General features: G+C 56.7%; 210 protein-coding genes and 8 pseudogenes (1 of these 218 running past the window's edge). 105 read left to right on the top strand and 113 right to left on the bottom strand.

The features are described 5' to 3' along the window. Positions 1 to 77 precede the first annotated feature (77 nt). The 30 genes and pseudogenes from ACWHXD_RS09385 to mtnA all read right to left on the bottom strand — a co-directional run bounded on the left by ACWHXD_RS09385 (position 78) and on the right by mtnA (position 34154). On the bottom strand, positions 78 to 686 hold the full coding sequence (locus ACWHXD_RS09385; protein WP_069557181.1) for an HAD family hydrolase: 609 nt from the start codon (positions 684 to 686) through the stop codon (positions 78 to 80). Beyond that, positions 683 to 1579 carry an NAD-dependent epimerase/dehydratase family protein gene (locus tag ACWHXD_RS09380; RefSeq protein ID WP_078802756.1) on the bottom strand — a complete coding sequence of 299 codons (897 nt, stop codon included), beginning with the start codon at positions 1577 to 1579 and terminating at the stop codon, positions 683 to 685. The genes ACWHXD_RS09385 and ACWHXD_RS09380 overlap by 4 nt, the downstream gene beginning before the upstream one ends. Then, complete coding sequence (locus tag ACWHXD_RS09375; protein ID WP_069557179.1) at positions 1576 to 2643, bottom strand: ATP-grasp domain-containing protein; 1068 nt, start codon at positions 2641 to 2643, stop codon at positions 1576 to 1578. Before ACWHXD_RS09375 ends, ACWHXD_RS09380 begins: the two co-directional genes overlap by 4 nt. 195 nt (positions 2644 to 2838) lie before the next feature. Next, positions 2839 to 4836 (bottom strand): polysaccharide biosynthesis protein, encoded by a 1998-nt coding sequence (locus ACWHXD_RS09370; RefSeq protein WP_179119733.1) that lies wholly within the window; start codon positions 4834 to 4836, stop codon positions 2839 to 2841. Positions 4837 to 4955: 119 nt separating this feature from the next. Beyond that, positions 4956 to 5516 (bottom strand): sugar transferase, encoded by a 561-nt coding sequence (locus tag ACWHXD_RS09365; RefSeq protein WP_069557178.1) that lies wholly within the window; start codon positions 5514 to 5516, stop codon positions 4956 to 4958. A 27-nt stretch (positions 5517 to 5543) separates the two neighbouring features. Beyond that, positions 5544 to 6650, bottom strand: a complete 1107-nt coding sequence (locus ACWHXD_RS09360) for an acyltransferase family protein (protein WP_069557177.1) — start codon at positions 6648 to 6650, stop codon at positions 5544 to 5546. Next, positions 6643 to 7653 (bottom strand): NAD-dependent epimerase/dehydratase family protein, encoded by a 1011-nt coding sequence (locus tag ACWHXD_RS09355; RefSeq protein WP_238344554.1) that lies wholly within the window; start codon positions 7651 to 7653, stop codon positions 6643 to 6645. Before ACWHXD_RS09355 ends, ACWHXD_RS09360 begins: the two co-directional genes overlap by 8 nt. A 2-nt stretch (positions 7654 to 7655) precedes the next feature. Further along, positions 7656 to 8762, bottom strand: coding sequence for a DUF1972 domain-containing protein (locus tag ACWHXD_RS09350; RefSeq protein ID WP_138762130.1), 1107 nt, complete (start codon positions 8760 to 8762; stop codon positions 7656 to 7658). Next, on the bottom strand, positions 8752 to 9846 hold the full coding sequence (locus ACWHXD_RS09345; RefSeq protein ID WP_069557175.1) for a glycosyltransferase family 4 protein: 1095 nt from the start codon (positions 9844 to 9846) through the stop codon (positions 8752 to 8754). Before ACWHXD_RS09345 ends, ACWHXD_RS09350 begins: the two co-directional genes overlap by 11 nt. Positions 9847 to 9857: 11 nt before the next feature. Then, positions 9858 to 10547 carry an acyltransferase gene (locus ACWHXD_RS09340; protein ID WP_069557174.1) on the bottom strand — a complete coding sequence of 230 codons (690 nt, stop codon included), beginning with the start codon at positions 10545 to 10547 and terminating at the stop codon, positions 9858 to 9860. Further along, the gene (locus tag ACWHXD_RS09335; protein WP_138762131.1) at positions 10547 to 11422 is read right to left on the bottom strand and encodes a glycosyltransferase family protein; all 876 of its coding nucleotides are present in this window, start codon (positions 11420 to 11422) and stop codon (positions 10547 to 10549) included. Before ACWHXD_RS09335 ends, ACWHXD_RS09340 begins: the two co-directional genes overlap by 1 nt. Next, complete coding sequence (locus ACWHXD_RS09330; RefSeq protein WP_138762132.1) at positions 11397 to 12572, bottom strand: hypothetical protein; 1176 nt, start codon at positions 12570 to 12572, stop codon at positions 11397 to 11399. The genes ACWHXD_RS09335 and ACWHXD_RS09330 overlap by 26 nt, the downstream gene beginning before the upstream one ends. A gap of 56 nt (positions 12573 to 12628) precedes the next feature. Continuing rightward, complete coding sequence (locus ACWHXD_RS09325; RefSeq protein WP_069557184.1) at positions 12629 to 14077, bottom strand: hypothetical protein; 1449 nt, start codon at positions 14075 to 14077, stop codon at positions 12629 to 12631. Positions 14078 to 14090: 13 nt separating this feature from the next. Next, a complete protein-coding gene (locus ACWHXD_RS09320) occupies positions 14091 to 15350 on the bottom strand; it encodes an O-antigen translocase (protein WP_138762133.1) in 1260 nt (419 codons plus the stop codon). Position 15351: 1 nt separating this feature from the next. Next, the gene (locus ACWHXD_RS09315) at positions 15352 to 16482 is read right to left on the bottom strand and encodes a DegT/DnrJ/EryC1/StrS family aminotransferase (RefSeq protein ID WP_138762134.1); all 1131 of its coding nucleotides are present in this window, start codon (positions 16480 to 16482) and stop codon (positions 15352 to 15354) included. 143 nt (positions 16483 to 16625) lie between these two features. After that, positions 16626 to 17024, bottom strand: coding sequence for a sugar 3,4-ketoisomerase (locus tag ACWHXD_RS09310; RefSeq protein WP_256557711.1), 399 nt, complete (start codon positions 17022 to 17024; stop codon positions 16626 to 16628). A gap of 33 nt (positions 17025 to 17057) precedes the next feature. Further along, positions 17058 to 17603, bottom strand: a pseudogene (rfbC, locus tag ACWHXD_RS09305) (dTDP-4-dehydrorhamnose 3,5-epimerase); the annotation flags it as partial. Further along, positions 17603 to 18493 (bottom strand): glucose-1-phosphate thymidylyltransferase RfbA, encoded by an 891-nt coding sequence (gene rfbA, locus ACWHXD_RS09300; protein WP_138762135.1) that lies wholly within the window; start codon positions 18491 to 18493, stop codon positions 17603 to 17605. The gene rfbA and the pseudogene rfbC, both read right to left, overlap by 1 nt. A gap of 434 nt (positions 18494 to 18927) precedes the next feature. Then, positions 18928 to 20280 (bottom strand): Wzz/FepE/Etk N-terminal domain-containing protein, encoded by a 1353-nt coding sequence (locus ACWHXD_RS09295; protein ID WP_069557167.1) that lies wholly within the window; start codon positions 20278 to 20280, stop codon positions 18928 to 18930. 333 nt (positions 20281 to 20613) lie between these two features. Next, on the bottom strand, positions 20614 to 20844 hold the full coding sequence (locus ACWHXD_RS09290; RefSeq protein WP_003189781.1) for a lipopolysaccharide assembly protein LapA domain-containing protein: 231 nt from the start codon (positions 20842 to 20844) through the stop codon (positions 20614 to 20616). A 24-nt stretch (positions 20845 to 20868) separates the two neighbouring features. After that, the gene (gene ihfB, locus ACWHXD_RS09285; RefSeq protein ID WP_003189779.1) at positions 20869 to 21165 is read right to left on the bottom strand and encodes an integration host factor subunit beta; all 297 of its coding nucleotides are present in this window, start codon (positions 21163 to 21165) and stop codon (positions 20869 to 20871) included. A gap of 130 nt (positions 21166 to 21295) precedes the next feature. Beyond that, complete coding sequence (locus ACWHXD_RS09280; protein WP_003189775.1) at positions 21296 to 21580, bottom strand: hypothetical protein; 285 nt, start codon at positions 21578 to 21580, stop codon at positions 21296 to 21298. A 160-nt stretch (positions 21581 to 21740) separates the two neighbouring features. After that, positions 21741 to 23426: a 30S ribosomal protein S1 gene (gene rpsA / locus ACWHXD_RS09275; protein WP_003189774.1), complete on the bottom strand. Its 1686-nt coding sequence runs from the start codon at positions 23424 to 23426 to the stop codon at positions 21741 to 21743. Positions 23427 to 23546: 120 nt separating this feature from the next. Further along, a complete protein-coding gene (gene cmk / locus ACWHXD_RS09270; protein WP_003189772.1) occupies positions 23547 to 24236 on the bottom strand; it encodes a (d)CMP kinase in 690 nt (229 codons plus the stop codon). After that, positions 24233 to 26443: a bifunctional prephenate dehydrogenase/3-phosphoshikimate 1-carboxyvinyltransferase gene (locus ACWHXD_RS09265; RefSeq protein WP_238344560.1), complete on the bottom strand. Its 2211-nt coding sequence runs from the start codon at positions 26441 to 26443 to the stop codon at positions 24233 to 24235. Before ACWHXD_RS09265 ends, cmk begins: the two co-directional genes overlap by 4 nt. Positions 26444 to 26471: 28 nt before the next feature. Next, on the bottom strand, positions 26472 to 27584 hold the full coding sequence (gene hisC, locus ACWHXD_RS09260; RefSeq protein WP_138762137.1) for a histidinol-phosphate transaminase: 1113 nt from the start codon (positions 27582 to 27584) through the stop codon (positions 26472 to 26474). Positions 27585 to 27593: 9 nt separating this feature from the next. Continuing rightward, entirely contained in the window at positions 27594 to 28688 is a 1095-nt protein-coding gene (pheA, locus tag ACWHXD_RS09255) for a prephenate dehydratase (protein WP_003172650.1), read from the bottom strand. Continuing rightward, positions 28688 to 29773 (bottom strand): 3-phosphoserine/phosphohydroxythreonine transaminase, encoded by a 1086-nt coding sequence (serC, locus tag ACWHXD_RS09250; protein WP_138762138.1) that lies wholly within the window; start codon positions 29771 to 29773, stop codon positions 28688 to 28690. The genes pheA and serC overlap by 1 nt, the downstream gene beginning before the upstream one ends. Before the next feature lie 231 nt (positions 29774 to 30004). Then, positions 30005 to 32659 carry a DNA gyrase subunit A gene (gene gyrA / locus ACWHXD_RS09245; RefSeq protein WP_032892792.1) on the bottom strand — a complete coding sequence of 885 codons (2655 nt, stop codon included), beginning with the start codon at positions 32657 to 32659 and terminating at the stop codon, positions 30005 to 30007. 424 nt (positions 32660 to 33083) lie between these two features. Then, positions 33084 to 34154, bottom strand: coding sequence for an S-methyl-5-thioribose-1-phosphate isomerase (mtnA, locus tag ACWHXD_RS09240; protein WP_138762139.1), 1071 nt, complete (start codon positions 34152 to 34154; stop codon positions 33084 to 33086). 109 nt (positions 34155 to 34263) lie between these two features. Here mtnA and ACWHXD_RS09235 point away from each other — a divergent pair, with 109 nt between their 5' ends. The 4 genes from ACWHXD_RS09235 (at position 34264) to ACWHXD_RS09220 (ending at position 37952) form a co-directional block, all read left to right on the top strand. Beyond that, positions 34264 to 35595, top strand: a complete 1332-nt coding sequence (locus tag ACWHXD_RS09235; protein WP_098952354.1) for a TRZ/ATZ family hydrolase — start codon at positions 34264 to 34266, stop codon at positions 35593 to 35595. A 64-nt stretch (positions 35596 to 35659) separates the two neighbouring features. Continuing rightward, entirely contained in the window at positions 35660 to 36358 is a 699-nt protein-coding gene (ubiG, locus tag ACWHXD_RS09230) for a bifunctional 2-polyprenyl-6-hydroxyphenol methylase/3-demethylubiquinol 3-O-methyltransferase UbiG (protein WP_003189760.1), read from the top strand. Positions 36359 to 36362: 4 nt separating this feature from the next. Continuing rightward, entirely contained in the window at positions 36363 to 37034 is a 672-nt protein-coding gene (gene mupP, locus ACWHXD_RS09225; protein ID WP_138762140.1) for an N-acetylmuramic acid 6-phosphate phosphatase MupP, read from the top strand. Between the two features lie 177 nt (positions 37035 to 37211). Beyond that, complete coding sequence (locus ACWHXD_RS09220; protein ID WP_003189758.1) at positions 37212 to 37952, top strand: YciK family oxidoreductase; 741 nt, start codon at positions 37212 to 37214, stop codon at positions 37950 to 37952. A gap of 161 nt (positions 37953 to 38113) precedes the next feature. Here ACWHXD_RS09220 and ACWHXD_RS09215 read toward each other — a convergent pair whose 3' ends face one another. From ACWHXD_RS09215 to ACWHXD_RS09190, 6 genes are read right to left on the bottom strand one after another with little or no spacing between them, the layout of a single operon-like run. After that, the gene (locus ACWHXD_RS09215; protein ID WP_169918660.1) at positions 38114 to 39628 is read right to left on the bottom strand and encodes an ABC transporter substrate-binding protein; all 1515 of its coding nucleotides are present in this window, start codon (positions 39626 to 39628) and stop codon (positions 38114 to 38116) included. A gap of 32 nt (positions 39629 to 39660) precedes the next feature. After that, positions 39661 to 40632 carry an ABC transporter ATP-binding protein gene (locus ACWHXD_RS09210; RefSeq protein WP_138762143.1) on the bottom strand — a complete coding sequence of 324 codons (972 nt, stop codon included), beginning with the start codon at positions 40630 to 40632 and terminating at the stop codon, positions 39661 to 39663. Further along, positions 40629 to 41585 carry an ABC transporter ATP-binding protein gene (locus ACWHXD_RS09205; protein ID WP_138762144.1) on the bottom strand — a complete coding sequence of 319 codons (957 nt, stop codon included), beginning with the start codon at positions 41583 to 41585 and terminating at the stop codon, positions 40629 to 40631. Before ACWHXD_RS09205 ends, ACWHXD_RS09210 begins: the two co-directional genes overlap by 4 nt. After that, positions 41582 to 42439, bottom strand: a complete 858-nt coding sequence (locus tag ACWHXD_RS09200; RefSeq protein WP_138762145.1) for an ABC transporter permease — start codon at positions 42437 to 42439, stop codon at positions 41582 to 41584. Before ACWHXD_RS09200 ends, ACWHXD_RS09205 begins: the two co-directional genes overlap by 4 nt. Further along, a complete protein-coding gene (locus ACWHXD_RS09195) occupies positions 42436 to 43383 on the bottom strand; it encodes an ABC transporter permease (protein WP_032892800.1) in 948 nt (315 codons plus the stop codon). The genes ACWHXD_RS09200 and ACWHXD_RS09195 overlap by 4 nt, the downstream gene beginning before the upstream one ends. A 3-nt stretch (positions 43384 to 43386) precedes the next feature. Then, entirely contained in the window at positions 43387 to 44274 is an 888-nt protein-coding gene (locus ACWHXD_RS09190; RefSeq protein ID WP_138762146.1) for a proline iminopeptidase-family hydrolase, read from the bottom strand. Positions 44275 to 44457: 183 nt separating this feature from the next. Between ACWHXD_RS09190 and ACWHXD_RS09185 the strand changes: the two genes are divergently transcribed. Beyond that, entirely contained in the window at positions 44458 to 45222 is a 765-nt protein-coding gene (locus tag ACWHXD_RS09185; protein WP_056791846.1) for a LuxR family transcriptional regulator, read from the top strand. Between the two features lie 94 nt (positions 45223 to 45316). Beyond that, complete coding sequence (locus tag ACWHXD_RS09180; RefSeq protein ID WP_032892802.1) at positions 45317 to 46249, top strand: proline iminopeptidase-family hydrolase; 933 nt, start codon at positions 45317 to 45319, stop codon at positions 46247 to 46249. Positions 46250 to 46363: 114 nt separating this feature from the next. Here ACWHXD_RS09180 and ACWHXD_RS09175 read toward each other — a convergent pair whose 3' ends face one another. Continuing rightward, positions 46364 to 47866 (bottom strand): nucleobase:cation symporter-2 family protein, encoded by a 1503-nt coding sequence (locus ACWHXD_RS09175; protein WP_032892803.1) that lies wholly within the window; start codon positions 47864 to 47866, stop codon positions 46364 to 46366. Positions 47867 to 48023: 157 nt separating this feature from the next. Here ACWHXD_RS09175 and ACWHXD_RS09170 point away from each other — a divergent pair, with 157 nt between their 5' ends. After that, entirely contained in the window at positions 48024 to 48857 is an 834-nt protein-coding gene (locus ACWHXD_RS09170) for a nucleoside-binding protein (RefSeq protein ID WP_138762147.1), read from the top strand. A gap of 138 nt (positions 48858 to 48995) precedes the next feature. Here the strand turns inward: ACWHXD_RS09170 and punC are convergent, their stop codons facing one another. Continuing rightward, positions 48996 to 50180, bottom strand: a complete 1185-nt coding sequence (gene punC, locus ACWHXD_RS09165) for a purine nucleoside transporter PunC (RefSeq protein ID WP_138762148.1) — start codon at positions 50178 to 50180, stop codon at positions 48996 to 48998. Positions 50181 to 50302: 122 nt separating this feature from the next. Between punC and punR the strand changes: the two genes are divergently transcribed. After that, positions 50303 to 51217, top strand: coding sequence for a DNA-binding transcriptional activator PunR (punR, locus tag ACWHXD_RS09160; protein WP_138762149.1), 915 nt, complete (start codon positions 50303 to 50305; stop codon positions 51215 to 51217). Positions 51218 to 51339: 122 nt separating this feature from the next. Here punR and ACWHXD_RS09155 read toward each other — a convergent pair whose 3' ends face one another. Then, positions 51340 to 52509, bottom strand: coding sequence for an aspartate aminotransferase family protein (locus tag ACWHXD_RS09155; RefSeq protein ID WP_138762150.1), 1170 nt, complete (start codon positions 52507 to 52509; stop codon positions 51340 to 51342). A 102-nt stretch (positions 52510 to 52611) separates the two neighbouring features. On the opposite strand from ACWHXD_RS09155, the gene ACWHXD_RS09150 reads away from it, so the two are divergent. Beyond that, positions 52612 to 53517, top strand: coding sequence for a LysR family transcriptional regulator (locus tag ACWHXD_RS09150; protein ID WP_138762151.1), 906 nt, complete (start codon positions 52612 to 52614; stop codon positions 53515 to 53517). Here the strand turns inward: ACWHXD_RS09150 and ACWHXD_RS09145 are convergent. Next, complete coding sequence (locus ACWHXD_RS09145) at positions 53514 to 54137, bottom strand: HAD family hydrolase (protein WP_138762152.1); 624 nt, start codon at positions 54135 to 54137, stop codon at positions 53514 to 53516. The two genes, ACWHXD_RS09150 and ACWHXD_RS09145, sit on opposite strands and share 4 nt — an antisense overlap. 258 nt (positions 54138 to 54395) lie before the next feature. Further along, a complete protein-coding gene (fabV, locus tag ACWHXD_RS09140) occupies positions 54396 to 55589 on the bottom strand; it encodes an enoyl-ACP reductase FabV (protein ID WP_138762153.1) in 1194 nt (397 codons plus the stop codon). Positions 55590 to 55865: 276 nt separating this feature from the next. Between fabV and ACWHXD_RS09135 the strand changes: the two genes are divergently transcribed. From ACWHXD_RS09135 to ACWHXD_RS09120, 4 genes are all read left to right on the top strand, one after another. Beyond that, on the top strand, positions 55866 to 56690 hold the full coding sequence (locus ACWHXD_RS09135) for an aspartyl/asparaginyl beta-hydroxylase domain-containing protein (protein ID WP_056791828.1): 825 nt from the start codon (positions 55866 to 55868) through the stop codon (positions 56688 to 56690). Positions 56691 to 56838: 148 nt separating this feature from the next. Next, on the top strand, positions 56839 to 58212 hold the full coding sequence (gene ppnN / locus ACWHXD_RS09130) for a nucleotide 5'-monophosphate nucleosidase PpnN (protein WP_138762154.1): 1374 nt from the start codon (positions 56839 to 56841) through the stop codon (positions 58210 to 58212). Positions 58213 to 58388: 176 nt separating this feature from the next. Continuing rightward, positions 58389 to 58646, top strand: coding sequence for an AbrB/MazE/SpoVT family DNA-binding domain-containing protein (locus tag ACWHXD_RS09125; RefSeq protein WP_032892812.1), 258 nt, complete (start codon positions 58389 to 58391; stop codon positions 58644 to 58646). Beyond that, positions 58643 to 59038, top strand: coding sequence for a type II toxin-antitoxin system VapC family toxin (locus ACWHXD_RS09120; protein ID WP_032892813.1), 396 nt, complete (start codon positions 58643 to 58645; stop codon positions 59036 to 59038). Before ACWHXD_RS09125 ends, ACWHXD_RS09120 begins: the two co-directional genes overlap by 4 nt. Positions 59039 to 59173: 135 nt before the next feature. On the opposite strand, the gene ACWHXD_RS09115 is transcribed toward ACWHXD_RS09120, so the two are convergent. Continuing rightward, positions 59174 to 59503, bottom strand: coding sequence for a YXWGXW repeat-containing protein (locus ACWHXD_RS09115; protein WP_138762155.1), 330 nt, complete (start codon positions 59501 to 59503; stop codon positions 59174 to 59176). A gap of 130 nt (positions 59504 to 59633) precedes the next feature. Then, a complete protein-coding gene (locus ACWHXD_RS09110; protein ID WP_138762156.1) occupies positions 59634 to 60527 on the bottom strand; it encodes a DMT family transporter in 894 nt (297 codons plus the stop codon). 97 nt (positions 60528 to 60624) lie between these two features. On the opposite strand from ACWHXD_RS09110, the gene ACWHXD_RS09105 reads away from it, so the two are divergent. Then, complete coding sequence (locus tag ACWHXD_RS09105; RefSeq protein WP_138762157.1) at positions 60625 to 61461, top strand: LysR family transcriptional regulator; 837 nt, start codon at positions 60625 to 60627, stop codon at positions 61459 to 61461. Positions 61462 to 61524: 63 nt separating this feature from the next. Here the strand turns inward: ACWHXD_RS09105 and mqo are convergent, their stop codons facing one another. Beyond that, a complete protein-coding gene (mqo, locus tag ACWHXD_RS09100) occupies positions 61525 to 63171 on the bottom strand; it encodes a malate dehydrogenase (quinone) (RefSeq protein ID WP_034135222.1) in 1647 nt (548 codons plus the stop codon). Positions 63172 to 63652: 481 nt separating this feature from the next. Between mqo and ACWHXD_RS09095 the strand changes: the two genes are divergently transcribed. Then, positions 63653 to 64840: an MFS transporter gene (locus ACWHXD_RS09095; RefSeq protein ID WP_138762158.1), complete on the top strand. Its 1188-nt coding sequence runs from the start codon at positions 63653 to 63655 to the stop codon at positions 64838 to 64840. 183 nt (positions 64841 to 65023) lie between these two features. Here ACWHXD_RS09095 and ACWHXD_RS09090 read toward each other — a convergent pair whose 3' ends face one another. Both ACWHXD_RS09090 and ACWHXD_RS09085 read right to left on the bottom strand, forming a co-directional pair. Further along, the gene (locus ACWHXD_RS09090; protein ID WP_138762159.1) at positions 65024 to 65245 is read right to left on the bottom strand and encodes a hypothetical protein; all 222 of its coding nucleotides are present in this window, start codon (positions 65243 to 65245) and stop codon (positions 65024 to 65026) included. A gap of 145 nt (positions 65246 to 65390) precedes the next feature. Next, entirely contained in the window at positions 65391 to 65756 is a 366-nt protein-coding gene (locus tag ACWHXD_RS09085; protein ID WP_138762160.1) for a DUF6124 family protein, read from the bottom strand. 627 nt (positions 65757 to 66383) lie between these two features. On the opposite strand from ACWHXD_RS09085, the gene ACWHXD_RS09080 reads away from it, so the two are divergent. From ACWHXD_RS09080 to ACWHXD_RS09060, 5 genes are all read left to right on the top strand, one after another. Further along, on the top strand, positions 66384 to 66746 hold the full coding sequence (locus ACWHXD_RS09080) for a hypothetical protein (protein ID WP_499083848.1): 363 nt from the start codon (positions 66384 to 66386) through the stop codon (positions 66744 to 66746). Position 66747: 1 nt separating this feature from the next. Next, the gene (locus ACWHXD_RS09075; protein WP_138762161.1) at positions 66748 to 67371 is read left to right on the top strand and encodes a hypothetical protein; all 624 of its coding nucleotides are present in this window, start codon (positions 66748 to 66750) and stop codon (positions 67369 to 67371) included. A gap of 79 nt (positions 67372 to 67450) precedes the next feature. After that, entirely contained in the window at positions 67451 to 68224 is a 774-nt protein-coding gene (locus tag ACWHXD_RS09070) for a hypothetical protein (protein ID WP_238344556.1), read from the top strand. 973 nt (positions 68225 to 69197) lie between these two features. Then, a complete protein-coding gene (locus ACWHXD_RS09065; RefSeq protein ID WP_138762162.1) occupies positions 69198 to 69860 on the top strand; it encodes a hypothetical protein in 663 nt (220 codons plus the stop codon). Next, entirely contained in the window at positions 69857 to 70969 is a 1113-nt protein-coding gene (locus tag ACWHXD_RS09060; protein ID WP_138762163.1) for a helix-turn-helix domain-containing protein, read from the top strand. Before ACWHXD_RS09065 ends, ACWHXD_RS09060 begins: the two co-directional genes overlap by 4 nt. Positions 70970 to 71036: 67 nt before the next feature. On the opposite strand, the pseudogene ACWHXD_RS09055 reads toward ACWHXD_RS09060, so the two are convergent. Further along, positions 71037 to 71263 (bottom strand): annotated as a pseudogene (locus tag ACWHXD_RS09055) (phage portal protein); the annotation flags it as partial. Between the two features lie 157 nt (positions 71264 to 71420). On the opposite strand from ACWHXD_RS09055, the gene ACWHXD_RS09050 reads away from it, so the two are divergent. From ACWHXD_RS09050 to tal, 5 genes and pseudogenes are all read left to right on the top strand, one after another. Further along, entirely contained in the window at positions 71421 to 71663 is a 243-nt protein-coding gene (locus ACWHXD_RS09050; RefSeq protein WP_032902648.1) for a CopG family ribbon-helix-helix protein, read from the top strand. Further along, positions 71653 to 71954 (top strand): annotated as a pseudogene (locus ACWHXD_RS09045) (type II toxin-antitoxin system RelE/ParE family toxin). The gene ACWHXD_RS09050 and the pseudogene ACWHXD_RS09045 overlap by 11 nt, the downstream one beginning before the upstream one ends. A gap of 84 nt (positions 71955 to 72038) precedes the next feature. Then, a complete protein-coding gene (dusA, locus tag ACWHXD_RS09040) occupies positions 72039 to 73025 on the top strand; it encodes a tRNA dihydrouridine(20/20a) synthase DusA (protein WP_138762164.1) in 987 nt (328 codons plus the stop codon). A 167-nt stretch (positions 73026 to 73192) separates the two neighbouring features. Then, positions 73193 to 75598, top strand: coding sequence for a TonB-dependent siderophore receptor (locus tag ACWHXD_RS09035; protein WP_032892824.1), 2406 nt, complete (start codon positions 73193 to 73195; stop codon positions 75596 to 75598). Between the two features lie 332 nt (positions 75599 to 75930). Next, positions 75931 to 76857: a transaldolase gene (gene tal / locus ACWHXD_RS09030; protein ID WP_019818234.1), complete on the top strand. Its 927-nt coding sequence runs from the start codon at positions 75931 to 75933 to the stop codon at positions 76855 to 76857. A 191-nt stretch (positions 76858 to 77048) separates the two neighbouring features. On the opposite strand, the gene rssC is transcribed toward tal, so the two are convergent. Next, complete coding sequence (gene rssC, locus ACWHXD_RS09025; RefSeq protein WP_003172602.1) at positions 77049 to 77531, bottom strand: anti-sigma factor antagonist RssC; 483 nt, start codon at positions 77529 to 77531, stop codon at positions 77049 to 77051. Further along, entirely contained in the window at positions 77531 to 78712 is a 1182-nt protein-coding gene (gene rssB, locus ACWHXD_RS09020) for a two-component system response regulator RssB (RefSeq protein WP_073523319.1), read from the bottom strand. Before rssB ends, rssC begins: the two co-directional genes overlap by 1 nt. A gap of 276 nt (positions 78713 to 78988) precedes the next feature. Here rssB and ACWHXD_RS09015 point away from each other — a divergent pair, with 276 nt between their 5' ends. Beyond that, positions 78989 to 79285 (top strand): PilZ domain-containing protein, encoded by a 297-nt coding sequence (locus ACWHXD_RS09015; protein WP_138762166.1) that lies wholly within the window; start codon positions 78989 to 78991, stop codon positions 79283 to 79285. Between the two features lie 136 nt (positions 79286 to 79421). Here ACWHXD_RS09015 and ACWHXD_RS09010 read toward each other — a convergent pair whose 3' ends face one another. Then, positions 79422 to 80111, bottom strand: coding sequence for an MlaA family lipoprotein (locus tag ACWHXD_RS09010; protein WP_032892828.1), 690 nt, complete (start codon positions 80109 to 80111; stop codon positions 79422 to 79424). Positions 80112 to 80306: 195 nt separating this feature from the next. On the opposite strand from ACWHXD_RS09010, the gene pcrP reads away from it, so the two are divergent. After that, positions 80307 to 80915 carry an HAD superfamily inactivated hydrolase PcrP gene (gene pcrP / locus ACWHXD_RS09005; RefSeq protein ID WP_003189687.1) on the top strand — a complete coding sequence of 203 codons (609 nt, stop codon included), beginning with the start codon at positions 80307 to 80309 and terminating at the stop codon, positions 80913 to 80915. A gap of 111 nt (positions 80916 to 81026) precedes the next feature. Next, complete coding sequence (locus tag ACWHXD_RS09000) at positions 81027 to 81293, top strand: DUF4404 family protein (RefSeq protein ID WP_047710338.1); 267 nt, start codon at positions 81027 to 81029, stop codon at positions 81291 to 81293. Between the two features lie 152 nt (positions 81294 to 81445). Here the strand turns inward: ACWHXD_RS09000 and queF are convergent, their stop codons facing one another. Together queF and copI are read right to left on the bottom strand one after the other, a co-directional pair. Beyond that, on the bottom strand, positions 81446 to 82276 hold the full coding sequence (gene queF, locus ACWHXD_RS08995; protein ID WP_032892832.1) for an NADPH-dependent 7-cyano-7-deazaguanine reductase QueF: 831 nt from the start codon (positions 82274 to 82276) through the stop codon (positions 81446 to 81448). A 66-nt stretch (positions 82277 to 82342) separates the two neighbouring features. Further along, complete coding sequence (gene copI, locus ACWHXD_RS08990; protein WP_032892833.1) at positions 82343 to 82864, bottom strand: copper-resistant cuproprotein CopI; 522 nt, start codon at positions 82862 to 82864, stop codon at positions 82343 to 82345. 156 nt (positions 82865 to 83020) lie between these two features. On the opposite strand from copI, the gene ACWHXD_RS08985 reads away from it, so the two are divergent. Both ACWHXD_RS08985 and ACWHXD_RS08980 read left to right on the top strand, forming a co-directional pair. After that, complete coding sequence (locus tag ACWHXD_RS08985; RefSeq protein ID WP_032892835.1) at positions 83021 to 83701, top strand: heavy metal response regulator transcription factor; 681 nt, start codon at positions 83021 to 83023, stop codon at positions 83699 to 83701. Next, positions 83698 to 85047 carry a heavy metal sensor histidine kinase gene (locus tag ACWHXD_RS08980; protein ID WP_032892837.1) on the top strand — a complete coding sequence of 450 codons (1350 nt, stop codon included), beginning with the start codon at positions 83698 to 83700 and terminating at the stop codon, positions 85045 to 85047. Before ACWHXD_RS08985 ends, ACWHXD_RS08980 begins: the two co-directional genes overlap by 4 nt. A gap of 128 nt (positions 85048 to 85175) precedes the next feature. Here the strand turns inward: ACWHXD_RS08980 and ACWHXD_RS08975 are convergent, their stop codons facing one another. Genes ACWHXD_RS08975 through ACWHXD_RS08965 form a run of 3 tightly spaced genes read right to left on the bottom strand, consistent with a single transcriptional unit; the run spans position 85176 to position 88422 of the window. Further along, the gene (locus ACWHXD_RS08975; protein WP_032892838.1) at positions 85176 to 86420 is read right to left on the bottom strand and encodes a lipoprotein-releasing ABC transporter permease subunit; all 1245 of its coding nucleotides are present in this window, start codon (positions 86418 to 86420) and stop codon (positions 85176 to 85178) included. 60 nt (positions 86421 to 86480) lie between these two features. Beyond that, positions 86481 to 87164 carry a lipoprotein-releasing ABC transporter ATP-binding protein LolD gene (gene lolD / locus ACWHXD_RS08970; RefSeq protein WP_019818240.1) on the bottom strand — a complete coding sequence of 228 codons (684 nt, stop codon included), beginning with the start codon at positions 87162 to 87164 and terminating at the stop codon, positions 86481 to 86483. A gap of 7 nt (positions 87165 to 87171) precedes the next feature. Continuing rightward, positions 87172 to 88422, bottom strand: a complete 1251-nt coding sequence (locus tag ACWHXD_RS08965) for a lipoprotein-releasing ABC transporter permease subunit (protein ID WP_138762167.1) — start codon at positions 88420 to 88422, stop codon at positions 87172 to 87174. Between the two features lie 94 nt (positions 88423 to 88516). On the opposite strand from ACWHXD_RS08965, the gene ACWHXD_RS08960 reads away from it, so the two are divergent. Next, the gene (locus ACWHXD_RS08960) at positions 88517 to 89095 is read left to right on the top strand and encodes a PilZ domain-containing protein (protein WP_003189673.1); all 579 of its coding nucleotides are present in this window, start codon (positions 88517 to 88519) and stop codon (positions 89093 to 89095) included. 44 nt (positions 89096 to 89139) lie between these two features. Next, positions 89140 to 89862 (top strand): glycerophosphodiester phosphodiesterase, encoded by a 723-nt coding sequence (locus tag ACWHXD_RS08955; RefSeq protein WP_003189671.1) that lies wholly within the window; start codon positions 89140 to 89142, stop codon positions 89860 to 89862. Between the two features lie 42 nt (positions 89863 to 89904). Here ACWHXD_RS08955 and sthA read toward each other — a convergent pair whose 3' ends face one another. Then, a complete protein-coding gene (gene sthA / locus ACWHXD_RS08950) occupies positions 89905 to 91299 on the bottom strand; it encodes a Si-specific NAD(P)(+) transhydrogenase (protein ID WP_003189670.1) in 1395 nt (464 codons plus the stop codon). A gap of 214 nt (positions 91300 to 91513) precedes the next feature. Here sthA and ACWHXD_RS08945 point away from each other — a divergent pair, with 214 nt between their 5' ends. Then, positions 91514 to 92047, top strand: a complete 534-nt coding sequence (locus tag ACWHXD_RS08945) for a chalcone isomerase family protein (RefSeq protein ID WP_032892839.1) — start codon at positions 91514 to 91516, stop codon at positions 92045 to 92047. Positions 92048 to 92218: 171 nt separating this feature from the next. Here the strand turns inward: ACWHXD_RS08945 and ACWHXD_RS08940 are convergent, their stop codons facing one another. Further along, on the bottom strand, positions 92219 to 93682 hold the full coding sequence (locus ACWHXD_RS08940; protein WP_032873405.1) for a glyceraldehyde-3-phosphate dehydrogenase: 1464 nt from the start codon (positions 93680 to 93682) through the stop codon (positions 92219 to 92221). 340 nt (positions 93683 to 94022) lie between these two features. Between ACWHXD_RS08940 and mfd the strand changes: the two genes are divergently transcribed. From mfd to ACWHXD_RS08925, 3 genes are read left to right on the top strand one after another with little or no spacing between them, the layout of a single operon-like run. Further along, positions 94023 to 97472, top strand: a complete 3450-nt coding sequence (mfd, locus tag ACWHXD_RS08935; RefSeq protein WP_032892840.1) for a transcription-repair coupling factor — start codon at positions 94023 to 94025, stop codon at positions 97470 to 97472. 10 nt (positions 97473 to 97482) lie between these two features. Continuing rightward, a complete protein-coding gene (locus tag ACWHXD_RS08930; protein WP_499083842.1) occupies positions 97483 to 98049 on the top strand; it encodes a CsiV family protein in 567 nt (188 codons plus the stop codon). A gap of 9 nt (positions 98050 to 98058) precedes the next feature. Then, positions 98059 to 100749, top strand: a complete 2691-nt coding sequence (locus ACWHXD_RS08925; protein ID WP_138762168.1) for a DEAD/DEAH box helicase — start codon at positions 98059 to 98061, stop codon at positions 100747 to 100749. A gap of 101 nt (positions 100750 to 100850) precedes the next feature. Here ACWHXD_RS08925 and ACWHXD_RS08920 read toward each other — a convergent pair whose 3' ends face one another. The 3 genes from ACWHXD_RS08920 to ACWHXD_RS08910 all read right to left on the bottom strand — a co-directional run bounded on the left by ACWHXD_RS08920 (position 100851) and on the right by ACWHXD_RS08910 (position 106136). Then, a complete protein-coding gene (locus ACWHXD_RS08920; protein ID WP_138762169.1) occupies positions 100851 to 104162 on the bottom strand; it encodes a DEAD/DEAH box helicase in 3312 nt (1103 codons plus the stop codon). A gap of 120 nt (positions 104163 to 104282) precedes the next feature. Next, a complete protein-coding gene (gene nagZ, locus ACWHXD_RS08915) occupies positions 104283 to 105293 on the bottom strand; it encodes a beta-N-acetylhexosaminidase (protein WP_098952405.1) in 1011 nt (336 codons plus the stop codon). Positions 105294 to 105428: 135 nt separating this feature from the next. Beyond that, a complete protein-coding gene (locus ACWHXD_RS08910; RefSeq protein ID WP_003189661.1) occupies positions 105429 to 106136 on the bottom strand; it encodes a TetR/AcrR family transcriptional regulator in 708 nt (235 codons plus the stop codon). 267 nt (positions 106137 to 106403) lie between these two features. Here ACWHXD_RS08910 and lexA point away from each other — a divergent pair, with 267 nt between their 5' ends. After that, positions 106404 to 107012 carry a transcriptional repressor LexA gene (lexA, locus tag ACWHXD_RS08905; RefSeq protein ID WP_003172575.1) on the top strand — a complete coding sequence of 203 codons (609 nt, stop codon included), beginning with the start codon at positions 106404 to 106406 and terminating at the stop codon, positions 107010 to 107012. Between the two features lie 10 nt (positions 107013 to 107022). Next, positions 107023 to 107496, top strand: coding sequence for an SOS-induced cell division inhibitor SulA (gene sulA / locus ACWHXD_RS08900; protein WP_005786162.1), 474 nt, complete (start codon positions 107023 to 107025; stop codon positions 107494 to 107496). A gap of 37 nt (positions 107497 to 107533) precedes the next feature. On the opposite strand, the gene ACWHXD_RS08895 is transcribed toward sulA, so the two are convergent. The 8 genes from ACWHXD_RS08895 to ACWHXD_RS08860 form a co-directional block, all read right to left on the bottom strand. Then, positions 107534 to 107767 (bottom strand): hypothetical protein, encoded by a 234-nt coding sequence (locus tag ACWHXD_RS08895; protein WP_003189656.1) that lies wholly within the window; start codon positions 107765 to 107767, stop codon positions 107534 to 107536. 732 nt (positions 107768 to 108499) lie between these two features. After that, positions 108500 to 109021, bottom strand: coding sequence for a DUF6586 family protein (locus ACWHXD_RS08890; protein WP_003189653.1), 522 nt, complete (start codon positions 109019 to 109021; stop codon positions 108500 to 108502). Between the two features lie 191 nt (positions 109022 to 109212). Next, positions 109213 to 111834, bottom strand: a complete 2622-nt coding sequence (gene topA / locus ACWHXD_RS08885) for a type I DNA topoisomerase (RefSeq protein ID WP_138762170.1) — start codon at positions 111832 to 111834, stop codon at positions 109213 to 109215. A gap of 114 nt (positions 111835 to 111948) precedes the next feature. Beyond that, positions 111949 to 112185, bottom strand: a complete 237-nt coding sequence (locus tag ACWHXD_RS08880; protein ID WP_138762171.1) for a DUF1653 domain-containing protein — start codon at positions 112183 to 112185, stop codon at positions 111949 to 111951. Between the two features lie 98 nt (positions 112186 to 112283). After that, positions 112284 to 113459, bottom strand: a complete 1176-nt coding sequence (gene fadA / locus ACWHXD_RS08875; RefSeq protein WP_003189650.1) for an acetyl-CoA C-acyltransferase FadA — start codon at positions 113457 to 113459, stop codon at positions 112284 to 112286. 29 nt (positions 113460 to 113488) lie between these two features. Beyond that, on the bottom strand, positions 113489 to 115636 hold the full coding sequence (gene fadB, locus ACWHXD_RS08870) for a fatty acid oxidation complex subunit alpha FadB (RefSeq protein ID WP_003189649.1): 2148 nt from the start codon (positions 115634 to 115636) through the stop codon (positions 113489 to 113491). A gap of 365 nt (positions 115637 to 116001) precedes the next feature. Then, positions 116002 to 116196 (bottom strand): hypothetical protein, encoded by a 195-nt coding sequence (locus ACWHXD_RS08865; RefSeq protein ID WP_032892846.1) that lies wholly within the window; start codon positions 116194 to 116196, stop codon positions 116002 to 116004. Positions 116197 to 116218: 22 nt separating this feature from the next. Then, entirely contained in the window at positions 116219 to 116656 is a 438-nt protein-coding gene (locus tag ACWHXD_RS08860; protein ID WP_138762172.1) for a hypothetical protein, read from the bottom strand. A gap of 105 nt (positions 116657 to 116761) precedes the next feature. On the opposite strand from ACWHXD_RS08860, the gene ACWHXD_RS08855 reads away from it, so the two are divergent. Further along, entirely contained in the window at positions 116762 to 117202 is a 441-nt protein-coding gene (locus ACWHXD_RS08855) for a universal stress protein (protein ID WP_032892849.1), read from the top strand. Positions 117203 to 117384: 182 nt separating this feature from the next. Here ACWHXD_RS08855 and ACWHXD_RS08850 read toward each other — a convergent pair whose 3' ends face one another. Beyond that, positions 117385 to 119307, bottom strand: coding sequence for an ATP-binding cassette domain-containing protein (locus tag ACWHXD_RS08850; RefSeq protein WP_032892850.1), 1923 nt, complete (start codon positions 119305 to 119307; stop codon positions 117385 to 117387). A gap of 213 nt (positions 119308 to 119520) precedes the next feature. Here ACWHXD_RS08850 and ACWHXD_RS08845 point away from each other — a divergent pair, with 213 nt between their 5' ends. Next, complete coding sequence (locus ACWHXD_RS08845) at positions 119521 to 121449, top strand: transglycosylase SLT domain-containing protein (protein ID WP_138762173.1); 1929 nt, start codon at positions 119521 to 119523, stop codon at positions 121447 to 121449. 143 nt (positions 121450 to 121592) lie between these two features. Here ACWHXD_RS08845 and ACWHXD_RS08840 read toward each other — a convergent pair whose 3' ends face one another. Then, a complete protein-coding gene (locus ACWHXD_RS08840) occupies positions 121593 to 123392 on the bottom strand; it encodes an ABC transporter transmembrane domain-containing protein (protein ID WP_192901641.1) in 1800 nt (599 codons plus the stop codon). Between the two features lie 214 nt (positions 123393 to 123606). Between ACWHXD_RS08840 and ACWHXD_RS08835 the strand changes: the two genes are divergently transcribed. Beyond that, positions 123607 to 123780, top strand: coding sequence for a PA1571 family protein (locus ACWHXD_RS08835; protein ID WP_032892854.1), 174 nt, complete (start codon positions 123607 to 123609; stop codon positions 123778 to 123780). A 160-nt stretch (positions 123781 to 123940) separates the two neighbouring features. On the opposite strand, the gene pdxB is transcribed toward ACWHXD_RS08835, so the two are convergent. Further along, complete coding sequence (gene pdxB, locus ACWHXD_RS08830; RefSeq protein ID WP_138762175.1) at positions 123941 to 125083, bottom strand: 4-phosphoerythronate dehydrogenase PdxB; 1143 nt, start codon at positions 125081 to 125083, stop codon at positions 123941 to 123943. Positions 125084 to 125334: 251 nt separating this feature from the next. Here pdxB and ACWHXD_RS08825 point away from each other — a divergent pair, with 251 nt between their 5' ends. Further along, entirely contained in the window at positions 125335 to 126729 is a 1395-nt protein-coding gene (locus ACWHXD_RS08825) for an MATE family efflux transporter (protein ID WP_003189639.1), read from the top strand. Here the strand turns inward: ACWHXD_RS08825 and tusA are convergent. Beyond that, on the bottom strand, positions 126726 to 126971 hold the full coding sequence (gene tusA / locus ACWHXD_RS08820; RefSeq protein ID WP_020302891.1) for a sulfurtransferase TusA: 246 nt from the start codon (positions 126969 to 126971) through the stop codon (positions 126726 to 126728). The genes ACWHXD_RS08825 and tusA overlap by 4 nt on opposite strands. Positions 126972 to 127100: 129 nt before the next feature. Beyond that, positions 127101 to 128177, bottom strand: coding sequence for a 23S rRNA (cytidine(2498)-2'-O)-methyltransferase RlmM (gene rlmM, locus ACWHXD_RS08815; RefSeq protein ID WP_098952417.1), 1077 nt, complete (start codon positions 128175 to 128177; stop codon positions 127101 to 127103). Between the two features lie 196 nt (positions 128178 to 128373). Here rlmM and acnA point away from each other — a divergent pair, with 196 nt between their 5' ends. Further along, positions 128374 to 131115: an aconitate hydratase AcnA gene (gene acnA, locus ACWHXD_RS08810; protein ID WP_098952419.1), complete on the top strand. Its 2742-nt coding sequence runs from the start codon at positions 128374 to 128376 to the stop codon at positions 131113 to 131115. A gap of 126 nt (positions 131116 to 131241) precedes the next feature. Here acnA and ACWHXD_RS08805 read toward each other — a convergent pair whose 3' ends face one another. Further along, entirely contained in the window at positions 131242 to 132180 is a 939-nt protein-coding gene (locus ACWHXD_RS08805) for an aspartyl/asparaginyl beta-hydroxylase domain-containing protein (RefSeq protein ID WP_003189633.1), read from the bottom strand. 241 nt (positions 132181 to 132421) lie between these two features. Continuing rightward, positions 132422 to 133396, bottom strand: coding sequence for a cysteine synthase A (cysK, locus tag ACWHXD_RS08800; RefSeq protein ID WP_032892862.1), 975 nt, complete (start codon positions 133394 to 133396; stop codon positions 132422 to 132424). Positions 133397 to 133523: 127 nt separating this feature from the next. Between cysK and ACWHXD_RS08795 the strand changes: the two genes are divergently transcribed. The 3 genes from ACWHXD_RS08795 to ACWHXD_RS08785 all read left to right on the top strand — a co-directional run bounded on the left by ACWHXD_RS08795 (position 133524) and on the right by ACWHXD_RS08785 (position 136723). Further along, entirely contained in the window at positions 133524 to 134600 is a 1077-nt protein-coding gene (locus ACWHXD_RS08795) for a DUF748 domain-containing protein (RefSeq protein WP_003189629.1), read from the top strand. Positions 134601 to 134699: 99 nt separating this feature from the next. Then, on the top strand, positions 134700 to 135545 hold the full coding sequence (locus ACWHXD_RS08790) for an AAA family ATPase (protein ID WP_138762176.1): 846 nt from the start codon (positions 134700 to 134702) through the stop codon (positions 135543 to 135545). After that, positions 135545 to 136723 carry a vWA domain-containing protein gene (locus ACWHXD_RS08785; protein ID WP_032892863.1) on the top strand — a complete coding sequence of 393 codons (1179 nt, stop codon included), beginning with the start codon at positions 135545 to 135547 and terminating at the stop codon, positions 136721 to 136723. The genes ACWHXD_RS08790 and ACWHXD_RS08785 overlap by 1 nt, the downstream gene beginning before the upstream one ends. Before the next feature lie 108 nt (positions 136724 to 136831). Here the strand turns inward: ACWHXD_RS08785 and ACWHXD_RS08780 are convergent, their stop codons facing one another. The 3 genes from ACWHXD_RS08780 to ACWHXD_RS08770 are packed head-to-tail and all read right to left on the bottom strand — an operon-like array spanning position 136832 to position 139187. Continuing rightward, positions 136832 to 137749: a 5-oxoprolinase subunit C family protein gene (locus tag ACWHXD_RS08780; protein ID WP_138762177.1), complete on the bottom strand. Its 918-nt coding sequence runs from the start codon at positions 137747 to 137749 to the stop codon at positions 136832 to 136834. Then, positions 137746 to 138450, bottom strand: coding sequence for a 5-oxoprolinase subunit PxpB (gene pxpB, locus ACWHXD_RS08775; protein WP_032892865.1), 705 nt, complete (start codon positions 138448 to 138450; stop codon positions 137746 to 137748). Before pxpB ends, ACWHXD_RS08780 begins: the two co-directional genes overlap by 4 nt. Continuing rightward, complete coding sequence (locus ACWHXD_RS08770; RefSeq protein WP_032892866.1) at positions 138447 to 139187, bottom strand: 5-oxoprolinase subunit PxpA; 741 nt, start codon at positions 139185 to 139187, stop codon at positions 138447 to 138449. Before ACWHXD_RS08770 ends, pxpB begins: the two co-directional genes overlap by 4 nt. A 175-nt stretch (positions 139188 to 139362) precedes the next feature. On the opposite strand from ACWHXD_RS08770, the gene ACWHXD_RS08765 reads away from it, so the two are divergent. After that, the gene (locus tag ACWHXD_RS08765; protein ID WP_032892868.1) at positions 139363 to 140283 is read left to right on the top strand and encodes a LysR family transcriptional regulator; all 921 of its coding nucleotides are present in this window, start codon (positions 139363 to 139365) and stop codon (positions 140281 to 140283) included. Positions 140284 to 140397: 114 nt separating this feature from the next. Here ACWHXD_RS08765 and ACWHXD_RS08760 read toward each other — a convergent pair whose 3' ends face one another. The 3 genes from ACWHXD_RS08760 to ACWHXD_RS08750 are packed head-to-tail and all read right to left on the bottom strand — an operon-like array spanning position 140398 to position 142285. Next, positions 140398 to 140940, bottom strand: a complete 543-nt coding sequence (locus ACWHXD_RS08760; protein WP_034134972.1) for a DUF2937 family protein — start codon at positions 140938 to 140940, stop codon at positions 140398 to 140400. A 10-nt stretch (positions 140941 to 140950) separates the two neighbouring features. Continuing rightward, complete coding sequence (locus tag ACWHXD_RS08755) at positions 140951 to 141727, bottom strand: class II glutamine amidotransferase (protein ID WP_003189615.1); 777 nt, start codon at positions 141725 to 141727, stop codon at positions 140951 to 140953. A gap of 30 nt (positions 141728 to 141757) precedes the next feature. Then, entirely contained in the window at positions 141758 to 142285 is a 528-nt protein-coding gene (locus tag ACWHXD_RS08750; protein ID WP_034126627.1) for a hypothetical protein, read from the bottom strand. Positions 142286 to 142309: 24 nt separating this feature from the next. Here ACWHXD_RS08750 and ACWHXD_RS08745 point away from each other — a divergent pair, with 24 nt between their 5' ends. Beyond that, complete coding sequence (locus ACWHXD_RS08745) at positions 142310 to 144352, top strand: S9 family peptidase (protein ID WP_138762178.1); 2043 nt, start codon at positions 142310 to 142312, stop codon at positions 144350 to 144352. On the opposite strand, the gene ACWHXD_RS08740 is transcribed toward ACWHXD_RS08745, so the two are convergent. After that, complete coding sequence (locus ACWHXD_RS08740; RefSeq protein ID WP_057710843.1) at positions 144349 to 144630, bottom strand: hypothetical protein; 282 nt, start codon at positions 144628 to 144630, stop codon at positions 144349 to 144351. The genes ACWHXD_RS08745 and ACWHXD_RS08740 overlap by 4 nt on opposite strands. A 78-nt stretch (positions 144631 to 144708) precedes the next feature. On the opposite strand from ACWHXD_RS08740, the gene ACWHXD_RS08735 reads away from it, so the two are divergent. The 5 genes and pseudogenes from ACWHXD_RS08735 (at position 144709) to ACWHXD_RS08715 (ending at position 148459) form a co-directional block, all read left to right on the top strand. Continuing rightward, on the top strand, positions 144709 to 145395 hold the full coding sequence (locus tag ACWHXD_RS08735) for a spermidine synthase (RefSeq protein ID WP_003189610.1): 687 nt from the start codon (positions 144709 to 144711) through the stop codon (positions 145393 to 145395). Between the two features lie 89 nt (positions 145396 to 145484). Beyond that, positions 145485 to 145721 (top strand): annotated as a pseudogene (locus tag ACWHXD_RS08730) (YajD family HNH nuclease); the annotation flags it as partial. A 149-nt stretch (positions 145722 to 145870) separates the two neighbouring features. Continuing rightward, the gene (locus tag ACWHXD_RS08725) at positions 145871 to 146236 is read left to right on the top strand and encodes a YajD family HNH nuclease (protein ID WP_081794187.1); all 366 of its coding nucleotides are present in this window, start codon (positions 145871 to 145873) and stop codon (positions 146234 to 146236) included. A 916-nt stretch (positions 146237 to 147152) separates the two neighbouring features. Continuing rightward, positions 147153 to 147524, top strand: a pseudogene (locus ACWHXD_RS08720) (alpha/beta fold hydrolase); the annotation flags it as partial. 77 nt (positions 147525 to 147601) lie between these two features. Further along, the gene (locus ACWHXD_RS08715; protein WP_258379933.1) at positions 147602 to 148459 is read left to right on the top strand and encodes a hypothetical protein; all 858 of its coding nucleotides are present in this window, start codon (positions 147602 to 147604) and stop codon (positions 148457 to 148459) included. Positions 148460 to 148735: 276 nt separating this feature from the next. Here the strand turns inward: ACWHXD_RS08715 and ACWHXD_RS08710 are convergent, their stop codons facing one another. Next, positions 148736 to 149416 carry a HEPN domain-containing protein gene (locus ACWHXD_RS08710; protein ID WP_146225341.1) on the bottom strand — a complete coding sequence of 227 codons (681 nt, stop codon included), beginning with the start codon at positions 149414 to 149416 and terminating at the stop codon, positions 148736 to 148738. A gap of 263 nt (positions 149417 to 149679) precedes the next feature. Here ACWHXD_RS08710 and istA (ACWHXD_RS08705) point away from each other — a divergent pair, with 263 nt between their 5' ends. Further along, entirely contained in the window at positions 149680 to 151200 is a 1521-nt protein-coding gene (istA, locus tag ACWHXD_RS08705; protein WP_081273177.1) for an IS21 family transposase, read from the top strand. Next, the gene (gene istB / locus ACWHXD_RS08700; RefSeq protein ID WP_064491510.1) at positions 151197 to 151937 is read left to right on the top strand and encodes an IS21-like element helper ATPase IstB; all 741 of its coding nucleotides are present in this window, start codon (positions 151197 to 151199) and stop codon (positions 151935 to 151937) included. The genes istA (ACWHXD_RS08705) and istB (ACWHXD_RS08700) overlap by 4 nt, the downstream gene beginning before the upstream one ends. Positions 151938 to 152089: 152 nt before the next feature. On the opposite strand, the gene ACWHXD_RS08695 is transcribed toward istB (ACWHXD_RS08700), so the two are convergent. Both ACWHXD_RS08695 and ACWHXD_RS08690 read right to left on the bottom strand, forming a co-directional pair. Continuing rightward, complete coding sequence (locus tag ACWHXD_RS08695) at positions 152090 to 152920, bottom strand: hypothetical protein (RefSeq protein ID WP_499083834.1); 831 nt, start codon at positions 152918 to 152920, stop codon at positions 152090 to 152092. Next, complete coding sequence (locus ACWHXD_RS08690; RefSeq protein WP_499083833.1) at positions 152913 to 154619, bottom strand: ATP-dependent nuclease; 1707 nt, start codon at positions 154617 to 154619, stop codon at positions 152913 to 152915. Before ACWHXD_RS08690 ends, ACWHXD_RS08695 begins: the two co-directional genes overlap by 8 nt. A gap of 181 nt (positions 154620 to 154800) precedes the next feature. Between ACWHXD_RS08690 and ACWHXD_RS08685 the strand changes: the two genes are divergently transcribed. Next, on the top strand, positions 154801 to 155427 hold the full coding sequence (locus ACWHXD_RS08685) for a hypothetical protein (protein ID WP_110601924.1): 627 nt from the start codon (positions 154801 to 154803) through the stop codon (positions 155425 to 155427). A gap of 67 nt (positions 155428 to 155494) precedes the next feature. Here ACWHXD_RS08685 and ACWHXD_RS08680 read toward each other — a convergent pair whose 3' ends face one another. Both ACWHXD_RS08680 and ACWHXD_RS08675 read right to left on the bottom strand, forming a co-directional pair. Next, positions 155495 to 156487, bottom strand: coding sequence for a hypothetical protein (locus tag ACWHXD_RS08680; protein WP_110601921.1), 993 nt, complete (start codon positions 156485 to 156487; stop codon positions 155495 to 155497). A 106-nt stretch (positions 156488 to 156593) separates the two neighbouring features. Then, positions 156594 to 158240 carry a hypothetical protein gene (locus tag ACWHXD_RS08675; protein ID WP_499083830.1) on the bottom strand — a complete coding sequence of 549 codons (1647 nt, stop codon included), beginning with the start codon at positions 158238 to 158240 and terminating at the stop codon, positions 156594 to 156596. 451 nt (positions 158241 to 158691) lie between these two features. Between ACWHXD_RS08675 and tnpA (ACWHXD_RS08670) the strand changes: the two genes are divergently transcribed. The 6 genes from tnpA (ACWHXD_RS08670) to ACWHXD_RS08645 all read left to right on the top strand — a co-directional run bounded on the left by tnpA (ACWHXD_RS08670) (position 158692) and on the right by ACWHXD_RS08645 (position 164981). Then, positions 158692 to 159024, top strand: coding sequence for an IS66-like element accessory protein TnpA (tnpA, locus tag ACWHXD_RS08670; protein ID WP_019818068.1), 333 nt, complete (start codon positions 158692 to 158694; stop codon positions 159022 to 159024). Next, positions 159021 to 159356, top strand: a complete 336-nt coding sequence (gene tnpB, locus ACWHXD_RS08665; protein WP_019719038.1) for an IS66 family insertion sequence element accessory protein TnpB — start codon at positions 159021 to 159023, stop codon at positions 159354 to 159356. Before tnpA (ACWHXD_RS08670) ends, tnpB (ACWHXD_RS08665) begins: the two co-directional genes overlap by 4 nt. Positions 159357 to 159437: 81 nt before the next feature. Then, positions 159438 to 160994 carry an IS66 family transposase gene (gene tnpC, locus ACWHXD_RS08660; RefSeq protein ID WP_019818069.1) on the top strand — a complete coding sequence of 519 codons (1557 nt, stop codon included), beginning with the start codon at positions 159438 to 159440 and terminating at the stop codon, positions 160992 to 160994. A 37-nt stretch (positions 160995 to 161031) separates the two neighbouring features. Further along, entirely contained in the window at positions 161032 to 162330 is a 1299-nt protein-coding gene (locus ACWHXD_RS08655) for an MFS transporter (RefSeq protein WP_499083829.1), read from the top strand. Positions 162331 to 162788: 458 nt separating this feature from the next. Next, on the top strand, positions 162789 to 163664 hold the full coding sequence (locus ACWHXD_RS08650) for a transporter substrate-binding domain-containing protein (protein WP_499083827.1): 876 nt from the start codon (positions 162789 to 162791) through the stop codon (positions 163662 to 163664). Positions 163665 to 163817: 153 nt separating this feature from the next. After that, positions 163818 to 164981 (top strand): M24 family metallopeptidase, encoded by a 1164-nt coding sequence (locus tag ACWHXD_RS08645; RefSeq protein ID WP_499083826.1) that lies wholly within the window; start codon positions 163818 to 163820, stop codon positions 164979 to 164981. Between the two features lie 133 nt (positions 164982 to 165114). Here the strand turns inward: ACWHXD_RS08645 and ACWHXD_RS08640 are convergent, their stop codons facing one another. Then, positions 165115 to 166458, bottom strand: coding sequence for an amino acid permease (locus ACWHXD_RS08640; RefSeq protein ID WP_499083824.1), 1344 nt, complete (start codon positions 166456 to 166458; stop codon positions 165115 to 165117). Positions 166459 to 167451: 993 nt separating this feature from the next. Here ACWHXD_RS08640 and ACWHXD_RS08635 point away from each other — a divergent pair. The 6 genes from ACWHXD_RS08635 to ACWHXD_RS08610 all read left to right on the top strand — a co-directional run bounded on the left by ACWHXD_RS08635 (position 167452) and on the right by ACWHXD_RS08610 (position 176175). Continuing rightward, positions 167452 to 168588 (top strand): AraC family transcriptional regulator, encoded by a 1137-nt coding sequence (locus tag ACWHXD_RS08635; RefSeq protein ID WP_499083822.1) that lies wholly within the window; start codon positions 167452 to 167454, stop codon positions 168586 to 168588. A gap of 365 nt (positions 168589 to 168953) precedes the next feature. Further along, positions 168954 to 170342, top strand: a complete 1389-nt coding sequence (locus ACWHXD_RS08630; RefSeq protein ID WP_236466789.1) for an APC family permease — start codon at positions 168954 to 168956, stop codon at positions 170340 to 170342. A gap of 83 nt (positions 170343 to 170425) precedes the next feature. Continuing rightward, positions 170426 to 171847, top strand: coding sequence for an aspartate aminotransferase family protein (locus ACWHXD_RS08625; protein ID WP_236466787.1), 1422 nt, complete (start codon positions 170426 to 170428; stop codon positions 171845 to 171847). 57 nt (positions 171848 to 171904) lie between these two features. Continuing rightward, positions 171905 to 173398 carry an aldehyde dehydrogenase gene (locus ACWHXD_RS08620; RefSeq protein WP_236466785.1) on the top strand — a complete coding sequence of 498 codons (1494 nt, stop codon included), beginning with the start codon at positions 171905 to 171907 and terminating at the stop codon, positions 173396 to 173398. Positions 173399 to 173463: 65 nt separating this feature from the next. Further along, positions 173464 to 174639, top strand: coding sequence for a M20 aminoacylase family protein (locus ACWHXD_RS08615; RefSeq protein ID WP_236466784.1), 1176 nt, complete (start codon positions 173464 to 173466; stop codon positions 174637 to 174639). Between the two features lie 654 nt (positions 174640 to 175293). Beyond that, a complete protein-coding gene (locus tag ACWHXD_RS08610) occupies positions 175294 to 176175 on the top strand; it encodes a LysR family transcriptional regulator (protein ID WP_236466783.1) in 882 nt (293 codons plus the stop codon). 140 nt (positions 176176 to 176315) lie between these two features. Here ACWHXD_RS08610 and mdtI read toward each other — a convergent pair whose 3' ends face one another. Next, positions 176316 to 176645 (bottom strand): multidrug/spermidine efflux SMR transporter subunit MdtI, encoded by a 330-nt coding sequence (gene mdtI, locus ACWHXD_RS08605; RefSeq protein WP_236466782.1) that lies wholly within the window; start codon positions 176643 to 176645, stop codon positions 176316 to 176318. Between the two features lies 1 nt (position 176646). Then, positions 176647 to 176997, bottom strand: a complete 351-nt coding sequence (locus ACWHXD_RS08600) for a DMT family transporter (RefSeq protein WP_236466781.1) — start codon at positions 176995 to 176997, stop codon at positions 176647 to 176649. A gap of 201 nt (positions 176998 to 177198) precedes the next feature. Here ACWHXD_RS08600 and ACWHXD_RS08595 point away from each other — a divergent pair, with 201 nt between their 5' ends. Next, entirely contained in the window at positions 177199 to 177354 is a 156-nt protein-coding gene (locus tag ACWHXD_RS08595) for a hypothetical protein (RefSeq protein WP_236466780.1), read from the top strand. A gap of 64 nt (positions 177355 to 177418) precedes the next feature. Here ACWHXD_RS08595 and ACWHXD_RS08590 read toward each other — a convergent pair whose 3' ends face one another. After that, positions 177419 to 177946, bottom strand: coding sequence for an SH3 domain-containing protein (locus ACWHXD_RS08590; RefSeq protein WP_236466793.1), 528 nt, complete (start codon positions 177944 to 177946; stop codon positions 177419 to 177421). 140 nt (positions 177947 to 178086) lie between these two features. Here ACWHXD_RS08590 and ACWHXD_RS08585 point away from each other — a divergent pair, with 140 nt between their 5' ends. Beyond that, on the top strand, positions 178087 to 178308 hold the full coding sequence (locus tag ACWHXD_RS08585) for an NUDIX domain-containing protein (RefSeq protein ID WP_499085043.1): 222 nt from the start codon (positions 178087 to 178089) through the stop codon (positions 178306 to 178308). A 256-nt stretch (positions 178309 to 178564) separates the two neighbouring features. Then, positions 178565 to 178855 carry a hypothetical protein gene (locus ACWHXD_RS08580; protein ID WP_064614520.1) on the top strand — a complete coding sequence of 97 codons (291 nt, stop codon included), beginning with the start codon at positions 178565 to 178567 and terminating at the stop codon, positions 178853 to 178855. 326 nt (positions 178856 to 179181) lie between these two features. Here ACWHXD_RS08580 and ACWHXD_RS08575 read toward each other — a convergent pair. Then, positions 179182 to 179373 (bottom strand): annotated as a pseudogene (locus ACWHXD_RS08575) (con-10 family general stress protein); the annotation flags it as partial. A 631-nt stretch (positions 179374 to 180004) separates the two neighbouring features. Here ACWHXD_RS08575 and ACWHXD_RS08570 point away from each other — a divergent pair. The 11 genes from ACWHXD_RS08570 (at position 180005) to ACWHXD_RS08520 (ending at position 187423) form a co-directional block, all read left to right on the top strand. Continuing rightward, positions 180005 to 182116, top strand: a complete 2112-nt coding sequence (locus ACWHXD_RS08570; protein WP_499083820.1) for a GAF domain-containing protein — start codon at positions 180005 to 180007, stop codon at positions 182114 to 182116. A gap of 9 nt (positions 182117 to 182125) precedes the next feature. Continuing rightward, positions 182126 to 182512, top strand: a complete 387-nt coding sequence (locus tag ACWHXD_RS08565; RefSeq protein WP_499083818.1) for a hypothetical protein — start codon at positions 182126 to 182128, stop codon at positions 182510 to 182512. Between the two features lie 72 nt (positions 182513 to 182584). Then, entirely contained in the window at positions 182585 to 182860 is a 276-nt protein-coding gene (locus ACWHXD_RS08560; protein ID WP_499083816.1) for a hypothetical protein, read from the top strand. A 101-nt stretch (positions 182861 to 182961) separates the two neighbouring features. Then, positions 182962 to 183141 (top strand): hypothetical protein, encoded by a 180-nt coding sequence (locus ACWHXD_RS08555; protein WP_499083814.1) that lies wholly within the window; start codon positions 182962 to 182964, stop codon positions 183139 to 183141. Between the two features lie 107 nt (positions 183142 to 183248). After that, positions 183249 to 183479: a hypothetical protein gene (locus ACWHXD_RS08550; RefSeq protein ID WP_060501503.1), complete on the top strand. Its 231-nt coding sequence runs from the start codon at positions 183249 to 183251 to the stop codon at positions 183477 to 183479. Positions 183480 to 183556: 77 nt separating this feature from the next. Beyond that, complete coding sequence (locus tag ACWHXD_RS08545; RefSeq protein ID WP_060501505.1) at positions 183557 to 183955, top strand: hypothetical protein; 399 nt, start codon at positions 183557 to 183559, stop codon at positions 183953 to 183955. Positions 183956 to 183970: 15 nt separating this feature from the next. Then, complete coding sequence (locus ACWHXD_RS08540; RefSeq protein WP_023383671.1) at positions 183971 to 184198, top strand: hypothetical protein; 228 nt, start codon at positions 183971 to 183973, stop codon at positions 184196 to 184198. A 517-nt stretch (positions 184199 to 184715) separates the two neighbouring features. Further along, positions 184716 to 184982, top strand: coding sequence for a hypothetical protein (locus tag ACWHXD_RS08535; protein ID WP_041925789.1), 267 nt, complete (start codon positions 184716 to 184718; stop codon positions 184980 to 184982). A gap of 823 nt (positions 184983 to 185805) precedes the next feature. After that, positions 185806 to 186213: a glyoxalase superfamily protein gene (locus tag ACWHXD_RS08530; protein WP_023383673.1), complete on the top strand. Its 408-nt coding sequence runs from the start codon at positions 185806 to 185808 to the stop codon at positions 186211 to 186213. A gap of 78 nt (positions 186214 to 186291) precedes the next feature. After that, on the top strand, positions 186292 to 187083 hold the full coding sequence (locus ACWHXD_RS08525; protein ID WP_023383674.1) for a hypothetical protein: 792 nt from the start codon (positions 186292 to 186294) through the stop codon (positions 187081 to 187083). Positions 187084 to 187213: 130 nt separating this feature from the next. Continuing rightward, positions 187214 to 187423, top strand: coding sequence for a hypothetical protein (locus ACWHXD_RS08520; RefSeq protein WP_023383675.1), 210 nt, complete (start codon positions 187214 to 187216; stop codon positions 187421 to 187423). A gap of 218 nt (positions 187424 to 187641) precedes the next feature. Here ACWHXD_RS08520 and ACWHXD_RS08515 read toward each other — a convergent pair. Further along, positions 187642 to 187794: pseudogene (locus ACWHXD_RS08515) on the bottom strand (IS3 family transposase); the annotation flags it as partial. 100 nt (positions 187795 to 187894) lie between these two features. Here ACWHXD_RS08515 and tnpA (ACWHXD_RS08510) point away from each other — a divergent pair. The 3 genes from tnpA (ACWHXD_RS08510) to ACWHXD_RS08500 all read left to right on the top strand — a co-directional run bounded on the left by tnpA (ACWHXD_RS08510) (position 187895) and on the right by ACWHXD_RS08500 (position 189709). After that, entirely contained in the window at positions 187895 to 188227 is a 333-nt protein-coding gene (gene tnpA / locus ACWHXD_RS08510; protein WP_019818068.1) for an IS66-like element accessory protein TnpA, read from the top strand. Then, positions 188224 to 188541 (top strand): IS66 family insertion sequence element accessory protein TnpB, encoded by a 318-nt coding sequence (tnpB, locus tag ACWHXD_RS08505; protein WP_499083809.1) that lies wholly within the window; start codon positions 188224 to 188226, stop codon positions 188539 to 188541. Before tnpA (ACWHXD_RS08510) ends, tnpB (ACWHXD_RS08505) begins: the two co-directional genes overlap by 4 nt. A gap of 82 nt (positions 188542 to 188623) precedes the next feature. Continuing rightward, positions 188624 to 189709, top strand: coding sequence for a hypothetical protein (locus ACWHXD_RS08500; protein WP_020302085.1), 1086 nt, complete (start codon positions 188624 to 188626; stop codon positions 189707 to 189709). Between the two features lie 60 nt (positions 189710 to 189769). Here the strand turns inward: ACWHXD_RS08500 and ACWHXD_RS08495 are convergent, their stop codons facing one another. From ACWHXD_RS08495 to ACWHXD_RS08485, 3 genes are all read right to left on the bottom strand, one after another. Next, entirely contained in the window at positions 189770 to 191056 is a 1287-nt protein-coding gene (locus tag ACWHXD_RS08495; protein WP_020302086.1) for an OmpP1/FadL family transporter, read from the bottom strand. A 912-nt stretch (positions 191057 to 191968) separates the two neighbouring features. Next, complete coding sequence (locus ACWHXD_RS08490; RefSeq protein WP_073690481.1) at positions 191969 to 192538, bottom strand: DNA methyltransferase; 570 nt, start codon at positions 192536 to 192538, stop codon at positions 191969 to 191971. Then, positions 192453 to 193094 (bottom strand): helix-turn-helix domain-containing protein, encoded by a 642-nt coding sequence (locus tag ACWHXD_RS08485; RefSeq protein WP_052150904.1) that lies wholly within the window; start codon positions 193092 to 193094, stop codon positions 192453 to 192455. The genes ACWHXD_RS08490 and ACWHXD_RS08485 overlap by 86 nt, the downstream gene beginning before the upstream one ends. Before the next feature lie 120 nt (positions 193095 to 193214). Here ACWHXD_RS08485 and tnpA (ACWHXD_RS08480) point away from each other — a divergent pair, with 120 nt between their 5' ends. From tnpA (ACWHXD_RS08480) to ACWHXD_RS08465, 4 genes are all read left to right on the top strand, one after another. Then, positions 193215 to 193547, top strand: a complete 333-nt coding sequence (gene tnpA, locus ACWHXD_RS08480) for an IS66-like element accessory protein TnpA (RefSeq protein ID WP_019818068.1) — start codon at positions 193215 to 193217, stop codon at positions 193545 to 193547. Continuing rightward, positions 193544 to 193879 carry an IS66 family insertion sequence element accessory protein TnpB gene (gene tnpB, locus ACWHXD_RS08475; RefSeq protein WP_019719038.1) on the top strand — a complete coding sequence of 112 codons (336 nt, stop codon included), beginning with the start codon at positions 193544 to 193546 and terminating at the stop codon, positions 193877 to 193879. Before tnpA (ACWHXD_RS08480) ends, tnpB (ACWHXD_RS08475) begins: the two co-directional genes overlap by 4 nt. An 81-nt stretch (positions 193880 to 193960) precedes the next feature. After that, entirely contained in the window at positions 193961 to 195517 is a 1557-nt protein-coding gene (gene tnpC / locus ACWHXD_RS08470) for an IS66 family transposase (RefSeq protein WP_019818069.1), read from the top strand. Between the two features lie 31 nt (positions 195518 to 195548). After that, positions 195549 to 196259, top strand: a complete 711-nt coding sequence (locus tag ACWHXD_RS08465) for a CPBP family intramembrane glutamic endopeptidase (protein WP_499083804.1) — start codon at positions 195549 to 195551, stop codon at positions 196257 to 196259. A 49-nt stretch (positions 196260 to 196308) separates the two neighbouring features. Here ACWHXD_RS08465 and arsH read toward each other — a convergent pair whose 3' ends face one another. From arsH to ACWHXD_RS08440, 5 genes are read right to left on the bottom strand one after another with little or no spacing between them, the layout of a single operon-like run. Next, positions 196309 to 197022, bottom strand: a complete 714-nt coding sequence (gene arsH, locus ACWHXD_RS08460; RefSeq protein WP_110601906.1) for an arsenical resistance protein ArsH — start codon at positions 197020 to 197022, stop codon at positions 196309 to 196311. 29 nt (positions 197023 to 197051) lie between these two features. Then, positions 197052 to 197522: an arsenate reductase ArsC gene (locus ACWHXD_RS08455; protein ID WP_099456559.1), complete on the bottom strand. Its 471-nt coding sequence runs from the start codon at positions 197520 to 197522 to the stop codon at positions 197052 to 197054. Positions 197523 to 197537: 15 nt separating this feature from the next. Beyond that, the gene (locus ACWHXD_RS08450) at positions 197538 to 198821 is read right to left on the bottom strand and encodes an arsenic transporter (RefSeq protein ID WP_110601904.1); all 1284 of its coding nucleotides are present in this window, start codon (positions 198819 to 198821) and stop codon (positions 197538 to 197540) included. Positions 198822 to 198848: 27 nt separating this feature from the next. Further along, positions 198849 to 199205, bottom strand: coding sequence for a metalloregulator ArsR/SmtB family transcription factor (locus tag ACWHXD_RS08445; protein ID WP_110601901.1), 357 nt, complete (start codon positions 199203 to 199205; stop codon positions 198849 to 198851). Continuing rightward, positions 199202 to 199624, bottom strand: a complete 423-nt coding sequence (locus ACWHXD_RS08440; protein ID WP_110601899.1) for an arsenate reductase ArsC — start codon at positions 199622 to 199624, stop codon at positions 199202 to 199204. The genes ACWHXD_RS08445 and ACWHXD_RS08440 overlap by 4 nt, the downstream gene beginning before the upstream one ends. A gap of 217 nt (positions 199625 to 199841) precedes the next feature. On the opposite strand from ACWHXD_RS08440, the gene ACWHXD_RS08435 reads away from it, so the two are divergent. Both ACWHXD_RS08435 and ACWHXD_RS08430 read left to right on the top strand, forming a co-directional pair. Further along, the gene (locus ACWHXD_RS08435) at positions 199842 to 200789 is read left to right on the top strand and encodes a hypothetical protein (protein ID WP_047598135.1); all 948 of its coding nucleotides are present in this window, start codon (positions 199842 to 199844) and stop codon (positions 200787 to 200789) included. Continuing rightward, positions 200786 to 201658, top strand: a complete 873-nt coding sequence (locus tag ACWHXD_RS08430; RefSeq protein ID WP_110601895.1) for a hypothetical protein — start codon at positions 200786 to 200788, stop codon at positions 201656 to 201658. Before ACWHXD_RS08435 ends, ACWHXD_RS08430 begins: the two co-directional genes overlap by 4 nt. 355 nt (positions 201659 to 202013) lie before the next feature. Here ACWHXD_RS08430 and ACWHXD_RS08425 read toward each other — a convergent pair whose 3' ends face one another. Then, complete coding sequence (locus ACWHXD_RS08425; RefSeq protein ID WP_110601891.1) at positions 202014 to 202511, bottom strand: MarR family winged helix-turn-helix transcriptional regulator; 498 nt, start codon at positions 202509 to 202511, stop codon at positions 202014 to 202016. 196 nt (positions 202512 to 202707) lie between these two features. On the opposite strand from ACWHXD_RS08425, the gene arsQ reads away from it, so the two are divergent. The 6 genes from arsQ to ACWHXD_RS08395 all read left to right on the top strand — a co-directional run bounded on the left by arsQ (position 202708) and on the right by ACWHXD_RS08395 (position 208685). Further along, the gene (arsQ, locus tag ACWHXD_RS08420; RefSeq protein WP_499083800.1) at positions 202708 to 203913 is read left to right on the top strand and encodes an arsinothricin export permease ArsQ; all 1206 of its coding nucleotides are present in this window, start codon (positions 202708 to 202710) and stop codon (positions 203911 to 203913) included. 72 nt (positions 203914 to 203985) lie between these two features. Next, complete coding sequence (gene arsL / locus ACWHXD_RS08415) at positions 203986 to 205260, top strand: arsinothricin biosynthesis radical SAM protein ArsL (RefSeq protein WP_499083799.1); 1275 nt, start codon at positions 203986 to 203988, stop codon at positions 205258 to 205260. Between the two features lie 11 nt (positions 205261 to 205271). Further along, a complete protein-coding gene (locus ACWHXD_RS08410; RefSeq protein WP_499083798.1) occupies positions 205272 to 206153 on the top strand; it encodes a DUF8838 domain-containing protein in 882 nt (293 codons plus the stop codon). Positions 206154 to 206169: 16 nt separating this feature from the next. After that, complete coding sequence (gene arsM / locus ACWHXD_RS08405) at positions 206170 to 207219, top strand: arsinothricin biosynthesis methyltransferase ArsM (protein WP_499083797.1); 1050 nt, start codon at positions 206170 to 206172, stop codon at positions 207217 to 207219. Between the two features lie 69 nt (positions 207220 to 207288). Further along, a complete protein-coding gene (locus ACWHXD_RS08400; RefSeq protein ID WP_110601872.1) occupies positions 207289 to 207999 on the top strand; it encodes an aquaporin in 711 nt (236 codons plus the stop codon). Positions 208000 to 208139: 140 nt separating this feature from the next. Further along, positions 208140 to 208685: an arsinothricin resistance N-acetyltransferase ArsN1 family B gene (locus tag ACWHXD_RS08395; protein WP_110601868.1), complete on the top strand. Its 546-nt coding sequence runs from the start codon at positions 208140 to 208142 to the stop codon at positions 208683 to 208685. A 446-nt stretch (positions 208686 to 209131) separates the two neighbouring features. Here ACWHXD_RS08395 and ACWHXD_RS08390 read toward each other — a convergent pair whose 3' ends face one another. Beyond that, the gene (locus ACWHXD_RS08390; RefSeq protein WP_110601866.1) at positions 209132 to 209560 is read right to left on the bottom strand and encodes a hypothetical protein; all 429 of its coding nucleotides are present in this window, start codon (positions 209558 to 209560) and stop codon (positions 209132 to 209134) included. A gap of 15 nt (positions 209561 to 209575) precedes the next feature. On the opposite strand from ACWHXD_RS08390, the gene ACWHXD_RS08385 reads away from it, so the two are divergent. Both ACWHXD_RS08385 and ACWHXD_RS08380 read left to right on the top strand, forming a co-directional pair. Next, positions 209576 to 209941 carry a helix-turn-helix domain-containing protein gene (locus ACWHXD_RS08385; protein WP_318271080.1) on the top strand — a complete coding sequence of 122 codons (366 nt, stop codon included), beginning with the start codon at positions 209576 to 209578 and terminating at the stop codon, positions 209939 to 209941. 94 nt (positions 209942 to 210035) lie between these two features. After that, entirely contained in the window at positions 210036 to 211847 is a 1812-nt protein-coding gene (locus tag ACWHXD_RS08380) for a DUF7380 domain-containing protein (protein WP_499083794.1), read from the top strand. A gap of 219 nt (positions 211848 to 212066) precedes the next feature. On the opposite strand, the gene ACWHXD_RS08375 is transcribed toward ACWHXD_RS08380, so the two are convergent. After that, positions 212067 to 213286 (bottom strand): IS3 family transposase gene (locus ACWHXD_RS08375; protein WP_370467938.1). Its coding sequence is split into 2 segments (ribosomal slippage): positions 212067 to 212941 and positions 212941 to 213286, totalling 1221 coding nucleotides; the frame shifts between segments, so codons are not numbered across the junction. Between the two features lie 147 nt (positions 213287 to 213433). Here ACWHXD_RS08375 and istA (ACWHXD_RS08370) point away from each other — a divergent pair. Continuing rightward, the gene (gene istA / locus ACWHXD_RS08370) at positions 213434 to 214954 is read left to right on the top strand and encodes an IS21 family transposase (RefSeq protein WP_081273177.1); all 1521 of its coding nucleotides are present in this window, start codon (positions 213434 to 213436) and stop codon (positions 214952 to 214954) included. After that, entirely contained in the window at positions 214951 to 215691 is a 741-nt protein-coding gene (gene istB, locus ACWHXD_RS08365; protein ID WP_064491510.1) for an IS21-like element helper ATPase IstB, read from the top strand. The genes istA (ACWHXD_RS08370) and istB (ACWHXD_RS08365) overlap by 4 nt, the downstream gene beginning before the upstream one ends. Positions 215692 to 215885: 194 nt before the next feature. Here istB (ACWHXD_RS08365) and ACWHXD_RS08360 read toward each other — a convergent pair whose 3' ends face one another. Genes ACWHXD_RS08360 through ACWHXD_RS08345 form a run of 4 tightly spaced genes read right to left on the bottom strand, consistent with a single transcriptional unit; the run spans position 215886 to position 221526 of the window. Beyond that, entirely contained in the window at positions 215886 to 216434 is a 549-nt protein-coding gene (locus ACWHXD_RS08360; protein WP_499083793.1) for a hypothetical protein, read from the bottom strand. Further along, positions 216409 to 218442 (bottom strand): site-specific integrase, encoded by a 2034-nt coding sequence (locus ACWHXD_RS08355; RefSeq protein WP_110601859.1) that lies wholly within the window; start codon positions 218440 to 218442, stop codon positions 216409 to 216411. Before ACWHXD_RS08355 ends, ACWHXD_RS08360 begins: the two co-directional genes overlap by 26 nt. Then, a complete protein-coding gene (locus ACWHXD_RS08350; protein ID WP_146225339.1) occupies positions 218442 to 220385 on the bottom strand; it encodes a hypothetical protein in 1944 nt (647 codons plus the stop codon). Before ACWHXD_RS08350 ends, ACWHXD_RS08355 begins: the two co-directional genes overlap by 1 nt. A gap of 37 nt (positions 220386 to 220422) precedes the next feature. Further along, entirely contained in the window at positions 220423 to 221526 is a 1104-nt protein-coding gene (locus ACWHXD_RS08345) for a site-specific integrase (RefSeq protein ID WP_499083791.1), read from the bottom strand. A gap of 362 nt (positions 221527 to 221888) precedes the next feature. On the opposite strand from ACWHXD_RS08345, the pseudogene ACWHXD_RS08340 reads away from it, so the two are divergent. From ACWHXD_RS08340 to ACWHXD_RS08330, 3 genes and pseudogenes are all read left to right on the top strand, one after another. Beyond that, positions 221889 to 222032 (top strand): annotated as a pseudogene (locus tag ACWHXD_RS08340) (HNH endonuclease family protein); the annotation flags it as partial. 160 nt (positions 222033 to 222192) lie between these two features. Continuing rightward, complete coding sequence (locus ACWHXD_RS08335) at positions 222193 to 222660, top strand: RNA methyltransferase (protein WP_003189607.1); 468 nt, start codon at positions 222193 to 222195, stop codon at positions 222658 to 222660. Positions 222661 to 222727: 67 nt separating this feature from the next. Next, positions 222728 to 223078, top strand: coding sequence for a YgaP family membrane protein (locus ACWHXD_RS08330; RefSeq protein ID WP_032892871.1), 351 nt, complete (start codon positions 222728 to 222730; stop codon positions 223076 to 223078). Positions 223079 to 223208: 130 nt separating this feature from the next. Here ACWHXD_RS08330 and ACWHXD_RS08325 read toward each other — a convergent pair whose 3' ends face one another. Together ACWHXD_RS08325 and ACWHXD_RS08320 are read right to left on the bottom strand one after the other, a co-directional pair. Beyond that, a complete protein-coding gene (locus ACWHXD_RS08325) occupies positions 223209 to 224429 on the bottom strand; it encodes a hypothetical protein (protein ID WP_138762179.1) in 1221 nt (406 codons plus the stop codon). A gap of 13 nt (positions 224430 to 224442) precedes the next feature. Further along, positions 224443 to 224892 (bottom strand): YcgN family cysteine cluster protein, encoded by a 450-nt coding sequence (locus tag ACWHXD_RS08320; protein ID WP_003172524.1) that lies wholly within the window; start codon positions 224890 to 224892, stop codon positions 224443 to 224445. Positions 224893 to 225046: 154 nt separating this feature from the next. Between ACWHXD_RS08320 and ACWHXD_RS08315 the strand changes: the two genes are divergently transcribed. Beyond that, positions 225047 to 225640, top strand: coding sequence for a nitroreductase family protein (locus ACWHXD_RS08315; RefSeq protein WP_003189601.1), 594 nt, complete (start codon positions 225047 to 225049; stop codon positions 225638 to 225640). A 137-nt stretch (positions 225641 to 225777) separates the two neighbouring features. On the opposite strand, the gene ACWHXD_RS08310 is transcribed toward ACWHXD_RS08315, so the two are convergent. The 3 genes from ACWHXD_RS08310 to rnd form a co-directional block, all read right to left on the bottom strand. Then, positions 225778 to 226710, bottom strand: coding sequence for a D-2-hydroxyacid dehydrogenase (locus tag ACWHXD_RS08310; RefSeq protein WP_138762180.1), 933 nt, complete (start codon positions 226708 to 226710; stop codon positions 225778 to 225780). Between the two features lie 107 nt (positions 226711 to 226817). Continuing rightward, positions 226818 to 227111 carry a YcgL domain-containing protein gene (locus tag ACWHXD_RS08305; protein ID WP_014717482.1) on the bottom strand — a complete coding sequence of 98 codons (294 nt, stop codon included), beginning with the start codon at positions 227109 to 227111 and terminating at the stop codon, positions 226818 to 226820. Beyond that, a protein-coding gene (rnd, locus tag ACWHXD_RS08300; RefSeq protein WP_032892875.1) for a ribonuclease D crosses the window boundary here: on the bottom strand, positions 227108 to 227295 show its end. Its footprint extends 946 nt past the window's final position; only the last 188 of its 1134 coding nucleotides appear in the window; its start codon lies off the right edge, out of view; it ends in the stop codon at positions 227108 to 227110. The genes ACWHXD_RS08305 and rnd overlap by 4 nt, the downstream gene beginning before the upstream one ends.

The raw sequence follows: 227295 nt of genomic DNA, 5'->3' as shown, positions 1-227295 counted from the left end.
AAAGCGAGTGGGTAACAACGTGTAACTTAGCCTTGCCCATCTTTGTGCGAGTCGCAAGCCAAACATATACAGGAGCGCTAAAGCTTGAATTCGATAACGGACTCGAGAATTATTTTAGGAGAGTAACGCGACAGAGCGTCCGCTGTCATAAATCCTGTTAGGACTGCACAGGTATTGACTCCAAGGGCCATACCCACCTGGACGTCTTTTCCTGTATCGCCCACCACCCAATCATTCGGAGTTAAATTGGGCACCTTTTGAGCAATCAGAAACTCCTTGGTATTTCTCTGCTCGGTCACCATCACCTCGTCAAAATACTCGAGTAAATTCAACGTTTCCAACTGCACATAAACAGGGTCGACAAACTGACGAGCCGTACATACATACAACCGCGCTGACTCTTTTAATTCTTCCAATGTTTCATGCATGCCTGTAAAATTGGCGTCCATTTCTAGAAAAGAAGGACTTTCGATCAGCGCCATCCAATCACGCCTAAATTCAGTGACAGCGCCCGCATTGAAACCGAATTGATCTGACACTATCGCTTCGTTGGAATGCCCAGCGAACTTAAGTTCCCAGTATTCGGAAAAACTGAGCTTGGACTCAGGAACCAAGTGTTGAAAAAGCTGATGCAGACGCGGCTTGGAATCGATTAGCGTTCCATCGAGATCGAAGATTATATTCACATGAGACTCTTAAAGTAGGCAATTTCGGTACTCAAGCCCAATGTAAAATCAATCTCTTCGGGCAACAAATATTTCTTCAAGCGCGTTGTATCGAAAACGAAGTCTCTTTTGGTACCGTTGAACTCACGCTGCACAATCTCAACCTGCGCGCCGCTGAGCAGGATCAACTGATCCAATACGGCCCTGATTGACACCGCGTGACCTCCGACGAGGTTCACCACACCCACATTCTCATTTAACTCAACAGCGGCAAGAATTGACTGCACAACATCATCAATATAAATGAAGCTTCTTAACTCGGCACCGTCACCATACAGCTCGACAGGTTGAGCATCCAAGATACGCTTGATGGTTTTGGGGAGAAATTTTTCATATTTCTCTTCACCCGGGCCGTACACATGACCAACACGCAAAATTTGCCGATCAATATGTTGATCTCGTGCAAATCCAGAGATCATCTGCTCACAGTACAGCTTCGACCAGCCATATAAAGTAGCAGGTACAGTCGCTGTGGCCTCAGAGATAACCGTGTCTGCAGCGTAAACATCGAGCGTACTCGTAAATACTATTTTTCGCAGTGCATTAAAAGGCAGGTTCAGCAGTTTTTCAGTGAATGAGATATTTTCATTGCAGGCTGCGATGACATTTGCCTCACCCCCATTCTTGGGGGTGTAAGCACCAGCATGAATGACAACCTCGACATCTTGAATCTTGGCGAAGTCCTGTTGACCAAGACCAAAGTCAGGCAACCGCGCGTCATAGACGACGCTCTGACATTTACTGGTGGCCTGCGAACTGAATGCGATTACGTGCGTACTGCCCCATTTCGCTATGGCAGCATCCAGCAGACGTCCCCCGATAAAGCCTGACGATCCAGTAATCAGAACTTTCATAAGAATATGATCTCATCACGAATGCCCTGCTCAGTCGTCAATACCGGGCGAGTATCCATACCTCGGAGCCACATCAAGTCATTGGGTAAAGGGTTGATCTTCGTTTCGAGCTGCGGAAACTCATTATACAGAGCGATGTCCTTAAAGATCTCGGGCATATTCAAACCCGCTTCTGTAAAGAACTGAACCGTTGTAAAAAATCGTGAAATATTGATTTCTGTAGGGTTTGGAACACCATCAAACCCGTAAGCCATGTCAACACCGAATATCCCATGTGGTTTTTTCGAAACCGATTTGACACAGTTAATAGCAATGTCAGTGGCTTGGTCATTGGTACACGTCACTCCGACTTTGGTGACGCCAGTAACACCGGAGATACTTCGGTTGCCGTGTGTCCAGCTGCGACGCTCACGAGACTGTGCAACAATCAAGTTACCCTCATGCCATATAGAAAGCCATGTAATAGTATCTGGTGTAAGCAACTCAGCGGCGACGAAGTCGCCCCACCCTTTGTAATGATCAATCCAGGCCTTCGCCAGTGTAAAGTCATTGGTAGGTATGGCCCCCTTACCGCCACCACCGATAGAAGATGCACGCAACCAAATTTTCCCATCCGCGTTACCCAGTGCTTTAAATGCCTCTTTAAGATCCTGTTCGTCATTGATCATAATATTACGAGGTACAGGCACGCCTGCCTGTTTGAATGCTTCATACGACTTGTGCTTATGCACACAGGTATCAATGACGTCGTGGTCTGGCATGAAAAGCTTGGTGCCCGTTGCCAATATATCATCGCGTATCAAAGAGGCATGAAAGATCTCTAAATCATTCTGGAAATGCACTAGGTCAGGCTTTTCGGCCTCAAGCAATTGCAGCAACTTCTGCTTGTACTCTGGAGAGTTGGCGTATGGAATATAAAACTTTTTGCTCGCTTTGGATAATGCAAGATCAGAAGGTTCGGATCCCATACCGATGACAGTCTCGCCTTTGCGGCCCATCATAAGGGAGTTAATAACGCCTTCAGAAGGTGCGCCACCGGCCCCTGCGATAAGTATTTTAGACATTTGAGACTCCCATCTGTGAAGCACAGCACTTGAACTGCGCAAAAATAAATTCTTTTAATGACCAATAAAAATTGGAGCCAGCGATGTACATGTAATTCCGACAACCGGGTAATTCAAGATACCCGCCTGAGAGGCGTATGTTACTGGAACACTAGTATAGACACACGCCTGGCTTAAGCATTGCACGCTAAAACACTAGGGGTCCAATCGCCGCTGCTGGTAAATCCAATCAACAATCTCACCATCCGGAGTATAGCCACTGACAGTGTCACGTAACAGCTGGCGGACCCGGCCATAGTCATCCTGCTCAACTGCTGTGAGCAATTCCGTCAACTTGACCTTTAGCGCCTCCCAAGGCAAATGATCCTCGTTGGCGCTCATGATCATTGGGTGCTGCGTTGCCACCACGTTGTCACCGATCAACAACTCTTCGTACAGTTTTTCACCAGGACGCAAGCCCGAAAACTCGATAGCGATGTCGCCGTGAGGGTTCTTGTCGGAACGTACACTCAACCCGGACAGATGAATCATCTTTTCGGCCAGCTCGACAATCTTCACGGGTTCGCCCATGTCGAGGACGAACACATCCCCTCCAAGGCCCATGGAGCCAGCTTGTATGACCAGTTGCGCCGCTTCGGGAATGGTCATGAAGTAGCGGGTTATTTTCGGGTGGGTAACCGTTAACGGACCGCCAGATTTGATCTGCTTGTGGAACAACGGGATTACAGAGCCGGAAGAGCCCAGGACATTGCCGAATCTCACCATCGTGAAGCGGGTTTTATTCACCCGGGAGACATTGGACTTGTCACCGAACAGCACGGGCGCAAGCTCACGACTCAAAGCTTGAAGGGTGAGTTCAGCCAGACGCTTGGTGCTACCCATGACATTGGTTGGTCGAACAGCCTTATCCGTCGAGATCAGGACAAAATTCGATGCGCCGGCCTGAAGTGCCGCTTGGGCGGTGTTCAGTGTGCCAATAACATTATTCAACACACCTTCTGCAATGTTGTGCTCGACAATGGGTACATGCTTATACGCCGCCGCGTGGTAAACCGTGTCGACACGCCAGGTCTTCATCACGTCAAGCAACTTTGCCTGATCACGCACGGACCCCAATATAGGGAGCAATTTGACCGGCAATGAATTGCGGGTAATACGCTGTTCCAGCTCAGAAAGAATGCTGTAGAGATTGAACTCACTGTGCTCGAACAACAGCAGGGTCATAGGCTTGAGTTCGAGAATTTGCCGGCACAGCTCAGAACCAATTGACCCGCCCGCCCCAGTTACAAGCACATTCAGCCCTTTGATGCAGTGCTCAAGCAGTTCATCTTGAGCAGGCACCGAATCACGGCCGAGTAAGTCAGCGATATCGACTTCTTGAATATCGTCAACTTTGACTCGGCCGCTGGCAAGGTCCATGAAACCGGGAACGCTGCGAACGTGGAGGGGGAAGCCCTCCAGAAAACCAAGAATCTCACGGCGCCGCCCGCGGCTTGACGATGGAATGGCCAAGAGAACTTCCTGCGCTCCCGTGACATCAATCATGCGCTGGATATGCTTGGGCTTATAGACTTGAAGCCCGGAAATGACACGATCGGAGATAGTGGTATCGTCATCGATGAACGCCACTGGCCGCATAACGCGCCCCATGCGCAATGCTGCGACCAGTTGATTGCCCGCCGCACCTGCACCATAGATCGCGACACGCGGAAGACCGTCTTCACGGTTGGTAAAAGGCACATGTTGTGCCGCCGCAAACCAATCGCCCAAAAAGTATTGGCGCATGGTCAAGCGTAAACCGCCGACCATGATCAAGCTTAACCACCAATAGTTGAAGATGATCGAGCGGGGCACGACATTTTGATGGTTGCTATACCAATAGACCACGACACCTAGAATCAGTGATGAAAGACTGACAGCCTTGATAATCGCTACCAGTGCATCATTGCCAAAATAACGCATGACAGCACGATACATACCAAAGCGAATAAAAAGCGGAATAGCCACCACCGGTGCAGCCAAGAACAGCCAAAGATGCATTTTGACCGGGTTGATCATCTCATCAATGCCGAGGCGAACAACAAACGCCATCCACAGCGCCAGAAAAACCAGGACAACGTCCGCAACTACCTGTATCAGTCGTTTCTTGTGACGAGGCAGTTTCAATAGCCAAGTGCGCAACCGGTTAATCATGATTCACCTACGGTCCTTGCGTTAGATCAAAATTCTTGTCGACCGCGCAATAAACGCAGAACAAAAAACACACTGTACGGTACCTGCCTGAACAAGCCAGCCATATACGTCCTACAGCTTCAATGGGAAACGCCATCGCGCTTGAGCACCTTCAAAGCTGTCAAAAACAGGATTTTCAGATCGAAAAGCAAACCCATATTTTTGGCGTAATAGGCATCATAGCCAACCTTAACCGGTATCGGCAACTCGTCCCGTCCGTTCACCTGCGCCCAGCCTGTGAGACCCGGCCGGATGAGATGTACGCCTTGTTCGGTACGCAAGGCAATAAGATCTGCCTGGTTGAAAAGCGCCGGCCTAGGCCCGACAAAACTCATGTCACCCGCAATGATGCTCCACAACTGAGGCAACTCATCCAGACTGGACTTTCTTAGGAAATTTCCAATCGGCGTAAGGTACTGAGCCGGGTCCTGCAGCAAATGCGTGGCGACCGCTGGGGTTCCCGTGCGCATTGAGCGAAACTTTGGCATCTTGAAGACGGCATTATTCATCCCCACCCGATCGGACCAATACAGAGCAGGTCCTTTTGACGTCAACTTTACCGCGACGGTAACAAGTACAATCGGGATGAGGAGTATGAGCAATGCAAAAAAGCTCAGCAAAAGATCAAAAAAACGCTTCATGTTGAACACCAACCTTTAAATTCAGAGCTATCGAGTTGAGTACTGAGTAACCATTCTCGCCACGTTGGCGAGTGATTGAGACAATCGCTCGGCGATTGCCTTTTTACGCAAAATACAAGGATGCTCAATAAAGTGCCAGGAAAGTACTGCGGGAATAAGCGCTAGTGGCAAAGCCACCAGGATCATCGTCACTGGCGATATACCCTTCCAGACGTGCGCTAAAATCTCTTGCGTTGGAAAGGCGTAGATATAAAGGCCATAAGAATAGTCTCCCCACCGATTAAACTGACGAGCAAACCATTGCGTATTGAAGGCGACCCAGAATACTGAGTAACTCCAGGCCGCTACAAAAGCCTCAACAAAAACAGGCGACGCGTATAAGAAAAGCGTCACTAACCAACAGGTGCCGACTATACGATAATCTAGGCGAATATTGAACCTGTATGCATAAAGCAGCATACCTATCACGAATGCGAAACTCCACTGCACCCATGTACGCGTCTGGAAACCTGGACTGATAAATTCCGCCTGCAGCAAAAATTTAAATGTAAAATAAAATAAGAAGTACACCACAAAAAACACTGAAATACGGCGTAGCCTTTTCAAAAGACCCAAGATCCCCAGTACCAAAACCAAGGCGTACAGCAAGACTTCATAATACAGCGTCCACAACGACCCATTGATCCCCGGGTATGGATTGTCCTGGAACAAGCCAGGCAACTGGAACTGAATACTCTTCAATTTCAAGTTGGCCGTCACATAACTATAGACTTCCGATGAGGAGAAATAATCATGGGCGTTCAGAGTTGAAAAAATCGGGCCTATGACACAGGCGCTTAAAACCAGCACCACCAGCAGCGCTGGATACAGCCGTAAAAATCTCGCAACGACAAAATCAACCGCACTTTTTGATCGCTGATAACTCAGCGATATAAAAAATCCAGAAATACAAAAAAAGGTAAATACGCCTAGCCCTCCAAGCGAGATACCAAGTTGAGCTACCAGCGGCTCGACCTCGCCGGGCCCACGCGAAAGCGGATAGGCGTGAGAAACCAGAACAAAAGAGGCCGCAACCATGCGGATAAAATTGAAGTTATTATGCCTGTCGTTGAGGCTCTCTTCTAGATTAGCCATGGGAGATTCCATTATGCGCATCTTGATAATAACGAGCCGTAATAGCAAAGGCTTCATCAACGCTGACAGGCGGCACCCAGTCCAAAATTTCTTGCGTATCCGTAATATCTACTTGAAGCGACCCGCACAGGCGTTGAAAAAATTCTTTCTTGCCCACCATCGATGCGGCCAGCCCCAAGAGAGATTGCGGGAACGCAAATATGTGGGATTTTTTGTTCATCGCCACAGCAAGCTTTTCCAGGATCTGGCCTATCGATAAGTCTTCACCATCACTGACCAGAAAGACGCGATTAGCTGCCTTGGGGTGATGAATGCACACGCAAATCAAATCGATCAAATTATCGATAAACACCAGACTCCGACGATTATTAATTGTACGCAGTGGCAAAGGAAGGCCTTTGCTAACGGTAGCTAACATCTTTTCAAAGTTTGCCTTTACACCCGGGCCGTACACCAACACAGGCCTGATGATTACCACGTCCATTGAGGTTTTCCCCGCCAGCGCCATCAATGCCTGCTCGGCCTCGAGCTTGGACAAGCCATAATCGTCAAGCGGTGCGGGGGCATCCGAAGGCTTGAAAGCACGGCGGCCGTCGGTCTCCTCACCGTTGACCTTGACAGAGCTGATATAGATGAACCGCTTAATGCCAGCTTGCGCGGCCTGCCGGGCGAGATTGAGCGTGGCATCAACGTTCACCTGTCGAAAGGCCTGCAACGGATTGCTATGCGTTTCGTTCATGATGTGAGCACGACCCGCGGAGTGGATTACAACTTCCACTCCCTGCAATGCGACACTCCAGTCGTTGTCCTCTGACAGCGATGAGATAATGCAATGCTGAACACCTGGGAGCACAGTGGCCGCGTGTTTTCGCGTCACGTTGACAACCGGGTAGTTGGCATTGACCAAGGCCTCAAGCAGGGGGCGTCCTACAAAACCTGTGCCGCCGGTTAGAAGAGTCTTCGGCATTTGAGAAATTGGGGTGCCACTCAAACCATCGGACATGATCAAGCCCTATCGGATGACAGCAGTTGTTTGAATAATTTATCGTATTGAGAAGATACCCCTTCCCAACGATAACGACGAACTGCAATCTCATGCATTTTTTTACTCAGCTCTGCCCGCGCCGCTTCGTCAGCGAATAGCATGGAAGCATGATCTATAAGCGACTCACTGGAAGCGAAGAACTTGGCACCGTCCTCGGTAGATGCACGGTTGAACGACACATCGAATGCGATGATCGGCAGGCTCAACCACATTGCCTCCACCAGGGACGGGTTGGTTCCACCTGCACTGTGACCGTGAATATAAATAGTGGCATTGCTGCGCAACGGGCTCAGTTCATCACCGTTGTAGATGGGGTCCAGCAGGTGGAGGTTCTCTGCGCCTGAGTATTTATCCTGGAGCGCCTTGCCATATTCACTCTGCTTCCAATTGCCGACGATGACCAGGGGAAGTCCGCTCGTGTGGAAGGCTTCGACAACAATATGGATATTATTTTCAGGTTCAATCCTGCAGACAGAAAACGCATAGGGATTTTTTAGAAACGGATAGCGTGCCCGATCTTCGTCAGTCAATGCACGAGTTTTGGCCTGATCACCACCATAGGCAATAAGGGTACTTTCTCGACCGTATTCGCTACGCACATAGTCCTGAAGAACCTGATTATCAGTGACCACGGCGTCAGAATACTTGACTGCCACAGCCTCCGAAAACTTCAAGAACTTCTTGGCCAGGGGCGACCACTTTGCCCGCTTCCATTCATAGCCATCAATATTGACGACGATCTTTTTCTTCGTCAGCATTTTGATGAATGGAAGTGCAATACAACCGGAAACCCCGAGAATTACCAACACATCATTTTTTCGATAAGCATGCAACATGCTGACTATGTCATAGGGAATGCTTTGCACACCATTGGCCTTCAACGGTACATAAATCAAATCAGCATTGCCGTACTTCTTCGGTTGAGACACGTAGGATTTCGAGCTGCAATACACCGAAATCTTGTACTCACGATCCAGGTAGGTCACTAGTTGCTCTGACAGCGTTTCCCACCCACCGTATTGTGCGGGAAGGCCAACCGTGCCAATGACTGCAAATTTAAATCTCATCAAACACCCCGAGCACACCACTTTCAAATTGTTCACTTGAGAAACTAAGTGACTTCACCCTCGCCGCTTCAGATAGGCGGTAACAAACATCCGGGTTTTCTTGGAGAAATACCAGTTTGGCAGCAATATCTTCGACTCGATCAGAAGCCATTAAGTACCCCTCAGAGTCTTCGGACACCAGTTCAATGGGCCCTCCTACTGGCGGCACTATACATGGAATCCCAAATGAAAGGGCTTCAAGGATGGTTAGTCCAAACGTCTCCACACACTCATCTGGCTTTGACAGACTGAGCAGAACACTAGCCTTTTTGTAATACGATGCAACGTCAGTACAATTAGAAACTATCGTCAAGTTTTCAGGCAGCTTAGTGTTAGAAAAAAAGTCGGAAATCTCCGTTTTAGTAGCACCCAAAATCAGCGTAAAATCAATTTTTTGGCGACCGTTGAGCAGATGAGCAATCCGTACAAATTCATTGACGCCTTTATAGCCTTTCAGAGAGCAAATCATCAGCACACTAAATTTCCCGCCTGGCAAAGACTGGTAAACATAAGCCGCTGCGATGCAACTCAAGCTGCGCGGAATGGAGTTGTAAACAACACTACCTTTAATAGCTGGAACAGCTTCTGTTTGCGCTAGAAAATTTGAAACATATATATTATGACTTGCAGTTATTTTAACCACCCAACGCAAAAAATACCTTAACGGTTTTGGACGAATAGATGCTTCGTGAATATGATAAACAACCTGAACGCCTAAAACCCTGCCGGCCAACGCAGCACCAAAAGGCAGCAAAGTGTTAATATAAAATACCGCTGAAGAATTTCTGTATTTCAGAAGTTTAAAAAACAAAACAACCTGCGAAAATGTATAGCTTAGCAATGTGAGATATTTACTTTCAAACCGCTTGTAGAAATAGCGCCTTTGAACGCAAGGAACGGACGAAAGAAAACCATCATTACGTTTGCCTCCTAAATACAACTCAGCATCAACCCCCTTACCTGATACCGTATCAATAACTTGAGAAAGGACTTTTGGGCTGCCGCTGTAATCGTTAAGCAAATGAAAGAATATAATTTTTTTCACTACAGATCCTTTTAACTACGCTCTTTTATTCGCTTTGCAGGCACACCAGCGTAAATTGAATTAGCGCCGTATCGTCCCGCTTTTAATACTGCTCCGGCCGCAACAATACAACCTTCCTCAAGGATAACACCATCCAACACGGTCACTTTAGCACCGAGCCAGCAATTGTTACCTATTTGAATCCCTACATGACTCACACCCTGAAGACGAATAGGCGTCGAAGGTTCAGCAAAATTATGATTTTCCGAATGGAAGGACACGTAGTTACCAATGATTGTGTCATTGCCTATGGAAATACCACCCGCACAGCCCAAAAAGCTACCGCTGCCGATGCCAACATTGTTTCCAATAGAAAGCCCCTTGCCCAAATTGGTCAGACTACCGGTGCACTCAATAGTAACATTTTTCTTTAAAGAAACCCCGCTACCGAACGTGATCCCTTGGACCGCCAAAGCATCGATATAGCACCCATCATCTATGACAAGCCCTTTGCCACCGAAGATCATCGACCTTGCCTTCACCGTGACACGCTTTCCCACCAGAGTGACTGATAGCCGCCTAAATTTCAGGAATCCGTTGATCGCCATGTACGCTTTAGATAAGACGAAATCAAAGAGGTAGCCGTCAGGAATGCGCCTATCAATTTTGATGCCCCGTTTCCTTACCTTTAAAGAAAGAAATTCAACCAACTCTATCAACATTATTTTTTCTCTTTAAAAGATGACATGTATGAGCGAATAAATCCGATATCTCTGTACGAAACACTTTTCTTCACTGAGGAAACAACCAAATAAGCTTCCACCACACAGTGAAACAGGAAACTTTTTCGTTCGAACATAACTCGGAAACCTCGAATCATTTCCTGAAATCGAAAAATAGCGCGCCCAGGACTATCCGACGTATGCTCAGAAAGGTCATGCTGCAAGACAGTATCTAGCACATAAAAATGTGAATAGTAGGTCTCGTACCTCACAAAAAACTCTGTGTCAGTTGCATAGAACTTTAGCCGCTCATCAAAGAGCGGCGTCATTCTTTCGTAACAAGCTTTGGTGAAAATCAAACCACTGTTGATGCCAAGTTTATTAAGTGATGTGTTCATCCCACTTTCAACTGCCAGTAACAATCGGCCAAAAAACCAGAACCGCGCACCCGGACTCACGAGTTTGCCCTCCGAGTAAATCTTAGGCAGCATTATACCAAATGCATCCGGTGACGACTTCGCTTCAAATTCAATTGCACTGGCAATCTCGCCAACATAATTCTCCGCGGAATAATCAGTATCATCATCTGAAATCATGAAATGTGTCGCACCGGCCGCAAACGCCTGAGCGGCAACACGATTATAGATATGAGACAACCCTTCATTATTACCTTCCAGCCAAGTCAACCCATCCCTAACCAAACGGGGCGAACACTGTGGCGTGTTATTCCACACAAAAAAATCAACTTCAATGCCTTTTTCACAAAAATAGCTGGCGCTATGCAGCAATGTTGTTATAGCAGACGAATCCTTATAATGCCGCTTATAAAGAACAATCAATATCGAAAGCTTAGATTTTACGATATTTTGAGTCATACATTACCACCACTATAACCAGCACAAATAGATACAATACGACACTATTGGTGTAGGACTGGAAGAAGAAACTGCTAAGGAAAAATGGGTAGCTGATCACTAGATAGTCAGCGACGCCAGACATAAACGCGCTTCCTCCTGCACGTAACTGCTGCGTCACCGCGACGACCTTAGCGTAAAATAGGATCAGGCCGATCATAATGGTCAGACCAAGATAGCCGGCGGAAGCCAGGAGATTCAACCACAACGAATCATACCAGTGTGCCTGACCAGGTCCTATGGCACCGAAGCCCAGGCCCAACGGCATGGAGCCCAATGATTCGAGAACCACGTACCACTGCCTTACGCGGTCCAAGGCGGATAAATCGTCGGTGTACCCCAAGGCCAGGTACAGAAATATGGAACTTGTAAACATCACGAAATAGCTGTAGCCCAACGCGCTAATAAGCCGTTTCCGCTTGAACAACTGTAATACGATCAAAAAGAATATCGCAGATACCATTCCGATAACGGCAGTTCTGACTGAGCCGTAACAAATCACCAGCATCGAAAAAACAGCGACCAGCACATACCCGATTAAACTTAAGGTGTACTTTCGTTTCCTGATTGCCTGCACGAGCAGACAGCTGGCAAATAGTGCAGTATTCAAAACAAAGGCATTGAATTCAAGGGTACCGGTAAAGAACCCGGACATCCTGGCACTCCCCTCCCTCATGGAGTTGTACGCCTCCAATTCAAATCCTTTTTCCGTTAGCAGTGGCCAATACCAGAACTGCTCAGCATCAGTGATAGTGAGAAATTGATAAACGGCATAACCACCACAAACAAAAGTCATGGCCACCAGCGTGGAAAACATCAACCTCAGTTTTACTTCAAGCTCTAAATCCCGACATATCGCATTCACCATCAGCGCAAAAATAATAGGCATGGCAAAGGAGCGAAACATGCGAAATGATCCATCGGTAAGCTCACCGCACAGCACATAAAATATGAGAAAAAAAGCAAATATCAGCAACTGTTCTTTATACTTGCGCGGTATCGAATGCTGAGTACCGGCCTGAAAAAACACGATCAGCACTGTCAGCAGAATATAGAACAGTACCGCGCCCTCGCGCCAGGCCGCAAAAACAGCAGGCGCATGGAAGGTCAAGATAAGATAATCCGAAAACAAGAGCAATATTATAAAAAAACGCAGCGCTAACGCCCTCATACCTTAACCGACCCTACGGCTTTCCCGGCTAAACTTTTAATCTTCAAAATTAGCAACTTAAATACCATCTTAATTTTCTGCACTGCACTCAACTCACGCAACACAGCCAACAAAAATCCCTTATCGAAACTTATCAACTTTGCAATTACCACTGGGGGAATAGCTGAGGTAATTTTCCCTGCCTGTTCATAGGCAGCAACATCCCCCGACCATGCAACATAGTGCTCCATCTCGTTAGCGCATAACACATCGTCATAGAGACACGCTAGGTAGCGGGCCTTAACGGCGTCATAGCCATTCACGGCGTAAACTGACTCAATTACCGCAGGGTCATTGTCACACTGGAGAATACTCGTCATTAAATCGTCTACGTTCTTACTTTTAAGATTGTCCGCAGGCGAATAACCTTGTATCGGCGCGCGAAGACCCACGCAGCGACGACCGCTCACGAGCTGCTCCGCAAATGCGGTACCGCCGGGTGTAGGATAGCTATCCACGTAAAAGTCAGCGCCTTCCAGAAGTTTCAGATAACTTTCATACGGCACTGACGATAAAATTCTAAAGCGCCGCCAATACTTAAGCTTTAACGGCCACCACCAAATATTGGTATAGGGATTAGCTCCAACTATCCAGAAAGTGGCGCTTTTAAACTCTGACAAAACCCGGTGAATCGTCGGCCTTGAATCATAGTGTTTGACTGGTTTGAATTTGAAGGGGGACGCCGCGCTAAAAAAGTTCAATGCATCACCTTTCGCAGGCAGACGATGTGCTTTTTTGACTAAGCGAGTGTTCAACGGGATGCCCAAAAAGGACTTCGATCCTGAAATACTTTTCTTTTTATCCCGCTGCTGGCCAAACGTGCTGATTTCGAAATAGACATCAGCAACCGAACTGCCGTAAGTGAATACATGATCCGCATGATTTACAAAAAAGACTTTTGCATTCGTCATGCCTTTTAGAATATTGCAGGCAATGACCGTAGTCATGTCGTCCGGATGGATATGCAAAACCACCCGCTTATAGGCCTTCAGGCACTCGATAATTTCAGTGATTTTTTGCAACGGCGTATGAAACTGTAAGACAGTGCACTCATTAAAAAAGACACGAGTACGCTCAATCGCAGCTTCATCACTTTGGCGGGTTATCAACAGGTCAGGCTTTTCCGAGTGCATCGTAGCAAGCTGCTCCATCAGCCGGGTATGCCCTCCGATCAAATAAGGCTCGGATATCACATGAATACAATCTTTCGAAGGTGCGTCAACGTCATCTTCATGAACGAAGCTCATGCACCTGCCGGCTAGTAAAATCTCCAGTTCTGGATCATCGTAGATGCCTTTATCAACCGCCCAAAGTATGGCGCCATAGGCCTCGGCCAACTCGATACTCTTATTGATATCTTTTTGCGTTAAAATTAAATCGCGAAGTGAGGATAGCAAGCGACTCATGGGCAAAAAGACCTCATACAGCATTATTTTGATTTAGCTTTCTATAAATAAGAAAGTACATGACTACCAAGTAAAAACCGTAGTTAACCGCATGAGCCCACGTTACGCCAATCGGCCCACCTACCTTTGTCAACACGATTGTCAGCAGATAAAATCCGAACGCAAAAATCACTTCTGTAACGATGTACATCTTAACCATCGCCTTGCCCAGCATCAGGTAGGCAAGTATCCAACTAGCGATCTTCAGCGTGTCGCCCAGCATCTGCCATGCGAAGAAGTCTCTCATGGGGCTGAATGCACTGGTAAACAGTAAGCCGATAATGAAGTCTCTCAAGAGGTAAATCACCAATCCACAGATCATCGCAACGGGCAAAATCAGCTTATAGCCTTGCACGATCTCCTTCCTGATATCCTCCGGATTGATCAGTTCTGACAACTTAGGCAGAAAATACAAGCCCAACGTTGTCGTCACCAACAGCAGATAGGCGGTACTGAGACGCCACATGGCCTCCCAATATCCAGCGGTCTCCCAACCAAACTCCGATCCGAGATAGTTCCGCACCAAAATATGGCTGACTGGCACACATGCCGCCGTAGTGAGTGCCATGGCGGTAAACTTGGTCAAATTTATGGCAATTTGCTTGTCCAACCGACCGAGCAGATTCGAAAACCGAAACCACGGTGTTCTATAGCACAGTAAACACGTCACAAAAAAGGCGATGGATTGATAGAGCACTAGGGAGATCAATGCACCATAGAGACCGTATTGTACGACCATGATGATAGTGACCAGTAAGGAAAGGAAACTCCCGCCGATATTGGCCAGGATATATCGGCTGATTTCCTTTTTGCCATTGAGAATGGCGAGCAGCAAGGTATTGAACGAGAAAAATACAACTGTAGCAGCGCACCAAATAAAGACGCTGTACAAAGACTCATCATTAAAACACCACACCGCCAGCGGCTTGCTGAAACAGACAATCAGTATGGAAGTTACAACCGAGCCGATTAACGCAATCGTTCCCGCAGTACGCCACACCCGACGCTGTGCGTCTTCATCGTCTTTATATTCAGCAGTGTATTTAGTCACCCCATTGCTGATAGCGCCCGTCGAAAACGTCGTTACCATTTGCACAGCATTTTGAAACTGGCCTAACGCAGCATACCCGGAAGGTCCCACATAAATGGCGAGCATTTTGTTAATGCCCAGCAACGTGAGCATCTTGATAATGACGGCAATACCGTTGAGGAAGCTAGTTCGAAGCAGCGTCATATCAGGCGTCTACAGAAAAGCTATTGCAGGCCTCAACGACACGCTGAGCGTCAGCGTCGGTCATCACCGGACTGATCGGCAAGCTTAATACTTCCCGGTGGATACGTTCTGTGATAGGAAATGATTTATTGAAAAAGTCCGACTTCGCATAAGCCTGTTGCTTATGAGGTGGTATTGGGTAATGAATTAATGTTTGAACACCTGACTCAGTCAAATGACTCTGCAGCGCCTCTCGCACCTCGGATCGCACTACAAAAAGATGCCACACGTGCGAGATATGATTCATCACATCAACACTGGAATCCAATGGCAGTTTGATCAACGGATTCTTTATTCCCGCCATGTAGATAGCGGCAACGCGTCGACGCGCCTCGATCTGACCCTGCAAATATTTGAGCTTCACGCTCAACATAGCAGCCTGAATCTCGTCCAGCCGGCTGTTTACGCCCTGCACCAGATTCTTGTATTTCTCATGAGAACCATAGTTTCGAAGTGCCTGAATCATATTGACCAGTTCGGCATCACTGGAGGTAATGGCCCCTGCATCTCCCAACGCCCCTAGGTTCTTGCCCGGGTAAAAACTGAATCCTGACGCATCACCCCAATTGCCCGCACTCTTGCCTGCCACTTGCGCTCCGTGAGCTTGAGCAGAATCTTCTAGTACCAGCAGGTTCTCACGCTTGGCAATTGCATCTATTGCGGGCATGTCAGCCAACTGTCCATAGAGGTGGACAGGCATGATCAATCGAGTTTTGTCAGTCAACACTCGCTCTATATTCTTGGGGCACAAGTTATAGGTGTCTGCGTCAGGCTCAACCAAAACCGGCGTCAGCTCGTTCTCGGTGATGGCCAGCAATGTGGCAATGTAGGTATTGGCTGGCACTATCACTTCATCGTGATCTTTGAGCTTCCCCAGCTCTTTCCACGCACGGATGGTCAAAATCAATGCATCCAGACCGTTCGCAACCCCCACCGTGTGACGGGCACCGGTGTACGCCGTGAACTCTTCCTCGAAGCGCTTGAGGCATTCGCCTTGAATATACCAACCCGAATCAATGACACGTGTCGCCGCTTCAATGAGCTCTTCACGATGAGCCGCGTTCAATGCTTTTAAATCGAGAAATGGAATCATCAAAAATACCTGACGTCGGTGCTTCGTTATGGGTGCATGAAGGCGCAGCGGTTGCTGCGCCCCGCAATCTGTAGCCGCTTGATGGGCCCGCGTTATTTAAGGCTGGCTTTCCAACCCCGGATCGCATCAAGCGTCTTGCTCAATCAAGCGTATCGTTTCACCGCACGCATGAAATCATCGTAATTTCGCAAATAGTCGCCTTCATCGTAATGATTGCTTGCAAATACCAGCAAAACGCAATCTTCACTGAAGTCGTGCATCTCGCGCCAAATCAGTTTCTTGATGTGAATGGCCTTATTCGGGGCATCCAGCCATATCGATTCCTGCTTCACGCCGTCATCGATCAGAATTCTGCATTTGCCTGACAAGCAGATAATGTACTGCTCCAACCTGAAATGCGCATGCGAGCCTCTGCTGATGCCCGCCTTGGTATTGAAAATATAATAGGCTCGCCTGACGTCGAACGGGATATCACGCCCTTGCTCCAGGGCAATCAGGCTGCCACGGTCATCTCCAATTACTTGCAACTCACTCGACGTCACATTGCCCGTCAGTGCCGAAACAGAGCACACTACTTGCGAGAGCAACGGTGCCTCTTCATCCTTCTGACTGATGATCAACCCTTCAGTCACTGGCCATTGGATGCCAATGGCGGGGTCATTCCAGTTGATCGATTGCTCACAAGCCTTGGAATAGGTATCTGTGGTCTTGTAGAGAAACTCAGTATTGTCCTCCAACGCCAAAAAGCCGTGTGCAAACCCCTCTGGAATCCAAAGCATCCGGCCATTTTTTGCGGAGAGTTCAACCCCCAGCCACTGACCAAATGTTTCCGAGCCCTTTCTGATATCCACCGCCACGTCATAGGCGCTACCTGCGGTAACTCGTACCAATTTGCCCTGGGCATGAGGATCACGCTGAAAATGAAGCCCTCTTAAGACGTGCTTTTTTGAGCAGGAGTGATTGTCTTGCACAAATGGTCGCGGGATGGGGTGACCAAACTCGGCGAGTTGTTCATGAAACAACGGCTCATTGAAACTTTCCATAAACCATCCACGGTCATCCGCGAATACTTTGGGCTCAATGATAACCACACCGGCCAGCTTGGTTTCTATAAACTTCATCAGCTCTTATGCTCAGTCAGAAGGTTCCGCAGGTATTGGCCGTATCCCGTCTTGCTCAAGTGCTGCACTTGGGTCGCCAATTGTTCTGGCGAGATCCAGCCGGCATTGAAAGCGATTTCTTCAAGGCAAGCCACCTTCAAGCCCTGCCGGTGCTCAATAGTGTGCACAAACTGACTCGCTTCCAGCAGTGACTCATGTGTCCCAGTGTCCAGCCAAGCAAAGCCTCGGCCCAACATTTCAACAGTCAGACTTTTTTGCTCAAGATAAACACGGTTCACATCGGTAATTTCAAGTTCACCACGTGATGAGGGGCGAATACTTTTAGCGACCTCCACCACTTGGTTATCGTAAAAATACAACCCCGTGACCGCATAGTTCGACTTGGGTTTGGCGGGCTTCTCTTCGATGCTGAGTACACGCCCGGCTTGGTCAAACTCAACCACGCCAAAGCGTTCTGGATCTGATACGTGATAGCCAAAGACCGTGGCGCCGGATGTCTGCGACATGGCAGATCGTAGATTGTCGGAAAAATGCTGGCCGTAGAAAATATTGTCGCCAAGGATCAGGCATACGGGATCTGTGCCGATAAACTCCTCGCCGATGATGAACGCCTGTGCCAAGCCATCGGGATTGGGTTGCTCTGCATAACTTAGTTGCACACCATACTGGCTGCCATCACCCAGCAATTTCCTGAATCCTGGCAGGTCATCGGGCGTCGAGATAATCAAAATTTCACGGATGCCTGCCAGCATCAACACCGACAGCGGATAAAAAATCATCGGTTTGTCATAAATGGGGAGCATTTGCTTAGACACTCCCAGCGTCAGTGGGTACAGACGGGTACCCGCACCTCCGGCAAGAATGATCCCCTTACGCTTCAACATTGTCATATCTAAAACACATCCTTAACGTTCAGATCCCCCCCATTCGGGCAGAGGTTTACTCGATTATTACCGACAAAATACGACTCATCCCAAGCCACATCTGACACCATGTCAGAGCAAGTCCTTCCTATACCGACACAGCATTCACGAGCGCCACAAAGAACGTGATGATACAGCGCTCCCCCCCACCAACAAAACGAACAGTGAAAAGTCTTGTAGGGGGTAGAGGCCGACCGAACAAATGGCAATATGCCATCTCCTGGCGTGACACAGGTCACGCATGCCGGACCAAAAACGCCTTGGAGGACAGCAAGGGCTAAACACAGGGAGATGAGTTGTTATTGAATCGCAAATGAAGGTACCCAGTAAAAGCTAGACCGGGGTCAATAGTGAGCCATGACCTCTACGATCATGGCTTGCTAGGTGCGCGAGGGGCGCAATTACGATATCACTCTCTCGTGCAATGACTTACCTGCAGCACCAGCAAGCACAGGCGTGACCTCTTGCTGTTTGGCGCGACGACCACTGATGATAAAATGCCTGATCAGTGCGGCTAGAACACCCAGGATCCCCCCCACCAATACTCCAATGGCCAGTATCAATATTTTATTGGGGCTCACAGGCCTGAGTGGCTCAAGCGCTTTACGATCTATTGTGACCAGCTTCATATTGCTGATATCGAGATTGCCCAAATTTTTCAGGCGTACGACTTCGGCCCTCAGGGGCTCGACCCCCGAAAGAAACAGGTCTTCGTTCTGACGCTGCTTCAACACCTCAATTTCCCGATTGCTCTGCAGCAATTGCAACTCACGAGCAATTTGGGCAATTCGGCCCTCAGTAAAATCATCAGACTTGCGTTGCAATAACGCCGTGCGCTCAGCCGACAGTGCTTCGACACCCATGAAATACAGCGGTATCTGCTGGTTATTAATCTCTGTTCGCATCACGCTGCTGCTCTCGCTGGAACCACCCGTTTTTTCACCCAGCGCGGACGGTGTCGTCGGCTTCTCGATGCCGAGAGATTTGGCAATCGCGATTGCCTCGCCCAATTGCGCAATCCGGTCTTGCCGCGCAGTCTTGATCTGCTGACGCAAGGCTTTCAACTCGTCCTGCAACTGTGCTCGCTTAAGATTATCAGCCTCTTGGAGCGTCGCAATTCGCGCATCCTTATCTGTCTTGTAGCTGGACCGGGCAGCTTCGATCTTTCCTTCCAGCTCGGTCAGGCGATTTTTTACAATTACCCGCAAATCAGCGGCGATCTGTTCACGCTCGGCATCGATAGCATAATCAACGAATTTGTTAAGCACGCTGACGCCATCAATACCTTTCGGGTAGTTGAGTCCAAGCCCAATGTACGCACTTAATGAATCAGATTTTTTCGGGTCAGGCAGAACCAACTTGAGGGAGTCGCGATTAAAGGCATCAAAGCTTTGTTCAAGCGTGCGCCCTGGTCGCTCGAAAGGCTTGAACAACGCCTGGTTGGCCCTGAAGAAATTGAGTCGGGTCTCATAGGACTCTAACGACGCACCTACTTTGATGAGCGCATCACCTGGCGGCAATTGGTAGACTTCCGACCGATTCAAGGCATCCAGTTCGTTAATGGCCGCAGGACGCAACACACTACTTACTTGGTATTCAGGTTTCGCAGTGAAGGCATAGGCTGCCGCAGCCAGTGTTACCCCCACGGACACAAATAAAACAAGGAATTTCTGCTGCCAAACAGCTTGAAAAACTGCGGCAATATCAACTTCGCCAGAGGGAGGTACAGAAGGAACGCGGAAGCTACTACTCACAACAAAAACCTGCCTTCAAAGAGAAACTGCGGGCTCGTTATGCAGACAAAATTGCGTTTTTTTATTCTAATTAGGTGATCGCCAAAACCCAGCGTCTCTGCCAAATTTTGAGCGCACAAAATGCCTGTTATCGAGAACAGATTCCATTCTGCCATCTCTTTGGCATATTACAAGTCTTGACATGTCTGTCAGGCGATTCTGATTTTCTAGGAGAACTGTCGCAACCAACAGGGCTAGGTAGGTAGGCAGTTCAAAGCGCGCGACATGGCATGGTTTCTGACAAACGGTCGCCAATACCGCCCTTCCCTTTCTCCTAAAACTAAACCCTAAACCCTAAACCACCGCCTTACCCCGACGCCTACGCACAACCACCCCCAATACCGGCCCAATCACCATCCCCACAATCAAAGCCACCACCACAAACACCGCCACCGGCATCTGCGCAGTACTCCACCCCAGGAACGACAGTGCCACGCCCTGCTGGTTCTCCAGCACAAACGCCAAAACCACCAACGCCGCCAGCACCGCAATCAATACTGCAACAACGCGCTTAACCCCACGCATACCCTTCTCCTTCCCCAAAAACACTCAGACGCCTTCTTCCTCTTCTTCGTTCACCCGATCGCGCAATTCCTTGCCCGGCTTGAAGTGAGGAACGAATTTGCCGTCGAGGCTGACGGATTGGCCGGTTTTTGGGTTGCGGCCTACGCGGGGTGCGCGGTAGTGCAGGGAGAAGCTGCCGAAGCCGCGGATTTCGATGCGGTCTCCGGTGGCGAGGCATTGGGACATTTGCTCAAGCATGGTCTTGATAGCCAGCTCCACATCCTTGGATGAGAGCAGCCCTTGATGGGTGACTATTCGTTCGATCAACTCCGACTTCGTCATATTTTTCCCTTCTTTTTCAAGCAGCTAGGAAAAGCGCTCCGAAGGTTTTAGCATGAGTTGATGAATTTGAACAGCCCATGTGTCAACTTATCTGGGACTGAATAAACACGCCCAGCGAGCGGTCAACCCCTTACTTGCAGATCACCAACATGGTCCGCGTCACCGCGCCAGCAGGGTTCCAGCCGAACAGGTAGTCGCCCTCTTCGTCCTCGGCATCACTGGAACGGGTAATGACCTTGTAGCCCTGCATCTTGCACTCACGGGCGGCGCGCTTCTCGCACTTTTCCCACTTGTTGCCCAGGCCAGAGCAGTCGATCTCGATTCCGCTGACGCCGCGCTTGGCGTGGGTCTTGGCGCTGGTGGAGGAGCAGCCTGCAAGTACCAGCAAGGCGAGTATTACGATAATTCTGTTCATTCAAACCCTTATTGAGTCAGCAACGCGAAATAGCCGCTTTCAAGACTATAGTCAGTTCTGACATTGGGCTGAATGCCTTGGTTCGGTGCAGTTGCTTCATCAAATTTCAGGCACAAAAAAGGGCGACCGAAGTCGCCCTTTTTCTATAGCTTTACAGAACTTAGTTCTGCTTAGCCATTGCCTGGCGCAGCAGTGCCGCCATGGTGGTGTCAGCAGCAGCTTCCGGAGCAGCTTCTTTCAGGCTCTGGATAGCTTCTTTCTCTTCCACTTCGTCTTTCGACTTGATGGAGAGCTGAATCACGCGGCTCTTGCGGTCAACGCTAATGATCTTGGCTTCTACTTCCTGGCCTTCTTTCAGAACGTTGCGCGCGTCTTCAACGCGGTCACGGCTGATTTCGGAGGCTTTCAGAGTCGCTTCGATATCGTCGGCCAGAACGATGATGGCGCCTTTGGCGTCAACTTCTTTCACAGTGCCTTTAACGATGGCGCCTTTGTCGTTCTCTTGAACGTACTCGGAGAACGGATCGCTTTCCAGTTGCTTGATGCCCAGGGAGATGCGCTCGCGCTCTGGGTCAACCGACAGGATAACGGTGTCCAGCTCGTCGCCCTTCTTGAAACGACGAACAGCTTCTTCGCCAACTTCGTTCCAGGAGATGTCGGACAGGTGAACCAGGCCGTCGATGCCGCCGTCCAGACCAATGAAGATACCGAAATCGGTGATCGACTTGATGGTGCCGGAGATTTTATCGCCCTTGTTGAACTGGCCAGAGAAATCTTCCCATGGGTTAGATTTGCACTGCTTGATGCCCAGGGAGATACGACGACGCTCTTCGTCGATGTCCAGAACCATAACTTCCACTTCGTCGCCGACTTGTACGACTTTCGAAGGGTGGATGTTCTTGTTGGTCCAGTCCATTTCGGAAACGTGTACCAGGCCTTCCACGCCCTCTTCCAGCTCTGCGAAGCAGCCGTAGTCGGTCAGGTTGGTAACACGCGCGGTGACGCGAGTGCTTTCTGGGTAACGAGCTTTGATAGCAACCCATGGATCTTCGCCCAGCTGCTTCAAGCCCAGGGAAACGCGGTTACGCTCACGATCGTACTTCAGAACCTTGACATCGATCTCGTCGCCAACGTTGACGATTTCGGAAGGATGCTTGATACGCTTCCAAGCCATGTCGGTAATGTGCAGCAGGCCATCGACGCCACCCAGATCGACGAATGCGCCGTAATCGGTGAGGTTCTTGACGATACCTTTGACTTGTTGGCCTTCCTGCAGGGATTCCAGCAGAGCTTCACGCTCGGCGGAGTTCTCTGCTTCCAGCACGCTGCGACGGGAAACGACAACGTTGTTGCGCTTCTGGTCGAGCTTGATGACTTTGAATTCCAGTTCTTTGCCTTCCAGGTGCGTGGTGTCGCGCACTGGACGAACGTCGACCAAAGAACCTGGCAGGAACGCACGGATGCCGTTAACGTCGACAGTGAAGCCGCCTTTAACCTTACCGTTGATAACGCCCTTGACCACTTCTTCAGCTGCGAAGGCTGCTTCGAGAACAATCCAGCATTCAGCGCGCTTGGCTTTTTCACGGGACAGCTTGGTTTCACCGAAACCGTCTTCAACCGAGTCCAGAGCAACGTGAACTTCGTCACCGACATTGATAGTCAGGTCACCAGCATCGTTGTAGAACTGTTCCAGCGGGATCAGAGCTTCAGACTTCAGACCAGCGTGAACGGTTACCCAGCGAGCTTGGTAATCGATATCAACGATAACACCGGTGATGATGGAGCCTGCCTGAAGGTTCAGGGTTTTTAGGCTTTCTTCAAAGAGTTCCGCAAAGCTTTCGCTCATTTTAATTCCTGTTGATAAGGGCGAAGAATACGCCCATCTCCACACCCCAGACGGTGTGGGTCAGTTTCAGTTAAAAGAAGCCACCGCAGGACTATGACTGGTCCCCTGCGGCCTTCTTGATCACCCGGCGATATCGCGAATGGCGATTTCACTCATGATGCGTTCCAGCACCTGCTCGATGGACAACTCCGTGGAATCCAGCTGTATGGCGTCAGCCGCCGGCTTGAGCGGGGCTACCGCACGCTGGGTATCACGCTCATCGCGTGCACGGATCTCATCTAGCAGACTCGACAGACTAACACCATCGACTTTGCCCTTCAACTGCAAGTATCGGCGGCGTGCCCGTTCCTCGGCGCTGGCGGTCAGGAAAATCTTCAGCGGCGCCTCGGGAAACACCACCGTGCCCATGTCGCGGCCATCGGCCACCAGGCCCGGCGCTTCCTGGAATGCGCGCTGGCGCTGCAGCAGCGCCTCGCGCACGGCAGGCAGCGCGGCCACTTGGGAGGCACCCGCGCCGATACTCTCGGTGCGAATCACATCACTGACTTCATCACCTTCCAGAATAATGCGCTGCAGCTGACCCTCGGTCGCCGCAATGAACTGCACATCCAGATGGGCGGCAAGTTTGGTCAGCAATTCTTCGTTGGTCAGGTCCACACCATGGTTGTGCGCAGCAAACGCCAGCAGGCGGTACAGCGCGCCAGAATCCAGCAGACACCAACCCAGGCGCTTGGCCAGAATGCCAGCGATTGTGCCTTTGCCCGAGCCGCTAGGCCCGTCGATGGTAATCACCGGTGCTTTGATATTCACAATTGAGCCTCTTGGGCAACACGGATGCCGACTTGGGCACACAGTGTCAGAAAGTTCGGAAAAGACGTAGCAACATTGGCGCAGTCAAGGATACGAATAGGCGCCGTCGCCCGCAGGGAAGCCACACTGAACGCCATGGCAATCCGATGATCGCCATGGGCATGCACTTCACCGCCGCCCATCGGGCCACCGTCAATGATAAGCCCATCAGGCGTGGGTTCACACTTCACACCCAGGGCCAACAGACCGTCGGCCATTACCTGGATGCGATCGGACTCCTTGAGGCGCAGCTCCTCGGCCCCGCGTAAAACGGTGCGGCCTTGAGCGCAGGCTGCAGCAATAAACAGCACGGGGAACTCATCAATTGCCAACGGCACCAGGGCCTGTGGAATCTCGATACCCTTGAGCACGGCGGCACGCACACGCAAATCCGCAACCGGCTCGCCGCCCACCTCGCGCTGATTTTCGAGGGTGATATCAGCCCCCATCAGCCGCAGGATGTCGATTACCCCGGTGCGGGTCGGGTTGATACCGACATGCTCCAGCAGCAGCTCGGATCCCTCGGCAATCGAGGCCGCCACCAGGAAAAACGCCGAAGACGAGATATCTCCTGGCACTTCAATACGCGTAGCGGTCAACCCATGCCCTGACGCCAACGATGCCGTCGCGCCCTGCACCGCCACCGGGTAGCCAAAGCCGCGCAGCATGCGCTCGGTGTGGTCGCGAGTCGGTGCAGGCTCGGTCACCGAGGTTTTGCCCTCAGCGTACAACCCCGCCAACAACAGGCAGGATTTCACCTGGGCACTGGCCATGGGCAGTACATAGTTCAAGCCCTTGAGCGATTGCCCGCCACGAATGCTCAGCGGCGGACGCCCGTCCGGCCCGGTTTCGATGATCGCGCCCATTTCCCGCAACGGCTTGGCGACGCGGTTCATCGGGCGCTTGGACAGCGAGGCATCGCCGGTCAGCACGCTGTCGAAGCTCTGCGCCGCCAATACACCTGCCAACAGGCGCATCGACGTGCCGGAATTGCCTACGTAGATAGGACCCGGCGCAGCCTTCAGGCCCTGCAGGCCGACACCGTGAATGGTCACGCGCCCATGGTGTGGCCCCTCGATCACCACGCCCATGTCGCGAAAGGCCTGCAAGGTCGCCAGGGCGTCTTCACCCTCAAGGAAGCCTTCCACCTCGGTCACACCCTCGGCCAACGACCCCAACATGATCGAACGATGAGAGATCGACTTGTCACCCGGCACGCGAATGCGCCCGCTCAAGCGGCCACCCGGGCTGGCGATGAAGGTCAGGTCATCGGTGTTCACTGCGGTTTCCATATAGGCCCGGCGCGCGAGGATCTTGCTGAAATGTTCACGCGCCACCCGTGCCCGGGTGAACACGCCCAGCAGTTGATGGCCGTCTCCCGCATCCACCGCGTCGCGCAAGGCGTCGAGGTCACTGCGGAAGGTGTCCAGGGTGCGCAACACCGCTTCGCGATTGGCGAGGAAGATGTCGTGCCACATCACCGGATCACTGCCGGCAATCCGCGTGAAATCGCGAAAACCACCAGCCGCGTACCGGAATATCTCGAGGTTCTCGTTGCGCTTGGCCAACGAATCCACCAAGCCAAATGCCAGCAGATGCGGCAAGTGGCTGGTGGCTGCCAACACTTCGTCGTGACGCTCGACCTGCATATGCTCCACATCCGCGCCCAGCTCGCGCCAGAGACGATCCACCACTGCCAACGCCGTTGGATCGGTTTGCGCAAGCGGCGTCAGGATGACCTTATGCCGACGGAACAGCTGCGCATTGGAGGCCTCCACCCCGCTCTGCTCGGAACCCGCAATGGGGTGGCCCGGCACAAAACGCGGCGGCATGCCACCAAACGCCCGTTGTGCAGCGCGCACCACGTTGCCTTTGGCGCTGCCCACATCGGTAAGAATTGCTTGCCCCAGGTCCATACCCGCCAGTACCGCCAGCAGTTTTTCCATGGCCAGGATCGGCACGGCGAGCTGGATCACATCCGCGCCCTGGCACGCAACGGCCAGGTCCGCCTCACAGCGGTCCACCACGCCCAACTCCACCGCCAACGTGCGCGATTGCGGGTCGAGGTCCACGCCCACCACTTCGCCACACAGGCCGCTTTCACGCAGGCCTTTGGCGAAGGAGCCACCGATCAACCCCAGGCCGACCACCACCAGGCGACCGATCATAGGCACAGCAGGTTGCAATGCAGTGACATCAACCACGGGCCAGAACCTTGGTCAGCGCCTCAAGGAAGCGGCTGTTCTCAGCCGGCAAACCGATGGTGATACGCAGGTGGTTCGGCATGCCGTAGTTGGCCACCGGGCGCACGATCACGCCCTCGCGCAGCAAGCCCTGGAACACCGGCGCGGCCACTTGGCCGAGGTCGACGCAGATGAAGTTGCCCTTGGACGGAATCCAGCCCAGGCCCAGCTCACGAAAGCCTTCCTGCAATTGCAGCATGCCGCTTTCATTGAGGCGACGGCCTTCTTCCAGGTATTCGGCATCCTTCACCGCCGCACAGGCGGCCGCCAGGGCCAGGCTGTTGACGTTGAACGGCTGGCGCACGCGGTTTAGCACATCGGCGACCACGGGCGTGGACAAGCCATAACCGACCCGCAACGACGCCAGGCCGTAAGCCTTGGAGAACGTACGCGACACCAGCAGGTTCGGGTAGGCCGCGAGGAAATCCAGGCCGTCGGGCAGGTCGCTGCCTTCGGCGTACTCGATGTAGGCTTCGTCCAGCACGACCAGCACGTGCTCCGGCACATCCTGCAGGAATTCGTTCAGTGCCTGCTCGTCAAACCAGGTACCGGTCGGGTTGTTCGGGTTGGCGATAAACACCACGCGAGTCTGAGCATCGATGGCTGCCAGCATCGCCGGCAGGTCATGACCCCAGTCCTTGGCAGGAATCACGCGAGCATCTGCCCCCACCGCCTGGGTCACGATCGGGTAGACCGCAAACGCGTGTTCGCTGAACACCGCGTTCAAACCTGGCGCCAGGTAGGCACGGCCGACCAGCTCAAGTATGTCGTTGGAGCCATTGCCTAAGGTCACCTGATTCAACTCGACCCGGCACTTGTCCGCCAGCAGCGACTTGAGCGCAAAACCGTTGCCGTCGGGGTAACGGGTCAGCTCGGCCAGCTCTTCACGAATCGCCGCCAACACTTTGGGGCTCGGCCCCAGCGGGTTTTCGTTACTCGCCAGCTTGACGATCTTGGACGGGTCCAGATTCAACTCGCGGGCCAACTCGTCCACAGGCTTGCCTGGAACGTAAGGCGAGAGTTGTTGCACGCCCGGCTGCGCCAGGGCGAGGAAGTTGCCACTCATGTCAAAGCCTCACAAAACCGCTTTCGGGTAAGAGCCCAGCACCTTGAGTGCCACGGCTTCCTGACTGATCTTCTCCAGCACGCCCTTGACCAGCGGGTCGCGGTGATGGCCGATGAAGTCGATAAAGAACACGTAGGTCCATTTACCGCTGCGCGAAGGACGAGTCTCGATGCGCGTCAGGTCAATCCCGTTGTCGTGGAACGGCACCAGCAGCTCATGCAGCGCGCCGGGCTTGTTGCTCATGGAAACGATGATCGAGGTCTTGTCGTCGCCAGTGGGCGGCACTTCCTGGCTGCCGATCATCAAAAAGCGCGTGGAGTTGTCCGGGCGGTCTTCGATTTTCTCGGCCAGGCGCGTCAGGCCATACAGGCCCGCGGCCATATCGCCGGCAATCGCCGCCGAATTCCACTCACCCTTGACCCGCTTGGCCGCTTCGGCGTTGCTGGACACCGCCACGCGCTCGACATTCGGGTAATGGGCGTCCAGCCACTTGCGGCACTGGGCCAGGGACTGGGCGTGGGAGTAGATGCGGCTGATGCTGTCGGTCTTGGTGTTTTCACCCACCAGCAGGTGGTGGTGGATACGCAGCTCCACCTCACCGCAGATCACCATGTCGTGCTCAAGGAAGCTGTCCAGGGTGTGGTTGACCGCGCCTTCGGTGGAGTTTTCCACCGGCACCACGCCAAAATTAACCGCACCGGCCGCGACTTCACGGAAGACTTCGTCGATAGCCGCCATCGGCTTGCTGATCACCGCGTGGCCGAAGTGCTTCATGGCCGCCGCCTGGGTGAAGGTGCCTTCAGGGCCGAGGTAAGCCACTTTCAGCGGCTGCTCCAGCGCCAGGCACGAAGACATGATTTCACGGAACAACCGCGCCATCTCTTCGTTGCCCAACGGCCCTTTGTTGCGCTCCATCACACGCTTGAGCACCTGGGCTTCACGCTCGGGGCGGTAGAACACCGGCACTTCGCCTTCGGCGAGGGACGCCATCTTCACCCGTGCCACTTCCTGGGCGCAGCGCGCACGTTCACTGATCAGCTCCAGGACCTTCTCGTCCAGGCTGTCAATGCGTACGCGCAGGGCCTTGAGTTCTTGCTCAGACATTAGCCGTGTTCCTTCTCGAACTCTGCCATGTAGGCAACCAGCGCATTGATGGCGTGGATGTCGACGGCGTTATAAATGGAGGCGCGCATGCCACCTACCGAGCGGTGGCCCTTGAGGTTCAACAGGCCGCGCGCGTCGGCGCCAGCCAGGAACGGCTTGTCCAGGCGGTCGTCAGCCAGGCGGAACGGCACGTTCATCCACGAGCGGTCGCTGAGGTTGATCGGGTTGCTGTACAGGCCGCTGGCGTCGATAAAGTCGTACAGGACGCGCTTCTTCTCTTCGTTGAGCTTGCCCATGGCCGCCACGCCGCCCTGCTCCTTGAGCCATTCGAACACCAGGCCCGACAGGTACCAGGCGAACGCCGGCGGGGTGTTGTACATCGAGCCGTTATCGGCCGCGACCTTGTAGTTGAGCATGGTCGGGCACAGCGAGCGGGCGCGGCCCAGCAGGTCTTCGCGGATGATATTGACCAGGATGCCGCTCGGGCCGATGTTCTTCTGCGCGCCGGCGTAGATCATGCCGTATTTGGACACGTCGATCGGGCGCGAGAGGATGTCCGAGGACATGTCGCACACCAGTGGCACGTCACCTACTTGCGGCACCCAATCAAATTCCAGGCCGCCGATGGTTTCGTTCGCGACGTAGTGAACGTAGGCCGCGTCCTTGGACAGCTTCCACTCGTTCTGGCCGGGAATGGCGAAGTAGTCATAGGGCTTGGCGGTGCCTGCCACGTTGACATGGCCATAGCGCGAGGCTTCTTCGATAGCCTTCTGCCCCCAGATACCGGTGTCGATATAGTCGGCAGTGCCGCCTTCGGGCAGCAGGTTCAGCGGCAACTGGGCGAACTGCTGGCTCGCGCCGCCTTGCAGGAACAGCACTTTGTAATTAGATGGGATGTCCAGCAAGTCGCGCAGGTCCTGCTCGGCCTTGTTGGCGATGGACACGAACTCATCGCTGCGATGGCTCATTTCCATCACGGAGAGGCCTTTTCCATGCCAGTCGAGGAGTTCACCCTGCGCACGCTGCAGGACTGCTTCAGGAAGCGCCGCGGGACCGGCACAGAAGTTATAGGCTCTCTTGCTCACATCCAATCTCACTCTGATCTGGTGGTAGTCAGGCAAACATATCAGCCGACACCGGACCCCATGTGGGAGCGGGCTTGCTCGCGAAATCGATCTAACAGGCGCCATCTTCGGTGAATGTCAGTCCGCCTTCGCGAGCAAGCCCGCTCCCACAAGGGATCTCCATGGTTGTCGATATTTCCATCCGGACAAACAACAAGGGGGCGAATCTTCATCCGCCCCCTGTGTGTCCGCTTATTCCTGCGGTTCTTCTTCGTCTGCGGCAGCGTCGAGGGTTGGCTCGTCAACGTTGTCATCGCCGGCTGCGATCACCTCGCCTTCAAATTCCTCACCTTCGAGCTCTTCACCTTCGACTTCCGAAGGCTCCTGCACACGCTCCAGGCCGACCAGTTTTTCGTCCTTGGCCAGCTTGATCAGGGTCACGCCCTGGGTGTTACGGCCCAGGCTCGAGACCTCGGCCACACGGGTACGCACCAGGGTGCCCTGGTCGGAAATCAGCATGATTTCCTCGCCATCGAGCACCTGCACCGCGCCGACCAGACGGCCGTTGCGGTCGTTGCTGACCATGGCGATCACGCCCTGGCCGCCACGCTTGTACTCCGGGAACTCGCTGATGGCGGTGCGCTTGCCATAACCACGCTCGGAAGCGGTGAGGATCTGGCTGCCTTCTTCCGGGATCAGCATCGAAATCAGCTTCTGCCCTTCTGGCAGGCGCATGCCGCGTACACCGCGGGCGGTACGGCCCATGGCACGTACATCGGATTCCTTGAAGCGTGTGACCTTGCCGCCATCGGAGAACAGCATGACTTCGCGCTCGCCGTCGGTGATGGCTGCGGAAATCAGTACGTCGCCTTCATCCAGCTCCAGGGCGATCAGGCCCACGCTGCGTTGACGGCTGAAGGATTCCAGCGGGGTCTTCTTCACGGTGCCTTTAGCGGTGGCCATGAAGATGAAGTGACCTTCGGTGTATTCCTCGACCGGCAGCATGGTGGTGATGTATTCATCACTGTCCAGCGGCAGCAGGTTGACCAACGGACGACCACGAGCAGCGCGGGAGGCTTCCGGGATCTCGTAGGTCTTGAGCCAGTACACCTTGCCTTTGCTGGAGAACAGCAGGAGCGTGGTGTGGCTGTTGGCGACCAGCAGGTGAGCGATGTAGTCCTCATCCTTCACGCCGGTAGCCGATTTACCTTTACCGCCACGACGCTGGGCTTGGTAAGCCGCCAATGGCTGGGTCTTGGCATAGCCACCGTGGGAGATGGTCACTACGCGCTCTTCTTCCGGGATCATGTCACCCAGGGTCAGATCCAGACGCGCATCGAGGATTTCGGTGCGGCGCACGTCGCCGTATTCGGCGCGGATCACTTCCAGTTCTTCGCGGATCACTTCCATCAGGCGCACGGCGCTGCTGAGGATGCGGATCAACTCGCCGATCTGGTTGAGGATTTCCTGGTACTCGGCCAGCAGCTTCTCGTGCTCAAGGCCGGTGAGGCGGTGCAGGCGCAGCTCCAGAATGGCCTGGGCCTGTTCTGGCGACAGGAAGTACTTGCCTTCACGCAGACCGTATTGCGGGTCCAGGGTCTCCGGGCGGCACGAGTCGGCGCCAGCGCGCTCAACCATGGCCACTACGGCGCTGGATTCCCACGGCGTGCTGATCAGCGCTTCCTTGGCTTCCGACGGGGTTGGCGAGGCCTTGATCAGGGCGATCACCGGGTCGATGTTCGACAGCGCAACCGCCTGGCCTTCCAGGATATGGCCGCGCTCGCGGGCCTTGCGCAGTTCGAACACGGTGCGGCGGGTCACCACTTCGCGGCGGTGACGCACGAAGGCTTCCAGCAGGTCCTTGAGGTTCAGGATGCGCGGGCGGCCGTCGATCAGGGCAACCACGTTGATACCAAACACGCTTTGCAGCTGGGTCTGGGCGTAGAGGTTGTTGAGGATCACCTCAGGCACTTCGCCACGGCGCAGCTCGATTACTACGCGCATACCGTCTTTGTCGGACTCGTCGCGCAGCTCGGTGATGCCTTCCAGCTTCTTCTCTTTAACCAGCTCGGCGATCTTCTCGATCAAGCGTGCCTTGTTCAGCTGGTACGGGAGTTCGGTGATGACGATCTGCTGGCGGCCACCGACCTTGTCGATGTCTTCGATCATCGAGCGGGCACGCATGTAAATGCGCCCGCGACCGGTGCGGTAGGCTTCGATGATGCCGGCGCGACCGTTGATGATCGCGGCGGTCGGGAAGTCCGGGCCGGGGATGTATTGCATCAGCTCATCGACGGTCAGCTCAGGGTTGTCGATAAGGGCCAGGCAACCGTCGATGACCTCACCGAGGTTGTGCGGCGGGATGTTGGTGGCCATGCCCACGGCGATACCGCTGGAACCGTTGACCAGCAGGTTGGGGATCTTGGTGGGCATGACAGCCGGGATCATTTCGGTGCCGTCGTAGTTCGGCACCCAGTCCACGGTTTCTTTGTGCAGGTCGGCCAGCAGCTCGTGCGCCAGCTTGGTCATGCGCACTTCGGTGTATCGCATGGCCGCGGCGTTGTCGCCGTCCACCGAACCGAAGTTGCCCTGGCCGTCTACCAGCAGGTAGCGCAGGGAAAACGGCTGCGCCATCCGAACGATGGTGTCGTACACCGCAGTGTCGCCGTGAGGGTGATACTTACCGATCACGTCACCGACAACACGGGCAGATTTCTTGTACGGCTTGTTCCAGTCGTTACCCAGCTCGCTCATCGCGAACAGCACACGCCGGTGCACGGGCTTCAAGCCATCGCGCGCATCAGGCAGTGCCCGACCGACAATTACGCTCATCGCGTAGTCGAGGTAGGACTGTTTCAGCTCGTCTTCGATATTGACCGGGAGGATTTCTTTGGCCAGTTCGCCCATGAGAAGCCTGATTCCTTTTTCGGGTGAAACCTCGTCACATCCATTCGGGACGAACGAAGCTCGCCGCTGCCGGCACGGTGCCTGACAACGACTTACGACAAATCAACGAGTTATGACACGGATCTGCACGTTATAGGCAACCCCTCGGGGCAGCCCTGGAAACCGCCGGATGTTATCACAATCGCCGCCACGCACCTATCCCCCTGATGCGCATGGAGGCTAGTAATTTGACGGATGACAGGCTTGAAGGGGACGAGAGGGGCTCAGAGGCGCGATGGTGCTTTTTTTTGAGGGTGGAATGCAGGAGTTTTGTTGACTTCAAGGGCCAATCGCAGGCAAGCCAGCTCCCACCTTTGATTTGTGAACACCGTTAAATGTGGGAGCTGGCTTGCCTGCGATAGCGCCCCCACAGGCGCCAACACACTCAATGCAGGCGCTTACGGCACATCAACTTGGCCAACTTGGCCACATCCGGCCGCTCCACCACGCCCTTTTCAGTCACGATGACATCAATCAGATCCGCAGGCGTCACATCAAACACAGGGTTAAACGCCGCGACATCCAACCGCTGCCCATCAACCTCAAGCAACTCACCACTATCGCGCTGCTCCAGGGCGACATCATCACCAGTAGCCATCATCAAATCCAGGGTCGAACTCGACGCTACCACCATAAAACGCACGCCATGGTGCATGGCACACACGGCCAGCTGATAAGTGCCGATCTTGCTGATCACATCGCCATTGGCCGCGATACAGTCAGCACCGACCACCACCCACGTCACGCCTTTGGTCTTGAGGATATGCGCCCCGGCGGAGTCGGCATTTACCGCCACCGGGATGCCCTGGCCCGCCAACTCCCACGCCGTCAGACGCGAGCCTTGCAGCCATGGACGGGTTTCATTGACATAGACCTGCTCGACCAAGCCCTCCAGATACGCCGCATGAATCACCCCGAGGGCTGTGCCAACGCCGCCGGAAGCCAACGCGCCGGCGTTGCCATGGGTGAGGATCGCCTGGGCGTTGCCCTGGTGCTTGCGAATCCGCTCCATACCCAACTGGGCCATGACCACATTGGCCTCCCGGTCGCTTTCATGGATCGCGACGGCTTCGGCTTCCAGCACCACCAGCGGGTCGGCGTGCGGCTTGAGGCGGTCGAGGCGGTCGCGCATGCGCTGCAAGGCCCAGAACAGGTTCGATGCGGTCGGGCGGGTATGAGCCAGCAAGGCGTAGTCTTCTTCCCACGCGGCCTGCCAGTCGCCACCCTCGGCGATGCGCTCGCGGGCAGCGAGCACCAAGCCATAGGCGGCGCAGATGCCGATAGCCGGCGCGCCACGCACTACCATGGTGCGAATGGCGTCGGCCACCGCTTCAACGGTAACGCAGGCTACCCAGCGCTCACGGGACGGCAAAACACGCTGATCGAGCAGGTGCAGCGCGCCATCACGCCATTGGATGGCCTTCACTTTCTCTGCAGCCAACAGTCGGTCGCGCATCCCTTACCCCGCACTCATGAACAAAAGCCGCCGATTATAGCGATCCGCCAGCCAGGACGCTCGGGTATACTTCGCCCTTCTTTTATAGCTGCCTGGGAAGAAGCCTGCGATGACCTCCACTGCCGCCCCGCTCGACTTGTTGCTGCTGCCGACCTGGCTGGTACCCGTCGAGCCCGCTGGCGTGGTGCTCAAAGAGCATGGCCTGGGTATCCGCGATGGCTGCATTGCCTTTATCGGGCCACGGGACGCGGCGTTGAAGCTGGCAGCGCGCGAGGTGCGTGAACTGCCCGGTATGCTGCTCAGCCCTGGCCTGATCAATGCCCACGGCCATGCCGCCATGACCCTGTTCCGTGGCCTGGCCGACGATTTGCCGCTGATGACATGGCTGGAAAAACACATCTGGCCCGCCGAAGCCAAGTGGGTCGACGAAGCGTTCGTGCGCGACGGCACCAACCTGGCCATCGCCGAGCAGATCAAGGGCGGCATCACCTGCTTTTCGGACATGTATTTCTACCCCAAGGTCGCCAGCGACTGCGTGCACAACAGCGGTATGCGTGCGCAGATCGCGTTGCCGATCCTCGACTTCCCGATTCCCGGCGCCAGCAGTGCCGACGAGGCGATTCGCCAGGGTATCGAGCTGTTCGGCGACCTCAAGCACCACCCGCGCATCAAGATCACCTTCGGCCCCCACGCGCCGTACACCGTATGCGATGCCAACCTGGAAAAGATCCGGGTGATCGCCGAAGAGCTGGACGCCGTGATCCATATGCACGTTCACGAAACCGCCTTTGAAGTGCAGCAAGCCGTCGAGCAGACCGGCGAGCGGCCATTGGCACGCCTGGCTCGCCTCGGCCTGCTGGGCCCGCGCTTTCAGGCCGTGCACATGACCCAAATCAGCGAAGACGACCTGGCTTTGCTGGTAGAAAGCAACACCAGCGTCATTCACTGCCCGGAATCGAACCTGAAACTGGCCAGCGGCTTTTGCCCGGTGGAGCGCTTGTGGCAGGCTGGCGTCAACGTGGCCATCGGCACCGACGGCGCCGCCAGCAACAATGACCTGGATTTGCTCGGCGAAACCCGCACGGCGGCGATGCTGGCCAAGGCCGTGGCCGGTTCCGCTACAGCACTGGATGCCCACCGCGCCTTGCGCATGGCCACGCTCAACGGTGCCAGGGCGATGGGCCTGGACAGCCAGATTGGCTCATTGGAAGTCGGCAAGGCGGCAGACATCGTCGCCTTTGATCTTTCCGGGCTGGCGCAACAACCGATCTACGATCCGGTCTCACAGCTTATATATGCCACCGGGCGCGATTGCGTGAAACACCTTTGGGTCGCCGGCAAGCCATTGCTCGACGACCGGCAATTGACCCGCATGGATGAACAACAGTTGACCGCCACGGCCATTGCCTGGGGCCAACGCATCAGCGGGCACAGCGAATAACGACGCGGCTGAAGCCTTGGGTTCAGCCGCGACACACCGACTTATCAGATTCAGAGGATTGACCATGAGCAACGTCGACCACGCCGAAATCGCCAAGTTTGAAGCCCTGGCCCACCGCTGGTGGGACCGCGAGAGCGAATTCAAACCCCTGCACGACATCAACCCACTGCGGGTCAACTGGATTGACGAGCGCGTCAACCTGGCCGGCAAGAAGGTGCTGGACGTCGGTTGCGGCGGCGGCATCCTCAGCGAAGCCATGGCCCAGCGTGGCGCCACCGTCATGGGCATCGACATGGGCGAAGCGCCGCTGGCCGTGGCCCAGTTGCACCAGCTCGAATCCGGCGTGAGCGTGGAATACCGCCAGATCACCGCCGAAGCCCTGGCCGAAGAAATGCCCGAGCAGTTCGACGTGGTCACCTGCCTGGAAATGCTCGAACACGTGCCAGACCCGTCCTCGGTGATCCGCGCCTGTTTCCGCATGGTCAAGCCCGGCGGCCAGGTGTTCTTCTCCACCATCAACCGCAACCCCAAGGCTTACCTGTTCGCGATCATCGGCGCCGAATACATCATGAAGCTGCTGCCGCGCGGCACCCATGACTTCAAGAAATTCATCCGCCCTTCCGAGCTGGGTGCCTGGAGCCGCCAGGCCGGGCTGACCGTCAAGGACATCATCGGCCTGACCTACAACCCGCTGACCAAGCACTACAAGCTGGCCAACGACGTTGACGTCAACTACATGATCCAGACCCTGCGCGAGGAGTAAGCCTGTGAAGTTGCGAGCGGTTCTCTTCGACATGGACGGTACCCTGCTGGACACCGCGCCGGACTTTATCGCCATCTGCCAGGCCATGCGCGCCGACCGTGGCCTGGCGCCGATCAACCCCGCACACATCCGCGATGAAATTTCCGGTGGTGCGCGGGCGATGGTCGCCGTGACGTTCTCGATGGACCCGGAGTCGCCGGGCTTTGAGGAACTGCGCCAGGAATTCCTGGAGCGTTACCTCAAGGATTGCGCAGTGCACAGCAAACTGTTCGACGGCATGGCCGAGCTGCTGGAAGACATCGAGAAAGCCAAGCTGATCTGGGGCGTCGTCACCAACAAGCCGGTGCGCTTTGCCGAACCGATCATGCAGCGCCTGGGCCTGGCCGAGCGTTCGGCCGTGCTGATCTGCCCAGACCACGTAAAAAACAGCAAGCCCGACCCGGAGCCGATGATCCTGGCGTGCAAGATGCTCAACCTGGACCCGGCCAGCGTGCTGTTCGTGGGCGATGACCTGCGCGACATCGAATCCGGCCGCGACGCCGGTACGCGCACGGCGGCGGTCACCTACGGCTATATCCACCCGGACGACAACCCACGCCACTGGGGCGCGGACGTGGTGGTGGATCACCCGCTGGAATTGCGCAAGGTGCTGGATAACGCGCTGTGCAGTTGCTGATGGTTCGAAGATCTCAACAACACTGAGATCAATGTGGGAGCTGGCTTGCCTGCGATAGCGGCCTGCCAGCCAGCACATTTGGCGACAGGTAGTCCGCCATCGCAGGCAAGCCAGCTCCCACAGGAAATGGATTCCACTTCAAGTGGTGTATCACCTTGAATTTTGTCGAGGCTTTTTATGTTTGATTACTCTGCACCGCCAGAACTGCTCAAAGGCCGGACCATCCTGGTAACCGGCGCCGGTCGCGGGATTGGCGCGGCAGCGGCAAAAACCTATGCCGCCCATGGCGCCACCGTGCTGTTGCTGGGCAAGACCGAAGCCAACCTGGCCCAGGTGTATGACGAGATCGAAGCCGCTGGCCACCCGCAGCCGGTGGTGATCCCGTTCAACCTGGAGACCGCCCTGCCCCATCAATACGATGAGCTGGCAGCAATGATCGAAAAGGCATTCGGCCACCTCGACGGCCTGTTGCACAACGCCTCGATCATCGGCCCACGCACGCCCATCGAGCAGTTGTCCGGCGAGAACTTCATGCGGGTGATGCATGTGAACGTCAACGCGATGTTCATGCTGACCAGCACGTTGCTGCCGTTGCTCAAGCTGTCCCAGGATGCGTCGGTGGTGTTCACCTCCAGCAGCGTCGGGCGCAAGGGTCGTGCTTATTGGGGTGCCTATGGGGTGTCCAAGTTCGCTACCGAAGGCTTGATGCAAACCCTGGCCGATGAGCTGGAAGACGTGGCCGCAGTGCGCGCCAACAGCATCAACCCGGGCGGTACCCGCACCAGCATGCGCGCCCAGGCGTACCCCGGGGAAAACCCGATGGAAAGGCCAGCACCGGAAGAGATCATGCCGGTGTACCTGTACCTGATGGGGCCGGACAGTGCGGGCATCAATGGCCAGGCATTCGACGCGCAATAAGCCCTGACACCCCGCAAAACAAAGGTGGGAGCTGGCTTGCCTGCTCCCACCTTTGTTTTGTGGTGTAGTTAAAATCTCAGTTACGCTCCGCGTCACCCCCCTACGGGACGCGGAGCGTCCTGAGCGGCGTTCCCACGCAGAGCGTGGGAACGATCAAGCACTCAGTTTTTGACCACTTCCTCCAGGGTGAAGCGCCCCAACGGGTTCTGCAGGAAGTTGCTCACGTTCTTGCGTGAGATGTTGATATACGGGCTGTAGTACAGGTCAATCCAGTTCACATCCTGCTTGGCCAGCTTCTGCAACTCCACATACATCTGCTCACGCTTGGCCGGGTCTGCCTCGATCCGCGCTGCGGCCACCAAGGCCTTGACCTGGTCGTTCTTGTAGCGGGTCATGTAGTTCTGGTTGGTGTCGTGGCCCAGCACGAAGGTGGTTTTCTGGTCGGGGTCGAGGATGTCGTTGGTCCAGTACATCACCGAAATATCGTACTCGCCGTCCACCAGCATCTGCCAGCTTTGGGTCGGGTCGACTTTCTGCAGGTTGGCAGTCACGCCGACCTTGGCCAGTTGGTCCTTGATGATCACCGCGATCTGCTCGTCGGCCTCGTTGCCGGCGTTGACCACGTAGTTGAGCTTCAAGTCCTGGGCACCCGCAGCGGCCAGCAGCTTCTTGGCTTCGGCCGGGTCGTACGGGCGTTGCAGGTTGTTGGCGTAGTGGTACAGCGAGCCCTTTGGAATGTAGGAATAAGCCACGGTGCCTTGACCGTAAGTGACGGCTTTGACCAGCGATTGCTTGTCGATGGCCATGTCCAGGGCCTGGCGCACTTGAGGCTTGGCCAACAGGCCGTGCTCGTGGTTGATCAACAGGTGATCTTCACGGGTGGACGGGTCGGCGTGGATCACCACGTTCTGGTCTTTTTTCAGCTCTTGCACCCGGGAGAACGGCACAAAGATCGCCGTGTCGAGTTCGTTGTTCTGCACCATGCGCATGCGCGTGTTGTCATCGGTCACCGACACCCATTCCACGCCGTCCAGGCTCACGCTGCTGGCCTGCCAGAAATTCGGGTTTTTCTTCAGGATCACACGGTCGCCCTTGCGCCACTCGTCCACGGTAAATGCGCCGGAGGTCACCGGGTTTTCCGAGTAGGCGTCTTCGCCCATCGTGGTCATGGCTTTTTCCGACAGGATCGATACCGTTGGCGACGCCAGTTGCGAGAGGAAAGCCACCGCCGGGGTTTTCAGGGTGACCACCAGGGTCTTGGCATCGCTGGCCGTGGCGGTGTTGATCAGGCTGAACGGGTCGCTCCACAACGAGGCCTTGTTGTCACGGATGCGCAGCAGGCTGAACGCAGCATCGGCGGCGGTGATCGGCGAGCCGTCAGAGAACTTCGCCTCGCGCAGCTTGAAGGTGTAGGTCAGGCCATCCTTGGAAATGTCCCAGCTTTCGGCCAGGCCCGGCTCCATCTTGGTGCCCAGGTTATCCACGCGCACCAGGGTGTCGTAGACGTTGGCAAACACCCAGGTGTCGCGGTTTTGCGCGCTTTTGATCGGGTCGAAGGTGGTGCTGTCTTCACGGCAGCCGATGGTGAGTACACCGGCGGCCTGGGCCAGGCCGGCGGTCAGCGACCAGGCCGTGAGGGTAGCGGCGGCGAGCAATTTCAAGTGGCGCGAGTGCATATCACAACTCCTTGTTAATGAATGGCAGAGGGTCAAAGCAAAGGGTCTTCAAGCACGCAACTGTACCGATGCTCGTGCAGGAAATGGGTGGGGGGCAATACCGTGGAACACATGGTTTGCGCATACCGGCAACGTGGGTGGAAGGCACAGCCTGTCGGCAGATTCAGCGGGCTGGGCGGCTCGCCGGGCAATGGCTGGGCTGGCAATGGGCGGTGCGGATCGATCTCCGGGATGGCCTGGATCAACGCCGCGGTATACGGGTGACGGGGCGCGGTAAACACCGCCTCCACCGGCCCTTCCTCGACGATCTTGCCCAGGTACATCACGGCCACGCGGTCGCATAGGCGCCTTACGATGGCCAGGTCATGGGCGATAAACAGGATCGCCAGGTTCATACGCTGTTGCAGTTCCAGCAGCAGGTTGATGATCTGGCCCTGGATCGACACATCCAGCGCCGCCACGCATTCATCGGCAACGATCAGGCGCGGCTCCACCGCCAGCGCCCGGGCGATCCCCACGCGCTGGCACTGGCCGCCACTCAGGGAGCCCGGCTTACGCGTCGCCAGTTCGGGACGCAGGCCCACCAGTTCCAGCAGTTCGTTGACGCGCGCGGGAATCTGCGCCACCGCCACTTTGCGCTGTACCCGCAGCACTTCGGCCAGGGTTTCGCCGATGGAATGACGAGGGTTCAGCGCTGCGTACGGGTCCTGGAAAATCATCGCGGTTTCATGCCGCAGCCGGGCAATGTCGATAGCGCTGCCATGGGCCATGTCGATGCCGTCGAACAGCACCTGCCCGGCGCTGATCGGGTTGAGGTGCAAAATTGCCCGACCCAGGGTGCTCTTGCCACTGCCGGACTCGCCTACCAACCCCAGGGTTTCCCCGGCGGCGAGGTTCAGCGACACCCCGTTCACCGCCCTCACCCACTGGCGGTTGAGGCCCAGCAGGCCGCTGCCGGACGCGGCAAAGCGCACCTCCAGATCCTTGATCTGCAACAGGCTCATGGGCGCCCTCCCAACGGATAGTGACAGGCCACGCGTGCGCCCTGGGGCAGCAACTCGGTGCACAAGGCGCCGGCCTGTGGGCAGCGCGGGTGGAAGCGGCAGCCGTCGGGCAATGCGTCGAGCAACGGCGGCTGGCCCGCAATGGTGCGCAACAACGCATGGCCGCTGCTGTGGGCCGGCTGGCAGTCGATCAGGCCTGCGGTGTATGGATGCTGGGGCTGGGCCAGCAACTCGTATTTGCTGCCGTGCTCGCACAGGCGCCCGGCATACATCACGGCGATGGCATCGCAGGTTTGCGCCACCACGCCCAGGTCATGGGTGATCATGATGATCGACAGGCCACGCTGGTCGCGCAGGTCGAGCAACAACCGCAGGATTTGCGCCTGCACCGTCACATCCAGGGCGGTGGTGGGCTCGTCGGCGATCAGCACCTTCGGGTTGCAGCCCAGGGCTACGGCGATCATGGCGCGCTGGCGCATGCCACCGGAAAACTCATGGGGGTAGTTGTCGACCCGCGCCTGGGGGTCGGGAATCCCGACCTGACGCAATACCTCGATCGCCTGCACGCGCGCGTCTTTTTTCGACGCGCCTTGGTGCAGGCGGATGCCCTCGGCGATCTGCTCACCGATGCGCATCAACGGGTCGAGGTGGCTGCTGGGGTTCTGGAAGACCATGCCCAACTGCCCGCCGCGCACGGTGCGCATACCGGCATCATCCAGCGCCAGCAGGTCCTGGCCGGACAACCGCACCGCGCCGCCCTGCACGCGCAGATTGGGCGATGGCAGCAGGCGCATCAGGCCACGACAAGCCATGGTCTTGCCCGAACCGCTCTCGCCCACCAGGCCAAGGATTTCACCTTCGGCCAGGTCGAACGACACCCTGTCCACCAAGGTGATATCACGCCCCGCATTGTTGGCGATCACACTGAGGTCGCGCACCTGCAACAGGCTCATGAACGCTCTCCCAATACCTGCGCAACGCCGTCGGCCAACAGGCTGAAGCCCATGGCCAAGGTCACGATGGCCAGGCCCGGGAAGGTGCAGATCCACCAGGCGGTGGTGATAAAGGCTTGCCCTTCGGCCACCATCGTCCCCCATTCGGCGGTCGGCGGTTGCACCCCCAGGCCCAGGTAACTGACGGCGGCGCCGTTGAGCAACACCAGCACCGCGTCAGACATGGAAAACACAATGGAGCCAAACAGCGCATTGGGCAGCAAATGCCGGAACAGAATGCGCCCATGGCCAAAGCCCAGGCTTTTGGCGGCCAGGGCAAACTCGCTTTCCTTGAGCACCAGGATCTGCGAGCGAATCAGGCGTGCGTACGACACCCAACCCACCAGCGCCATGGCGATGTAAAAACTCTGCAAGCCCGGCCCGAGGATGGCCATGATCGCCAGCATCAGCACCAGGAACGGGAACGCCAGCACCACATCGATCACGCGCATGCAGACACTGTCAAAACGTCCGCCGATATAACCCGAGACCGCACCGATAAAGGTGCCGATGATGAACGGGAAGATCACCCCGATCACCGCCAGTTGCAGGTCGATGCGCGCGCCCCAGATCACTCTCGAGAGGATATCCCGGCCGTAATTGTCCGTACCCAACGGATGGGCAAGGCTGGGGGCCAGCAAACTGATGCTGGTGTCCTGTGCGATAGGATCATAGGGCGCGACCCACGGCGCAAACAGCGCCAGGGCCAACCACGCGAACAGGATCAACAAACCCCATGCGGCGGTCAGTCGGCCATTGCGAAAACCAAAGCGCAGGCGCAAGCGCCACGGGGCAATCATGGGGCGGCTGCTCATTGCATCTTCACCCGTGGGTCGAGGGCCACGGTTACCAGGTCGGCCAGGAAGTTGACCACCACCGTGGCACAGGCCAGCACCATCGCCACGCCCTGCACCACCATGTAGTCACGGGTGAAAATGCCGCGTACCAACAACTGGCCGATGCCTGGAATCGCGAACAGGCTTTCGATGACCACCGTGCCGCTGATCAGCCAACCGATGTTGACCGCCAGCAGGTTGACCGCCGGCACTAGCGCGTTGGGCAGCACATGCCGGCGAAACACTGCGCCTTCAGGCAGCCCGCGCGCACGTGCGGCGGTGACATGGTCTGCCTGCAACTCCATCAACATGCTTGCCCGCAGGTTACGCACCAGCACCGCCGACAGCGCCAGGGCGATGGTCAGGCAGGGCAAGAGCATATGGTGCGCCTTGTCCAGCCAGGTGCGCCCGTAACCGGACACCGGGAACAAGCCCCATTTCACGCTGAGCAGCAGGATCAGCATCAACCCCAGCCAGAACGCCGGCATGCCCAGGCCGACCGTGGTGAACACGCGGATCAGCTTGTCCGCCCAACGGCCTTGCTGGCGCGCCGCAATCGTCGCCAGTGGCACCGCTATCAACAAAGCCAGCACCACGCTGCCCAGCACCAGCACCAGGGTCGGCTCGATGCGGGTGACGATCAGTTTGAGGGCGTCGACCTTGTACAGCAGCGATTGGCCGAGGTCGCCCTTGAGCAGGTTTTTCAGGAAGTAAAAGTATTGCAGCCACAAGGGCTGGTCGAGGCCGAACTGGGCGCGGATCTTCAACAGCGCATCCGGCGTGCTGCGCGAACCCAGCAAGGCGCGCGCCGGGTCGCCGGGAATCGAGCGCACCAGCACGAAGGTGATCAGGCTGATGCCCAGCAGCACCGGCAGCAATTGCAGGGGCCGGGACAACACAAAACGGTAGCGCGCCAGGTTCATGCGTCAGCCTCGGTGGCGAGCGAGAAAGTCCAGCAGCACCGGGAAGTACGCCTGCGGCTCCTCGTAAAACGGCATATGACTGCTGTTGGGGAACACATGCAACTCGGCATGGGGTGCCGCGAGTTTCATGCGCATCGCACAGGCGGGAGTAAGTTCGTCATGCTGGCCGGTGGTGATCAGGATCGGCATCGTGAACTCGGCCATTTCCTTGAGACGGTTCCAGTCCTTGAGGTTGCCGATATAGAGGAACTCGTTGGGGCCTTGCATGGTTTCGTAAGGCCCCATGTTCCAGTCGGCCAGGGAGCGCTTGACCGGCTCCGGCCATTCGTCGAGGCGGCACACGTGGCGGTAGTTGAGCAAGGTGATGGCGGCCTGGTACTGCGGGTGGTCGAGGGTGCCCATGGCTTCATGGCGTTGCATCATCGCCACGGTTTCGCTGCCCAGGGCGCCGCGCAGGCGTTCCAGTTCCTGGGACAGGTGGGGAATGTCGCCGACGGTGTTTTCCAGGATCAGGCTTTTGAGCGCACCGGGATAATGCACGGCATATTCGATCCCCAGCCAGCCGCCCCAGGAATGCCCGAGCAAATGCACGCGGCCCAGGCCCAGCGCCTGGCGCACGGTCTCGACTTCTTCGACATAACGGCGGATTTCCCACAGTGCGGCATCGGTCGGTCTGGCTGATGCGCCTGTGCCAAGCTGGTCGAATGCAACCACTCGCAGGTTATGTGCTTTGAGCCAGCCATGGGCGTCACGCAGATAGTCACACGGCAGGCCCGGCCCGCCGTTGAGACACAGCAGCACCTCATCGCCTTCGCCAAAGCTGTAGACCACGAGGTTATGGCCGTCGACTTGCACGTTGTACTGCTGGTCGGGGGCAATTTCACGCCACATGCATACATTCCTTGTGTTGTATCGGCCTGGCGGGTAGCGGCCGTTTATCAGGTCAACACTACCGAGGATGCCGTGCGTCCATAACCTAGTATTTCTTATAGGTTTGGCCTGGCAGTCCTTCGCCGGGGCGTGGCATTCTACTTGCAGCAAGTCGAGATTCAAATGAATTCGGGAGCAGAACGGATGCTGGCCAAGCTGACCGCCTTCAATAATCGCCTCATACCGGGCAGGAGCCTGGATGAACAGATGGACAATGCGTTTATCCTTGCCCAACAACTGGGCTTCGATGCCCTGGTGTATGACTACAGCCCGGTGCCCATCGACCTCAACGGCGCACTGATTACGCCCTCGCTGTTGCAACTGCGCAATACGCCGGCCGACTGGCACGCCTTATGGTGCAGCGAAGGGTTTTACCAGATCGACCCGGTGCAACACCTGGCATTGAGTTCGGTATCACCGTTTGTCTGGTCCTATGAGGCCAAGACCGAGACGGCCCTGCAAAAGATCATCGACCCCTGCCACGCCCCCGTTTCTTCCTACCTGCATGAACGCCAGCTGACCTGCGGCGTCAGTGTGCCGATTCATCTGCCCAAGGGCGGTTTTGCCTCGCTCACCGGCTTACGCACCGGCAAGGCGCGCACGGTATTGAAGGACGCCCAACATACGCTGGCCGATTTCAGCCTGATTACCCATGCCCTCCAGGAAGCGGCGTACCCGCTGTTCAGCAAGGAGGTGCGGGCTTATCCGCACATCCGCCTGACCAAGCGCGAACGCGAATGCCTGAAATGGGCGGCCGAGGGCCTGACCGCCGCCGAAATCGCCACGCAATTGAGCCGCTCCCTGGCGGTGGTCACCCTGCACCTGGCCTCGGCGATGCACAAGCTGGGGGCTAAAAACCGTGTTCAGGCGGTGGTTCGCGCCACCCATTACCGCTTGTTGGAAGGTTGAGCTTTGGGCAAAAACCTATCTGTTTTGCTAGTTACCTAAACTTTTTGTTCAGACTATCGTAACCCTGATCCTTTTTTTCAGAGCAGGGTACGAAATGGAATTCATCGAAAAAGTTCGCGAAGGCTACGCGCCCTTTGGCGCCTATCAGACCTGGTATCGCGTCACGGGTGACCTGAGCACAGGCCGCACGCCCTTGGTGATCATCCATGGCGGCCCGGGCTGCACCCATGATTACGTCGACGCCTTCAAGGACGTCGCCGCCAGCGGCCATGCGGTCATCCACTACGACCAGTTGGGCAACGGCCGCTCCACGCACTTGCCGGAAAAAGACCCGTCGTTCTGGACCATCGGCCTGTTCCTCGACGAGTTGAACAACCTGCTGGACCACCTGCAAATCAGCGAGAACTACGCGATCCTCGGGCAATCCTGGGGCGGCATGCTCGGCAGCGAACACGCGATCTTGCAACCCAAGGGCCTGCGCGCGTTTATTCCTGCCAACTCGCCCACCTGCATGCGGACCTGGGTCAGCGAAGCCAACCGCCTGCGCAAGCTGTTGCCTGAAGGCGTGCACGAAACCCTGCTCAAGCACGAGCAGGCCGGCACCTACCAAGACCCGGAATATCTGGCGGCCTCACGGATTTTCTATGACCAGCACGTGTGCCGGGTCAACCCGTGGCCCGAAGAAGTGGCGCGCACCTTTGCCCAGGTGGATGCCGACCCGACGGTGTACCACGCCATGAGCGGCCCGACCGAATTCCACGTGATCGGCAGCTTGAAGGATTGGAACGTGATCGGTCGCCTGTCAGCGATCAAGGTGCCAACCCTGGTGATTTCCGGCCGGCACGACGAAGCCACACCGTTGGTGGTCAAGCCGTTCCTGGATGAGATAGAGAACGTGCGCTGGGCACTGTTTGAAGACTCCAGCCACATGCCCCACGTGGAAGAACGCCAGGCGTGCATGGGGACGGTGGTGAAGTTTTTGGATGAGGCGTGTTCGTTGCCGCACAAAGCCCTCAAAGCGGGTTGAAATCCGCCCTCTGTAGGAGCGAGCTTGCTCGCGAAAAACTCATCGACGCCGTGTTTATTCAGGTAGCACGCGTCATCGTTGACGTTTTTCGCGAGCAAGCTCGCTCCTACCTGTTTAAACCTCAGTGGTTTCGGGTTTTGCGGCTTTCTTTGAGGTATCCGCTACCAGCGGAATCTCCTTGCCCTCTGCATCAAACAACTTCCCGCCCCGGTAGTAATCGCCGTCGCGCAACGCGGCCACGTCGCGAAAGCACAAGCTGCGCTCAGTCCCTGCCACGAACACTGACTGCTGGTCCGAGTTGCCGGCGGTGAAGTGGTTGAACGCCAGGTTCAGCAAAATCGCCATGATCGCCGACGAGCTGATGCCCGAGTGGAAGATGGTCGCGAACCAGCTTGGAAACTGATCGTAGAAGCTCGGCGCGGCGATGGGGATCATGCCGAAGCCGATAGACGTGGCAACGATGATCAGGTTCATGTTGTTGCGGTAATCCACCTTGGACAGCGTGCGAATCCCGCTGGCCGCCACCGTGCCGAACAGCACAATCCCGGCGCCACCCAACACGGAGGTGGGCACCGCCGCGATCACCCGGCCCATGAATGGCAACAGGCCAAGCACTACCAGGAACACCCCGCCGGTAGCCACCACAAACCGGCTCTTGACCCCGGTCACCGCCACCAGGCCGACGTTCTGGGCGAATGCGCTCTGGGTAAACGAACCGAAGATCGGCGCGAACATGCTCGACAGCATGTCGGCACGCAAGCCGTTGCCCAGGCGCTTGGAGTCGACCTTGGTGTCGATGATCTCGCCCACCGCCAGGATGTCCGCCGAGGTTTCCACCAGCGTCACCATCACCACGATGCACATGGAAATAATCGCCGCTACATGGAAGGTGGGCATGCCGAAGTGAAACGGCGTGGGGAAACCGAACATCGGCCCCTGCATCACACCGGAGAAGTCCGCCATGCCAAGCAGCACCGCGATCACCGTGCCAATCACCATGGCCAGCAGGATCGACAGGCGCGAGATGGTTGCGCTGCCGATCTTGCTCAGCAGCAGCACCAGCACCAGGGTCAGCGCGGCCAGGCCGATGTTGGACATGCTGCCAAAATCCGCCGCCCGGCTGTTGCCGCCCATGGCCCAGCGCGCCGCCACGGGCATCAGGGTCAGGCCGATGGTGGTAATCACAATGCCCGTCACCAGCGGCGGGAAAAACTTGGTGATCCGTGAGAACACCGGGGTGATCAACAAACCGATAAAGGACGCGGCCATCACCGCGCCGAGAATCGCTGGCACGCCACCGGCACCGTCGCTGCCGACAATCGCCACCATGGTCGCCACACCCGCGAACGACACGCCCTGCACCAGCGGCAACTGACAGCCGAAGAACGGCAGGCCCAGGGTTTGCAACAGCGTGGCCAGGCCACCGGCAAACAGCGATGCAGCAATCAGCAGGCCGATATCCGCCGGCGACAACCCGGCTGCCTGGCCGACGATCAACGGCACAGCGACGATGCCGCCATACATGGTGAGCACATGCTGCAGGCCGTAAGCCATGTTGGCGGCGACGCCCAGATTTTCATCTTCGGGCCGCTGCGGTGACGCCTTCGGGATAGTCATGGTGAGGGGTTCTCTGTTTTTGTTGTGCGCTCACTGTATGCAATGTTCAGACTGTATGTCCATAGAGTTGTATACAATCAATCGAACAAGATACCCTCCAACGGCGTTACAAAAACAATCCGGCCGTCACGAGCCAGAACGCCAAAGGACAAAAAGAATGAAAAAGGCACTACAGGGCGCCACCGTCGCATTAACCCTTCTGGGCGGCGGGGAGGCTGTCGCGGTGGAATGGATGAACAACAGCGTCGGGTTTCGCTACGGGCAGCACTTCACCAACCCCAACAACCCCGACGACTTCAGCAAGCGCATCTACAGCTTTACCCACGCCAGCGGCTACCGTTACGGCAGCAATTTCCTCAACCTCGATGTGTTCCTGTCCGACAGCAGCGATCCGCGCAAGGGCACCGACCACGGTGGCAGCGAGGTGTACGCCGTGTACCGGCATCAGCTGTACGCCTCACGCGTGTTCGACCTGCCGCAAGGCACCGGGCTGATCAAGGATTACGCGCTGACCCTGGGCTTCGACGCCAACCGCAACAACAACTTCGCTTCCGCCAAGAAGCGCGCCCTGGTGATTGGCCCCACGTTGAAGTTCAACACTGTGGGCGTACTGGACCTGAGCCTGATGTATTACAAGGAAAAGAACCACACCGGCATTCCCGGCGCGCAGGAGTCGAACCACACCTTCGACGACACCTACATGCTCAATCTGACGTGGATGCGACCGTTCGAAATCGGTAACCATGCGGCGAAATTTCAGGGGTTCATTAACTACGTCGGAGAGAAAGGCGAGGATTACCATGGCCGCGATACCGCAGCGGAAGCGCTGATGCGTACGGCGCTGATGGTGGCGGTGCGACCGGGTAAAAGCGTCAAGCCGAACCTGTATTTAGGAGTGGGCTATGAGTACTGGCATAACAAGTTCGGCGTGGACGGCGGCCGTGGTAGCCGCACCTCAACGCCGACGCTGAACATGGAAGTCACGTTCTAACTGAAGAAGCAGGCTTTTTGTAGGAGCGAGCTTGCTCGCGAAAAACTCACCGACGCCGCGTTCATTCAGAAAGCCCGCGTTATCGTTGACGTTTTTCGCGAGCAAGCTCGCTCCTACCAGTTTGATCGTATTGCCAGCTCAGGCGTTGGCCAGTTCGGAAGAATTGCCCTTCGGGCGTGCCAGCCAATACCCCAACACCGCCAACGGCGCCGTCGCCAGCATCACAATCACCGTGATCAACAGCGGTTGCTCGATCATCGACGACACCAACAGGCTGGCCAGGAAGCACAGGCCCAACTGCAGGGTATTTTGCAGAGCCGCCGCCTTGCCGGAGTTTTCTGCAAAGGGCATCAGCGCATTCGCCACCACAATCGGGTAGCTGGCGCCGTTGCACAGCGCCATCAGGCAGAACGGGATCAACAAGGTGGTCAGGGTCGGCACGCTCAAGGTGGCCACCAGGTACAACGCCACCATGCTCAAGCAGTAGGCGACCAGCAACCACGGCAGCAGGGTTTTACCCGGCAGGCGCTGCAAGGCGCTGCGGCAACTGTAGCCGCCGATGAGAAACGCCAGGGTCGGCAATACATAGCTGAGGCCGATGTCATTGGGGCTGTAGCCCATGCCACCGAGGATGAACGGCGAGGCCGTCAGCCAAGCGAAGAAGCTGGCAGAACAGGCGGCGAAGATCATCACATTGCCGGTAAACACCCGCGAGGTGAGCAATTGCCCATAGCCCAGGCGCACCGGGCTGCCCTTGTGCTCCAGACGCTTGGGCATGTTGCGCAAGAACAGGGTCGGTACCAGCAGCAACAACGACACCACCAGCAACACGCCGAAGATCGCCTGCCAACCAAAGTGATTCAGCACCATGGCCCCCAACAGCGGTGCCAGGGCTGGAGACAGTGACATCAACGGCATGATGCTGGCGAAGACGCGGTGGGCCTTGTCGGCCGGGTAGCGGTCAATCACCAAGGCCTGCCAGCTTACGGCGGCGGCACATACGCCAATCGCCTGCATAAAGCGCAGGGCCAACAGCTGCGGCGCGGTTTCGACCCAGAACATGCCCAGGCAACCGAGCACAAACAGGCTCAGGCCCGCGAGCAGAATGGGCTTGCGCCCCAGGCGGTCCGAGAGCGGCCCCCACAGCAACTGCCCCAGCGCAAAGCCTGCGAGGAAAATACTCAAGCTGGCGCCCACCGCGCCAGCACCAATATTCAACTGCTCGCCCATGGCGCCAAACGCCGGCAAGTACATGTCCATGGCCAGATAACCGAGCATGCTCAGCCCCGCCAGGTACCAGGTAAAACCAAAAGAATTTTTCATCGAAGCCTTGTAAATACTGCCATCAAACTATTTGCTGACTGGCGCCCATTATGAAGCTGACAATATCTGTGTGAAGCGATAATAATTGGATACTCTTATCAATAATTTTGAAGGCAGAACCTATGTGGTCGGAATATTCCCTGGATGTGGTCGACGCCGTCGCCCGTCACGGCAGCTTCAGCGCCGCTGCCCAGGAACTGCACCGCGTCCCCTCGGCCATCAGTTACACCGTGCGCCAGCTCGAAGAATGGCTGGCCGTGCCGCTGTTTGTGCGCCGGCATCGCGACGTGGAACTGACCCCCGCCGGGCGTTTATTCATCGACGAAGCCCGCGGCGTGATGAAAAAAATGCTCGGCACCCGGCGCCTGTGCCAGCAGGTGGCCAATGGCTGGAGTGGGCAGTTGAAGGTGGCTGTGGACTCCATCGTCAAACCCCAACGCTGCCGGCAGTTGGTGCTCGACTTTTATCGGCAGTTTCCCGAAGTGGAATTGCTGCTCGAATACGAGGTGTACAACGGCGTGTGGGATGCGCTGGCGGATGAACGCACCGACATCGTGATCGGCGCCACCAGCGCGGTGCCGGTGGCCAGCCACTTCAGCTTCCGCGACATGGGCCTGTTGAACTGGCTGTGCGTGGTCAGCGCACGGCATCCGCTGACGGCGGTGGAAGGTTTGCTCAGTGATGACCAACTACGCCCCTTTGCCTCGCTGTGCATGACCGACACCTCACGCAACCTGCCCAAGCGCGACACCTGGACCCTGGATAACCAGCGCCGCCTGGTGGTGCCCAACTGGGCGTCGGCCCTGGATTGCCTGCGCGATGGCCTGTGTGTAGGCATGGCGCCGGCCCATCAGGTGTTGCCATGGATCGAGCGCGGGCAGTTAGTAGCGCTACAGTTGAGCCGGCCATTTCCAGCCAGCCCGTCGTGTGTGGCGTGGGCGCAGAACAAGCTGTCGCCGGCCATGACATGGTTGCTGGAATACTTGGGCGATACGGAGACCATGAACCAGGAATGGCTGAATGGTGGTGATCTCTAAAGGTATACAGGCTCCCCTGTGGGAGCGGGCTTGCTCGCGAATGCGGTGTATCAGCCAATGCATCTGCAAGCTGATACACCGCATTCGCGAGCAAGCCCGCTCCCACATTTTCTAATCGTATTTCAGTCCAGTAGGCGGGTGATGGCCCGTACGATCATCTCCACTTCCTTGCGCTCCAGCGTCAGCGGCGGCAACAGGCGAATGATCTTGCCCCGCGTGACGTTGATCAACAGCCCATGCTCCTGCGCCGCCCGTTGGGCCAGGTCGCGGTAAGGGCTGGCCAGCTCAATACCGATCATCAGGCCCTTGCCACGAATTGCCCGCACCTGGGGATGTTCCTCCAACTCCATGCGCAACCGCGCCAGCAAGTGTTCGCCCTGGCGTGCGGCATTTTCGAGCAAGCCTTGCTCCTGGATAATCTCCAGCACCGTACACCCGACGCGACACGCCAGCGGGTTGCCGCCAAAGGTGCTGCCATGGCTGCCTGGGGTGAACAGCTGCGCGACGGCGGCGCGGGCCAGGCAGGCGCCGATGGGCACACCATTGCCGAGGCCTTTGGCCAGGGTCATCACGTCCGGCACGATGCCTTCGTGCTGGAAGGCAAACCAGGTGCCGGTGCGCCCGATGCCGGTCTGGATTTCGTCGAGCATCATCAGCCAGCCGTGGCGCGTGCAGTGCTCGCGCAGGGCTTTGAAGTAACCCGACGGCGCCACCAACACACCACTTTCGCCTTGGATCGGTTCAAGCAACACCGCCGCAATGCGCGTGCCGAACTGTGCGGTGAGCGCCTCCAGCGCCGCCATGTCGCCAAAACCAACCTTGATGAAATCGCCGGGCAGGCGCTGGAACCCCAGGCGCACCGACGGCCCGTCGCTGGCGGCCATGGTGCCGAGTGTGCGGCCGTGAAAGGCGTTCTCCATCACGACCACCAACGGCTGTTCGATGCCTTTTTTCCAACCGTGCAAGCGCGCCAGTTTCAGCGCCGTCTCGTTGGCTTCAGCGCCGGAATTGTTGAAGAACGCACGGTCCAGCCCGGACAGTTGGGCCAGGCGCCGGGCCAATTGTTGTTGCCAGTCGATGCTGTAGAGGTTGGAGGTGTGCAGCAGCAAGCCGGCCTGTTCGCTGATGGCGGCTACTAACCTGGGGTGGGAGTGGCCGACATTGGTTACCGCCACGCCGGCCACGGCGTCCAGGTATTCGCGGCCCTGCTGGTCCCACAGGCGCGTGCCCAGGCCGCGGGTGAAGCTCAGGGCCAGGGGTTGATAAGTGCTCATCAGGCAGGCGGCGGTCATGGTGGCGGCTCCAGTGCATCGTTGGGGTGGATCCAGTATGGTTAACCACCCTCGCTGGATAAACGTAGAATCGCTGCAATAACTTTAAACCAGGGCTTGATAATGGATTTGTTCCAGGCAATGTCGGTGTACGTGAAAGTCGTCGAAACCGGCAGCATGACCGCCGCCGCGCAGGAATGCGGAATCTCGACCACCATGGTGGGCAACCATCTGCGGGCGCTGGAGCAACGGCTTGGCGTCAGCCTGCTCAAACGCACGACGCGTAAACAGAACCTCACCGAATTTGGCGGCCAGTATTATCAGCGCTGCCTGGAAGTGCTGGGGCTGGTGGCCGACTCCGAGCTACTGGCCGAGCAGGTCCACAGCGAAACCCCCAAAGGCAGCCTGCGCATCACCGCGCCGCCGGTGTTCGGCACTGAACGCCTGGTGCCGGCCTTGAGTGAGTTCGCCCAGCGCTACCCCCTTATCGACCTGTACGTGGTGATGAGCAATGAGCGCATGGACCTGGTCGACAGCGGTTTTGACGTGGCGATCCGTCTCGGCGAACTTGAAAGCTCCAGCCTGATCGCCCGGCCCCTGCAGGCCTACACCCTCACCCTTTGCGCCTCCCCTGCCTACCTGGCGCGACGCGGCACACCGCAAACCCCGGCCGACCTGCAGCAGCATGACTGCCTGGCGTTCGCCTACCCCGCCAACGACAACTGGCGCGACACCGATAAACTCTGGCGCATGACTGGCGATGAAGGTGAGGTGCAGGTGCCGGTGTCCGGCTCATTGACCATCAACAGTTCCCAAGGCTTGCGCCAGGCCGCGATCAACGGCATGGGCATCACCATGCTGGCCGATGCCCTGGTGCAACCGGACCTTGCGAGCGGCAAGCTGGTGGCCTTGCTGACCAGCTATAAACTGCCCAGCCGCCCCATGCACCTGATGTATCGCCAGGACCGCTACCGCCTGCCCAAGCTGCGGGCGTTCGTCGACTTTGTGATGGAGAAATGGGCGCGCTAGAACGCCACGCCCAACTCACGCAAACGCGCGGCGGTGCGCTCGGCCGATACGTGGTGAATGCCCTGCCAGCCCAACGCGATGGCGGCCTCAATGTTGCCGGCGACGTCGTCGATAAACACCACTTCACTGGCCTGGATGTCTGGCAAGTGTTCACGCACTTGACTGAGGCTGGCGTGGTAGATCGCCGGGTCAGGCTTGATCAGCTTCACCTCGCCAGACACCAAGATGTCGCGAAAACGCGTCAGGAACGGGTAGTTGGCCCGGGCGTAAGGGAAGGTTTCCGCCGACCAGTTGGTGAGCCCGAACAGCGGCATCTCAACCTGGTCCAACGCCTTGAGAATCGCCACGCCCTCGGGCAATTCACCGCGCAGCATTTCGGGCCAGCGCGCGTAATAAGCCTGGATCAGGGCCTTGTGCTCGGGGTATTGGGCAACCAGGGTACGGGTGGCTTCAGCCAGGGAGCGACCAGCATCTTGCTCGGTGTTCCAGTCCTGGGTGCAGATGGTGTCGAGAAACCACTGACGCTCGACGTCGTCGGCAATCAGCTGGCGGTACAGGTGCTGCGGGCTCCAGTCGAACAGGACACCGCCGAAATCAAAAACTACTGCACGAATCGTCATCAGATCCTCCGTTAGCGTGGCTTGATAGCCGCTGGAGTCTGACAGATCTACATGAGGGAGGCGCGCGGCGGGGCGTAAGAAGTGTCTGAAAAGACAGGTGGGAGGAGGCACGGCCTCATTGAGCGAACGCAATGCTTAAAGCAACGAAGATCAAATGTGGGAGCTGGCTTGCCTGCGAAAGCGGTAGTACAGCCTCAGATGCTGCGACTGACACACCGCCTTCGCGGGCAAGCCCGCTCCCACATTTTTTACCGCGTTTTAAGCTTGGATCAGGCCGTGGATTTTGACGGTCGGGTTCACATCCGCGTCGTAATCCACGCCGTCGACTTCAAAGCCAAACAAGCGCAGGAATTCAGCCTTGTAACCGGCAAAATCGCTGATCTCGTTGACGTTGTCGTCGGTCACCTGGTTCCACAGTGCGGCCACGGCGTCCTGGACCTTCGGTTCCAGCTCGGCCAGGTCGGCACGCAGGCGGCCATCGGCGTCGAGTTTCGGCTGGCTGCCGTACAGGCTGTCCTTGAACAGGCCGTAGACCTGCTCGATGCAGCCTTCGTGGGTGCCCTGCTCTTTCATCACCTTGAACAGCAGCGACAGGTACAGCGGCATGATCGGGATCGCCGAGCTGGCCTGGGTGACCACGGCCTTGAGCACCGACACGCGGGCGTCGCCCTTGAGCGCAGCGAGGTTTTCGCGCAGGGTCAAAACTTTCTTGTCCAGGTCTTTCTTGGCTTCGCCGATGGAGCCGTTCCAGTAGATGTCCTGGGTCAGCTTCTCACCGAGGTAGGTGAACGCAGTGGTCTTGGCGCCTTCGGCCAATACATCGGCGTCACGCAGGGCGTCGATCCACAGCTGCCAGTCTTCGCCGCCCATGACCTTCACGGTACCGTCGATTTCTTCCTGGGTCGCAGGCTCAAGCGTGGTGTCGACCACCACGCCCTTGTCGGTGTTGATACCGCGCAACGTCACAGCTTTGCCGATTGGCTTGAGGGTGGAGGTGTGCACCACGCCTTGCGGGTCGGTACGGCGTGGCGCGGCCAGGCTGTAGACCACCAGGTCGATCTTGCCCAGGTCTTTCTTGATGGTCTCGATGGTCAGGCGCTTGATCTCGTCAGAGAACGCGTCGCCGTTGATGCTCTTGGCGTACAGGCCTTTTTCCACAGCAAACTTCTCGAACGCCGCGCTGTTGTACCAGCCGGCGGAGCTCAGCTTGCCTTCTTCGCCTTCTTTCTCAAAAAACACGCCCAGGGTGTCGGCGCCGCAGCCAAACGCAGCACTGATGCGCGCGGCCAGGCCGTAGCCGGTGGAGGCACCGAGGACCAGTACCTTTTTAGGGCCGCCTTCGATGACGCCGTTTTTGGTTACGTAGTCGATCTGCTCTTTGACGTTCGCTTCACAGCCAACAGGGTGAGCGGTCACACAGATAAAGCCACGAACCCGCGGTTTGATGATCATAAAAATTTCTGCCTCTTCCAAGGTGCCGAAGGCCAATAGTGGCCATTCAACTTCAATCGTACCGGTCTATGACGCCTGAAAAACCGAAGCGTCACGATAGTCGCAAATCTTCTGTTCTCAAAATTCAATCCACAAAACGTCGGAGCCTGCACGGCAACGGTTACAAATTGTGCAGCGGCTTCACAATTTCACCCTATTAAAAAACGCCTGCGCGCCTCATAAACCCCTATGATGACGATATTGTTTCAATATATTTCGGCTTTGGAGCCTCGTTTCATGAGCAAAAATGCTGTCGGCAAAAAGCTGGTGTCCCTGGCCTGGGTGCTCGGCGTTCTGCTGTTGATCTACTGTTTCCCGCGCAGTTGCCTGGTGTTTCTGCTGTTGGTGGTGTGCTGCGGCGTTTATGACTTCCTGCGTAACGGCCTGTACGACCGCGACACCATCAAGAAGTATTTTATCGGCAACGGCCGTAATACCTGGGTGCTGGCACCGTTCAACACCCTGCTCGACCTGCTCAGCAGCCGTAACCGGCATGTCTACACCCTGAACGACCTGCCACCGGCCTGGCGCGAAGACCTGCAACAGGTGATCGACGACGCCATGGCTCGCAAGGATGAAATCATCAGCTACCTGGACGAGCGCATGGCCGAGAAGAAACGCGGCATGTTGTTTTTCCAGTGGTACGGTCGCCCGATCGAAACCACATTGGATATCCCGCAGTTGCGCAAGAAATTGCCGTTCGTGAAAACCATCGGCGTCTCGGTGTTCAACGAGAACCGCTCGACGTCGTTCCACTTCGGCCCCCTGCGCATGATGTTCCGTGTGCTCTACAACATGGCGCCGGCACCGCACCATGAGGGCGTGTATATCCAGGTGGGCAAGCACAAGCACTACTGGCACGACGACCCGCTGTTTATCTTCGATGACACGTTGATGCACGCGTCCTTCAACAAAAACGACGCCAAACGCTACTGCCTGTTCATTGATATTGTGCGCCCGACCTTGCTGCCCTCGGTGCTCAACGCCGTGATCGCAGGGTTTGCCGGCCTGGTCTTTACCCTGCGTCGGGTTTTCTACAAAAACTGGAAGCTGATTCAGTAAGTTCTGCGGCATGATGGTGTTGGACGGCATTTGCGCTCGGCCTTGCGCCTGAGGTAAATATCCGTCTCGTGCGACCTTAAGTGGCGCTCACCTTTCTCAAGCCATCGCCCCCAAGCGGGCGCGGTGGCTATGCTTTCAAGGAATCAGAATGCCCCAACGTCAAGTCATCAACGCCTCCGTCAGCCCCAAGGGCAGCCTCGAAACCCTGTCCCAACGTGAAGTGCAGCAACTGAGCGAAGCCGGTACCGGCAGCATCTACACCCTGTTCCGCCAATGCGCCCTGGCGATTCTCAACACCGGCGCGCATATCGACAACGCCAAGACCATCCTCGACGCCTACAAAGACTTTGAAGTGCGTATTCACCAGCAAGACCGTGGCGTGCGCCTGGAACTGCTCAACGCCCCGGCCGATGCCTTCGTCGATGGCGAAATGATTGCCAGCACCCGCGAGATGCTGTTCAGCGCCCTGCGCGACATCGTCTACACCGAGAACGAGCTGGACAGCCAGCGTATCGACCTGAGCAACTCCCAAGGCATCACCGACTACGTGTTCCACCTGCTGCGCAACGCCCGTACGCTGCGCCCGGGTGTGGAGCCGAAGATCGTGGTGTGCTGGGGCGGCCATTCGATCAACACCGAAGAATACAAATACACCAAGAAAGTCGGGCACGAACTGGGCCTGCGCAGCCTCGACGTGTGCACCGGCTGCGGCCCCGGCGTAATGAAAGGTCCGATGAAAGGCGCGACTATTTCCCACGCCAAGCAACGCATCACCAATGGTCGTTATCTGGGCTTGACCGAGCCAGGCATCATCGCTGCCGAAGCGCCGAACCCCATCGTCAACGAACTGGTGATTTTGCCGGACATCGAAAAACGCCTGGAAGCCTTCGTGCGTATCGGTCACGGCATCATCATCTTCCCCGGCGGCGCCGGCACGGCCGAGGAGTTCCTGTACCTGCTGGGCATCCTCATGCACCCGGACAACCGCGACCTGCCGTTCCCGGTGGTACTCACCGGGCCCAAACATGCCGCGCCGTACCTGGAACAATTGCACGCGTTCGTCGGCGCCACCCTGGGCGAAGCGGCGCAGAAGCATTACCAGATCATCATCGACGACCCGGCTGAAGTGGCCCGCCAGATGACCACTGGCCTCAAGGCGGTGAAGCAGTTCCGCCGCGAGCGTAACGACGCGTTCCACTTCAACTGGCTGCTGAAGATCGACGAAGGCTTCCAGCGCCCGTTCGACCCCACCCACGAAAACATGGCCAGCCTGCAACTCAACCACGCGCTGCCGGCCCATGAACTGGCGGCCAACCTGCGCCGGGCGTTCTCCGGGATTGTGGCAGGTAACGTCAAGGACAAGGGCATTCGCCTGATCGAAGAAAACGGCCCGTATGAGATTCACGGTGACCCGGCCATCATGAAACCGCTGGATGAGCTGCTGAAGGCCTTCGTGGCCCAGCACCGCATGAAGTTGCCAGGCGGCGCGGCCTATGTACCGTGCTACCGCGTGGTGCAATGAGCTAGCGGCGGTCGGTCATAGTTTGTATCTGTTTGGGGCATGTCCCGGCGTGTGAGGTTCGAGTGTTCGGGCTAGGGTTTTACTATTCCTTCCAACTCACCCACCTCAGCGAGCGACCTATGGACCAACGGATATTGTCCTCTGTCATTCCTTACCCTAAGGTAAGGAGTATCACGATGGAGATCTTCACTATGGCCACCGCCACACTCACTTCAAAAGGGCAAATCACCATCCCTGTCCAGGTCAGGACGGCCCTGGGCCTGGAAACAGGCGACCGGGTGGAATTCGTTGAAATGGAAGACGGCAAGTTTTCCATGATTGCCGCGAGCAAAACCGTCAAAGACCTCAAGGGTTTGATCCGCAAGCCCGCCCATGCCGTGTCTATCGAAGACATGAACCGCGCTATCGCGGCCCAGGGAGCAACCGCTGGATGATTGGCCTGGATACCAACGTGCTGGTGCGTTATGTGACCCAGGACGACCCGGTTCAATCCGCTAAAGCATCCCAACTGATCGAATCGCTCACCGCCGCCTCGCCAGGCTTTGTCAGCCTGGTGACCCTTACGGAGCTGGTGTGGGTGCTGCAGTCCTGCTACCAGTCGGCCAAAAGCGACGTGGTAATGGTGCTGGAAACCTTGTTGCACACGCGGGAGCTGACCGTCGAGCACGCCGATATCATCTGGCAGGCACTGCGCAAGTTCACCGCAGGCAAAGCCGACTTTGCCGACTGCCTGGTTGAACGCTGTGGCCATGCGGCGGGGTGCGAGTACACCGCCACCTTTGATCTGAACGCGGCCAAGGCAGCGGGGATGAAACGGCTCGGCTAGCCCGCTTTTTTGTGTAGGAGCGAGCTTGCTCGCGAAAAACTCACAGGCACCGCGTGCAACCTGAATGCCCGCGTAACCGTTGACGTTTTTCGCGAGCACGCTCGCTCCTACAGAGGAAAGGGTGATGAGGTTTGGTCAGCGAACCCAGCCCCCGACCTGCCAATGGTAGCCATCGTTACGCTGCACCCAGTGCGGATGCACGTAGCGATAGCCCTGGCGCACCGGCTCCCAATGGCCGTGCACCGCGACGTAACGCCCGCCCTCCCAACGCCAGTAACCGCGTGACCAGATATAACCCTCGCGTACCGCCGGTTCGACTTCGATCACCTGCACCGGTGGCGGCTGCGGCGCCACCACTTCAACATACTCACGTTGCACCGGCCTGCGCTCATGCACCACACGCTCTTGTACACACCCGGACGCTGCCACCACCACGGCGGCCAATGCTGCATAACGTAGCAACATACAAAACCCTCGGGCGCGAACGCCCAACACCTGCACTGGTAAAAATCCCCCCTTGTTACAGCCGCGCTCCTGCTTGGCCCTGGGTACTTTTTAACAGGCGATGTCTGTCAGATTGCTGAACCTGCAAGCCTCAGGAAGTACAGGCGACAGTCGGTCGCTTCAGGCGCACCAGCACCAGCCCCGCCACGACTACGGCAACGCCCGCGTAAGTGGATGCATGGATCACATCGCCAAACATCAACGCCGCCCACACCAGCGTCACCGGCGGCTCCAGGTACACCAGCGCTGCCACATGCGTTGCAGTCATCACCCGCAGCAGCATCCACAGGCTCAAGTAGGCGAGGAAAGTGGAGAACACGGTCAGCCATACAATCGAGATCAGTACGTTGGTGTCATGGGGAATGCTCAGGGTGTCGGTGTAGATCACGGCCGCGGTAAAACCTATCAAGGTCAGCAGCGACTGGATAAACAGCGGCAACACCAACCCGCTGTCCTGGCTCTGCACCGAGCGACGCTCGTACAAGGTCGCCAGCGTTAACCCAAGTGCCGACACCAGAGGCAGCAGATACATGACCAGCCCGACACCCTGCCCTCCACCGCCATACTGCCCAGCAATTACAATCGACACACCGACAAAGCCGATCATCAACCCCACCCACTGCCAGCCGCCACTGCGCTCGGACGCCCTGCCCGTCGACAATGCCGCTGTCATCAACGGCTGCAACGCCGCAATGATCGCCGCGATGCCGGGCGGCAGGCCGTTCTGGATCGCCACGTAAACGCAGCTCAAATAGAGGAATTGCGACAGGAAACCAACGACCGCGTGATGGCGGATCTGCTGCCAGGAAACCCTCAGCAAACGCCTGTTCAAAAACAGCGCCAGGCATAGCGAAACCAACAGAAAACGCCAGAAAAGCAGGTTGAACGCATCTCCACCCTGAGTCCCCAGCTTGGCGCCGATAAAGCCTGAACTCCAAGACAGCACAAACAGCGCCTGCAACACCCCCAAGGTAGATCGCTTCATATAGCCTCCCGTCGCTGTGATCGAGTTAAAGGCTAAGGGCGGCGCCCGCTTCTGTATATTTGAATAACCGGAACAACCAATCCGAAAAAATAGAATCATGGCCAAACAACTGAACATCGAACTGTTGCGCACCTTCCATGCGGTGGCACGCTTTCGGCGCTTCAACGAGGCGGCCGAGCATGTGCACCGCAGCGCCTCCACCGTGACCACGCAGATCCAGAAGCTGGAGGATCAGGTCGGCCAGCGTCTGTTCAGCCGCAGCAACCAGGGCGTGGAATTGACCCTGTATGGCCAGAAACTGCTGGGGGAAACCACCGAGTTTCTGAAAAGCCATGACCGTTTGCTGATCTCACTGATGCCCCAACGCATGCAAGGCAAAATCCGCCTGGGCGTGCCAGATACCTATGCGCCCGCCTTCATACAGGAGTTTGTGCCGCGACTGATCGCTGACAACCCCCTGCTGGAACTGGAAATCGAAGCGCGCACCAGCGGGCAATTGCTGGGTTTATTTATCGCCAACCAGCTGGACCTGACGCTCACCGTCAGCCCACTCCCCCTGGCCCAAGGTGAACGCCTGGGGCCCGTGCAACCGCTGTGGGTGGCGGCCGAGGGTTTCAGCTCACCGCCGAATGTGCCATTGCCCGTTACCGTGCCCATCGCGGGTTGCCCTTATCGAGCGGCAGCGTTACAGGCGCTGAAAGATCACGGGGTTTACCATCGCGTACTGCTGGAAAGCCCCAACTCATCGGCGGTAGAGGCATGCGTGCGCAGCGGCGTGGCCGTGGGCCTGATGGAGGAAAGCCGCATGGGCGAAGGGCTGAGGCAAATGACGGAGCTGCCAGCCCTCCCCGCGCAGCATCTGTACCTGCTGTGCGATACCGCTAATGCACTGGCACTGCACCTGTACGAGCAAGTCAGGTATTTCAGAGTCTGAACACCGCCCACAAAAAAGCCCGCTGACCGTCGCCGGTTCAGCGGGCTTTTTCGTGGGTGTGGCTTACAGCGCCAGGTCAGAAACCGGCTTGCTTGGCTCAGCCGCAGGCTTGGCAGCCTCGGTGGCCTGTGGAGCAGCCAGCTGCGGGATCGCAGGTGGCGGGGTCAGTTGCAGGATACCGGCGGTGTAGGCCCATTCCTTGGCAACCGCTTCAGGGCTGTCGTTCAGCTTGGTGCCGTAGCTTGGCACGATCTGGTGCAGTTTTTCCTGCCAGGCCGGGCTGGCTACTTTGTCCTTGAACACCTTTTGCAGCACGGTCAGCATGATCGGAGCCGCGGTGGACGCGCCTGGCGATGCACCCAGCAGGCCGGCGATGGTGTTGTCGGCAGAGCTGACCACTTCGGTACCCAGCTTCAGCACGCCGCCTTGCTCTTCGTCACGCTTGATGATCTGCACACGCTGGCCGGCTTGCCACAGGCGCCAGTCGGACTGCTTGGCGTTCGGGAAGTACTCTTGCAGTGCCTTGAAGCGGTCGTCATCGGACAGCATCAGTTGGCCGGCGAGGTACTCGACCAGTGGGTATTCACGAATACCAACTTTGGTCATTGGCCAGATGTTGTGGGTGGTGGTGCTGGTCAGCAGGTCCAGGTACGAGCCTTCCTTCAGGAACTTGGTGGAGAAGGTCGCGAATGGGCCAAACAGAATCACGCGCTTGCCATCCAGCACGCGGGTGTCCAGGTGCGGAACCGACATCGGTGGCGAACCTACCGAAGCCTTGCCGTAGGCCTTGGCCAGGTGCTGCTCAGCGATGGTCGGGTTCTCGGTCACCAGGAACGAACCACCGACTGGGAAGCCTGCGTATTCCTTGCCTTCAGGAATGCCCGACTTCTGCAGCAAGTGCAGGGCACCGCCGCCGGCGCCGATGAACACGAACTTGGCGTCGGTTTCAGTCTTGGTGCCGTCTTTGAGGTTTTTGTAGCTCACACGCCACGAACCGTCGGCGTTCTTGGTGATGTCCTGCACTTCGCTCGACAGCTTCAAGTCAAACTTCGGCGTGGTTTGCAGGTGAGCGACGAACTGGCGGGTGATCTCGCCGAAGTTCACGTCGGTACCGATCGGGCTCCAGGTGGCCGCGATTTTCTGGTTGGGGTCACGCCCTTCCATCATCAACGGAACCCACTTGGCGATTTGCGCCGGGTCTTCGGAGTACTGCATGCCAGCGAACAGCGGGCTGGCCTTCAGGGCTTCGTAGCGTTTTTTCAGGAACTTGATGTTGTCATCGCCCCACACAAAGCTCATGTGCGGAGTGGAGTTGATGAACGAACGCGGGTTCTTCAACACGCCCTGCTGAACCTGCCAGGACCAGAACTGACGGGAGATTTGGAACGCTTCGTTGATCTCGACCGCTTTTGGGATCTCAACGTTGCCGTTCTTGTCTTCTGGGGTGTAGTTCAGCTCAGCCAGGGCCGAGTGACCGGTACCGGCGTTGTTCCAGCCGTTGGAGCTTTCTTCGGCCACGCCATCGAGGCGCTCGACCATCTCCATCGACCAGTCCGGTTCCAGCTCATTGAGCCAGACACCCAGGGTTGCACTCATGATGCCGCCGCCGATCAGCAGCACATCGACTTTCTTTGCCTCTTCCGCGTGAACGGACGTGATCCCCATCGACAAAGCCAGCCCCAGCAGGGCAGTGTTTACTTTTTTAAACATCAGTAGCACCTATGATAAAACGCCATCCGCCCTACCGCCCCTGATCATGGGTAACCCTCGTTCACGCTACGTCAGGCAACGTACCGCGGGGTCTGCACAGTCACATAAAGGCTGCAGGGTGGGCACACAAGGCCGATGGATCGACCTCACTGTTATGTCCCTTCTGCGCTGACTTCTTATCATTATTGGCTTCAGCTACCTGGGCGAAAGCCAACCGCTGGGACGTATACGGGTGTACGCACCAGGGAAAGACTAGCCCAAGACGGCGCGCAGAATATCACGCTAAACAGCGTTTATGCGCCGTTTGGCCAATTGACAGGCCTAAATCGCGGGTTTTAATGCGCCTCTGTCAAGCCTGGCAGCCGCGACCTGCGGTCACAGGCGTGGAACTCTGCCGAAAATGGCGGTTCTAGACACCTTCGTCGCGGCTTGCGTAGCATCGGCGACGTCCTTCGTGTACACCCTCCACACAGAGTTACCCATGACTATCCAGCAAACACCCGGGCACGTACTGCCCGCGCGCAGCGCCGCCAAAATGGAAGCAGCCATGGCCGTGGGCGCCTTCGCGATCGGCACCGGCGAATTCGCCATCATGGGCCTGATGCCCGACATCGCCCAGAACCTGGGCCTGAGCGAACCCCAGGTGGGCCACGCCATCAGCGCCTACGCCCTGGGCGTCATGGTCGGCGCCCCGCTGCTGGCCATCCTCGGCGCCAAGCTGCTGCGCAAACACATGCTGCTGTTGCTGATGGGCCTGTACGCCCTGGGCAACTTCGCCACCGCCTTCACCCCCACCTTCGGCTCGCTGGTGGCCTTCCGCTTTATCAGCGGCCTGCCCCACGGCGCCTACTTCGGCATCGCCGCCGTGGTTGCCTCCAGCATGGTACCCACCGACAAACGCGCCGGCGCCGTGGCCCGAGTGATGATGGGCCTGACCCTGGCCATGCTGCTGGGCAACCCCATCGCCACCTTCCTCGGCCAACACCTGGGCTGGCGCTCGGCCTTCGCTCTGGTCAGCGTAATCGCCCTGCTCACCATCGCCCTGGTCTGGCAATTCGTACCCCACCGCCACGACGAACAACGCAGTGACCCACGCAAAGAACTGCGCGCCTTCACCAAACCCCAGGTGTGGATGGCCCTGTCCATCGGCGCAATTGGCTTTGCCGGGATGTTCTGCGTATTCAGCTACCTGGCGCCGACCATGCTGGAAGTGACCAAAGTCTCGCCCCAGTGGATTCCCTTCGGCCTCGCCGCCTTTGGCGTGGGCGGCATCATCGGCAACATTGCCGGCGGCAAGTTGTTTGACCGCATGCAGTTTCGGGCGGTGGGTTTGATATTGGTGTGGTCGATGGCCGTGCTGCTGTTCTTCCCCTTCGCCGCGGCGTCGCTGTGGGGCGTGCTGCTGAGCATGGGGTTGGTGGGCACCATGGTCGCATTGGCGGCGCCGTTGCAGATTCGGTTGATGGACATCGCACACGAAGCGCCGAGCTTGGCGGCGGCGTCGAACCATGCGGCGTTCAACCTGGCGAATGCGCTGGGGCCGTGGTTTGGCGGTATGGCCATCACTGCCGGCCTCGGCTGGACCAGCACCGGCTACATCGGCGCCGTCACAGCGTTGCTGGGCCTGGGCCTCTACCTGATCGCCCGGCGCATGAAAGGCGGCCACTAACGCCCTACTGGATCAAACTCTAGGAGGGCTTCTTGTAGGAGCGAGCTTGCTCGCGAAAAACTCACAAACGCCGCGTTTCTTCAGGAAGCCCGCGTTATCGTTGACGTTTTTCGCGAGCAAGCTCGCTCCTACAGAAGGCGATGACGCTTAACTGACAGGTATTAGTGCTTGCCCCCCACCCCATCAATCATCATGCAACAGCCCCGAACCATACTCCCCATAACTACTGCCCAGCCCACTGCCACCAAAATTCATCTTCGTGGCTTTGTTGGGGCTATGGTCACCAAACGCCTGGCACCCGCCTGAAAAGCACGGGTCGCTGTTGGTCACGCTCGATGAAAATGAACAAGCGCTTAACACCAACGTGCCGGTGATCATCACGACTTTGACGAGGTTCGAGATCATGGTTTCAGTTCCCTGTGGGCTGGAGGCGCTGGGGTCTTCTCTTGCAGGGAATCGTAGACCTCAACGGCGCAGGGAATTATGAAACTTTGCTGGGTGACAGCATGAGTTCAGGTTGCCGCCTTGGGTAAGGCGGCAGGGTTGGTTGTCAGGCTTTGACTGGGGCAGCTACAGGCGCAACCTGCTCCTGGGCTCGGTCAACGAGCAGCGAGCTCAACTCGATTAACTGCTGGATGCCCAGGGCGATGGCGCGTTGGGAGTCGTCGAGATCGAACGCCAAGGTGGCGGCCATTTCGTTGGCGGATGCGAGGTTTTCGGCGGCATTGGCCAGGAGGGTTTCGGGGTCGATGGTTGGGTTTACCAGGAATAGGTTGTTGCTTGGGCGTTCGGCGGGTGCAGCGTCGTCGGATGGGGGCAAGTGATGATGGATTGCTCGTTGGGCTGCGGCTTGAAGCTTAGGATCAGAGGATGCAGCGTTTGAAGCATAAGGCGGATTAGGTGTGACCTTGTACATGGCGAAGCTCCTTAACTATTCAGGAACTACCAGTCTCACTTCCACATGAGAGGTGGCAGCTGTACGCAGGTGTGGAAGACCAGGGCTAAGGACCCGGCGCACCGAAGTGCCCCGCGCACAGCCGCCGAAACACATGATACAGACGTAAAAAAACGCCGGTAGGTGTTTGTGACGATTGCGTCTTAGCTTGGTACGGACTTCCACATCCGACCGCTGGATTGGCAGCGGCTTGAGGAGGTTAGCTAGGGGTGGTCTTAGGGGCAAGCCGAGAAAAGCGTGGGAAATTTCCTAGACGATTTAACCTGTTCCCGAAATCACTCCACCGTCGGTAAGTCGTCCCGATGATGGATTGGAACTGCTAAATACTAGAGCCTCTGAAATCAAGGCCTCCAGAAGCCCTATATTTGTAGCGTACCAATTAATTCTTGCAACCGACCAAGCCACTATGGCTAATTTCTATTTGCATCAAGCAGTTAATGATCCAAATCAGCCGTGGTTCGTCTGAACGTAAGCGATTCCTACGATTCCCTTTGCATCCCTAAATACTGCGAAACGTCAATGTGGCTGACATTTGATCTGCCTGACTATAAGATCAATACCAAGACGCTAACCTCTGAAGGAGGTCAAATGGCCAAAAAACCTAAGGTTGCAGCCGTGAAAGCCCATGAAGCAAAAGCCCCGAAAGCTGATGCGAAGGCACAGGTCGGGCGGCCTGCCGCTGCACCCAAACCGAAAGCTGCGGCTAAACCAGGTGCTGCCAAACCAAAGGTTGCAGCTAAGCCGGCTGCTGCCAAGCCGAAGGTTGTGGCTAAACCGGCTGCTGCCAAACCGGCTGCTGCAGCGCGGACGCATAACTCACATTATGAGTCTGCTCAACTTATGAAGCAGCTGGCTCAACTCATTGCAAAGGATCCGGAGGAAGCCAAGGTATTTGGAAAGAAGACGGGTGTGTACACTAACTCGGGTGAACTGACAGCCGCGTATCGATAAAATGTACCAACACCTACCTTCATTCGTTTTGGGCTTTCATGGATGTGACCGTGCAGTTGCGGAGTCAGTACTTGACGGCGAGCTACTAAAACCAAGCACGAATGACTACGACTGGCTCGGACAGGGCATATACTTTTGGGAAAATAGCCCAGAGCGTGCGCTGAGCTATGCCCAAAGCATCAAACGCTACAACAAGCGCGGGAGAGGATCGATCAAGCATCCTTATGTAATTGGAGCAGTCATTGACCTTGGGCTTTGCTTCAATCTGACAGAGGAAGGCGCCTTGAATGAGCTTCAGGGGGCTTTCGAAGTTCTAAGTGCAACTGCAAGCGCTACCGGAAACTCCCTCCCGGTGAACAAACCTGGCTTCGAAGGAGATCTAGACTTGTTGAAGCGTCACTTAGACTGCGCTGTGTTCCAGAATATGCACGCGGCCCGCGCCCAGCTTGATCTGCCCGAATATGAGACTGTTCGATCGCCTTTCGACGAGGGTGAAGAGCTTTATCCTGGAACCAGCTTTAGACAAAAAACTCACATACAGATTTGTGTACGTAAAATCAGTTGTATCAAGGGGTTTTTTCGACCTTTGAAAGATGATGGCAGCCTATTCCAGCTCATCGATTAACCTCTTTCTTGATCCACTGAATAACCTGGTTTGCTCGACGCGGCAAGCGGTACGCGGACCAGAATGCACAGGAGGCTCAGTGAGGGATGACCCAATTTGGCTAGAAATTAAACAGGTTTGGCGACAGCTGAATGGTCAAGTACATCCTGTGGTTCTTCATTATCCGGACGAAGACCATCCATATCATGGGGTAGGTACTGCGTTCATCCTGGAACATAACGAACAGCTATTCGTGGTCTCTGCCCAGCACGTACTGGATAGCCAGAAGGCAAAAAGTGATGACTTTACAATTCTCATCCGAGACACCTCTTACTCGCTGATCTTCGACCTTGAGGCCGTTTTCCGTCCCGAGTACGAGCCACACTTCGACATATTGATCCGACGTGTCGCGCCGTTTCAACGTAATCTTCTTATCAAGCAAGGGGTGCATTGGGTGTGCACAGAGTTCACGATCGCCCCACAATATTATCAAGACGCAAAGATCTTCTACGTGTTCGGATACAGCGAGGACCATCGAGAGTACGACTACTCCGAAAAGCGTATAAGTGCTGCTCTCTCCTATCTGGTAGGCACGCTAGCAAGCCCAAACCTGGAGGAGATGGTTTCCCTTAAGCTTGTAGACGGCTATCCCAATTCGCTGAGAGGCTTCAGTGGCTCGCCTGTAATAGCGGTTATAGAAGAACAATGGATGTTCGCAGGAATGCTTACCCTGGCCGTGAAATCTACAGGCGTGATGAACTTCATTCCGGCTCATCGTATTGTGGGGTACCTGCTGGAGCTGGACGAGATGGTGCATTCAAATAGTGGCAACCTTGGTGATCCGCTGACAGCAGAGCCGACACCCGGAGAATAAATGCTGCTGATGCGGGCGAATGGATGCGCGCGAAAAATGCTCATTGAGGACGGCCCAGCACCAACTCAACAATATCTATACGATTACGCTCAACGTCCCAAACAGCGGGCAAAGAATAGACCTCTCTATGTAGCTGTTGCTTGTCGCTCCAATCGCATCACCTCGGTGGCAGACATGTGCGGCAGTGCATCCGCGCATGATCGTAATGAGTCCATAGAGAGGCGCGCGCAGGCGCCGCGTGTATAGCGATTGCGTTTTTTTGGGTTTGGCGGCGAAAAAAGGTAAGACAAGCAATTTCACCCGCTGAATCGGCCATTGCCCTTTATTTATGGGGCTTTGAGAGCAAAGCGGAAAGGTAGTATCCAAGCAATAAATAGGTTATATAATTACTTCTACTAAAGACAATATGCCAAATCAATAACGCCCTTTAAAATCAATACCTTGATAAATAATTACTTGAAGAGTTACTAAGAATAACCTACCCAAGTAATTCATTACCCCCAAATGAATCCAGGGCTCCCAGGCAAGTGCCCAACGCCACATTTCCTAATTACTTTTTTCCGACGCCTTTCCTGAAAACGCATATAAACATCACCAAACCCTTCAGTTACTCCGCTACCCTCCCAGGGTTCCGCAGGTTCTCACCCCTCCCAAAACACCAAGCAAGCGCCCAGCCTGAGCCGCTGGGAGTGGTCCGCAGGGGCGCAGAAAAAACGATCCATTTAGCCCGCAGGCGAGGTGGGGGGACGACGGCGCGCGCCAGGTGTAGATCCCTCTGCCGTCGCTTGTTCGCTGACTGCCCCCTCCACCACAACCACTACCGGAATGACAACGGTTGAATCGGGAGACAATAGCGCGCGCCGGATGGTCCTTGTGCGCTCCCCACTGGCGTACTGAACCCCCTTACACAGTTCTTTTTTTTTAACATCAAATGATGTATAAAAAGCGGAACCCGACAAGAAGAGTTTCACTAATGGCCAATGATTTTCTGAACCAGATTGAAAGCCTACCGCCCGAACAGGCTGTAGAGCGCCTACTGGGGATTACCGCTGAAGACTTACGTACCGTAGCCCTTCAGTTTTACCGTGTGACCTCTAACGCAGGTCCGCTCCAGCCAAAGGGTTCTGGTGGCACGCTTGCTTGGATCTATGGGACAGAGGCCCTTCGCGCCCTGACCCTTCCAAAAGGGTGGAAACCAACGGACCCGAGTAACCAGCCTCGCATTATCTCCCCGGACAACAAGCATGCCGTGACTGTTTGCTGTGGCGACGAGAACACTGGAAATCCGCATGCTGACCCCTTGACACGCAACAAGCGGGGCAATAGGACCAGCCGTAGCGTTCACTACAACGTTCGTCAGATGGACATGTTCCCGGTGGAACGAAGCGACAGGCAGCGACTCCCTTTGGACTCCTCGGCAGAGCAGATTTTCTGGATGCTCCTGTTCTACGTTGACCTAGAAAACCAAGTCGTACACTACGAGCTTTCGAGGCCGATCAACATGGCCGAAAACGGTAAGGTTGACGGATGGCTACCGCGCTTTATCATGCCGCCCCTGAACCTGAACGCCCCCGATGATTTCGGTGGATCAGATGCAGGCCCATCTATCGATATTCCTGTAACACCGAGAACATGAACGACATAAGCGATTTCAATCCGGCCCGTTTAGTACTAGCTCGTCAACGCCGAGGATGGACGAAGAAATCGCTTGCGGATGCAACATTGCTCAGCAGTAAAACGATTTCTCTCTACGAAAACGGTGACCAGTTGCCAACTGAGGAAAGCTTGGCCTGCATCGCACAGGCTTTAGGTTTTCCGATTCCGTTTTTTTCTGGTCGTGATCCGGAAGCCCCTACCGAGGAGAATGCGAGCTTCAGATCATTTTCACGAATGACCGCCGGTCAGCGTGATGCAGCTCTTGCAGCGGGCGGTATCGCGTACATGCTCAGTGACTGGATCGATTCGAAGTACCATCTACCTGCCCCTTTAGTTCCTGACTGCTCGGGGATGGATCCAGAAGCTGCAGCAGAGGCCGTGCGGGTAGAGTGGGGCCTTGGGCAGCTCCCCATAAAAAACCTGGTCCATTTGCTTGAGTTAAAAGGAGTCAGAGTCTTCTCACTTGCTGAAGAAACCAATCAGGTCAATGCATTTTCATGTTGGCGGAAGGGAATAACACCTTTCGTTTTTCTGAATACGCAAAAGTCTGCAGAAGCGAGCCGGTTTGACGCAGCCCATGAGCTTGGTCATTTAGTGTTGCACCGACATGGCACAAACAAAGGGAAAGAGATTGAGAGTGAAGCCAACGCTTTCGCGTCCGCCTTCCTGATGCCTTATCAGAGCATCTTGGCCCACGGCTGGAGCGTTAGTTCAGTTAAGGACGTTATCCGCGCAAAGAAGATCTGGAACGTTTCAGCTATGGCCTTGGCCTATCGCCTTCACAAAACTGGCGTGCTGTCAGAATGGGTTTACAGAAGCATGTGTATTGAGCTGTCCACTATGGGGGCTCGGACTCAAGAGCCTGAACCGTCTCAGAGAGAAACCTCTCAGGTGCTTCAGAAGGTTCTCGGCCTTGCTAGGGATACTGGGCGCTCCCTCACTGGAATCGCAAAAGAGCTGAATGTGTCTGTGGATGACTTGATACCAATCCTCTTCAGCATGGCACCTATAGCCATAAGTGGAGACTATGGGGCTTCGCCTGTTTCCGTCCCGAAGCGAAAGCCAAATCTCCGCTTAGTCAAAGCCTGATACTTTTCACCAATCGATGGTGATGCAAGCCGCCTTTTCGGGCGGCTTCGTTGTTTTTATGGAGGCTTCAGTCTGGTTCGAATGGTGCAAAGCGCACTACCTCTTCACCTAGCCACTCGTTTACTTCGGCCAGACGCACCTGCAGCGGCTCAAGCTCGTTCTCCGTCCGGACCTGGGCAGCCTCTCGCAACAACCCAAAACCACCTGCGTTCTGCGGCACTATGCCATCAATTGGGGTGGAATGCGCAAAGCCGCGAGCAGATCGTCGCGGCTGATGTGCGTGATCGCACAGAAGGGGAACAGATTTATTTATCCGCCACGATATCGGGTTTTGAGTTGGCAAAGGAAAAGCAAACGACTCACTCCCAGACACACCTCGCGACGGCCTGCTGCTTCAACCCGACGCTTCACGGTGTAAGATGCCCCACAACCGTCCACCATCGAGGCCGCCATGACTGGGATATCCCTAAACTTGCCGGAAGACCTATCCAACTCTCTCGCCGACCTGGCCAAAACCAACGGCCAGACAGCAAGCTACCTGGCGATGGACGTTCTTCGCGACTATATCGAGCACGAAAAAACGCTGACCGCCCAAATCGAGCTGGCAGTAAAGGAAGCCGACGAAGGCAAATTCGCCACTGATGACCAAGTGGCAGCCATGCGCGCTAGGCGCTGGAGCAGGAATGCGGGTTGAGTGGCTTGAAAAAGCACTCAAAAACCTGGAAGACGAAGCGAACTATATCGCTCTCGAAAATCCAAAAGCCGCTGACGACTTCTCGGATGCCATTTTCGCCAGTGTCGACAGGCTGGCTCAGTTTCCTTCAATGGGCCGCGAAGGTCGGGTGAAACATACCCGCGAATGGGCAGTTCCCAATTGGTCCTATCTGATCCCGTATCCTATCTGATCCCGTATAGAGTGCTGGACGATCGACTGCAGATCCTTGGCGTATTCCACACGCGGCAACGTCCTCGCTCGAAGTGGTAATGCGCGCAAAACTTGCCTCTCCGGCACCCGAGATCCGTTCCTGATAAACTGCGCCCCATTCGCCTCGCCAACTCAGATTCCCCCATGCCCCTACAAACCGTCCCACTCTCCCGCCGCTTCTCCGTCGCCCCCATGATGGATTGGACCGACCGCCACTGCCGGTTCTTCCTGCGCCTGCTCTCCAAGCACGCCCTGCTCTACACCGAGATGGTCACCACCGGCGCGATCCTCCACGGCGACCACGACCGCTTCCTACGCCACAACGAAGCCGAGCACCCGCTAGCGCTGCAACTGGGCGGCAGTGTCCCCGCCGATCTGGCCGCCTGCGCCCGCATGGCCGAGGCCGCGGGTTACGACGAAGTGAACCTGAACGTCGGCTGCCCCAGCGACCGGGTGCAGAACAACATGATCGGCGCGATCCTGATGGCGCACCCTGCCCTGGTGGCGGACTGTGTGAAGGCGATGCGCGATGCGGTGTCGATCCCGGTGACGGTGAAGCATCGTATCGGCATCAATGGCCGGGACAGTTATGCCGAGCTGTGTGATTTCGTCGGGACGGTAAAGGACGCCGGTTGCACCAGTTTTACCGTGCATGCGCGAATTGCGATTCTGGAGGGGTTGTCGCCCAAAGAGAACCGGGACATTCCGCCGTTGCGTTATGACGTGGCGGCGCAGTTGAAGCGGGACTTTCCGGGGTTGGAGATTAATCTGAACGGTGGGATCAAGACGTTGGAGCAGTGCCAGGAGCATTTGCAGACGTTTGATGGGGTGATGTTGGGGCGGGAGGCTTATCACAATCCGTATTTGCTGGCGGAGGTGGATCAGCAGCTGTTTGGCAGCACCGCGCCTGTCATCACCCGCGCCGAGGCGCTGGCGCAGTTGCGCCCGTATATAGCCGAGCACTTGGCGACAGGTGGCGCGATGCATCACATTACGCGCCATGTTCTGGGGCTGGGGACCGGTTTTCCAGGGGCGCGTAAGTTTCGGCAGTTGTTGTCGGTGGATATTCATAAGGCGAGTGATCCGTTGGCGTTGTTGGATCAGGCGGGGGAATTGCTGGAGGGGCGTTGATTGGGGCAGTGCTGCTCGCTGCGCACGGTCGTTATGAAATTCGAGCACTGCACGAGCAGCCGTCTCTAGCGGTCACCCAGAATATTACAATTATCTTTTACGGTTATTGGTGTTTCGTCCGTCTCACTACCTAGAACGATAATTTTTCGTATTTAGGGGAGGCACCGATGTACCGTCCGCTGTATAAAGTTTCGCGCGTGAAATCTTTGTCTGTAGCGCCGCTTACCATGCTGTGTGTACTGATGTCCGATCTGGCGGCTGCCGACCCTCATCAGTTCAATATCGCACCACAGCCCTTGGCAAGCGCGCTGAATCGCCTGGCCGCTCAGAGCGGTTTACGGGTGATCGTTGATGGCTCTTTGGTGTCGGGCAAGAACAGCCCTGGCGTAGTCGGCTCCAAAGAACCGCAGGCCGCACTGGCTGAAGTGTTGAGCGGCAGCGGCTTGACGTGGCGGCCTACCGCTGAGGGTAGCGTGACGCTGGAGAAGGCAGCTGAATCAGGCGGTGCCTTGCAGTTGGGTGAGACCTCGATCACCGCTCAGCACTTGGGCGAGACGACCGAGGGCAGCGGTTCCTACACGACGGGGGCCATGCAGACTGCCACCAAGCTGCCACTCACCTTGCGTGAAACGCCGCAGTCGGTCAGCGTGGTCACGCGCAAGCGCATGGACGACAAGGCCATGACCACCCTCAGCGATGTCGCCGAAAGTGCGCCGGGTGTGTTCCTCAATACCTCCGGCGGCGCCGGGCGGCCCACGTTCAGCGCGCGTGGCTTCGACGTCGATACCATTTTGTACGACGGTTTCCCCACCAGTTTCCTCACCTATATACCCAGCAGCGAAGCCAACCTGGCAATGTATGACCGCGTCGAAATCGTTCGCGGCGCCACCGGCCTGGCTCAGGGCGCCGGCAGCCCCGCGGGCGCCATCAACTTGATACGCAAGCGCCCGACCCGTAAATTCCAGGCCACGCTCACCGGCAGTGCCGGTAGCTGGGACGATTACAGCAGCACCCTGGACGTCGGCGGCCCGCTAAACGACAGCGGCACCTTGCGCGCCCGCACCGTACTCTCAAAGCAGGACTCGAAAAGTTTTCGCGAAGCGGTCGAGAGTGACGCCGACTTGTACTACGGCGTAGTCGACGCCGACCTGACCGATACCACCACCCTGACGGTGGGTGCCTACCGGCAGAAGGACTACACCAACTACGTCTGGGGTGGGCTGCCTATGGCCCGAGGTGGTGGCCATCTGGGATTGCCGCGCGACACCTTCCTGGGCCATGACTATGAATACATGGACAACCGCACCACAGGTTATTTCGCGACCCTGGAACATGGCTTCGCCAATGACTGGAAACTGCGCATGGCCGCCATGCAGGCGACGACCAACACGGACGTGCTGGCCTCTTCCATCTGGGGATACAACCGCCACTACCTGTGGACGCAAGCCATGGAGCAGAAGGAAAAAGGCTACGATCTGGCCCTCAGCGGCCCCTTCCAGCTACTGGGTATGGAACATGACTTCACCGTGGGTGCCAGCAAGCGCCAGCTGGACTACCGTACCGGCAAACTGTGGGAGCGTTTCATCGACAGTAACGTCGACCTCTTCGGCTGGGATCCACGGGGTCATACCAAGCCGGAGATCACCAAGGGGCGCACCCTGCGTCCCGAGACCACCACACAGGACAGCTTCTATACCAGCACCCGCTTGCGCTTGACCGAGCCGTTGTCGTTGATTCTCGGCGGCCGCCTGGACTGGTACGAATTCGAAAGCCGGGAAACCCCCGAAAGCAACTACAAGGTCACGCGCAACCTGACCCGTTATGCCGGCCTGGTCTACGACCTGGATGCCAACCACTCGGTCTACGTGAGCTACACCGATATCTTCAAGCCGCAGACCGAAAAAGGTCTCGGAGGGCAAGTGGTGAAGCCGATCAAGGGTGAAAACTACGAGGTGGGCATCAAGGGCGAATACTTTGATGGTGCGCTGAACGCCAGTGCAGCCATCTTCCAGATCGATCAGAACAATCGTGCCCAGGAAATGCCTGATGTCAAAGGCTGCGGTACAACCCCTGTAAGCTCATGCTACGAGGCTTCCGGCCTGGTGCGCAGTCGAGGCATTGACCTGGAAGTTCAGGGCGCCCTGACCGAAAACTGGCAACTGGCCGGCGGGTACACCTACACCCAGACCAAATATGTCACCGATACCGATACCTCCAGGGAAGGACAGGATTTCAACCGCCGACTGCCGCGCCAACTGTTTAAGGTGTCCACCATCTACAACCTGTCCGGTGACCTGAACCGCTGGCGCATTGGCGGTGACCTCTACCAGCAGAGCCAGATCCGCACCTCGGGGGGCAGCGGCACCAGTGCATGGAAAAACCGCCAGGGCTCGTACACGATCGCCGGCCTGGTAGCGGGGTACAAGGCCAACGAGCATCTGGATCTGCAGTTGAACGTAAACAACCTGTTTGACCGCAAGTACTACTCCAGCGTCGCCAATGGCGCCTATGAGCCTTACGACATCTACGGCGACCCACGCAATTTCAAGCTGACTGCCCGCTACAGCTTCTAGGCGGCTGCCCCTCGCCCGCGTGCAGGAGCGAGCTTGCTCGCGAGAAACCCATAGGCGCCGCGTTTATTCAGGAAGCGCGCGTTATCGTTGAGGTTTTTCGCGAGCAAGCTCGCTCCTACAGTATTGGGAGCAGGCTCAAGGGCAATGACGTGGTTATCGGGCAGTTGGGTTGAACCTGCCATCGATTTTGCCCTCCAAATGAGCACCACGGCCGATGATTCAAACGGCTGTTTCCAGGTTATTGCCCTCGCAAACGACCTAACGCATTTGCGCCCTTGAGCGCCTGCCAGCGCTCGGGTAATGTCACTAGACCCACAGGACAGAGCACGCCCATGACTTCCAAGCTGGAACAACTCAAGCAATTCACCACCGTCGTAGCCGATACCGGCGATTTCTCCACGCTCGCCAAGCTCAAGCCGCAAGACGCGACCACCAACCCTTCCCTGCTGCTCAAGGCTGCGTCGATTCCTGGCTATGCCAAGCTGCTGGATGAGTGTGTGCAGGATTGCAACGGCGATGTGGGCCTGGCCAGTGACCGCTTTGCGGTGGCGGTGGGCCAAGAGATTCTTAAAGTAGTGCCGGGCCGTATTTCCACTGAGGTGGATGCGCGCCTGTCGTTCGACGAGGCCGCGATTCTCAAGCGTGCGCACCGTCTGATCGACCTGTACGACAAAGCCGGCGTTGGCCGGGACCGCGTGCTGATCAAGATCGCCTCCACCTGGGAAGGCATCCGCGCCGCCGAGAAGCTGGAAAAAGAAGGCATCCAGACCAACCTGACCCTGCTGTTCTCGTTTGCCCAGGCCGTGGCTTGTGCTGAAGCGGGTGTGTTTCTGATTTCGCCGTTCGTGGGCCGTATCTACGACTGGTACAAGAAGGCCAACGGCAACGACTACACCGGTTCCGATGACCCGGGCGTGCAGTCGGTGACGCGCATCTACAACTACTACAAGGCTAACGGCTACAAGACCGTGGTGATGGGTGCGAGCTTCCGTAACCTCAGCCAGATCGAAGAGCTGGCCGGGTGTGATCGCCTGACCATCAGCCCGGACCTGCTGGAGAAACTGGCAGCCGATGAAGGCAAGCTGGAGCGCAAATTGGCGCCCGGCCACGCCGGTGAGGCGCGGGTGCACATGACTGAAGCGCAGTTCCGTTGGGAGTCCAACGAGGACGCGATGGCGACTGAGAAGCTGGCCGAGGGGATTCGTCAGTTTGCGCGGGACCAGGAGAAGCTGGAGGCGTTGTTGTCGGCCAAGCTGTAAAGGCAGATCGCGGCAAAAAGGGCGGCACCTGTGAGGGTGTCGCCCTTTTTTTGCCTCGGTGTCACCGCCGTCCGATGTGGGAGCTGGCTTGCCTGCGATAGCGGTGGGCCAGCCAACACTTCATCGACTGACACGGCGCAATCGCAGGCAAGCCAGCTCCCACAGGGGAATGTGTTTCAACAGGGGAGCTGTCAGTGCCGCTCGAGGGCGTTGACGAGGTCGTGGAAGGCTTCGCGGTTGGACTCATTCAAGCCCATCAGGATTTTATGCGCTTCCAGCACCTTGACCCGCACCACTTCCTCGGACTGGTCCTGGGACGGCAGGTCGGTGAGGCATTCCGGGCAGGGGATCGGGCGATCAACGATGTTGAACACCTGATCAAAGCCCATGGACTGCAACAGACGGGTGATGTCTTCATGGGTGGTGACCACGGTCGGCAACAGGCCGACCTTCTGCCGCGACAGAATGGACAACTTGGCCAACAGGCCCAGGGTGGTGCTATCGATGCTGCGCGTTTCGGTCAGGTCGATCACGATCGCCGAAAAGTTCAGCGCTGTGAAGATCCGCTCGATCGTCGCATCCAGGGCCGAACACAAGGTCAGGCGCACTTCACCGACAAACTTCAGGACGAAGGTCCCGTCTTGCTCGGCGAATTGGATTCTTCCGGTACTCATCAAAGATTCCTGCTCAACACCAATAGGGCGATATCATCCGGCATCTCCCCTAGCGTGGCCAATCCAAAAACCTGCCGCAGGCCATCCAGGCTGCCGCCCGCCGACTTGACCTTTTGGGGCAAGGCGGCTTCTTTCTCTTTGAGTGTAGGCTCTGGAAGAAGGTCCAGAATACCGTCGGACATCAGCGTCAGGCTGAAGGTCGGTGGCAGTTCCAGGATGTGGTCTTCGTAGGTGGCTTCGTTAAACAAGCCTACGGGCAGGCCACGCCCTTCCAGGTAGCGCACACTGTCAGGAGTGTACAAAACAGGCATCGGCAGGTGACCGCCAATACTGTAGGTCAAAAGACCGGTTTCTTCGTCGATCACGCCGCCGACCATCGTCACGTGCTTGCCCAGCTTGCAGCTGATCAGGCCTCGGTTGATGTGGCCCAGCACCTCGGAGGGGGTGAACTCCGGCAAGGTGCCATTGCGCTTGGACTCGAACAACAGCCGTGTGGTCATGAACTTCAACAACACGGTAACAAACGCTGAAGACGCGCCGTGGCCGGAAACGTCGGCCAGGTAGAACGCTACGCGCCGCTCATCGACGCGGAAATAGTCGACAAAATCACCCGAGAGGTACAACGACGGGATGATCTGGTGGGCGAACTTGAATTCGTCGGTGGTCCAGGGGCTGACCGGCAGCATGTTCATCTGCACCTGGCGACCGGCGTTCTGGTCTTCCTGCAGCAGGTTCAGGCTGGCTTCGAGTTCGCGGTTGGCGGTCTCGAGCTTTTCGCGGTAGCGCTGGTTTTCCACGAGCAGGCGTGCACGGTCCAGGGCGCGGCGCACCGAGTGCTCCAGCACGGCCAGGTCTTCCAGGGGTTTGATCAGGTAATCGGCGGCGCCCAGGCGCAAGGCTTCAACGGCATCGTTCATGACACCGGCACCGGACACGACAATCACCGGCGTTTGCGGGGCAAGGTCGGTCACCTGGCGAATCAGCTCCAGGCCGCCCATCTGGGGCATGCGCAGGTCGCAGATCACAAGGTCGGGCTTGTCGCGCTCGAATACCTGGAGACCCTGTTGGCCATTACTGGCCTGCAGGACGCTGAAGCCACTGTCTTCCAAGTAGGCCGCGAGGCTCGCGCGCACTACTTCGTCGTCATCGATTATCAGCAGCGTGGCACTGGTTTTTTGCATGTGGGCAAACGGCGCCAGAATTAGGTTGGCGTAGGCGGCTCGGCAATGGCCGGGCTCACGTACTGGATTCGCTTTCTAGCCTCTCTGTCCTACAAAGCATTGGGATTTGGCCCATGCACAACGGTAAAGCAGAGGTGCCCTTCTAAGGCGCAGACGGTACTCCCATCCGTGAGGGGTTTCAAGCTCATGCCGATGGTCGCCGGGCGTCTTTACACCGCAAATCACCGGGAGTTATAAGAACCCTCACAACCACAACGCAAAGTAAGGATGGATGCTGTGAGCGAACACGAGCGCGACTACGCCGAAAAACGCGATTTCATCCGCATGCGAATAGATGCCGATGTGTCTTTGATCCATGCCGGGCAGGAGATTGCCGGTACCTGCGTGGACCTCTCCAGTTCTGGCATGCAGGTGCAGGCACCTCGCCAGTTCACGGTGGGCGACCTGCTGACCGTGCGCATTGATTCAGAGCACGCCGCGCTCAGGGGTCTTGAGGCGAATACCGAGGTGGTGTGGACCAAGGCGGTAGGCGATGACCAGCATCTGGGCCTCAAGATTCTGAAAATGCGCTAGCGCAACATCCAGCCCCTACGCAAGGGTGACGCGGAGCGTCACGGGATGCATTCCCACGCGGAGCGTGGGAACGATCAGCGTGTACAAAAAAGGCGACCTTAGAAAGGTCGCCTTTTTCATTTCAAAACGTCACAGCTTAAAAGTCGTCAACGACCTTGCCGTCCTTGACCTTGAACTCTCGGTTCTGCAGGTAAGCGTTACGAATGAAGGTGTACTTGTCGCCGCTGATCAGCTTCTCGCTGTCGAGCAGGCTGGCGCGCACGTCGACGACGTTGAGGCCGAAGGTGCTGTTACGCCAGCCGATGTCGTTCATGTAGCGGTACGGTTGGGTATAGCTGTCGACGTATTTGGACGGCGCATCACGCAAGGTGCTTGGGCCCAGCAACGGGATCATCACGTACGGGCCGCTGCCCACGCCCCAGTAGCCGAGGGTTTGGCCGAAGTCTTCATCGCTGCGCTGCAGCCCCATTTTGGTGCCGACGTCGATAAAGCCGAGTACGCCAAACGTGGTGTTGACCAACAGGCGGGCGGTGTCGACGCCTGCATTGTGCGGCTTGAGTTGCAGCACGTTGTTGGCCAGGTTGCCGACATCACCGATGTTGCGGAAGAAGTTGTGAACGCCGTCCTGCACAAATTGCGGGGTGACGAACTGATAGCCCTGGGCGAGGGGCTTGAGGGCGTAGGTGTCAACGGTGTCGTTGAAGGTGAAGATGGGGCGGTTGACGCTTTCCCATGGGTCATCTTCCGAGGCCGCTTGGGCTGCGAACGGTGCCAACAGGATGGTGGCACACACCGATAGCTGAGCGAAGTACTGGCTCCAGCGCATAGCTTTTGCTCCTTGAATGGTCTGTCATGGGCGCTATGCCCTGAATAAGGCTGTCAGTATATGACGGAAGTGTCGATTTAGGCAGCTACCTAGAATCGTCTTACGGAAAATGCACAAAATTCCCACAAATATCGACAGTGTCATCCCCTTGTCATGCCGCCCCGATAGCGTGGCAGCTATTTCAGGGACGTTCAGATGCCACACGCCGAGATTGCCGTCGCCGCCGCCCCCTCGTTGACCGCCGTGTTATTTGGCCTGAGTGGCTGCCTGGTGGATTTTGGTTCCCTGGCGCGCACCGACTCACCTTGCGCCGACGCCGAGGCCACGCCGGGGGCGTTGAAGATATTGCGCAGCCTCAAAGAACAAGGCGTGCCCTGCGCCTGGCTGGACGAATTGCCTCCCGCCGTAACCACGCCACTGTGCGCCGGCCTGCCTGGCTGGCTCAAGGCCGCCTCGCCCTCCTCCATTCGCTGGCCTGCGCCCCACGCCTGCTGGCAAGCCTTGATGGAGTTGAACATCGAACGCCTGGAAGGCTGCGTACTGGTCAGCGGCGAGCCGCGCCTGCTGCAATCGGGCCTGAATGCCGGTTTGTGGACCATCGGCCTGGCCTCCTGCGGTTCGCTCTGCGGCCTGTCGCCCCAGCAATGGCAGGCGCTCACCGAGCAGCAACGCGAACACAAGCGTGGCAAGGCCACGGTGGCACTCTATGGCCTGGGCGTGCACTCGGTGATCGACCACCTCGGCGAACTCGGCACCTGCCTGGCCGACATCCGCCTGCGCCAGCTCAAGGGCGAGAAGCCCTGATCGAGATCATGCACAGTTGGCCCCAGTGGATTAATCTACAGGTCAGCCCGTAGACCTTTCACGGCGTGCCGCGGTCTATGCCAGTGCCTATCGATAAAAGGAAAGAACGTCATGCCTGATCGCAAAAAACTGGAAGAACAGGTCGAGATCCTGCGCGGGCAGTTGGAACAGGACCCGCCGCTGCCAGTGGAGAAACGCAAAGCACTGGAGGCGCTGATTGCCAAGTTCGAAATGCAACTTGAATTGGAACCGGCGACTCAGACACCCAGTATTTCCGACGATGTGAATCAAGCGGCCATAGAGTTTGATGCTGAACATCCAGTCATTTCTGGGACCTTGCGCAATATCATGACCACCCTGGCCAATATCGGCATCTAACCCAAACCCAAGCCAAACACAAAACCAAATGTGGGAGCGGGCTTGCTCGCGAATGCGGTGTATCAGTCAGTTCATGTGTAACTGACCCACTGCATTCGCGAGCAAGCCCGCTCCCACACAAGCCCCCTGCCACATTGGGATTTGGGTAAGGCTTACTGACGCGCCAGGCGCACGTTCAGGAACTGGGTGTTCTCAGTGCTGCGGTACGGATTGATATCCAACCCACCCCGACGCACATACCGCGCATACACGGTCAACTTCTCCGGCTTGAGCAAGCGCTGCAAGTCCAGGAAGATCCGCTCCACACACTGCTCATGAAAGTCCGAGTGCTGGCGAAAGCTGACGATATATTCCAGCAGGCTGGCGTGATCCAGCGCAGCACCACGGTATTCCACCACCACACTGCCCCAATCCGGCTGGCTGGTCACCGGGCAGTTGGATTTGAGCAGGTGGCTGTGCACGCTCTCCTCCACTACACGCGAGTCATCGCAACGCAGCAGTTCCGGGCGCGGGTGTTCGTAGCTGCTGACGTTGATATCCAAGTCGTCAATGCACACGCCCGGCAGCGCCATCACGCCTTCGGCTTCGATATCGGCCAGGCTGCGAATGCGCACATTCACGGGCTTGCCGGCCGCTAAGCTGAGGTCGGTGCGCAGGGTGGCTTCGAGGCTTTGCGTGTCGGCAAACGCGGTCTGGTTCAGCGAGTTGAGGTACAACTTGAAGGACTTGGACTCGATGATGTTCGGCGAGTCGGCGGGAATGCTGAATTCACCGATGGCCACCACCGGCTTGCCCGACGGCAACAACCAGGACAGCTCGAAGCAGTTCCAGAAATCCACGCCCTTGTACGGCAGGGTCTCGGCGCTCAGGCCCAGCTCGGCCCACTTGGCGGCGCGTGGAATCGGAAACAGCAACGAAGGCGTGTAGGTGCTGATGTATTCACTGGACTTGCCCAGCGGCGAATGTTCGGCTGCGGGATGCATGGCGGAAACCTGGCTAAATAAACCGCGCCAGTCTACCAGCCTTTGCCCCCGCCCTTAACAAACGCCTCACTCAACGGTCAGTTTGCCGACCATGCCTGCCTGGTAATGCCCTGGCAGGTTGCAGGCGAACTCAAGGCCGGTGGCCTGCTTGAACGTCCAGGTCAGTTCGGCCTTCTTGCCCGGCTCCACCAATACACTGTTGGGGTCATCGTGCTTCATGCCGCCCATATCGCCGTGGCCCATGGCGCCGTGGTCCATCTTGCCCATGCCGGTGGCGGTCAGCATGCCGCTGGCCTGCATCTGCATCATCTCTTTCTGGTGGGCGGCATGCATGGCCGCGTCGCCCAGGTTGAACTCATGCAGCAACTTGCCCTTGTTGACCAGCACGAAGCGCACGGTTTCACCGGCCTTGACGTCCAGGGACTTGGGCTCAAAGGCGATGTCCCGCAGCGTGACTTCAACGGTGCGCGTGGCTTTATCTGCCGGGGCCGGCTGGCCGAACGCGTAGGTATGGGCCGCATCCGCCAGCGCATTGAAACTCAACGCCAGCAGGCAGCCCGCCAATAACAGGGGTGTACGCAACGCCATCTTTCACTCTCCACAATAGGTATCCAGCTTGGGCAACACTTTAAGATGGCCTCGCTGCCAGCCAGCTGACTGCTAGATTACAACTTTGTCAGCTTGTGCTCATACCCCGGAGCCCAGGGTATAAAGGCCGGCGCCCACCTTGACCAAGAGCCCGATATGAAACTGCTGATCGTCGAAGACCAACCCAAAACCGGTCATTACCTGCGCCAGGGCCTGGCCGAGGCGGGCTTTACCACCGAATTGGTGGCCGACGGTACCAGTGGCCAGCACTTGGCGCTGACGGGCGACTATGATTTGCTGATCCTCGATGTGATGCTGCCCGGCCGCGACGGCTGGCAAATCCTGCAGGCGGTGCGCAGTGCCGGCCTGGACATCCCGGTGCTGTTCCTCACCGCCCGCGATGCCGTCGAAGACCGAGTACACGGCCTGGAGTTGGGCGCCGACGATTACCTGGTCAAACCCTTCGCCTTTTCCGAACTGCTGGCGCGGGTGCGCACCTTGTTGCGCCGTGGCAGCAGCACGCCGCAGGACACCCTGTTGCAACTGGCCGACCTGAGCCTGGACTTGATCCGCCGCCGCGTCGAGCGCAGCGGCCAGCGCATCGACCTCACCGCCAAGGAGTTCGCGCTGCTGGAGCTGCTGCTGCGTCGCCAGGGCGAAGTACTGCCCAAGACCCTGATCGCCTCCCAGGTGTGGGACATGAATTTCGACAGCGACACCAATATCATCGAAGTCGCCATTCGCCGCCTGCGCCTGAAAGTCGACGACAATTTCCCCAACAAACTGATCCACACCGTGCGCGGCATGGGTTACGTGCTGGAGGAGCGGTTCACGTGATCAAGCGCCTGTCCCTGACCAGCCGCCTGGCGCTGCTGTTTGCCGCCTGCACGGCGGTGGTTTCGTTGATCGCCGGAGTATTGTTCAACCGGGCCAGCGAGGCGCATTTCATGGAGCTGGACCAGCAACAGCTCGAAAGCAAACTGGTGGCCCTGCGCAGCACCTTGCAGGGTGTCGCCTCACCGGAAGACCTCGCCCAGCGCACCCCTCAACTGCGTGCCGAACTCGATCACCAGCCCGACCTCACCTTGCGCATCACCGGGGCGGGTCAACGTTGGCTGGACGGCGCGCCCAACCTTAGCTTGCCCCAGGCGCCCGGCCTGCACAGCCTGCAACAGGCAGGCACCGACTACCGCGTCTTCATCGCGCCCTTGACGCCCAGCCAACTGGATTCGCCCCAGTTGACCCTGATCCTCGACATCACTCACCACCAGCACTTTCTACAGCGCATGCAACGCTTGATCTGGCTGACCGTGAGCCTCTCGGCCCTGGCCACCGCCCTGCTCGGCGCCTGGGCTGCGCGCAGTGGCTTGCGACCGCTGCGGCGCATGGGCGAAGTGGCCGCCAGCGTCTCCGCCCACTCCCTCACACAACGCTTACCCCAGGAGCAAATGCCGGTGGAACTGGCGGAACTGGCCCAGGCCGTCAACGCCATGCTGGCCCGCCTGGACGACGCATTCCAGCGCCTGTCCGCCTTCAGCGCGGATATCGCCCACGAACTGCGCACACCGCTGTCCAACCTGCTGACCCAGACCCAAGTCATCCTCACCCAGCCACGCCCGCTGGAGGATTACCGCGAGGCGCTGCACAGCAACCTCGAAGAGCTGCAATGGATGGCGCAACTGGTCAACGACATGCTGTACCTGGCCAAAGCTGACCACGGCTTGCTGATGCCCAGCCGAGAAGCCCTGGATTTGGGCGATGAGGTCGACGCACTGTTGGAGTTTTTTGCCCTGCTGGCGGAGGACGCGCAGGTGACGCTGGTGCGCGAAGGCAGCGCCCATACCATGGGCGATCGCGGCATGTTGCGCCGGGCCCTGTCGAACTTGCTGGATAACGCGCTGCGCTTTACCCCACCGGGCGGTGAAGTGCGGGTACGGATCGAGAGTGGCGTGACACTGACGGTGGAGAACAGCGGGGAAGGCATTCCCGCGCCGTTATTGCCGCGGCTGTTTGATCGTTTCTACCGAGCCGATCCGTCCAGGCGTGCAGGCAGCAGCGAACATGCAGGGTTGGGGTTGGCGATTACCCAGTCGATTGTGCGGGCGCATGGCGGGAGGATTTATTGTGAGTCGCAGGCGGGCTGGACCCGGTTTGTGATTGAATTGCCCAAGGGCGACTGCTGATCGTTCCCACGCTCCGCTGATCGTTCCCACGCTCCGCGTGGGAATGCATTCCGGGACGCTCTGCGTCCCAACAGCGGACGCGGAGCGCCCGGTGAGGCATTCCCACGCAGAGCGTGGGAACGATCAGGTTACGAATACCTCAGCGCATGCGCCGGCTCAATCTTCGCCGCCCGATACGCCGGGTAGATCGTCGCCAAAAAGCTCAACACAAACCCCGCCGAGCAAATCAGCAACACATCCCCACCTTGCAGTTCCGAAGGCAGGTTGCTGACAAAGTACACATCCGAACTGAAGATATGCTGCCCGCTCACCCGCTCCAGCCAGCCCACCAGTTCACTCACGTTCAGCGCCGCAATCACCCCCAGCACGCCGCCGATCAGGGTGCCGACCACGCCAATCACGGTGCCCTGCACCATGAAGATCGCCATGATCTGCCGAGGCGTGGCGCCGATGGTACGCAGGATGGCGATGTCCGCGCCCTTGTCGTTCACCACCATGATCAAGGTGGCGATGATGTTGAACGCGGCCACGGCGACGATCATCAGCAACAGCAGGCCGATCATGGTCTTTTCCATTTTCATGGCGCTGAACAGGCTGCCCTGGGTGTGGGTCCAGTCGTCCGGCTTGTAGGCCGCGCCCAGGCTGGCGGCGATATCTGCCGAGACTTTGGGCGCTGCATACAGGTCCTTCACCGCCAGGCGCACGCTTTGCACCTGGTTGGGCTGCCAATGCTGGATTTCAGCGGCGTCGGCCATGTGGATCAGGGCCATGGAGCCATCCAGCTCGGCGCCAACCTTGAAAATGCCCACCACGTTCAGCCGTTGCATGCGTGGGGTAATGCCGCCTGGGGCGCTGCTGAGTTCCGGCACGATCAGGGTCAGCTTGTCGCCCACGCTCAGGCGAAAGCGGCGTGCGGTGATATCACCGACCACCACGCCGAATTCGCCAGGTTTGAGGTCGTCGAGTTTGCCGCGCACGATGTGCTGGGCCACGATCGACACCTTGCCTTCCTGGGCCGGGTCGACGCCGCTGATCTCGATCGGCTGCATCGCGCCCTTATAGGAAAACATGCCGTCCATTTGGGTGAAGGGCACGGCGGCGGTGACTTGCGGATTCTTCATCGCAGCGGCGGCCACCGGCTGCCAATCATCAATCGGCTTTACGCCGACGATAGTGGCGTGGGGCACCATGCCGAGGATGCGCGAGCTCATTTCACGCTGAAAGCCGTTCATCACCGAAAGCACTACGATCATCGCCAATACGCCCAGGGCGAGGCCGATCATCGAGGTCATCGAGATAAACGAGACAAAACGGTTGCGGCGCTTGGCGCGGGTATAGCGCGTGCCGATAAAAATCGATAACGGTCTGAACATTCGCGGGCACCGTTGAAAAAATGAAAAAGCCCGGCCTCAAAAAACCGGGCTTGCAACAGGTCAGATAGCGACCAGATGACCTTCCTGCAAATGCAGTACGCGGTCCATCTGCCGGGCCATGCTCATGTCATGGGTCACCACCAGGAACGCGGTGCGCATCTGGGTGCTCAACTCCAGCATCAAGTCCTTGATGCCCTGGGCGGTGTGGGAGTCGAGGTTACCGGTCGGCTCATCGAGCATCACCAGGCCGGGGTTGTTCACCAGGGCACGGGCAATCGCCACGCGCTGGCGCTCACCACCGGACAACTCTGCTGGCTTGTGCTCCAGGCGATGGCCCAGGCCGACACGCTCAAGCAAGGCCGTGGCACGCTGGCGCGCTTCGGGAATTGCGGTTTTGCCGATCAACAGCGGCATGCACACGTTTTCCAGGGCGGTGAATTCCGGCAGCAAGTGATGGAACTGGTACACAAAGCCCAACGAGCGGTTGCGCAGTTGGCCACGGGCCTTTTCATTCAAGGCCGACAGCTCTTCACCGGCCAGCCATACGCTGCCCTGGGACGGCGTATCGAGGCCGCCCAACAGGTTGAGCAAGGTACTTTTGCCGGAACCGGAACTGCCGACGATTGCCACGCGCTCGCCAGGGTGCAGTTCAAGCTGCAGGTTGGACAGCACCACCACCGACTCCGGGCCTTCCTCGTAGGATTTGCCCAGGTTGCGGCAGCTCAGGATTGCTTTTTCACTCATGCCCGATTCACTCATAACGTAATGCCTGTGCTGGCTGGGTACGTGCCGCGCGCCAGGCTGGATACAGGGTGGCAAGGAAGCTCAGGACCAACGCGGCGCCGCCCACCATCAGCACGTCCTGGGTTTGCACCTGGGACGGCAAGTAATCGATGAAGTAGACGTCGGCGTTGAGAAACTTGTGGCCGATCACTTTTTCAAGCAGGGCGATGGCGGCGCTGACGTTCAGCGCTGCCAGGATGCCCACCGCCGTGCCGATCAAGGTGCCAACCACGCCGATCACGGTGCCCTGCACCATGAAGATCGCCATGATCTGCCCCGGCGTAGCGCCCAGGGTGCGCAGGATGGCGATGTCGCCCTTCTTGTCGTTCACCACCATCACCAGGGTGGAGATGATGTTGAAGGCCGCCACGGCGACGATCAGCAGCAACAACAGACCGATCATGGCTTTTTCCATGCGGATGGCCTGGTACAGGTTGCCGTGGGTACGGGTCCAGTCGCGGGCGTAATACTCGGTCTCCCCCAGGTGCTGGGCAATTTCCCAGGCGCCGCGCGGGGCGTCGAACAGGTCGTTGAATTTCAGGCGCAGGCCCTGCACCTGTTCGGGCTGCCAGCGATGCAGGCGGGCCAGGTCGGTGAGGTTGGTCAGGCCGATGTAGCCGTCGATCTCGCCAGCGCCAACGTGAAAGGTGCCCACCACGGTAAAGCGCTTCATGCGCGGGAACATGCCGGCCGGGGTCACGGTGACTTCCGGGGCGACGAAGGTCAGCTTGTCGCCAACCCCCACGCCCAGCTTGGCCGCGGCCTTGTCACCGATGACGATGCCGAAGCTGCCCGGCGCCAACGCGTCGAGCTTACCTTGCAGCATGAACTTGTCGATGATCGAGACGTTGTGTTCCTGGGCCGGATCGATGCCATTGAGCAGGATCTTCTGCACCTTGCCGTCGTTGGTCAGCAACCCCTGCATCTGGGTAAACGGCGCTACCGCCACCACCTTGGGGTTCTGCTGGACCTTGGCGGCCAGGCTTTGCCAGTCATTGATCGGCGCATCGCCTTCAATGGTCGCGTGGGGCACCATGCCCAGCACGCGGGTGCGCATCTCATGATCGAAGCCATTCATCACCGACAGCACCACGATCATCACGACCACGCCTAGGGCGAGACCGATCATCGAGGTCAAGGAAATGAACGACACAAAATGATTGCGACGCTTTGCACGGGTATAACGCGTGCCGATAAATACGAAGAGAGGTCTGAACATGTCGGGGCTTGTTCGGAGGAAAAGAAGACGTCCCGGTGGCGGGGTCTGGTCAGCAGCTTTACACTCAGACCATTACCGTTACCTGGGGTTCGCCATGTCGACATTAGATGAAGAAGAGCGCCGCGAATACTACCGTATCGATGACATGATCGCACTTCAAATCAAACCCCTGTCTGGCCCCGACGCGGCGAGCAAGGAAGTGTTGCTGGATGATTCGCCGCTGTTCAATCTGCTCAGCGAACTGCACCTGAGCGAATTCGAAGCCCAGCACCTGTTGCGCCAGATCAACGAGAAAGACCGCAGCCTCGCGGCGTTCCTCAAAGTGCAGAACAAACGCCTGGACCTGCTCAGCCAGGTCATGGCCCGCGGTTTGCTGAACGAGGTGGGCGCGCCGCAACCGGTGATCCTCTCCGAGGGCGGCATCGACTTCCAGCACCCCACGCCGCTGGCCGCCGACACTCACCTGGCGGTCAAGCTGGTGCTGATGCCCCAGGCGCTCGGCCTGTTGCTGCGCGCGCGGGTGACCCATTGCGACCCCAAGGGCGACGGCTTTGATGTGGGCACGGAATTCGAGTCCATGACCGATGCCCAACGCCAACTGCTGGCGCGCTATATCCTGCAGAAACAGGCCCAGGAACGCCGCCTGGCGCGAGAACAAAGCGAAGACCTCTGAATGCGTATTCACGACGCCAGCCATCCTGGCGCAAAGGAGCAACTGTGACCCTGATTTACGGCCACCGCGGTGCCAAAGGCGAAGCACCGGAAAACACCCTGACCAGCTTTCAGGAGTGCCTCAAGCACGGCGTACGCCGCTGCGAGCTGGACTTGCACCTGTCCATGGACGGCGAGTTGATGGTCATCCACGACCCGACCCTCAAGCGCACCACCGACCGGCGCGGCAAAGTCGTCGAGTATTCGGCGGCTGACCTGGTGAAAATGGACGCGCGCAAAGGCGGCCCAGGCTGGGTAAGCCCCTGCCCGATCCCACGCCTGGAGGCGTTGTTCGAACAGTGCGACTTCGATCACTGGCAACTGGAAGTCAAAAGCGCCTCGCGTACCCGTGCCGCGACCACCGTGCTGGCGATTCGCGAAATGGCCGTGCGCTTTGGCTTGATGGACAAGGTCACGGTCACGTCAAGCTCGCGGGAAGTACTCAAGGCCGCCGTGGAACTCACCCCAGACCTGTCACGCGGCCTGGTCGCCGAATACGCCTGGCTCGACCCGCTGAAGGTCGCGCAGAACTATGGCTGTGAGTATTTGGCATTGAACTGGACGCTGTGCACCCCCGAGCGGCTGGAAAAAGCCCAGCGCCAGGGCTTGCATGTGTCCGTGTGGACAGTCAACGAACCTGCGCTGATGCGCAGGCTCGCCGACTTCGGCGTAGATAGCCTGATTACAGACTTTCCCGGTTTGGCCACTGCCACCCTCGAGAATTACTGAAATCGGTCTCCCCGGCCGGCTCAGGCCACCGGCCGGAGCCGCTCAAAAAAGCCGGTTGAGGCCGTCGTAGGCCGCTACCCGATAGGCTTCGGCCATGGTCGGGTAGTTGAAGGTGGTGTTGACGAAATACTTGAGGGTATTTTGCTCACCCGGCTGGTTCATGATCGCCTGGCCGATGTGCACGATCTCCGAGGCCTGGTAGCCGAAGCAATGCACGCCGAGCACTTCCAGGGTTTCGCGGTGGAACAGGATTTTCAGCATGCCTTGCGGCTCGCCGGCGATCTGCGCACGCGCCATGCTCTTGAAAAACGCCTTGCCCACTTCGTAAGGCACCTTGGCCTTGGTCAGTTCGTGCTCGTTCTTGCCGATGGAGCTGATCTCGGGAATCGTATAGATCCCGGTCGGCACGTCGTTCACGTAGCGCCAGCTGCCATTGTCAACGATGCTGCCAGCGGCCGAGCGGCCCTGGTCATGGGCGGCACTGGCCAGGCTTGGCCAGCCGATCACGTCACCGGCGCCGTAGATGTTCGGCACGCAGGTGCGGTAATTCTCGTCCACTTCGATCTGGCCACGGCTGTTGACCTTGACCCCGATGTTTTCCATGCCCAGCTTGTCGGTGTTGCCGGTACGGCCATTGCACCACAGCAAGGCGTCGGCCTTGATCTTCTTGCCGGACTTGAGGTGCAGGATCACCCCGTTGTCCAGGCCTTCGACCCGCTCGTACTCTTCGTTATGGCGCACGGTGATGTTGTTGTTGCTGAAGTGGTAGCTCAACGCCTGGGAGATTTCCGAGTCGAGGAAGCTGAGCAACTGGTCACGGTTGTCCACCAGCTCTACCAGTACACCCAGGCCACTGAAGATCGAGGCGTATTCACAGCCGATCACGCCGGCGCCGTAGATGATCAGTTTGCGCGGGGTGTGGCCCAGGCTCAGGATGGTGTCGCTATCGTAGATACGCGGGTGGTGAAAATCGATGTCCGCCGGGCGATACGGGCGCGAACCGGTGGCGATGATGATGTGCTTGGCCACCAGCTTCTCGACCACGCCATTGGCGCAGACCACTTCGACGGTTTGCTCGTCGGCGAAACTGCCGGTGCCGAAGAACAGGTCGACGCGGTTACGGGCGTAGTAGCCGGTGCGCGAGGCGACTTGCTTGGAGATGACTTTTTCAGCGCTTTTCAATACGTCCGGGAACGAGAACCAGCGCGGCTCACCAATGGCCCGGAACATCGGGTTGGTATTGAACTGCATGATCTGCCGTACCGAGTGACGCAACGCCTTGGACGGGATGGTACCCAGGTGGGTGCAGTTACCGCCGACCTGGCGACGGCTATCGACCATCGCCACCTTGCGCCCTGCTTTGGCAGCGTTCATCGCCGCACCTTCTCCAGCTGGGCCGGAACCCAGTACCACCACGTCGTAGTTGTAGACAGCCATGCGTACTCCTCAGAACAGGCCAGGCGTACGGTTGGACGCCGGGCTAAATCATGCCGCGGCCAGCGTGCATGAAGGACAATTTGGCTCAAGTGTGTGAACCGGGGCACAGTCTATAGAAGGCCGAGCGCCGCGAACATTAACCCTTGGTCGCGTCGTAGGCCAGTGTTGCCATACTACAGGACGCAAACCAGCGCCGAATTCAGGATGAGCCATTATGCGACAACTATTTTTCTGTTTGATGCTGATGGTGTCGCTCACGGCGCACGCCAACGATGCGCAGCGGCTCAGGCAGGCGAGCTTCCCGGCACAGGTCGAGGGGCTGGCCTTGAAAAACCAGGCGGTGTTCACCTATCTCTGGGCGGATGTGTATGCGGCGGCGCTGTATGCACCGGCTGACCTAGCTGCAAAGCAGGCCTGGGACCAGCAGAAGGCTGTGCGCCTGGCGCTGTATTACTTTCGCGACATCGACCGCAATGATGTGATCAAGGCGGCCACCGTCACCCTGGAACGCCAGCAGGCCAATGCCGGGTTGAACCCGGAGATAGCCAAGCTGCACGCGCGCTTTCGGGATATTCGCAGCGGCGATCGCTATGCCCTGGATTTTCGTCCGGGGCGCGGGTTGAATCTGGAGATTAATGGCCAGGTGGTGTTCAGCAGCCCGGACGCTGAATTAGCGAAGGCCTACCTGGGTATCTGGCTGGGGCCCAAAGGTCTGTCCGACAGTTTGCGCAACACGCTACTCAAGTGATGGCGGCGTTGACGGTTCCATCGTCATCGCGGGCAAGCCCGCTCCCACAGGTAAATGCATTTCAACTGTGGGAGCTGGCTTGCCTGCGATAAGGCCCTCCCAGACACCACAAAACCCACAGGCATGAAAAAGCCCCGAACCAGTCGGGGCTTTTTCATTCAGCGCAAAGGCTTAGCGCGGAAACGCAGGCGGGTTGACCCCAGCCATGTCTTCCATCACGCGAACTACCTGGCAGCTGTAGCCGAACTCGTTGTCGTACCACACGTACAGCACAACACGGTTGTCCTGGGTGATGGTCGCTTCGGCGTCCACCACACCGGCGTGGCGCGAGCCCACGAAGTCGGTGGAGACCACTTCCTGGGAATTGACGAAGTCGATCTGCTTATGCAGGTCGGAGTGCAGCGCCATGTAGCGCAGGTACTCGTTCATCTCTTCACGGGTGGCGGCTTTCTCAAGGTTGAGGTTGAGAATGGCCATCGACACGTTCGGCGTCGGTACGCGGATCGCGTTACCGGTCAGCTTGCCGGCCAGCTCAGGCAGGGCCTTGGCAGCAGCGGTAGCAGCACCGGTCTCGGTGATCACCATGTTCAACGCGGCGCTACGGCCACGGCGATCACCCTTGTGGAAGTTGTCGATCAGGTTCTGGTCGTTGGTGTACGAGTGAACCGTTTCAACGTGACCGTTGACGATGCCGAACTTGTCGTTCACAGCTTTGAGCACCGGCACGATGGCGTTGGTGGTGCAGGAAGCGGCGGACACGATCTTGTCGTCAGCGGTGATTTCAGCGTGGTTGATGCCGTGCACGATGTTCTTGAGCTTGCCCTTGCCAGGCGCGGTCAGTACAACGCGGTCGACACCCGGGCATGCCAGGTGTTGGCCCAGGCCCTCGGCATCGCGCCATACGCCGGTGTTGTCCACCAGCAGGGCGTTCTGGATGCCGTACTGGGTGTAATCCACCTCAGTCGGGTTCTTCGCGTAGATCACCTGGATCAGGTTACCGTTGGCGGTGATGGTGTTGTTTTCTTCGTCAATGGTGATGGTGCCATTGAACGAACCGTGTACCGAATCGCGACGCAGCAGGCTGGCGCGCTTGGTCAGATCGTTCTCGGCGCCTTTACGCACCACGATGGCACGCAGACGCAGGCCGTCGCCACCACCGGTTTTTTCGATCAGGATGCGCGCCAGCAGGCGGCCGATACGGCCAAAGCCGTACAACACCACGTCGGTGCCTTTGCGGGCGGCAGCGTTTTGCTGGCCAACCACATCGGCCATTTCTTCACGCACGAACTGCTCGGCGGTGCGGCCAGCGCCTTCTTTGCGGAATTTGTACGCCAACTTGCCCAGGTCTACCGAAGCCGCGCCGAGCTTGAGCTCGCTCATGGCTTTGAGCAGTGGGAATGTTTCGTGGACGGAGAGTTCGCTGTCGTCGGCGGAGCGATGGCGCGCAAAGCGGTGGGCTTTGAGAATCGCGATGACAGACTGGTTGATCAGGCTGCGGCCATAGATCGAGCTCACCACATTGTTATTGCGGTACAGCTGACCGATAAGCGGAATCATCGCTTCAGCGAGTGCTTCACGGTCGATCCATTCACCAAGACACTGGTCGGGCTTCTGAGTCACGGGAACCTTCCACATGTAGGGGCAGAAAAAAGGGGCTACATTATGTCGCCCGACTGAGCGTTGAGCAATGCGCCAAGGGCAACAAAAAGCCCTTGCAAAAAAATACCACCGCGCTACAGCCCAGGAAACACGCGGGTTCCAGAAGGCCACTAGTTTGGCGAGCAGGCCGACTTGTCCGTAACCCTCCTAAACATTCGCGCATTTTGGCACTACATATTGAGTCAAAACCCGCCATTGTTTGTCTTAGCCACTACATTTCCTACAAACCGTAATAGGCACAGTCAGCAACTGACAGGCGGCACCTGGGGCCGTTACAATTACCGACTTTGTCGCAACGCTTGGAGCTCAACCTTCCGTGCCCGTTCTGCGTCTACCGCTACTCCCTGCCGCGGCAGGTAAACAGCACTGGGGCAACCTGCCCGGTGCCGCCCTGAGCCTGGCCATTGCCGAGGCTGCCAGCGCAGCCAAGCGCTTTACCCTGCTGCTCACCGCCGACAGCCAAAGTGCCGAACGGTTGGAGCAGGAGCTGAGCTTCTTCGCCCCGGATTTGCCGGTGCTGCATTTTCCCGACTGGGAAACCCTGCCTTACGATCTGTTCTCGCCGCACCAGGACATCATCTCCCAGCGTATCGCCAGCCTGTACCGCTTGCCGGAACTGGCCCACGGCGTGCTGGTGGTGCCGATCACCACCGCCCTGCACCGCCTGGCACCGACCAAGTTCCTGCTCGGCAGCAGCCTGGTGCTGGACGTCGGCCAGAAGCTCGATGTGGAGCAGATGCGCACGCGCCTGGAAGCCAGCGGCTACCGCTGCGTCGACACGGTGTACGAACACGGTGAGTTCGCGGTGCGCGGCGCCTTGATCGACCTGTTCCCGATGGGCAGCAAGTTGCCGTACCGCATCGACCTGTTCGATGACGAGATCGAGACGCTGCGCACCTTCGATCCGGAGAACCAGCGCTCCATCGACAAGGTCGATTCGATCAAGCTGCTGCCGGCGCGGGAATTCCCGCTGCAAAAAGACGCGGTCACGCGCTTCAAGGCGCGCTTTCGCGAACGCTTCGACGTGGACTTCCGTCGCTGCCCGATCTTCCAAGACTTGAGCAGCGGCATCACGCCCGCGGGCATCGAGTACTACCTGCCGCTGTTCTTCGACGAAACCTCCACCCTCTTCGACTACCTGCCCCAGGACACCCAGGTGTTCTCGCTGCCGGGTATCGAACAGGCCGCGGAAAACTTCTGGAACGACGTGCGCAACCGCTATGAAGAGCGCCGCGTGGATCCGTCCCGGCCTTTATTGCCGCCCGCTGAGCTGTTCCTGCCGGTGGAAGACTGCTTCGCGCGCCTGAAAAACTGGCCGCGAGTGGTCGCCAGCCAGCAGGACGTGGACGCTGGCAGTGGCCGCGAGCGTTTCCCGGCGAGCGCGCTGCCCGACTTGGCGATCCAGGCCAAAGCCACGCAACCGCTGGAGGCGCTGTCTAACTTCCTCGGTGACTTCCCGGGCCGCGTGCTGTTTACCGCCGAATCCGCCGGGCGCCGCGAAGTGCTGCTGGAGCTGTTGGAACGCCTGAAGCTGCGGCCGAAAACCGTCGACAGCTGGCCGGATTTTGTCGCCAGCAAAGAGCGCCTGGCGATCACCATCGCGCCGCTGGACGAAGGGCTGCGGCTGGATGACCCGGCGCTGGCCTTGATCGCCGAAAGCCCGCTGTTCGGCCAACGCGTGATGCAGCGCCGACGCCGGGAAAAACGCGCCGACGCCAACAACGACGCGGTGATCAAGAACCTCACCGAGCTGCGCGAAGGCGCGCCGGTGGTGCATATCGACCACGGCGTGGGCCGCTACCTGGGCCTGCAGACCCTGGAGATCGACAACCAGGCCGCCGAATTCCTCACCATGGAATACGCCGAGGGCGCCAAGCTCTACGTGCCGGTGGCCAACCTGCACCTGATCGCCCGCTACACCGGCAGCGACGACGCCTTGGCGCCGTTGCACCGCCTGGGCTCCGAGACCTGGCAGAAAGCCAAGCGCAAGGCCGCCGAACAGGTACGCGACGTGGCCGCCGAACTGCTCGACATCTATGCGCGCCGCGCCGCCCGCGAAGGTTACGCGTTCGCCGACCCGAAAGCCGACTACGCCACTTTCAGCGCCGGTTTTGCCTTCGAAGAAACCCCCGACCAGCAAACCACCATCGAAGCCGTGCGCGCCGACATGCTCGCGCCCAAGCCGATGGACCGCCTGGTGTGTGGCGACGTGGGCTTTGGCAAGACCGAAGTGGCCATGCGTGCAGCCTTTATTGCGGTACACGGCGGTCGCCAAGTGGCGATCCTGGTGCCCACCACCCTGCTCGCCCAGCAGCACTACAACAGTTTCCGCGACCGCTTTGCCGACTGGCCGGTGACCGTGGAGGTGATGAGCCGCTTCAAGTCCGCCAAGGAAGTGAATGCTGCCGTCGCCGATCTGGCCGAAGGCAAAATCGACATCGTGATCGGCACCCACAAGTTGCTGTCGGACGATGTGAAGATCAAGAACCTGGGCCTGGTGATCATCGACGAAGAGCACCGCTTTGGCGTGCGCCAGAAAGAACAGCTCAAGGCCCTGCGCAGCGAAGTCGACATCCTCACCCTCACCGCCACGCCGATTCCGCGCACGCTGAACATGGCAGTGTCGGGCATGCGCGACCTGTCGATCATCGCCACGCCACCGGCGCGTCGTTTGTCGGTGCGCACCTTCGTGATGGAGCAGAACAAGAGCACGGTCAAGGAAGCCCTGCTGCGCGAACTGCTGCGCGGCGGCCAGGTGTACTACCTGCACAACGATGTGAAAACCATCGAGAAATGCGCCGCCGACCTCGCCGAACTGGTGCCGGAGGCCCGCATCGCCATCGGCCACGGGCAGATGCGCGAGCGCGAACTCGAACAGGTGATGAGCGACTTCTACCACAAGCGCTTCAACGTGCTGATCGCCTCGACCATCATCGAGACCGGCATCGACGTGCCGAGCGCCAACACCATCATCATCGAGCGCGCCGACAAGTTCGGCCTGGCGCAGTTGCACCAATTGCGCGGCCGCGTCGGGCGCAGTCACCACCAGGCCTATGCCTACCTGCTGACGCCACCGCGCCAGCAGATCACTTCCGATGCGGAAAAACGCCTGGAAGCGATCGCCAATACCCAGGACCTCGGCGCCGGCTTTGTATTGGCCACCAATGACCTGGAAATCCGGGGTGCCGGCGAGTTGCTCGGCGACGGCCAGAGCGGGCAGATCCAGGCGGTGGGTTTCACGCTGTATATGGAGATGCTCGAGCGCGCGGTGAAAGCCATCCGCAAAGGCGAGCAACCGAACCTCGACCAACCCTTGGGCGGCGGCCCGGAGATCAACCTGCGCTTGCCAGCGTTGATTCCCGAAGACTACCTGCCGGATGTGCATGCACGGTTGATCCTGTACAAGCGCATTGCCTCGGCGGCCGATGAAGAAGGCCTCAAGGACTTGCAGGTAGAGATGATCGACCGCTTCGGCCTGCTGCCGGAGCCGACCAAGAACCTGGTGCGCCTGACCCTGCTCAAGTTGCAGGCCGAGCAGTTGGGCATCAAGAAAGTCGACGCCGGGCCGCAAGGCGGGCGTATCGAATTCGAAGCGCAGACGCCGGTCGACCCGTTGGTGCTGATCAAGCTGATCCAGGGCCAGCCCAACCGCTACAAATTCGAAGGGGCTACGCTGTTCAAGTTCATGGTGCCGATGGAACGTGCCGAAGAACGCTTCAACACCTTGGAGGCGCTGTTTGAACGCCTCATTCCGAAATCCGTTTAAGGACGCCCCCATGCGCGTGTTCCGCATTTTGAGCCTGTTGTTGGTGGTACTCGCACCTTCGGCCTTTGCCGACAGCCTGTATCAGGTGGAAATGATCCTGGTGCGCCAGAATGCGGAACCTGTGATCAACAGCCGCGCCGCCCCGGAAAACTGGGATGCGGGCGCGCCGCGCCTGGGTGAGCGGATGAGCCCGCCGCGCCTGGGCAATATCGTCGACAAGCTGCGCGGCGACGCCAACTACACGGTGCTCGCGCACAAGGCCTGGGAACAGAACCTGGGCGAGCAAGCGGTGAAGGTGGCGATCACCGATGGCCAGGAGCAATTCGGCCAGTTCCCTATCGAAGGGGTGTTGAGCCTGCAACTGGGGCGCTTTACCGATATCGATGCGGATTTCTGGATCAACCAGTTCGACGGCAACGGCAGCGTGATTGCCAGCGAACACTTGAGCCAGAAAGACGTGCGCACCAAGAACAACCAGCTCAACTACCTGGACGGCGGCCACCTGGCGCTGCTGATCAAGATCACCTCGCTGACCGCCAAGCCACCCAGCGCACCACCGCCCGACCTTCAGGACTGATTGCGCGCCATGCCCCTGACGTCGTCGTTGACCAAACCCCTGGCCCCTTCGTGGGCCAATCGCTTCAAAGAGCAGAGCCTTGAGCGCGGGCGGCGCTACGCCCTGGAAAACCGCGTGCGCATCGTCGAGTGCGGCGACAGCACCATCACCGCCAGTTGCGAAGGCTCGGGCGGCAACGTTTACCGCCAGACCATCTCACTGCGCGAATCGGCCAAGGGTTTGCTGATCCTGGTAGACAGCCGCTGCACGTGCCCGGTACACACCAACTGCAAACACATCGCGGCGGTGCTGCTCAAGGTTCAGGAAACCCTGGCCTACCCGGCAGCGGCCCAGGATGCGCAACTGCTGGAAAAGCTCCAGGCGGTGCTGGATAACCGCGTGGTCCTGCCCCAGGTGGTGATGGACGACGTGCCACCGGTGCCGCGCCTGTGGCTGGCCAGCGTCGAGTTCAGCGCGTTCGAGCCGCGCAACGGCAAGATGCAGCGCTATATCCAGCACCGTGCGGCGCTGTCGTTCAACTACCTGGGCAACTATGTCAGCGGGCAAAAAAATGCCGACATCATTGTGCGCCAGGAGACCCAGAGCCTGCGGATCAAGCGCCAACCCGAGCAGGAACAGGCCTATCGCGAACACCTGCGCCTGCTTGGCTTCAAGATCGCCACGCGCCAGAGCAAGGCCCTGCCGGAAAGTGCCGGCGAGCTGTTCGAGATGGTCAATGACAGCGCCTGGCTGAACTTCACCCTCAATGTGTCGCCAAGCTTGCGCGCCGAGGGCTGGGAGCTGCAGATCGATGAAGACTTCGGCTTTGACCTCAGCCCGGTCGATGACTGGTATGCCACCGTCGATGAAGGGCCGGAACGCGACTGGTTCGACCTGGAGCTGGGCATTATCGTCAACGGCGAACGCTTGAGCCTGCTGCCGATCCTGCTGAACCTGATGCGCTCCCACACCGAGATTCTCAACCCGGAGAAGCTCGCGCGGCGCCGCGATGAAGAGCTGATCCTGGTCAACATCCCCGGCCTGCCCAACGGCCACGGCCCGCTGCAAGTGGCGCTGCCCTACGGCCGCTTGAAGCCGGTGCTGGCGACCCTCGGCGAGTTTTACCTGCAGGAAGCCGGCACCACCGCGCTGCGCCTGGCCAAGGCCGACGCGATTCGCCTCAACCCGCTGGAAGACCTGCCACTGCAATGGGAAGGCGGCGAGAAGATCCGCAACTTCGCCCAGCGCCTGCGCGATATCAAGGACTTCACCTGCGCGGCGCCTGAAGGCTTGAATGCGACCTTGCGCCCCTATCAGCTGGAAGGCTTGAGCTGGATGCAGTCACTGCGCCAACTGGAGGTGGGTGGGATACTCGCGGATGACATGGGCCTGGGTAAAACCCTGCAAACCCTGGCGCATATCCTTACCGAGAAAATCGCCGGGCGCCTTGATCGGCCGTGCATGGTCGTGATGCCTACCAGCCTGATTCCGAACTGGCTCGATGAGGCTGCGCACTTCACCCCGCAGCTGAGAGTGCAGGCACTTTATGGCGCGGGGCGTAAGAAACATTTCGCCAACCTGAATGACTACGACCTGCTGCTGACCACCTACGCCCTGCTGCCCAAGGACATCGAACAGCTCGCCGCCCTGCCCTTGCACGTCTTGATCCTGGATGAAGCGCAGTACATCAAGAACCCGTCCAGCAAGGCGGCCCAGGCCGCGCGCGAACTGAATGCCCGCCAGCGCCTGTGCCTGAGCGGCACGCCCTTGGAAAACCACTTGGGCGAGCTGTGGTCGCTGTTCCACTTCTTGCTGCCGGGTTGGCTGGGCGACGTGAAGAGCTTCAACCGTGATTACCGCGTGCCGATTGAAAAACGCGCCAGCGAGGTGCGATTGCAACACCTCAACGGCCGGATCAAACCCTTCCTGCTGCGCCGTACCAAGGAGCAAGTGGCGACCGAGCTGCCGCCCAAGACCGAGATTATCCACTGGGTCGATCTCAACGAGGCCCAGCGCGACGTGTACGAAACCATGCGCCTGGCCATGGATAAAAAGGTCCGCGACGAGATCACCCGCAAGGGCGTGGCCCGCAGCCAGATCATCATCCTCGAAGCCCTGCTGAAACTGCGCCAGGTGTGCTGCGACCTGCGCCTGGTCAACGACGCTACCCTGCCCGCCCGTGGCAGCAGCTCGGGCAAGCTCGACAGCCTGATGGACATGCTCGATGAGCTGTTTGCCGAGGGCCGCCGGATCCTGCTGTTCTCGCAGTTCACCTCGATGCTGAGCCTGATCGAGGCCGAACTGAAAAAACGCGGGGTTGCCTACGCCTTGCTGACCGGCCAGACCCGGGATCGACGCACCCCGGTGAAGGATTTCCAGAGCGGCAAGCTGCAGATCTTTTTGATCAGCCTGAAGGCTGGCGGCGTAGGCTTGAACCTGACCGAAGCCGACACGGTTATCCACTATGACCCCTGGTGGAACCCGGCCACGGAAAACCAGGCCACCGACCGTGCGTACCGCATCGGGCAGGAAAAGCCGGTGTTCGTGTACAAGATGATTGCCCGAGGCACGGTGGAGGAGAAAATTCAGCACTTGCAGAAGGAGAAGTCCGATCTGGCGGCGGGCGTGCTGGATGGGCGGACCACGGGGGATTGGCAGTTGGGCAATGAAGAGATTGAGGCGTTGTTTGCGCCGTTGCCCAATAAGCAAGAGAAGCGCTGACTGTTAGGCCGCCTTCGCGAGCAAGCCCGCTCCCACATTTTGATTTGTAAATACATTCAAGTGTGGGAGCTGGCTTGCCTGCGATGGCCGCGCCGCGGTCTTCAGCCTGGCAAAGGCGCAAACAGCGCCTCAATATCCCGCTGCTCCAGCTTCCAACCCGCACTGGCGCCACCTTCCAGCACCCCATCGGCCAACGCAGCCTTCTCCAGTTGCAAGGCCTGAATCTTTTCCTCCACCGTGCCCCGGGCAATCATCTTGTACACAAACACCGGTTTGTCCTGCCCGATGCGGTAGGCACGGTCGGTGGCCTGATTTTCCACCGCCGGGTTCCACCACGGGTCGTAATGAATCACCGTATCCGCCGCTGTCAGGTTCAAGCCCGTCCCGCCCGCCTTCAGGCTGATCAGGAATAGCGGTGTCTTGCCGTCCTGGAAGTTCTCAACGGGCGTACGTCGGTCAACGGTCTCTCCCGTCAGGATCGAGTACTCAACCCCACGCAGCTTGAGCTCCTCTTCGATCAACGCCAGCATTGAGGTGAATTGCGAGAACAACAAAATCCGCCGCCCCTCGCTGAGCAACTCTTCCAACATGTCCATCAAGCTACCCAGCTTGCCAGTGTCGGCCTTGGCCGCTTTAGTCATCGGCACAGACTTGACCAGGCGCAAGTCACAGCACACCTGGCGCAGTTTGAGCAGGGCTTCGAGGATGATGATCTGGCTGCGGGCCACGCCATGACGACTGATCTCATCGCGCACCTTTTTATCCATGGCCACACGCACCGTTTCGTAGACATCCCGCTGTGCATCGCTGAGCTCTACCCAGTGCACGATTTCCGACTTGGGCGGTAACTCCGTGGCAACCTGTTCCTTTTTGCGCCGCAACAGGAACGGCTTGATACGTGCCGTGAGGTGCTGCATACGCTGCGCATTACCGTACTTTTCGATGGGCGTGCGGTAATCGCGATTAAAGCTCTTGCTATCGCCCAACCAGCCCGGCAACAAGAAATGAAACAGTGACCACAGCTCACCCAAGTGGTTTTCCAACGGCGTACCGCTCAAGCATAAACGTTGGCCGGCCTCCAACTCACGAGCCGCCTGGGCTGCCTTGCTGTTGGGATTCTTGATGTTTTGCGCTTCGTCGAGGATCAGCACACTCCAACATTGAGGCTGCAGCACTTCAAGGTCTCGCGACAGCAGCGCGTAAGTGGTGAGGACCAGGTCGTAATCGGCCAGGCGCGCGAAGTCAGCCTGGCGCTGCGAGCCGTGCAGCGCCAGGACCTTGAGTTGAGGGGTAAAACGCGCGGCTTCATCCATCCAGTTGGGGACCAGGCTGGTGGGCATCACCGCCAGAGCAGGCGCCTGCAAGCGGCCGGCCTGTTTCTCACAGAGCAAATGGGCAAGGGCCTGCAGGGTTTTCCCCAGGCCCATGTCATCCCCAAGAATCCCGCCGACGTCCAGCTCGCGCAGGGCTTGCATCCAGTTAAGGCCTTCGAGCTGGTAGCCACGTAGTTCGGCGTTCAGGCCCTGAGGAGCCGGTACATTGACGTGCGTGGCCTCCTTGAGACGCTTGGCGAAATCACGCAGCCGCTCGCCGCCCTGCCAGACCAAGGGTATTGCATCCAGGGTGCTGAGCCGTGCCGCGTCGGGCGCGCTCAACCGCAGTGCATCGCCTTCAGGTGCGCGCAGGTAGAGTTCGCCGAGGGTCGCCATCAGGGGTTTGATACGGCCGTAGGGCAGCGCGACTTTGGTGTGAGTGCCGGCGCCCAAACTGACCAATACCCGCTCATCATCGTCACGTTCAGCCATGTAAGTGGCATCGAGTAGTTTGGGCTGGTGACGCATCAAGTCGAGCATGATTGGCAACAGGCTGTGCCGCTCGCCATTGACCTCGACGCCCAGCTCAAGGTTGAACCACTCATGACCCGGCGTCTCTTCGATATCCGCGTACCAGTGATCCACAGCCTCCACGTCGTAATAAAAGCCCGGATGGATGACCACCTCCCACCCGGCCTCGCGCAAAACCGCCAGGTCGCGTTCAACAAAGCGCAGCCAGGCTTCATCAGTGGGTAGATCGAACATATCTCCGGCACTGGCAGGCAGCGCACGGGTTTTGCGAGTGACCGCTTTAAGGCCGATCTTCGTGAGGGTCTTGCGCAGGGCTTTTTCAGCCAACGGCTTGCGTTGGATACGTTGGGTTTCGGTGCCGTTGAGAAACAGGATGTCCTCAGTGCCTTTGCCGCTGACCAGGCAGGCGTCGTATCGGTAAGCCAAGGCGGCGCGGTGTTCAAACGTGAGCATTTGCCGATGGTGCGCCTGGCTGTAGACGTAGGACTCGTCGCTACCCAAGGTGAGGCATCCTTGAGGCTCTAACGTATCGACCACACGCTCGGTCAGCTCGCGCGGCGGAGGAATCACCTTGGATATCGAACTGATCCGATGACTGAATAACGCGACCTGATCAGCTGGAATCATCGGCAAGGCGCAAAGATGCATGGCCAGATTGTCATCCAGCCCGTGATCGATCACCCCGATCGCCAAGTTATCGCGGTCAAGATAATGAAGCGGTTTGAGGGGCAACACCTTGTCCAACTCGCGTCCGTTGCTGATCCACTTGGGAATGTGATTGCCATCGGACAACATGGCCCAATCAAAACGCGCGGGCAGAGCCGGGCCGGACTTAAGCGCCAGGCCTGGGCCCTGCTCAATAAACAGACGTTGGGTTTTCAGCGCCAATTGGAGAATTTCGGCCCCTGGCTCGCCGGCCAGCTGATAACGGGTGTTATAGGAACTATAAGACCGGCTCAACAACAGCAATCGACAAATACGTGTATCCAACTCATGCATATAGGCGGGAGCACGTCGCAACGTCTCATCGATCGAGTACAGCGGCTTGATATCGCTGTAGTCACCTTTCTTCGACACACGCGCCCGATATAGCTCTAATGACCACCTCGTCGAATAGGGATCGGGGGAGAGCTGATACAGCAAAGAGGTGCCCGTATTCCTGGGTTGTTCCTCATCCACAGGCGTGGGTTCAGGGATGCTTTCAAGCCACTTTTCGAGCTGGGGGCTGAGGCGCTCAACCGGTGTCTTTTGCTGCTTTACAGGCGGGTTCAGGTCTTCGTGCAGGACAGTCAACATAAACAGCGCCGCAGCCGCGTGCTTGCAATTGATCGCTACCGGGCAAGAACACACACACTCGACAGTCGCCCAATTTGATGTGACAACATGTGTGATCACCTGGTTGTAGACGTTACGACCGGAGCCCTTGCAACGCGCGATCAACCGGTGTTTTCCCACTTCGACTATTTCGAGACGACTTTCACCAGCGTACTCGAAACCACGCTCCAGTGAACGAGGGTCAAAGCGCTCTTGCCAATCCAATTCTACGATACGTGCGATCAGGTCATTCATGGGGCAGCACTCTACAACGGTCGGCAACGCGATTTAAAGCAGGCCGACTCCCACAAAGCGGTAAGAGATAGCTACAGCAACACCCAGACGCTTCCTACACCAAGCCTCTTTCGTTAACGTTTATTCGATCAGTTGAGCGTCTCGCAACGCTGTGAGGGCCGCCAACCAGCGTGGATCCTGCTTGTAATCCGTCGACGCAACCGCCTGCCCACGCATACGCGCAATCCGCGCTGACGGCGTGACCTTCATCCGCTGCGCTGCACTCAGCGCCAACTCGGCCGCCGCACGGTCATTGCACACCAAGCCCATGTCACAGCCGGCGGTCAGGGCCGCTTCGATACGACTGGCCGCATCGCCGACCACATGGGCGCCGGCCATGGACAGATCATCGCTGAAGATCACCCCGTCGAACTGCAACTCACCGCGCAGGATGTCCTGCAACCAGCGGCGTGAGAAGCCGGCAGGCTGGGCATCGACCTGCGGGTAGATGACGTGCGCCGGCATCACGGCGGCCAATTGCTTGCTCAGGCGTGCGAAAGGCACCAGGTCATTGGCGCGAATCTGTTCCAGGCTGCGCTCGTCAGTGGGAATGGCGACGTGGGAATCGGCCTCGGCCCAACCGTGGCCAGGGAAGTGCTTGCCGGTGGCGGCCATGCCGGCGCTGTTCATGCCGCGGATAAAGGCACCGGCGAGCACGGCAGCGCGTTCGGGGTCGCCTTCAAAGGAGCGGGTGCCGACCACGGCGCTGCGTTGGTAATCCAGGTCCAGCACCGGGGCAAAACTCAGGTCCAGGCCCACCGCCAGCACTTCGGTGGCCATGATCCAACCGCATTGTTCGGCCAGGTATTCGGCGTTGGGGTTATCCGCCAGCGCACGCATGGCCGGCAGGCGTACAAAGCCTTGGCGCAGACGCTGCACGCGGCCGCCTTCCTGGTCCACGGCCAGCAGCAAATCCGGGCGCACTGCGCGAATGGCTGCGCTCAACTCGCGAACCTGGCGTGGGTGCTCGATATTGCGCGCAAAAATGATCAGGCCGCCCACTTCCGGTTGGCGCAACAGATGACGATCCTCGGCCGTGAGCCAGGTACCGGCGACGTCGACCATCAAAGAACCTTGCAGGGCAGCAGTCATAAACCTTCCTTAAATAACGCACACAACCCGTCGTCCTTGCCAGGCACGGCAAGGACGACGGGTTGTGAATAAATAGCTGAAATCGGCATGGCGGCTAGCTTAGCGGATGCAAGCGGCCGCGCCCACCCGCAGCGATCAAACCTTGGCGGCGACCGGTACGGTTTTGCTGCGTGGGCGTAACTGGGCGGCGGCCATGGCCGGATCGCTGACGCCGGTTTCGGCACGCATGCCAGCGGCGAGGAACGGCACCATCAAGCGCATGACTTGCTCGATGGAAGTGTTCACGCCGAAATCGGTCTCGGCAATCGCCCGCAACGCTTTGATACCGGACATGCTGAAGGCAGCGGCACCGAGCATGAAATGCACGCGCCAGAACAGTTCGATAGGCGGAATACGCGGGGCCGCTTCGTTGACCAGCAGCATATAGCGGCGGAACACCTTGCCGTACATGTCTTCCAGATAACGGCGCAAGTGGCCCTGGCTCTGGCTGAACGCCAGGCCCAGCAGGCGCATGAAGATCGACAGGTCGTTGCCGCTGCGAGGCTGCACAACCAGCGCTTGCTCCACCAGGATTTCCAGCAGCTCTTCCAGGCTGGGCTTGTGATCGGCCTTGGCCTGGCGACGTTCCAGCTCACGGTCGAGGCTTGCGCAGAACGGGCCCAGAAAGCGTGAGAACACTGCCTGGATCAGGGCCTTTTTCGAGCCGAAATGATAGTTCACAGCAGCGAGGTTGACCCCAGCCTTGCTGGTGATCAGCCGCAATGAAGTTTCAGCAAATCCTTTTTCCGCGAACAATTGCTCGGCAGCATCGAGAATGCGTTCAACGGTTTCCGACTGGGCCATGGCTACTCCGCCTGACAAACAAACACTTGTTTGAAACATACGTTTCAGAGTGTGTCTTGTCAAGCCTGGGGGTCCGCTTTGCGGCTGGTCGGTCATCTGTTTCATCGCTATTTAATCACATCCTCGCAGCTCTGTAGGCAGCGCCGCTTCTGCTCTGTAGGACGGCTGACGGATGACCGTCCAGCGGAGCCGCTAAAAAGGATGATTGCCAAGCGCAGTTCACTGTATATAATCCCAGTCACTGTATAAAAAGACAGAGCGATCAACATGCTAAAACTGACGCCACGCCAAGCTGAGATTCTGGCTTTTATCAAGCGCTGCCTTGATGACAACGGGTACCCGCCTACCCGTGCGGAGATTGCCCTGGAACTGGGGTTCAAGTCCCCGAACGCCGCCGAGGAACACCTCAAGGCCCTCGCTCGCAAAGGTGCGATCGAGATGACCCCGGGTGCTTCGCGGGGTATTCGTATCCCTGGCTTCGAAGCCAAGGCCGACGAGTCGACATTGCCGATCATCGGCCGCGTCGCCGCAGGTGCGCCGATCCTGGCGCAGCAGCACGTCGAAGAATCCTGCAACATCAACCCGACCTTCTTCCATCCTCGCGCCGACTACCTGTTGCGTGTGCACGGCATGAGCATGAAAGACGTGGGCATCTTTGACGGTGACCTGCTGGCGGTCCATACCACCCGCGAAGCCCGCAATGGCCAGATCGTCGTGGCCCGTATCGGCGACGAGGTCACGGTCAAACGCTTCAAGCGCGAAGGCAGCAAGGTCTGGCTCCTGGCCGAAAACCCTGAGTTTGCCCCGATCGAAGTCAACCTGAAAGACCAGGACCTGGTGATCGAAGGCTTGAGTGTCGGCGTCATTCGCCGCTAAAGGAGGCATCATGCAGCTCGTGCACACCCCACAACACACACAACTGTCGCTGTTCGAGGCCTTCATGGCCCAACCCCTTGCGCCGATCCTCAAGGAAACGGTCGAAGCCCCCTGGGGCGGCGAACCTGAGGCGTTCAGTGAATTGTCGTTGCGCGGTGCGGCTGAGAGCTGCCTGAACCTGCTGGCACCTATCCTGCGCGAATTAAGCGAAGATCAGGACGCCCGCTGGCTGACACTGATCGCCCCGCCCGCCAGCCTCACCCAGGCCTGGCTGCGGGACGCCGGGCTCAACCGTGAGCGCATCCTGTTGCTGCAACCACGCGGCGCACAAAGCGCCCAGCAACTAACCTGCGAAGCCTTGCGCCTGGGCCGTAGCCATACGGTGGTGAGCTGGTTGAACCCGCTGAATGCCAGCGCCAAGCAGCAACTGATCAGCGCTGCACGCACGGGTGATGCACAGAGTTTGAATATTCGATTGGGGTAATGACGGGCGCGCCACAGACGCAGCCTTCACCAAGGACTCAGTGAAGAACGCGCGGCCCTTCTTCTTTCTCCGGCTCGCCTTCGGCAAGGCGACCAGCCATCTGCACGCCCACGCTCAACATGGCTTTAGCCACTTCGACGTGCTGGCCTTGCAGGAAGACCTTGGCGTCTTCGGAGAAATCCAGAATAACCAGAGAACCCTCGTCCTCCGCCCGGCGCAGTTCGATTCGGCCGTCAGGCAGTTCAACAATTTCCAGAAAGGACGTTGGCATAAAAGTCTGTTCTCCACGAAAGGCCTGGGATTATATCAGTCATCCACCCAGCCTCGCAGGGGATATGGACAGGTTTGTTGACGGCTTGATGAATGGTGTCCTGGGCAACACGCTTCTCTCTGTGGGAGCTGGCTTGCCTGCGATGGCGGTGGGTCAGTTATTACTGGGCTTTTCTGACTCACCTCTATCGCAGCATGGGCATTCACAGAACTTTGCAAGCTGTAGCAGCCAACGGTAACCACGATGCGAAGCGAGTAGCTCTTGATCTCGCTCTGCTTGTGATCTTGATCTGGCTTTTGATCTTAGGCGCCCCGTTAAACCACGCCGGCCGAACGCAGGCTTGAATTCGTGGGTAACCCGGCAGGACGCCGGGTTACCCACGGATTCAAGCCTGCGTTCGGGCACACCGAGCCTAAGCGAGGTGCCGAGTGGTGGGGCAAGAGCCCTTTGGTTACTTTGGGGCTTTTCCAAAGTGACCCGCCGTCAGGGCGGAACCCTAAGTAGCCATTACCGCAGCAATGGATATGTACACAATACAACTGTGTTGACTGCCAGGCAGCCTTCGCGAGCAAGCCCGCTCCCACAATTTGATCGCGGGGCGTCAGCTAGATAGGTGTCGGCTGGCAGGCCGTCATCGCAGGCAAGCCAGCTCCCACAGTTGGATCCTGGGGCGCCAGGTCGATAAGCGTCGGCTGTCCGGTCGTCACGGGAGCAAGCTCCCTCGCCACAGGTTCAGCACTCGTTCAGCCCTTCACGAAAACGCAACGCCATCTTTTTCAACTCCTGGCGCCAGCCTTCCAACTCCTCACGGCTCAACGGCTTGGGCTCATCCTGCTCCAGGGCCACGGCGACGATCAGCGGCTGGGTAACATCCCCCTTGGGCACGTGGGGAATACGCGGCGGCTGAAACATATCCGCATGGGCCTTGAGCAGCCGCGCCACCCAACTGTCAGGGCTCTGGGCCATTTCCACCAGTTCGGCCAACTCGGGGATGGCCATGGAATCCAGCACTTCACGATTCATGATCATTTCCGCCCGCGGTGCGCCCGCCTGGGGCAAGCGGTAGAACCCGGCGATTTCATGGCACAGCCCCAGCAAGGCACCGTACAGGTGGAACAACGCCGCTTCGCGCCCCGCCTGTACCAGCGCGATGGCATTCATCTCTTTCCCTTCCTCGGCACGGCCAAGGGCCTCCAGGGACAAACCCGCGAAGTAAATTTTCTGATTGGTACGGGTATAGAGTTCGTTGGCCATGACGGCAATCTCCACAACGAATAGGCGTGATGCTGGCTGTGTAGGAGCGAGCTTGCTCGCGAAAAACTTCCAGGCACCGCAGGGTGCCAGGTTTCCCGCGTTTTCGTTAACGATCTTCGCGAGCAAGCTCGCTCCTACAGTAAGCAAAAGCCGTCTATACAGACGGCTTTTGGCGTTAACAGACTAGCGGATCAAGCGCCTTGGCGCTTGTCCTCGACCTTCCACTTGCCGCCGTCGTAGAAGGCTTTCCAGCCAGTAGGCTTGCCGTCCACTTCGGTCTGCACGTACTGCTCCTTGGTCTTGCGGCTGTAGCGGATCACGGCTGGGCGACCATCCGGGTCCTTCTTCGGCGCTTCACACAGGAAGTGGTACTTCGGATCGATCTCGTCCTTGTGCGGCACGATCTCCATCACCAAGGGGGCACGGGTCTCGCGGTTTTTCGGGAACTGGCTGGCGGCCAGGAACAGCCCCGAAGCGCCGTCACGCAGGATGTAGGTGTCGTTGACCTTCTCGCACTTGAGCTCAGGCATCTTCACCGGGTCCATTTTCGGCGGCGCCGCATCCCCGCTTTTCAGCAGTTTGCGGGTGTTCTTGCAGGTCGGGTTGGTGCACCCGAAGAACTTGCCGAAACGGCCGGTCTTGAGCTGCATCTCGCTGCCGCACTTGTCGCATTCCAGGCTCGGGCCTTCATAGCCCTTGATGCGGTAGGTGCCCTCTTCGATCTCGTAGCCGTTGCAATCGGGGTTGTTACCGCAGATGTGCAGCTTGTGCTTCTCGTCCAGCAGGTAGGCGTCCATCGCCGTGCTGCAGATCGGGCAGCGATGCTTGCCGCGCAGCACCAGCGACTCGGATTCACCCTCATCGTCAGCCGCGATTTCATCGCCCGGCACCAGGTTGACGGTCGCCTTGCAGCGCTCTTTCGGCGGCAGGCTGTAGCCCGAGCAACCGAGGAACACGCCGGTGGAAGCGGTACGAATCTGCATCGGACGACCGCAGGTGGTGCACGGAATATCCGTCATCACCGGCTGGTTGGCGCGCATCCCGTTCTCAGGGTTCTCGGCCACTTCGAGCTTTTTCTTGAAGTCGCCATAGAACTCGTCGAGCACGTTTTTCCAGTCGCGCTCGCCCTGGGCCACGTCATCGAGGTTCTCTTCCATGCCGGCGGTGAAGCCGTAGTCCATCAGGTTGGAGAAGCTCTCCGACAGACGCTCGGTCACGATGTCGCCCATCTTTTCCGAATAGAAACGACGGTTGTGCAGCGCAACGTAGCCACGGTCCTGGATGGTGGAGATGATCGCCGCGTAGGTCGAAGGACGACCGATACCGCGCTTCTCCATCTCTTTGACCAGGCTGGCTTCGGAATAACGCGCCGGCGGCTTGGTGAAATGCTGGGACGGGTCGAGCTTGATCAGCTTCAACGTGTCGCCCTGGGCCATGTCCGGCAGCACGTCATCATCGCCAGGCTTGGCGATCTGCGGCATCACACGGGTGTAGCCGTCGAACTTGAGGATACGGCCCTTGGCACGCAGCTCGAAATCGCCCGCGCCCACGCTGACGGTAGTAGACAGGTATTGCGCTGGCAGCATCTGGCACGCCAGGAATTGGCGCCAGATCAGCTCGTAGAGGCGCTCAGCGTCGCGCTCCATGCCGCTCAGCTTGGCAGGCGTGGTGTTGGCGTCAGAAGGACGAATCGCTTCGTGAGCCTCTTGTGCGCCTTCCTTGCTGCTGTAGACGTTCGGCTTCTCCGGCAGGTAGGTCTTGCCGAATTCGCTTTCAATATAGGCACGCGCCATCGCCACCGCGTCTTGCGACAGGTTGGTGGAGTCCGTACGCATATACGTGATGTAGCCAGCCTCATACAGACGCTGGGCCATCATCATGGTCTTCTTCACCCCGAAGCCCAGGCGGTTGCTCGCGGCTTGTTGCAGGGTGGAGGTGATGAACGGCGCCGATGGCTTGCTGCTGGTCGGTTTGTCTTCACGCTTGACGATGCTGTAGCTGGAGGCCTTGAGCTTCTCCAGCGCGGCCATGGCCTGGGCTTCGTTCAGCGGCTTGAAGGCCTCGCCTTTCTCACGCGCCACTTCAAAGCGCACGTTGGCGCCCTTGGCAGTGCCCAGGTCGGCGTGGACTTCCCAGTATTCTTCAGGGATGAACGCACGGATCTCGCGCTCACGCTCCACCACCAGCTTGACCGCTACCGATTGCACACGGCCGGCAGACAGGCCACGGGCGATCTTCGCCCACAGCAGTGGCGAGACCATGTAGCCCACGACGCGGTCGAGGAAGCGACGGGCCTGCTGGGCGTTGACACGGTCAATGTCCAGCTCGCCCGGCTTGGAGAACGCTTCCTGAATGGCTTTCTTGGTGATTTCGTTGAACACCACGCGCTTGTAGCGGCTGTCATCACCGCCGATGGCTTCGCGCAGGTGCCAGGCAATGGCTTCCCCTTCGCGGTCCAAGTCCGTCGCGAGATAGATGGTGTCGGCATCTTTGGCGAGCCGGCGCAGCTCTTCGATGACCTTTTCCTTGCCCGGAAGGATTTCGTACTTGGCCTTCCAGCCATGGTCCGGGTCCACACCCATGCGCGAAACCAGTTGCTTGCGCGCTTTTTCTTTAGGCGTGAGTACAGGACCTTCGCCCGCGGCGGCCTTGCCGCGCTTGGCGGCAGGCTCCTTGCTGGCGCTAGCCGAACCGCTGGTGGGCAGGTCTCGGATATGGCCGATACTCGACTTCACCACGTACTCGTTGCCCAAGTACTTGTTGATGGTCTTGGCCTTAGCCGGGGATTCCACAATGACCAGCGATTTGCCCATGGATCGGAAAATTCCTGAATTCGAGAAGTGAAAGGCAGTTGGCGCCTGACGCGGCAACGCTATATATAGTGGCAACCGGATGAGGTCAAGCGCAGCATTCTGCGCGACCTGCCGTTATTGCCGTTTAAAAAGACTGGCTTCGGCCTGGACCAAAGCAAAGCGCGGGACCTGCTCGCCGTCAACTTCGACGGTCTCCAGGAACATGCTCAAAGGGCGCACCCAAAAGCCGTATTCACCATACAGCGCTTGGTAAAACACCACTTCTTCTTCGGTTTCAGAGTGGCGCGCCACGCTGAAAACACGGTACTGCGGCCCCTTGTAATGCTGGTAGAGCCCGGGTTCGACTTTCATGCTCTGGCCCTCATGCAAAATTTGTTGAAAAAAAATATTTAAAAGTTCCAAAAAACAAAAACCGGGGCACTGGGCCCCGGCTTCCGTCAACCGAACGTTTAGACGCGTTCGAAGACGGTGGAGATGCCTTGGCCGAGACCAATGCACATGGTAGCAACCCCAAGGTTGCCGCCATTTTGCTTCATCACGTTAAGCAAAGTGCCGGAGATACGCGCACCGGAGCAACCGAATGGGTGGCCCAGGGCAATCGCACCGCCGTGCAGGTTAACCTTCTCGTTCATCTTGTCGAGTACTTTCAAATCTTTCAGCACGGGCAGGGCCTGTGCGGCGAAAGCTTCGTTGAGCTCGAAGAAGTCGATATCGGAGATGGAAAGGCCTGCGCGCTTCAAGGCTTTTTGTGTGGCCGGTACTGGACCATAGCCCATGATCGCCGGATCCACACCCGCCACTGCCATCGAACGAATCACGGCCAGCGGCTGGATACCCAGGTCCTGGGCACGTTGCGCCGACATCACGATCATGCACGAAGCACCGTCGGTGATCTGCGAGGAAGTACCGGCTGTCACGGTGCCACCCTTTGGATTGAAGGCTGGCTTGAGAGCCGCCAGGCTTTCCAGGGTGGTGTCCGGACGAATGGTTTCGTCGTAGTCGAACAGTTTCAGGAAACCGTTCTCGTCGTAGCCGTTCATCGGGATGATTTCATCCTTGAACTTGCCTTCCACAGTCGCCTTGTGGGCGAGCTGGTGGGAGCGCAGGCCGAAGGCGTCCTGGGCTTCACGGGTGATGCCGTGCATTTTGCCGAGCATTTCCGCGGTCAGGCCCATCATGCCCGAGGCTTTCGCCGCGTAGAGGGACATGTGCGGGTTAGGATCGACGCCGTGCATCATGCTGACGTGGCCCATGTGCTCCACGCCGCCGACTACGAACACATCGCCGTTGCCGGTCATGATCGCTTGGGCAGCGGTGTGCAGCGCGCTCATCGACGAGCCGCACAGGCGGCTGACGGTCTGACCAGCGGCAGTGTGCGGGATCTGGGTCATCAACGACGCCATGCGCGCGATGTTCCAGCCCTGCTCCAGGGTCTGGTTGACGCAGCCCCAGATCACGTCCTCGACTTCGTTCGGGTCGACCTTGGTGTTGCGCTCCAGCACTTTGCTGATCAGGTGCGCCGACATGTCTTCGGCGCGGGTGTTGCGGTGCATGCCGCCCTTGGAGCGGCCCATCGGCGTACGACCGAAGTCGACGATCACGACGTCTCTTGGATTCAAGCTCATAAATATTCTCGCTCTAGTCGTCTGGGCACTTAACCGAAGAAGCTCTGGCCGTTCTTGGCCATTTCACGCAGCTTCGCGGTCGGGTGGTACAGCGGGCCCAGATCAGCGTACTGATCAGCCAGGGCAACGAACTGGGCCACACCGATGGAGTCGATGTAACGCAGCGCACCACCACGGAATGGAGGGAAACCAATACCGTACACCAGGCCCATATCGGCTTCGGCGGCGGTTTCAACGATGCCGTCTTCCAGGCAACGCACGGTTTCCAGGCACAGGGCGATCATCATCCAGTTGATGATGTCCTCGTCAGACACCTCACGCTGTTCGTAGATGACTGGAGCGAGTACTTCGTGCACCGATGGGTCGGCCACTTTCTTCTGCTTGCCCTTCTTGTCGGTCTCGTAGGCGTAGAAACCCTTGCCGTTCTTCTGGCCCAGGCGCTTGGCTTCGTAGAGTGCGTCGACAGCCGAACGACGGTCGTCTTTCATGCGGTCCGGGAAGCCCTCAGCCATGACGTCGCGACCATGGTGGCCGGTGTCGATACCGACCACGTCCATCAGGTACGCCGGGCCCATTGGCCAGCCGAATTTTTCCATGACCTTGTCGATGCGTACAAAATCAACGCCGGCGCTGACCAACTTGGCGAAACCGCCGAAGTACGGGAACAGCACGCGGTTGACCAAGAAGCCCGGGCAGTCATTGACCACGATCGGGTTCTTGCCCATTTTCTTGGCGTAGGCAACGGTAGTGGCCACGGCCAGTTCGCTGGACTTCTCGCCACGGATCACTTCTACCAGCGGCATCATGTGCACCGGGTTGAAGAAATGCATGCCGACGAAGTTTTCCGGACGCTTGAGGGCCTTGGCCAGCAGCGAGATGGAAATGGTCGAGGTGTTGGAGGCCAGGATGGTGTCATCTTTGACCTGGGCTTCTACTTCAGCCAGTACGGCTTGCTTGACCTTCGGGTTTTCGACAACCGCTTCGACCACCAGGTCGACGTGGCCGAAATCGCCGTAGGACAGCGTAGGACGAATGCCGTTAAGCACTTCAGCCATTTTTGCAGCGGTCATGCGGCCTTTATCAACGCGGCCCACCAGCAGCTTGGCAGCTTCGGCCAGGCCCTGTTCGATCCCGTGTTCGTTGATGTCTTTCATCAGGATCGGCGTGCCTTTGGACGCCGACTGATAAGCGATACCGCCACCCATGATACCGGCGCCGAGTACGGCAGCCTGTTTCACGTCCTTGGCAATTTCGTCGTAGGCCTTGGCCTTTTTCTTCAGCTCTTGATCGTTCAGGAACAGGCCGATCAGGCTTTGCGCAGCCGAGGTTTTCGCCAGTTTGACGAAGCCTGCCGCTTCCACTTCCAGGGCTTTGTCGCGACCGAAGTTCGCGGCCTTCTGGATGGTCTTGATCGCTTCAACCGGCGCCGGGTAGTTCGGGCCGGCCTGGCCTGCCACGAAACCTTTGGCGGTTTCGAACGACATCATCTGTTCGATGGCGTTGAGCTTGAGTTTTTCCAGCTTCGGCTGACGCTTGGCCTTGTAGTCAAATTCGCCGCTGATGGCGCCCTTGATCAGGTTCAGCGCGGCTTCGGCCAGCTTGTCCGGAGCTACTACCGCGTCGACGGCACCGACTTTCAGTGCGTCTTCGGCTTTGTTTTCCTTACCGGCGGCGATCCATTCGATCGCGTTGTCAGCACCGATCAGGCGCGGCAGGCGCACGGTACCGCCAAAGCCTGGGTAGATGCCCAGCTTGACTTCCGGCAGGCCGATCTTGGCCGTCGCGGACATGACGCGGAAGTCTGCCGCCAGGCACATTTCCAGGCCGCCGCCCAACGCGATGCCATTGATGGCAGCAACGGTCGGCACGTTGAGGTCTTCGAAATCGCTGAAGATCTTGTTGGCTTCGAGGTTGCCAGCCACCAGCTCGGCATCGGGCAGCTTGAAGTTGTCGACGAATTCGGTGATGTCAGCGCCGACGATAAACACGTCCTTGCCGCTGGAGACGATCACGCCCTTGACCGAAGCATCTGCTTTGATGGTGTCTACGGCCTGACGCAGTTCGTTCAGGGTTAGACGGTTGAACTTGTTGACGGACTCACCCTTGAGGTCGAATTTGAGTTCGACGATGCCACTTTCAAGAGCCTTAACCGTGATGGCTTTACCTTCGTAAATCATCAACTGATCTCCACGATATGGAAGCTGAACAGTACACACTGGACGCTGGTCTCTGGTTTGACATTGACAGTTGAGTCAATGCTCACGCCAATCCGCCAGGCACACCCGCCAGTGCGATAGTCGGGTTTTGTATGAGTCGTCTGACAGGCAAACGCTCAATTCATACGCCCGTTTGATTTGGGTACGCCACCTTCATCCAATTCCGAGCAATTGTCAATCGCTCCAAAGGCTAGTAAAAACGCGACTTTCCAGTCATTTCAGAACCCGGCCCACAGGCGAGCCACCCGTCAATATTCAAATATTCACAGGATCAATAATAGAAAAGATGTGGGAAAAGGCTGTACAGAAAGCAATACACAGCTAGGCTAGCGGCAACCTACAGATTTACCGGCCTGCCTGGCCACCTCCAGCCCGATGATGATGTCGGGCTTTTTATTGCCCGGTTTTCCGGGCTTTTTATCGCTCGACTTTTCTGTAGGAGCGAGCTTGCTCGCGAAAATCTGGAGAGCGCCGCGTATAGCCTGATTACCCGCGTTATCGTTGGCGATTTTCGCGAGCAAGCTCGCTCCTACAAGGTTTAGGTCAGGCCAGGGCCTTGAGCAGCGTATCAATATCTTTCAGGACGCTTGCGTCGCCCTTCTCACCCCAATACAAAGCAATCATCTGCTTGTCGGCCTCGACCTTGTAGACGTTCGCCGGCAGCGTTGCAAAATGCGGCAACAACTTCTCATCCTCACAGGGTTCCCGCCACTGATTGACCCATAGCCCTGGCTCCAACTGCCAGTAACTCCAGATCGCGGGGGTGCTGCCGCGCCGTGGTCGGCAGTACTGCGCACAGGGGCTCGGCGGCTCCTGCTTGAGCCAATGCGGCCACTCCTGAGGCGCCAACTGCATGGCCAACCCGATGCGGCGTGCCTCCATGCGCAGGGCCATGCGCCCACTCTGCTGGCGCGAAGGACGCAGCCATACCAGGGGGCTTAAAACCACCGCAAGGATTGACACCACTATCCAGACCGTCATATGTGTACTCCCGAATTTCTAGATGAGCGGATTTGATCTGCGGCAACCCCATCCGCTTGAAAGCAGCCATACTGAACTTATTGCAGTCCCCTGGAGGAACGCCTCATGCCCTACGAACATATTCTGGTCGCTGTCGACCTGACCGAAGAGTGCGACCCAGTGATCAAGCGCGCACAGGAATCCGCGATTGCCAATGGCGCCAAACTGTCGTTGGTACACATCGTCGAGCCCATGGCCATGGCCTTTGGTGGTGACGTGCCAATGGACCTTTCCCAGTTGCAGCAACAACAATTTGACCAGGCCAAGGAGCGCCTGGAACGTTTGATTGTCAAATACCCGCACCTGAAAAAGGATGACTGCCACCTGACATACGGCCAACCGCGCCAGGAAATCCACCAATTGGCCAAGGAAAAGGCTTGCGACTTGATCGTGGTGGGTAGCCATGGTCGTCACGGTTTGGCGTTGTTGCTGGGTTCTACTGCCAATGATGTATTGCACGGCGCGCCGTGCGATGTATTGGCCGTCAAACTGGTAAAGAGTTCGTAAGACCAATGAAGGTCTAATGTGTGAGCTGGCTTGCCTGCGATAGCGGTGTATCAGCCACCCGATGCATCAACTGACAGACTGCTATCGCAGGCAAGCCAGCTCCCACAGTTGAATCGCATTTCATATTAAAAAGCCCGGCGCTCATAGAAGAGCGCCGGGCTTTTTTATTGCGGTGCGATCACTCAGGCATCCAGCTCGGCCCAACGCTCCACCAACGCTTCCAGCTCCTGGTTCAACGTCTCCAGGGACGCGATGACCTTGGCAGTTTCTGCCGCAGGGCGCAGGTAGAAACCAGCGTCAGCCATTTCCGCTTCCACCGCAGCAATCTGCTGTTCCTTGGCGTCGATCTCACCCGGCAAAGCTTCCAGCTCGCGCTGCAACTTATAGCTGAGCTTCTTCTTGGCCGGCGCAGCGTCAGCCGCCGGTGCAGGCGCTTCGGCAGCGACCGGAGCCACCACCGCCGTGTTCAAGTCTGCTTTGCCCGACTTGCTCTCGGTCACGCCCAGCAGGCGCGGTGAGCCGCCCTGACGCAGCCAGTCCTGATAACCGCCCACGTATTCACGCACCTTGCCTTCGCCTTCGAAGACCAGGGTGCTGGTGACCACGTTATCGAGGAATTCCCGGTCGTGGCTGACCATCAGCACGGTGCCGTTGAAGGTCAGCAAGACCTCTTCCAGCAGTTCCAGGGTTTCCACGTCGAGGTCGTTGGTCGGTTCGTCGAGTACCAGCAGGTTGGCCGGCTTGCTGAACAGCTTGGCCAGCAGCAAACGCGCACGCTCACCACCCGACAGCGCCTTGACCGGCGTGCGCGCACGTTGCGGGCTGAACAGGAAGTCGCCCAGGTAGCTGAGTACGTGGCGGCTCTGGCCGTCGATGTCGATAAAGTCACGGCCTTCGGCGACGTTGTCGATCACGGTCTTTTCCAGGTCCAACTGGTGGCGCAACTGGTCAAAGTAGGCCACGTCGATGCGAGTGCCCTCTTCCACCTTGCCGCTGGTCGGTTGCAGACCGCTGAGCATCAGCTTGAGCAACGTAGTCTTGCCGGTACCGTTGGCGCCCAGCAGGCCGATACGGTCGCCACGCTGCAGGACCATGGAGAAGTCCTTGATCAGGAACGGGCCGTCCGGGTGATGGAAGCTGACGTTCTCCAGCACCATCACTTGCTTGCCCGACTTGTCGGCAGTATCGAGCTGGATATTGGCCTTGCCGGTACGCTCGCGGCGCTCACTGCGCTCGACGCGCAAGGCTTTCAAGGCACGCACGCGGCCTTCGTTACGGGTGCGACGGGCCTTGATGCCCTGGCGGATCCAGACTTCTTCCTGGGCCAGCTTCTTGTCGAACAGCGCGTTGGCGGTTTCTTCGGCCGCCAGGGCGGCTTCCTTGTGCACTAGGAAGCTGGCGTAGTCGCCGTTCCAGTCGATCAGGCCGCCACGGTCCAGTTCGAGGATGCGCGTGGCCAGGCTCTGCAGGAATGCACGGTCGTGCGTGATAAACAGCACGGCGCCCTGGAAGTCCTTGATGGCTTCTTCAAGCCAGGCAATTGCGCCGATGTCCAGGTGGTTGGTCGGTTCGTCGAGCAGCAGCAGGTCCGGCTCGGACACCAGGGCCTGGGCCAGCAGCACGCGACGACGCCAGCCGCCGGACAATTCGGCGAGGGTCTTGTCGGCCGGCAGTTGCAGGCGGCTCAGGGTGCTGTCCACCAGTTGCTGCAAGCGCCAGCCGTCACGGGCTTCGAGGTCTTGCTGGACGTGCATCAGCTTGTCGAGGTCTTCCTCGGTGACACAGTTCTGCGCCAGGTGATGGTATTGCGCGAGCAACTCGCCAACGCCGTCCAGGCCTTCGGCAACCACGTCGAACACTGTCCGTCCGTCGGCCACCGGCAATTCTTGCGGCAATTCGCCGATCTTGAGGCCCGGGGCACGCCAGACAGAGCCGTCATCGGGCTTCTGGTCGCCTTTTACCAGCTTCATCATGCTGGACTTGCCGGTGCCGTTGCGGCCGATGATGCACACCCGCTCACCACGGGCGATCTGCCAGGACACCTTGTCCAACAACGGCATGGCGCCGAAAGCAAGGGACACATCGCTGAATTTGAGCAGGGTCATACGCTTCTCCAAAAACTGGGCGCGTATTCTACCTGATGTGAGGGTGGGATGCGGTCGGCATTTTCTCTATTGACACGTTCTGTAGGACATTTCCGGAGAACTTGAACGAACCAGCCGGCAAAGCTTTCGCGGGCCGCTGGCAAAAGGCTAAGCTAGGGGCAATCAGTGTCGGCAGTGCCGGTGCTAGTCGTGATTTCTCTGCACGGACGTCTCATGCGCAGTCGCCTTTTCAACTTTTTATCTTGTCTGCTTCTTTCCGCCACTGCCGTTCAATCCGCCCAGGCGGTGGACCTCACCACTCAACGCCAGTATTACGATCAAGCCAAACGTGCCCTGGCCAAGGGCGACAGCGGCCCCTACATGCAATACAGCCAGGCCCTGGCCGATTACCCGCTCACGCCCTACCTGGCCTATGACGAGTTGACCGCGCGCCTGAAAACCGCGAGCAACGAGGAAATCGAACAATTTCTCGCCAAACACGGCGACCTGCCCCAGGCCAACTGGATGAAACTGCGTTGGCTGCGCTGGCTGGCCGAACGCGGCGATTGGCAGACCTTTGAAAAGTACTACGACACCAAGCTCAATTTCGTCGAACTGGACTGCCTGCATGGCCAATACCAGCTCAGCCACAACCTGAAGGCCGAAGGCTACAAGACCGCCGAAAAGCTGTGGATGACCGGCAAATCCCAGCCAGCCGCCTGTGACGCCACGTTTGGCCAGTGGGCCGCTGCCGGCCAACTCACCGAGCAGAAGATCTGGGAGCGCGCCAAGCTCGCCGCCGAAGCGCGTAACTACGCACTGGCCAACAGCCTGGTGAAAACCCTGCCTACCCTCGGCGCCCAAGGCCGCTTGATGGTGGATGTGGCGCAAAAGCCCGACATGCTCAGCGACCCGTCACGCTTTCAGCCGGCCACCGAGGCCATGGCTGACGCCGTGGGCCTGGGCCTGCGCCGCCTGGCACGCCAGGATCCGGACAAAGCCATGTCGCTGCTCGATGGTTACGCCAGCAGCATGCACTTCTCCCGTGACGAAAAAGTGTCGATTGCCCGCGAGATCGGCTTGACCCTGGCCAAGCGCTTCGACCCGCGCGCGCTGGAGGTCATGACCAAGTACGACCCCGAGTTGCGCGACAATACGGTCTCCGAGTGGCGCCTGCGCCTGCTGCTGCGCCTGGCGCGCTGGGAAGACGCCTACCAATTGACCCGCAAACTCCCACAAGACCTGGCCACCACCAACCGCTGGCGCTACTGGCAGGCGCGCAGCCTGGAGCTGGCCGAGCCGAAAAACCCGCAGGCTTTGGTGCTGTACAAAAATGTGGCCAAGGAACGGGATTTCTACGGTTTCCTCGCCGCTGACCGCTCCAAATCCCCTTACCAGTTGAACAACAAGCCGCTGGTGATGAGCCAGGCCCTGGTCAACAAGGTCCGCAACACCCCAGGCGTGCGCCGGGCCCTGGAATTCTACGCCCGCGGCCAGATCGTCGACGGCCGCCGTGAGTGGTACCACGTCAGCCGTCATTTCAACCGTGACGAAATGGTCGCCCAGGCCAAACTGGCCTACGACATGAAGTGGTACTTCCCGGCCATCCGCACCATCAGCCAGGCCCAGTACTGGGACGACCTGGACATCCGCTTCCCGATGGCTCACCGCGACACCCTGGTGCGCGAAGCCAAGGTACGCGGCCTGCACTCCAGCTGGATCTTTGCCATCACGCGCCAGGAAAGCGCGTTTATGGATGACGCCCGCTCCGGCGTTGGCGCCAGCGGCCTGATGCAACTGATGCCCGGCACCGCCAAGGAAACCGCGCGCAAGTTCAGCATTCCCCTGGCCTCCCCGGCCCAGGTGCTGGACCCGGATAAAAACATCCAGCTCGGTGCTGCCTACCTGAGCCAGGTGCACAGCCAGTTCAACGGCAACCGCGTGCTCGCCTCCGCCGCCTACAACGCCGGCCCCGGCCGCGTGCGCCAATGGCTGCGCGGCGCAGACCACTTGAGTTTCGACGTGTGGGTGGAAAGCATCCCCTTCGACGAAACCCGCCAGTATGTGCAGAACGTGCTGTCTTATTCGGTGATCTACGGGCAGAAGCTCAATTCACCGCAGCCGTTGGTGGATTGGCATGAGCGCTACTTCGACGACCAGTGACATGTTGTAGGAGCGAGCTTGCTCGCGAAGACCGTCAACGCTAACGCGTGCTTCATGGATGAACGCGGTGCCTGTGAGGTTTTCGCGAGCAAGCTCGCTCCTACAGAGGTTCCAGTGCCCGCATAGAGAGATGCGGGCATTTTTTATTTCACCTGTTCATCTCCATCATTGAACTGCAACGCCGCCAACCGCGCATACAGCGGGTTGCTCGCAATCAACTGCTGATGCGTGCCCACCGCCACCAGCTTGCCCTGGTCCATCACCGCAATGCGGTCGGCATTCTTCACCGTGGCCAAACGGTGTGCGATCACCAGCGTGGTTCGCCCCTGCATGAGTTGCGGCAGTGCTTGCTGGATCAGGTGTTCGCTCTGGGCGTCGAGGGCGCTGGTGGCTTCGTCCAGCAGCAGGATCGGCGCGTCGACCAACAAGGCGCGGGCGATGGCCAGGCGTTGGCGCTGGCCGCCAGAGAGGCCCAGGCCACTTTCGCCAAGGTGGGTTTGGTAGCCGTCGGGCATTTGCAGGATGAAGTCGTGGGCGTGGGCAATACGCGCGGCGGCTTCCACTTGGGCGGTGGTGGCGGACGGGTTGCCGTAGCGAATGTTGTCCTCGACGCTGCCGAAGAACAACGCCGGGCTCTGGGACACCAGGGCGAAATGGCGCCGCAGGTCTAACGGGTCAAGCTCGGTCAGCGGCTGGCCTTCGAGCAGGATGCGGCCTTGCTGGGGGTCGTAGAAGCGCAGCAGCAGGTCGAAGATCGTCGATTTGCCCGCGCCGGACGGCCCGACCAACGCCAGGGTTTCGCCCGGGTTGATGGTGAGGTTCAAGCCATCGATGGCGTAGCTGTCCGGCCGCGAGGGGTAGCAAAAGCGCAGGTCTTGCAGTTCCATGCGGCCGCTGACCCGTTCTGGCAAGCGTACGCCGCCAGTGGCCGGCGCCTGGATATCGTTGCCTGACTGCAACAGCTCACCGATCCGCTCGGCCGCCCCGGCAGCACGCTGCAACTCGCCAAGCACTTCGCTCAGGGTGCCAACGGCGCTGCCGACAATCAGGCTGTAGAACACGAACGCCGCCAGCTCACCGCCGGAAATGCGCCCGCTGATCACGTCCATGCCGCCCACCCACAGCATCACGCCCACCGCGCCGAGCACCAGCATGATCACCAGGGTAATCAGCCAGGAGCGCTGCAAGATGCGCTTACGTGCGGTGATGAAGGCGTCCTCGACGGTGACGGCAAAGCGCTGTTCGTCCTGCACCTGATGGTTATAGGCCTGCACGGTCTTGATCTGGCCCAAGGTCTCGGCGACATAGCTGCCAACGTCCGCGATACGGTCCTGGCTCAAACGCGACAGGCTGCGCACTCGGCGCCCGAAGATCAGGATCGGCGCCAGCACCAGCGGCAACGCCACCACCACGATGCTGGTGAGCTTGGGGTTCGTGATAAACAGCAACACGATGCCGCCGATCACCATCAGCGCATTGCGCAAAAACAGCGACAGCGATGAGCCGATCACCGATTGCAGCAAGGTGGTGTCGGTGGTCAGCCGCGACTGGATTTCCGAGCTGCGGTTGTTCTCGTAGAAACCTGGGTGCAGGTAGATCAGGTGGTTGAACACTTGCCGGCGAATATCGGCCACCACCCGCTCGCCAATCCACGACACCAGGTAAAACCGCGTGAAGGTGCCCACGGCCAGGCCGAGCACCAGCAGCATGAACAGGCCGATGGACTGGTTGAGCAGGTGCGGCGACTGGGTCATGAAGCCCTGGTCCACCAGCAGGCGTATGCCCTGCCCCATGGACAAGGTGATGCCAGCGGTGACGATCAGCGCCAGCAGTGCGCCAAGCGCCTGCCAGCGGTAGGGCGCAATAAAGCGACTGGCCAGGCGAATCGCACGGCGTTGACGAATGGAGAACATGGAAGGATCACCAATGGAGAGTCTATACATCAACATTGGGGGAACTTGCACAAATAACAATGAGTCAGGTTAATTATGCCCACCGATGCAGGCCGCTAGAGGCTATCGGTCTAAGCCTGATCTGGAAATATGTAACGGTTTCTGGTGGACTGGGTGTTCAAACCGATGAGCGTGTAAGGAGTTGTAACAGCGCGTTCATGCGGGGGAATTAAAGTAGGTACACAACCTGATGAGGAGACAGGCCATGACCTTGCAAAATAGCAGCGACGCCAAGATTGAAGTGATCCGCCAGCCGCAGCAGCTGCCTTGCTCGTATATCGATGCCAAAGGCCAGGAAGTGCAGATTACCGAAGAAATGATCCAGCAAGCCTGCTGCGAATTGGAACAGCGACTGGTTAATCCTGCCCCGCGAGGCTGAAGCGCCCACGCTCTTTCAAACCCGGCCCCGGTGGCCGGGTTTTTTGTGTCCCTGTAGGAGCGAGCTTGCTCGCGAAAAACCTGAGGGCGCCGCGTTAAATCAGAAACGCTGCGTTATCGTTGACGTTTTTCGCGAGCAAGCTCGCTCCTACAGTTATAGCTTATAGGTGTTCGGCGCCCAGAGCAGTGACGATCTGCGACAGCACCGCCGACTCCCCCTTGATGCGCACCTTCAAGCCATCAATCTCGCGACGCTCCGGGTAATGCTTGCGCAGCAGGTCAAAGGCCTGGCGCTGTTGCTGCACGGTGCCTACCAGGCTGCGGCGGAAATCCGCGTCGTCACGGCGTGGGTCGTACACACTGCGGCACAAGGTCGCCAGCGCCCAGGCCGGGTCAGTCGTAGCGTTCAAGTGCATCTCGGCCAGCCAGGGGGCCGGTAGCAAATCACTCAATTGAATACTCGGTTCCTGGCCCAGGTGCGCACACAGCGCCTGGTAAATCTGCGCGGTGCCGCGCTGTTTGCCATCGAGGCTGTAGCCGGCGATATGGGGCGTGGCCAGCACGCACAGGTCAGCCAGCTCGACATCCACCTCGGGCTCGCCTTCCCACACGTCCAGCACCGCTTGCAGGTCTTCGCGCGCCAGCAACACCTCGCGCAGGGCGGCGTTATCCACCACCGCGCCCCGGCTGGCGTTGATCAGCCAGGTGCCCGGCTTGAGCTGTTCCAGGCGTTGGCGATCAAACAGGTGCCAGGTCGAACCATTGCCGGACTTGATCAACGGCGTATGCAAGCTGATCACGTCACATTGCTCGATGATCTGCTGCAGGCTGACGTAGTCACCGTCTTCGGTGATCTGGCGCGGCGGGTCGCACACCAACACATTCCAGCCCAGGCCCTTGAGCACCTTGACCAAGCGCCCGCCGACTTCACCGGCGCCGACGATGCCGTAAGTGCGTTGCTTGAGGTCGGCGCCTTCGATTTCAGCCAGGGTCTGCAAGCTGCCGAGCACGTAGTCCACCACCCCACGCGCATTGCAGCCGGGCGCGCTGGACCACTGGATACCCGCTTGCTTGAAGTAGTCGAGGTCCAGGTGGTCGGTGCCGATGGTGCAAGTGCCGACAAAGCGCACCTTACTGCCCTCAAGCAGGGCACGGTTGACGTTGGTCACCGAGCGCACCAGCAGTACATCGGCCTGCTCGACCGTGGCGCGGTCGATGGAACGGCCGGGCACGCGGCGAATCTCGCCAAACCCTTCGAAGAATGCATCGAGCAGCGGGATATTTTCGTCGGCAACAATCAGCATGGCAGGCTCCTTTGGCGGAATGGCAGTGTACAGAAGATCCTGTGTAGGAGCTGGCTTGCCTGCGATTGCATCGACCCGGTTTGCCTGATGTACCGAGGTGCCCGCATCGCAGGCAAGCCAGCTCCCACACAGGATCAGCGCAGGCCTGGGCGCATTGCTTACAAATCCCTAACACAGGTTTTTTCCTGACCACTGCGTCAACGCGTAGAATCCGCCGTCCTTGCGACTGCCTTTTTATTGGACACCTGTACGTGAACACTGCCACCGCTACCCTCTCCCGCCCCGCCCGCATCAGCCGGGAAGTGCGCGGCCTGCTGACGCTGGCCTTGCCGATCATGATTGGCCAACTGGCAACCACCGCGATGAGCTTCGTCGATGCGGTGATGGCCGGGCGCGTGAGCCCGCAGGACCTGGCGGCGGTGGGCCTGGGTAATTCGATCTGGATCCCGGTGTACCTGTTGATGACCGGCACGTTGCTTGCCACCACGCCGAAAGTTGCCGAACGTTATGGCGCGGGCAAACTCACCGAGATCGGGCCTCTGGTGCGCCAATCGTTGTGGTTGGCCGTGGTGGTCGGCCTCTGCGGCGCGCTGTTGTTGCTGTGCGCCGAGCCGATCCTGCATGCCATGAAGGTCGAGCCCGACCTGATCGAGCCGTCCATGGGCTACCTGCACGGCATCGCCGCCGGTATGCCGGCGGTGGCGCTGTACTACGTGTTTCGCTGTTTCAGTGACGGCCTGGGCCGTACACGGCCGAGCATGGTCATGGGCTTGTGCGGGTTGGCGCTGAATATTCCGCTGAACTACATCTTCATCTACGGCCACTTTGGCGTACCGGCCATGGGCGGCGTGGGCTGTGGCTGGGCTACCGCCATTGCGATGTGGGTGATGATGATCGGCCTGGCCATCTGGACGCGCTGGGGTGCGGCCTATCAAAGCAGCGAATTGTTCAAGCGCTTCGACTGGCCGCAATGGACGGTGATCAAACGCATATTGGGCATAGGCCTGCCGATTGGTGTGGCGATCTTCGCCGAGTCGAGCATTTTCGCGGTGATTGCCCTGTTGCTTGGCAGCCTGGGCGCTACCGTGGTGTCCGGCCATCAGATCGCCCTGAACGTCAGCTCCCTGGTGTTCATGATCCCCTATTCCCTGAGCATGGCCGTCACCGTGCGGGTCGGCCAGGCGTTGGGGCGCGGCGAACCCCGGGAAGCTCGCTTCGCCGCCGGCGTCGGCATGGGCACCGCCCTGGCGTACGCGTGCTTTTCCTGCAGCTTGATGCTGCTGTTTCGCGAGCAGATTGCAGCGATCTACACCCCCGACCCGGTGGTGATCCATCTGGCGTCGATGCTGATCGTGTTTTCGGCGTTGTTCCAGTTCTCTGACTCGATCCAGGTCACCGCCGCGGGCGCATTGCGCGGCTACCAGGACACCCGGGTGACCATGGTGCTGACCCTGTTCGCCTATTGGGGCGTGGGCTTGCCGGTGGGTTACGCCCTGGGCCTGACCAACTGGCTCGGTGAGCCCAGCGGCCCGAGCGGTTTATGGCAAGGGCTGATCGTGGGCTTGAGCTGTGCGGCGGGGATGTTGGTGGTGCGCCTGGCGCGCAGTGCACGCCGACGCATTCGGGCCGAAAAGGCGCAGGCTTAATCGGCTTTCTTGCGGATCCAGTACAAGTAGGTGCCAGCATCTTCCTGTTGATCCACCAGTTCGTGGTCGAGAAACACGCAGAACTTGGGGATATCGCGACGGGTCGACGGGTCGGTCGCGATCACCTTGAGCAGGCCGCCCGCCGGCAGGTCGCGGATGTGCTGGTGCAACATCATCACCGGCTCTGGGCAATTGAGGCCGGTGGCGTCGAGGGTGCCATCGACAGGCTGTTCAAGACTCATACTTCACTCCTAAAACTGGCACCGCTCAACACTGTGGGAGCGGGCTTGCCCGCGATGACGGGGGCACATTCAACATAAATTTCTACTGTTATACCGCTTTCGCAGGCAAGCCAGCTCCCACATTTAATATCAGCGGTTTTTGGATTTCTTTACATCTACCAGGCGGCGCAGGTGACATGTCACTTCTTCGCGGTCGTGGTAGAGCTGCTTGCAGCCGATCTCCACACGAATGCCACGCGCCTTGAAGCCCTCTTCGATGCGCTCCAGCAAACGCTTCACTTCGGCGTAACGCTGCTTCATCGGCAACTTCAGGTTTACCACCGCCTCGCGGCAATGCCCTTCGCCAATCCAGGTTTCCAACAGTGCCGCGTTGCGCGCAGGTTTCTCGACGATATCGCAGACCATCCAGTCCACCGGCTGCTTGGGCACGAAGGTAAAGCCGTCAGCCATCAAGTGCTGCACCAGGCCGGTGTCCATCAGGCTTTCGGCCATGGGGCCGTTGTCGATGGCGGTCACCAGCATGCCACGGTTGACCAGTTGCCAGGTCCAGCCGCCTGGCGCTGCGCCAAGGTCGACGCCGGTCATGTCGCCGTGCAGGCGTTCGTCCCACTGGTCACGGGGGATAAAGTGGTGCCAGGCCTCTTCCAGCTTCAAGGTCGAGCGGCTGGGCGCGTCACGCGGGAACTTGAGGCGCGGAATGCCCATGGGCCACATCGCCGAGTTGTTCGACTCGGCCAGGCCCATGAACACTTCGCGGCCGCTCTTGAAGGTCAACAGCAGGCGCGGCTTGCTCGGGTCGTCCACCAGCTTGCCGGCGTTAAGCAGGGCTTTGCGCAGGTGCACTTCGAATTTCTTGCAGAAGTTGGACAGTTCCTTGCCGTCGTTGGTGTCGACCATCTCCAGCCACAGGCTGCCGCACACGGGGAATTCGCGCAGGTGGGCGAGGATCACGCTGATGCGGTCGGTTTCCGGCAGGTCGATAAACACCCCGCGCGCCCACTGCCTCGGGAAGATCAGCTCGGCAAAGCGCTGGCCGTGCATCAGGCGCTGGGCGCCATCTTCTTCGGTGCAGACAAATTCGGCGCAGGCGCTGCCGGTCTTGGCCTTGGCGTAGCCGGAAACGTTCAGGCGCGCGGCGTGCTCCGCGATCTCGGAACAGACTTCGCCTTCAAAACCCGGGCGGCAGTGCATAAAAAGGGTGTTCATTGAATCTCCTGGTGAATCAACTGGCCTTGCGCTATCGCAATACCTGTCATGAAAACGCGCGCATGATAGCCGAGTTCGGAACCTTGGACTCAGCGATAGAGTCCAGTTATTAGCCTGCTAATGAAAACAGCGCTAACGTGATAGCTCTGTTCGTCCCGTCAGGTCCGTAGCCGTGCGGACCATAAGGAGTCATGTAATGTCATCCCTTGATAGCCTGAGAACCCTTAAGACACTGCAAATAGACAGCAAAATTTACCACTACTTCAGCCTGCCCGAAGCCGCCAAGAGCCTGGGTGACCTGGACAAGCTGCCGATGTCCCTCAAGGTGCTGCTGGAAAACCTGCTGCGCTGGGAAGACGCCAAGACCGTCACCGGCACCGACCTCAAGGCCATCGCCGCCTGGCTCAAAGAACGCCAGTCCCACCGCGAGATCCAGTACCGCCCCGCTCGCGTGCTGATGCAGGACTTTACCGGCGTACCCGCCGTGGTCGACCTGGCCGCCATGCGCGCCGCCGTGGCCAAGGCCGGTGGTGACCCGCAGCGCATCAACCCGCTGTCCCCGGTGGACCTAGTGATTGACCACTCGGTGATGGTAGACAAGTTCGGCAGCACCAGCGCCTTCGAGCAGAACGTCGATATCGAAATGCAGCGCAACGGCGAACGCTACGCCTTCCTGCGCTGGGGCCAGAGCGCCTTCGACAACTTCAGCGTGGTACCGCCGGGCACCGGCATCTGCCACCAGGTCAACCTCGAATACCTGGGCCGCACCGTGTGGACCAAAGAGGAAGACGGCCGCACCTACGCCTTCCCCGACACCCTGGTCGGCACCGACTCCCACACCACCATGATCAACGGCCTCGGCGTACTCGGCTGGGGCGTGGGCGGCATCGAAGCCGAAGCGGCGATGCTCGGCCAGCCGGTGTCGATGCTGATCCCGGAAGTGATCGGCTTCAAGCTCACCGGCAAGCTCAAGGAAGGCATCACCGCCACCGATCTGGTGCTGACCGTCACGCAAATGCTGCGCAAAAAAGGCGTGGTGGGCAAGTTCGTCGAGTTCTACGGCGACGGCCTGGCCGACTTGCCCCTGGCCGACCGCGCGACAATCGCCAACATGGCCCCGGAATACGGCGCGACCTGTGGCTTTTTCCCGGTGGATGAGGTGACCCTGGACTACCTGCGCCTGTCCGGCCGCCCGGCTGAGACGGTCAAGCTGGTGGAAGCCTATACCAAGGCCCAGGGCCTGTGGCGCAACGCCGGCCAGGAGCCAATCTTCACCGACACCCTGGCCCTGGACATGGGCACTGTCGAGGCCAGCCTTGCCGGGCCCAAACGCCCACAGGACCGGGTTGCCCTGCCGAATGTCGGCCAAGCGTTCAGCGATTTTCTCGACCTGCAATTCAAACCCACCAGCAAAGAAGAAGGCCGCCTGGAAAGCGAAGGCGGTGGCGGCGTTGCCGTGGGCAATGCCGACCTGGTCGGCGAGGCCGATTATGAATATGAAGGCAACACCTATCGCCTGAAAAACGGCGCGGTGGTGATTGCCGCCATTACCTCCTGCACCAACACCTCCAACCCCAGCGTGATGATGGCCGCCGGGTTGGTGGCAAAGAAAGCCGTGGAAAAAGGCCTGACCCGCAAGCCCTGGGTGAAAAGCTCCCTGGCGCCGGGCTCCAAAGTGGTCACCGACTACTACAAGGCGGCGGGCCTCACTCAATACCTGGACAAGCTTGGCTTCGACCTGGTGGGCTACGGATGCACCACCTGTATCGGCAACTCCGGGCCCCTGCCCGAGCCGATCGAAAAAGCCATCCAGAAGGCCGACCTCACCGTGGCCTCGGTGCTGTCCGGTAACCGTAACTTCGAAGGCCGCGTGCACCCGCTGGTGAAAACCAACTGGCTGGCCTCACCGCCCCTGGTCGTCGCCTACGCGTTGGCCGGCACCGTGCGCATCGACATCAGCAGCGAGCCGCTGGGCAATGACCAGCAGGGCAACCCGGTGTACCTGAAGGACATCTGGCCCAGCAGCCAGGAAATCGCCGAGGCGGTGGCCCAGGTCAGCACCAGCATGTTCCACAAGGAATATGCCGAAGTGTTTGCCGGCGACGAGCAGTGGCAAGCCATTGAGGTGCCGCAGGCGGCCACCTATGTGTGGCAGCCGGATTCCACCTACATCCAGCACCCGCCGTTCTTCGACGACATTGCTGGCCCGCTGCCGGTGATCGAGGACGTCAAGGGCGCAAACGTGCTGGCCCTGCTGGGCGACTCGGTGACCACCGACCACATCTCGCCTGCCGGCAACATCAAGGCCGACAGCCCGGCCGGGCGCTACCTGCGCGAACAGGGCGTTGAGCCGCGTGACTTCAACTCCTACGGCTCACGCCGGGGCAACCATGAAGTGATGATGCGCGGCACCTTCGCCAATATCCGTATCCGCAATGAAATGCTCGGCGGCGAAGAAGGCGGTAACACGCTGTACATCCCCACTGGCGAGAAAATGGCGATCTACGATGCCGCCATGCAGTACCAGGCCTCGGGCACACCGCTGGTGGTGATCGCCGGCCAGGAATACGGCACCGGCTCCAGCCGCGACTGGGCGGCCAAGGGCACTAACCTGCTGGGCGTCAAGGCAGTGATCGCCGAGAGTTTCGAGCGTATCCACCGCTCCAACCTGGTGGGCATGGGCGTGTTGCCGTTGCAGTTCAAGCTGGATCAGAACCGTAAGACACTCAAGCTCACCGGCAAGGAGAAGATCGATATCCTCGGGCTGACCGATGCCGAGATCGAGCCGCGGATGAACCTGACGCTGGTGATCACTCGCGAGGATGGCAGCAGCGAGAAAGTTGAGGTGCTGTGCCGGATTGATACCTTGAATGAGGTGGAGTACTTCAAGGCCGGTGGGATTCTGCACTACGTGCTGCGCCAGTTGATCGCGTCCTGACCAACGCCGCAAAACTAATGTGGGAGCGGGCTTGCTCGCGAAGGCGGTGAGTCAGTCAAGAATGTATCGACTGACACTCAGTATTCGCGAGCAAGCCCGCTCCCACAGTTTTGACCGTATTTCAGATCAGCCGAACAGCCACTTCCACAGCAGTACCAAGACGACTACCGCCAGCACCGGCCGCGCAATGCGGTAGGCCTTCGGATGCTTGCGTTTCCACTGCTTGACCTGGCCGCTGAACTTGTCGCTGAAGGTCTTGCTCCAGGCGTACGCCTGGTTGATGCCGCCCACGCGCTCGTCATCGAGGTTCTGCGGCGCGGTCGCGCGGCCCAGTTGCTTGCTGACCCAGCGGTTGATGCGGGTCATCACGCGGTTGCTCAGGGGGCGCTCAATGTCGCAGAACAGGATCACACGGGTCTGTTCGGTTTCGTTTTTCACCCAGTGCACGTAGGTTTCGTCGAACATCACGTCTTCACCGTCGCGCCAGGCGTAGACCTGGCCGTCGACGAAGATACGGCAGTCGTCGGAGTTCGGCGTGGCAAGCCCCAGGTGATAACGCAGGGAACCGGCGAACGGGTCGCGGTGCGGGTTGAGGTGGCTGCCGCCCGGCAACAGCGCGAACATCGCGCCCTTGACGTTAGGGATGCTGCTCACCAGAGCCACAGTCTTGGGGCACAGTGCCTCGGCCGAAGGCAGCGGTTTGTCGTACCACTTGAGGTAGAAACGCTTCCAGCCCTTCTTGAAGAACGAACCGAAACCGGCGTCGTTGTTCTTTTCGGCGGCGCGGATGTAGCCCTCGTCGAACAGGTGCATGGCCTCTTCGCGGATCACTTCCCAGTTGTCCTTGAGCACATCCAGTTCCGGGAACTTGCTGCGGTCCAGGTACGGCTTGGACGGCACCGCGGAAAACAGGTACATCAGGGCGTTATACGGGGCGAACAGCGCCGAATGGTTGACAAACTGACGCAACATCGGCAAACGGGCCTTGCCACGCAGGTGCACATACAGCGTGCTGCCGATGAACAGCAGCAACACCGACAATTTGGCGGCCAAAGAAAAGGTCATGCAGCAACTCCTGGAAATAAGCGCCTGGCCAGCAAATTTCCATCAATGGGAAACCAGACGTAACAGCCGGCCATGATAAACACTTGAGCCATTATGCAGAAGGCCCAGGAAAACGGACTGACCTGTATCAACCCCTGTAGGAGCGAGCTTGCTCGCGAAGAACGTCAACGATAACGAGGGTTTACTGATACAACGTGGCGTTCTCAGGTTTTTCGCGAGCAAGCTCGCTCCTACAGTCGTTTCAGGCCTGGTTTTCCTGTTCGGTAAACAAATCGCTGAACAACATGCTCGACAGGTAGCGCTCACCGGAGTCCGGCAAGATCACCACGATAGTCTTGCCCTGCATTTCCGGCTTCTCGGCCAGACGCACGGCCACCGCCATGGCGGCGCCACAGGAGATCCCGCACAGAATGCCCTCTTCCAGCATCAAGCGCCGGGCCATGGCCTTGGACTCTTCGTCAGTCGCCAGCTCCACGCGGTCGACCATCGACAGGTCGAGGTTTTTCGGCACAAAACCGGCGCCAATCCCCTGGATCTTGTGCGGGCTGGGCTTGATCTCTTCACCTGCCAATGCCTGGGTGATCACCGGGGAAACCATGGGCTCCACGGCCACCGACAGGATCGGCTTGCCCGCCGTGTTCTTGATATAGCGCGATACCCCGGTGATGGTGCCGCCGGTTCCTACGCCCGCCACCAGCACATCCACGGCGCCGTCGGTGTCGTTCCAGATTTCCGGGCCGGTGGTTTTCTCGTGAATGGCAGGGTTTGCCGGGTTGTCGAACTGGGCCGGCATAAAGTAGGTGGCCGGGTCGCTGGCGACGATCTCGGCGGCCTTGTCGATGGCACCCTTCATGCCCTTGGCCGGCTCGGTCAGCACCAGTTCTGCGCCCAGAGCCTTGAGCACTTTACGGCGTTCAAGGCTCATGGACGACGGCATGGTCAGCAGCAGTTTGTAGCCACGGGCGGCGGCGACAAAGGCCAGGCCGATGCCGGTGTTGCCTGAAGTCGGCTCGACAATGGTCATGCCCGGCTTGAGCTTGCCGCTGCTTTCCGCATCCCAGACCATGCTGGCGCCAATGCGGCACTTCACCGAATAGCCGGGGTTACGCCCTTCGATCTTGGCCAGGATCGTCACGCCCCGCGGTGCGATGCGGTTGATCTGAATCAGGGGCGTGTTACCGATGGAGTGCGCGTTGTCTGCAAAGATGCGGCTCATGGCGGTTCCTATTGTCGAGGCGTTGGGAAAGGCCCCAAGGGTATGCCTCGTGCTCCCAAGCGTCCAGACGGAGGAACGTTGCGCCAATCAGAACAGTCAATCTCCTACAAGCAAGGAGAACTGCCCTATGAAACGTCGCTACAGTTGGCCGTTAGGGACCATCGCCGCTCTGGTGCTGGTCTTGATTGCCATCCACCTTGCGCTGCCCTACCTGGTGCGCAACTACCTGAACGACAAACTCGCCAACATGGGCGATTACCGTGGCGAGATTGCCGATGTGGACCTGGCGCTATGGCGCGGCGCCTACCGGATCAACGGCCTGCAAATCGTCAAGGTGGACGGCAAGGTCCCGGTGCCGTTCGTCAAGGCGCCGCTGATCGAGTTCGCGGTGAGCTGGCATTCGCTGTGGTACGACCATGCCGTTGTGGCCGAGGGGCATTTTGTGCGCCCGCAGATCAACTTTGTCGATGGCGGTGCCAACAAGCAGGCGTCCCAGACCGGTAAAGGTACCGACTGGCAGGAACAACTGCGCAAACTGTTGCCGATCACCCTCAACGAAGTGCGCATCGAAGACGGTGAGATCGCCTTCCATAACTTCAGCTCCAAGCCCCAGGTGAATATCAACGCCACCGGGGTCAACGCCAGCTTCTATAACCTGACCAATGTGGTGGATGTCAAAGGCAAGCGCGACGCGCGCTTCGAAGGCAAGGCGCTGCTGCAAGGCCAGGCGCCTCTGGAGGCCAACGCCACCTTTGACCCGCTGAGCGATTTTGAAGAGTTCGAATTCCGCTTCCGCGCCCGCGACCTGCAACTCAAGCGCATGAATGACTTCGCCTCAGCCTATGGCAAGTTCGACTTCAAGGCCGGCACGGGTGACGTGGTGATCGAAGCCCAGGCTGAAAATGGCCGGCTCACCGGCTATATCAAGCCGCTGCTGCGCGATGTGGAGGTGTTTGACTGGCAACAAGACGTTGAAAACCAGGACAAGAATATCTTCCGCTCGATCTGGGAAGCCGTGGTGGGCGCCAGCGAAACCGTGCTGAAAAACCAGCGTAAAAACCAGTTCGCCACCCGTGTGGAGCTGAGCGGTAGCGTGCATCAGCAAAATGTCAGTGCGTTTTCGGCGGTGATCGCGATTCTGCGCAATGGGTTTATCCAGGCGTTCAATGCCCGGTATGAACAACCCAAGCCATCGGCGGACTGAGCCTGACCCGCCATTCAGAGACTGAATGCCCCGTCTGCGTTCACAGTCGCCGGGGCTGCGCGGTATAGTCAGGCCATTGATGAATTCGAGGAATGACCGATGAAGTTCGAAGGCACCCAGGCCTATGTGGCTACCGATGACCTGAAACTGGCCGTCAACGCCGCCATCACCCTGGAGCGGCCGTTGCTGGTCAAGGGCGAACCGGGCACCGGCAAGACCATGCTTGCCGAGCAACTGGCCGAATCCTTCAGTGCCAAGTTGATCACCTGGCACATCAAGTCCACCACCAAGGCGCATCAAGGCCTGTACGAGTACGACGCGGTCAGCCGCCTGCGTGACTCGCAACTGGGCGTGGACAAAGTGCACGACGTGCGCAACTACCTGAAGAAGGGCAAGCTGTGGGAAGCCTTCGAGTCCGAAGAGCGGGTGATCCTGCTGATCGATGAAATCGACAAAGCCGACATCGAGTTCCCCAACGACCTGCTGCAAGAACTCGACAAGATGGAGTTCTACGTCTACGAAATCGACGAGACCATCAAGGCCAAGAAGCGCCCGATCATCATCATTACCTCCAACAACGAGAAAGAGCTGCCGGACGCGTTCCTGCGCCGCTGCTTCTTCCACTACATCGCCTTCCCCGACCGCACCACCCTGCAAAAGATCGTGGACGTGCACTACCCGGACATCAAGAAAGACCTGGTCAGCGAAGCGCTGGACGTGTTCTTCGATGTGCGCAAGGTGCCGGGCCTGAAGAAAAAACCTTCCACCTCCGAACTGGTCGACTGGCTCAAGCTGCTGATGGCCGACAATATTGGCGAAGCGGTGCTGCGCGAGCGCGACCCGACCAAGGCCATCCCGCCCCTGGCTGGCGCTTTGGTTAAGAACGAGCAAGACGTGCAGTTGCTGGAGCGTCTGGCGTTCATGAGCCGTCGCGGTAATCGCTGATGCTGCTCAACCTGTTCAACGAAATGCGTGCCGCCAAGGTACCGGTATCGGTGCGCGAGCTGCTCGACCTGATCAACGCGCTCAAACAGCGCGTGACCTTCGCCGACATGGACGAGTTCTACTACTTGGCCCGGGCGATCCTGGTCAAGGACGAGCGGCATTTCGACAAGTTCGACCGGGCCTTCGGCGCCTATTTCAACGGCCTGGAAAAGCTCGACGACCACCTGCAGGCGCTGATCCCCGAGGAGTGGCTGCGCAAGGAGTTCGAACGCTCGTTGAGCGATGAAGAACGCGCGCAGATCCAGTCCCTGGGTGGCCTCGACAAGCTCATCGAAGAATTCAAGAAACGCCTGGAAGAACAGAAAGAACGCCACGCCGGTGGCAACAAGTGGATCGGCACCGGCGGCACCAGCCCCTTTGGTTCCGGCGGCTACAACCCCGAAGGCATTCGCGTGGGTGACGCCGGCAAGCGCCAGGGCAAGGCGGTGAAAGTCTGGGACCAGCGCGAGTACAAGAACCTCGACGACCAGGTGGAACTGGGCACGCGCAACATCAAGATCGCCCTGCGCCGCCTGCGCAAATTTGCGCGCCAGGGCGCGGCCGAAGAGCTGGACATCGATGGCACCATTGACCACACCGCCCGCGATGCCGGCTTGCTGAATATCCAGATGCGCCCCGAGCGGCGTAACACCATCAAGCTGTTGCTGCTGTTCGATATCGGCGGCTCGATGGATGCCCACGTGAAGATCTGCGAAGAGCTGTTCTCCGCGTGCAAGACCGAGTTCAAGCACCTGGAGTACTTCTACTTCCACAACTTCGTGTACGAATCGGTGTGGAAGAACAACCAGCGCCGCACGTCCGAACGCACCTCCACCCAAGACCTGCTGCACAAATACGGCGCCGATTACAAAGTGATCTTTATCGGCGATGCGTCCATGGCGCCTTATGAAATCACCCAGGCCGGTGGCAGCGTCGAGCATTGGAACGAGGAGCCGGGGTATGTGTGGATGCAGCGCTTCATGGCCAAGTACAAGAAGCTGATCTGGATTAACCCCTACCCTAAAGATACCTGGGGCTATACGGCGTCGACGGGGATTGTGCGGGAGTTGGTGGAGGATCAGATGTATCCGCTGACGCTACGCGGGCTGGAAGAAGGTATGCGCTTTCTCTCCAAATAACACCACCGCCTTACTGTAGGAGCGAGCTTGCTCGCGAAAAACCTGAGACCGCCGCGTACATCTGGATGCCCGCGTTATCGTTGACGTTTTTCGCGAGCAAGCTCGCTCCTACAAGGGTTGGCTAAACCGCTGCAAAAACTTGATGTGCTGCCGATGCGCCACCTCCTGCACCACCGGGGCCAGCCGCACCTTCTGCCCCGGCAGACATTGCGCCAGCCGCGCCAGCGACAAGGGCGTCAGCGCTCCCAGGCGCGGATAACCACCGATCGTCTGCCGGTCATTGAGCAACACAATCGGCTGCCCATCCGGTGGCACTTGGATTGCGCCCAATGGAATCCCTTCGGAAATCAACGACGGCCCTTGGTACTGAAGCGGCGTGCCGAGCAAGCGCATACCCATGCGGTCGGCGCGGCTGTCCAGGGCCCATTCGCTGTTGAAGGCATCAAACAGACTCTGCCCGCTGAACTGGCCTATCTGCGCGCCGATGATCACGTCCAGTGATGCACCGGATTGCAAATCCGGGTTGGCCAGCACCTTCATTGCGCCGCCCGTACCGGAGTAAGCCAACCGCCCGCCTTCGGCCAACGCCTTGCCAAAACCGTCCACCCCGCCCAACGCTTCGCGCACCACCGTGGCACAACTGCCCAGTACAGCCTGCGCATCAAAGCCACCAGGTGCCGCAAGATAAGCGCGCGCGCCATTGAACGGCTGGGTGAAGCGCAGGCGCTGGCCCTTTTGCAGGATAAAACTGCGACCGGGGCTGATCGCACGCTCATCGACATAGGCACCCAGATCCGCACCGGCCAAGGCCAGCAGGCAATAGTCCTCGGCCTGCAGGGTAAAGCCGCCCAGGGTGATTTCCACCACCGGCGCATCCAGGGCATTGTCCAGCAGCCAATTGGCCCAGGACATCGACACCCAATCCAGCGCGCCGCCCTGGGTCACGCCCAGATGCCGCACGCCAAAACGCCCGGCGTCCTGCAACAAGCACAGCGGCGTGCTGGCCTCGATGATCAAGCGGCTCATGCCTGCGCCTCCAGCGGCGTGTCATCACCACCCAGATTGACGAATTCGGCGTGGCTGACCGGGGCGAAGCGCACCGTGTCGCCGGGCTGCATCAGGCTGTAGCCGTCGCGCTCACGGTCGAACAGTTTGGCCGGGGTGCGGCCGATCAGGTTCCAGCCGCCTGGGGACACCACCGGGTAAGCGGCGGTTTGCCGTTCGGCGATGCCGACGCTGCCAGCGGCCACGCGTTTGCGCGGCGTGTTGAGGCGCGGCGTGGCGAGCACTTCGTCCACCAGCCCCATAAAGGCAAACCCTGGAGCAAAACCGAGGGCGAACACCTGGTACTCGTGGACGCTGTGGCGGCGGATCACCTCCTCGACAGTCAGCCCGCTACGCTGGGACAACAGGGCCAGTTCCGGGCCGACACTCAGGTCGTACCACACCGGCAACACATGGCACTGGCCACTCCCCTGAGCCTGGGGTTGCAGATCGGTGAGGGCCTGGTCGATCAGCGCACGGGCCTGGGCCGGGGTGAGCACCGTGAGATCGTAATGCACCATCAAGGTGGTGTAGGACGGCACCAAGTCCACCAAGGCCGGGCCAAAACCGTTGCGCAGGCGCTCGGTAGCCGCGAGCATCCACGGCATGTTGGCTTCGGCGATCACGTCAAACAGGCGCACCATCAGGCAGTCGATCGCCACCACTTCAATGCGTGGGTTCATGCTGTTTTCAACGCTTCGCGGATACGCTGCACGGCGGCGACCGAACTGGCGTTGTCGCCATGCACACACAAGGTATTGGCCTGGAGTACCAATGGGCTGCCGTCGCTGGCAATCAGCGCTTCGCCACGGGAAAGGGTCAGGGCCTGCTGCACGATGGTCTCGGCATCGTGATGCACCGCGCCCGGTAACTGCCGGGATACCAAGTGGCCGTTACTGTCATAGGCACGGTCAGCGAAGGCTTCGAACCACAGGGTCACGCCGTATTCGTCGCCCAAGGCTTGGGCTGCGCGGTTGTCACGGGTGGCCAGCAGCATCAGCGGCAGGTCGCCATAGGCGGCCACGGCCTGGATCACCGCACGCAACTGCGCGGGGTTGGCCATCATGTCGTTGTACATCGCACCATGGGGTTTCACATAGCTGACGCGCCCGCCCTGGGCCCGGCAGATGCCGTCCAGCGCGCCGATCTGGTAGTGCAACAGGTCCTGGATTTCCTGCGGCGTGTAGTTCATGGAGCGCCGGCCGAAGCCTTGCAGGTCCTGGTAGGCCGGGTGGGCGCCCACTTGCACGCCATGCTTGAACGCCAGGCTGACGGTCTTGCGCATGATGCTCGGGTCGCCCGCATGGAAACCGCATGCCACGTTGGCGCAATCAATGAACGGCATGACCTCGGCGTCCAGACCCATGGTCCAGTTGCCAAAGCTTTCGCCGATGTCGCAGTTCAGTAGCAGGCGGCTCACGGTGGTCGCTCCTGTAGGATTTGTTTTCTTGTAGTGTGGGATTTTTTACGCAGAACTCGCAACTTGTCCTGACACCCCAACGACGCTTATCGTGGAATAGCTCGATTTTTGGCGCTTGCCCGGTGCGACGTCCAACTAATAAAAACCGATCCATGCATAAGAAAAAGTTGATCCCATGAATTTGAAGTTCCTCGAAACCTTCGTCTGGGTGGCCAAGCTCAAGAGCTTCCGGCTCACGGCCGAGAAGCTGTTCACCACCCAAGCCTCGATCTCCAGCCGCATCGCGGTGCTGGAAAGCGAGTTGGGGGTGAAGCTGTTCCTGCGTGATTCGCGTGGCGTGAGCTTGACGCCGGAAGGCTTGAAAGTGCTCGACTATGCCGAGCAGATGATGGTGACCATGCAGGGCTTGAAGCAGTCCCTGGAGACTACCAGCAGCAAGGTCGGGCGCATTCGGATCGGCGCGATGGACACGGTGATCCACACCTGGCTGAGCCCGCTGGTTGCTGAACTGATGAAGCTGTACCCGCTGGTAGAGATCGAGTTGATCGCCGATACTGCGCTGAACCTCAGCGATCAGCTGCAAAAAGGCTTCCTCGACCTGATCCTGCAAACCGACCTGCTGCGCCTGGAAACCGTGCGCAGCCTGGAGCTGGCCAGCCACCCCATGGCCTGGATCGTGGCCAGCCAGTCGATCTACAACCGCGACTACGCGTCCCTCGCCGAATTGGCCCAGGAACGCATCATCACCTACTCGAAAAACTCACACCCGCATCAGGACGTGTTGAGTTTGATGCAGGCCAATGGCGTGGCCGCACCGCGCATGAACTGTGTGAACTCGGTGTCGGCGATCACCCGGTTGCTGCGCGATGGCTTCGGCATTGGCGCGCTGCCGCCGGTGCTGGTCAGCGAAGAGCTGGAGCGAGGGGAATTGGTGATGCTGCCCATGGCCCAGCGCCTGCCGAACTTGCAGGTGGTAGTGTCGTGGCGCGTGGGGGTGGAATTGGTGGAGGAGATTGTGGGGTTGTGCCAGAAGGTCGTGGCGCGCTATGCCGAGGAAGTGGGTACAGAACGCATGCAACTGAATAAACCCGACTGATCGTTCCCACGCTCTGCGTGGGAATGCAGCACAGGGCGCTCTGCGCCCTCACGCGCGACGCGGAGCGTCAGAAAAAGCATTCCCACGCGAAGCGTGGGAACGATCAGTGGGTCGTTACAGGCCCTTGAGGTCCCGCTCTTCGATGGGTCGGCTCTGGCGCAGGCGCCGGCCGCCTAATACCACCCAATCGATCAAGCGATACAGGCATTCAATGCCGAATGACAACAGCATAGCCCCGCCCAGGCCCCAGCCCATGGCTTCAGGCGTCAGCAGAATCTGGTAGCTGTAACCATTCCAGGTTTCCAGACGGATATCCGGGTCGGCGGCCACCGCCACCTGCAGGGCGCGGATGTACCACGGGCCTTGCATGGCCTGGTATTGCTTGTCCAACTCGAGTTGGCGATCGAGCATGGCGCCCAGGCTGCTGGCGTCGCTCTGGAATACCGGGTCATCGCTGGCGCGGTAATGCGCCACCAAGGCTTGCATATCACCGTTGAAGAACTGCTGCGCCGTGGACTCGAAACCGCGCAAACCGGTCTGGGCCTCGATCAGGTGGGCCTCGACGCGCTTGGCGTAGTCATTGATAAACCCCGGCACCTGCACGCCGACCAACAAGCCAACGGCAAACAATACCAACCGCAGATAGCTCAGCAACATGCTCGATTCCTTACTCGGTAACGCCCTGGCTGACACATTCACCGCGTCGCCACAGGCTCCATTGGCCCGGTTCGTAGCGGGTCCAGTTTTCGTTGTCGGTCAAGGGTTCGGTGGCGATCACCGTTACCACATCATTGGGGGTGGTTTCGGCCTGAAAATCGACGATCACGTCGACATCTTTCAAGCGCGCCGGGCCAAAAGGCGCACGCCGGGTGATCTGCGCCAGCTTGGTCGAGCAATAGCAGAACAGCCAGTCGCCGTCGCTGAGCAGGCAGTTGAACACGCCCTTGCTGCGGTATTCGGCGCAGGCGGCGATCAGGTCGGGCAGCACCTGTTCGATGTCCACCGGCTCGGGGAAGGCCTCGCGCACGCGGTTGAGCAAGTCGCAGAACGCCGCTTCGCTGTCGGTATCACCCACCGGCCGGTAGAAGGTGGCGCGGGGGTTGAAGTCCGCCAGTTGGCCGTTGTGGGCAAAACACCAGTTACGCCCCCACAGCTCACGCACGAACGGATGGGTATTGGCCAGGCTGACCTTGCCGACGTTGGCCTGGCGGATATGGCCGATCACCACTTCGCTCTTGATGGGGTAACGCTGCACCAGCAACGCGACTTCCGATTCGCTGCTGGCGGCCGGGTCCTGGAACAGGCGCAGGCCACGGCCCTCATAGAAGGCAATACCCCAGCCGTCGCGGTGCGGGCCAGTGCGCCCACCGCGCTGCATCAGCCCGGTAAAGCTGAACACGATATCGGTGGGGACGTTGGCACTCATGCCCAATAATTCACACATGCCAGGGCTCTCGCTGCAGGGCAAACAACGTTAAAGGCGCGGCTCGACCCGCATACCACCGGCAGGCGCCGGGCGACGGAACGGTTCGTCGTCTTCCGGCTCGGCGGCCAAGGCGGCATCCGCAGCCGCCTTGCGCTCACGGCGAGCGTTGGCGGCGCGTTCGATGGGCCAGCGAATCAGCACAAACACGATGTACAGGGCAAACGCGATCATCGTGTACATGAACAGGTCGGAAATGGCGCGCCAGGCGTTGTTGCCGACCTTGAGCACCAGGTCCAGGGCGGTAATGGCCACGGCCGGTGCAAACTGGGTCTTGACCGGGTCGACGATGGTCGGGCTGAGCAGCAACACCGCCATCAGCAATTGCAGGGGCTCGCGCAGCCAGCGCCAGATCCAGCGGGTCATGCGCCACCACACCAACAGGCAGCCCAAAGCGGCGAAGGCGTAAAGGCCCCAAGCGGTCAGATAGTCGTTCTCGGTCATGGTGTCCATGGCAAGGTTGGCAAACAGGCGGCTATGATAACGGCTTTTGCGTGTCGCGGCTGCAATGCCTGCCACCGTCTGCCAGATAGGGAATTATCCATGCCTATTTCCACCGCACCGATTGCCCGCAAGGCCCCAGGCCCAGACCCGTACGCCTGGCTGCAAGAACGCGACAACCCTGAGGTGCTCGACTACCTCAAGGCCGAAAACGCCTGGCAGGAAGCCCAACTGGCCGATCAGCAGGCGTTGCGCGAGACCCTGTTCGACGAGATCAAGGGCCGCATTCTGGAAACCGACCTGTCCCTGCCCTCCCCTTGGGGCCCGTATTTGTATTACACCCGCACCACCGCCGGCGACGAATACGCCCGCCACTACCGCTGCCGCCGCCCGGCCGATGACAGCAACCAGGTGGACGCCAGCAGCGAGGAACTGTTGCTGGACCCGAACGTGCTGGCCAATGGCGGCTTTTTCTCCCTGGGCGCGTTCAGCATCAGCCCCGACCACCAACGCCTGGCCTACAGCCTCGATACCAGCGGCGAAGAGATTTACACCCTGTTCGTGAAGGAATTGGCGACCGACAAGGTCAGCGAACTGGCGTTCGACAACTGCGACGGCAGCATGACCTGGGCCAATGACAGCCTGACCCTGTTTTTCGGCGAACTGGACGACACCCACCGCCCGCACAAACTGTATCGCTATCGCCTGGACGGCACCGCAGCGCAGGAAGTGTTCCACGAGCCCGACGGCCGTTTCTTCCTGCATTGCTACCGCTCAAGCTCCGAGCGCCAACTGTTGCTGGCCCTGGGCAGCAAGACCACCAGCGAAGTCTGGGCGCTGGACGCCGAGCAACCGCACCTGGCCTTTACCTGCCTGGCGCCGCGGGTCGAAGACCACGAATACGATGTCGACCACGGCAAACGCAATGACCAGTGGACCTGGTTTATCCGCAGCAACCGTGACGGCATCAACCATGCGCTGTACGTGGCCGCCGACACCGGCACGCCGCCCACCGAAGCCGACTGGCACAACCTGATCCCCCACAGCGATGAGGTCATGCTCGACGGCGTGAGCCTGAACGCCAACGCCATGACCTTGAGCCTGCGCATTGGTGGCCTGCCGGTTATCGAAGTGCACCCTGAGAACGTGCCAGCCTATCGGGTGCAATTGCCTGACGCCGCCTACAGCCTTTACGTGCAGAACAGCCTGGAGTTTCCCAGCGACAAGATCCGCCTGCGCTATGAGGCCTTGAACCGTCCGGCCCAGGTGCGCCAGCTCGACCTGGCGACAGGCGCGCAGGTCGTGCTCAAGGAAACCCCGGTGCTGGGCGTCTTCAACGCCGACGATTACGTCAGCCAACGCCTGTGGGCCACTTCTGCCGACGGCACCCAGGTGCCCATCAGCCTGGTGGTCAAGCGTGACCAGCTCGGCAAGCCGACGCCGCTGTACCTGTATGGCTACGGTGCCTACGGCTCAAGCCTCGACCCGTGGTTCTCCCATGCGCGCCTGAGCTTGCTCGACCGTGGCGTGGCGTTTGCCATCGCCCATGTGCGCGGCGGCGGTGAGCTGGGGGAAGCCTGGTATCGCAACGGCAAGCAGGAACACAAGCAGAACACCTTCAGCGACTTTATTGCCTGCGCCGAACATTTGATCGCCGAGGGCCTGACCACCTCCCAGCAACTGGCGATCAGCGGCGGCAGTGCCGGTGGCCTGTTGATCGGCGCGGTACTCAACCAGCGCCCGGAGTTATTCCAGGCGGCGATTGCCGAAGTGCCGTTCGTCGATGTGCTCAATACCATGCTCGACCCGGAACTGCCGCTGACCATCACCGAGTACGACGAATGGGGCAACCCCGAGGACCCCGAGGTGTATGCGCGCATCAAGGCCTACGCGCCGTACGAGAACGTCAGCGCCCAGGCTTACCCGGCCACGCTGGTGATCGCCGGCTATAACGACAGCCGCGTGCAGTACTGGGAAGCCGCCAAGTGGGTGGCCAAGCTGCGGGATACCAAGACGGACGACAACCTGCTGCTGCTCAAGACCGAGCTGGGTGCCGGCCATGGCGGCATGAGCGGGCGCTATCAGGGGCTACGTGACGTCGCCCTCGAATATGCCTTTGTGTTCAAGGCCCTCGGCCTGGTCTAACCGCCTGGCGTCTTTGGCTTGCTGTCGTTCTGCTGCAGGCCAGGGACCGTCTGGTCCTTGGGCGGCGCCGGCAGCACGATGGGCGCCAGCGGTGGCGCGCCATTATGGGTCTTGGGCGCTACGGGCGGCGTGACTTGCGGGTACAACGTGGGCGTTGGCGTGCCCGGCGCGCCTGGGGTTGGCGTGGGCGCGACCGGTACGGTTTGTAACTCCTGAGCCTGCGCGGTACCCAATGCGAGCGCGCTCAACACAATGACCGTTAGAATGCTGCACTTCATCGATGGCTCCATGGCCTGACCGGAATGCCTTAAGGCTACTCCCAACCGCGCAAGAATGCCCTTCCCAATGAGATTTCCATGAAACGTTTCGTTCTGCTGGACACCACCCCAATCCCCGACAACGGCGGTGCCTTGTGCCTGTTCGAATACGGCGAAGACTTTGTCATCAAGATCCAGGGCGGTGACGGTGGCCAGTTGATGAACACGCGCATGCACGGCTCCGAAGATGCCCTGGCGGAGATTCCCTGCCGCAAAGTGGCCGGGCGCCCGGGTTCGCGGGTGCTGATCGGCGGCCTGGGCATGGGCTTTACCTTGGCCGCGGCGCTCAAGCATTTGGGTAAGAGCGCCGAAGTGGTGGTGGCCGAACTGGTGCCCGGCGTCGTGGAATGGAACCGTGGGCCGCTGGGGGAAAAGTCCGGACGCCCGCTGCTGGACCCGCGCACCGTGGTCCGCCAGGAAGACGTGGCCAAGGTACTGCAGGCCGAACCCCAAGGTTTTGACGCGATCATGCTCGACGTCGACAACGGCCCCGAGGGGCTCACGCAAAAGGCCAACAGTTGGCTGTACTCGGCCAGTGGCCTGGCCGCTTGCGCCAAGGCCCTGCGACCCAAGGGCGTGCTGGCGGTGTGGTCGGCCAGCGCCGACAAGCTGTTCAGTGACAAACTGCGCAAGGCCGGCTTCAAGGCCGAGGAAGTACAAGTATTTGCCCATGGCAACAAGGGCACGCGGCATACCATCTGGATTGCAGAGAAGCTCAAGGGCTGATCGCGGTTGATTCAATCGCGCCAATCCCCGGTGGGAGCGGCTAGAATCAACCTTGTCCGTGAACCACCCAACAATAGCCAGGAGCCATGATGAGCTCGAACAACCCGCCCTCCCACACCGCCAAGCTGGACCGCATCCTCGCCGATGCCCAGCGCGACCGCGAAATGGGCTACCGCGATAAAGCCTTGAAGATGTACCCCCACGTGTGTGGCCGCTGCGCCCGTGAATTTTCCGGCAAGCGCCTGAGTGAACTGACCGTCCACCACCGTAACCACAACCATGATGACAACCCCCAGGACGGTTCCAACTGGGAGTTGCTGTGCGTGGATCTACCAGAAAAATGGTATCCGACTATGAATAGTCATAGGCCCCAACGATACATACCATTTTTTTCCGGTATGTGAGCCCTGACTTATCGCTTACAGAGCGTCTCGATACGGTTTATCCTTCCTAAGCACTCATCCCGGACACTCAAATGAACAACAAAACCACACCTAGCCTTTCTAAACTGGATCGAATCCTCGCAGATGCGAAGCGCGATAAGGAATCAGGTTATCGGGATAAAGCACTCAAGATGTATCCACATGTTTGCGGCCGATGCGCTCGTGAGTTTTCTGGCAAGCGCCTGAGCGAGCTAACCGTGCACCACCGTGACCACAACCACGACAACAACCCTCAGGATGGATCTAACTGGGAGCTTCTCTGCTTGTTCTGTCATGACAATGAACACTCACGCTACACTGATCAGCAATATTTCTCCGAATCTTCTTTGAGTTCGCCAAAACAAGCATCCGCAACTCACAACCCATTTGCAGCATTGGCTGAACTTATGAAAAAGTGACTCCACACAATGTAAAAAAACAGCCAATAACACCCTTGCAAGTTTATTAGAAAACAAGCAATGCAAGATGCAATCCTACCTCTTCTCGAGAGAAAACCATTATTTCTCAGCCGCTAGGAAAATATTCAATATCAGTACAAGTTGGTTACGCTCCCGAATGTGCGCACTGTATACCTTCGCAACAACAGCAAGCATTTAGCCCAAAACCCAAATAACTACAATCATGAGAACCAACGAACAACCACGGCGATATTAGGTAAAGAATTTTTTGATACTCTTGAATACTGCACGTATCGAGTTTACTCTTTACGCTAAAGCGAAAACGAGACGACACTTACAAACAAGATGATACATGAATAAAGCAATGGAAGCGTATATAGCCCCGCCTTGCGGGCTCTTCCAGAAAAACATGCACCAATGTGTTCTATGTCTCCAAAGCGGAAACGAACCCCTTATCCGCGCTCTTGATACTTCCTGCTTGAGGAATATTGGCTAGAGTCAAAGAAGTTACTGGAATCCTCTACAACTTCAAGGATCGAACATGCGAAACCTTCAGCTCTTTGCTCCTGAAGCTTTCCCCACGGCTCATTCGGAAGTTCGTGCTTACACCATTGCGGCTTTTCGGGTTGCCCAAGCTAGTGATCAACTCTCATTGATCGCCATGTCAAAACCGCTTCTGGAATTTTTGGTGAAAAAACGTGCCTTGGGTTACTGGCTCTCAAGGGGCAGGCTAATCCAAGAAGTCCACGGCTATAGGCTTACGGAGCGGGGACTTGTCGATTGCCAGTCCGCGCTGGCGTTGCAACTGCCTACACATAATACAACTGCCAGCCAAGTGGCGTTCTGGGTGAATGAGTTCTGCTCAAACTATGTGCTGCGCCTGAGTTCTTCATTTGGGTCATCGGGAGCGTTCAGTATGTCTGTCCAAAGTCGCAACAAAGTAATCGTAGTAGGTGGCGGCTCGACCACACTGATCTTTTGCCACGGCTTTGGCTGCGATCACAACATGTGGTCGTACCTAAATGGCTACGCTCAGGATCTAGTTCAAATCATCGACGAATTCGGTAGAGGCCCGGTCATTCTGGTCGGTCACTCAGTCAGCGCGATGATTGGCGTACTGGCCGATCGTAGCCAGCACAATCGTATTGTTGCTCATGTGATGATTGGCCCTTCGCCCTGCTATGTCGATTCAGGCGAGTATGTCGGGGGATTTAAGCTCAATGACATCAAATCACTCTTGCACACTCTGGGTAGCAACTATCTCAGCTGGTCTAGCACAATGGCACCCCGGTCGTCATGGGCGAATGCTGAGGGTTTGCCGCTCGATAACTTTGCGAATAATCATACGAAATTGAGGGAGATTTGATGTTCCAGACAGATCGCCAAGCTAGCCCTGAGATTCAGCTATCATGGGCGCAAATAGCCCAACTCCCTACGAAAGTACGAGAAATTTGCTTACGGCACAGCGTAGGAATCAGAAATCAAACGGATCTTGCAGCGTATTTGGAAATCTGCGAAAAAGTCACAGCGGAAAAAAATGCGGCAGAACCTTTCGATCCCAAGCTTTGCCAAGCTCAGCGGGTTCTTTCTGCCATCGTCGCTTGTGGGGATGAGAGTGAGCTCAAGGAGCCACTCAGCCGAATGGCATCCAATACCTTGGATCCGACGTCAAAAACACCATCGCCAGGGAAGGATGCGCTGTTCGAATTAGAAACTCTTCAGTACGCGCGTCATCGGAGACTCGGAGCACGTTTGGGTGAGCCTGACGTCATCATTGAAGCTCCATTTGGTGATTACTTTGTAGCATGTAAAACAATCAACTCTCCGGAAAATTTTGAAAAACAGTTAAGCCGCGGCTGCCGGCAATTAGACCGATTGGGGTCTGGGTGCGTGGCTTTTAATTTTGAACCCCAGGTATCAGCGAAAGAACCTATCGTTGTCGATACAAGTCAAAAACTGCAGATTCATGTTGATGAGCAGTTAATTAATTTGTATGAAAAACACCGTCGACACATTGATAAACGCCTTGAGGATGACCGCTTGGATGGCGTCATGCTCCAGATTTCCTGTTACGCAAACATTCGTGAAAGTACTTCCGCATTAGACGTATTCACCCACACAGTGTTCTATTCTCGTTCGAACCTTCAGCAAACCGACGCCCGTGAGCGCTTTGAACGGTTCAAGCAATCCATGCAGGGTCCCTTATGCTCCTTCAGGTCATAGGGTGTCGCATCACGCCCCAAATGATCTGCATTGCGCTATCAGGTTTGAAACCACGTCCGACACTCCAACAGAATCGGCCGAGTTCAGTCTTTCCCACCTGTATTAACGTTTAGCTTGAACCGCAGTTGCTGCACCGGCGGGCTGCGGTGGCAGTTTTTTGCAATCACCGTAGTGGTGCTTTCAAAAACGGCGCCGGCTAGCATCCGCCGGACCGTATAAAATATCGACAAGGGGATGAAGCAAGAATTCCACTTGCGCTGAGCCTAAAATGGTTCATCAATCTGAGTGGTGTATTGGCGACCAAGGGTAAGTACCAGTGACCCGCGCGAGATGATCTCCCACAGCAAACTCAGTATGGAAAGCAATACTGATAACGTGCATCAAATAGTTGAATCCATCCCCCTTGCCCACCGGCTTACCATGCCGTAAGCGATGGGCGATATCGCCGCGCATAGTAATGAACTTATCCAGCTTCTCGGCTGCTTTTTTGGGGGAGACGCCTTTCCAATGCCAGTTATTGCTGAGGGCCGGGATACCTAACAACTGATCAAAAAGTTTATTCACTGGCTCGGTTTTGGGGGTATTGAAATTGCCGACCCATTTCTCCAGCACTGCCGATTTATGCGACGCCAAGACTTGTTTCCATCCCAAGTCTGCAACCTCCCAAACTCGGTCTGGATCTTTCTGATTCAAAACCGCTGCTGCAATATGATTTTTGATTTTTTGGGGGATATGGCTGGAGTCAGACGCATGGGTAATCAAGTAGTCAAACGCTTCCTGAGCCAAGTCTTCTATGAAGCTTTCCCATATAGCCGTCACGAACACGATAACGGAACGGTTCAGTACCTCAACACCATGCTTACGCCCTCTACCCTCGCCAGCATAATCCTCGTGAATAACCCATAGCTGCTCAATATCTTCCTGATTCTCAACAAACAGCTTTAACGCGTGCGACATCTTCGTCTCGCTCCCTTCAAAATCTGAGCATACCGCATGCCCTATGCTTTGAAGGCACCTTGCAAGCTTACCTTGTGGTTTTTTTCAAAATTTAGCTGATGTCGTCACTTACGGTGGGTTTTGTCTCCCGCTGTTAATGGCCAATTAAACTGACCCACCTCTGGCCAACAATTTTGACCCACCCATAGTGGCATTGGCCACCGACCATGTAGCGTCACCCGCCTTATGCACAGGCCGGGGACAGATCATTGAAGGAGTGGGTTGTGATTCACAAGATCAAGGGGTTGTATGACCAGGGCCGAGGCCTGTCGGTCCGTGCCATCAGTCGTGAGCTGGGGATTTCCCGGAACACCGTACGCAAGTATCTCCACCTGGATGAGATGCAGATCAGCGCTACCATTGCTGACCCTTCACGCACCAAGGTGCTCGACGAGCACCGCGATTATCTGATTAATCAGTTGGGTCAGTTTCCAGCCCTGAGCGCAGTCAAGCTGGCCCGTCGCCTGAGGGAGCGCACCACCGAGCTGGCGGTGTCAGACCGGAGCATTCGCCGCTATGTGCAAGCGCTCAAGCAGCAGGTTGCCAGTGGCCAGTTGCGCTATTACGAGCCGGTCGTTGAGTCAGTGCCTGGCGTGCAGTGTCAGGTCGACCCCGGTGAGCTGCGAGGCGTCATGATTGGCGGCCTGGAGCGTGTCGTTCATTTTGTGGTGTTTGTGCTGTCCTGTTCACGGCTGATGTATGTCGGTCTGAACTTCCGGCCGCTGGATACCGAACGGTTTATCCAGATGCACGACGAGGCCTTCCGCTACTTCGGCGGCGTCACCGAGGAGTGCATCTACGATCAGACCAAGATGGTGGTGATCAACGAGCAGTACCGTGAGCTGACGCTGAACCAGCGCTTCCACCAGTATGCGACTACCGTCGGGTACCGCATCCATGCCTGCGAGGGCTATGACCCGGAGAGCAAGGGCAAGGTGGAGGCCGGGGTCAAGTACGTCAAGCGTGACTGCTTCTACGGCGAGCACTTCCAGGACGAGGCCGCCGTCCGACAGCACCTGAATGATTGGCTCGAGACTGTCGCCAACGCACGCGTGCACGGCACGACGGGGCAGCATCCAAGAGCGCATTTCGAGGCACTGGAGCGTAGTCAGCTCAAGCCCTATCTCGTCCCGCAGAACCTGCTGCACGTGGCGCCGACAAGGGAGACCCGCAAGGTCGACAAGACCGGCTTGATCTCATGGCAGGCCAACAAGTACTCGGTACCCATGGCCTGGCAGCAAGCCCGTGTCGGTGTCAGCGCACAGGACAACCAGTTGCTGATCCATGACCTGGAGAGCGGTGAACTCATAGCCACCCATGACCTGTGCAAGGCCAAGGGCCGGATGATCAAGAACAACAACCATTACCGAGACCATGCCCAGCGCATTACCGACCTGGAGCGCGGCATCGACTCGATCCTGCCCGATGCCCTTGGGGCAACCCTGTGCCAACTGCTCAAGCGTACTTCGCCGCGTATCTACAAGGATCAGCTGGTTGCTGCACGCGACCTGCTCATGGCCCATGCGCCGGTTGATACGGCGTTGCTCGGCGAGTTGTGCGAGCGCAGTGAACTGACCGCCACCGGGCTCAAGCGCTACCTCGAAGCATGGCAGCAAGCCAAGGCGCGGGGCCGGATCATCGGCGACCATGACTATGCGCCAGAGGCCGGTAGCCAGGTTAGTCACGCCGACCTGAACGCTTATGCCCGCATTGGCCAGTCGACTGGCCACGGGGTGACCCAATGAGCCTGCTCGACAGCACTATCGCGCAGTACCGAAGCCTGCGCCTCAGCGCGACCGCGGGTGAGCTGGCCACCCTGCTGGCCAGAGCCGAAGCCAATGAACTGTCCTACCTGAGCTTCGCCCAGTCACTGGTCGAGCATGAGCTTAACGCCCGCTCCAGTAGCCGCGTAAGCCGCAACCTCAAGCAGGCGCAGTTCCCCTCGGAGAAGCATCTGGAGGCCTTCGATTACCGGCACCAGACCACCATCACCAAGCGCCAGGTCAGCACCTTGCTGGACTTCAGCTTTATCGACAACCGCGACAACCTGGTGTTCATCGGACCACCGGGTGTGGGCAAGACCCACTTGGCCATTGGGATTGGCCACAAGGCGGTTCAGGCGGGCTACAAGGTGCTGTTCCGCACGGCTCTGGCGTTGGTCGAGGATCTGGAGCTGGCGGAAATGAAGGGCGAGCTGAAGAAGCGCCTTAATCAGCTGAGCAAATACGACGTGCTGATCATCGATGAGCTGGGCTACCTGCCGATGACGCGCCAAGCCCGGTACAACCTGTTCCAGTTAATCAACAACCTGTACGAGTACCGCTCGGTCATCCTGACCACCAACAAGGACTTCACCAGCTGGGGCGAGTTCTTCCATGACGACAACGTGGCCGTGCCCATCATCGACCGCGTGATCCACCATTCACACATCTTTATGCTGGGAGGTGAGAGCTATCGTTTGAAGCAGAAAACCGGCGGTTAGCGGTGAGCAAGTGGGTCAATTCTATTGGCCAAAAGTGGGTCAAAATTAATGGCCATTGACACCCGCTCCGGAGTCCTCGCCATGCGTTTGGCTTCTGCCCTTCCCTCTACGTGTTTGCGCTACTCACAATCCATCTCCTCGCGACGACTAACTTATACGACCCGCTCTACTGGCACATGCCGGCCATTGCCGATAATCGTCAGAGACTTGGATCCGCGAGTCATCGCAACATACAGATGCTTGGCATCAAGAGAATCCGCATCCAGGATTACCGCATGATCGAATTCAAGGCCCTTAACCAACAATGTGGTGCCGATGAGTTTACGGTGAGAGATGGGTCGCCCCGTATGCCTCATATCGCGTTGGTAGATCTTGCCCACCTCTAAAAGGGTCGACCCTTCGCTCTCGCTGTGCATTTTGAGTACATGGAGCAGGCGAAACAACAAGTCACGGCGATAAGCACCCGTTTCCGGGTTTGCTTTGAGCTCTAGGAAAAATGCTATCAAGTGACGGCTTGTAGGATCTTCGAGGTAAACATTTGCGGCCAAAAGCAGGCTTGGGTATTTGGTAGTTTTCCGGAGGATCGCAGACTCTCCGCGACTGGTACCCGCGTATGAAGCTGATATGGCATGCCGAATGAACAACTTCGCTAGCAGGACAGAGCAGCATCCATAAAGCTGGTTCCACTGTTCATCTGTCGGGTTGTCTACATTCCACCCTGATGTCTTCGGATAGGCCAAGCACAGACGCAGAGACCAGCTCGCAATGGTGTCGATCTGGTATTTTGAAGTCGGTACGCCGAGCGAAGTCATCTTCGCTCTGATCGAATTTACGCCGGCGAAGGTGTGAGTCAAAACCAGCTGCTTACCGTCAGAAATCCGCGTTGCCAAAGCAATGAGATGCGTCTTTCCGTAGCCTGCCGGGGCGATTACGTACCCTTTGGCCTTACAATCGTTGAGCTTTACGGCTAATTCTTCAGACATGCTCGACCCACCTCCAAAGCTTGGTTAGCTGGATGGATAGGTCCGTTTTAGCGAATTCAGCGTCCTCAAACGCAGGTTTAATCGTTTTGAACCACAGGTCGCCACGTGTGATGTCTTTGAACCAGTTCGATTTTTTGGCCGCATTACCAATCGCCTTTCGCAGCTCGGGGCTGTCTTCCCAGTCGCCAAGCTCCTTTTCCAAGTTACCGTCGAACTTATTGAGTACTTGATCCCTAACCGAGTAATTCAGCGTATCCCGTGCTAGATAGAGGCTACTCAAGACGAATTCCCACGGCACATCTTGAAAAGCACGCTCCTCCAATGACAGCTTGTCACTCCACATGAAGACTGGAATCTCCAACTCCCTAAGCTCACGCGCATCAGCCTCGGAAAATTGGTCGTCCGCATCTCCATCGGCAAGTGCAGACACATTGTAGTGAAGTGCCTTAAACGCCTTGGCGATCGGTTTCACCTTTGACCCACCGATGACGTCTAACAGTGCCACTCCATGGTATGACAGTGGATCTTTCTTATTCTCGACTTGGTAATCATCGAATCCCCGGAGGAAGCCAACCTCTGTTGCGCCTTCACACACGATGACCTTCTTGGCGAGGAACGCGTCGGAGCTTGAACGTACTTTTCCCTGTAGTTCATGCTGTTCAAGCCCTTTTTTTGCTGCTGGGATAACCTGAGTTAAGCCGCCTTCACGATGCACGACGTAGAGCTCATTGATGGTCAGCTCACGCAATACTGTCGGCGAGTGGGTCGTAAGGAAATATTGGCCCCGTTTGTCTTCCCTGATGTGCTTGATCAGCCGTGTAATCCGGTGAGGCTCAAGGCCGAGCTCCACCTCGTCGAACAGGGTGATATGGCCTTCATCCAGCCCCATCTTCTGAATACCGCACAGAAGCATGCGCCTGGATCCTAGCCCCAACTGGCGCAGCGGAATTTCACCGTCATGCAGGACTAGTCCACCGGCTTTCAAATTTATGGAGGCAAGATCGAGGTGCGCCTTGTAGGCATCGACTACGGGAACCCCAAGGAGCTTGGCGACTTCCTGAGATTTCAACGCCGCAGCATCGAAATTTTTTAGCGTCTCCTCCCGCTTCGCATCTAATGACGATCGCGCAGTTCTTGAGGCATCTGCCAGCAGTTCATTCAGGCTCTGTGCCGCGGTCAGCTTTGACAAGGCAGTACCCGTAGCCCAGGAAAGCTGCCTTTCGCTGAATGTGCCGATCAAGCCGACGCTGACTTTGTTCCGGTCGGCTTGCTTGAAGGGAACTCCCTCCGGTTGTCGGTCGCATACGACAACCCATTGGGGTTCGAGATCTTTGCCAACAGTGAAACGCACGGTGAGCACGTTTTCGAGATGGTCATCTGGCTCATCGTTGATCTGAAACGCGTCGATGTCCCAGCCTCGGAGGTAATGTCCATACTTAGCGAGAGAACAAAAATCGTCTACAAGCTCGCCGATCGTTGCTTCGATTGTGATCGAATTTTCAATGTTGCCGTTATGGAAGTCGGCGTCGCTGAGCGTGAGATTCCACTGGGGATAGAACGTATACCGAATGGCATCCAGTATGGTCGATTTAGACGAGTCTCCCTTTCCAATCAGACAGAAGATGTGAGCCTTCGGGAGGTTCCACTCCAGCTTGCTGACGCCACGGAAGTTCCTGATTTCCAGCTTTCTAATTTTCACCAGACTGTGACTCCTTCACATTCGAGCACTTGGAAGGAGCAGCTTCAACGCGTGGATGCGACGCAGCCTCGCTAATGCTCCTAGGCATTTCCATCACCTGGCCATCGTCGCTCGCGGCCATGACGGCACGGAGGCATAATGCTGGCCACCTAAGATAAGCCGAAACTGTGGAAGGAGCTACATGGGCACCATTAAAGATGGATTTGATGATGCAAGCTTTCTGGGAAAGCTAGCCAAAAAGATTACGCTCAAGGCCTCGAAACGCACGCTCACCAGGGTCCTGCTCATGGCCACCGTAGGAATTGTCATCTTAGGTAGCTACCTTGGGTACCTTACCTACCTGCTAGGTGAGTACCGAAAAAGCTCCAACGAACATAACGCTAAGTACGGTTTCATGCTTGCCGAAAACCAAGACAAGCGAACGATTGATTACCTTGAGCTTTGCATCGATGCATCAAAAAATAATGACGCGAGCCGCAATTACTATTGCGGCACGGCAGTGGAGCTTTACAAGACAACGTTCAAGATGATGCCCAGCGACACAGATGTGAACATAGAGAAAGCGGCGTTCGGCGCAATGAAGGCCGACATCGCAGCCAGAATTCGTTTCATGGCTCTACAGCGCACGATGGGGCAAAGCGCAGACATAGATGGCGTATTAGGTTTTCTGCTGAGCATTACAGGAATCACGATTGCAATGATCGTAGCCGTCATCTGCATGCTCACCACGATTGTCTGGACTTGGCGAATTTCTCGAGCACAGCTCATCGACCAGCAAAACACCAACCCGCCCCCTACGCCAACGTAAGACCCCGCGCGCTCTGCCCTAGAGGTCGATATCAGCGAATCGAGCTTTGACGCCGGGGCGAGTAGAATCACTCAGAGATTCGTATGGCTCCGGCAGAATATCGTTGCTTCAGCATTCGGTCGATTTCGGCTACGTATTTCTCAGGAGACATGCCGCAAGGCTCATTTCGAAGCTGGTGCACGGCGAGCACCGTTTTCGCGCGAATTTTTTGATTGCTGGTCAACTGGATAACCATTTCCAGGTTGGCGGGATTAAGGAATTCATCGATCAGCTCCGTCTGGGAATGTATATCTCTCTCGATGACTGTGAGCTCATTCAGTCGATTGAAAACAGCCTCTGCCTGTTCAACCTGTGCATTGGTCAAACGAGTATTTGAGGGAATGGTTTCAAGTGAGCGGCGAAAATCGAGCAGACGCTCCTGATACCGCTGTCGACCCAACTGTAGCCATACCCCCATTCCTTTGAGATTTCCGAAGGAATGGGGGTACCAGTGACGCTCCTCATAGGCCTTACCCTTCTCATCAATCCCTTTTTTGATGATTTGATAGTCCCATCGCACTTCCAACTGGCTGCTTTTCCACCGAGTTTGCAGGATGTCACCCACACGCTCGGGAAGGATTTGCATGACGTGGTCAATTCTTTCCAATAGCCCGCGATGCCTGATATTTGCCGTTCTTACCCGCTCAACAAACGCATCCCGCTGGAGGAGTAACGTCTCCACCTTATGGCGGCGAATATTTCGTTTTTCCGCGGCTGAAAGTTGTTTTAACGCGCCTTTGACCTCAGCGTCATGAAGACCCAGGTGATTGTGGGCGCAGCAATGACCTATCAGTACGTTAGAGCCATCTTTGAGTTCGACGACAAAGCCATGCTGATGCATCTTCGAACAGCGCGTACCTTTTTTTTGGTATTGGCAACTGGCTTCAGGCTGGATCAAGCGATATGGGCGTAATGGGTGACTGTACTGCTCCTTGGTCAACGTGATGTCAGGGCAGATTTTGAACAGGGAGAGGAGATCGACAAGCGATCTGAGTTCGATGATGCCATGAGTAGGAGCCATACAGTCCTCTTGAGCGAACACCAGTGAGAGAGCTGTATATTAACCCAGTAATACCACATTGGTATCACTGGGGTAAAAAGGAGGCGCCGTTACCATACCAGCAGCACTACGCCGCCCCGGAAGCAGATACAGATATGAGTGGCGCTGGGGAAGCTGGCACTGAAGTGTTCTCAACCGCGGTTCGCTTTTTGTCCCGCTCCTTTTTTCTGGCCGCTCGCTCATGGCTCATCTCAATTTCTTTCAAAGGGTGGTTGATGAAGTGCTGTTCGTAGGTGCGGATCAGCCCTGCATCGTTACTACCCAAGACTTGCTCGAAAACCTGATCTGAGCCCCTGGCAACGATCTCGTACTTTTGAGTTTGAAGGTTTCTCTCCGAGATCATCAGCAACGCCTCGGGTGTGAATCGACCACTGCTCCAAATTTCAAAACGCTGCGTAAGGTCCCGCCACTCTGAGTGACTCTTGGCCACTTCGCGAATCACCGGGATCCGCTCATCAAGCCATTTCACGACCTCCGCGTCGTCAACATTGCCCATGGGGTTAACCCCCTTACACTCAATGAACACTACGTCTCGATTTCTTCTGGCAATCAAGACGTCAATTTCAGCTTCTCGTCCTAGGCTATCTTTGACCTTGCGATTTACCTCAGGATCGCCACCTGGAAAGCTGGTCTTGGCAATCAGAGCCACCGCAAATTCGAACAGACTGCCTCGTAACGTGGAGGCGGCGCCTTCGATTCGGGAAAGGACGTTGAAAATCTTATCCAGAGTCTCAGGGCTATCCAGAAGCCTCGCCGTATTCTCGAGAACCGAGCATAAGTTCTTAAGGACCCTAGCGACCTCTATGCCGAAGAGGTTTTCTGTTGTGGCCGGGATGATGCCCTCGCTTTTCAGCAGCGCGAACGCGTCCATTGAAAACTCTTCGGCCACAAATAACTGAAGACAGCGATTAACCTTCTTCAGACTTCGAAGCGTCGCGCATTTTTTTATGAACGCACTCAGCTCCTTCGCCGTTACCTTTCCATTCAAGGCAATGTCGCAAACAAAAAAGCCTCCTTTAACGCCAGTGGCTTCAGTGTATGAACGCATTGGGAACAGATAAGACGGCCCGGCCATATCCCATTGGAACGTGCCTACTTGAGGCATCTTCTCAAGACCCTCGTCTTCACGCGTTTTGACGGCCTCGTAGCTCACCAGGCCCAAATTTCGCGCCCAGTCTTTAACTGCCAAGAGCGCCACTCGCTCACAAATATTTCGAGCTTTAAGTCGGGGGAGTGTGAATCCGTCTTTGAGAGACATTTCCTGATCGCACCTAACGATGCATACATCACCACCCGGTAGGGTGACCTCCTTGAGGAGATCTGCACTAATCAAACGCTCAAGGAGAGTATGCGCGGAAATGTGTTTTAGCTGAGCGACTGGCGCCCCACAGGCGATGAGAAAGTGTGAACGCATCATTATGTTGGAGCGCATCTTCAAAGCCTGAAGCGCTTGGTAATACGTGCTGTTCGTCTCTTGGAGCGCATCCATCAGCTTCGAGAAAAATCTTGGCGAACCGTAATCGGAACGCAAGTAGACAAAGCGGGCACGATGCGGGAAAACCAAATGCCCAAGCTTTCTCATGTCATCGCAGCCGCGCTCAACACGCTTGCGTGCTGCCGCAGGCGTCAAGTTGTGCTCGACTTCCAAAATCTTCGCGAGCTCACTGCTCAACATTGGGCCGCTTTTGGTCAAGATTTTTGAAACCGCATCCATAGCCACTCCGCGCCTTCTCGGTAAATGTCACACTGCGCTATTTATAACCTTGTAAACAAGGTCCAAATCCCTATCGTCGAACAAAAACCAGAAAGCCACGTTCTACAAGGGCTGTAGGGCCATTCACAGATAGAAAATCAGGAAAATGTCACAATAGTCATTCTAGCGCTTCTTTCCCCTCCTTATACATGAAGTGAGCGGCGCCTTTGCCTAGCCCCGGCACCTCTATAACTGTGACGGTCTCTAGGAGTCAACGCGCCCAGTCATCCTGGCCTGACTTCGATGTGGTGCTCTCCAGGGATACGGATTTCCCGCTCGCTGCCGTTACATTTAATTCCATCAATTTCAAGGTAACCGGCCAGCAAACACACCTTTCTGACCCCACCGCCAAAGGCGATGGTGTCCACCTATTTAAGTGGACACCACTTCTAGCCTTTTAAGAGGGTCTTTCATGCAGCCACAACGCCGTTCCTATTCCAGGTCGTTCAAGGCCCAAGTCATTCAAGAGTGCGCCCAACCTGGGGCCTCGATTGCCAACGTTGCGCTGAGCCACAGCCTCAACGCGAACCTCGTCCACAAGTGGATTCGGCTGCAAACGCAGAAAAGCATGGCGCTGCATCCCGCTTTTGTTTCACTGCCCATGCCACTCGCCAGCACTGAGTCGCAATCGGCATCATCGACTATCAGCGTTGAGATCCAGCATCCGCGCGGCACCGTTAAAGTGAACTGGCCAACTGAAAGTGCTGCTGCCTGTGCAACCTTTCTTCGAGACCTGTTGCGATGATTCGTATCGACGCCATCTGGCTCGCCACTGAGCCCATGGACATGCGCGCCGGCACTGACACAGCGCTGGCGCGGGTGGTGGCCGTGTTCGGTGCGGCGCAGCCGCACTGTGCTTATCTGTTTGCCAACCGCCGCGCCAATCGCATGAAAGTGCTGGTGCACGATGGGTTGGGCATCTGGCTGGCGGCGCGCCGACTGCATCAAGGCAAATTTTTCTGGCCGGGATCTCGGCACGGCTCGCAGATGGAATTGGGTGCCGAACAACTGCATGCCCTGGTGCTGGGTTTACCTTGGCAAAGAGTTGGGCAAAACAGTGCGATTACCCTGATGTAATCACTGCCATGGCCAGCGTCGCCGTGCAATTGTCCGATGAGCCTATCGTCAGTGTTGGCCTGTTCTGACAAAATCGGCGGCATGACTTTGCTTCCTGATTTCGACCAATTAAACCCTGAACAACTGCGCGCTATCGCCGCGCAGCTGATGCAGCGTGTCGAGACTCTCGATCAAAAAGTCGAGTCCATGGACAAGCAGATCCATCACTACAAAACGGTCAACGACAAGCTGACCCACGAGATCGCACAGCTCAAGCGTTTCAAGTTTGCCAAGCGCAGCGAGCAGCTAAATCCGTATCAAACCAGCCTGCTCGATGACGTGATCGATGCCGATATCGCGGCCATCGAAGCCGAGCTTGAGACGTTGCAACCCGCTCCAGCCCCGACCGTGGCTCGGCAAAAACCTAAACGCACCGCCTTGCCGCCCGAGTTTCCACGCACGCCCATCCATCACGAACCGGACAACACTCACTGCCAATGCGGCTGCGCCCTCAAGCGTATCGGCGAGGATGTCAGCGAGAAACTCGACTACACGCCCGGCGTGTTCACGGTTGAACAACACATCCGTGGCAAGTGGGTCTGTGAGGACTGCGAGACCCTGATCCAGGCACCTGTTCCTGCGCAGGTCATCGATAAAGGCATCCCCACAGCAGGTTTGCTGGCTCAAGTGATGATCGCCAAATACGGTGATCATTTGCCACTGTACCGTCAGGAAAAGATCTTTGGCCGGGCCGGCCTCGCCATCCCGCGCTCGACCTTGGCGCAGTGGGTCGGCACTTGCGGTGTGCAACTGCAACCACTGGTTGATGCTCTGCGCGAAGTGGTGCTTGGACACAACGTGGTGCACGCCGATGAAACGCCGGTACAGGTGCTCATGCCTGGCTCGAAGAAAACCCATCGGGCCTACGTCTGGGCCTATGCAACCACCGCGTCTGCCGATATCCGCGCAGTGGTGTACGACTTCAGCCCCAGCCGCTCGGGCGAACATGCACGCAACTTCCTGCAAGACTGGAAGGGCAAGCTGGTCTGCGATGATTTTGGTGGTTACAAAGCCAGTTTTGCACTCGGTGTCACTGAAATCGGCTGCATGGCCCATGCGCGGCGTAAGTTCTTCGACCTGCACGCCACGAACAAAAGCACGCTCGCCGAGCAAGCTCTGCGCTATATCCAGTTGCTGTACGAAATCGAAAGTGAAATCCGCGATTTGGAGCCCGATGTACGGCGACGAATACGACAAGAAAAAGCCGTCCCCGTGATGAACATGCTGCACACTTGGATGATCGCCCAGCGCGAGCTGGTACACGAGGGTGTGGCCATCGCCAAGGCCCTGGATTACAGCCTGAAACGCTGGACGGCGTTGTCACGTTATCTGGATGACGGCGCGGTGCCTATTGATAACAACCACATCGAGCAGCAAATCCGGCCATGGGCGCTCGGACGCAAGAACTGGCTCTTTGCAGGGTCGTTACGCAGCGGACAACGCGCGGCTGCGCTGATGAGTTTGATCCAATCGGCCAAGCTTAACGGGCATGATCCGTATGCTTATCTCAAGGATGTGCTGATGCGGCTGCCGACGCAGCGCGCCAGTGAGATCGCCGAGTTGTTGCCGCATAACTGGCTGCCGTTACGCAACCTGTAATGCCCGTTCGCTTACTGAAATCGAGGATGCAGCGAGCTTGGAACGGGTTTATAGAAAGATATCATTTCGGCTCATTCCATTTCTGTTTGTCTGCTATATATTGGCTTATCTTGCCAGGATCAATGTAAGTTTCGCCAAATTGGATATGCTCGCGGATCTTAAGATTTCCGAGACGGCCTATGGTCTTGGGGCGGGGATTTTTTTCCTAGGGTATTTAGTGTTTGCGGTGCCCAGCAACATTATTCTGGAAAGAGTAGGAGCGAAACGTTGGATCAGCCTACTGATGATCGTCTGGGGTGTTCTCACCTCGCTAATGATGCTTATCGAGGAGGTCAATACTTTCTATGTGCTCCGCTTCTTCATTGGAGTTGCTGAAGCAGGTTTCTTTCCTGGGATTATCTACTATTTCACCCGTTGGTTTCCTAGTGAAAGACGCGGGCGGGTTATCGCGTTGTTCATGGCTGCCATTCCTCTGTCCGGAATCATTGGCGGCCCGCTGTCTGGTTGGATTATGTCTGCCTTGCAGCACGCTCCGATGGGGGTCTCAAACTGGCAGTGGCTGTTCCTTTGCTACGGCGTACCTACCATCTTGGTTGGATATCTTGTGACCAAGTTCCTGCCAAATGGCTTTGAAGCCGCTTCTTTTCTTAGCAATCAGGAAAAAGACTTAGTTCGATGTGACCTGAAGCGAGACAAGGAGATGAGTGAAGAGTCTAGCTCTCGATCTTCGGTTTTCAGCTTTTTAGCCTCGCCGATTGTGTGGTATTTCAGCGTGGTCTACTTCCTTATCGAAATGGGTGAATATGCATTGGGCTTTTGGATGCCAACCATTATCAAGAATTCAGGATTTAATGATCTGAAGTCTGTTGGTTTGCTCACTGCGATCCCTTACCTATTTGCTGCGGTAACGATGATCTATGTTGGTCGCTCTGCAGACCTTAGAAATGAAAGAAAATGGCATCTGGCTATTCCATTATTCATGGGGATGGTGGGTCTTGTTATCGCTGCACATTTTTCTCATAACCCGCTTCTAGCGATGATCGGGCTGACTCTCGCAACTGCTGGGGTAATGGCTTCCTTTCCCATTTTCTGGACTGTGCCCACAGCGCTACTGGGTGCAAGCGCAGCTGCAGGTGTAGCTATGATTAACTCTGTGGGCAACCTGGCGGGGTTTATAAGTCCCTTCTTTGTTGGATGGATGGTGGATTTAACTCACAGCACGGACGTTTCGCTGTACGTCGTTGCCGCGTGCGCATTCCTGGGAGCAGTGATGTTTGTAGCGACTCCGCGTACCTTCTATAAAACTGGCTCGAACCGTCTACCAGCTACAGCGTAAAAGTAATTGAGCAGGGATGCTCAATTTATACGTGAGGCTCATATCCTGTTCGCGTTTGGAGGGTGTGTATGAACCTTTGAGGCTCGTTTAGTATTAACTTATGGCGTTGTCGGTAATTATATTCTGCGGGGCTGTCTATTGCGAAGATCGGTCTTTACGAAAACGCTTCGTTTAGATTTAGTAGTGAGGCTGTACTGTATCTGAGCTGAAGCGGATGCTTAATATTAATATAATTCAGAGTCTGCTTCAGTGCGCGTAATTTCGTTGCGCGAAGCTAGTAATTACTGGTTGATTAATGATTAAAAGCGCAGGATATTCCCGTTTTGTACGGTTTAATTCGTGAAAGTGTGAGCTGAAATTGAGTATGATCGAGGTTGGTTCGTAACTTGTACGGTTCCGCTAGCGTTAGGGTTCTATATCAGTTGCTTGTTCAGTTAAAGGCGCGGTGTTGTAAGGAAGTGACGCTGCTTGGAAGAGTGGTTTATCTGATGGGTGTTGTTGGGGTCAAAGGGTTATTAAAAGGCATTGTTGCGGTGGCGATTTTAATGGTGACGCTTTTACTCCCAGCTATTAGCGATGGCTCGCAATTGCGGGGTGGAAGCTTAGTTGTTGCGGCTGATTTTACCTTGCCACCCTACGACTACATGGTTGATGGGGCGCGAGCGGGATTCGATTTTGAAATGGTCACTGCAATAGCTGGTTACCTCAATAAAAAAATCAAATTCCTGGACGCTCGCCTTGATTACTTAGCCGCGCATCTAAGTAGTTCTTCGTACGATATAGCTGTTTCGGCACTCAGAGTGACCCCGGAGCGCATTCGAACTGCTGGATTTATACCTTATGCCATGGCAGGCGAATCACTGGTGGTGTTGTCCGAATCGCAGTTTAAACTAAAGGATCTCAGCGATCTTTGCGGCAGACGTGTCGCTACTGTCCAGCATGCGGCACGGCTTGCTGATCTGAGTCGTGCCTCCACTGTCTGTGAATATTCGGGTAATCAACCTATCACAGTCGGTACATTTCCTACCTCAAGGGCCGCTGCTAGTGCTCTGTTAGCAGGCGGTTTTGACGTTTTTTATGTGGATAGCCTAGGGGCAAGGCAGCTCGCCAAACAATCAACCGGAAGGTTATCTATTGCCAGTAATGCTATTCTAAACCCGAGAGTCTGCGGAATTTTCTTGGGGAAGCGGAATTTATCACTTAAAGCAGATATCGCAGAAGCTCTGGTATATATCAAGTCTAGCGGGAAATATGCATATCTTCTCAATAAATACGGCCTCGACGAGCCGACTATCGAGGCTACGCAGGCAGCTGTTAATTCTGTTTCGCCTTAATGTATCAGGTGCGTAGAATTTATGTGAGTGAACGCGTCTTATTCACGTCATGGCAGTTACTTTGTTAGAAGGCCCAAAGGTTGGAGTGAAGTGAGAGTGCTATCCAAATGACTAGGTGTTATCTATAGTTATATTGCTCGGAGTGCTGAATCTATGAGAAACCTCCCGTTCGCTTTAGAAGAGTATGAAGAACGTCTCCAGCGCATACAATCGAGCATGCGTTTTCGTGATCTAGATGCGATTGTTGTAACGACCGCCGCTAACTTTCGCTATTTTACCGGATTAGACACCCAGTTTTGGGAGAGCCCAACAAGGCCTTGGTTTTTAGTGCTTCCATCGAATGGCGAATCTATAGCTGTTGTACCTGGTATCGCAGAAGTCCCCGTGAGCAAATCTGCTGTCGGCTCCATTCGTACATGGAACTCGCCTTGTCCGGAGGACGAAGGGGTCTCGCTATTAGCAAGTGTATTAAAGGCACTACGGGCGCGTTTCGGGCGTTTAGGCTTTGAGCTCGGAATGGAAAGTACTCTCCGTATGTCGTTATTAGATTACCAGCGTTTGACCTCACTTGTCTCACCTTTAACAATTGTGGACGGTGCATCTTGCTTATGGGAAGTGCGAAATATCAAATCAGTTGCGGAGGTGGAGAAGATCAGAAAATCCTGCGCTATCGTTGGGCAGTCATTAAGCGAGCTTCCGGGCTTCGCGAGCAAAGGATCAACAGAATTTGAAGTATGTCGAGACCTTTCCATCGACATGCTAAAGCATGGCATTCACACAATACCCTATATGGCCTGCGCTTCTGGCCAAGGTGGTTATGATCAAATCATCGCCCGGGGCTCTGATCGAGAACTACGCGATGGTGATCTTTTGGTCATCGACGTCGGTGCCACTGTAGATGGGTATTTTTGTGATTTCGACCGAAACTATGCTGTTGGCAAGATCTCCGATAATGTACTGCGGGCAAATGATGCGGTTTGGCGTGCTACTGAAGCGGGCATCCATGCCGCCAGGTCAGGAGCCCATACTGGTGATTTATGGGCTGCGATGACTGATGTGCTGATGAAAGAAGGTATGAAAGCGAGCACCATAGGACGTTGTGGCCATGGGCTAGGGTTGCAGCTGACAGAACCTCCATCCAATCGAAGGGGTGACATGGCCTTACTGATGCCCGGGATGGTTATCACGCTCGAACCTGGTATGGAGTACGAGAGCGGTAAATTAATTGTTCATGAAGAGAATATCTTGATCACCGAGGATGGTCTCCCTGAGCTTCTTACAACCAGAGCCCCTAGGGAGCTCTGGCAGATAGGTTGAAAGTTGCTCAGGTAGTGACGAAGACTTAGAGAATGCTTGATTGTGCTGTGAATGCCGTTGAGTGTCTTAGGCACTAACGGCATCCGTAGTTTTGGAAATTATAGGTGGCCTGGATTTGCTCTGATTTTATGTATTAGCCTCGCGGGGATTGGGTTTGAGACCTAGCGTGTATTTCATGCTTGGCTCGATAGCCCCCAAGATAGTAAATAATTGTGGCGGCGGTCAGCCAGATTGGCCCAACGATAATGGCAACTCTCGTATCGTTTTGAAGCCACATTACTCCCAGCATTAGGCATAAGAACGCTGCTGCGAAAAGGGAGCCAAAGGGGTAAAGTGGGGATTTGAACCGCCCCTCGGCTTTCGCAAAATTCTTCTTGAATCGGTAATGCGCAAAAAGAATGATGCCCCAAGTCCAAATTGCCCCAAAGGTTGCAATGGCTGTCATCCAAATGAAGACACTTTCTGGTGCAAAGAAGTTTAGTAAGCCGCCGACTACCAGTGTGGCAATTGAGATCAAAGTGGCGTTGATCGGGATTCCGGCCTTGTTTAGTTTTTTAAATAGTGCTGGTGCCTGCCCTTGCTCGGATAGGTTAAATAGCATCCGACCGTTACTGAACAAGCCCATGTTAATAGCGGAGAGTGCAGTGGTTAGTAGTGCAAAGTTTACAATTCCAGCTGCAGACGGAATTCCTAGCTTTGCAAAAATCAGGACAAAAGGACTGGTTTCACTCGTGATTTCATTCCACGGGAAAACGGAGAGAATTACCACAACCGATCCAACGTAGAAAAATAGTACACGCCAGAAGATTGTGTTAATTGCGCGTTTTAGCGTTTTCTCGGGGTTTTTAGCTTCACCAGCAGTGGTGCCAATAATCTCAACGCCGAGGTACGCGAAACCGACCATTGGTAATGCGAGTAACCACCCTGTCGCACCATTAGGGAACAAGCCACCGTGGCTCCAAATGTTGGAAATTCCCGTGGCTACGCCGTCGTTACCGAAACCTAACACTATCATGCCCACACCAATCACGAGCATGATCAACACAGTTATAATTTTGATCAGCGAAATCCAAAATTCGCACTCGCCAAACGCTCTTACGGCGATGAGATTAAATGGCGGCATAATGATCAGCGCTGAGAAGGCCCAAACCCAACTTGGGACGGTCGGGTACCAAGTCTTCATATACATTGCAATTGCGGAAAGCTCCGCCATCCCATCAGCCGCCCACAAAAACCAGTAAGTCCATCCAGTGATGAATCCCGCCAAAGGGCCAATATAGTCATTGGCGTATCGGCTGAAGGATCCAGCAACAGGGTTGTCAATGGCCATTTCGCCCAATGCACGTATGATGAATAATATCGCGGCGCCACATAACGCATATGCAAATATAACAGAGGGCCCCGCAGATTTAATCGCGCTGGCGGATCCTAGGAATAGGCCCACACCGATTGCTGATCCAACCGCAATCATATTCATGTGTCTGAGACTAAGGCCTCTGTTTAAGCTAGTACTCACTGCGACATCCTTCTATAGTTCTTGTATGATGTTATTAGTTTTAAGCATCTCTAGATGCATGCGCTTCTCTCTATTGTTATACTTTTCAACGAGGGAGCTTGCGCCTAGGCCTTCTGCTTAGGGCTTGATTTTATGATTTTTGAATGCATGAAATGTGCATTTTTTCGATGCGAGATGGGAGTTTATTGCTTGTGCCCGATGATTCGTTGAGCAGGCATTATTTAGCCCCGGTTAGGAGTGTAAAGCTAATGCGGGGATGACTGAGTATGTGGATAGATTCCGATTCTGTGGCAAGTGGTGAAACAATATCAGGCGATACCAACTTTTTGATGGAGCACAATGCATTTATGAGCGCGACCACCCCACTATGATCGTGTCCGAAGGTCATGCGCCACTCGAAATGGGTGCACTTATAAAGGAAAGAGATGGAACGTAGATGAGTTGACGGGATGCCATCGCCGTGGGGGTGAATTTCAACGCTTGTCCCATGTCCGTGGTTAAACGTTCCTGGAGCGGGTGTTACCCAATTGGAGTCGCCACCTGGCTAAGGATGACGAGGAAACGATGGCAAAAGAAAGCCCGCTGCTAGGCGGGCAAGGTCTATCACACGTAGGGATGGATATAGATTCTCGCAAGCTCCGTGAAAATTGAGTGAAAGAATAGTCCCCTCAGTGTGATGTACGTAACGCAACGCTGCCTCCATGGGCACGCTAGCTGGGATGGGCGCAGACCCTGCACCGGTTCGGTGCTTCGAGCATCCTCGAAGCGATCGAGCCTATGCTGCGCAAAGGCGCTCTGCAGGCGTATATGCTAATCAGCTGCTATAAACAGAGGTTGATCCTGATGCTCTCAAGTGACTAGTTTCCTGTCTGGGTGTTTCCATAAAAGACTGGGCGCTTCGCCGCTGATCACCTGAAGCATGACCTATGCAGAACGTAACTCCAGGGGAAGAAAATGCTGTCAGTTTCTGAACGTCCTAGCCGTGCTGTCAGGCCTTCCGTCACAGGGACAGATGCCGTTGGTGCTTCCATTTCCATGAGTCATCGGCTACTGGTTTATCACTCACCGCCAAGCAAAATTCCGGCAACGACCCATGTGATTGTATTGGCTGTGGAGGAGGCGAAGAAAGCCGGCATCGCTCCTGCTGCTGTCCTGGCGGGGGCCAGGTTGAGAGTCGAAGAGCTCAGCCTTCCCTCTGTGGCGTTGAACAGGGAGCAAGAGCTGCGAGTATTCACCAATTTGCAGACGTTGAGCGGGGATGACTCAGTGGGGCTTGAAATTGGGCAGCGAGTTCACGTGTCTGGTTTCGGTCTGCCTGGTTACGCCATGCTGGTCAGCGAGAATATCAAAGCGGCTGTCAGTTGCATGCACGATCTTCCACTGCTGATGGGCCTATACCACACGGTCGCGATAGAGGAGGGTGTGTCCCTCACGAGCGTAGTGATCGATCATTACGCTTACGCATCTCAGCTTGAGGTTATGGCGACCGACATGTGCCTCGCTGCGATCAAGACAGTGGTGGCAGACCTGCTGGGTGAGCTCATCAGTGCCGTGAAGGTCAGCGTTTGCTACGCCGAACCTTCACCGACCCTGATCAACAAGCATCGTTTGTTCTTCGGGTGTGAGGTCTCCTACGGTGCAGAGCGGAACTCGATCAGCTTCCCTAGTACAGTCTTCGAGGCCTGCTCCCCGCTGGCTAACAGCGTTAGCTTCCATGCGTTGTACGCTCAATGCATGGAAATGGAGCGTCAGTGGGCCTGCAAAGCGTCCGACGACTGCCTTGTCCAGGTTCGCGCCATGATGGAAAGCGACCTGATCCAATACAGCTCTCTGGCTCGTGTATCTAAAAGGTTGTGCGTGACCGAGCGCACGCTGCGTCGTCGTCTGGAGCATCAAGGTTCCAATTTCCAGCAGCTCTTAGACCAGGTCAGACACGAACGGGCCTGTACCATGTTTGCGGATCCAGGCTTAAGCATCAGTAGCATCGCCCAGGCGCTTGGGTACAGCGATGCCGTGAGCTTCCGTCATGCGTTTCGTCGCTGGACAGGGCTTGCACCCAGTGAATACCGATCGGGCCTCAAAGGGCATTAAGTCAGTGAACCTGGTGAATGCTGGCCAGATTTCATCGGTGCTTAGTGTCTGCGGCTAGGAACATCCCACACCGGCCTTCAACTGGAACATCTGCTGCCGCCACGGCCCAGTAGGACGATTTCTTGCTGTGGTTTCGGGCCCAGACGCTCGGCGGCGGGTTTTGGCTACTCCTTTGGTGCTGAGAACTTCAGCACGGCACCTGCTCAATGTCCGAAATTATCTCCCTTCCTGTCCTGAATTTATCTCACGGCAAGGGCTGGGAAGGCTCAATATGAATCTCATCAGAACGACAAATCTAACAAGGTTCTGACGCGGTGCTGGTTTCCCCTCCGGCACCTAATCAAAATAAGATAGGAGCAAATCCTATGAGAGACGTGGCAGCACTCAGCAGCAATCCTATTGACCTGAACCTTCACCCTGAAAATGATCTTGAGGAAACAGGAGACACTTTAAAGCGAGTTCTAGGCTTACCCTCGTTGGTCTTGTTCGGGTTGGCCTACATGATCCCCCTGACCGTGTTTACAACTTACGGATTGGTGACGACCCAAACAAGTGGGCACCTTCCCTTGGCTTACATCGTGACATTGATCGTCATGTTATTCACCGCCTACAGCTACGGACGCATGAGTAGCAAGTTTCCAATCGCGGGTTCGGCATACTCCTATGCAAGGATTGCGTTCGGCTCCAACGTCGGATTTTTTGTGGGCTGGGCGTTGATGCTTGACTATCTGTTCATGCCGATGATTTGCTACCTCGTGATAAGCATATACATGGCACCTTACTTTCCTGAAATTCCTTCATATGTATGGATTCTCGGGTGCATGACCCTTATCACTGCTTTTAATATTCTTGGTATCAGGCTGGTGGCAAAGGCTAATCTGATATTGGTAGCGGCTCAAATTGTCTTTATTGCTGTATTTACTGTTGTCTCGATTAAAACTGTTTCGATTGATCCACCGCCATCGTACTTCTACCCGCTCTACTCTTCAGGACTGGATGTAGGATCGCTGCTGGGCGGTGCTGCTGTTCTTTGCTTCTCATTTTTAGGGTTCGATGCGGTGTCGACACTGTCTGAGGAGGCTATCAAGCCGAAGAGAAACCTGCCGAAGGCGATCATGCTCTGCACTTTCGTGAGTGGATTGCTATACGTCGGTATCTCTTACGTAGGTCACATCGTATATCCGAACTGGCAGTCAATTACCAATGTTGATTCTGCAAGCCTGGATGTTATGACCCATGCGGGTGGGAAATTCCTGGCCGCCTTCTTCACTGCTGTATATGTCGCTGCGTGCTTTGCTTCGGCTTTGGCAGCCCAGGCGAGCGTTACTCGCGTGCTCTACGCCATGGGGCGTGACGGGGTTCTGCCGAGGAAAGTCTTTGGCACTACTTGCAAACGCTATGGGACACCTGTCGGTTCCACTTTGATAGTCAGTTTGATTTCTCTGGCCTCTTTGGTGATTAGCCTTGATCTGGCAACAACCATGATTAGCTTTGGTGCATTGGTTGGTTTCTCATTCGTCAATCTTTCAGTGTGCAAAGTGTTCATGAGAGATCCCGCTAATCGCAATCCCATCGGAGTATTTAAATACACGGTTCTTCCTATAGTTGGGTTTGCGCTAACAATTTGGCTTTGGACGAGTCTCACTACAACATCGTTCACAGTAGGCTTGATTTGGCTGGTCGCTGGTGCCGTGTATCTGGCTTGGCTTACACGATGCTTTACCAAAAAATTACCAGCGGTAGCTTTCGGCTAACAAACTTCATAAAGATGGCTAACAGCAGTCCAATCTCGAATGGTCGAGTAGGGTAGCAATTGCTTGAAAAAGAGGAAAAAGAGATGAATACCTTGAATGTTTCGGCCCCCCATGTATCTGGCAATGCAAACGATACGGAGCTGCAGGCTCTCGCTCGCAAGCATCTGCTGATGCACTTTACCCACAAAAGTGCCTATGAAGATGCGCCACTGGCAGTCATCAGCCGTGGCGAGGGTGTCTGGCTGTGGGACGAGAACGGCAACAAGTACATGGACGCACTGGCCGGTCTTTTCTGTGTTCAGATCGGCTACAGCCATGGCGAAGAAATCGGCAGTGCCATCAAGCGTCAGATGTGCTCGTTGCCGTACTACACCAACTGGGGCTATGCACATGAGCCGGCAATTCGCCTCGCGGCCAAGGTCGCTAAATTGGCACCTGAAGGCCTAGATCGCGTGTTTTTCACATCGAGTGGTTCGGAGTCCAATGAGTCGGCGATCAAGTTGGTTCGCCAATACCACCAGGCGCGTGGCGAGCCTACCCGCACCAAATTCATCGGCCGTCGCAGCGCTTATCACGGAGTTAGCTATGGTGCCTTGTCCGTCAACGGCATGACGAACTTCCGTAAGATCTTCGAGCCGCTGGTTCCAGGTGCACGTCACGTCAGCAACACCAAACGCTATCGTCGCCCTGTAAACGAGACCGAGCACGAGTTCACTCGTCTGCTGCTGGATGAACTGGATGCAATGATCATCCAGGAAGGCCCAGATACTGTTGCCGGTGTGTTCATGGAGCCGATGCAGAGCGCAGGCGGTAGCCTGACACCTCCAGCAGGCTACTTCGAAGGCGTGCGGGAAATCTGTGATCGTCACGGCGTACTGTTGGTCGCTGACGAAGTGATCTGTGGCTTCGGTCGTCTGGGCGAGTGGTTCGGCTCGGCGCGCTTCAATTTCAAGCCGGACATCATCACCTTTGCCAAAGGCATTGCATCGGGCCATGTCCCTCTGGGCGGCATGATTACCAGCGACAAGATCTTCAATACCGTTGCCAATGGCCCGCAACAGATGTTCCTGCACGGCCTGACTTACGGCGGTCACCCTGCCGCATGTGCTGCTGCCCTGGCCAACCTCAAGATCATGGAACGCTTGAACGTCAACGAAAACGTTCGCTCCCACGAGGCCTACTTCAAATCGCGTCTGAGTGATCTGCTAGAACATCCGCATATTGGTGATCTGCGTGGTGCGGGCTTCCACTACTCAATTGAAATGGTGTCTTCGAAAGAGAAGCGCAACTGGACAGGCTCGACCAAAGCGCTGGAATTCGTTCAGAAAAAACTTGCACCTGCACTGGTCGGGGCAGGTGTTCTCTGCCGAAGCGCTGTCGACCACGAGGGTACACCTCTGATCCAGCTTTCTCCCCCTCTCATAATGAATCGCGGCGAGATCGACTGGCTGGTTAGCAAGCTGAAAACCGTCCTGGAGCAGGAACTGCGCTCGGACATTTTCTGATTAATCCTCTGGCGTTGGCTGGGTGTTCAGCCGACGCATCTGCGACTAGGTGATCCTATGACACAGCTAACTAGATCTGACTGGGAGCAGCGCGCTCGCACCCTGAATATCGAGGGGCGGGCATTTATCAACGGTCAGTACGTATCCGCTGAAGGTGGGGCAACGTTCGACTGCTTCAGCCCGGTAGATGGGCGGCTGCTGGCAGCTGTCGCTAGCACCGGTAAAACCGAAGCTGATGCTGCGGTTGAAGCAGCGCGTCGGACTTTTGAATCGGGTGTGTGGTCTCAGATGGCACCCATCAAGCGCAAGCAAATCTTGATGCGCTTCGCGGATCGAATCGAAGCGAACCTGCATGAGCTTGCTTTGCTTGAAACGCTGGATATGGGCAAGCCCATCTCGGACTCGCTAAGCCTGGACATTCCTGGTGCCGCCGAAGCCATTCGCTGGTGTGCCGAGGCCATCGACAAAGTCTACGACGAGATCGCACCCACCTCACCGGATCAGCTCTGCCTTGTACGGCGTGAGCCTGCCGGCGTGGTGGCTGCGATCGTCCCATGGAACTTCCCATTGAAGATGGCGAGCTGGAAGCTCGGGCCGGCCCTGGCATCTGGCAATTCGGTGGTGCTCAAACCATCCGAAAAGTCGCCGCTAACTGCAATCCGTATTGCCCAGCTTGCACACGACGCGGGAGTGCCAGCCGGTGTTCTTAATGTGCTGCCAGGCATGGGCCATGTGGTGGGTAAGGCTTTGGGCGAACACGCTGATGTGGATGTGATCGCCTTTACCGGCTCCACGCGAGTTGCGAAGCAATTGCTGGGCTATGCCGGTGCTTCGAACATGAAGCGCGTGTGGCTGGAGGCGGGCGGTAAGAGCCCAAACATCGTGTTCGCTGACGCCCCTGATCTTGAAAAGGCAGCGTCGTCGGCGGCGCTGGCAATCGCCTTCAACCAAGGTGAAGTGTGCAACGCCGCATCGAGGTTATTGGTTCAGGACTCAATCAAAGATCAGTTCATGCCACTGCTGCTGAAAGCCCTGGGGGAGTGGCGTCCGGGCCACGCATTGGATCCGGCCACGCGAGTAGGTGCGATGGTCGATAGCATCCAGCTCGAAACCGTCATGTCCTACCTTGAGATCGGCACCGCTGAAGGGGCAAAGCTCATCCACGGTGGCGCTCGTGCACTTGAAGAAACCGGGGGCTTGTACATTGAACCGGCGATTTTCGACGAGGTTGTTAACAGCATGCGAATTGCGCAGGAAGAGATCTTTGGCCCTGTGCTATCGGTGATCACCTTCAGTGACTTTGATGAAGCCATCCGCATTGCCAATGATTCTTGCTATGGACTCGCGGCTGCGGTGTGGACAAGCGATATCTCGAAGGCGCACAAGGCCGCGGGTGCCCTACGCGCGGGTACTGTCGAAATAAATCAGTATTTCGGTGGAGACATGACCACGCCATTCGGGGGCTACAAACAGTCCGGAAACGGGCGAGACAAGTCTCTTCACGCCTTTGATAAATACATGGAAGTGAAGGCAACCCTCATCGCGTTGTGATGCTCTTCTGGCGCCTTGTGATACTCACCTTTCGCCAGTTTGCGTAGCTTTTCAAGGAGTCATCAATGACCTCTGCTTCAATCAAAGACGCCCTGGTTTCAGATGCGATCGACTGGCGACGGGATTTCCATGCGCACCCCGAACTTGGCTATCAGGAGGTGCGGACATCGAGCCGCGTTGCGCAATTGCTGGAATCGTTTGGGCTTGAGGTTCACCGTGGCCTTGGTGGAACCGGGCTGGTAGGTATTCTGGAAAATGGGCCCGGCCCTTCGATCGGTTTGCGGGCGGATATGGATGCGCTTCCGATCCAGGAGGTTGCCCAGACCGAGCATTGCTCAAAACATGAGGGTTGCATGCATGCGTGTGGACACGACGGCCACACGAGCATCATGCTCGCGACTGCCCGGTATCTAAGTGAAAACAGACATTTTGCAGGGCGTGTAGTGTTCATTTTCCAGCCCGCAGAAGAAACCGGGGCTGGGGCCAAGCGGATGATCGAGGACGGCTTGTTCGAGCGTTTTCCTGTCGACTATGTGTACGCACTGCACAACTGGCCTGGTATTCCTCAGGGAGGTTTGCAGGTCAATCCCGGTGCCATGATGGCCTCACAGGACATGTTCGATATCGTATTGCAAGGCAAAGGTTGTCACGCCGCGATGCCCCACAACGGGCTCGATCCGGTCGTCGTGGCCGGGCAACTGGTAAGCGGCTTGCAGACGCTGGTGTCGCGTAGGCTCTCACCCTTTAATCCAGCAGTGCTGAGCGTCACGGCCATTGATGCCGGTACCGCGTACAACGTCATTCCGGACACTGCCACCTTGCGAGGCACAGTTCGTTGTCTCGACGGGCCCACACGCGAGAAAGTTGAGGCACTCATTCGGGAAATGGTAGGTAGTCTGTCTGAAGCATTTGGTCTGACGGCCACCGTCCATTACCGGCGCGGCTATCCGGTAACTCAAAATGATCCTACTGCTGCGCGAAGGGTTCGACTTATCGCCGAGCGTTTGCTCGGAGCGGCAAACGTCATCTGGGATGCCCATCCTTCTATGGCTACCGAAGATTTTTCCTACATGCTGCAGGTATGCCCAGGCGCCTACTTCTGGTTGGGTAATGATCGCCATCGGGGCGAGTCGGTGCCACTGCACAATCCGCGTTACGACTTCAACGACGAGCTTGTACTGATCGGGATGCAATTGCTGATCGAGCTGGTGACGTCCCATTCGGAAATGTACAACCACTGACGCGTTCAGGAAACATCAGCATTCAGAAGGCGGGCAAGCTTCGCCATTGAGCTCATCGCATGTCCTGCTATCTCGTTGGTTCAACGATAGATAGAAGGGCCGAGCTCAGTGGCGACAGCTCTTTTGAACTGCACGGGGTCGGACGCGTAGAGCGCAGCCTCAATCCTTCGTTGCACATCCTTAGCAAATTCGCGGCCTCGCTCACCTCATTGTGGGAAGGCCCGATGGCCTGATCGTCGCGCCTTCTGCCGTTGCGATGGACGATGTCGTGACGCTTGCTGCAGAGGCCTAGACCCTGTCGAGCTTTTCTCTACTCCAAAGTTCGACGATCGTACGCTCGGGCTGACGCTTTCCTGCAACCTCGCTCCGGTGTAGGCGGCAGCCTGGTTATGCATCACCCAGAAGCAGGGTGCGGTCTTTGAGCGATCCCTGAAATGCTAAATAACTCCGGTACCGCATGACCGAATTACCGGTACAGGAATGTCACAATCAAAGATGCCTCAAGCCGAATACCTGTTGTAGCAAGCTGCTGCAGAAGCTGAAAGAATAGTTGCTAGGGCGCGAATTGCCTGCTGAGGAGATACGGCTTGATTAGTCTCCAGCGAGCTGATTTTCCCTACACTTTCATACCGAATGCAAAAGGGGACTATTTGCATGGACTGGACGTTTGATCAATTGCGGCAGTTCGTGATTACAGCTGAATGCGGATCATTCACCGCTGCCGCTCGCACTCTGGGAAAGGCCCAGTCAGCGGTTAGCACTGCCGTGTCACTGCTGGAGATTGATTTAGGTGTAGAGCTTTTCGACCGCTCAGGGAGAAAGGCGAGGCTATCCGAAAAGGGACAAATTCTCTTGGAGGAAGCTCGTGAGGTCATGCGACAAGCAGAGCAGTTTCACCGAAGGGCCCAAGGGCTTTCCCATGATGATGATGCAAAGATTACGCTAGCGATGGATGAGGCTTTGCCCTATTCAGTCACAAATATGCTTCTCAAAGAATTCTCTACCCGTTACGAACACGTGGAGCTCGTTCTTCTTTCAGGTAGCGCAACCGAGGTGGTTAGTTTTCTGGATCAAGGGAAGGCTGACCTTGCTTTTCATTTTGAGCTGGGATCGATTCCTCGCTCTTTTGACGAGCGGTTGCTTGGTACTGTCCCTCAAGGGATATTTGTTTCAGTCGACCATCCTCTTACAGAGTGTAATCCAGCACAAATTAGTAATCTTGTGCGGTATAGACAACTTTTGCGTCAAGCCGGCAGCGTCGAGTCAGTTGTTATTAGTCCCAAGATTTGGCGCTCTGATAGCTTCAGAAATATTGCAGAGATGGTTTCGGCTGATTTGGGGTGGGCCATACTCCCTGTTAACATTGCCAAGCTTGATAACTATGACAAGCCATTGACTCAGGTTAAATGTAATTCCTTGTTTTTGCCGCAGTTGTCTGTGAAGGTGTCCAGGTTTCAGGGGCGGATTTTCAAGTCGATTGAGATGTGGTTAGAGAAAAGGTTTGGTGAGCTGTTGCTGGAAGTCGGCGCTAAATAACCAATAAGGCACGCTGAATCTTTGTGTAAAGCCAGTCGTGCCTAAGAACTTGCTATTGAATTTGTGGGTGCTTTGGGATCAAACGGCTTTATAGGCAACGCATTTTCAGCGGGGCACTCTGCCTACGTACCAGATCTTTCCTACGCAAGCCGCAACAGAGAGATTCCACCAACAATCATCGCAATTCCGAGCCAACCTCGGCTTCCTGGCTTCTGTCCAAACAGAACTAAACACATTACTGCAGTCAATGCGATCCCCACACCACCCCAGATCGCATAGGCTACAGACAAATCAATTCCCTTAGCCGCTGCTGCCAGTGCACTAAACGACATAAGGATTGATGCGATACCAATGGCGCCGGGAATTATCTTCTTGAAGCCATTTGAGTATTTAATAAAAATATTCGCGGATACTTCCAAAGCTATCGCCAAGGCCATCCAGATGAAGTGGATGAATTCTGCGTTCTTCATTTTAGTGTCTCTGCTCTTTAGGGCCTAGTGTGACGAATACAACGCCAAGCAACAAAATGGTAATTCCAATGATTTTGGGAGTGCCTAGGCTTTCTCCGAAATATTGATACCCTATTGCCGTTACAATGATGAGGCCTAGTGTTTCCCAGATAGCATAAGCCGTAGCGACTGGTAATGTTTTTACTACCCATGCGAGGATGGTGAAGCTCAGTGCGGTCATCGCGTACATTATCAGCGTTGCAGAGAAACTCCCTGTTTGGGCCGCAATTTTCATCACGGTGACTGCAATAATTTCAGCGAGTACCGCCCCTATCAATAGGAGCCAAGCCTTTGTGTTATGGGTCGCTTGCATCGTTATCAAATTCCAGTAGTTGCGATGCGGAGCAGTTGAACACTATATTCTGTCTTGGGATAGTTGACTGTCATCTGTTTTTTAGATAAGTCGAACCCGGCGATATGGGTAACTACAGGGACAGCGTCCGAAACCAGTACCGCAGAAGCTAACGGATTTGAGGCTATGGTTCAGCTATTCGCATAGACCCTGAGGATTACCATGACGGCGATGGATCTCAACAGCGTTCTGCCTCCTGATCACCCGATGTACACCGACGCAGTTCAGGCTATGAAGCGGTATCACCAGGCGCAAGCCGACGGTATCAGCGGGGCGGAGCTCGAGCGTTTGCGGCTGCTGGCTGAACATCAGTTTTAGGCCGTTACTGACTATCAGCTTCGCGGCCTTGGCGGCCCAGCCAAGCCCAACCATTAGCGATAAGTTAAACGCCATACCGTTTGTTTCCCCCAGATGTGATGCAGTAGCGGCCGCCCCTTGGGCCTATGCAGACACGACCAGAGGAGCAGGGGCACGATGATCCATATTCAGGTGTTGAGCTTCGTACTGGCTGCGGAGCAGGGCGCTCCCTTTTGGGCTGTGGGGTGACAAAGCAGTTCGAGCCGCTGCAGAGGTTTTTGTAGGAGATCCATCGTTGTGGTTGGCCGTCGAGGCTGATGCGCGCCCATTCCGCTTTCTGCTCATAGACCTGAACCTTTTCACCGCGCTTGAGGCTGGAGATCACCTTCCCTCCGGGTTGAGCGCGCAGATTCAGCTTGTCCGCGTTGACGAAATGCTCAGGTGCCGAGGCTTGTGTCGGTTGTGGTTCTGGTGATGAGGTTGCGGCCAAAGTGCTAATCGGTACCTGGCTTACTGGTGGCTCAGTTTTAGGCGAATCCTTCTTTCCAATGGCCCAGATCATCACGAGGAGAGCTAGCAGCGGCAGAAACCAGGATTGACCTTTCTTGCGCATATCCTTTGCACCCTCGAAATGATTTCTGTCCTTTTTAGAAGTGGCCGGCTGGAGCCTAGCGAGCAATTTTCCATCCGCCACCACCGATGATGTTCAGCTTAGCCGAGTGAGGCGGCTGTGAGCGGCAGCAGCCTAAGGTACTGCTTGTTCGGAAAAGAGGCGGCAAATGGAGTTTTCCGAGTGGTTCGATTGAGCCTGATGAGACCTCTAATAGTACTGCAGCAAGAGAGTTACGTAAGGAGACATCCATTGAAGGGCATGGCCTGCTTTCTTTGTGCTCGATCAGAGTTGTTTGGTCGTGCATCACATCTTTACCACTCGATTCCACGAAAATGAGAAGCCTGTGGCCGACCATGAAATAGTCGCGTGTAAATGGGTGCTTCGGGAAAAAGCTTACGCCTGACTTGCTGAATTCCGCAGCAGCCGGCCTCTTGGCAACGCAGTTTACCTGCTCTGTCCGCCTGACCAGAATTGCATAGTTGTACAAAAAAATTTTCTTGTATCGAAAATATGGCCGGTCGTCTGATACCCGCCTTGCTACCGCCTAAGTCATTGAAGTGCCAACTTGCTTTGCTAGGGTTAGGTTTCCATATAAGGCTAAAGGCGTAGGAGGGCGGCATGCGTATTCGAGGTGATGTTTTTTGGGATTGGGCGGATCCAGTGCTTCATCATCGGACTCATGACGAGACGCTGGACGACGGCACCACGATTGATGTCCAGGTCAGGCTCTCGCGCACCGGTCAGACGCAAATGTTCATCGGTGTGTACGCTGGCTGTGGAATGGCATTGCATGAAGAAGCCTTCGATTCTCGCCCCGGCGAATCTATGACTCGAGCTCTGGCTTGGGGTGTTGGTAGAGCCAGACGTCTGGCTACAGATCAACGGCCAGCAGCGAAGCAGGTGGCCTAGACACTACGTATTTCAAGGTTGGTCGTTAAGCGGAGATGCTGACGGCCAACTGCTCAACGCAAACTGCTCCATCTAACATCCGGTCGGGTGAAGAAAGAGGGCTATCCGTAGCCCTGGATAGTTGCTCAGCGGTTGTCTTCCGTCATCCCGCTGTCTTCATCCTGAATAGCTTGCGACCCTTCATCCATACCTTGCTCCCGGTCAGCTTTACTGCCTGTGGTATGTCCTCCTTGACCACCACGTTGGGTTGCGCCACCGGCACGCTGAAGAGCGTCTTCCTGAAAGTCACTGCCGCTACCTTGCCCTGTTTGTTGATCTTCAGATCTTCCCCCGGACATTTGACCGCCTTTTTGGCCGGCTTCCGAGGCCCGCTGAGGATCGTTGGCAAAATTGCCGCCCGAGGCTTGGCCGCCTTTATGACCGGCCTCTGAAGCCTTCTCACGGTCGTTGGCAAAATTACCAGGATTGTTTTGTGCGGTGCCGCCTTGCTGACCTGTCTTGTCTTGATCGTTCGCCATGATCTCGCACCTCGTGTGTTCACACAGAGAGCCTGTGTTCTGTTCAGACGCTGTCCAAATTCTGGAGGCTCCCTTTACTTTCCTATTAGCTGACCGGGTGCGCGAAAGATCGTGAAGCGCAACGTATCGTGTAATAAAGGTTGCGACATAGCTTGGGCCGCTGTTCGCAATCGGAGCGCTGCTATCCGGCTTCCAAGAGAGGCAGACGCTGCCGGATGTCGGCGATGAGCCGTCTACCTTCTGCCTCCATCAGATCGCCATAATTGGCAATGGCCGCACACTCTCTACACGTCAGAATGGCCTTCTTGTTTAACCTCTGTGGTCGTACAAGGTCTTGCCCACCGCATTTGAGACATCTCAAGGTGACACTCACAGCTTTCCTCTCCATGGATGTTGATCAGGATCCTTCCTTGCCGTGTTGTCGCGAAACACGGTGCGGTACATGGAGTCGCGCGATGTGCTGAACGTTCACTTTGAGAGGTGGCCAACTTGGCCAGCCCGATTCGAGGGAGTGAAAGTTCACGCCAGGCGATGGCATGACAATCACGGCTGCGAGCTCTTTGTCAGTCAGACACGCCGATGCGTGGATGTTGGGTTAGATTTATAAGTCTCCCTTGGTGGTGCTTTTCATATGGATTGCAGTGATCAGCGTTCAGCAATCGAATCGTTCGTGACGCACGACGGCCAGATTGCCACCCACATGCGTCAAGTGGACTGGGCTAGTTCCCATCTAGGTGACCCAGGGCATTGGCCGGTTTCGCTGCAGCACGCTGTGAGTTTCTTGCTCAGCTCGGATCTACCCACTGCAATTCTCTGGGGTACACATAGAGCACTGCTCTACAACGACACCTGGATCCCTGCGATGGGGCATCGTCACCCCCGAGGACTGGGCAAGCCTGCACATGAGGTCTGGACTGCGGTCTGGGGGCGGGTCAGCTTGCAGCTCGAAGCAGTAATGGAGAAGGCAAGCCTGTTGTTGCTCTCGGACTCGGAGTTTCCGGTTCGTCTGGATCGTGAAAAACCGTGGGCTTTCAGCTTGAGCCCATTGAGGGCTCTAGATGGGCACATCGTCGCTGTTCTGGTGCAAGGTCAAGAAGTCCATCCATCAGCTCTTGAGCCTCTACCGTCGCACATTACCCTGGGCCGAGACCGACGCATGTTCGACCAAGCGCCGGGCTTCATCACAATACTGAGAGGCCCTGATCACGTATTCGAATTCGTCAACGAGGCATTCAGGCGAAGCTTTGGTGATCGAGGCTACCTCAATCGCTCTGTCCGAGAAGTGTTCCCTGATCTTGAGGGGCAGGGTTATTTCTCCTGGCTGGATGACGTGTTCAAGTCGGGCGAGCGTTTCGTAGCTAAAGGCACGCCTATTTCGCTGCTCTGGGAATCAGGGCGCCTAGAGACCCGCTATCTGGACTTCGTTTATGAGCCTGTGTTCGACGATGCAGGAGCCGTGACCGGTATCTTTTGCGAGGGCTTCGATGTCACTAACCGAGTGGAAACCGAGCGAGCGCTTAGAGAGGAAAGCCGAACCCTTGAGATCCTCCGAGACATCAACGCGGCGTTCGCCAGTGACTTGAATCTTGAGCGGATCGTGCAAAACCTCACGGATGCAGCGACATCGCTCACAGGGGCAGCTTTTGGTTCGTATTTTGCCAATGAGGTTGATGAGGCCGGTGCCCACCTGAAGCTGTATACCTTGTCGGGGGCTGATCGGTCGGCCTTCGAAAAGTTAGGTCATCCGCGCGCTACCCCCGTGTTTGCACCTACATTCCGAAATGAGGGCGTCGTTCGATCCTTGGACATCCTGGCCGACCCTCGCTACGGCCAGTTCGAGCCGCATCGCGGAATGCCCAAGGGGCATCTGCCAGTGCGGAGTTACCTGGCGATTTCAGTCGTGTCGAGAACAGGCGATGTTTTGGGAGGACTGTTTTTCGGTCACCCCGAACCAGGAAAATTCACAGAGCGGCACGAACGGCTGATCGTCGCCCTGGCGGCACAGGCAGCAGTGGCCATCGACAACGCCCAGCTTTATCGGCAGGTACAGCAGGCGAAGGCCACGCTTGAAGAGCGGGTTGCTCAACGCACTGACGAGCTGTCACAGGCCAACGAAGCCCTGCGCCAAAGTCAAAAAATGGAAGCACTCGGGCAACTGACGGGCGGGATTGCCCATGACTTCAACAACATCCTGGCGGCGATACTGGGCAGCGCTGATCTGCTGTCCCGACGGTTGAAACAGGGCAAATGGGAGGCTACCGAGCGGCTGCTCGAAGGAATTCAAGTCAGCGCCAAGCGAGCAGCGTCGCTGACTCAGCGCCTGCTCGCATTTTCGCGACGGCAGACGCTTGATCCACGCCCTACGGACATCAACTTACTCATCGACGATCTGGTCGACCTGATCAACCGCTCGGTTGGGCCCGCCATCACAGTCATCACGCAGTTAGAGCCGGAACTTGGGGTGGCCCGGATCGACCCCGCCCAGTTGGAGAGTTCGTTGCTCAATTTGGCGATCAACTCGCGTGATGCCATGCCCGAAGGTCGTGGAGCGATATCCATCACGACGCAGACAATCGAACTCGACGAGATGATGGCTAAGCACGCGGCTCTTCTGCGGACGGATGACTTGTCACCTGCTCCCCAGCAGGTCGATTTTCGATTCCAAGACGGGCGCACCGAGAGTGTTGATGTGTCAAAGGCCGAGCATGTGCTCGAACTAGGTGGCTTTGCCCCAAAGGTCTAGGAATTCGCCATGATCTACAAAGGCTTTCGCATCGAGAACACCCCGGCCTACATCTGGCGTATCTACTGCTGGGGTTCGCACGCTGGGCATAATCATGTGGCGTGCTGGTATGTGTTCGATGCCGAAGGCAAGCGGGTCACTGGCGGCTATACCTCCGGCAACAACACGCGCAGCGGTACGGTTGACCTGGCGCGCCGAAAGGACGCCAAGGCGTGGGTAGACGGCTATTGCGCCTACCAAGACGAGCCAGAAAATCGGCAGCTTTGCGCTAATGGTACTGCGGTCTATGCGCCGCATTACGCCTGTCACGCTTCTGACACCGAAGAACGGGCCTCTTTTGACTCTGGTTACTGGGACGCTCAAAGGCAAGCCCAGCGAGCCGCAAAACGCGCCTAAAACGACCGCGCTCCGGTTCGCTGGGGCTTCAAGGAAAACGCGGTACCGCCCAATTCAGTAAAGGACTTAAAGATGTTCAATGACCCTATTTCCTACGTGATGTTTTGTGCAGGTGTAGTCGGCCTAATCGGGGTTTACCACTGGTGGCGAGCATTCGAACGAAAGTGCGCCGAAGAACGACGTCAGTGGATACGGGATGTGAACAAGCTGGGCGAGCGATATGGTCACCCAGGGCTGGCCGGAACGCCGGACAATCCCGATTCTGCTTACATCAAATGCTTTGAAGCAGGTCAAACCCCGGCCCATGTCATCGCCTCCGTGTTCGGCGCGCAGCAACCAACCAGCTAACGGAAAACGCCGCCCAGGTACGCCCAAGCCCAGCCATGCGCTGGGCCGAGGCCGTAGAGGGGCGTGGTAAGCGTGCCCAGGATCGAGCAGGAAAAATGTGCATGAAGCAGCTAACCAGAAATGTGTTGTACATCGCCCTCACGGCTCTCTTGGGGCTCATTTTGGCATTCCTGATGTTCGATATTAAACCCAATGCCAGTAGCGTGTCTGGGGTCGTCGTTGGGGCCGTTGTGACGCGTTTAGCCTCGCTCTTCTACCAGAACCGCCGCGCCGCCCACTGACCGCAGGAAAACGACCAGGTACGCCCAAGCCCAGCCCCGCGCTGGGCCGAGGCTGTAGAGGGATGACCGTTTTCCGGCGTCCACCAATCAAAGGAATGACTACACCCATGAGCACAACCATCACCCTCAAAACCCAGCAAGTGCAGGCCGTTAATCAGGCCCTGCGCCGGTTGATCGATGCGCTGCGCAGTACCCCAGTGGCAATCCTTGCCCAAGAGCGCGCCGAAGTGGAGGGGCGCTTGCGCACCCTAGCGGCGCTCGGCCTGATCGATGCCGAAGAAGAGCAGGAGTTGTATTCCCTGGCCGAGGCTGCGCGCCAAGCGGCCGAGGAAGCCTGAACCCCATCAACTTCACGGAAGCCGCCGCCGATCACTTGCCCGCCATGTGCGGGCCTTGTCGGTAGGAGCAGGCCGCTTTGGCCAACTGGATCGAGCAGGAAAAAGATATGTCACGTTCGGTAGGTGCGGTCGACTTCGAGGATGGCCGCAGGTTGTACTTGATCTACGATGGAACCGTTGGTGTCGCTTGGCGCCCACTTTTTGAAACCAGCGATGCGGCTTGGGATTGGTACTGCGCTGAAAGCGTTGAGTTTGCAGAGCCGGTAGGTGCAGCCAGTACAGAGCTTCCAGTCGTGTTGACTATTGATCTTCATTACGACGACCAGGAGCGTTGGAAGTTCGCAAGTCGGGCATCTGCGGATGCAATGTGGCTCACCGGTCCGGCCAGCTCAGACGAAGCAGCGGACGAAAGAAGTAAGCACTTCGATGAGCCTTTCGGCGGTTACTTTTCTGACGATGAAAAACCAGTGAACTGATCGAGGAAAACGACGATGGCCACGCACTTTGATCCATGCCCTGACGACGATGAAGCCGAGCAGGCGCCATGCGGCACTTGGCTCGGGGATGCCAGTAACGGTGCCAGCAACTGGGAGCACGTCGATTGTGGTTTGTGCCTGAGAATGAAAGCCAAGATCAGCGCCGCGCATGAAGCAAGCGAAGCCGCCATCGTCGAGCAGATGGGCGATATGGCGTCGTACATGCGCGCCTCAGCGACGTAGGAAAGCAAACGCCATGGCGAGGATAGAGCCAGAGCTTCGCAGTTGCCCATGGTGTAAGTCTGCGGCTGTGCTTGAGCAAGATTGCGATGGCTCATGGCATGTCTGCTGTTCGTTCAAGAGGTGTGCTGTGAAACCGATTACCCACGGTTACACGTACAGGCATGAAGCGATCATGGTGTGGAATTGCTGCGGTCAGCCTGACCTGATGCCTCAACCAATTTGTTAAAGGAGAACATCATGAAGCAAGCAGTCACGATCATAGACGTTGGCCCGGCCCACCAAGGCCTCCAGAGCATCATCGTCGAGAACTAGAAGAAGCGTCGGGAGTTCGGTTCTTGCCTCGCCAAGCTCTCAAGCGAGCCTGTCGCTCCGCGAGTGGAGTTATGTGGCTCTTTGGTGATTCGGCTCAGATCGCCCAAAAATGGACAAACGACGTTCAATCACCAGCTCACCAGGTTGAGCGACCCGAACAGGGTCAGACGCAACCTAAACCCGTCCAGTAGTCACGGAAAACAGCATGCAAATCAAAGTGAGAGAGGGATACGTGTTCCCGCTGAATCGACCGCAACAGGTCTGGTGGGGAGATAGCCCGGAGGTGATGCAGGTTGCTCTTTATGCGGGTCAGGAAATGATGGCCATCACCGATGATGCAGGGGCTTTCGAGTTGGATTACTTGGGCCACATTGGCAGTGGATTTGCCAGCATCGAGGACGCAAAAGCAGCCGCGCCGGAGTTCGCTCGCGCCGTGCTGGAGCGCCTGCGCAATCTCATTCAGGACGTGTAGGAAAACGAAGTGGCCGCGTGTTGATTCGCTGCGCTGAGTGATCAACTGCAAGCCGATCGCTTGCGCGTTAAGGCGTGTCATGTTGCGGCGCTGGAGGAAGTGACGAAAGCGGGTAAACAGGGGCATGGTCAGCTCCATCTGGAAGGTGGACAAATAGTCAGCGGCGGCGAATGGTGCCGCTTCGGCAGAGGGGCCCCTGAGCATCAATCGATCATCGCACACAAGGTCCCGCTGGACGTCCTGCTGAGTGTTCGGCCACGATCCATTCCCAGTAGCGGCGGAAGGACTTGTCCAAACCCGATTCAGGTATCAGGGGTTGCCAACGTAGCAACGACGCGCACTGTGGCTCAAAACCGTCCCAAGCCCAATGCCTGTGATAGAGGGGTAAGCTGCAGCCCGTAGGTGCACCATAGCTGCCACAGGGCAGCCTGGACGAATCCTGGGCGGGTCGAGCCCTTCGCGGCCGCCAGGTCATCAATGTAGAGGCGATCGAGCAGCGGGATGACGCCATAGCTGATTTCGCCTTTCGGCTGCGCACTGTCAACAGTTGCACACCGATCGCATAATGATTCAGCAGGGGTGCTTGGCGACGATGCTGCCGCGACTGCGAGTGCTGTGGAGCTGGAGGGCTATGGCTAGGTTTCCTGAGTGTTGTGCTTGATTGTCGCGGTGGTCTGCAATAGCCTTTGGGGCAGGGCTATTTGCTGCCTGCCCCCTCCGCCTCAATGGCATGGTGAGCAAGGTTTAACTCGAATGGTGATTCTCACCGGCAGGTCCAACGGAGGGACGACGCGCACCGCGGCCGGAACAGCGAGAAACCATCATGTCTACGATTGAAACTTTCAAAATGCAGGCCAAGCGGCTGTGCGGTCACCTCTCCCGCCAGAACATGCCTATCACGCATAGCCAAAGCCTGGAGGCTGTAACGGCCATGCATGGCCATCGCGATTGGAACACTGCGCTAGCTGCGATGAGTCGGGCACCTGTGATTTCAACACCCTTGCTGCTGGAAGTGACCCGAGACAGTTCGCCCGAGTATCTGAATACCTCTTTACAAGCGCTATTGCGCCTGGCACCGGTTGCAATCCGCTTTCAAATGGCGCCGGACCTCCGCGTCGAATTGGCGCGCGAGGCACACATTATGGTCGATCAGGTCGAGCGGGCAGGTATCACTGCGCTTCGAAGTAGCGGAGCAGTAGGTGCTGTTGATGATAACAGCATAGGCAAATAAGTTTGGTTGTAGAAAAAGGGCGTTATTTAAACGCCCTTGAAGGACTCTGAGAATCGTAATCCAAACAGGAAGCGCGGAATGCAACGTTTTGAGCAGCAGCTAGACGCCCTCAATATGCGTGAGGTGTGGGAGCGATTGCCGATAAGCCTTCGCTCGATTCCAAAACTGATACATGACTCAACCGGCATCGAGCTTGAAGTAATGCATAAAGCTGACTGCCTTGATCCACTGGTTAACATCGATATGGCAACAGCGGCGTTTGAAATCGATGGTCATCAGCAGAGAGTTATGCTTTGGTGTGACCCATTGACCGCTACGGAATCCGTTATCGGGCATGAACTTCTTCACCTTCGACGTGACATCTGCGAAGGCCAGATAAAACTCATGCCCACTAGATTCTGTGATCCCGCAATGTCCAATATGGCCTATCAGCTGGAAAATGAGATGGAGCACATCTTCATTATCCCGGAAGAGATCAGCCTTTTTTCTGATGCAGAGGATCGTTGGGCAAAAGATTACGCGGATGTGATCAACCGAATTATGAATCGTGAGAAGCCAGACAAGACTGAAATGGTTTTGGCGTGGATGCAAATCAGAAATTCTCTGCCAAACCACACTGACCTGGCGAAGAAATTCGGCCCTCACATCTATGCCCAAGGAGAAATGTGGGCGCAAGAGAGCCAAAGTTTTAATGACGTGGCAAAAGAAGCGAAGGACCAAAATAATAAAAGAAGGCTCCTCAGCTGGATGATGGAGGCCATTCACACATGGCATCCTGATCATAGAGATACTGTGGGATACGGAAGCTGGCAGATAACGGGTGCCGGCCTGAACTTTGAGCCGATGGGTGTTGGCTTATTACCCGACTAGACGCGTAAGCTTAAGACCCACGGATTTTGTCTGCCCGAGCTGGGGCGTACAAGAAAATCTAAGATTAATGAGGACAGTAAGCTTTGTCAGTGACTACACTGGGCCATCATCTACGCGAGGAGCAGCACCGATGGCGATTGAAGACGTAACAGAGCTGACGCAAGTGAATGGCCAGACCCAAGCTCAACGACTGCTGGATGAAGGGTGGTGTATCTTGGCAGTGTGCGTGATCCAGGATGGCAGCAGCCAATATGCCGAGTATCACTTGGGACGTGCCAAACCATTGGATACGGCAGTGGGCCCTGGTGTGCTGATCGGTAAGACGCAGCTCAAGGGCTGATCTGCTACGGTTGCAAAATGACTACACGAAGCCCCGGCCTGGTCGGGGCTTATCCATTTTAAGCTCCGAACAGACCAACCGATCAGGGAGTCAAATTGGACTGTGACCAGCCTGCTAGAAGGGAGTGTTGCCTTGTCCAATTCACAGCCCCGTCAGTTTCGAGGCTCAGAAAGTCTCGCGGCCGAACAGCGCTCTCGCGATGAATCGCCCCTGGTTTTCTAGACACTCTCCAAGCTCAGGAAATAGCGTTTCTCATACTCTACTGGAGACAGCTGCATAGCACTGCTGTGTCGGCGTTTAGGGTTATAGAACATCTCGATGTAATCGAAAATATCACTTCGGGCTTCTTCACGGGTTGTGTAGATCTTTCGTAACCGGCCAGCAAACACACCTTTCTGACCCCACCGCCAAAGGCGATGGTGTCCACCTATTTAAGTGGACACCACTTCTAGCCTTTTAAGAGGGTCTTTCATGCAGCCACAACGCCGTTCCTATTCCAGGTCGTTCAAGGCCCAAGTCATTCAAGAGTGCGCCCAACCTGGGGCCTCGATTGCCAACGTTGCGCTGAGCCACAGCCTCAACGCGAACCTCGTCCACAAGTGGATTCGGCTGCAAACGCAGAAAAGCATGGCGCTGCATCCCGCTTTTGTTTCACTGCCCATGCCACTCGCCAGCACTGAGTCGCAATCGGCATCATCGACTATCAGCGTTGAGATCCAGCATCCGCGCGGCACCGTTAAAGTGAACTGGCCAACTGAAAGTGCTGCTGCCTGTGCAACCTTTCTTCGAGACCTGTTGCGATGATTCGTATCGACGCCATCTGGCTCGCCACTGAGCCCATGGACATGCGCGCCGGCACTGACACAGCGCTGGCGCGGGTGGTGGCCGTGTTCGGTGCGGCGCAGCCGCACTGTGCTTATCTGTTTGCCAACCGCCGCGCCAATCGCATGAAAGTGCTGGTGCACGATGGGTTGGGCATCTGGCTGGCGGCGCGCCGACTGCATCAAGGCAAATTTTTCTGGCCGGGATCTCGGCACGGCTCGCAGATGGAATTGGGTGCCGAACAACTGCATGCCCTGGTGCTGGGTTTAGCCTTGGAAAAGAATCGGTGCTGGTAGCTCAATCACGATGTTTTAGGCCATGGCCTTGGGGCCAATCTGTTAGTCGCCGCTGAGAGTCTGCTCTGGCACAATCAGCGGCATGATTTCTTCGACCAACCTCGACCAGGTGCCCCCAGAACAGTTTCGCGCCATGGCCGAACGGGGCATGCAGTTGCTGTTCCTAGTCGATGCCACCGGCAAGAAGAACCACCGTCTGAAACGAGTGTTGAATCGCGACGCTTTTCCGAAAGAATTGACTAATAAGAAACGATTTATGAGCGAACGAGCCCAACGCAAGTCAAATAGCCACAAACTGAATGAGATCCCCGAAGCTGTGATCCTGCAACTCGGCAAGCGCTCGGATCGCGATCTTTCGGTTGAATGTGGTATTTCGGCTTACTTCTTGAAGCAGAAGCGGCTTGCCTTGGGTATCGACCAGTTCAAACGTGGTGTATACCCGGAAGAAATGGTTCAGCTGCTGGGGAAGGTTACTGACCGGGAGGTCGGTGAGCAGTTTGGGTACCATATCGCAACCGTCTGTGCACTTCGAAAAAAAATGGGCATAGCCTCCACGGTTAAGCCTGCAACCACACCAACTCAAACGCCCAACGCAAAAAAACGCGAGATAGTAAAATTGCCGCAGGAGCTGGTCAGTCAGCTGGGGGTGCGATCTGATCAGGACCTATCCACTGAGTTCGGTTTCACCCTGCACTACCTGAAGAAAGAGCGCAAAGCCCGGGGCATTTCGAGTGTAAATGTGCCTAAGTACCCCGAAGAAATGTTGTCCTTGCTTGGGAAGGTAGCCGATCGTGATTTGGTGGCCAGGTTTGGCTACTCATCAACCACACTTTCAATACTTCGAAAGAAGTTGGGGATCAAGCGGCACCATAAGGTCTGGACGGCCGAACGCATTGCGTTACTGGGCAAAATTAAAGACTCAGAGGTCGCGGCCTTGCTCGGCGGCGCATTTACAAAAGGATCGGTCGGTCAATGTCGTCGCTCCCTGGGAATACCTATTTGCCGAGGACCAAGAAATGGCGCCCCAACTGCCCTTTTCCTCTCGCTCAGTCGGGGCTTAACCAGCGGGAAGATGGAAGCATTGCCAAGCGCACAACCAGGTGAGACCGGACAATTGACTCAATTTCCGCTAGTCCCTGGTTCAGAAGCCAATTCGTTTCAAGCCTAAGCCAAAGGATTAAAAAAAGCCCCAGCACATGGCTGGGGCTTTTGTTAGACCAACTAACGCTTAGAAGCGATAGGTCAGGCCGAGGCCGAGGCCGTGTGCGCTGTTTTCATACTTGGCGTTGTAGGTGGTGTTTACACCTGGGGCAAGAGGCTTCGAGCTGCTGACTTTAACGTCTTCCTCCATCAGGTAGGAGTATGCCATGTCGACAGTGATGTCTTCGGTTGGGCTCCAGCCAGCACCAAGGCTGAACACGGTGCGGTCGCCGGTCGGGATCCGTGGCGAACGATCTTCGTTGTTGGTAGGCGACTGGTCGACCGAGAGGCCGGTACGCAGAGTCCATTCTTTGTTGACCTTGTAGCTAGCACCGATGGCGTGGGCCCAAGTGTCGTGCCAGTTCTGTGGCTCACTGATAGTGCCAATTGCGCCAGAGCTGCCGCCCAACTGCGCAGGTACGCCACTATTGTTGACTGTGATGTCCTCCAGGCGGCTCCAGCGGGTCCAGGTGCTGCCGACGTAAAGGGTCACGTCGTCGGTCAGCTCGTGGGTAACCGAGAAATCCACGGACTCAGGGGTCTTGATTTTCAGTGAGGCATCAAACTTGGTGCCACTGAAAACGCTGAACGGAGCACCAGTGATCCTTGTTTTGCCGTCGAGCTTGTAATCAACCATCGAGTGGTAGGTTAGACCTAGACGCGTGCTGTCAGTGGCCTGGATCATGACGCCGATGTTGTAGCCAACGGCAGTGTCGTCCCCGCTGATTTTCACTTCGCCGTCGTTCGTACCAGCAAAGTTGCTGCGGACATCAGACTTCAATGTGCCGTCAATACGGTTGATGGTCGGACCGAAACCGATCGAAATCTTGTCATTGAAGGCGTAGCTGACGGTCGGCTGCAGAGTCACAACCGAAACTTTGCTGTAGCTACCGAAGTAACGGCCGGCAAATCCGTTTTCATAATCGGTGGCCAGGCCGAACGGTGCGTAAATACCAAATCCGACCGCCCATTGATCATCAATTGGCTTGACGTAATAGCCCATCGGTACGCCAACGGTGGGAACCATGTCGCCATCGAAGCTGCCGCCTGGGGAATTGCTGCCGTCTCTGCTGATATCTGACTTGGCGAGAATGGCAGCCGCGCCTACGGTCACTTGTTCCCGCTTAAGGCGTGCCATACCGGCTGGGTTACCAAATACAGTGCTGGCGTCATCGGCAGAAGAAGAGCGGCCGGCAAAACCAGTGCCCATCCCGCTGATGCTTTGTTCGTTAAGAGCGAATCCAGCGGCGAAGAGTTGAGTGGATGCCACGGCCACAGCGAAACCGATGGTGTTCTTGAGAAGCACTTTTTTCATTATTATTAATCCTTGGTGGTCAGCGCCGACGAAATTACCAATAAAATGCTCGCAACGCCATAGCCTGTATTGCCTGTATTGCCTGTATTGCAGGAGATAGAGCGGTTTTGTAGGACAATCCAACACAACTTAGTGAACCCTCCGGATATATTATCGGAAGTGTTAACAGGTGATGTATGCGATAGGGAATCACGGGACTGTCCAGCTAGTGTCGGGTAATTATGATCTGAGTAGCCATTGTGCTTGGCACGATACATCGCCTTATCTCGGGGGCGCAGAAGATTCTTTTGTGCCAAGGGCGGCACCAACGAGGGAGTCGTTAGCGGATTTGTACTGAGTGCTCAGCGTGACCCGTCTCGGTCAGTCAGAGATGACTGGACTTTATCGGTGGGTTGAAGCAGTAACCGCCCGACGTGCCATCCATTAGCATTGGCTCGGAGTGAATCTGGGCACGCGATAACTCCGCCCACTGATCGGCATTTTGGCCTAGGTTTGTGAGACAGCCAGGGGCATCGTCGGCATGTCCGTACAGTGCTGCCGGTATGGTCCCCGCCATCATTCCGGTGCTGATTGTTGCGGCAAATCCAAGCGCCAAGAGCGTTGCAATCCCCAAACCAGTAGCGATTGTTTTTTTCGTAACCATGGTGGTGGCCTCGTGAAATCTTTCCCCTCGAGGCTACCCATTCGGCCTGGTGGTAGCGGCCCTATCTGAGACATGTCAGGGGCATCGGTCACCAATTATGAGGCACCTCGTTCGTGCCGGTGTGGCCTAAAAGTCCAGCAGTTGCAGAAAACTGTGCGATTGACGGCGTGTCCCTCGCAATGTCAGGAATAGGCAATCCTGCCTATGCAAGGCATTAGGCAAGGTTGCCTACTTATCCAGTTTCGGACCCGTGACCAATGGCTGTGCTTCTACGCGTCGGATGTCCTGAATGCTTCCTCTAATGCCGGATTGATCCAGAAGCCTTGGAATGAACGGAAGAGCTCGGCGGCTCCACGCACGTACTGCAATGCACTCTCGACGCAGATCCAGCGACGTTGATTCTCTTCAGCTGCTCGACCGGTCATGGCCCGGCCTGAAAAAATATCAGCGACCAAATCGCCGGGCTCTGTCAGGAATTTGATAAAAAAATCAGGTACAGCAAATGGCCAGCCGGCGCCGTGCTGAGTCAGACCCAGGCTGGTTAGCGCTTTTCTGTGTTCCCGTCCGCGGGCACAGGAGTGGCCAATCTGGAGCGTGTTCTTTGGGATGGCGCCGTTGGTGATTCCGCCAAAGCTTCCCGGGCGGACCCGATAAGCGCGATCACCATAACTTGTGCTTCGATGCTCACCACCTTGACTCAAAAGCTTGGCATGGCGCTCAGTGTGAGGCCTTAGCACCCTTCGATTATCTGCCTTACACAAAATGGGATCGCGGGCAAACCACAGGCATGGTTCCCACGAAACATTGAGTTGTTGGCGCGTCCGACTTGACCACTGCATTGGACCTGGTGCCTTCGACAAATTTATCCATGGGAACCCTGTCCATGAGCGTCAGTCCCAATCGGTCCTCGAGGGCAATAATCGTGCGTTCCAAATACGTGGATCTGCCTGGTGATTTTTCGAGGAATGAATCATTGGTCATGTTCAATACGAGGCTTCCAGTTGCCGAAATTTTCGGCACGATGGGTTCAAGGACCTGGCAGATAAAGTCGACAAATTCACTCGCCGTGGGGTTGCCATACGCTCGAGAAATTCTCAGGGGGAATGGGGGGGACGTCAGGACGAGTTCAATCGGCTCATAGAGCCCGGCCAAAGCGTCTGGAGACGTTCCCCACAAGGCCAGTCCGAGGTTGGTGCTGAACCCAAGCAGGGTGACGCCGGGCGAGGGCGTGTTCAGGCCCTTTTTAGCCTTTTCGGTAAGCTGCCATACCCCTCTGGCACCTTCGACCCGCTCAAGCACTCCAAGTGCTTTGAGCGACTGCTGTTGCCAGCGGATCGACCGCCGAGTTGTGGAGTGCAAATCGCCGGCGGCGCCGATCGGGCTCCGAGCGTTCATCACATTGTCAGGAATCTCGGTAACCGGCCAGCAAACACACCTTTCTGACCCCACCGCCAAAGGCGATGGTGTCCACCTATTTAAGTGGACACCACTTCTAGCCTTTTAAGAGGGTCTTTCATGCAGCCACAACGCCGTTCCTATTCCAGGTCGTTCAAGGCCCAAGTCATTCAAGAGTGCGCCCAACCTGGGGCCTCGATTGCCAACGTTGCGCTGAGCCACAGCCTCAACGCGAACCTCGTCCACAAGTGGATTCGGCTGCAAACGCAGAAAAGCATGGCGCTGCATCCCGCTTTTGTTTCACTGCCCATGCCACTCGCCAGCACTGAGTCGCAATCGGCATCATCGACTATCAGCGTTGAGATCCAGCATCCGCGCGGCACCGTTAAAGTGAACTGGCCAACTGAAAGTGCTGCTGCCTGTGCAACCTTTCTTCGAGACCTGTTGCGATGATTCGTATCGACGCCATCTGGCTCGCCACTGAGCCCATGGACATGCGCGCCGGCACTGACACAGCGCTGGCGCGGGTGGTGGCCGTGTTCGGTGCGGCGCAGCCGCACTGTGCTTATCTGTTTGCCAACCGCCGCGCCAATCGCATGAAAGTGCTGGTGCACGATGGGTTGGGCATCTGGCTGGCGGCGCGCCGACTGCATCAAGGCAAATTTTTCTGGCCGGGATCTCGGCACGGCTCGCAGATGGAATTGGGTGCCGAACAACTGCATGCCCTGGTGCTGGGTTTACCTTGGCAAAGAGTTGGGCAAAACAGTGCGATTACCCTGATGTAATCACTGCCATGGCCAGCGTCGCCGTGCAATTGTCCGATGAGCCTATCGTCAGTGTTGGCCTGTTCTGACAAAATCGGCGGCATGACTTTGCTTCCTGATTTCGACCAATTAAACCCTGAACAACTGCGCGCTATCGCCGCGCAGCTGATGCAGCGTGTCGAGACTCTCGATCAAAAAGTCGAGTCCATGGACAAGCAGATCCATCACTACAAAACGGTCAACGACAAGCTGACCCACGAGATCGCACAGCTCAAGCGTTTCAAGTTTGCCAAGCGCAGCGAGCAGCTAAATCCGTATCAAACCAGCCTGCTCGATGACGTGATCGATGCCGATATCGCGGCCATCGAAGCCGAGCTTGAGACGTTGCAACCCGCTCCAGCCCCGACCGTGGCTCGGCAAAAACCTAAACGCACCGCCTTGCCGCCCGAGTTTCCACGCACGCCCATCCATCACGAACCGGACAACACTCACTGCCAATGCGGCTGCGCCCTCAAGCGTATCGGCGAGGATGTCAGCGAGAAACTCGACTACACGCCCGGCGTGTTCACGGTTGAACAACACATCCGTGGCAAGTGGGTCTGTGAGGACTGCGAGACCCTGATCCAGGCACCTGTTCCTGCGCAGGTCATCGATAAAGGCATCCCCACAGCAGGTTTGCTGGCTCAAGTGATGATCGCCAAATACGGTGATCATTTGCCACTGTACCGTCAGGAAAAGATCTTTGGCCGGGCCGGCCTCGCCATCCCGCGCTCGACCTTGGCGCAGTGGGTCGGCACTTGCGGTGTGCAACTGCAACCACTGGTTGATGCTCTGCGCGAAGTGGTGCTTGGACACAACGTGGTGCACGCCGATGAAACGCCGGTACAGGTGCTCATGCCTGGCTCGAAGAAAACCCATCGGGCCTACGTCTGGGCCTATGCAACCACCGCGTCTGCCGATATCCGCGCAGTGGTGTACGACTTCAGCCCCAGCCGCTCGGGCGAACATGCACGCAACTTCCTGCAAGACTGGAAGGGCAAGCTGGTCTGCGATGATTTTGGTGGTTACAAAGCCAGTTTTGCACTCGGTGTCACTGAAATCGGCTGCATGGCCCATGCGCGGCGTAAGTTCTTCGACCTGCACGCCACGAACAAAAGCACGCTCGCCGAGCAAGCTCTGCGCTATATCCAGTTGCTGTACGAAATCGAAAGTGAAATCCGCGATTTGGAGCCCGATGTACGGCGACGAATACGACAAGAAAAAGCCGTCCCCGTGATGAACATGCTGCACACTTGGATGATCGCCCAGCGCGAGCTGGTACACGAGGGTGTGGCCATCGCCAAGGCCCTGGATTACAGCCTGAAACGCTGGACGGCGTTGTCACGTTATCTGGATGACGGCGCGGTGCCTATTGATAACAACCACATCGAGCAGCAAATCCGGCCATGGGCGCTCGGACGCAAGAACTGGCTCTTTGCAGGGTCGTTACGCAGCGGACAACGCGCGGCTGCGCTGATGAGTTTGATCCAATCGGCCAAGCTTAACGGGCATGATCCGTATGCTTATCTCAAGGATGTGCTGATGCGGCTGCCGACGCAGCGCGCCAGTGAGATCGCCGAGTTGTTGCCGCATAACTGGCTGCCGTTACGCAACCTGTAATGCCCGTTCGCTTACATTTCAAGGAGGCGGTATGAAGATCGAGAACATTCCAGTAGGTAACGCTTCAAGGCTTGAACCGTACAAATGGTTATCTCGCTGGGGCATGGCAGTCTTGGCCGTATTTCTTTTCTACAAACTACAGACCGCCACCGTTGAGTTTGTGGGGCAAGAAAACTGGAATTCCTTATGGCTGGTAGGAGCACATGGAATCACGGGGGCAGCCTTACTATTGCTGGCGGTCGTTCAGTTTCACAACTCGGGTGGTACCAAAGCGCTCATCGGACACAATATAGGATCGACGCTTCGCATCGGCATTCCTTTGATCGCATTTGGGTATGTGGTGACGACCATTCTAGAAGTGGCCTTGGGGTTCGGCCGAGAACCATTCATGGAAAAGCTACTGTCAGAGCTCTCGACAGCGCAAATCGTTCTGTTCTTAGCAATGCTGCTGGTGTTTCCGCCGCTGAGTGAGGAGCTGTTGTATCGGCATTTTCACATTCGCCTATTCCCAAGCAGGAGTAGGTCGTGGCAATGGGCCGCCGTCATTGTTACGGCAGCACTTTTCGCGTTGCTACACGGGCAATACAAGAACTGGACGTCTTTTCTTCTCTTGGGATGCTTGGGAGTAATTTTCGGTGTGGCTCGTATTGCCAGTGGGGGCCTCCTCGCACCGGTATTGCTGCACAGTTTCGCTGAAGTCGCCGGCATGACTTCAGATTTGATCCTCGCCAATTTGGAGTGAAATCGTAATTTGACTGAGGCGGAATCCCCGGTGAGACATGATGAGATCCTTAGATGGAGCGCTGATTCACACGTTTCGACAGCTCTTCAGCCGACTCTTTGCGTTCCGAGTAACGGTCTACCAAGTAGTCCTGACGGTCACGCAATAGCAGGGTGAACTTCATCAGCTCCTCCATCACGTCGACCAGGCGATCGTAGTAGGACGAAGGCTTCATACGCCCATCCTCGTCGAATTCGGTAAACGCTTTGGGCACTGAGGACTGATTGGGGATTGTCACCATGCGCATCCAGCGACCCAGAACTCGCAACTGATTCACAACGTTGAAAGACTGAGAGCCGCCGCAAACCTGCATGACTGCCAAGGTTTTACCTTGGGTCGGACGTACCGCGCCCATCGCCAATGGCACCCAGTCGATCTGAGCTTTAAAAACGGCGCTCATCGATCCATGACGCTCCGGAGAACACCACACCTGCCCTTCCGACCACTGCATTAGCTCGCGGAGTTCCGCGACTTTCGGATGGGTATCCGGAGCATCATCAGGCAGTGGTAAACCTGATGGGTTGAAGATTCGTGTTTCCGCACCGAAGTGCTCCAACAACCGCGAGGCTTCTTGGGTTACCAATCGGCTGAACGAACGTTCGCGGGTCGACCCGTAAATCAGAAGGATGCGCGGTTTATGCGTGGACGGCTCACGAGGACTGAGTAGCTCCATGCTTGGGACGTCGATGAGATCTGCTTCGATGTTTGGAAAATGGTCTTTCATAGTGACTCCTGGCTCCAGCCACACACGGCCTACAACGTGCCGATGCGGGCTAGCTCAGTTTTAAGGTCTTCAGTGCTCAACGTAGCGATGGGCAACGAAATGAAGGCGTTTACCCGCTCCTGGATTTTGCTCAGGGTTTGCTGGAATGCCGCCTCGATTTGCGCTTCAGATCCCGTAGCTTCGGAAGGATCTGCCAGCCCCCAATGAGCCTTGAGCGCCGGGCCGAAGAAGATCGGGCAGGCTTCGCCGGCAGCCCGATCGCAGACCGTGATCACGATGTCTGGTGGTGACCCTTCAAAGGCATCGGATGCTTTACTGCTAAGGCCGTCAGTAGGGATACCTGCTGCTTTGAGCGTTTGAATCGCTCGCGTGTTTACGCGGCCACTTGGGAAGCTTCCGGAACTGACGGCTTCCATTCCTTCAGGAGCAAGATGATTGAACACCGCTTCGGACAAAATGCTCCGGCAGCTGTTGTGGGTGCACATGAATAGGACTTTCATCGTGATCTCCTGGAATCAAAAGCTGAGGCGCAAAGCCAAGGCGCTCAGGGTGGCAATGAGGATTGGAAGCGTGAGAACCACACCGGTCTTGAAGTAGTAACCCCAACTGATGGTGATGTCCTTTTTAGCCAGCACGTGTAGCCAGAGCAGTGTGGCTAGGCTGCCGATTGGAGTGATTTTCGGACCAAGATCGCAGCCAATGATGTTCGCGTAGACCATGGCTTGATGAACTACGCCAGTAGCTTCCGTTGCATGGATCGAGAGCGCTCCGATGAGCACTGTTGGCATGTTGTTCATGATCGAAGAAAGCACGGCGGTCAGGAGTCCTGTACCCAGCGATGCCCCCCAAATGCCATATCCAGCAAAAACGTTAAGCAACTGAGCAATGTGGTCAGTCAGTCCGGCGTTCTTCAAGCCATACACCACTAGGTACATGCCCAACGAGAAGATCACGACTTGCCACGGGGCACCCTTGAGCACCTTACTGGTGTTGATGGCGTGACCTTTGGCGGCGATGACGTAGAGCACCAATGCGCAGGCGGCGGCGATGGCACTGATGGGTATACCAAGTGGCTCGACAACGAAAAAGCCGACCAGCAACGCGAGCAACACCCACCATCCAGCCACGAACGTTGCGCGATCTCGAATCGCATCCTCAGGGGCATGGAGCTGTGCCAGGTCGTAAGTCTTGGGCAAGTCTTTCCGGAAGAACCACAGGAGCATTCCCAGAGTTGCAGCGATGCTGACTAGGTTGACCGGCACCATGATTGCCGCGTACTCGCTGAAGCCGATGTTGAAGTAATCGGCAGAGACGATATTCACCAGGTTGGAAACCACCAACGGCAAACTCGCTGTATCAGCAATGAATCCTGCGGCCATCACAAATGCCAAAGTTGCTGCGGGTGAAAAGCGCAGGGCCAGCAACATGGCGATCACGATAGGAGTAAGGATCAGCGCCGCACCGTCATTTGCGAACAGGGCCGACACAGCTGCTCCCAACAAGATGATGAAGGCAAACAACTTGCGGCTGCTGCCACCTCCCCAGCGAGCGACATGCAGGGCTGCCCACTCGAAGAAACCAGCTTCGTCGAGCAGAAGGCTGATGATGATCACAGCGATAAACGTCGCCGTAGCATTCCACACGATATTCCATACCACCGGGATGTCGCCGAGACTGACCACCCCGCTCAACAACGCAAGCACCGCACCCAATGAGGCACTCCAGCCAACACCCAGCCCTTTGGGCTGCCAGATGACCAGAACGATGGTGACGATGAAAATAAGTAGAGCGATTAGCATGCGAGCGGCTCGTTTCGGAAGGTTGGATCAGCCGCACACGGTCTGATTGACTGGACGATCATTCATTTCACAGAGCCGCTTGGTTTCTGTGTCCAACCACTGCTGGTTGGCATCAACGACACCCTTAAGCATTTCGGTGACCCAGGTTGGCAGTTCGGGATGGAGTCGGTAGTAAACCCATTGGCCTTGGCGCCGATCCGCCAGTAACCCGGAGGATCTCAGCAGCGCGAGATGTCGAGATATTTTTGGTTGGCTCTGCTCAAGAGCGGCGGTCAGTTCGCATACACAGAGTTCTCCCTCGCGGGCGATGAGTAGCGTTATTTTGGTTCGAGTGTCATCTGCCAGGCTTTTGAACAAAACGGTAGGAGTGATGGGCTCGTTCATGAGGCCTCCAGGTGTTTGGTTTTCACTAATACAAATAATTTGATGCGTTCGTGGATATCGTGAAGGGCGTGTTTGAAGGCGTCCGGGTGAGAGCTGCTCACTGGATCCTCAAAGTCCCAGGCAAGCACTTCACCTGCCTTGGGCATCGCCAGACATTCCCGCGCAGACTTGTCGCAGAGGGTAATTACGTAGTCGAAACGCTCGTCACGAAACTCTTCGACGGACTTGCTGCGTAGCCCTTTTGCATCAACGCCGACGTGTTCCAGTGCTGCAACGGTCCGTGAATCAACCTCAGTTGGTTCGGTACCAGCGCTGAACGCTTGAAAACGCGCGTCGCTGTTTCTCAGCAATGCTTCAGCCAGCTGAGATCGAGCGGAGTTAGCAACGCAGATAAAAAGCACTGTGATGGGGGCGCTCATGACCACACCTCACGCATATGGGAAATCAAATATACGATAATTCGAATATACGGTAAAGCGAATGTGTTTAGGAGAGCCTGCCTGATCCTTTCCGCGAGGTTAGGCCAGAACTGCTGATTAGTGATTTGTAAGCGTCTGGCGAACTCACATTCCGAAGTGTGCGCCTCCCCGTTGACGCTGATACGATGGCACTTTCGAATCGTCGGCAGGGAAGCGCATGTTCGATCTACTCAAACTGCTCACAGACAACAGCCCTTCGCTCAACAGCGACATGCAGGCGTGGTTCAAGCAGTACCCGCCAGACGCCCCATGGAACATCTATTCCGACTACTGTGTAGGCAACACAGAGAAGGCCAATGACAGCTTTTCATTTGTCATTACTCTAAAGCACGAGACTGACAAGAATTTTTCAGAGTACATCGCGAACGTTGCGCCAAAAGACCTGAAGAAGACACGCCAGGCCTCGGAAGGTCTGATTTCCTACCTCAACTGCCCTGTGGCCTTCAGCGTCTCGTTCATCGTTGAGCGAGATTCGAAGCTCCTTCGTGATTTCATTACTGATGACAACATCCATGGATTCTGTGTAGGACTTCGTGAGCTGATTGGCGAATGGTCAGACGACCCAGGCGTCGATAGACCGTATTGGCAACGTATTGACAAAGCGCTTGGGGAATTCGCGGACGAAGTGAAGCGTAAGAAATTCAATGCGAAGCTGGCGAGGCAGGTATTGCTGACCTCTACGTTCGCAGCGTTTCTCTTCTTGACGCTTAACAAGCTAAAGGAGCCGGCATTTCTCAGATGGGTGACTGATAGAGATGCTACCTTTGAAAAGTACAATGAGGTGGCTTTTGACATCGCTTTCATGCTGTTTCTTATCGTTCGTCATCAGTCTGGAAATGTAAAAGATCCCAATAAGCCTCAATTTATATTCGCCTACCCATTCATGGATGGGAAAACTGACTATGCAGAGCATGTACGCCTTCCTGACTATCTTGCAGGACTGTGCGCTGACATAAAATTGCCCTCCATGGAGTTCACACACACCAAATTCGAGAAGATCTTTGGTACTGCCATAATCAACTCGACGAACAATGTCGTTCTCCAGATCCTGGGGAATCCAGAAAAAATTACTGCAAGGCGCCTCACATTTAGGGAAGAATCATGAGCGTAAACTTCAACGAAAAGCTCGTAGAACTTAGTTATCACGTACTCTATGAGAAACACTTCGCCAAACTTTATAAGAAACGGCAATATGAAATTTTCTCTCCAGGTAAGGAAGAGGTTCACGTAGGTTTTGACCTTGGATTTGCGGCGCCTGACCCTACGCGCAAATTTAGAAAGGGGGAGTTTTTTGAATGGATAAAGAAGCGCTTGATAGATACCAGCACTAACGACAGCGCATTTATTTTTGCATATTTCTATCAGTACAAACTAATAGCACCTGTCAACTTAAAAAGAGTGAAAGATGCCACTGTCAGAACTGGTCTTACCAATGCGGGCTACGATCCAAATGGCAGGCCTTATAGGGCAAAGCTTGACACGGTAAGGAAGATGTACGCGAAGGGCACTCGCCAACATCCTTTCAGCCAGCATGAAGCTCTATGTCGCTTGTCGCGAGTTAAAGACGCGGAAGTTTTTTACTGCACCCCAAAGTTTGATGAGCAAATGGGCATACCCAAGGAAAATAAGCGCTCCCTAAATGATTTAACCAGAACGCCGGTTACGATTAATACGCCTGATTTTGCTCGAACGACTCCCCATCATCTATTTTTCAAAGACGTTAATGGCAATAAGCCGATGTGGTGCTCCGAACCAGTACCGGCAGAGTCGAGTGAGGAGATCCGCATCCCAAACCTTCTTACCCCCGAGCAACTTGTTAAGTTTATAAAAACGAATTACCTGCTCAATGAGGGGAGTGACAAAGTCGATTACAACGAAACGAGAATCACAGAAGAAGACCTAAGTAGAACCACCTTCCTAAAATACCTAGATGCGTTACCGAAGTGCGGAAAAATCGCAATTGTCTTTGACTAATGTCGCACCAGCTTCGCTGAAATAGGCCAGCGGATTAGATTCGTGCATCTGCCCATGCTTGCACTAACCTCCGGCCTATTTTCCGCTAGCAGCAGGTGACCGGCTTTCAGGCTTCAACAATTGTTGATCTCTACAAGAGATGCGCAGAACACATGTTGCTCCACAATCATTTCAAGCCTCCTGAAATAAGTCTTGACTGACTCTATAATCACATAGACTTCCTCACGAGTGTTCGCGATTCTTGCGGTCGCACGCCCGTTTTCTTCCCGTACACAGAAGATCGGTGATTAGGCTCTGAAACGTTTTAGATGGAGAGTCAGTGAAAACGTCAGAGAGAGGAGCACAGCCTACTAATTCAGCAGCATTTGCTTGGCAGATATTCGTCACGGCTAAGGTCTTTCAGGCCGCAGCGTTGTTCGGTGGCTTTGGCGAAGCGGCGTAGCATTTCGATCGCGCCATCACGTGCTTCTTTCGATAAGTCGCAGGCTAGATTACGAGCTTCTCCCACCAAGTCCGACCGAATGCTTTCGTAGATGGCCATGCCTTCGGGGGTCACGGTGATTGCCAGTGCGCGGCCGTCACTTGCGTCCGGTACACGTTGAACTAGGCCCTGTTTGGAAAGCGAATCGACCAGCCGGCTGGCATTACTTTTGTCGAGAAAAAGCTCGCTGGCCAACGATTGAACGCGAACAGGTCCTGCCTTAATCACATGCTCAAGTGCGTAGCATTGAGTGACAGATAAGCCCTCGCAGCAGCTGCGATCTCTGTCACGAAACTGGTACACGCGAACCAAATGACTCAGCGCTTCATAGAGCTGTTCGGCATCCTGGTCGATCTGATCATTCGTTGGCATGGCACTCGGCTCGCAATTCCGGGGAAACGCTAATACCACCTTAGCAGTCGTAGCGACACATTTTTTTGGGCATAAGGGCCAGCGAAATTGTTCCAAGATATTAGTTGCGGCTCGCAACGTATTTTGCGATTGTGAATTGGAGATGAGGCTTGTTGGTCTCTGAGAGGCGGTTCTGGAAACGCTTGGAGGTACATGGATGTTGGTAGAAGCGCTTAGGACGAAAACAGGCTCCCGGTTACGGAACCTATGGAGCAGCTTTTCCATTCCTCTCCCTGTGGCAATGCTGCTGACTGCAATTCTGATCCCCATTCTTGCCGGGGCTAGCAGCGGTGACGTGTTCCAATCGCTGAGCAAAGGATTCGGAAACAACCTCGGCTATTTCGCCATCGTCATCCTGAGCGCGTTTTTCATTGCTGGCTGGATCTCGACGCAGGGAAGCGCTTCCTTCGGAAAGTTCGGTGTATCACTGTCACCTTTGCTCGGTGCCGGCATGGTCTGTCCCGATACCGCCTACGCCTCTCTTGCTCCCATCGCAGGACAGCACAGAAAGTACATCGCGATCGGATGCTACTCGGGGTTCAAGCTTCTGATGCCCGCAGGCCCGCTGATCATTGGAATCGGGTTGGGGGCCAATACTCATGATCCGAAATTTCTGTATTTAGGGCTGCTGCTTACGGTCGTTACCTGGGTGGCCGGGACGATCTGGACTTACTGGACGACACGCTCAGACTTTTCATCCCCAAGTGATTTTACTGACTCAGCCGCGCCTCAGGATTCGGTTATCAGAGTCATTCTCCCTCTGGCTGTATTTTTCGTGCTCCTGATCACCGGCTACGTCATTCCCAAAAATCAGCACTCCGTAATCGAGTTCTTCACTACTCCCGCCGGTGCGCTGATCGCCACATCGCTGTTGATCGCAGTTAGCTGCAAACCTGGTGAGGTTCAAGATCTGCTGTCCAAAGCGATGCGTAGAACCAGCTCACTATTGTTTACGATCGGCTGTGCGTCTGCGTTGGGCCAAGCCCTCGGTATGGTGCTTCCGAAAGATCTGATTCAGCAGGCATTCAGCGCGTCGGGCAGCACCGCGCATATTTTGGTCGTGGTGTTCCTGCTGGCAGCGGTATTCAAAACACTGAATGGTTCTTCGCTTGCGACCTTTGCTGCCATCCCACCTGTTCTCTCGCCAATCTTGGCGTCGAGCGGAGTGGATTTGATGAGCGTCACGTTCGCCGTATGCCTGGGATCCTTCGTCGCCATTCTCCCTAACGACAGCTATTACTGGTTGGTCAAAACCGACGCCTTTCCCGAATACAGCACCGGCAGGTACATGCGCCTAGTGACCGCCGGCTCAGTTCTACAAGCATTGATAGGCTTGGCAGTCCTTCTGCTGATCTCGCTTTAACTTCGAATTCCCACAAAACCATCAGTGACTCCAGTCACCGAATCGTCGTGCCTGAGCTCAAGGAGAAAGAGAATGAAGTACCTGGTCGCCAGTACATTCGAAGGGGGGTATCAACCGCTCAACGCGATATCTGCAACCACAGCACTACTCGATGCAGATATCGACGCGCAGCTGATCGATATCTACGTTGAGGGGCTTTCCCTAGAGAGATTCAGCGACGCAGATTTGGTCTTCATCTGCGTACCGCTTTTTGACTCTCTGACTGCGGGAACGCAGCTGGCCAAGCAGCTTAAAGAAGCGAAGCCCTCCCAGAAAATTTGCTTCTTCGGTCAATACGCGACCATCAATGCAAAAAGCCTGGCCTCCAAATACGGTGACTATGCGATCGCCGGCGAGTGGGAAAAACCCATTGTCAGCTTGGCTAAACACCTGAGTGGCGAACAGGGACAAGATCTGCGCGGAGTGATCGATCGGACTCGCGGCCTTTCCAGCGCGATTGTTGTGCCTCAGTTGATCCGTGACGGGTTCCGCCTGCCGCGCAGGGACTTGGCACCGCCTCTACACAAATATCCCCAACCTCAGCTGGAGAAGTTGCTCGGCGAAAAGAAAGTTGTGGGTGGGGTGGAAGGGTCGCGTGGATGTCACCACAAGTGTTCCTACTGTTCGGTGTATGCGGCCTATGACGGCAAGGTGCTTTTGGTCTCCGACGATCTCGTTGAGCGCGACGTGGCGAATCTCGTCGCACAGGGAATGACTCACCTCACCTTTACGGATGCTGATTTTTTCAATGCCAAGAAGCACGGTTTGAAAATCATCCGGACTCTGCATTCGCAGTTCCCCGACCTCACGTACGACTTCACCACACGCGTGGATCATATTCTGGAGAATAAAGACGCCATCAAGGAAATGGGGCAACTCGGGCTTGCTTTCATCACCACCGCGTTGGAGTTCCCCAAGCAGGAGGTTCTCGACCAGGTCTTCAAGGAAATGAATGTGCCCATGATCGAGGAGGCGTTGGCGTTCCTGAAGGAGGCCGGCGTCAAGGTTAATCCGACCTTCATCACGTTCAACCCTTGGGTGAGCCTTGAGGACATGGCCGAGCTGCACGATTTCATTGCTCGCAACGAGCTGGAGAACATCGTCGACCCCATCCAGTTTGAGACTCGGCTGCATCTCTATAAAGGCTCACCGTTGCTCAACAATGACACGGTGAAGGAGTTGCAGTTGGAGGAGCACGAATTTCACTTCGACTGGCAGCATTCGGACTCTCGCCTGGACAAGCTCTTCATGGACTCGGTCACACCGCCAGAAGAAGGTGTGTTCAAACGTTGCTGCCTGAAATGCTAAGGAGATAACAGATGTCCTCACTTACTTTGTTGCAGACGGCTCTCAGGCTGGCCAACCAAACTGATGGTCTCCAGGTGCCGGGCCATATTGCTTGGCGTGCTCATAACGAGGCGTTGAACAGGTCGCTGAAGGATGGCAAAGACACTCTTTTCATCTGCTCCGCGAGCCGCAATGACGAACTCACGGCCCAGTATGGGCAGGCTGATGGCGTAGCGTTCAGTTCGAGTGCGAATGGAGCCAATCCCGCTGCGGCTGTGTTCGCGAACATTTACTGGGAAGGGTTCAATGCTGAGCCCGAGTTTGGCCGTATCGCGCAGTCGCTCTATGAGCGACTGCAACGTCATGGTCGCTTGGTATTCCCGGCGATTCTTTCTGACGAGGAAGTCGTATCGCTCCGGGCCTTCACTGTTGAGGGGTTGGAGTGCAATAACGCGCTCACGGAGCCCGCTGTTGCCGAGCAACTCTGCGAGGCGGGTTTCCATGGCATCACCTATGAGCTCGCATCAGAGGTGCCTGTCTCCATTCAGGACGGCATTGAGTTCCGCCTGTTCACCGTGAGCGCATACAAGGGTAAAGCCGGCGTGTGCCTCGACCAGGGACATGCCGTTATCTACAAAGGCCCCTGGAAACATACCGTCGACGACGACGGCCATACCTACCAGCGCGGCATCCGTACAGCGGTGTGCGAGAAGACCTTCAATCTGCTGATGTCCGCGCCTTACCAAGGCCAATTCATCCCAGTGCGTTGCTATGTCGAGCCAGCCTTGGACAAGAGCGGCTTCTTCGACTGCAACACGCCTTCAGTCCGAGATCCCAAGGTCACAAAAGGGCTTGTACCTATCGCAGGCTCTGCCGAGGAATCGTGCTGCGCTGATGGTACTTCGTGCTGCTAATCCGGAGATGTGAGCAATGACTTCTGCAATTGAAAACACAATCATCGCCGACTACACCGAGGCGTTGAGCAACGGCAACGTTGTCCTTGAATCGCAGCTGACTGAGAGCTGCTGCAGCGACGCTTATGGTGGCCAGTACCTGAAGAACATTCCAAAGCGGATCATCGAGGCCAATTTCGGGTGCGGTAACCCGACCAAGTATGTGCGTGAGGGTGATGTCGTCCTGGACTTAGGGTCAGGGGCTGGTCTGAATTGCTACGTCGCGGCCCAAATCGCTGGCAGTAAGGGCGCTATCTTTGGTATCGACATCAACCCAAGCATGTTGCAGATCGCTCGTGAAGAAGCGAATGCGTTTCAGAAGGCAACAGATAGCGCACCTTTGCGTTTCTACAAGGCCTCCGCGAGCAACTTGAAAATCGATCAGGAGCTGGCCGAGGAACGCCTGCGTACGGAGCCTTGTGCTGATTGGGCATCGTGGAAAAACTTCGAGCAGTTCATCAGCAATAGCTCTCAGTCCAAGCCTCTTATCGACAGCCAGTCTGTCGATCTGGTGATCTCGAACTGCGTGATCAATCTGGTTGGTGAAACCGAAAAGCAGAATGTTTTCGCCGAAATTTATCGGGTACTGAAACCAGGTGGCCGTTTTGCAATTTCTGACAACGTCTCAGATATCGCCATTCCTGACGAATTGAAACGAGACACCAAGCTGTGGTCGGCCTGCTACTCAGGCGTGCTTCAGGAGCAGGAGTTTTACAAGCAGCTTCAGGAAGCCGGTCTCACGGGAATAAAGATTGAGGCCCGGAACGACGCCTCAACCAAGCGAATTGGCTCTGTCCGGTTCTACTCCGTCACTGTCACTGGTACCAAGCCTGAAGTTCAGACTGGGAAGTCCGTGACGGTGATCTACCGAGGGCCTGGGCTTGAACTAACTGGCGATAGCGGCAGGGTTTACAAGCGTGGTGTACCCACGGATTTGGCCTCACAGGATGCCTACCTTTCCACAGACAATGCGCTGTATGTCGTGGAGGGAAGTCAGCCCGTTAAGCCCAAGTCCTGCTGCTCGTAACAGCGTCTGCGGCTACGAGCCAGCTCAGTAGCCGCTACCCCTAAAATCTCTCCTCATAGAGCCTATCCAATGAGTACTTCACGGAAGATCTTGGCTGAGTTTCTCGGTACAGCAGTTCTGCTATGCACCGTAGTTGGTTCTGGAATCATGGGTCAGCGCCTGGCGAACGGTAACGATGCGCTAGCGCTTCTTGCCAATGCGCTGGCAACTGGCGCGAGCTTGTATGTACTGATCGTGTGCTTCTCCACTTTTTCCGGTGCGCACTTCAATCCGGTGGTCTCTGTAATCGATTATTTGCGCGGAGGACTGAGCAGTAAGCAACTGGGCCCCTACGTGGTGGCTCAAACAACGGGTGCAATCTTCGGAGTATTCGCTGCGCATTTCATGTTCGAGCTGCCTGTGGTCGAGTTCTCCCATCATGTTCGCACCGGGCCGTCGCAGTGGTTCAGTGAGTACCTGGCAACGTCGGGATTGGTGCTGACAATTCTGCTGTGCGATAAATATCACAAAGAAAAAGTGCCTCAGGTGGTTGCCGCGTATGTTGTCGCAGCCTACTGGTTCACGTCCTCTACGAGCTTTGCGAATCCGGCGGTGACGATTGCTCGCGGGTTCACCGATACGTTCTCGGGGATACGGATATCAGATGTAGCGCCGTTTATCATTGCGCAGTTTTTCGGTGGGCTAACGGCACTGTTCCTGGCGAAGGTTCTCGGTGGCAAAGACGTCGTCGTAGATATCCCGCAGCCTAGTCTCCACGAACAGAAGCTCCCAATTCACTGAACGGTGCTTTCTGCGGTACGTGGATGCGGTGAGCCCGTTTGAAGGAAGGTTCACGGTTCTATCGCGACATTCTGAAGGGCTGGGCCTTGCATGGGTCAGCCCTTCAAACACAACTCTTCACAGGGGCAGCAAGAAAAAATATGAATTACAACGTGAGGGTTGCCACACCCGCTGATGCCTCTGCCATCCAGGCTATCTACGCGCCAATGGTTTTGGACACGGTCATCTCGTTTGAGCTGATACCACCGACTGTTGATGAGATGGCCGCACGAATAGCCGCAACACTGCCGACGTTTCCCTATCTGGTAGCAGAGGTGGAAGACAAGGTCGTTGGATACGCTTATGCAAGTCAGCATCGAGCAAGGGAAGCTTATCGCTGGTCGGTAGACGTCACCGTCTATATCGACCCAGCCGTACACCGAAAAGGAATTGGTCGTGCACTTTATCAGCGACTTCTACCGCTCCTCGAGAAACAGGGGTTTCATGCAGCCTATGCCGGCATCGCCTTACCCAACCCGGGAAGCATAGGTATTCATGAAACGCTCGGTTTCACTCACATTGGCACTTACCCTGAGGTTGGGTTCAAACACGACCAATGGCATAGCGTGGGCTACTGGCGCAAACCGCTTTGTGCCGTCACGCCACCTAACGAGATCATCCCGTTCAGCGAAGTAAAAGGCGAGTAGAAATAAAGATGGAGATTCCCGACTCCTGTTTTCAGCGTATGCGTTGGGATGGATCGCTGGGATTTAAATCGGGCACACATAAAGAATTGCGGTCGCCTGATGCATGGAGGCGACCATAGCTTTGACAACCTTTATGTATTGCAGGCATTACTCGAAAACCACCCTAAACAGTACCTTGTTAACCACTTTTTTTCATTGTTAACCACTGTGGTTTACAGCGAAAAAAAATGGTTAACAAGACGCGTAAAAGCCAAGCTCCATGCGGGGCCCGGCAACTTATCCTTCTAGAGCTTGGCTATTTCCTCTGCCACTTGGGTCGCGACAAAGTGAGTCGGAGTAGGCATCGAGCAAAAGTCTCCTTGTCTCTGTATGGTGCGAAATTTCCTACCTAACCAATAATCATTTATCCGTCAGAGGCTGCCATAAAGCTAACCACGATTCTTGCGTCACACTGCCGTGGCTAAGCGGTAAATCACTTTAAAATTGCCATCCCGTGTGATAGGAGCAACGTCTGGAAAATATAAGACCCTGCCATCCTTAAGGGAGAGTCTTGCAGATCCTTCCTCAAGATTTTGAGCTACCTCTAACAGAACATCCATTTCCCAGCACTGATGTCCATTCAGCCACGCAGGTGATACGAGCTGAAGCGACTCCAGCCGCGTCTCGTCTTGCCGCTGCGCCACCAAATGAATGAGTGTCGGCAATGAGTCGATAAAAACCACATGGCGGGTCTCGAAGCCTTCATCGCACCTGATCATGGTGGCGTGATACCAAGGCGAGATCTGCGGCTTCAACATGACGTGCCAAGCACGCTGACCTGGCTCAAGCAACGATGCGAGACCTTTGACTTCCGCCTTGCTATCGGAAATGAACATACAAAACGCCTCAAAATGAACAGTATACTGTGTAGCGATATACTATTCAAAACGGCTTCATCGTTCCTTTTGCGGATTGAGCAAATGGAACTGAAAAAGGCTTTCGGTAAAGTGTTCCGATGGTGCCGGACTAGAAACGCACTCAGCCAAGAGGATTTCTCCGACGTCAGTGGGCGTACCTACATCAGCACCTTGGAACGCGGAATTCATTCTCCAACGATCGAGAGACTAGAGGCCTTGGCGCCCATTTTGAACATCCATCCCATAACATTGCTGGTGTGCACATACGCAGAGCGGGATGGCGTCTCCCCAGACACGTTGTTGCAAAAAGTTCGCGAAGAGATCGAAATCATGGCTCCCCCTTGGTCTACCCCAAGATAAGGGACACGAGGGTATGCCCCATGAGACCCAAAGCGACTCACCATGCCCTCTAACTACCGTAAATTTTTTCGACAGACTTACATGGAGACAACGCATGCCTTTAAATTGGCAACTCATCACGGAAGAGACCCTGTCATCTCTCGACTTGGACAGTCTGCTACAGGGCTTCACGGACTTAGACTGCCTCAGTTTTCAAAGCGTAATTTCCCGCCTGGAAAAGGAAGATGGTCGGTGGAGCCCTGCTCAACTGGAAGGATTGCGCTTCATTGGTGCCTCGCTGTCTATGATGCTTCACGCAGATCAGCCTTCTGAGCCTTTTGGCCCAATGTTTGTTATGGGCGGTCGTCGCAGCGCCATTCCGACAGATTTCCCAAAAGACAATCTACGAGAACTGTTAGCCTGGGCACTGACTCTTAAAGACCCCGAGATTCGAGCAAGATTGTTGGATCTGATATGGATTCAAGCTCGCTCATTTCCTGCCGCTCTGGGCGCTATAGACGCGTATCTTGAGTCGGCGTTAAGACTTGAAAGCCCAACTGATTGGTCGAAATGCCTTGAGCGCTTGGAGCGATCATTGCGCCTATCAGCAGGTCTGGGTAAAGGCGGAGCCGAGCTGCGGCTAAAAGTGCTAAACGAAATGGAGGCGATGCTGCATCGGCACAAAGGAAAGGATCCTCTTTATCTAACATTGCGCCTCACACGACTACTGCTGGAATTCAAACATGGTGAGCCGAGGCAGTACGCCGAGTACGCTCATGTGGCAGCAACTATCGCTGATGCAGAAAAAAATTACTGGCGCGCGAAAGACTATTATCAACTGGCAGCGGATTGCCTTCGCGCTGCAGGTGATGTGGAGGGAGAAAGTGCCGCACTCAGAGATTCAGCAGAGTCTTTAGTTAAAGAGTCTGACCTAGCGCGAATACAGACTGGACGTGGAGCCATGACCGCTGCGTCAATTTTGTCTGATGCAGTAGAAGCCATGCGCCAAGCCCCTGGTGGGCGTGAACGTGCAACAGAGTTGCATGATCATCTGCTGAAACTGCAGAAAGAGTCGTTGGATGATTTTAAGCCGATTTCGACCAGCATCGATCTTACCAAGATGGTTATAAATGCCAGGGCGGCGGTCCGTAATAAAAGCTTGCATGACGCTGTCATCACCTTGATTCGCATGGCACAGCCTCCATCAATTGAAAAACTGATCCGGGACGTCAAAGATCAGGCGCGCGTCTCAATATTGGGCAGTATGATTTCTAGCGAGGTCGTTAACTCTCGCGGTCGAGTGGTCGCTCGTGCTCCTGGCCTTGATGACGCAGCTGATGATCCCAAGCATGACGGGCTTCGTTGGAGGATGTTTAGCACGGCCCGATTGGGGAGAGGTCTTACAGTACAGGGCGCCTTGGACCCCGCTCGAACTGAGATACTGGCTGCGCACTTTCCGGATCGGATCGATATATTAGGCTTGATTCAGCATAGTCCTTGGATCCCGCCAGGACATTTGGAAAGCGTTCTACGTGCTTTAGTGGCAGGTTTTCACGGGGATATGCTCGTTGCTTCGCATCTTGTGATACCACAACTCGAAGCAATCATTCGTCATGTTGTGGAGTCGATGGGCGGTGCCACGTCCATGCTAGAACCTGGTGGCGTGCAGCCAGAGAGGCCATTAGGTGTACTTCTAGAAACACCCCAAGCGCTTCAAGTCTTCGGCGCAGATGGCATATTCGAGCTTCAAGGTTTACTCGTTGATCCTCTCGGCACGAATTTACGTAACGAAGTAGCACATGGGCTGATTGATGATGAAGGCCTTTTTGGCACAGACGCCCTATTCGCATGGTGGCTACTGCTGAGATATTGCGTGATGACATCGAAAATTGTGCAGCGAGAGTCTAGCGCCTCAGCTTCTACCTAAAAAAGATGAGGTAAATGGCATGCCACAAAGCTAGTGATATCAAATAGGAAAGGGCTACTTATTCTCCATCATGGACTTCAAGAATAGGATCTCTGACACTTTGAACGCTAAAAAGGCTGAGAGGGAGGGAAATGCGGAGGCGCGACCGCATTTCCAGCTATTAAAGAGATATCGGACGAGGTTGGACTTGCCCCTACAAAACCGGACACCAACTCCCCGTCAAATTGATGCTGCTGCCAAGCGCCTGAACTCCCTCGGTGAGCGATAGTTCAAGGCGCTGTGCGGATGCTGCTCGTTGTAATGCTCGAAGGCAATTGCCAGGTTGCGCAGCGCCGTTTCTCGATCCGGCTTGGGCATGTGCGCAACGTAGTCACGTTTGATCGTCTTCACGAAGCTCTCGGCCATGCCGTTGCTCTGCGGGCTGCGCACCGGGGTGGTCACCGGCTGCAAACCGATCTGTCGAGCAAACAGGCGTGTCTGTTCGGCGGTGTACGCCGAGCCGTTGTCGCTTAGCCATTGAACCGGCGTTGCAGGCAGTTGATCACCGAAGCGTTTCTCTACGCTCTCCAGCATCAAGTCGCGGATGTCATCGCCGCTGTACCCGGTCGGACTCGCGACCCAGCCGATGGCTTCGCGGTCACAGCAATCCAGGGCGAAGGTCACGCTCAGTTTGGCGCCGTCCTCACAGCGGAACTCAAAGCCGTCCGAGCACCAACGCGTATCACTGGTTTGCACCGCAATACGACCCTCGTGCCGACGCGGCACGCCGGGCTGTTTGATGCGCCGCGCCAACAGCAGGTCGTGATCGCGCATGACCCGGTAAACCCGTTTCACATTGATCGCCGGCAGCGACTGGGTTTCACGGGCACGACGCAGCAATCCCCAAACACGACGGTAGCCATAGCTGGGCAGTTCGCTGATCTGTTGCTGGATTTCAACCACCAGATCAGCATCGTCCACAGGCCTGCGGCGCCGTACTTTGAGCGATACCGATTGCTTGATTCGAACCGTTAATTGCGAGCGCGCCACACCGAGACATTCGCTGACCAGCTTCACTGGTCGTCCCCCGGCAACAAGGGTGAGTGCGCAATCCATTTTCGCGACCGGGCGATCTCCACGGCCTCTTTGAGGATTTCTGCTTCCATCGTTTTCTTGCCCAGCATCCGTTGCAGTTCACGGATCTGCTTGAGCGCATCGCTCAGCTCCGAGGCGGGCACAACGGCTTCACCGGCACTGACCGCCGACAGACTGCCGTCCTGATATAACTTGCGCCATAGGAACAGCTGGTTGGCATTGATGCCGTTGCGTCGAGCGACCACCGAAACGCTTTGCCCTGGCTCAAGACTCTCGCGAACCATGGCCAGTTTTTGCTCCGGGCTCCAGCGGCGGCGCCGCTCCTGGCCCAAAAGCTCCCCACTCTTGTCGTTGCTATTAGTCATAAACATAACCGTTTGTGTTAATGGCCAATTAAACTGACCCACCTCTGGCCAACAATTTTGACCCACCCATAGTGGCATTGGCCACCGACCATGTAGCGTCACCCGCCTTATGCACAGGCCGGGGACAGATCATTGAAGGAGTGGGTTGTGATTCACAAGATCAAGGGGTTGTATGACCAGGGCCGAGGCCTGTCGGTCCGTGCCATCAGTCGTGAGCTGGGGATTTCCCGGAACACCGTACGCAAGTATCTCCACCTGGATGAGATGCAGATCAGCGCTACCATTGCTGACCCTTCACGCACCAAGGTGCTCGACGAGCACCGCGATTATCTGATTAATCAGTTGGGTCAGTTTCCAGCCCTGAGCGCAGTCAAGCTGGCCCGTCGCCTGAGGGAGCGCACCACCGAGCTGGCGGTGTCAGACCGGAGCATTCGCCGCTATGTGCAAGCGCTCAAGCAGCAGGTTGCCAGTGGCCAGTTGCGCTATTACGAGCCGGTCGTTGAGTCAGTGCCTGGCGTGCAGTGTCAGGTCGACCCCGGTGAGCTGCGAGGCGTCATGATTGGCGGCCTGGAGCGTGTCGTTCATTTTGTGGTGTTTGTGCTGTCCTGTTCACGGCTGATGTATGTCGGTCTGAACTTCCGGCCGCTGGATACCGAACGGTTTATCCAGATGCACGACGAGGCCTTCCGCTACTTCGGCGGCGTCACCGAGGAGTGCATCTACGATCAGACCAAGATGGTGGTGATCAACGAGCAGTACCGTGAGCTGACGCTGAACCAGCGCTTCCACCAGTATGCGACTACCGTCGGGTACCGCATCCATGCCTGCGAGGGCTATGACCCGGAGAGCAAGGGCAAGGTGGAGGCCGGGGTCAAGTACGTCAAGCGTGACTGCTTCTACGGCGAGCACTTCCAGGACGAGGCCGCCGTCCGACAGCACCTGAATGATTGGCTCGAGACTGTCGCCAACGCACGCGTGCACGGCACGACGGGGCAGCATCCAAGAGCGCATTTCGAGGCACTGGAGCGTAGTCAGCTCAAGCCCTATCTCGTCCCGCAGAACCTGCTGCACGTGGCGCCGACAAGGGAGACCCGCAAGGTCGACAAGACCGGCTTGATCTCATGGCAGGCCAACAAGTACTCGGTACCCATGGCCTGGCAGCAAGCCCGTGTCGGTGTCAGCGCACAGGACAACCAGTTGCTGATCCATGACCTGGAGAGCGGTGAACTCATAGCCACCCATGACCTGTGCAAGGCCAAGGGCCGGATGATCAAGAACAACAACCATTACCGAGACCATGCCCAGCGCATTACCGACCTGGAGCGCGGCATCGACTCGATCCTGCCCGATGCCCTTGGGGCAACCCTGTGCCAACTGCTCAAGCGTACTTCGCCGCGTATCTACAAGGATCAGCTGGTTGCTGCACGCGACCTGCTCATGGCCCATGCGCCGGTTGATACGGCGTTGCTCGGCGAGTTGTGCGAGCGCAGTGAACTGACCGCCACCGGGCTCAAGCGCTACCTCGAAGCATGGCAGCAAGCCAAGGCGCGGGGCCGGATCATCGGCGACCATGACTATGCGCCAGAGGCCGGTAGCCAGGTTAGTCACGCCGACCTGAACGCTTATGCCCGCATTGGCCAGTCGACTGGCCACGGGGTGACCCAATGAGCCTGCTCGACAGCACTATCGCGCAGTACCGAAGCCTGCGCCTCAGCGCGACCGCGGGTGAGCTGGCCACCCTGCTGGCCAGAGCCGAAGCCAATGAACTGTCCTACCTGAGCTTCGCCCAGTCACTGGTCGAGCATGAGCTTAACGCCCGCTCCAGTAGCCGCGTAAGCCGCAACCTCAAGCAGGCGCAGTTCCCCTCGGAGAAGCATCTGGAGGCCTTCGATTACCGGCACCAGACCACCATCACCAAGCGCCAGGTCAGCACCTTGCTGGACTTCAGCTTTATCGACAACCGCGACAACCTGGTGTTCATCGGACCACCGGGTGTGGGCAAGACCCACTTGGCCATTGGGATTGGCCACAAGGCGGTTCAGGCGGGCTACAAGGTGCTGTTCCGCACGGCTCTGGCGTTGGTCGAGGATCTGGAGCTGGCGGAAATGAAGGGCGAGCTGAAGAAGCGCCTTAATCAGCTGAGCAAATACGACGTGCTGATCATCGATGAGCTGGGCTACCTGCCGATGACGCGCCAAGCCCGGTACAACCTGTTCCAGTTAATCAACAACCTGTACGAGTACCGCTCGGTCATCCTGACCACCAACAAGGACTTCACCAGCTGGGGCGAGTTCTTCCATGACGACAACGTGGCCGTGCCCATCATCGACCGCGTGATCCACCATTCACACATCTTTATGCTGGGAGGTGAGAGCTATCGTTTGAAGCAGAAAACCGGCGGTTAGCGGTGAGCAAGTGGGTCAATTCTATTGGCCAAAAGTGGGTCAAAATTAATGGCCATTGACACGTTTGCCTATCCCTTATCGTAAGGGGGAAACGGTGTCCTGTCTTTCATGGGGTTCGTTCAGAGGTGTTGAGAATCACTCCTACGCCCCCCGAGCCGCTATAATTTTAGCGTATGCGCGACTCCCTATACCGCCTACTCCTGGTCAAGAGTCTTAACGGTACCTTTCCTGCATTCCGAAATTAACACTACTGTCTTATCAGACAACTGCACTCGCAGCATGAGCAACTCTTCTTCGAGCTGAGTTATTTTTAGCAGCGCCTCCTCCAACTTCGCATCTCGAGATACAATTTCAATGGCATAAATCTCGTTATAAGATCTAGCCAAATCAGTATACCTTTCTTTCCAATCATCAATTTTGCATGTAACCTTACGCCGGACAGTCTTGGACCCTTTAACCAGCTGTTCCTCCAGTGTTTCTAGCCACTCTTTTAATATGACCCTACTGGTTAATTTATGAACTTCGCCCTGCAATGTAATCTTGTGTATTCCAGCGCGACGACAAACCTCTGCCATTGATAGCCTGCCCTTGTTGAAGGGGTAGATGCCATCATTACTTTCTAATTCAAGTTCAATAGCCGCCATAGCTTTATGGAGCTTTACGCTGACTGCATCTGAACGAGACTTAGCATGCGCAATTAAAGAACAATCGACGATATCATTTTTTGACTTGGATTTGACCATACGCCTCCACTAGCGGATGCGACCGCCATTTCTTCTCTACTTGTGGCCACCGATGGAGCCAATTTTTTAATTGGCCCGCCCACAGTGAAACAATCATGTCCTCCTCATCATCTATTGCCTTTTGCAAGTTCATAATAATTTCCGCAACAGCATCATCACACTTTTCTTGATGGGCGGCAGTTAGCAACTGGAATGGGCATCCGCTTTGGCAATATGCAGGATTAGTTCTTCCCTGACCCTTGGCACACAACCCACCGCTGCCAGTCGGCAGTGTGCAATACACTCCCGGGGAAACCATAATCCACGATCGCCCATCAAATGTTTCCCGCGCAGCAAATTCATAAGCATCCTGAGGCTCAAACTCCGATTTACCTAAGAGCTGTAAAAAGTTTGACTTCCGATTTCGTAGCTGTTCACCAACTGCACCACCTAAATTTTCCGAATCATTGATGACATCCACAGCCATCAGAATTACCAGTTCTTTCTGAACTTTTAATACCTCACGCGCAATCCCTTCATCACTGAGAATATAACTGCGAATAGTCATATCTAAATCCTCATGACCAAAGCAGTCCATAAGAATTATTGGCGAGTTGACCAATGATAGAGCAACGATACGTGCAAGAGTTTTTCGAAAACGGTGGACATGCACGCGACTTGAGTTATCTAGGAATTGCCTGACATCAATCTTGGATGCGTAATCATCAATAAACCGGGTTAGCAGCAGATGCTTTTCCCCCATTAAACCGCGTCCAAAAGTCCGAGTATGAACCCACAGATGATCTCCGCACACACCCGCTCGCTGTTTTACAAGCTGAGCAAGACGGATCTGCTGCAGCAGAGCGTCAACAACCAGCTCAGGCGCACAAAAATCTCTTTGTCGCCCTCCGAAATCGTTTACAAACTTATAAGTTTTCGCAACAATTCTATGCCCAATACCAGAAACTTCTTCAAGACAATTTACTGTAAACCCACATACCTCTGACGCCCTAGGACCACTTGCTAAGCATATCGGAAAAAGATGAGCACCCTGAAGTACGGATAATAAACCCCACGCGTCAGCAAAGGTTTTCGGGGGCCACGCCAGGTAAGGTAATTTTTCACTGAGAACCATACCTCTGTTTTTTGTTTCCTTCACCAAGAGATCCAACTCTAAAGACTCTATTGGTGAGCCATCTTTACTTAACCAACTCCAACCGGAAATCACCGCATCGCGTGCCTCTGCGATAGCAAGCTGCTGATTTCTCGGATGTAGATCTCCACCATCCTGTCGTTTCCTGACGGGTACCAGCATCGCTTCCTCCAATGCCGCAAGCAAAGTAGGTCCTAACAATCGAATAATTCGAATTGATCTCCACCCGCATTCGCTTGTGAATTTATCAGGAAGCGGAAGCCAGGCTTCGCTCTTTTGGCATTTCTGGTCGGGCACAGCCTCGTTATAACGATTACGCTCTACCGCTCTTCCTTCAACCTGCGGTTCCTCCCGCAAACAGTCAGATATGTAGCCCCTTTCCTTAAACCTCCTAAGCGTATCAACAATGGAGTTCCCTATCGAACTCATATTGGAAAGCTCCCTACTGGCAGCGTTACTCCAAAACATCGTGGCGCTGTAGGGCTGTTCAACTATTTTTCTTGCAAGCCTAATCAGCAAGTGCAGCTCAGACATTATTGTGGAGGGCTTTGCGATGACCCGTGCGCCCGGCATAATGGATCTTACTATTCCGTAGCGGATGATTTCAGTCCATGCCTGCGATATATTTAATTCATCGAAAGCCGAATCACTAGTTATTTGTTCGATCGAACAACTGCGCCGCGACAAACCTCGCAACTGTCCATCAGGCATAAATTCTGGAGGGAACTCCCACTTCCCCCACGAACCTCCAGCTCCGAGAGCATACTGAACGTCAAGCAGATCCCGAACTCCCATATTGAGAAGGTCATCAGCTGTCAATTTTTCATTGAGAGCGTCACGGCGGCTCTCGTATAAAGGCGAGACAAAGCCACCCATTAGTGCACTCCCGCTGCCGCAATCAATATCCGGTGCTCCCCAAGATTAATCTTATGCCTCCACTGTGATACAGCCTGCGTCACCTCCGGTTCAGGCCACTGCTTCAGAGTAGCTTGAATCATTTCCATATCTATACTATCCGACGACTCATACCAGCGAACGTCTCCGACGTTACCTCTTTTCCACTCCAGTTCAGCCAGACACTTAGCCAAGTGAGATAAACTATCCTTAAACACTACTCCTCTAGGGCAACTAGCACACCTCTGACCTTGGGCGCAGACGGCTGTCCCGTCCCTTGGATGGAGCGGGTCTATCGACTCCGGAGGATTCAAAGGAGTTGTACAACCCATTCCGCTGTAAGTCCGGTTCTTTCGATATGCCGCTAATCTAGCAATTTGCTCTTCTGTTACATTTATACCGTCCACTGACGCCCGCAATAGAGCAAAGTCGATGACACGATGCACCTCAATCTGCTCAAATACCGTAGTCATTAGATTATTCAAATCTTTTTCCGACTCCTTACGCCAAGCTAGAGATCGAAGGTATCTTCTAGTGGTGTTAACACTTTTATGCCCCAGCGCTATCTGAGTTAGAAAAACAGAGTAACCACCTGTCCTATGAGCAACTTCAGCGAAAACATCCCGAAAATCAGACGGCCTAAATACAGGAAGTTTATCTATCGCATCTTTATTATAGGCACGAACAAGATCTGATAAAAACCCTCGCATACGACTCAAGTTCTCATCACTAAGAACCCTTATTGTCGTAGAATCATTAATTGACAACCAAGGAGACCTAACGGCTAATTCAGGGAATTTACTACGACCCGCATCAAACTTTAATTTTTCTCGAAGAGGCGCGGTTCGATGTAACAATTTCTGGATTATTTGAAAGCAGTGGGATGTACTTTTTACAGGAGAGATAGTATCTTGCCATTCTCTCCCTCGTGCTTTATAACTATGAATCCATACGTAGTCCTCACCATACTTACGAAACCACGTTTGTTCGCTTGAACAATCTAGAGCAAATACAGTAGTAGGATTCCACCCAGTTCTTGCCATAAACAACAATGCCAGGCAATAAATATCTTGCCCAGTGGGATATAGACCAGGCAACAAGTCATTTTCAACATTAATAGCTTGGCCTGCTCTTGGTTGGCCGAGCTGTTTTTTTGGCCACCAGCGTGGTAAAGTTTTGCCAAATCCCACTATCTTAGCAACTGTACTCATAACTGGCGCGGGCTCGCCACTAACTTTTATTACCTCCCTATACGTTGCGTGGATGTCAGCTTCGGTGACATTCCTGGCTATTAGTTCTCCCCTTGATAATCCTACAAGCGATTTTCCTTGCTCTGCCATTGAATCGGCATCATCCCACCTTTTCCAGATAGCATGTGCCTTCCGCGTTAATAGTTTGATCATCGTAACCCCCTCCGCTCTGGAGGGCGTATCAACACGACGTATCCTGTTAGGATTTTTAGCCGCAGGCCAATGTAAAGGCATCAGTCCTGCTGAGCGCCGGCTCATTTGAAGTATTAGAAGTACGGATCTATATTTTTCCGGTCGAACGGCGCACCAACTACCATCAGCAGGTCTCAACCACCGCAGTCCGTGGATTGTTTCAATCATAGCGATGCCATCGACTTTTCGGATACCATCTGCTTCCTTCAGATACCTTTCAAAAGCATCTAAAAAGCGCCAGAAAGATCGAAGTTCGTGGAGAAGGCCACTAATCGCCTGGGGACGCCTAGTTACAGCAACAACCTTAATTGCTGCAAATATATCTTCAGCCAGGCCTGGACGCCCGCTAAATCCCCCCGCCCAGTTCCCGTTTCTTTTAGATTTCGCACTTTCGCCCCCTAACCACAACTCTCCAAAATCAACGCACGCCGACGCCGAAACATAGTCTTTATGCTCACTTCTTATTAAAAAACGAGACTCCATAATCACCGCCTCGGCGAACTGCATCAATCAATAGAATTTACTCATCACATTCTTTTTGCCAAATCAGAACTGGATGAACAAATCTTGACAACAAGCGTTCGCGAGCTGCTGCCAGATAAATCATCGTAGTCTTTTCGTCTATATGGCCCAGCAGAGGGCTCAATATGATCTGAACTTGGCCCGCCATGAGCCCATGAAGCCATCCTGCGCTAGGAATTTCAGGAATTTTAGCGACATCAATAAGACTCTGCGTATAATCCACAATAGTGTTTACAGCAAATTCATGCCGAGCTCTGTGAGGGCTCCATTTCCACGGACCACATTCAACAGATGACCATGCCTGACGAACCCATCCTGCGGTAATCGGGCGTCCGCGCTTACCTATCCAGAACTGATCGGTCCTAGCGAGTTTTTTTCTGCGATCTCGATCTATCCGACTTTTTCCGCTAGTGATCCACCTCAATATTAGAGTCGCACGACCTTCTCTTTTGTAGTTATCCATCCGATCAGCAAGCTCAATCGGTATATATATCTGCCGAGGTGTAACACTCTCTTGGCTTCCGCGGAAAACTTTGGGGCCTTTAATACCCATACAGATCGTGCACGGCACCTCACCAGCGGCGACCCAATCATCTCGCCATGAATTTTTATCTTCCCCAAAAGTTTTCCCTGGCAGATCATTAGCTCTCAATCCAGTACCTTCACTGATCCTTACACCAGTCTTAATGAGGAACTCAGCAAAAAGCGACATTACTTCGCCATGACGAATTTTTAAAAGTGTTTTCCACTTCGATAGTGCCTTCTCTGTCGGTAGGGATAATCTAATTCTCTCTGGAGGAAGCGCCGCCACTCGCACAGATCCTAGATTATTTCGCCGCCGTAATTTTTGATTTTGACTTCCTCTTAGGCTGACGAGAGCATCAAAACTCTCTCTGTAGCCTCGCTCAGCCGCCCAAATTAGGAAGTAACAAGCCTCTGCAACTCTAGCGTTTACTGTTTCGTTGGAAAGCCGTTTTTGACTACGCGAAGCAGAGCCATCAAGCATCCCCACCTGCCACTTGTCTATCAAATCATCTTGGTAAGTAACTTCACGCCAAGCGTTGGAATTTTTTTCCTTATTGCACCACAGGAGAAACTCCATCAGCCGACGAGCCATCGCGTCAAGGCTATTAATCGTTAGGCTTCTGTTAAAACGAAAGCGCTCTTCCCCGTATCCAACTTTGGGCCTCCACTCAAGACAGGCCCTCTCTCTCAAGTAGCGATTCGCTTCAACTGGGTAACATCCATCGTCAGCTATTAGAAAAGGCACATACGCAAGCTTTGGATACCCAAGCGTATGCATTCTGTCGGGGGCTGGAAAAATTACTCGCATGGAAAATCCTCCAGGGCACATCCTCAGAGGCTAGTTCACTCAGGTGACCTGTCAACGACAACCAGCTCAGAGTTTAAAAGTGAAGATCAACAAAGACGGAGTCACATACCAAATATGTGCACTGTCAGAAATGCCTGTACTGCCACGATAACGAACACTCGCGCTACACCGACCAGCAGTACTTCGGCGAAGGCTCCACCAGCAGCCCGAGCATTGCCAAGGCGACGCACAACCCGTTTGCGGCGTTGGCGGGGTTGATGAAGAAGGACGACTGAAGCTTTTCTTTGCCTGTTCCGGCCTCATCGCAGGCAAGCCAGCTCCCACAGGAGGAATGCATGTCCCTGTGGGTGCCGGGCTTGCCCGCGATGACGATCGCCCAAGCACTGCATTCCCCCAGGCCGTATAATCGCCGTTTTTCTCAAGGCACCCTTCCCCGTGGGCAATAAACGCTACAGCTGCATCGGTCTGTATAACCCCAAATCCCCCGAAAACGTCGGTTCGGTGATGCGCGCCGCCGGCTGCTACGGCGTGGCCTCGGTGTTCTACACCGGCGTGCGTTACGAGCGCGCCCGGGATTTCATCACCGACACCAAGAAGGTGCACCACGACATCCCGCTGATCGGCATCGACGACCTGAAAAAGATCCTGCCCCTTGGCTGCATCCCGGTGGCCGTGGAACTGGTCGAAGGCGCCCGCCCGTTGCCTGAATACACCCACCCGGACCGCGCGCTGTATATCTTCGGCCCCGAAGACGGCTCCCTGGACAAAGAGATCCGCGACTGGTGCGAGGACGTGGTGTACATCCCCACCACCGGCTGCATGAACCTGGCGGCCACGGTCAACGTGGTGCTCTATGACCGCCTGGCCAAGGGCAACAACACCCGTTCGGGGCCCAAGTACTGAGATTGCGGGAACATCCGGCACGTGCGCGCAGTCAGCTAGTAACACTTGCCCTTGTTGGAGACTGATCATGAGCGACAGCAAAACCTTGCGACCTGTCATCGAAGCCACACCGTTGAAGCCTCAACCCACCCAGAACGTGCATGGCTGGGAGCGCATCGGCTCGGTGGCCGGCGGTGCGATGATGGTGGGTAAAGGCCTGCGCCGCGGCGGGATTTTCGGCTTGATCCAGGTGGCGATTGGTGGCGTGGCACTGGCCCGTGGCTTTACCGGGCACAGTTCGCTCAAGGACAAACTGGAGCAGGGCCGCCAGGAAATGAACAGCGTGCGCACGAAAATCGAGCGCGCTGGGGAAGAGTTGAAGAACCTGAAGACCAAGGCCGAAGTGGCGGCGGAAAAGGCTGTGAAACCTAAAGCCTGATCCCTGCCTTCAAGACTGTGAAGATCTAAATTGTGGGAGCGGGCTTGCTCGCGAAGGCGGTGTGTCAGTCACGGATAGGCCTACTGAACCACCGCCTTCGCGAGCAAGCCCGCTCCCACAGTTTTGTTGCTCAGCGCAGTAATTTGGAATCCAGCACCACCGACGACTCACCGATCACACTCTCGGCCAACTGCACGAACTCTTGGGTGTTGATGCTGTTCACCCGCATCACTGCCTGCGCCAGATCGTCCAGGGAGCGTTTGTTGTGGGTCTTCACGCGGATCTCACGGTCCAGCTCCTGCAATACCACCACCGAACGCGCCAGCGTCGCGCCGTTGACGTGCTCGCCTTTGAGCGTGGTGACGTCTTTGCCTTCCTTGGTCAGCCGCGCCTGAATCGCCGCATAGCGTTCATCGGTGATGCCGCCGGCACGTCGCATCAGTTCAATCGCGTAGTACTCGCCCAAACCTTCGCTGATCCAGTCACTGCTGTCGTGGTCATTAAAGCGCCCGATGGCCTGCACCACTTCGCGCAGCAACGGGCTGCTGCCATTTTCGCCAACGAGCGGCGTGCGGCTATTGAGGTAGATCGAGTCGCGTAACGAATAAGCCCCTCGCCGCATCGGGTCACTGGCGCCGACGATCAACAGTTTGCCGGGATGGCGCGGGAACGCGGCTTCCACCTGGGGCCAGACAAACGTCAGCAACGTCAGCACGTCCATGCGGCGCATGCCCTGGCCCTTGGGCGAGGCCACGGTGACGTCGGTTTCACCCAGGCGCAGGCGGCGGCTGCCGAGGTTGCCCGCCAGCATCCAGCCGGTGGGACGGTCGAACAGGCGGGACACGTTGTCGATGCGGAATTTGTTCTGGCCGATGCGCGGCCAGGCCGTTTCGACGCTCTTCCAACCCGTCGGCAGTTCGAACAGCAGGCGTGAGACCAACTCGACGCCGTCTTGCTGGTCCAGACGTGCGGCCGGCACCAAGTCTTCGCCGCGCAGCAACGCCCAGCTGGGCGTGATGCGTGTGTCATACACGCCGGGCTTGCGCGCATGGGCCAAGCGCACCCGGTAGCTCAGGCTGGCCTTGTCGGCGCTGGGTTGCCACAGGCCACGGTTGCCGGTGATCTGCCACTGGCCATCGGCCTTGAAGTCGCTGTAGTCACCGTCGCGGCCCAGGTCGAAGTTCAGGCTGCGCACCGCCGCGCCCTGGGACAGGCTGACGCGCACCTCGGCCTGCTGGCTTTGGGGCAACAGCTTGATGTGGTAATCCAGGTCGACTTTCTTCGCGCACCAGCCCGGCCCGCTCAGCGCCAGCACGACCAGGCCCGCTGCCCACTTGGCGGCCACCTTCATACACACTCCTCGTTCAGCCTGCGCGGAAAATCAGGTAATCCTCCCAGTCGTCCTCGGGCACGCTGCCTTCGCTGAGCATGCGCCCGGACTGGGAAATGCGTTCGTGGTGCACCGCGTCACGGTCGCCGCAGACCAAGTGATGCCACAGCGGTAAGTCCTTGCGCTCGCTGACCAGGCGGTAACCGCAGGTCGGCGGCAACCATTTGAATTGGTCGGCCTGGCCCGGCGTGAGCTGGATGCAGTCGGGTACCGAGGCGCGGCGGTTGGGGTAATCGGTGCACTGGCAGGTTTTCAAGTCGAGCAGTTTGCAGGCAATACGCGTGTAATAGACGCTGTTGTCGTCTTCATCCTCAAGCTTTTGCAGGCAGCACAGGCCACAGCCGTCGCACAATGACTCCCACTCCTCTTGGTCGAGGTGCTCAAGGGTTTTGCGTATCCAGAAAGGTTCGACTTTGGCGGCCATGGCTCTGCATCAGTATCGGAAGGTGAAAAGGCCGCCAGTCTAGTGCCCAAGCCCGTTGGGGCCAAGCGCTTACGACTGACGGTGTTGCAAGGCTTGTCAGGCCTGGTTGGGCGCAGTAGCGTTGAATCCCGGTTTTTTTCATCAGGATCTGTCCATGAGCAATAACCCCCGCGTTGCCGATTACCCGATCCACACCCAATTCACCGAGCGCTGGTCGCCCCGCGCCTTTACCGGCGAGAGCATCCCGCAGGAGACGCTGCTGAGTTTCTTCGAAGCCGCACGCTGGGCGCCTTCGGCCTACAACTCGCAGCCGTGGAGGTTTCTGTACGCGCGCCGTGACACGCCGGATTGGGAGCGTTTCCTGGGCCTGCTCAATGAATTCAACCGCAATTGGGCACAGCATGCGTCGGCCCTGGTGATCATCGCGTCGAAAACCGACTTCATCGCCCCCGGCGCCACCGAAGAAACCCCGGCGCTGTGGCACACCTTTGACACCGGCTCGGCCTGGGGCCACCTGGCGCTGCAAGCCAGCCTCAGTGGCTGGCACACCCACGGCATGGCCGGTTTCGATCAGGAACTGACCCGCAAAGAGCTGAAGATTCCCCAGGGTTATGCGCTGCATGCAGCCGTGGCGGTGGGCAAGCTGGGGGACAAGTCGAGCTTGCCGGAGTACCTGCAAGGGCGCGAAATGCCGAGCCCGCGCAAGCCGTTGAGCGAGCTGGTGTCCGAGGGGGACTTCAGCCTCTAAGCATCGCCCTCTGACCCTCTGTAGGAGCGAGCTTGCTCGCGAAGAACGTCAACGATGACGCGCACTTTCTGAATAAGCGCGGCGCCTGTGAGTTTTTCGCGAGCAAGCTCGCTCCTACAGGAGGGCATGGGGCAAGCTCAGTAACCGCGCTCGAAATCCACTTCACCGCGCAATGCTTGCTTGGCCTGGTACGCCCGCAGGTTCTGCACAAACAACTCCACCATCATCGGCGGCGAAGTCGGCGCCGAGCTGTGCCCGGTCAACAGCAAACCCCACGCCGTCCAGAACGGGTGGCGTTGCGGCAAAGGCTCCTGGCGGCACACGTCGATCACCGCACCGGCCAGGTGCCCTTCTTTGAGCGCCTCGACCAGGTCGGCGTCCACCACCGCCACGCCGCGCCCGACGTTGATAAACAACCCGGTGGGCTTGAATTGCTTGAACAGCGCCGCGTCGTACAAATCATGGGTATCAGGCGTGTTGGGCAGCAGGTTGATCACGTAATCCACCTCCCCCACCAGCCGGCCCAATTGGTCCAGCCCGGCCACTTCGATAAACGGTGCCTGCTCGCGGGCCTGGCTGGCGATGCCATACAGTTGCACACCAAACGGCAGCAGAAACTCCGCCACGCTCTGGCCGATATCACCGGTGCCGACGATCAGCGCCTTGCGCCCGGCCAGGCTCTGGCCCATGCGGCTATCCCACTTGCGCTCCACCTGGCTGACCAACCGCGCCAGCACTTCGCGCTCGTGGCCCAGCATGTAGGTGAGGACAAACTCGGCCATGACCTGGCCAAAAATGCCTACCGCGCGGGTCAGCCGATAGTCGCGTGGCAAGCCATCGGCCAGCAGTGGCGTGATGCCCGCCCAGGTCGATTGCAGCCATTGCGGATGATGGCCCTGGCGCAGCAGGGTCGCCAACAGATCGGGCTGGCCCAGCCACACCGGACAGTCGGCGGCCAGGCGCGAAAGTTCGGCCGAGTCGCCGCTGGTCAGCACTTCGAGGTCTGGGGCGGCGTCCCTGAGCAATTGGGCGTAGAGCGGATGATCCTGTTCAGCAATCAGAACACGCATGGTTCAAACCTTTGAAAAAACAGTGCAGACGGCCGCCCGCATCCTTACGGCCACCGTCCTCTAATACGATTCCATTGAAACGGTGCCCTGAAGCGGGCACTGGTCGATCACATCGGGTCGTTGCGGCGCAGCAGCTCTTCGGGCAAGTGCTCGATGTACTCGTCCTCGGCCGGCGGCATTTGCAGGTGGTAGCCCTGCTTGTCGAGGTTTTCCAGGACCACGGTGATGTCTTCGCGCGACAGCTTGCGCTCCGGCGTCAGCACCATGTCAAAGGCGTGATGCGCCTTGCCGAAGGCTTCCATCAACGGCTCGGGTACGCGCTCCAGGGCATCGCTCTTGAGCACATAGAGGTACATGCCGTCTTTTTTCTTGCTGCGGTAGATGGAGCAAATACGTTTCAAGGCTGTTCTCCGGCATTGGCCAGGCTGTCGAGCAACGCCTGGCCCATCAACTCACGGCGCCAGCCACGCAGCGAGTCTGGCAATTGGTAAGGCCCATCGGGGTAGCCACTTTTAACCAGGGCTTCGAGGGTTTTCTTGCGCAGCATCAGTTCCGGCGCCATGTCCAGGCGCTCGGCGAAGGTTT

This window comes from Pseudomonas fjordensis (assembly GCF_976987115.1).
Note: the sequence above shows the minus strand (reverse complement) of the source record. Positions and strands in the feature narration are given on the sequence as shown.

Coding starts and splice junctions, on each gene's coding strand:
- ACWHXD_RS09075 (WP_138762161.1), top strand. CDS start 66,748: ATGTACCAACACCTACCTTCATTCGTTTTGGGCTTTCATGGATGTGAC.
- ACWHXD_RS09090 (WP_138762159.1), bottom strand. CDS start 65,245: ATGATCTCGAACCTCGTCAAAGTCGTGATGATCACCGGCACGTTGGTG.
- ACWHXD_RS09060 (WP_138762163.1), top strand. CDS start 69,857: ATGAACGACATAAGCGATTTCAATCCGGCCCGTTTAGTACTAGCTCGT.
- cysK (WP_032892862.1), bottom strand. CDS start 133,396: ATGAGCCGCATCTTTGCAGACAACGCGCACTCCATCGGTAACACGCCC.
- ACWHXD_RS09115 (WP_138762155.1), bottom strand. CDS start 59,503: ATGTTGCTACGTTATGCAGCATTGGCCGCCGTGGTGGTGGCAGCGTCC.
- ACWHXD_RS08400 (WP_110601872.1), top strand. CDS start 207,289: ATGAGTACTTCACGGAAGATCTTGGCTGAGTTTCTCGGTACAGCAGTT.
- ACWHXD_RS08985 (WP_032892835.1), top strand. CDS start 83,021: ATGAAACTGCTGATCGTCGAAGACCAACCCAAAACCGGTCATTACCTG.
- ACWHXD_RS08735 (WP_003189610.1), top strand. CDS start 144,709: ATGAAACGTTTCGTTCTGCTGGACACCACCCCAATCCCCGACAACGGC.
- ACWHXD_RS08795 (WP_003189629.1), top strand. CDS start 133,524: ATGAAACGTCGCTACAGTTGGCCGTTAGGGACCATCGCCGCTCTGGTG.
- ACWHXD_RS08930 (WP_499083842.1), top strand. CDS start 97,483: ATGCGCGTGTTCCGCATTTTGAGCCTGTTGTTGGTGGTACTCGCACCT.
- tnpA (WP_019818068.1), top strand. CDS start 158,692: ATGCAGCCACAACGCCGTTCCTATTCCAGGTCGTTCAAGGCCCAAGTC.
- lexA (WP_003172575.1), top strand. CDS start 106,404: ATGCTAAAACTGACGCCACGCCAAGCTGAGATTCTGGCTTTTATCAAG.
- rssB (WP_073523319.1), bottom strand. CDS start 78,712: ATGCAAAAAACCAGTGCCACGCTGCTGATAATCGATGACGACGAAGTA.
- ACWHXD_RS09360 (WP_069557177.1), bottom strand. CDS start 6,650: ATGGCTAATCTAGAAGAGAGCCTCAACGACAGGCATAATAACTTCAAT.
- ACWHXD_RS08310 (WP_138762180.1), bottom strand. CDS start 226,710: ATGCGTGTTCTGATTGCTGAACAGGATCATCCGCTCTACGCCCAATTG.
- tnpC (WP_019818069.1), top strand. CDS start 193,961: ATGACTTTGCTTCCTGATTTCGACCAATTAAACCCTGAACAACTGCGC.
- ACWHXD_RS08785 (WP_032892863.1), top strand. CDS start 135,545: ATGCTGCTCAACCTGTTCAACGAAATGCGTGCCGCCAAGGTACCGGTA.
- sulA (WP_005786162.1), top strand. CDS start 107,023: ATGCAGCTCGTGCACACCCCACAACACACACAACTGTCGCTGTTCGAG.
- ACWHXD_RS08680 (WP_110601921.1), bottom strand. CDS start 156,487: ATGGCTCCTACTCATGGCATCATCGAACTCAGATCGCTTGTCGATCTC.
- pcrP (WP_003189687.1), top strand. CDS start 80,307: ATGCCACACGCCGAGATTGCCGTCGCCGCCGCCCCCTCGTTGACCGCC.
- ACWHXD_RS08410 (WP_499083798.1), top strand. CDS start 205,272: ATGTCCTCACTTACTTTGTTGCAGACGGCTCTCAGGCTGGCCAACCAA.
- ACWHXD_RS09180 (WP_032892802.1), top strand. CDS start 45,317: ATGGAATTCATCGAAAAAGTTCGCGAAGGCTACGCGCCCTTTGGCGCC.
- ihfB (WP_003189779.1), bottom strand. CDS start 21,165: ATGACGAAGTCGGAGTTGATCGAACGAATAGTCACCCATCAAGGGCTG.
- ACWHXD_RS08725 (WP_081794187.1), top strand. CDS start 145,871: ATGAACAACAAAACCACACCTAGCCTTTCTAAACTGGATCGAATCCTC.
- ACWHXD_RS09170 (WP_138762147.1), top strand. CDS start 48,024: ATGAAAAAGGCACTACAGGGCGCCACCGTCGCATTAACCCTTCTGGGC.
- ACWHXD_RS08855 (WP_032892849.1), top strand. CDS start 116,762: ATGCCCTACGAACATATTCTGGTCGCTGTCGACCTGACCGAAGAGTGC.
- punC (WP_138762148.1), bottom strand. CDS start 50,180: ATGAAAAATTCTTTTGGTTTTACCTGGTACCTGGCGGGGCTGAGCATG.
- ACWHXD_RS08595 (WP_236466780.1), top strand. CDS start 177,199: ATGACGGCGATGGATCTCAACAGCGTTCTGCCTCCTGATCACCCGATG.
- ACWHXD_RS08925 (WP_138762168.1), top strand. CDS start 98,059: ATGCCCCTGACGTCGTCGTTGACCAAACCCCTGGCCCCTTCGTGGGCC.
- ACWHXD_RS08445 (WP_110601901.1), bottom strand. CDS start 199,205: ATGAACGAGCCCATCACTCCTACCGTTTTGTTCAAAAGCCTGGCAGAT.
- tnpA (WP_019818068.1), top strand. CDS start 187,895: ATGCAGCCACAACGCCGTTCCTATTCCAGGTCGTTCAAGGCCCAAGTC.
- ACWHXD_RS08965 (WP_138762167.1), bottom strand. CDS start 88,422: ATGTTCAGACCTCTCTTCGTATTTATCGGCACGCGTTATACCCGTGCA.
- ACWHXD_RS08535 (WP_041925789.1), top strand. CDS start 184,716: ATGCAAATCAAAGTGAGAGAGGGATACGTGTTCCCGCTGAATCGACCG.
- copI (WP_032892833.1), bottom strand. CDS start 82,864: ATGGCGTTGCGTACACCCCTGTTATTGGCGGGCTGCCTGCTGGCGTTG.
- istB (WP_064491510.1), top strand. CDS start 151,197: ATGAGCCTGCTCGACAGCACTATCGCGCAGTACCGAAGCCTGCGCCTC.
- rpsA (WP_003189774.1), bottom strand. CDS start 23,426: ATGAGCGAAAGCTTTGCGGAACTCTTTGAAGAAAGCCTAAAAACCCTG.
- ACWHXD_RS08530 (WP_023383673.1), top strand. CDS start 185,806: ATGTCTACGATTGAAACTTTCAAAATGCAGGCCAAGCGGCTGTGCGGT.
- rssC (WP_003172602.1), bottom strand. CDS start 77,531: ATGAGTACCGGAAGAATCCAATTCGCCGAGCAAGACGGGACCTTCGTC.
- ACWHXD_RS09150 (WP_138762151.1), top strand. CDS start 52,612: ATGGATTTGTTCCAGGCAATGTCGGTGTACGTGAAAGTCGTCGAAACC.
- ACWHXD_RS08745 (WP_138762178.1), top strand. CDS start 142,310: ATGCCTATTTCCACCGCACCGATTGCCCGCAAGGCCCCAGGCCCAGAC.
- gyrA (WP_032892792.1), bottom strand. CDS start 32,659: ATGGGCGAACTGGCCAAAGAAATCCTCCCGGTCAATATCGAAGACGAG.
- ACWHXD_RS08940 (WP_032873405.1), bottom strand. CDS start 93,682: ATGTGGAAGGTTCCCGTGACTCAGAAGCCCGACCAGTGTCTTGGTGAA.
- mqo (WP_034135222.1), bottom strand. CDS start 63,171: ATGTTTAAAAAAGTAAACACTGCCCTGCTGGGGCTGGCTTTGTCGATG.
- ACWHXD_RS08715 (WP_258379933.1), top strand. CDS start 147,602: ATGTTCCAGACAGATCGCCAAGCTAGCCCTGAGATTCAGCTATCATGG.
- ACWHXD_RS08945 (WP_032892839.1), top strand. CDS start 91,514: ATGCGACAACTATTTTTCTGTTTGATGCTGATGGTGTCGCTCACGGCG.
- ACWHXD_RS08430 (WP_110601895.1), top strand. CDS start 200,786: ATGAGCGTAAACTTCAACGAAAAGCTCGTAGAACTTAGTTATCACGTA.
- ACWHXD_RS08975 (WP_032892838.1), bottom strand. CDS start 86,420: ATGTTCAGACCGTTATCGATTTTTATCGGCACGCGCTATACCCGCGCC.
- mtnA (WP_138762139.1), bottom strand. CDS start 34,154: ATGCGCGACCGACTGTTGGCTGCAGAGAAAGTGAAGGCCATCCAATGG.
- ACWHXD_RS08440 (WP_110601899.1), bottom strand. CDS start 199,624: ATGAGCGCCCCCATCACAGTGCTTTTTATCTGCGTTGCTAACTCCGCT.
- fabV (WP_138762153.1), bottom strand. CDS start 55,589: ATGATCATCAAACCGCGGGTTCGTGGCTTTATCTGTGTGACCGCTCAC.
- ACWHXD_RS08355 (WP_110601859.1), bottom strand. CDS start 218,442: ATGGGTGGCTTTGTCTCGCCTTTATACGAGAGCCGCCGTGACGCTCTC.
- ACWHXD_RS09265 (WP_238344560.1), bottom strand. CDS start 26,443: ATGATCGGTCGCCTGGTGGTGGTCGGCCTGGGGTTGATCGGTGGCTCC.
- ACWHXD_RS09095 (WP_138762158.1), top strand. CDS start 63,653: ATGACTATCCAGCAAACACCCGGGCACGTACTGCCCGCGCGCAGCGCC.
- ACWHXD_RS09370 (WP_179119733.1), bottom strand. CDS start 4,836: ATGATTAACCGGTTGCGCACTTGGCTATTGAAACTGCCTCGTCACAAG.
- ACWHXD_RS08385 (WP_318271080.1), top strand. CDS start 209,576: ATGAACAGTATACTGTGTAGCGATATACTATTCAAAACGGCTTCATCG.
- fadB (WP_003189649.1), bottom strand. CDS start 115,636: ATGATTTACGAAGGTAAAGCCATCACGGTTAAGGCTCTTGAAAGTGGC.
- ACWHXD_RS09065 (WP_138762162.1), top strand. CDS start 69,198: ATGGCCAATGATTTTCTGAACCAGATTGAAAGCCTACCGCCCGAACAG.
- ACWHXD_RS09340 (WP_069557174.1), bottom strand. CDS start 10,547: ATGTTGATAGAGTTGGTTGAATTTCTTTCTTTAAAGGTAAGGAAACGG.
- tnpC (WP_019818069.1), top strand. CDS start 159,438: ATGACTTTGCTTCCTGATTTCGACCAATTAAACCCTGAACAACTGCGC.
- ACWHXD_RS08360 (WP_499083793.1), bottom strand. CDS start 216,434: ATGGTCAAATCCAAGTCAAAAAATGATATCGTCGATTGTTCTTTAATT.
- ubiG (WP_003189760.1), top strand. CDS start 35,660: ATGAGCAACGTCGACCACGCCGAAATCGCCAAGTTTGAAGCCCTGGCC.
- ACWHXD_RS09000 (WP_047710338.1), top strand. CDS start 81,027: ATGCCTGATCGCAAAAAACTGGAAGAACAGGTCGAGATCCTGCGCGGG.
- ACWHXD_RS08395 (WP_110601868.1), top strand. CDS start 208,140: ATGAATTACAACGTGAGGGTTGCCACACCCGCTGATGCCTCTGCCATC.
- ACWHXD_RS09110 (WP_138762156.1), bottom strand. CDS start 60,527: ATGAAGCGATCTACCTTGGGGGTGTTGCAGGCGCTGTTTGTGCTGTCT.
- ACWHXD_RS08325 (WP_138762179.1), bottom strand. CDS start 224,429: ATGAAGGTGGCCGCCAAGTGGGCAGCGGGCCTGGTCGTGCTGGCGCTG.
- nagZ (WP_098952405.1), bottom strand. CDS start 105,293: ATGACTGCTGCCCTGCAAGGTTCTTTGATGGTCGACGTCGCCGGTACC.
- tnpB (WP_019719038.1), top strand. CDS start 193,544: ATGATTCGTATCGACGCCATCTGGCTCGCCACTGAGCCCATGGACATG.
- ACWHXD_RS09375 (WP_069557179.1), bottom strand. CDS start 2,643: ATGTCTAAAATACTTATCGCAGGGGCCGGTGGCGCACCTTCTGAAGGC.
- ACWHXD_RS08350 (WP_146225339.1), bottom strand. CDS start 220,385: ATGGAGTCTCGTTTTTTAATAAGAAGTGAGCATAAAGACTATGTTTCG.
- ACWHXD_RS09155 (WP_138762150.1), bottom strand. CDS start 52,509: ATGACCGCCGCCTGCCTGATGAGCACTTATCAACCCCTGGCCCTGAGC.
- ACWHXD_RS08910 (WP_003189661.1), bottom strand. CDS start 106,136: ATGGCCCAGTCGGAAACCGTTGAACGCATTCTCGATGCTGCCGAGCAA.
- ACWHXD_RS08960 (WP_003189673.1), top strand. CDS start 88,517: ATGTCGACATTAGATGAAGAAGAGCGCCGCGAATACTACCGTATCGAT.
- ACWHXD_RS09215 (WP_169918660.1), bottom strand. CDS start 39,628: ATGCACTCGCGCCACTTGAAATTGCTCGCCGCCGCTACCCTCACGGCC.
- ACWHXD_RS09365 (WP_069557178.1), bottom strand. CDS start 5,516: ATGAAGCGTTTTTTTGATCTTTTGCTGAGCTTTTTTGCATTGCTCATA.
- ACWHXD_RS08345 (WP_499083791.1), bottom strand. CDS start 221,526: ATGGAGTTTCTCCTGTGGTGCAATAAGGAAAAAAATTCCAACGCTTGG.
- ACWHXD_RS08495 (WP_020302086.1), bottom strand. CDS start 191,056: ATGAAAAAAGTGCTTCTCAAGAACACCATCGGTTTCGCTGTGGCCGTG.
- ACWHXD_RS08555 (WP_499083814.1), top strand. CDS start 182,962: ATGAAGCAGCTAACCAGAAATGTGTTGTACATCGCCCTCACGGCTCTC.
- ACWHXD_RS09350 (WP_138762130.1), bottom strand. CDS start 8,762: ATGAGATTTAAATTTGCAGTCATTGGCACGGTTGGCCTTCCCGCACAA.
- ACWHXD_RS08645 (WP_499083826.1), top strand. CDS start 163,818: ATGAGAAACCTCCCGTTCGCTTTAGAAGAGTATGAAGAACGTCTCCAG.
- ACWHXD_RS08570 (WP_499083820.1), top strand. CDS start 180,005: ATGGATTGCAGTGATCAGCGTTCAGCAATCGAATCGTTCGTGACGCAC.
- tnpB (WP_499083809.1), top strand. CDS start 188,224: ATGATTCGTATCGACGCCATCTGGCTCGCCACTGAGCCCATGGACATG.
- ACWHXD_RS08560 (WP_499083816.1), top strand. CDS start 182,585: ATGTTCAATGACCCTATTTCCTACGTGATGTTTTGTGCAGGTGTAGTC.
- ACWHXD_RS08755 (WP_003189615.1), bottom strand. CDS start 141,727: ATGTGTGAATTATTGGGCATGAGTGCCAACGTCCCCACCGATATCGTG.
- ACWHXD_RS09050 (WP_032902648.1), top strand. CDS start 71,421: ATGACTGGGATATCCCTAAACTTGCCGGAAGACCTATCCAACTCTCTC.
- ACWHXD_RS08500 (WP_020302085.1), top strand. CDS start 188,624: ATGATTTCTTCGACCAACCTCGACCAGGTGCCCCCAGAACAGTTTCGC.
- istB (WP_064491510.1), top strand. CDS start 214,951: ATGAGCCTGCTCGACAGCACTATCGCGCAGTACCGAAGCCTGCGCCTC.
- ACWHXD_RS08805 (WP_003189633.1), bottom strand. CDS start 132,180: ATGACCTTTTCTTTGGCCGCCAAATTGTCGGTGTTGCTGCTGTTCATC.
- mdtI (WP_236466782.1), bottom strand. CDS start 176,645: ATGAAGAACGCAGAATTCATCCACTTCATCTGGATGGCCTTGGCGATA.
- ACWHXD_RS09175 (WP_032892803.1), bottom strand. CDS start 47,866: ATGACTATCCCGAAGGCGTCACCGCAGCGGCCCGAAGATGAAAATCTG.
- ACWHXD_RS09200 (WP_138762145.1), bottom strand. CDS start 42,439: ATGAGCAGCCGCCCCATGATTGCCCCGTGGCGCTTGCGCCTGCGCTTT.
- ACWHXD_RS08425 (WP_110601891.1), bottom strand. CDS start 202,511: ATGCCAACGAATGATCAGATCGACCAGGATGCCGAACAGCTCTATGAA.
- ACWHXD_RS08450 (WP_110601904.1), bottom strand. CDS start 198,821: ATGCTAATCGCTCTACTTATTTTCATCGTCACCATCGTTCTGGTCATC.
- ACWHXD_RS08685 (WP_110601924.1), top strand. CDS start 154,801: ATGGGCACCATTAAAGATGGATTTGATGATGCAAGCTTTCTGGGAAAG.
- tnpB (WP_019719038.1), top strand. CDS start 159,021: ATGATTCGTATCGACGCCATCTGGCTCGCCACTGAGCCCATGGACATG.
- ACWHXD_RS08455 (WP_099456559.1), bottom strand. CDS start 197,522: ATGAAAGTCCTATTCATGTGCACCCACAACAGCTGCCGGAGCATTTTG.
- ACWHXD_RS08520 (WP_023383675.1), top strand. CDS start 187,214: ATGGCGATTGAAGACGTAACAGAGCTGACGCAAGTGAATGGCCAGACC.
- ACWHXD_RS08740 (WP_057710843.1), bottom strand. CDS start 144,630: ATGAAGTGCAGCATTCTAACGGTCATTGTGTTGAGCGCGCTCGCATTG.
- ACWHXD_RS09190 (WP_138762146.1), bottom strand. CDS start 44,274: ATGTGGCGTGAAATTGCCCCCGACCAGCAGTACAACGTGCAAGTCGAC.
- topA (WP_138762170.1), bottom strand. CDS start 111,834: ATGGGCAAATCGCTGGTCATTGTGGAATCCCCGGCTAAGGCCAAGACC.
- dusA (WP_138762164.1), top strand. CDS start 72,039: ATGCCCCTACAAACCGTCCCACTCTCCCGCCGCTTCTCCGTCGCCCCC.
- rfbA (WP_138762135.1), bottom strand. CDS start 18,493: ATGACAATGTTGAAGCGTAAGGGGATCATTCTTGCCGGAGGTGCGGGT.
- ACWHXD_RS09085 (WP_138762160.1), bottom strand. CDS start 65,756: ATGTACAAGGTCACACCTAATCCGCCTTATGCTTCAAACGCTGCATCC.
- ACWHXD_RS08890 (WP_003189653.1), bottom strand. CDS start 109,021: ATGGCCAACGAACTCTATACCCGTACCAATCAGAAAATTTACTTCGCG.
- pxpB (WP_032892865.1), bottom strand. CDS start 138,450: ATGAACCCACGCATTGAAGTGGTGGCGATCGACTGCCTGATGGTGCGC.
- ACWHXD_RS08550 (WP_060501503.1), top strand. CDS start 183,249: ATGAGCACAACCATCACCCTCAAAACCCAGCAAGTGCAGGCCGTTAAT.
- ACWHXD_RS08565 (WP_499083818.1), top strand. CDS start 182,126: ATGATCTACAAAGGCTTTCGCATCGAGAACACCCCGGCCTACATCTGG.
- ACWHXD_RS08590 (WP_236466793.1), bottom strand. CDS start 177,946: ATGCGCAAGAAAGGTCAATCCTGGTTTCTGCCGCTGCTAGCTCTCCTC.
- ACWHXD_RS09320 (WP_138762133.1), bottom strand. CDS start 15,350: ATGACGCTGCTTCGAACTAGCTTCCTCAACGGTATTGCCGTCATTATC.
- ACWHXD_RS08525 (WP_023383674.1), top strand. CDS start 186,292: ATGCAACGTTTTGAGCAGCAGCTAGACGCCCTCAATATGCGTGAGGTG.
- fadA (WP_003189650.1), bottom strand. CDS start 113,459: ATGAGCTTGAATCCAAGAGACGTCGTGATCGTCGACTTCGGTCGTACG.
- ACWHXD_RS08640 (WP_499083824.1), bottom strand. CDS start 166,458: ATGAATATGATTGCGGTTGGATCAGCAATCGGTGTGGGCCTATTCCTA.
- ACWHXD_RS09325 (WP_069557184.1), bottom strand. CDS start 14,077: ATGAGTCGCTTGCTATCCTCACTTCGCGATTTAATTTTAACGCAAAAA.
- rlmM (WP_098952417.1), bottom strand. CDS start 128,177: ATGAACACCCTTTTTATGCACTGCCGCCCGGGTTTTGAAGGCGAAGTC.
- lolD (WP_019818240.1), bottom strand. CDS start 87,164: ATGAGTGAAAAAGCAATCCTGAGCTGCCGCAACCTGGGCAAATCCTAC.
- ACWHXD_RS08675 (WP_499083830.1), bottom strand. CDS start 158,240: ATGGATGCGGTTTCAAAAATCTTGACCAAAAGCGGCCCAATGTTGAGC.
- punR (WP_138762149.1), top strand. CDS start 50,303: ATGTGGTCGGAATATTCCCTGGATGTGGTCGACGCCGTCGCCCGTCAC.
- ACWHXD_RS08615 (WP_236466784.1), top strand. CDS start 173,464: ATGACCTCTGCTTCAATCAAAGACGCCCTGGTTTCAGATGCGATCGAC.
- ACWHXD_RS08695 (WP_499083834.1), bottom strand. CDS start 152,920: ATGTCTGAAGAATTAGCCGTAAAGCTCAACGATTGTAAGGCCAAAGGG.
- ACWHXD_RS08465 (WP_499083804.1), top strand. CDS start 195,549: ATGAAGATCGAGAACATTCCAGTAGGTAACGCTTCAAGGCTTGAACCG.
- tal (WP_019818234.1), top strand. CDS start 75,931: ATGACTTCCAAGCTGGAACAACTCAAGCAATTCACCACCGTCGTAGCC.
- ACWHXD_RS08765 (WP_032892868.1), top strand. CDS start 139,363: ATGAATTTGAAGTTCCTCGAAACCTTCGTCTGGGTGGCCAAGCTCAAG.
- ACWHXD_RS08835 (WP_032892854.1), top strand. CDS start 123,607: ATGACCTTGCAAAATAGCAGCGACGCCAAGATTGAAGTGATCCGCCAG.
- acnA (WP_098952419.1), top strand. CDS start 128,374: ATGTCATCCCTTGATAGCCTGAGAACCCTTAAGACACTGCAAATAGAC.
- ACWHXD_RS08315 (WP_003189601.1), top strand. CDS start 225,047: ATGAGCAATAACCCCCGCGTTGCCGATTACCCGATCCACACCCAATTC.
- tusA (WP_020302891.1), bottom strand. CDS start 126,971: ATGAGTCTTGAACAGCCTGTCGATGGCACCCTCGACGCCACCGGCCTC.
- ACWHXD_RS09220 (WP_003189758.1), top strand. CDS start 37,212: ATGTTTGATTACTCTGCACCGCCAGAACTGCTCAAAGGCCGGACCATC.
- ACWHXD_RS09205 (WP_138762144.1), bottom strand. CDS start 41,585: ATGAGCCTGTTGCAGGTGCGCGACCTCAGTGTGATCGCCAACAATGCG.
- ACWHXD_RS09210 (WP_138762143.1), bottom strand. CDS start 40,632: ATGAGCCTGTTGCAGATCAAGGATCTGGAGGTGCGCTTTGCCGCGTCC.
- ACWHXD_RS08845 (WP_138762173.1), top strand. CDS start 119,521: ATGCGCAGTCGCCTTTTCAACTTTTTATCTTGTCTGCTTCTTTCCGCC.
- ACWHXD_RS09185 (WP_056791846.1), top strand. CDS start 44,458: ATGCTGGCCAAGCTGACCGCCTTCAATAATCGCCTCATACCGGGCAGG.
- ACWHXD_RS09290 (WP_003189781.1), bottom strand. CDS start 20,844: ATGCGTGGGGTTAAGCGCGTTGTTGCAGTATTGATTGCGGTGCTGGCG.
- arsM (WP_499083797.1), top strand. CDS start 206,170: ATGACTTCTGCAATTGAAAACACAATCATCGCCGACTACACCGAGGCG.
- ACWHXD_RS09195 (WP_032892800.1), bottom strand. CDS start 43,383: ATGAACCTGGCGCGCTACCGTTTTGTGTTGTCCCGGCCCCTGCAATTG.
- ACWHXD_RS09380 (WP_078802756.1), bottom strand. CDS start 1,579: ATGAAAGTTCTGATTACTGGATCGTCAGGCTTTATCGGGGGACGTCTG.
- ppnN (WP_138762154.1), top strand. CDS start 56,839: ATGCCCCAACGTCAAGTCATCAACGCCTCCGTCAGCCCCAAGGGCAGC.
- sthA (WP_003189670.1), bottom strand. CDS start 91,299: ATGGCTGTCTACAACTACGACGTGGTGGTACTGGGTTCCGGCCCAGCT.
- ACWHXD_RS08600 (WP_236466781.1), bottom strand. CDS start 176,997: ATGCAAGCGACCCATAACACAAAGGCTTGGCTCCTATTGATAGGGGCG.
- ACWHXD_RS09035 (WP_032892824.1), top strand. CDS start 73,193: ATGTACCGTCCGCTGTATAAAGTTTCGCGCGTGAAATCTTTGTCTGTA.
- ACWHXD_RS08320 (WP_003172524.1), bottom strand. CDS start 224,892: ATGGCCGCCAAAGTCGAACCTTTCTGGATACGCAAAACCCTTGAGCAC.
- tnpA (WP_019818068.1), top strand. CDS start 193,215: ATGCAGCCACAACGCCGTTCCTATTCCAGGTCGTTCAAGGCCCAAGTC.
- ACWHXD_RS08780 (WP_138762177.1), bottom strand. CDS start 137,749: ATGAGCCGCTTGATCATCGAGGCCAGCACGCCGCTGTGCTTGTTGCAG.
- ACWHXD_RS09335 (WP_138762131.1), bottom strand. CDS start 11,422: ATGACTCAAAATATCGTAAAATCTAAGCTTTCGATATTGATTGTTCTT.
- ACWHXD_RS08580 (WP_064614520.1), top strand. CDS start 178,565: ATGCGTATTCGAGGTGATGTTTTTTGGGATTGGGCGGATCCAGTGCTT.
- ACWHXD_RS08490 (WP_073690481.1), bottom strand. CDS start 192,538: ATGCAGTGGTCAAGTCGGACGCGCCAACAACTCAATGTTTCGTGGGAA.
- ACWHXD_RS08920 (WP_138762169.1), bottom strand. CDS start 104,162: ATGAATGACCTGATCGCACGTATCGTAGAATTGGATTGGCAAGAGCGC.
- ACWHXD_RS08850 (WP_032892850.1), bottom strand. CDS start 119,307: ATGACCCTGCTCAAATTCAGCGATGTGTCCCTTGCTTTCGGCGCCATG.
- ACWHXD_RS09235 (WP_098952354.1), top strand. CDS start 34,264: ATGACCTCCACTGCCGCCCCGCTCGACTTGTTGCTGCTGCCGACCTGG.
- ACWHXD_RS08485 (WP_052150904.1), bottom strand. CDS start 193,094: ATGAACGCTCGGAGCCCGATCGGCGCCGCCGGCGATTTGCACTCCACA.
- ACWHXD_RS09280 (WP_003189775.1), bottom strand. CDS start 21,580: ATGAACAGAATTATCGTAATACTCGCCTTGCTGGTACTTGCAGGCTGC.
- pheA (WP_003172650.1), bottom strand. CDS start 28,688: ATGTCTGAGCAAGAACTCAAGGCCCTGCGCGTACGCATTGACAGCCTG.
- ACWHXD_RS08630 (WP_236466789.1), top strand. CDS start 168,954: ATGAGAGACGTGGCAGCACTCAGCAGCAATCCTATTGACCTGAACCTT.
- ACWHXD_RS08880 (WP_138762171.1), bottom strand. CDS start 112,185: ATGAAAGTCGAACCCGGGCTCTACCAGCATTACAAGGGGCCGCAGTAC.
- ACWHXD_RS09125 (WP_032892812.1), top strand. CDS start 58,389: ATGGAGATCTTCACTATGGCCACCGCCACACTCACTTCAAAAGGGCAA.
- ACWHXD_RS08390 (WP_110601866.1), bottom strand. CDS start 209,560: ATGTTCATTTCCGATAGCAAGGCGGAAGTCAAAGGTCTCGCATCGTTG.
- ACWHXD_RS09135 (WP_056791828.1), top strand. CDS start 55,866: ATGAGCAAAAATGCTGTCGGCAAAAAGCTGGTGTCCCTGGCCTGGGTG.
- ACWHXD_RS09145 (WP_138762152.1), bottom strand. CDS start 54,137: ATGACGATTCGTGCAGTAGTTTTTGATTTCGGCGGTGTCCTGTTCGAC.
- ACWHXD_RS08330 (WP_032892871.1), top strand. CDS start 222,728: ATGAGCGACAGCAAAACCTTGCGACCTGTCATCGAAGCCACACCGTTG.
- ACWHXD_RS08790 (WP_138762176.1), top strand. CDS start 134,700: ATGAAGTTCGAAGGCACCCAGGCCTATGTGGCTACCGATGACCTGAAA.
- arsL (WP_499083799.1), top strand. CDS start 203,986: ATGAAGTACCTGGTCGCCAGTACATTCGAAGGGGGGTATCAACCGCTC.
- ACWHXD_RS09355 (WP_238344554.1), bottom strand. CDS start 7,653: ATGTCCGATGGTTTGAGTGGCACCCCAATTTCTCAAATGCCGAAGACT.
- ACWHXD_RS09080 (WP_499083848.1), top strand. CDS start 66,384: ATGGCCAAAAAACCTAAGGTTGCAGCCGTGAAAGCCCATGAAGCAAAA.
- ACWHXD_RS08540 (WP_023383671.1), top strand. CDS start 183,971: ATGGCCACGCACTTTGATCCATGCCCTGACGACGATGAAGCCGAGCAG.
- arsQ (WP_499083800.1), top strand. CDS start 202,708: ATGTTGGTAGAAGCGCTTAGGACGAAAACAGGCTCCCGGTTACGGAAC.
- ACWHXD_RS08380 (WP_499083794.1), top strand. CDS start 210,036: ATGCCTTTAAATTGGCAACTCATCACGGAAGAGACCCTGTCATCTCTC.
- ACWHXD_RS08840 (WP_192901641.1), bottom strand. CDS start 123,392: ATGTATAGACTCTCCATTGGTGATCCTTCCATGTTCTCCATTCGTCAA.
- arsH (WP_110601906.1), bottom strand. CDS start 197,022: ATGAAAGACCATTTTCCAAACATCGAAGCAGATCTCATCGACGTCCCA.
- ACWHXD_RS08895 (WP_003189656.1), bottom strand. CDS start 107,767: ATGCCAACGTCCTTTCTGGAAATTGTTGAACTGCCTGACGGCCGAATC.
- hisC (WP_138762137.1), bottom strand. CDS start 27,584: ATGAGTGGCAACTTCCTCGCCCTGGCGCAGCCGGGCGTGCAACAACTC.
- ACWHXD_RS09315 (WP_138762134.1), bottom strand. CDS start 16,482: ATGATTCCATTTCTCGATTTAAAAGCATTGAACGCGGCTCATCGTGAA.
- ACWHXD_RS08635 (WP_499083822.1), top strand. CDS start 167,452: ATGCTGTCAGTTTCTGAACGTCCTAGCCGTGCTGTCAGGCCTTCCGTC.
- queF (WP_032892832.1), bottom strand. CDS start 82,276: ATGCATCCCGCAGCCGAACATTCGCCGCTGGGCAAGTCCAGTGAATAC.
- ACWHXD_RS08610 (WP_236466783.1), top strand. CDS start 175,294: ATGGACTGGACGTTTGATCAATTGCGGCAGTTCGTGATTACAGCTGAA.
- ACWHXD_RS08625 (WP_236466787.1), top strand. CDS start 170,426: ATGAATACCTTGAATGTTTCGGCCCCCCATGTATCTGGCAATGCAAAC.
- ACWHXD_RS08435 (WP_047598135.1), top strand. CDS start 199,842: ATGTTCGATCTACTCAAACTGCTCACAGACAACAGCCCTTCGCTCAAC.
- ACWHXD_RS08760 (WP_034134972.1), bottom strand. CDS start 140,940: ATGTTGCTGAGCTATCTGCGGTTGGTATTGTTTGCCGTTGGCTTGTTG.
- ACWHXD_RS08860 (WP_138762172.1), bottom strand. CDS start 116,656: ATGACGGTCTGGATAGTGGTGTCAATCCTTGCGGTGGTTTTAAGCCCC.
- pdxB (WP_138762175.1), bottom strand. CDS start 125,083: ATGCTGATTGTTGCCGACGAAAATATCCCGCTGCTCGATGCATTCTTC.
- ACWHXD_RS09010 (WP_032892828.1), bottom strand. CDS start 80,111: ATGCGCTGGAGCCAGTACTTCGCTCAGCTATCGGTGTGTGCCACCATC.
- ACWHXD_RS09120 (WP_032892813.1), top strand. CDS start 58,643: ATGATTGGCCTGGATACCAACGTGCTGGTGCGTTATGTGACCCAGGAC.
- ACWHXD_RS09105 (WP_138762157.1), top strand. CDS start 60,625: ATGGCCAAACAACTGAACATCGAACTGTTGCGCACCTTCCATGCGGTG.
- ACWHXD_RS08710 (WP_146225341.1), bottom strand. CDS start 149,416: ATGTCGCACGCGTTAAAGCTGTTTGTTGAGAATCAGGAAGATATTGAG.
- ACWHXD_RS08620 (WP_236466785.1), top strand. CDS start 171,905: ATGACACAGCTAACTAGATCTGACTGGGAGCAGCGCGCTCGCACCCTG.